We start from the raw sequence: 228,353 nt of genomic DNA on the forward strand, positions 1-228,353 counted from the left end.
GCCCTCGACCCGTGGCTGCGCGAGAAGCTTGTCTTGGTCAGCCAAAAGAGCAAGCTCGCCGAAGCGATCCGCTACGCCCTCTCGCGCTGGAAAGGCCTGACGCGCTTCCTCGACGACGGCAGGATCGAGATCGACTCCAACGTGGTCGAACGCTCGATCAGGCCAATTGCACTCAATCGCAAGAACGCGCTCTTCGCCGGCTCCGACGGCGGCGGCGAGCAATGGGCGACGATCGCTTCGCTCGTAGAGACCGCCAAGCTCAACGGCGTCGACCCGCACGCATACCTCGCCGACGTCATCAACCGCATCGTCGCCGGTCATCCTCAAAACCAGCTCGACCACCTACTGCCTTGGGCATATGCCCCCGCGCAACTCAAAGCCGTGGCCTGAGAACACCGGTTACGAGGCTTTGGAGTACACTCCGGCTTCTCTTCCGGATCGGCGGCCAATGCTCATTGTCTCCGGTGAGTTTAGCGCCAATGAGTCGTTGAACGGCTTTAGCCGTGCGGTTGCGAGCAGCGGGGCCAAGGTGATTGTGTTCAACTCCCCTGGTGGCAACGTCGGCGGTGCTATTCGGTTGGGGCGTATGATCCGCGCAGCAGGATTGGATACGCTTCAGGTTGGCCAATTGCAGTGCGCTTCAGCCTGCTCACTGGCCTTCCTGGGTGGCATCCACCGTGTTGCCGAACCAAGTTCCATCGGCATTCACCGGGCGTTTCTCAAACCGGCTGACGGGATGTCCACCGAAGAAGCGAAGGCCCGCATCCAGCTCGGAACGGCTGCAATCACATCCTATGTGGTCGAGATGGGAGTGGACCCCAAGCTGATAGAATTGGCTTCGAGCTATGGTAAGCATGACATAAGATATCTATCGGCCAGCGAAATGGCTGAGTTGCATGTGACCAATGCCGCAGCGAACCAATCGCCTGCAGATATTTCACAGGTGTTAACGAGGCCAAATCCTGCGCCCGTGTCCGCTCCTGCACCCGACGCCAGGCAACTGCCGGAAAGCATTGCGGTCGCCTTCGTCAGGGATCTCATCGAGCATCATGGCGACAACGACGATTTCGCTCTTGCCCAAGTTCAGGCATCCTACGCTCCCAAGGTCGATTATTATGGCAAGCTGACGAACTTGAGATCGATCATCGACAACAAGAGGAACTATTACCGGCGATGGCCTGAACGCGGATATAGCGTCCGCAATGACAGCATCGTGGTCACCTGCACCAAGGATCGCTGCGTCGTCTCGGGCGTCTACGACTGGGTTGTGCGCAACCCCTCGAAACACAAGCAGGAAAAAGGCGTAGCAAACTTTAGCTATACGATTTCGATCGGTCCCTATCCCAAAATTATCGCAGAGACAGGGAGTGTCCCGCGATAACCGGGACCACCGTTAGCGCGGACACTGACCTCAAGCCCCTATACGCTAATAAAGCGGCTCCTCGAACAGCGCCTTGTCGCCGTCCATCAGCGCCTTGATCTGTGCCGTGCCGTCGGACGCGAGCGCGAGCTTGATGCCGAACGGCCGCACGCGCATATCGTCCTGGATCGCCATTCCTTCGCCTTCCGGCAGATAGAAGCGGTCGATCCCGTAGTCGGGTGCGATCGTCGCTTCGGGATCACGAAGGTCCCAGCCCTCCGCGACGCGTCCGCCAATGTCGGCTTCGTCCGGGCCGGCAGGCGCCGGCGCCTGGCCGAACCACGCCGCGGCCGGCTGCCAATAGCCGTCGGCGCCCTTCTTCAGCCGGACCACGATCGATGTGTCGTCGCTGGAGAATTTGCCTTGCGGGACATTGGCGATCAGCTTCACCGGGATGCGTGAAATGTTGTTGTTGAGCGAGATATAGTCGCCGCGCAGGAGATCGCGCGGATCGACCGGTTGGACTTTCAGGAGCACTTCCTTGCCGTTGCGCAGGATCGCGGCCCGCCCGGCGATGATCCAGCTGAGGAAGCCGATCTGGACGAGCGCCAGCACCAGCGCCGAGATGATGAGTTTCTTGCCGGTCATGCCGCTGCTCCTGTCTCGGCGGGCGCTCTCATGCGCTTCTCGATGCGGATGATGATCAGCGCCAGTATGCCGAGCAGCACGGCAGCCGCCAGGAAGAAGCCGGCCGTATCCAGCATCGACCGCAAGGTGACGCTATAGATAATGGCGAGTTCGAAGGCGAAGCCGGCATAGGCCAGCCAGCGCAGTCCCCTGCTCTCGCGGCCCGCCAGCATGATCGCCGCGACGATACCGGCAAGCGCTACGATCGAGGCTACGGCGAAACCGCTGTTGTAGGTGCTTTCATCCGCCAGTTCGAACTGGATAATCGCCATGCCGGTGAGGAAGCCGAGCAAGGCGTGCAAGGGCAGCCGGCCGCCCAGTTGAAGGATCCTGTCGATCGGATCGCCGGCAAAGACCGCAGCGGCAAAGAGCAGCGCTGACGCGATGGCCAGCGACACGGCCACCGGCAGCGTGTCGTGATCCGTCGCCAGCAGAACCAGATAGAGAATGACCGACAGAATGATGAGGTGGCGCGCTGCCCGGCTGCGTGTCCAGAACGAAATGGCGAACAGGACGACCGCCATGACGATGAAGAGATGCGGAATTTCCGCGCGCCAATAGAATCCGAACCCCTTGAGGACCAGCCAAGCGTCGGCAATGCCGACCGCAGCCACGGTCAGTGGGTTCGAGCGCAGCGCTACTGCCGCCAACGCCGTGCCGGCGCACCATGTCACCAGCGCCGAGGCCTCGTCGCCCGAAAGATGATACATCTGGCCGATCAGCGCGATCGATCCGCCGAAGGCGGCGGCGGCAACGATCCACAGCGCCTCGCCGATCGCTGCATGGTCGCGGGTCTTCAGCACCGCGCCGCCGACATAGCCGGCGAGGATGACGGCAAACAGGGCCGCCACGCGAACGAGGCGTGGGATGGCCTCCCAATTGGCGGCGACGAAAATCAGGATCGCGGCGCCGAACAGAAGTGCTGCCATCATCGCCAGGATTGAGCCGAAACTCAGTGACGCGCGCTCATTGGCGGCGACGTCGCGCGTCAATGCTTCCGCCGTGGCGCGATCGATCAGCCCTCTCTCCCGCCAGCGGGCGATATCCACCCTTACCCGCGCCGAATAGCTCGCCATGCTTTCCCCCGAAGCCCGGTCATTTCCTTGCCCGGAACAGCCAAACCGTTGACGCAGCGGCATTTTCCGATTCGGCCTTCTTTGTGACGCAGGCGTGAACGGCCGTTAATGTTGCATTGCACAATTTGCATTGCTGCCATGCGCCAACGGCACTTTTAAACCGATATGATCCCACCTATTTTCTGTTCGTACACAAACGGAATGATCCGAACCAAAGACGAAATGAGAACTACCATGAACCTGATCCGCAACTACCGCAACTGGCGCCGCTACCGGGACACCGTCTCCGAGCTGAGCCGCCTGTCGAACCGTGAACTGACCGACCTCGGCATCAGCCGCAGCGATATCCACTACGTCGCCCGCAAGGCGGTCTAATCCGCTTCGGACCGCAAATGGTCCGAACCAGTTTTGAAGAGAGTAAGACAATGAACCTGATCCGCAGCTATCGCAACTGGCGCGTCTATCGCGACACCGTTGCTGAGCTGGGTCGGCTTTCGAACCGCCAGCTCCACGATCTCGGCATCGTTCGCGACGAGATCAAGATGATCGCCCGCAAGGCGATCTAACCAGGATTTCGCCAGGGTCGACCTCCTCCCCGACCCTGACGGATACGGCCAACCCTTACCTCCTCCCAAGGGTTGACCACTGAAACGGCGCCCGCCGGACCTCCTCCCCCGGCGGGCGTTGTTCAGAAGCGAACGAAGTTCGTCTTCAGGGGTTTCGCCCCCTCTAAAAAGCGAAAGAGATTTCGTCAAAGCCGACCTCCTCCCCGGCGATGACGAATACGGTCGATCTTCACCTCCTCCCGAGGATCGACCCCCAAAACGACACCCGCCGGACCTCCTCCCCCGGCGGGTGTTGTTGTTTCTGGCGCAGGCACCGGCCACCTGCGTTCTCGGCCGGCAATTGCAATCGCGTCCCCAAGCGATTATTCCGGCGCTCATGAGCAAAAATCCCATACACGTCATCGGTGGCGGCCTCGCCGGCTCCGAAGCCGCATGGCAGATCGCGCAAGCCGGCGTTCCGGTCGTGCTGCATGAAATGCGCCCGGTGCGCGGCACCGACGCGCACAAGACCGACGGCCTGGCCGAGCTGGTCTGCTCCAACTCCTTCCGCTCCGACGACGCCGAAAACAACGCGGTCGGCCTGTTGCACGCCGAAATGCGGCTTGCCGGCTCGCTGATCATGAGCGCGGGCGACGCCAACCAGGTGCCGGCCGGCGGCGCGCTGGCCGTCGACCGCGACGGCTTTTCCGACGCGGTTACCGCGAAGATCGAGGCGCATCCGCTGATCACCATCCAGCGCGAGGAAGTGCCCGGACTGCCGCCCGAGGACTGGGACCAGGCGATCATCGCCACCGGCCCACTGACGGCGCCTTCCCTGGCGCAGTCGATCGCCGAGGCCACCGGCGCCGATGCGCTGGCATTCTTCGACGCTATCGCGCCCATCGTGCATTTCGACACGATCGACATGAACACGGCCTGGTTCCAGTCGCGCTACGACAAGGTCGGCCCAGGTGGCACCGGCAAGGACTATATCAACTGCCCGATGGACAAGGACCAGTATTTCGCCTTCGTCCAGGCGCTGCTCGAGGGCCAAAAGACCGAGTTCAAAGAGTGGGAAGGCACACCCTATTTCGACGGCTGCCTGCCGATCGAGGTGATGGCCGAGCGCGGCGTCGAGACCCTGCGCTACGGCCCGATGAAGCCAATGGGGCTGACCAATGTCCACAATCCGATGGTCAAAGCCTATGCGGTGGTGCAGCTACGTCAGGACAATGCGCTGGGCACGCTCTACAACATGGTCGGCTTCCAGACCAAGCTGAAGCATGCCGAGCAGGTCCGCATCTTCCGCACCATTCCGGGACTTGAGAACGCCGACTTTGCGCGGCTCGGCGGCCTGCACCGCAACACCTACATCAACTCGCCGACGCTGCTCGATCCTTCGCTGCAGCTCAAATCGCGGCCGGGCCTGCGCTTTGCCGGCCAGATCACCGGCTGCGAAGGCTATGTCGAAAGCGCCGCCATCGGCCTGCTCGCCGGCCGCTTCGCCGCCGCCGAACGGCTCGGCCAGGCGCCGTCGCTGCCGCCCTCGACCACCGCTTTCGGCGCGCTGCTCAATCACATCACCGGCGGCCACATCGTCTCCGACGACGAGCCCGGCAAACGCTCCTTCCAGCCGATGAACGTCAATTTCGGCCTGTTCCCGCCGGTGGAAGCGCCGAAGGCCGAAGGCAAACGCCTGCGCGGCAAGGACAAGACCGTCGCCAAGCGCCACGCCATCACCTCGCGCGCTCTGGCCGATTGCCGGCAATGGCTGGGGCTGCCGGCGCGGGCAGAAGCGGCGGAGTGAGGTTTGATATCGGCTTGGACCTCCATATAAAGTAGGATATCATCCTACTCGCAATCTTATGTGAGATGAGCCATGGAATCCGCCGAGAAACTGTCCGTCACCGTCACGCCAGCCATGGCGCGCCTGATCCGCGAAAAGGTTGAGGACGGCTCCTACGGCTCGGCCAGCGAAGTTATCCGCGCCGCGCTCCGCGCCTTCCAGCGCGAAGAACAAGAGCATGCCGAGCGCATGGCCTCGATCCGCGCGCGCGTGAGGGCTTCGATCGAGGACAAGAGGCCCAACGTTTCAAGAGAAGATGTTCGTGCCCATCTTCAGGGGCTTTTTGCCGAGTATTCGAGCCCCGACGATGATTCAGCGGCTTGAAGTCCAATATCGTCAAAGCGCGAGAGACGATCTTGCTAACATCTTCAGACACATAGCGGAGGCGAGCGGAAATCCTCAAGTCGCCCTGAAGTTCGTTCTGCGCATAGAAGATCGCTGCCAAAGCATCGGCAACGCCCCTCGCGGCGGCCGCTCGCGCGATGACATCGCACCAGGGCTACGAACCGTCCCGTTCGAACATTCCGCGGTTATCACCTATGTTGTCGAAAGCGATGTCATTCTCATACTCAACATCTTCTACGGCGGCCGCGACTACGAGACATTGATGCGCGACGGTGGTTCTGGCGATCCATCCTAAGGCGTTGATTACTCCGCCGGCTCCGCGCCTGCCCTCGGCAGCCCCGGCTTTCCCGCCTCTCCCGGATTCCTCCGCACGTAAGCCTTCTTCAGCGTCTCGGACGTATCGCGCGAGCTGTCATGGCTCCAGCCTGGCGGCTGGACGAGATAGTTGACGCGCTGACCAAACGTCAGGCCCGGCGCCAGCGCATCCTTGAACATGCCGATCCATTCGTGGAACGCCACCTTCAGCGGATTGAAGGTGCCGATGTTCTTGACGATGCCGTAGCGCGGCAGGTCCTCCTCCAGCTCCTCAACAAAGGTGCCGAAAATGATCAGCGTGCCGGCATAATTGGCGTCGAGATAGCGCGGATTGGTGGCATGGTGGACGCGGTGGTGCGAGGGCGTGTTGAAGATGAATTCGAACCAGCCCCACATCTTGCCGATCGTCTCGGTGTGGATCCAGAACTGCCAGACAAGGTTGAAGCCGAAGACGAAGGCGATCACCGCCGGATGGAGGCCGAGCAGCACCAGCGGCGCCTGCAGGATGAAGGTAAAAGTGAACAGGCCGGTCCAGCTCTGCCTCAGCGCCGTCGAGAGGTTGTAGTGCTGGCTGGAATGATGGTTGACGTGCTCGGCCCACACCCAGCGCACCCGGTGCGCGATGCGGTGATAGACATAGTAGCGCAGATCATCGAGCAGGAAGGCGGCGATAAACACCCAGATCGACAGGCCGAGATTGAAGAAGCGGAACTGCCAGAGCCACAGCAGCGCCCAGTAGGACACGATGCCGAGCAGCAGGCCTGCAACGACATTGCCCGTTCCCATCATCAGGCTGGTCAGCGTGTCACGCGTTTCGAACGATCCCTTGGCGCGGCCGGTGCGCACCAGCCAAAGCTCGATCAGGATCGCCGCGACGAAGAAGGGGATCGCAAGCTGGGTGACCTGCGGGAAATTATACTGGTCCATCACGCCGCCTCTCGGATCCGCTCATGGCCTTGCAATGCCGCCGCGACGGCCAGCGCGCCGGCTTCGTCGGCAAAAGCAAACCGCCCGCCTTTCCAGGTGAAATCATTGAGCCGCAGCGAGACAACATTGCCTTCCCTGGCCAGCGCCAGAATGTCGTGCGGCGTGACGACACGCGTCAGAAAACAATCGCCGATGCTCTGGACGATGCCGCAGCGCCGCGGGCCGAGTTCGAGAAAGGCGGCGCGGTTGTCGGCTGTCAGCCGCACCGCGCCCGGCCTTTCGTCGGGAAAATCCTCGGCAAAGCGTGCGAGCGCCTGATCCGCGCCGGCAAGCGTCGCGGTTGTCGTGCCGCCGGTGAAATGCACGGCGGCGACCGACAATGCGATGCCGAACACGACAAGAACGACCAGGACTGGCAGGCTCATGGAAAGGCGGCTCCTCCGGCGGCCCGCATTTCTTTGACGCGAGTCCATGCAACGGAATCCCTAGCATGATTGACGTTTACGTCAAAGGGGCATCCAGCCCCGCATCGCATGACGCAAGAGCAGCCAGTGCCGGCGCAAGGTGGAGAGCGTCGCTGTCCCACCAAGCGGCGACCTGCCCGCCTTCTCCATCTCGTCGAGATAGGCGCGAGTCAGCGCCAGCGGCAGGAAGGCCGGGCGCAATGAAACGGGAAGTGTTGGCGCGCCCTTCTCGAAGGCGTTGAGATGTTCCCGCGCCAGCGCAATCATTGCCGCCACCGCGCGCTCCGCCGCAGCCCCGCCCTCGCTTTTGAGGAACTCTTCCGGCGTCGTGCCGGCTGCCGCCAGTATGTCGGCGGGCACAAAACACTGGCCGCGCCGACGATGCAAGGGCAGCAGAAGCAGCAGGCCGGCGATGGCCTGCGCACAGCCGGCCCTGCCCGCCAGATCGGCGAAACCGGGCGCCGCGATCGGATCGAGCACCATCGCCGCAAGCTGGATCAGCGCCGCGGCCGTTTCGCCGCAATAGCCCTCGAGATCGGTCCGCGACGGCATCGGGTCGTCATAAAGATCGAAGATCCGCGCCTCGAGCATGTTCTCGAAGGCAGCCTTCGGCAGATGACGGGCGGCGATCGTCGCGCGCAGCGCATCAGCGGTCGGGTGGCCTGTCTCGGCATCCCCTTCGGCCGAGATGACGTCGCGCCACCATTGCAGCCTGACCTCGCCCGGCAGCGGCTCGTGAATGCGATCGCGCACGCCGGCAATTTCGGCGTTGAAGGCGTAGAGCGCAAGCAGCGCGTCGCGCTTGTCGGCCGGCGCGTAGAGCGCCGACAGGTACCTGTCATGGTCGGCGGCGCGCACCGCGTCCATGACGATGTCGCCCGTCATGATGCTGGAAACGCCGGCCATTCAATCGACGGCGATCAGGGCCGCTGCCACGGCGCGGTCTTCGGCGAGGAGCACATTGTAGGTCCGCACCGCCGCTCCGGTCGACATCGGGTCGGCCGCAATACCGGCCTCCTTGAGCGCGGCGCGCAAAGGCGCCGGCAGCGGCCGCAAATCCTTGCCCATGCCGACCAGCAGGATCTCGACCTTGCCGGCTTCGGCGAACAGCTTGTCGAAATCCGCGGCCTTCAGCGCCAGCGGATCGGCGGGTTCCCAGCCGTGGATGCCCGACGGCAGGACGAGCAGCGATCCGCGATGCGACATGTCGGCAAAGCGGAAGCCGCCATTGCCATAGGCCTCGATCGGCGCCTTGCCCGGGAAATGCGCCTCGCGGATGATGATGCCTTTGGCCATGGGTCTAGAGCATGATGCCGAAAAGTGTGGAGCGGCTTTCGGACGACATCATGCTCTATCTCTTTGATTTAGACGGCGTCAGGTCGCCACGGGTTTGCCGTTCACCGGCTTCTTCTCCTCTTCGGTCGCGGCCTGCGGCCGCAACCGGAACAGGATCAGCAGCGGCGCGGCGATGAAGATCGAAGAATAGGTGCCGAACACCACGCCGAACAGCATCGCCAGCGTAAAGGAACGGATCACCTCACCGCCAAACAGCACCAGTGCCAACAGCGCCAGAGACGTGGTGACAGAGGTCAGCGTGGTTCTGGACAGCGTCTCGTTGATGGCGTTGTTCAACAGCTGCGGCAGCGGCATCTTCTTGTATCTTCGAAGATCCTCGCGGACGCGGTCATAGACCACGATGGTGTCGTTCAGCGAATAGCCGATGATGGTGAGAATCGCCGCCAGTGACGACTGGTTGAACTCCAGCCCTGTCAGGACGAAGAAGCCGATCGTCATCACCACATCGTGCACCGTGGCCACGATGGCGCCGACGGCGAACTGCCATTCGAAGCGGAACCAGACATAGAGCAGGATGCCCGCCAGCGCGATCAGCATGGCGATCGTGCCCTGCTTGGCCAGCTCGCCGGACACCGTCGGTCCCACCACTTCGACGCGGCGGAAATCATATTGGTCCTGCAACTCGCCCCGCACCTTGTCGATGACGGTCTGCTCGGCATTCTCGCCGGCGTCCTGCGTGCCGACACGGATCAGCACGTCGTTCGGCGCGCCGAACTGCTGCACCTGGATTTCGCCGATATTGAGCTCGGATAGCCTGTTGCGGATGTCGCCGAGATCGGCATCGCCCTTCTTGGACTGCACCTCGATTATTGAGCCGCCTTTGAAGTCGATGCCGTAGTTGATGCCAAGTGTCAGGAACCCGACGACCGATAGGATCGACAGCGTGCTGGAGAGAGCGAAGGTCCAGCGGCGGATGCCCATGAACGGGATCTTCGTGCCTGGTGGAATGAAGGTGACCGGCGCGCGCGGCAATTCCTTCGGCCGGGCGCGGCGCAGCCAGATGGACACCAGCATGCGGGTGAAGGTGAAGGCGGTGAAGACCGTGGTCAGAATACCGATCGCATAGGTGATGGCAAACCCCTTGACCGGCCCTGTACCCAGCCAGAACAGCACCACGGTGGCGATCAGCGAGGTGACGTTGGAGTCGACGATCGTCGCCAGCGCCTTCGAGAAGCCGGTGTCGATCGCCTGGATCACCGAGCGGCCGGCTCGCCGCTCCTCGCGGATGCGCTCGTAGATCAGAACGTTGGAGTCCACCGCCATGCCGATGGTGAGCACGATGCCGGCGATGCCGGGTAGGGTCAGCGTGGCGCCCAGCAGCGACAGCGCGCCGACGATCATCGCCACGTGCACCGCCAAAGCGATGTTGGCGAGGAAACCGAGGAAGCCATAGGCGACGAACATAAAGGCGACGACGAGGATTGAGCCGATCACGCCAGCCACCTTGCCGGCGTGGATGGAGTCCTGACCAAGGCCCGGGCCGACGGTACGCTCTTCGATGATGGTCAATTTAGCCGGCAGGGCGCCTGCGCGCAGCAAGACGGCGAGGTCGTTGGCGCTCTCGGCCGTGAAATTGCCGGAGATCTGACCGCTACCGCCGAGGATCGGCTCTCGGATCACCGGCGCCGAAATCACCTGGTTGTCGAGCACGATGGCGAACGGCTTGCCGACATTCTGTTGGGTCGCCTGGCCGAACCTAGTCGCTCCCCGGGAATTGAAGGTGAACGAAACCACCGGCTCATTGGTCTGTGAATTATAAGTCGGCGTCGCATTCGACAGGTCTTCGCCCGACACGATGACGCGGTTTTCGACCAGATAAGGAACGGGAGGATCGTCCTGCGAATAGAGGACTGAATCGCCAGGCGGCGGACGGTTCTTGATCGCGTCCTGGACCGGCACCGACGTATCGACCATCTGGAACGTCAGCTTGGCGGTCTGGCCGATGATATCCTTGAGCCTTTGCGGATTTTGCAGCCCAGGCACCTGAACCAGAATGCGATCGTCACCCTGTCGCTGCACGATAGGTTCCGTCGTGCCGAGCGCGTTTACGCGCCGCTCCACCACCTCGATCGCCTGCGACAGCGCCGTCGAGGTGCGGTACTTGATGCCCGCATCCGTGACGGTGAACTTCAACAATCCGTGCTCGGAATCGTCCAGCGTCATCGACTGGACGGAACCGCCGGCAAAGAGGCCGGCCGCGACCGGATTGGTTATCGGCTTCAGCGCCGTCTTTGCCGCTTCAACCTGACTCTGATCGTTGATGCGCACCTGGACGGTGCGGCCCGTTCCGCCAAGTCCCGTATATTGGATTTTGGCATCGCGCAGCAGCGTCCTGATCTCGTCGCGTGTCGTCTCCAGTTGATCCTTGATCAGGTCATTCTGATCCATCTGGAGCAGGATGTGCGAGCCGCCCTGAAGGTCGAGGCCGAGCGTCATCTGCCGCTTCGGGACCCAGTTCGGCAATTGCGCCAGCATGCTCGCCGGGAAGAGATTGGGCGCGGCGAGGATCACTGTGATGGCCACGGCGAGCCAGATCAGGATCATCTTCAGGCGCGAGAAATAGAGCATTCGTTTTATCCGTTCAGGCGTACAAGCGGCAGCGTTCCGCCATCGAGGTTAGGATTTACTTCTTGGCGTTCTGGTTCGCCACCGGTTCGCCCTTGACGCGCACGTCCGAGATCGTCGAGCGCAGCGCCGTCACCTTGGTTCCGCCGCCAAGGTCGATCTCCAGCTCATTGTCGTCGATCACCTTGGTCACTTTGCCGACGAAGCCGCCGCCGGTCACCACCGTATCGCCGCGGCGCACCGCCGACAGCATCTCCTGGCGCTTCTTGAGCTGCGCGCGCTGCGGCCGGATGATCAGAAAATACATGATCACGAAAATCAGGACAAACGGCAAAATCGAGATGAACATGTCTGGCGAAGCGCCGACGCCTTGGGCGTATGCCGGTGTAACGAACATCAAGAAACTCCTGGATGGTGAAATTCCGCCGCGGCCGCCCCGCGAAAATTTGGCCGGAATATAGTCGGTAAAGTTGCCAATGCAACTGCGCTGCGCGCCCAATCCGTTGCTTTTCCAGCCATTTGCGGCGTGCTAGAGCGTCGCAGCGGAAGCCGCTTCGAGGCCGCCGAAAAGATGATGCTCCAACAAAAGGTTGGAGCTGGTTCTTGCAGCGATGTCATGGAAGTTGCTCCCACACGCTGAAATACCTCAACAAAAAGGTCCAAAATGACCGACAGCCTGGACGCCTTGAACAAGAAACTGGACCGCCTGATCGAGGCGGTTTCCCGCCTCGCCCCGCCGCCGGTTCCGCAGACCGATCTCGGCGTGGCGGACTGCTTCGTCTGGCAGGCGGAGCCCGGCTATCTGGAGCCGGTGCGCAAGGTCAACCGCGTCGACATCGGCCTGATCCGCGGCGTCGACCGCGTGCGCGACATCCTGCTCGACAACACCGAGCGCTTCGCATCCGGCTATGCCGCGAACAACGTGCTGTTGTGGGGCGCGCGCGGCATGGGCAAATCCTCGCTGGTCAAGGCCGTGCATGCCACCGTCAACGCCTCCGACAAGCTCGACCGGCCGCTGAAGCTGATCGAGATCCACCGCGAGGACATCGACACGCTGCCCAAGCTGATGGGTCTCCTGAAGGCGGCTCCCTATCGCTTCATCCTGTTTTGCGACGACCTCTCCTTCGACCATGACGACACCTCCTACAAGTCGCTGAAGGCGGCGCTGGAAGGCGGCGTCGAGGGCCGGCCCGCCAACGTCATTTTCTACGCCACGTCCAACCGGCGGCATCTTTTGCCGCGCGACATGATCGACAATGAGCGCTCGACCGCGATTAACCCGTCGGAAGCGGTGGAAGAAAAAGTCTCGCTATCCGACCGTTTCGGTCTCTGGCTCGGCTTCCACAAATGCTCGCAGGACGAATATCTCGACATGATCGACGGCTATGTCCGCTATCACGGCCTGACGATCGATCCCGAGCAACTGCCCGCCGAAGCGCTGGAATGGGCAACGACGCGCGGCAGCCGTTCGGGCCGCGTCGCCTGGCAGTTCACGCAGGATCTCGCTGGCCGGCTCGGTAAGCCGCTGAAGGATTGAGGCGTTAACGTCACCTGGGCGACTGCGCCCGTCGCAAGTCGCGCGGCGTCTGACCGATCTCGCGGCGCATCCAATGCGCCAGGTGCGACTGGTGCGCGAAACCCGTCAACGCTGCAACCTCGCTCGTGCTCAGTTCGCCTCGCCGCAGCAGAACGCACGCCCTTTCCACGCGGCGTCGCAGCACGTAGCGGTGCAAGGTGACGCCCATCGCCGCCTTGAACCATGTGCGCAAATGCGAGCTGCTCGCGCCGGCAACCCGGCTTAGGCGGTCGATCGAAAGCGGCTCGTGGAGAGCGGTCTCGATGTGTTCCAGGACACGCTTTAGCTGGGCGTCCGACAACCGGTTCACTCGAACCATGTCTAGGCCATCGAGGCCGAGCAGCCTCACCGCAAGCGCGGCGCCGATGCTCTCGGTAAACAAAGGGCCGCTCGGCGCGTTCGCCGCGAGATCGCTCTGCAGTGCTCGAGCGAGATGCTCGATCTGCTGGTCACGAAGCAGATGGCGGGTGTCGAGCCGCGACGCTCGCGCCCTGCCGCCAAGTTCCGCGGCCACCCTTTCCATCAAGGCCGGCTGCAAGACGATCTCCATCGTCTCGAACGGGGTTTCGGCCTCACAACCACCCTCCTCGCCGGCCGGCACCAGATCGATATCGCCGGCGCGCCTGACGAAATATCGTCCAACCTGATTGCAGTAGGAGCGCGTCGCCGCGCTTGCATGCACCATGATGCGATGGCGCAGCGCCCGGGGCAGCCGATGGACGCCTGCCTCAACATGCCGGGAAACCATCACTACGTCGGACGTCGATCGGGCCGGAGCGAATTGCAAACGCATGCTCTCTCGATTCATGGCAAAACCTGTTCAAGATTTGGCAATTCCCGCGCGATCTTCAATGCCGCGAACCTGTACTCACGCCTCTCCATCAAGCTGGAAGAGAGGTTGCCATGAGTTTGTATGTCGTTGTCGGCGCGGGCCCGGTTGGACGCGAGACCGCCGGCTTCTTGGCGAAGAAGGCCATGATGTCATCCTGACAAGCCGAAGCGTCGGCTCGAACGCGTTGCGGAACGTGCGGTCGATACAAGCCGACGCCACGAACGCCTCGGCGCTGTCGCGTCTCTGCCGAGGCGCCGATGCCGTCTTCATGTGTGCCATGGCCACATATCATCGCTGGCCAACCGACTTTTTCCCCATAATCGACGGCACCGTGCGCGCCGCGGAAGCAGTGGGCGCCAAGCTCATCGTGCTTGGAAACCTCTATGGTTACGGCAAGAATGGCGACAACCCGCTGCGCTCCGACATGCCGCTGGACCCGAATTCGAAGAAGGGAACCGCCAGGACGATCATGTGGAAGCGGGCCTTCCGCGCCAGCGTTCCCGCGCTCGAAATACGGTCCAGCGACTATCTCGGGCACGGCGCGATCAGCTACTTCTCGCTGATCGCCCTGCCCTCCATCATCGAGGACAAGCCCGTTGCCTTCATTGGCGACCTCGACGCCACCCATGCCTGGAGCTTCACCAAGGACGTCGCCAAGACACTCGTCGCGGCCTCCCGCTACACCGGCGAATGGGGAAGGGCGTTTCATGTCCCCTCGCAATACGCTTCGCCTAACGAGCTTATCCGCAAAACTGCAGCGATGCTCGGCCGGGATATTGCCGAGACGCACTCCTACTCCATCCCCGAGATGGACGCGCTGGGCATGCATGAACTGATCGAGATGAGGTATCTCTTCGAGACCCCCTTGCTGGTTGATTCATCCGACGCGGAGACGCTTCTGAGCGTGAAGGCCAGCAGCCTTGAAGAGATGATCGCCGACACGCTCCAGGATCATCTTTAAGCCTTGTGTCAGGCATCTTCGGCAACTGAAAAAGCCCGCTCCTTGCGGAGCGGGCTGAAGACGGCGGGGCCGGACTGGAGGTCAGGCGGCCCGCAATTGTTCTTGTTCTATTCGAGATAGCCCGATGGATCGACCGGGGCCGAGTTCTTGCGGACTTCGAAGTGCAGCTTGGGAGAGTCGGTGGTGCCGCTCATGCCGGAGAGCGCGATCTCCTGGCCGCGCTTGACCTTCTGGCCGCGCTGCACCTCGATCGAGCTCGCGTGGCCATAGACGGTGACCAGGCCGTTCTCGTGCCGCACCAGCACGGTGTTGCCGAATTCCTTGAGGCCGTCGCCGGCATAGATGACGACGCCGTTCTCGGCCGCCTTGATCGGCGTTCCTTCCGGCACCGCGATGTCGACGCCGTCCTTGCCGGAACCGAAGCCGGAGATCACGCGGCCGCGAACCGGCCAGCGCATCTTGCCGATGCCGGTCCCGTCGGGCGCCACCGCATCGTCGTCCTCGGCCTGCTGGATGACCTTGGCGTCCTTCTTCGGTGGCGTGTAGGAGGCGAGCGTCTGCGACGGCGTGGTCTTCGCCGGCGGCGGGGTCGTCGCGGTTGTCACAGGATCGACGGCAGGTTTGGCAGCGGCAGACTTGGCGGACGCCACGACCGTGCCGCCGGCCGGGACCTTGAGCGTCTGGCCGATCTTGAGCAGGCCGTCCTGCATGCCGTTGGCCTGCTTCAGCGCCACGACGCTGACGCCGGTCTTCCTGGCGATCGACGACAGCGAGTCGCCCTGCTGCACGGTGTAAGAGCCGCCAGCGCCTGCCGGCTTGGCCTCGGCCGTCTGCTGCGCCGGCTTTGGATTCTTGGAACCCGCCGCTGCTGCCGACGCATCGACCTGAGCGGCGGATTTGCCGTCCTTGACCTTGGGCTGCTGCGGCAGAACAGCGACCTTCTCCGGAGCGGGCTGCTTCGGCGTGTTCGCCGGCTTGCCTTCGGCGACCTTCGGCTCTGCCTTGCTCGAATAGGCGTAGGCGGGGATGACGATCTTCTGGCCCGTCCGGATGCCCTTTTTCGGGTCGATCCCGTTGACCTTGGCGATGGCATCGGCCGGCACGTGGTAGTGCGCCGCCAGGCCCGAAAGCGTCTCGCCGTCGCGCACCACGATTTCGGTCGCGTGCGGCGCAGCGCTCGCATTGCGAACGGCGTCGGGCTCGGCGGTCTTGAACGGCTTGGCCTGAGCGACCGTGCCGGTGGCCGTCTTGTCGAGATGCGGTGCAGGAGCAAGCGCCGGAGCGGGTGCAAGGGCAGGAGCGGAAGCTGTACGCATCGGCTTGGCAGGAGCCGGCGCCGACGGAGGCGGCAGCTGCTGCGCCGTGACCGGCTCGAGGCTCGATCGGCTCACCGACTGAGTGTGGGTGCCGTCGACCGGCGCCGGCGCGACCGTATCGCCCGGGTAGGGCTGGTCGACATTCTGCTTGTTGATGATGGCGCGCTGATTGTTGGTGGATGATGTGAAGACATCATCGACACCGTTGAAGCGCATCGACTGGGAACTGCACCCGGCCGCCGCGCCAGCAATGATCAGGACAGCGCAACCGCGCGCCAGATTGCGTCTGTTTGCCTTCAAGTGATTGAATTGCATCGCACTAACCCGCACAGACCCGGTACAAACTGGTCACGATTAAAGCGCGTTAATGTTACTGGCCGGTTAACCCATTAGAATCCGGCGAAAATTTTCTTAAAACATTGGCGGAAATTTTGCCAAGGGCCGCAAGGCCCGCTAGATCACCGCGGCAACGCTACGCAGGATCGGCTGCAGCCTGACCATGCCGATATCCTCGCGCTCGAAGCGGCTGCCTACCTTGGTGAGCTTGGCCAGCACCTGCTCGCCCTCGTCCGGGCCGATCGGCGCGATGACGACGCCGCCGCTCGACAACTGGTCGAGCAGGAAGCGTGGCAGGCTATCGAAGGCCGCCCAGGCGACGATACGGTCGAACGGGCCTTCATTGGGCAGGCCGTTGGACCCGTCGGCCTGGCGGGCGATGACGTTGCTGATGGCGAGCGCCTCGAAACGCTGCTTTGCCTGCTCGACCAGCGTCTTGTAGCGGTCGATGGTGATGACGCGCGCCGCAAGCCTGGACATGACCGCTGCCGTGTAGCCCGAGCCGGTGCCGATCTCGAGCACGCGGTTGCCAGGCTCGATGTGAAGCGCTGCGATCACCGCCGCCTGCAGATCGGCGCCCTCGATCGCCTCGCCGCATTCGATCGGCAGCATGCCGTCCGACCAGGCGAGCGCGTGGAACTGGGCCGACAGGAAACCACGCCGCGGCGTCGCCTCGAAGGCTGCGACCAGCGCCTTCGGCGCCGTGCCCCTGCCCCGCAGCCTGAGCAGGAAAGCGGCAAACCCTTCGCGGTCGTCGATCGCCATGTTCATGCCAAAACCTATTCTATGACAACGCCTTGGTCAGTTGGTCGCGGAGTTCATGGGCGGTGAGGTCGAGCTGCAGCGGCGTCACCGACACCAGCCGGTTGCGCATCGCATAAAGGTCGGTGCCCTTCTTGCCTTCGACCGGCTCGCGGCCGAAGCGCAGCCAGTAATAAGGCAGACCGCGCCCGTCGCGCCGCTCGTCGACCCAGAGACTATGCACCAGCTTGCCTTGCGAGGTGACGACGGTGCCCTCCACCTCGTCGGGCGCACAGTTCGGGAAATTGACGTTGAGCAGCACACCGTCCGGCAACGGCGTTTCCACCAGCCGCTTGAGCAGCGCCGGCGCCAGCGCCTCGGTCGTCTCGTAAGGGACGACGCGGTCCTCGCCGACATAGGAATAGGCTTGGCTGACCGCGATCGAACGCACGCCGAGCAGCGCGCCTTCCATCGCGCCGGCCACGGTGCCGGAATAAGTCACGTCATCGGCGATGTTGGCGCCGGAATTGACGCCGGACAGGATCAGGTCCGGCGGTCCGGGCAGGATTTTTTTCGTGCCCATGATAACGCAGTCGGTCGGCGTGCCGCGCACGGCATAATGCTTCTCGCCGATCTTGCGCAGCCTGAGCGGCTCCGAGATCGACAAAGAATGTGCATAGCCGGACTGGTCCTGTTCGGGCGCCACCACCCAGACATCGTCCGACAGCGTGCGCGCGATCCGTTCGAGCGACGACAGCCCCTCGGCGTGGATGCCGTCGTCATTGGTCAGGAGAATGCGCATCAAGTCACTTCGCTTCGATCTTCGCGAGACCACCCATGTAAGGCCGCAGCACTTCAGGAATGGTTACGCTGCCATCCTCATTCTGGTAGTTTTCGATGACGGCTATAAGAGCGCGGCCGACCGCGGTGCCCGAGCCGTTCAACGTATGGACGAAGCGGTTGCCCTTGCCGTCCTTGTCCTTGTAGCGGGCATCCATGCGCCTGGCCTGGAAGTCGCCGCAGACCGAGCAGGACGAGATTTCGCGATAGGCGTTCTGCCCCGGCAGCCAGACCTCGATGTCGTAGGTCTTGCGCGCACCGAAACCCATGTCGCCGGTGCAGAGCGTGACGGTACGGAACGGCAAGCCGAGCCGCTTCAGCACTTCTTCGGCGCATTGCGTCATCCGCTCATGCTCGGCGATCGAGCTTTCCTGGTCAGTGATCGAGACCAGCTCGACCTTGTAGAACTGGTGCTGGCGCAGCATGCCGCGCGTGTCGCGGCCGGCCGAGCCCGCTTCCGAGCGGAAGCACGGCGTCAGCGCGGTGTAGCGCAGCGGCAGTTTTTCATGCGCGGTGATCTCTTCGCGCACAAGGTTGGTCAACGGGACCTCCGCCGTCGGGATCAGGCCGAGACGGCCGTCCCCGTGCGGCGTGAAGAACAGGTCTTCCTCGAATTTCGGCAGCTGGTTGGTGCCGAACAGCACTTCGTCGCGCACCATCAGCGGCGGGATGACCTCTTCATAGCCGTGCTCGGTGGTGTGCAGGTCGAGCATGAACTGGCCGAGCGCACGCTCCATGCGCGCCAGCTGGCTCTTCAGCACGGTGAAGCGCGAGCCGGACAGCTTCGCCGCCCGCTCGAAATCCATCATGCCGAGCGCTTCGCCGATCTCGAAATGCTCCTTCACCCAGTTCGGCCGCGTCGGCACCTCGCCGACGATGCGCTTGACGACATTGTCATGCTCGTCCTTGCCGACCGGCACGTCGTCCAGCGGCACGTTGGGCAGCACCGCAAGCGCGTCGTTCAACGCCTTGTCGAGCTCGCGCTCGCGCGCCTCGCCGTCCTGGATGAACGCCTTGATGTCGCTGACTTCGCCCTTGAGCTTCTCCGCAAGCGCCGCATCACCCGACCGCATGGCATTGCCGATCTCCTTCGAGGCGGCGTTGCGGCGCTCCTGCTTGACCTGCAGCTCGCTGAGATGCGAGCGCCGCGCCTCGTCCTTCGCGATCAGATCGTCGACCGTGGACTGCGCCTCGCCCGCTGGCCACGAGCGCTTCACCAGCGCCTCGACAAGTGCCTTCGGGTTGTCGCGAATCCATTTGATGTCAAGCATGGTCGATCCTCAAAGTAAGGACCGAGGGGGTAAACCGCATCCGCCATCGATGCAAGACGGCGGCTAAGCCGAGCGGTTCGATTCTCCCAGCTTGAACGGCCTTGCCTATGTGGACGGGGCGTCCGGCGTGTCGCTCGCGACCGAGCCCCCCGCCTCCGCTTGTTCGCGCGCCAGGCGGTCGCGCGCCTGGGCGCGCTCGATCATGCGCGAGGACCAGATGGCGACCTCATAGAGGATGATCGTCGGGATGGCGAGGCCGCACTGGCTCATCGGATCGGGCGGCGTCAGCACCGCGGCAACGACGAAGGAAAGGACGATCGCCCATTTGCGCTTCTCGGCCAGCGCTTGCGACGACAGGAGCCCGACGCGCGTCAAAAGGCTGGTCACCACCGGCAGCTGGAACACCAGGCCGAAGGAGAAGATCAGCGTCATGATCAGGCTGAGATATTCCGACACCTTCGGCAGCAGCGAGATCTGCACCTGGTCGTTGGTGCCGGTCTGCTGCATAGCCAGGAAGAACCACATCACCATCGGGGTGAAGAAGAAATAGACCAGCGAAGCGCCCATCAGGAACAGGAGGGGCGAAGCGATCAGGAACGGCAGGAAGGCGCTGCGCTCGTTCTTGTAGAGGCCCGGCGCGATGAACTTGTATATCTGCGTGGCGATCAGCGGAAAGGCGATCACCATGCCGCCGAACATGGCAAGCTTCACCTGGGTGAAGAAGAACTCCTGCGGCGCGGTATAGATCAGCTCGACCTTGTGCGGGTCGAGGCCTGCCCATTGCGTCGCCCATTTGAACGGGATGACCAGAAGGTTGAACAGGCGCTTGGCGAAGAAGAAGCAGACGAGAAAGGCAACGAAAAAGCCGCCCAGCGACCAGATCAAGCGGCGGCGCAGCTCGATCAGATGCTCGATCAGCGGCGCGGACGATTTCTCGATTTCTTCCTTTTCCTTGTCCGAAACGCTCACTTGGTGCCGCCCGTCATCTTCTTGCCGTCGGTTGCCTTCTTCGCGGCCGGCTTCTTCGCCGCGGCAGGCCTCGCCTCAGCCTTGGGCGCGGCCTTCCCGGCGGGGGCCTCGGCTTTAGCCGCAGCCGGCGCGGCCTTGGCCGACGCCTTTGCGGCGGATGCCTTCGATGCCGTCTTGGCCGCCGTGCCGGCGGCCCTTGCCTTGGCGGTCGCCACCTTTTTCGCCGGCTTGGCCGGAACGGCGGTCTCCGCAACCGGTACGGTGACGGACGCGTCAGTCATGGTTGGAAAGATCGGGGCGGCCGAGGCGGCCTCGGCTCCGTTGACGACGGGCATATCCGTCGCGCCGTTCTTGAGCGGTTCGGCGGCCTGCGGCGTCTCTGCTGCCGGCGCCGCCGGATCGGCGGCCGGCTTGGGCTTCATCATCGTATCGACGCCGGCCCGCACATCGGCCGCGGCCTGCTCGAACGGATTGAGCTGCTTGCGCACCTCGTTCATCGGGTTGAGGCCGCGTAAGTTATCGATCGAACTCTTCACGTCGTCGAGTTCGGCTTCCTTCAGCGCTTCGTTGAACTGCTTCTGGAAGTCGCCGGCCATGGCGCGCAATTTCGCCGCGGTGCGGCCGAAGGTGCGAAGCATGTTGGGCAAATCCTTAGGCCCGACGACCACGATCATGACGACCGCGATCACCAGCAGCTCGCTCCAACCGACTTCGAACATGACAATCTATTCCGACGCGTGCATGCCGCCCGCACATGCGAAGCGGTTTTGGGACAACGGCATGCTCAAAGCAACAACCGAGATCAGCTCTTGCTGACCTTTTCCTTGGCCGGCGAAACAGTCTCGTCGGCGCGGTGCTCGACGGTACGCTTGTCGTCGGCGTCGTCGTCAGCCATGCCCTTCTTGAAGCTCTTGATGCCCTTGGCCATGTCGCCCATCAGTTCGGGGATCTTGCCGCGGCCGAACACCAGAAGCACGATGACCAGCACGATCATCCAGTGCCAAATCGAAAATGAACCCATAACAATCTCTCTCGAATGGTTTCCCTCGGCGATGATCTATGCGTTTTCGCTCGGGGATTCAAACACAACCGCAATGAAGTTGATAAAATGGCTAGCGGATGTCACGCACTTTCGGCGTGAGCGCCTTGCTACGAATCCGCGCAGGCCTTGCTAATAAACCATTCGTGCCGGTTTTCGCGGTCACTCTTCCGTGACGCGCGGCGTCAGCAACCCGAGTTCCTCGAGGTCGATATCGGTCAGCGCATCCTCGTCTTCTGCGAGCGCGTCGGGATCGGCAGGCGGCACTGGCATCGAGAAATTCGCCGGCATGCGCGTCGAGAGCAGGCCAGCGCCCTTCAGCTCTTCCATGCCGGGCAGATCGCGGATTTCCTCCAATGCGAAATGATCGAGGAAAGCGTCGGTCGTGCCGTAGGTCACCGGCCGTCCGGGCGTGCGGCGGCGGCCGCGCATCCTGACCCATTCCGTTTCGAGCAGCGTGTCGAGCGTGCCTTTCGACGTTTCGACGCCTCTGATGTCTTCGATTTCGGCGCGCGTGACCGGCTGGTGATAGGCGATGATCGCCAGCACTTCGAGCGCCGCGCGCGAGAGCTTCCTCTGCTGGACGGAGTCCCGGCTCATCAGGAAAGCCAGGTCGCCGGCGGTGCGGAAGGCCCAGGCGTCGCCGACCCGCACCAGGTTGACGCCGCGCTTGGCATAGATTTCCTGCAGGTCCGCCATTGCGGCCGCGATGTTGACGCCTTCCGGCAGGCGCGCGGCAAGCTGCTTTTCGCTGACCGGCTCGGCACTGGCGAAAACGATCGCCTCGGCCATGCGCACGGCTTCCGACAATTGCAGACGTTCGGCGGGGTTCCCGAGTGAACCCTGCTCGGCCATCTCGTCTTCCGGCTTCTCCTCGACCTTGAACGGGATGACCGAAGCATTGGCGCGTTCGCTCATGATACCACCTCGACTGCTCTGATCCCTTGCGCGCGGCCGCGCAGATAGATCGGCGCGAACACCTGGTCCTGCCGCACTTCCAACTTGCCTTCGCGCACCATCTCCAGCGTCGCGGCGAACGAGCTCGCCATCGCCGTGCGCTTCTCTTCCGGCGCCGCCAGATATTCGATCAGGAAGCGGTCGAGCGCCGTCCAGTCGCCGACCGAGCCGATCAGCCGCGCCAGCACCTCGCGCGCATCCTTGAGCGACCACACGGCGCGCCTGGCGATCGTCACATTGTTGATCGCCTGCCGCTGGCGCTGCTGCGCATAGGCGGTGAGCAGATCGTAGAGCGAAGCCGAAAAGCTGTTGCGCTTCTCGATGATGACCATTTCCGGCATGCCGCGCGCAAAGACGTCGCGCCCGAGCCGGTTGCGGTTCACCAGCCGCGCCGCGGCATCGCGCATGGCCTCCAGCCGCTTCAGCCGGAATTGCAGCACCGCCGCCAGTTCCTCGCCGCTTTCGCCCTCCTCGCCCGGCTGTTTCGGGATCAAGAGCTTCGACTTCAGGAAGGCGAGCCATGCCGCCATCACCAGATAATCGGCGGCAAGCTCAAGCCTCAGCGCCCGCGCCTTTTCGACGAAGGCCAGATATTGCTCCGCAAGCGCCAGGATCGAAATGCGCGCCAGATCGACCTTCTGGTTGCGTGCAAGATGCAAGAGAAGATCGAGCGGACCTTCGAAACCGGCCACGTCGACGACCAGCGACGGGTCGCCGGTCAGACGTGAATCGTCGTTCTCGGCCCACAGACGGTCCATCGGTGCGGCCTTCGCAGCCTTGCCTTCCAATGTCTCCGCCACTTGCCTTTCGTCCTTAGGTTCAGGCCACCGCTTCGAAATAGGTGGCAAATTCCGCGCGTATCGCTGCTTCGTCGGCGACGTCGCGGTCCTTTATATAGGTCAGCGCCCGCTCCGCGCGCTGCAAGGACTTGCCCGACAGCGCCGTCGTGCGCGACGCGATCCCGGACATCTCCTCGAAAACGCCGTTGCAGTGAAGGACGAGATCGCAGCCGGCCGCAAGGATCGAGGCCGCCTTTGTCGGGAAATCCCCAGAAAGTGCCTTCATCGAGGTGTCGTCGCTCATCAGCAGCCCGTCGAAGCCGATCTCGCCGCGGATCACCCGATCGACGACCTTGGCGGACGTCGTCGCCGGATTGTCGGGATCGACGGCGCTATAGACGACATGCGCCGTCATGGCCATCGGCAGCTCGTTCAACGCCTTGAACGGGGCGAAATCATGCCGGCTGAGCCCCTCGAGCGGCGTATCGACGGTCGGCAGCGCGAAATGCGTGTCGGCAAAGGCGCGGCCGTGGCCCGGAATGTGCTTCATCACCGGCAGCACGCCGCCCGACATCAATCCCTCGGCCGAGGCGCGGCCAAGCTCGATCACGGCGTTTGGCTCCTTGCCATAGGCGCGCGCGCCTATGACGTCGCTGGCGCCTTCGACCGGGACATCGAGCACCGGCAGGCAGTCGGCGGTGATGCCGAGGCGCGAGAGGTCGAAGGCATGCAGCCGGGCCAGCAACCAGGCGGCGCGGCGGCCGGCATCCTTGTCCTCGCGCCACAATGCGCCAAGCGCACCCCCGGCCGGGTAGTTCGGCGCCAGCGGCGGACGCAGGCGCTGCACCCTGCCGCCTTCCTGATCGATGAAGACCGGAGCGTCCGGACGGCCGACGCAGTCACGCATCGAGGCGACAAGGTCGCGGATCTGCCCGGCTTCACTGATGTTGCGCGCAAAAAGGATGAAACCCCAGGGACGTTCGTCCCGATAGAAACGGATTTCGTCTTCGGTGAGGGATTTCCCGGCACAGCCGAGGATCATGGATTTTGATTCGCTCATAAACGGAAGTTTAAGGCTTTGAGCGAGCAAAGGGAATCATCCCTGCCCTCGGACCAGCCAAAGCCCACAACCGTCCACAACGAAAAGCCGGCGCGGCCTTGCGACGGCGCCGGCTTTGAAAGGCTGGATCGGTTAGCGCGATACGAAGCAGTTGCCTCCGGCGGCCTTGTAGCTGGTGCAAAGGTTGATCGCATCGTTGCGCGACTGGGCCGGAACGCGGACGCGGTAGAAGGTACCCTTGCCCGCGACCTCGGCCTTGACGATGTTGGCGGTGCGGCCGGAGAGCACGCTGCCATAGCGACGCTGCAGGTCCTGATAGGTCGACTGCGCGCTCTCGACCGTCGGCTGAGAGGCAATCTGCATCGACCACGAGCCGCCGCCGGCTGCCGCCGCCGGATCGATGGAAGCGACCTGGTCCGGCTTGACCTCGCCGACGATATCGACCGGCTGGTCGGACGGACGCGCCGGCGCCACCGGCACCGTCGCCGGCGTGTTGGCCGACTGCGCCTTGGCTTCAGCCTTCTTGGCGGGCTTCACCGGCTTGACGGTCGCCGCATCGGCCTGGCCCATATCGGCCTGGCCCGCATTAGCCTGACCCGCATCGGAAGCCACGGTTCCCGTCTGCTGGCCGTCGGAGGCCGGCGCGACATGCTGCGGCGCCGGATCGCTCGGCTCGGCCGCCGCGACCTTCGGCGCGGCCGGGGCCGGATCCTCACGCGGCACCAGCGAGCCATCAGGCTTCACCATCATCGTCTTCACCTTGCGCGGCGCGACGGCGACGACATCGTTGTTGGCGGTGTTCTCGGCATCCTGCTGCAGCACCTGGGCGATGCGATCTTCCGACTTCGGCGCCGGCGCGGCCGGCTGCGTGCTTGCCGCCGCGGCCGGTTGTGCGCTTGCCGGCGCGGCAGGCTGTGCGCTTGCGGGCGCAACGGCTTGCGCGACGCCGGGCAGCGCTGCGTCTGCATTGTCGGCGGCATCGGTGCCGGCGGCAGCGTCGTTATCCTTGGGCGAAAGGTCTACCACGCGGCTCTGCGGCGGCTCCTTCGGGGCCAGGTCCACGGGCTGCTCGGTGGTGTTCACCAGCTTCTGCTGCACCGGCTCGGCGGACTTCGCCGCGCCGCCGCCCTTGGCCACCGCGTCATAAACCTTGTTGTCCTGGTTCGGCACGACCGTACCGCCCGGATTTTCCGGCTTCACTTTGATCGGCGAATTGTCGGCCTTGACGATCACCGGGGCCTCGCTGCCGCCTTTGCCGCCGAAGGAGAAGGCCAGCGCGCCAAGGCCGCCGAAAACCACCACGGCGCCGACGAGCGCCGCGACCATCATGCCGCGCCGGCGCGGCTGCGCCGCCTCGCGCTCGCCAAGTCCGGGGATTGCCATCGCTTCTTCGAGCTCAGGATCGTAATCGAGCTCTTCGCTGGCGAAGTCGTCCTGCTGCGAAACCGGCCGGCTGCCGGGCAGATCGTCGGCGTCGTAATCGTTGGCGACGGCGAACGAAGCTGGGGCTGCCGGAGCCGCCGGAGTCTCGGCACGCAAGTCGCGACGGTCGTAGCCGTTGAAACCGGCATTGTAGGATTCATCGTCATAGCCGCGGCTCTGTGCGGGCGCCGATGCGATCTCCGTCGCGTTCATATCGGTGAGCAGGCTGGCAAATTCCGCATCGAGATCGTCATAGGCGGAGGCCGCGGGCTGATCTTCCTCGAAGCTGAGCTCCGGAATGTCGAGGTCGTCCGCGAGCGCTACCACGCGCTCCGGCACATCGACGGTCTCCACATCCGGCACGTCCTCATGCCGGCGAGCCTGTGGCGAAGGCGCCGGCTTGGCGTAGGCGGCATAATCTACTTCCGGTTCGCTGCGATAGATCGGCGCCGCCATCTGCACCGGTGCCAAAGGCGCTGCCACCTGCACCGGCGCCGAGGGCGCCGGCTGCGCGGCGAACGAAGCTTGCGCCGGGGGGGCGGCGGTCGGGGTCGAGCGACTCCATGACCTTGCCGGCTCGGCGGAATGCAGCCAATCGGATGAGTTTGCCGGAGACTTCGCCCGGGCGGCCTCCTGCTCGGCCTCGATACTCCGGGCGAAAGCAGCGTCGAAGGCGTCGTCGTCGAAATCAATGCCCGGTTCGGTCGCCGAAGGCTCGGTCTTGGAAGGCTCGGGCTTGGAAGACTCGGTCTCGGCGGGGGCCGCAAAACCCTGTCGATCGAGCTCGTCGGCGAGCAAGTCATCTAGATCGCCATCGACCGGCTGAGCGCTCTGCCCGTTCTGCGCCGGCTGGTGCTCGTCGATATCCCAATCGAGATCGTCGGCTGCCGCCTTCCCGCTCACCTGGCGGCTCTCGGGTTCCGCAACCAGCCGTGGGGCGTAAGCAGGCTCCTTGATTGCCGGCATCGGCCGCGCGGTCATGGCGCCGAGCAGCGCATTGAGCTCGTCCTCCAGGCTGCGTTCGCTGGCAGCCGGCTTCACCGGCTCAACGGTGGCGACCGGCGGAACCGGAGCGGCGGCGACCGGCGGAACCGAAGCGGCGACGACGGGAGCCGCCTCGGCGACGGTCGGCTGCAACGTGGCAACGGGCTCGACGGCCGGAGCTTGCGGCTCGTCGTTCAACGCATCGCGAAAGCTCAGCTCGAAATCATCATCGAGGGTCGCCGCATTGGAAGGTTCGGGCGCGACGGGTTCTGGCTCAGCAGCAAAGTGGGCCGTCTCGACCGGCGAGGCGATCATCGGCGCCGGCTCGTCGTCAAACGACAGCTCCGGCTCCTGAACCTCCTGGTCCTGGCCGGGATCCATATCGATATCGGTCATCGCCTGATCGAAATGACCGACAAAATCATCCTCGGAAATCAGCGGGGCGTCTGCATGAGCTTCGACCGGCTCGGCGGCCTGCGCGTGCTGCTCCGGCTCGTGGCTCTCGAACGACAGCTCGTCTTCGAGCGACATTTGGACCGCATTGTCGAAATCGGCGTCGAAGGCCTCTTCGCTCGCAGCCTGCAGAGCTTCGACGGCGTCCTGACGAGCGTCAGCCGGCTCGTGATGGTTGGCGTATCGGTGATGATCGAGCTGAAAATCCTGGTCCAGCGAGGCCGCCATTTCCTGATCGATCGGAAGCTCGTCTTCGAGCGCCGACACATCCAGCGAACTGGCGACCGCCTTGTCGAAATCATCGTCAAAACCGACTTCCGGCTCGGGAGCTTCTGGCTCCGGCGCGACATGCGGCTCCGGCGTGAAATGCGCCGCCGACGCGACTTCCGGCTCGGGCGCGACGTGCAGCTCCGGCGCAAAATCCGGCTCCGGCGCACGGGCCACGGCGAAGTCGGCATAATCCGCCGCGTCGTCGAACACGAAATCCTGTTCGAAGGACGCGGTAAGCTCGTCGTCATTCGCGGCGGCGCTGGCAGCCTCGAAGGTCGGCTCATTGCCGATCTGATGCAATGCAGCCTGTTGAGCGACCGGCGCGCTTTCCTCGACGGAATCGAACTCGCCCATCAACTCCTTCTCGAGGTCGATGTCGAAATCGTCAGCCTCCACGGCCTGATTGGCCGGCATGGCCTTCTCGACCGCTGGGACCGGCTGCCTCACCGGCTGGCGCGGGTCGAAACCCATGATCCGGGTCAGCTCCGCGAACGGATCATCGTCGGCGATGTCGTTGTGGTCGGCTACTTTCAGCGGGGTTCTGTCTGCCATTATTGTTCCCGAACTCGCACACAGTCGGACGCCATGGACGTCGCGCAGGGTTGGCCCTTACCAGCGCAATGTGGGCAAAAGGTGACAGGTTTTTTAGTTAAACCTAACGCATTTCGATGGGCGCGTCTGCCCCGATAAGCGTCAGGCCGGAGGTCAAGACATCCGAAACAGCCTGCACCAGCCCTAGTCTGGCATAGGTTGATTCTCGGTCGTTAACCTTAACAAAACGTAAGTCCGCATTATCGTTGCCGCGATTCCACTGTGCATGGAAGCCGGAAGCCAGATCGTAGAGGTAGAATGCGAGCCGGTGCGGCTCCAGCGAAAGCGCCGCGGACTCGATCAGCCGCGGATATTCAGCCAGCTTCCGGATCAGCGCGATTTCGCCCTCGTCGGCCAGCGCCGCCACCGAGGCCGCGAGCCGGTTTCGGTCGAAATTCGCCTCGCCGAGCTGCTCGCTCGCCTGCCTGAAGACGGAATGGCAGCGCGCCGACGCATACTGCACGTAGAACACCGGATTGTCTTTCGACTGCTCGGTCACCTTGGCGAAGTCGAAATCGAGCGGCGCGTCATTCTTGCGGTAAAGCATCATGAAACGGATCGGGTCGCGGCCGACCTCCTCCACGACCTCCCGCAGAGTGATGAAATCGCCGGACCGCTTCGACATCCGGACCGGCTCGCCGTCGCGGAACAGTTTTACGAGCTGGCAAAGCAGCACGGTGAGCTTGACCTTATCGCCGGCAACTGCCCGCGCCAGCGCCTCGAGTCGCTTCACATAGCCGCCATGGTCGGCGCCGAGCACATAGATCAGATCGACGAAGCCGCGCTCGACCTTGTCCTTCAGATAGGCGACGTCGGCGGCGAAATAGGTGAACGAACCGTCCGACTTGACCAGCGCCCGGTCCATGTCGTCGCCGACCGCGGTCGAGCGGAACAGCGTCTGCTCGCGGTCTTCCCAATCGTCCGGCTTCTCGCCCTTGGGCGGCGGCAGCTTGCCCTTGTAGATATGTCCCTTGAGCGTAAGGTCGGCGATCGCCGCCCGGATCTTCTTGGCGTTGTCGGCATGCAGCGTGCGCTCGGAGAAGAATACGTCGTGATGCACGTTGAGCAGCGCCAGATCCTCGCGGATCATCGCCATCATCGCATCGACGGTGCGGTCCTTGACGATCGCCAGCGCCTCATCTTCCGGCATTTGCAGCAGGCCGCGGCCGAATTCCTTGGCCAGCGCCTGGCCAACGGGGACCAGATAGTCGCCCGGATAGAGACCAGACGGGATCTCGCCGATGTCGTCGCCAAGCGCCTCGCGGTAACGCAGGAACGCTGAGCGGCCGAGCACGTCGATCTGCGAGCCGGCGTCGTTGATGACATATTCCTTGGTCACGTCGTAGCCGGCGAAGGCCATCAGATTGGCAAGCGTGTCGCCGACCACGGCGCCGCGGCAATGGCCGACATGCATGGGGCCGGTCGGGTTGGCCGAAACATATTCGACATTGGCCTTGCGGCCGCCGCCGATGGTCGAGCGGCCGTAGTTGCGTCCCTCGCCGAGCAGCGCCGCCAAATGCGCGTGCCAGAACCCGTCCTTGAGCCTGAGATTGACGAAGCCAGGCCCGGCAATCTCGGCCGAGGCAACATCAGCGTCGCCCCGCAGCGCTTCGGCGAGTTTGTCGGCAAGCGCGCGTGGGTTCTGGCCGGTTGGCTTGGCCAGCACCATCGCCGCGTTGGTGGCAAGGTCGCCATGGCTTGCATCACGCGGCGGCTCGACCGCGATACGCGACAAGTCGAGCGCGCCCCCGTCCTTGTCCTTCAGGTCAAGGGCTTCGACGGCCTTTACGATCCGCGCGTTGAAATCGGCGAAGATATTCATTGGTAGTGCTCTGGGCTTTAAGAGGCAACCGGCTCGATGGCCGGCAAAATCGAGGCTCGCCCTAGCTTAAATCGGGCGTATGGTCAAACAGACGGCGATGTTCCTTCAAGGCATAGGTGTCGGTCATGCCGGCCAGGAAGTCGGCGACGCTGCGCGCCTTGATACGATCCTCGGCCCGGTCGAGCCCTTCGCGCCAGCCATCCGGCATGGCGCGCGGATCGGCGAAATAGACGTCGAACAGCTCGCGCACGATGCGCTCGGCATCGGTCCGCACCCGCATCACGTCCGGGTGCCGGTAGAGATGCTTGTAGAGGAAAGCCTTCAGTTCCTTCTCGGCCGCCGCCATGCCTGCCGAAAACGTCACCAGGGTCTCGCCCGCAGCGCGCACCGCATCGGCGCTGTCCGGCTTCAGGCGCTCGATATTGGCGGCGGTCGACGCGATGACATCCTCGACCATCAGTGTGATCTGCCGGCGCATCAGCTCGTGGCCGGTGCGGACATCGTCGAGCTGGGGATATTTGGCGCGCACGCCATTCAGGATCGAGCCTGGCAGGCCGACCTCTCCCAGCATGTCCAGCGTCAGCAGGCCGGCGCGCAGGCCGTCGTCGATGTCATGGGTGTTGTAGGCGATGTCGTCGGCGATCGCGGCGCACTGCGCCTCGATGCCGGCGAAGCGGTCGAGCTCGAGGTCGTGCAGTTCCGAATAGTCGCGGATCGCTTGCGGCACCGGGCCTTTGAGCCCCTTCCCGCCCGCGTCGGTCAACGGGCCGTTGTGCTTGACCAGTCCCTCCAGCGTTTCCCAGGTGAGGTTCAGCCCGTCGAATTCGGCATAGCGCCGCTCAAGCCGCGTCACGACCCGCAGCGACTGCGCGTTGTGATCGAAGCCGCCCCAGGCCGCCATCTTCTCGTTGAGCGCGTCCTCGCCGGTATGCCCGAAGGGCGTGTGGCCGAAATCGTGGACAAGAGCCACGGCTTCCGCGAGGTCCTCGTCGCCGCGCACTGCCCGCGCAAGCGCGCGGGCGATCTGCGCCACTTCGATCGAATGCGTCAGCCGTGTGCGGTAGTGATCGCCCTCATGTGCGACGAACACCTGCGTCTTGTGCTTCAGCCGGCGAAAGGCGGTGGAATGGATGATGCGGTCGCGGTCGCGCTGGAACGGTGTGCGGGTCGGGCTTTCCGGCTCGTCGAACAGGCGTCCGCGCGAGCGCGCCGGATCGCTCGCATAGGCCGCGCGCGGCCGGTCGCCGAACCCGATGTCGCCGAGAGCACCCTTGCCCTGCCGCTCGTCCATTGATCCACCAGTTGACTCAGGCTTGCCCGCTTCATACCTATCATGTGAAACCGAAAGCAAGGTGACGCCGATGGGCGCGGATGCCAAGACTGCCATGAAGGTCGAAATGACCGACGCCGCGGCAAAGCGGATTGCCAGGATTGTCTCCGGCGAACCAGGCAAGACGGCGCTGCGCGTTTCCGTCGAAGGCGGCGGCTGCTCCGGTTTTTCCTACAAATTCGACTTGGTCGGCGATCGCAACGATGACGATGTCGCCATCGAGAAGGACGGCGCGACCATCCTGATCGACGACCTGTCGCTGGTGTATATGGGCGGCTCGGTGATCGATTTCGTCGACGACCTGATGGGCCAGTCCTTCCAGATCAGGAACCCGAACGCGGTCGCCTCCTGCGGCTGCGGCACTAGCTTCTCCATATAGCCCAATGCCTGCCATCGGCGCGGTCCGTCAGGTCGCGCTCTCGGCTGGCCGCGATCTCGATGCGACGCTTGCTTTCTGGCGCGACGTGCTCAGTCTGAACCTGCACGCCCGCTACGACCCGCCCGGTATTGCCTTCATTATGGCCGGCGATGTACGCCTGCTCTTCACCGACGGCGTTCCGGCCGGCACCGTCTATTTCGACATCGCCGGCCTCGAAACCTTCCACGCCGAGGCGAAAGCCGCAGGCATTCCCTTCACCGCGCCGCCAACGCTCGTCCACCGCGACACCGAGGGGCAGTTCGGCCCGGCGGGGAAAGCGAATGGATGGCCTTTCTAAAGGACCCCGCAGGCAATACGATCGGCCTCGTCGAACGCCTGCCGTCCGAAGAGCATTGAGGTCCTCATGAAGATCGTCACCTGGAATATCAACGGCGTTCGCGCCCGTATCGGCAACCTCACCCATTGGCTGACCGAGAGCGCGCCGGACATCGTCTGCCTGCAGGAGATCAAGACGGTCGACGACCAGTTCCCGCGCGCCGAGATCGAGGCGCTGGGCTACAATGTCGAGACCAACGGCCAGAAGAGTTTTAACGGCGTCGCTCTTCTATCGAAGCTTCCCTTCGACGAGGTCAATCGCGGCTTGCCGGGCGACGAAGCGGATGACCATGCCCGCTTCATCGAAGGCGTTTTTTCCACCGACCAGGGCGCCCTGCGCGTCGCTTCGCTTTATCTGCCCAACGGCAATCCGGTCGACGATGAACGGAAGTTTTCCTACAAGCTCGCCTGGATGGCGCGGTTGGAGCGCTGGGCGGAAGAGCGGCTGCGGCTCGAGGAAGCACTGGTGCTGGCCGGCGACTACAACGTCATCCCGGAACCCGCCGATGCCCGGTTCCCCGAAAACTGGCAGGGCGACGCGCTGTTCCAGCCGCAAACGAGGCAAGCCTTCCGCCGGCTGAAGAATCTCGGCTTCACCGAAGCGGTTCGCTCCGTAACCGACTCGGCCGGCGTCTACACCTTCTGGGATTATCAGGCCGGCGCCTGGCAGAAGAACAACGGCATCCGCATCGACCACCTGCTGCTCTCGCCCGAAGCCGCCAACCGCTTCTCGTCGGCCTCGGTGGAAAAGCACGTCCGCGCCTGGGAAAAGCCTTCCGACCACGTGCCGGTCGCGATCGACCTTAACCTGCAGCCCGCCTGAGACGTTACAAGGCTCCCGGACCCCAGTATCGCCACAAATCCCGTCTTTGATGCGGACTGCTGTGGGGGTTGAATGGCGATCCGATTTCTTTTGCGGCCGGTCGGCCTTGCTTTGGCGCTTGCCGCGCCGACGCCATCGCTGGCGGCACCGACCTGTCTGGCCAACGGCAAGTCCTTCAATGTCGGCCAGACGGCGTGCCTGACGCTGGACGGCGAAAGCTATCTCGCCCGTTGCGACATGGTTCTCAACAACACGTCCTGGACGAAGATCAAGGACGAATGTCCGGGAGACGCGCCAAAATCGCACCCGACATCGATCTCGACCCCGACGCCCGGTCCGACACCGACGGAGCCGACCGAGAACTGAGGCTTCGCTGATCTCCCCACCATCCAGGTTACGTTATGCACACATCTTCTGTGACTGGCGTGACTGGATCAGGCCGAGGCTTGATTGCCACGTGGTTCCCCCTCCGGAGGGAGAGGAAGAGAGCGTTGCTGGACGGAGCGTTGACGGTAAAAAGCTTGGCGCCTTCCTCTACCCCGTCGATTGGGGGGAGATGGCTCGGCGAAGCCGAGACGGAGCAGGGGTCGACCAGCGCTACATTGGACAATGGATGCGCCAAGCTGCCATGCACGCTATCGCCAAACCCGCGCTTACTGGTCGCCGTTGTTGCCCTTGGTCAGGATATCGTCGGCGAGCGAGATCGCCGTCCGGCGATCGGCCTCGCCGGCCGCGGCGAAAGCCTCTTCCTGCATATTGCGGATCCAGGGCTGGTCGGCCGCCGGAGCCCGCTCAAGCGCGGCCGTCATCATCGCCAACCCGCGCACGACCTTACCGCTCTGGAACAGGAGATTGCCGAGCGTCGCCTGCGCGCCGGCATGACCCTTCTCGGCGGCGAGTTGCAGCCAACGGCCCGCCTGCTTGACGCTGGCCTTCACGCCGCCCTCGCCCTTGAGGAACATGCGGCCGATCTCGAACTGGGCGTTCGGATTGCGGTAGTTGGCGGCGGCGCGCATGTAGTATTCCTGCGCCGCGACGTCGTTCTCCTCGACCGGCGTGCCGGGAATGCCCTTGCGCAGATAATCGCCCAGGGCCACCAGGGCGTCCGACACATAGCTTTCTTCCGGCGAGCCGGGCTCGACATCCTGGTCGACGATCTCCGAGAAGAACTTGAAGGCGGCATAGTCATCGCGCGTCACGCCGTCGCCCTCGGCATACATGCGCGCAAGCTTCCAGGTGGCGCCGATCTGGCCGTTCTCGGCGGCGTATTTATAGGCCTCAACCGCCTGGTCCTTGTGGCCGCTCTTGTAAGCGGAGAAGCCGAACTGGAACACCGCCCAAGGGCTCGACTGCGGCTTCACGCCGGTCTTGTCGTCGAACACCTTGTCGTCGAAGGCCATGGCCTGCCCGACGGCGCCCAAGGTCGCAAGAGCGACCAGTGCCGAAAAAACAGACGACCTCAACACCTCAGATGTCCGCATAACAGTGCGTCTCTTTGGCGGCACCCGGATGTGTCACCGCGCCGTCGCGGGCCGACCCTACGGTTTGCGCATATTTCCAGATCGCGCCGGACTGGTAGTCGGTCTTGCGCGGCTTCCAACTCTTTGCCCGGGCCGCCAGTTCCGCGTCCGACAGGGCCACCTCGATCGTGCCTTTCTCGGCGTCGATCGAGATCAAGTCGCCATCCTTGATCAGCCCGATAGGCCCGCCGACCGCAGCCTCCGGCCCGACATGGCCGATGCAGAAGCCGCGCGTGGCGCCGGAGAAGCGCCCGTCGGTGATCAGCGCCACCTTGCCGCCCATGCCCTGGCCGTAGAGCGCCGCCGTCGTCGACAGCATCTCGCGCATCCCGGGACCGCCGCGCGGCCCCTCGTAGCGGATGACGAGAACCTCGCCTTCCTGATAGTTGCGCTGCGTGACTGCTTCGAAGCATTCCTCTTCCGAATCGAAGCAGTGCGCCGGGCCTGAGAATTTCAGTTCCGACATGCCCGCGATCTTCACGATCGCGCCTTCGGGGGCAAGGTTGCCCTTCAAGCCCACAACGCCGCCTGTCTTGGTGATTGGCCGATTGGCGGGACGCACAACATCCTGGCTCTCATTCCAGGAAACGTGCTCCATATTTTCGGCCAAAGTGCGGCCGGTGACCGTCATGCAGTCGCCATGCAGATAACCGTGGTCGAGCAGCGTCTTCATCAGGAGCGGAATGCCGCCGGCCTCGAACATGTCCTTGGCGACATATTTGCCGCCGGGCTTGAGGTCGGCGATATAAGGCGTCTTCTCGAAGATCGCCGCCACGTCGAAAAGATCGAACTTGATGCCGGCCTCATGCGCGATCGCCGGCAAATGCAGCGCCGCGTTGGTCGAGCCGCCGGTGGCGGACACCACGGTCGCCGCGTTCTCCAGCGCCTTGCGCGTGACGATGTCGCGCGGCCGGATATTTTTGGCGATCAGTTCCATAACCTTTTCGCCCGAGGCGAAATTGAAGCGGTCGCGCATTTCGTAGGGCGCCGGCGCGCCGCAGGAATAGGGCAGCGCCAGGCCGATCGCCTCGGCGACGGTGGCCATGGTGTTGGCGGTAAACTGGGCGCCGCAGGAACCGGCTGAAGGACAGGCCGCCTGCTCGATCTCGAGCAGCTCGGCGTCGCTGATCGTGCCGACCGAATGCTGGCCGACCGCCTCGAACACGTCCTGCACGGTGATCTGCCGGCCGCGATAGCTGCCGGGCAGGATCGAGCCGCCATAGATGAAGATCGACGGCACGTTGAGGCGCACCATCGCCATCATCATGCCGGGCAGCGACTTGTCGCAGCCGGCAAGGCCGACAAGGGCGTCGTAGCAATGGCCGCGCATGGTGAGCTCGACCGAATCGGCGATGACCTCGCGCGACACCAGCGACGACTTCATGCCCTGGTGGCCCATGGCGATGCCGTCGGTGACGGTGATGGTGCAGAATTCCCGCGGCGTGCCGTTGGCGGCCGCCACGCCCTTCTTGACCACCTGCGCCTGGCGCATCAGCGAGATGTTGCAGGGCGCAGCTTCGTTCCAGCAGCTCGCGACTCCGACCAGCGGCTGCGCGATCTCGGCCGCCGACAGGCCCATGGCATAAAGATACGAGCGATGCGGCGCCCGCGCCGGACCTTCGGTCACGTAGCGGCTGGGCAGCTTGGCCTTGGAGATTGCCTTGGCGTCCATCATCGTCCTTGCCGCACACCCCGCGGCCGGTCCCATCGCCGGGCCAACCTGGCACGCGTCCCGAGACCTATCTCGGGTGCTCCGGGTTTATGGCGGGAAATGGGCAGTTCCCTCGGCAAGCCTTTTAGCGCGGGGGTTGTTCATAAACTGTTGCCAAAACGTCACAATCGTATCGGGCGCCGGTTGTGACGCGAATCTGCAACAGCGGGCGGAAGGGCGAAGCCAAGCAACAGTCGCCCAACTAAAAAAGGCCGGGCGGCGCCCGACCTTTTTGATGAGTTTTCAGAAACTTAGAACTTGATCTTGATTCCGCCCGAGATCGCCGTGATCAGATCGTTGCCGAAATCGTAACTTGCGTCCGCACCAACAATCTTACCGTTCTCGCCAATCAATATGCCGGAGTGACCGCTGGTCAGCACACCAATGGCACCGGCTAGGCGCACCTCGATGTTGGGTTGCGGTGTATATGCAACCCCACCGCCGAGCGTCCAAGTGTCGGTTTGGGCACCATAGCCATGCGAAGTGCCACGATCCCAGCTGAGCTGAGCGGCGGCGCTCCACTGATCGTTGAACTTATGGCCGATACCGCCCGAAACGGTCCAACCGTCTCGATACATCAGGTCAAGCGAAGTTACCTCTCCCGGACCATTCGTGAAGCAGGACGCCGATGGAGCGAAGAGGGTCGGACAGATCGGAACACTCTGCAGCACACTCCAGTTCACCCATTTGATCGAACCGAAAGCAAGCCAGCCTGGAGCGATGCCGGACTGCAATTTCAGTTCCACCGAGTCCGGCATGTACTGCGTGCTGCCGTAGATAGGCGTAGAGCCCGTAGGCACCGACGGTGCCGTCAGCGTACCGGCGATGTTGTCGAGCTTGACCTGCGAATTGTAGACCAAGCTGGCGCGAAGTGCGATCTCGGGGATTTCGTATGCAACGCCGGCGCGCCACCCCCAACCACTGGCTTCCAGATCGACGCGGCCAAGCACTGGTTGTCCGAGGGGAGTGAAGCCGACCAAGCTTTCCTTGAAGCCTGAAATATCCTGGTAGAACACGCCGCCGATGAAGCGGAGCTGGCCCTTGCCTGCATCAAACTTGTAAGAGCAGGTACCGGCGTAGTTGTTGCTCTTGATATCGGTCTCGACGTTGGAAACCGCACCGTTCCACAGACCTGGCGCTGTATGTGCGCCCCAAGGCTGCGAGTAGTCGACCATGCAGTCGACGCCTTGGACAACTTGGGCTTTGACGCCGATGCGCGGCACCCAATACGGCTCCGCTCCGTCAGCCGTAGTGCCTAAGCCTAGATCAGCGCCGAACGGTCCCTTCGCATTCTTGTACTTGCGATCCGGCATCACATAGGTTGCTTCCGCCTCCGTCGCGACCGGCGCGGGATCGAAAAGCAGGTCGATGTCGTAGCCGCCGCGCTCCAGGCCGCCGGCATGCGCGGGATGCATCGCGGCGCCGATCAAAGCGATCGAAAAGCAGCCTGCCCCCGCCAGAGCTTTGAGCCGCAAGATGTTCATGGAAATCCCTCCCCGAAATACAAGTGGCTCAAGCTAGAACCAATTCGGGTTAACGACGCAACAACGTTTTCAAGAGTTGTACATGTACACCTTGACAGCACGTATTTTTGCCATGGTGATCGGCGCCGCAGCTGGCGCCTGAACCACACCGGCTGACCTCAAAAGGGCTGAAAAAATCCAAAAATCACCCAAAACAGGGCAAAAACAGCCGATTTCAGGGCAGACGAGCCCCATTGTTACATTATGGCAACAATGGGGCGCAAACTTTCCGTTTACGTCAAAATTAACGTAGCGGCACGCTCGTTTTCGAGGCAGCTAACGTACCGGAAAGCGCCTCCTCCGTGAGGCCGAATCTTACCGCTCAGCCGGCGTCGCGCACCCTGGTCAAAGCCACCGAAAGCTTCTCCTGCGCCTCGCGATATTCGGCGAGTTTCTCGCGCTCGGCCTCGACCACTTCTTCCGGCGCGTTGGCGACGAACTTTTCGTTCGAGAGCTTCTTGTGCAGGCGCGCGATCTCCTCGGTCACCTTGGCCAGTTCCTTCTGCAGCCGTGCAGCCTCGGCCTTGAGGTCGATCAGGCTGCCGAGCGGCAGGCTCACCGTCGCCTCGTTGAGCACGATCTGGGCCGAGCCCTTGGGCGTTGCATCGGCAAGCGCAATATCGCCGACGCGCGCCAGCCGCTTGATCGCCTGGGCGTGGCGCTCCAGCCGCTCCTGCGTCGCCGTGTTGGCACCGATCACCATCAGCGGCGCGATCGCCGCCGGCGGCACATTCATCTCCGAGCGCACCGAGCGGATGCCCGAGACAAGATCGACAAGCCAGTTGACGTCTGCGGCGGCCTCCTCGTCCTCGAAGTCGGGCGACGGCCAGGCGGCATGGCAAAGCAGCGAGGAGCGCTCCTTGCCCTCGCCCGCGGTCTGCGCCCACAACTCCTCGGTCATGAACGGCATCATCGGATGCAGGAGCTTGTAGATCTCGTCCAGCACGAAAGCGACGCAGGCCCGGCTCTCGGCTTTGGCGGCCTCGTCCGTGCCCATGAACACCGGCTTCAACAGTTCCAGATACCAGTCGCAGAACAGGTTCCAGACGAAGCGGTAGGCAGCAGTCGCCGCCTCGTTGAACCGGTAGCTGGTGATGCCTTCAGTGACCGCGCGCGCCGCCCGCGTCAGCTCGGTCAGGATCCAGCGGTTGACCGGCAGCTTGGCGTCGTTCAGCCAGAAATCGTCGTCGCGCGCGACTTCGTTCATCTCGGCGAAGCGCGTCGCGTTCCACAGCTTGGTGCCGAAATTGCGGTAGCCGGCGATGCGCGCCGGATCGAGCTTCACGTCGCGCCCCTGCGCCGCCATGACGGTCAGCGTGAAGCGCAGCGCGTCGGCGCCGTATTCGTCGATCAGGTCGAGCGGATCGATGACGTTGCCTTTCGACTTCGACATCTTCTGCCCGTTCTTGTCGCGCACCAGCGCATGCACATAGACGGTGTGGAAGGGCTCCTCGTCCATGAAGTGCAGGCCCATCATCATCATGCGGGCGACCCAGAAGAAGATGATGTCGAAGCCGGTCACCAGCACGTCGGTCTGGTAATAGGTCTTGAGCTCGGGCGTCTGGTCGGGCCAGCCGAGCGTCGAGAACGGCCACAGCGCCGACGAGAACCAGGTGTCGAGCACGTCCTCGTCGCGGGTCAGGATCTCGCCGGGCTGGAAGTTCTCGAGCTTGTCCTCGACCCAGGCCTTCCACGGCCCGTCCAGCGCGAGGTAATATTCGACCGCCGCGGCTAACGCCTCTTCCTCTGTCTTCTCGACGAAGACGTGCCCGTCCGGCCCGTACCAGGCCGGGATCTGGTGACCCCACCAGAGCTGGCGCGAGATGCACCAGGGCTGAATGTTCTCCATCCAGTCGAAATAGGTCTTTTCCCAGTTCTTCGGCAGGAAGTTGGTGCGACCCTCGCGCACCGAGGCGATCGCCGGCTTGGCGAGCTCGGCGGCGTTGACATACCACTGGTCGGTCAGGAACGGCTCGATCGGCACGCCGCCGCGGTCGCCATGCGGCACGGTATGGCGATGCGGCTCGACCTTTTCCACAAGGCCACCAGCTTCCATCAACTCGACGATCTTCTTGCGGGCAGTGAAACGGTCGAGGCCATCCAGCTCGTCCCACACCGCCTGGCGCTCCGGCGTGACGTCGAGACCTGCGAGGAAGTCCTCATTGTCCTTCAGCTTGATGGCCGCTTCGACCGTCAGGATGTTGATCGCCGGCAATTTGTGGCGCTTGCCGACCTCAAAATCGTTGAAGTCGTGCGCCGGCGTGATCTTGACCGCGCCGGAGCCTTTTTCCGGATCGGAATACTCGTCGGCGACGATCGGTATCTTGCGGCCGACGATCGGCAGCACGACGTTGCGGCCGACCAGGTCGGTGAAGCGCTCGTCGTCCGGATGCACGGCCACGGCCGTGTCGCCGAGCATCGTCTCGGGACGAGTCGTGGCGACCGTGATGAAGGTCTTGGGGTTCTCAGGGTCGAACGCCTCGCCTTCGATCGGATAGCGGAAGTGCCAGAGATTGCCGTTCACCTCGTGCTGCTCGACCTCCAGGTCGGAGATGGCGGTGAGCAGCTTCGGGTCCCAGTTCACAAGGCGCTTGTCCTTGTAGATGAGGCCTTCCTTATAGAGGGTGACGAAGACCTCCAGCACGGCCTCGGACAGGCCCTCGTCCATGGTGAAGCGTTCGCGCGACCAATCGGCCGAGGCGCCGAGCCGCTTCAATTGGTTGAAGATCGCGCCACCGGATTCGGCCTTCCACTCCCAGACTTTCTCGATGAACTGCTCGCGCGTCAGATCGCGGCGGTGGATCTGCTTTTCCATGAGCTGGCGCTCGACCACCATCTGCGTGGCGATGCCGGCGTGATCCATGCCGGGCTGCCAAAGCACGTTCTTGCCGCGCATGCGCTCGAAGCGCACGAGAATATCCTGCAGCGTATTGTTGAGCGCATGGCCCATATGCAGTGAGCCGGTGACATTCGGCGGCGGGATGACGATGGTGAAGGCTTCCGCCCCTTCCTCCGCGCCGGCGCCGGCCCGGAAGGCGTCGGCCTCTTCCCAGATTTTGGCGATCTTCGGCTCGACGGCTTTGGCGTCGTATGTCTTTTCAAGCATGGAGGAAGTCCGAACTGTCGGGAACAAGCGTCCGGTGTAAATCGGAAGGTCTTGGCCGAGTCAACCGCGAGAACTGCGATCGCCCTCACAGATAGGCCTGCCGCGGCCAGGGGCAATGCCGCCGGTTCCGCGATGGCGTGCCCGCCCGATGCAAGTCGCAGGCAAGTGCGCAGCGGCGCGGAGACAGCGACACGCATCAAAACAGAAGCTTAAGCGCGTCGATTGAATCCGTTTCAAGCGACGCTTCAGACTGCCTTAAACAAAAACGCCGCCCCAAGGCGGCGCTCCGACAGCGTGTTCCGTCAGCCTACTGCGCCCCGCGCGCCACGCGCTCGATCTCCTCGCGCACCAGCCTTTCGACCAGCGTCGGCAGATTGTTGTCGAGCCAATCCTGCAGCATCGGCCGCAGCATCTCCTCGGCCATCTCGTCGAAACTCTTCTTGCCGCGGCTGGCAAAAGCGTCGGAAAGCTCGCCGAAGGCCGCGGCGACCTGCCGGCCCGTATGTTCCGAAAGGATCGCAGGCCGAGCCGGCTGCGCCTCCGGTTCGGATGCCTGGGAGTCGCCTGCTTGCGTGGAAGCTTCAGTCGCCGGCCGAACCTCTTCCTTCTCGATCTCGACCTTCTCGATCTCGACCCGCGGCGCGGCTTCCGGCGCCTTTGCGGTCGGCTTAGCGGTGACCGTGCTGCCGCCCGCCGCCGCGATTTCCCGCCGCCAATCGGTGACAATGGTCCCGGCGGTCTGCGGCGCATTTGCCGCCGCGGGCTTGCTCGCTGCCGGCGACGCGCTCGATTGAGCGGCGCTCCTGGCCCCGACCTCCGACAAGGTCGTCGGCGCGGGCGCCGCCCTGACCGGCTCGTGGCGAGCCTCGGCGCGCGTCAGCGCAGGATCGGTCGCGGCAAGCTGTGCTTGGACTTCCGCCAGCGTCACCGGCTTGCGGGCGTCGGCATGCAATTCGGAGCGAAAGTCGCCAACCTCGACATTCGGCACAGCCGCGGGGGATACGGCAGCGGCGGCCGGTTCCAGATCCTGGCGCAGCTCGCCGGCCTCGGCCGGCTGCTTGCGGCCGGTGTCGCTGTCTTCAATGATCCTCCGGATGGAAGCCAGTATCTCTTCCATGGAAGGTTCGCGCTGCGCGCTGCTTGCCGTCGCCATCGTCACATCCGCCGCCCTAGTGACCTGTTCAAGAACCAGACCTGTTCAACAACTGCCTGTTCAAGAACTTGACCCGTTCAGGAATTCCGTTCCTGCCCGGGTCGGAATTCGAATCAATGGAGACAGCGTAACCGACCGATCGTCATCCGAGAATCCCCAATCTGGGGACTGCTTGGATTTCAACAGATTAGGCGACGCGCAGCCCGGCGACGAATCCGCAAAAACAAACGCCGCGCATCCATTGGACGCGCGGCGTTTATCAAAGCTTGGACCGGAAATCAGCGCCCGTCAGGCGTGCGCAGTCCGTACCATTTGTCCTTGACGGCGTTGTAATGCTCTTCCGGCCTGTATTTGGTGACCGCCAGACCCAGCCGATCGACCGACAGCCGGCCCATCGCCGACAGGATGGCGTAGCTCGCCACGACCACGTCGCGCTCGGAACTGGCCTGATTGATCTTGGCGGTAATGACGGCGTTCTGCGCGTTCAACACGTCCAGCGTCGTGCGCTGGCCGACATTGCGCTCTTCGATGACGCCGTTGAGCGCCAGCTGCGCGGCTTCGATGACCTGCCTGTTGGCGTCCACGCTTTCGCGCGCCGCGATGTATTGCGTCCAAGCCGAGACCACGGCCTGGCGCACCTGGTCGCGGCTGACGTCGACCTGGATCCGCGCTTGGCTGAGCGATTCCTTGTTTTGCCGCACCAGCGCCGAGGTCCGCCCGCCCGAATAGATCGGAATGGTCAGCGTGGCGCCGATATTGGCCGAGGTGGAGGTGCCGTTGGTGCCCCTGATGTCGGGAACGGCGTGGCTGTAATTGTCCGAAATGCCGGCCGAAGCCGTCACCTGCGGCAGCAGCGCGCCTTCCGATGATTTCACCGAAAACGCCGCCGCATCGACGAGGTGCTGGGTGGCGAGGATGGCCGGATGCTCGGCGGAGGCGACGGCCAAGGCCGAATCGAGGTTGCTCGGCAACAACTTGCCGAGCGGCGAAGCCGCCCTCAGCTTGCCCGGCTCGTCGCCGACGATCTGATGGTAGGTGGCGGCGCTCGCCAGCGCCGTCGCGCGGGCGGCGCTGAGCTGCGCCACGGCGGTGGCGCGCGAGGCATCGGCCTGGGCGACGTCGGTGCGGGTGCCCTCGCCAACCTCGAAACGCGAGCGGGCGGCGCGCGCCTGCTCGCTCAGGAATTGCAGGTTCTGCTCGGTCAGCGCCGCGACCTGGCGGTCGCGAATCACGTCCATATAGGCGCTCGCCGCGTTGAACAGGATGTTCTCTTCGGTGTTGCGCAGGCTTTCGACCGAAGCCTTCACCTGCGATTCGGCGGCGGCGACGTTGTTCTTGGTCTGAAAGCCATCGAACAGCGTCTGGTTGATCTGCACGCCGAAGCTGCCCGTGGTGATGTTCTGGGTGGCGCCTTGGGCGTGGGTGCTGGTGTAGTCGATGCTGCCCGAACCGGTGACGGTCGGGCGCCAGCCCGACTTGGCGATGGCAACGCCCTCATCGGTGACGCGCACGCCGGCGCGAGCGGCGTTGAGCTGCGAATTGTATTGGTAGGCTTTGGCGAGGGCGCCCGTAATGGTCTCGGCGGAGGCGGCCAGCGGCGAAAGCGCCGTGGCCGAAACAAGGATAGTTATTAAAATGCTCTTGCGTAGAGACGGCACGTTATTTCCCTCATTCGTTTTGCATGGGAACCACGCCACGTCAGCCTACCCCTACGGATCGGCCAGCGCCGCGTTGTTTATCGTTCCCCCGCTGACAGCCTCCCGAAACGCCCGGTTAACGATCAGCAACGATTGTTAGGCGCAAGCGATCATGACAGCGCCTTCGCTGCAAGGCAAAAACGCTCAGAATTCAAACGCGTGGGCACGTTCGAAGCCCGGTAGTGGCTTAATTGCCGCATTAAAGGCCCGTCTCCCGGTTACAACCCCCCCTGCTTTAAAAAACAGCCGGGCCACGCCAGAGTTGCCCCGTCCTTCGACTGCAACCAGGCGTCCACCTTCCGCAAGCTGGTCGAGCAATGCCTGCGGCACTTCCTCGATGCTGCCGCCGATGAAGATCACGTTGTAAGGCGCTTTAGCGGCATGCCCCTGCGGCAGCGGCCCGTTGACCACCGTGACGTTCTGGCAGCCAAAGTTGGAAAGCGTGGATTTGGCGGCCTCCGCCAGCGCGGGATCGCTCTCCACCGCCACCACGGACCGCGCCAGCCTGGACAGCAATGCGGCGGAATAGCCGGTGCCGCAACCGACATCGAGCACCGAATCGCTCGCGTCGATCTCGGCCAGCTGCAAAAGCTTGGCGAGTGGCGACGGCTCCATCAGGTAGCGCGCGCTGCCATTGGCGCCATCGGAAATGCGGATATCCTCGTCGATATAGGCCAGATCCTGCTGTCCGGCGCCGACAAAGGCCTCGCGCGGGACGGTCAGCATCGCTTCGATGATCGGCGCGCTGGTTACATCGGTGGTGCGGATCTGGCCGTCGACCATCTTCACGCGGCGTTCGGAGAAATCAGCGTTCATGTCCCAACATTCCGCTCCCCGCGCCAGACACGCGGCCAAAAGTTCGACTGGAACCCCGCTCCGGCGCGATTGCGCTGGAGCCCGCAAGCATCTGGAGGCCTCGCCCGGAATCGAACCGGGGTGCAAGGATTTGCAGTCCTCTGCGTAACCACTCCGCCACGAGGCCTCGCAATGCTCCCGGCGTTCCGAGCGAACTCATTATGTTGGCGCTCAAAGGTCGTCAAGCGCTCGCGCGCCATTCCCGACGCTTTCGCGTGGAGCGGCCAAAGTGGTGATTACCAATCGGTTGTCAGGGGTCAGGCATCGCTGTGGCGCAACCGCCGCGGCCTCTCAGTCGGGCCGGCGCCGGCGTCCCCACCAGACGACGAAACGCCGCCGGTGGCGTCGGATCATGGCGAATTCATAGGATAGAACCAGGAGGCCGAGCGGAATCATCCAGAAACCGAGAATCGGCAGAAAGCCCAGAAGCCCGCCTAGGGTAAGCAGCATGCCGATCGCGATTCGCCAGCCGCGCGAGCGCGGCATGGTGAACTCGCGGCCGAAGATCGAAATCTTCCGCGCCGGGGCGTTGTCATCATCCGCTGCGGTCATTCAAGCCATATCCCATCTGCTGCCTAAGCCATGTCAAGGCGATGACCGGCCGCTTTGTTCCGCGCCGGTGTGAAGCCCTTCATATGTGGGCGCGCCGGACGATGGCACAAATAGCCGCATCAAAATCTGGAGAAAAATTGCGAAATGCTTCTTTGCAAAGCCGAAAGGTGTTTGCTATAGGCTGCGCCACTCACGTCAGAGCCTCCGTTCCCCGGTAGCTCAGTGGTAGAGCAACCGGCTGTTAACCGGTTGGTCGCTGGTTCGAATCCGGCCCGGGGAGCCAAAATCTTTTCAAGCGTTTAGCTTAAATCCTTATCCTGCCATTCTGCTGGCAGTGCCGGCTTGGAGCTACATCCTGGGCTACATCTGAGCAGTGGAATAACCTTCGACACGGCTTGAACCCCTTCCCCTAGGCGCCGCAATCTCGCGCTCATAGACGAGGAGTGATTCGGCGATGGGGTTCGAGGTGGAAGACCTTTCTAAGGTCGCCAACGGCCTCGCCCTGCTCGTGCCTGGACTGCTCATCCTCTATGTGCGCGCGCAATTTCTCACCGGCCGCACACCTTCGCACACAGAAGCTCTGCTATCCTACGTGGTCGTGACCATCATTTATTATGCGGCGGTCCTACCGTTGTTCGCCTTGGGCATTCAGAAGGACACGGACGCGATTTGGGTTTGGCTCGGATGGGCCGGACTTATCATTGTGGTGCCGCTGCTCATCGGTCTGCTGCTCGGCCTCGGCCATCAAAAGGAATGGTACGGCAAGGTCTGTGAGTGGCTGAACCTCGAGGTCGTCCATACGATGCCGACTGCGTGGGATTGGAAGTTCAGCCAGCGGACAGAACATTGGCTCATCATAAAACTGAAAGATGGCACCATTTTCCACGGGTACTACGGCCTGAAGTCGTTCGCATCCTCGGACAACGAGCGCGACATTTACGTGGAGCAAATTTTCAGCCGCAACAGAGCGGGGAGTTGGATACCAATGCCAAACGGACTTTGGGTCCAGGCAGCAGAAGTCAGTACTATCGAGTTTTTGGACATCGACCGAAAGGAAGGCGAAAAATGACTGACAAAAAAGACACCAGCAGGAACATTCAGCATGTTGACGTCAGGAAAGGCTACCAACCGACCAAGGGCAATGTGCAAGGCGGGTACAAGCCCACATCTGGCGGCGGTGCGCCGACGAAAACACCGACCACCAGCAGCGGCGGCCGGAAGAAATAGGGAGGAATCACATTATCGGCGCAGCGCAATGATTGTCATTGGAGAATATCACGCGCGTAATGCCAGCGATCTCGAACCAGGCGAGCTCATCTGCTTTGATCTGGGTCGCGGGCGGATTTACGGGATCAGGGGGACGTTTGGGAGAAGTGAACCTTCAATCGTCGTCCTGCAGTCCGAGGAGCCCGGGTTTCGAGGCTCTTATATGCTTGACCCTGGCACAATTCACCGCTGCCTTTCATTTGGCCTCAACTGGGTTCTTGAGCCTCTCTTAGGGACCGAACTGCCGCCAGGAGAGGGATGCCGAATTCCTGGTACGTTGGTTATACACAATCAAGACATCCAGGTCATAACAAAGATCCGTCCTGGGAATATTCGTCCCATGCGGCCTGGATCTGCGCTCGTTCCTTTGCCACCGCCTCATGCCAAGCTTGCACGGGTGCCGGGCGCCAATCGAAGCCATCCTTCACCAAGTCGCCGAACATCTTGCGATCCCGTGCCGATGTGAGCATGTCCTTGAGATCATCCGGCATTGACGGCATTTCCCAGGCGCTCGGATGAAGCGGCTTGGCACCGGCTGCCTTCTCGGCCTTCCGGCTCAGCCGACTTTGCGTCCGTTCGAGCTCGTTCATTCGAACCTTGACGGTTTCCATCTCCTGTTCGAGCTGGAACAGTTCGGCGTCGGGATGACGTTGTTGCGGCATGCTCAGCGCCTCCCGCGATGTCAGCGTGGTCGCTAGGGCAGCCGTAGCGCCTGCTGAAGACGCTAGGATGGCGCGACGATCGACGTGTTGGTTCATAAAGCTCTTCTGTGCAAACGGTTCGGATGTATTTTCCGCAAGCGCATGCGAGGACAGTTGCAGTTTACGAAAGAAGGCTATCTGAAGTAGATCCTGTGGATAAGCTACAACCTTACCGCAAGAGGCTGTGAGCGCTGCCCGTGCGCGAGTCATTGCATGAGATGTCGTTGTCCCAAGTCTCACGGTTCGAACCGACTTCTGAAGGCCGGCGGAGGGGCGGCAAATTTCGCCTTGCTCCTATCTCGGTGGATGGCACTGAAACTGGGGGTTCAGAACCAGCCGTGAGACTGGCGCGACGCTTTTACGGTTTCCCGCTGGACGGAACGGCGCCCACCCCGGCAATATCGGTCTGGATTGGAGCCGCGCCGCCAAGCGCGTCCATTGCTTCCACGAGGAAGCTTTCTCAGCCGCCGCTGATCGACGCCAATCGATCGGCAGACCCCGCCAAGGGTCGCGGCCTATCACGGTCAGGGTTCTGAAGCCCACGGACACGATCATCTGATTTGCTGGAAAATTCAATTCCCCATTTCTGGGGAGATCACTGCTTTTCGCGGCAGCCAAGCGCCGGCTTGCGCGCATTCGAGAGTTGCGCAAGTATTCGCGCCAGGCGTGACTTGGGAGGCGGGGATGGTAACCAGGGTCGAAATAAAGAGCCAGCAAGACTTCACAAGCGTAGGCAGTGCCGGAGCCTTGATATTCATAGCCGGGCCGCTGGTCGGCGCGTTTGGATATTACAAGGTGCTTTCGGCTGGCGACTATGTCGACACAACGGGATACTGGATTATCCTTTGGCTTGGGGCGATTGCAGCTCAAGCCGGGGTCGTCTTCATGCTGGTCGGCAGGAAATACGACCATGAAGTCACCGTTCATCCTGCCAATCAACAACAACCTTCCAAGCTTGGCGAGCGGCCAGAGTGGAGTTGAGCGTCCCGCTCTATGATGCCCAAGAAAGAAGTCCATTTTGGCAAGTGCGCCGTTTGCGGGGTAGAGGACCGACTGACCCTTGAACACGTTCCGCCTGAGGCGGCATTCAACAAGGGCAGCATGCGGTTCTCTGACATCAATCACTACTTCGACAGTGGCCGGCTTGCAGGCGAACTTGCCCACCCATCTAAGATGAGACATCGGACCAGCCGTCGAGGTGCTGGAGGCTATACGCTGTGCCAGCAGTGCAATAACGACACGGGCGCCTGGTATGTTCGACGTTATGTCGAATGGAGCATCCAAGGCATGGAGTTTCGTTTAGCGGGCGGCAGCTCATTGTCGCTGCCCTTTCGGATTTTCCCCGGCGCCGTGGCGAAGCAGATCGCGTGTATGTTTGCCAGTGCTTGCGGAGCTGGCATGTTCGAAGCCAACCCTTCGCTTCGGAAGTATGTGCTTGATCGTGAAGCAATGGGTTTCGATGCGAAATTGAGACTATTCTGCTTCATGACCGACCCACGCTCTTCGAAGACGCGACAGGCCGGGATTACAGGGATGCTCAGTCTGGGTGGGCCTTCACACACCTTCGCCGAGATCAGCTTCCCGCCGTTCGGCTACATTCTATCTTTTGATTCCGAGCCACCCAGCAAAGGGCTCACCGACATCACGTTCTTCAGCCATCACCATTGGCGAGCCTATCGTGAGATGCATCTGAAAATGCCGATGCGGGAAATCCATACCTACTTCCCAGGCGACTTCCGCACTGGGGCTGAATGGCAGGCAGCTTTGGATAGGCCAGGGCCTTAGGGCAAGGCATTTAGCCCTTCCGCTGCTCTGGCGTGACAGCGAGATTTGTGAACTGCAGGTTCTGGTCGTTGCGGCCAGCGGCACGGCATTCGCTGCAATAGGCGATCTTGAGCAATCCCAGTGGAAGGCAACGCTGCTCCGGCCCGAACCGCTTGGCAAGCGCGGGGGCGACGTCTAGAATTGCTCTTCGCCTGCATATGAGGCAGGCCACCGACAAGCCTGTGCCCAGCGCGAGTTTACCGCCAGCGTGCCATCTATGGCGAGAATCTTGGGGCTGATGGGCTCGATCTCAGCCGGAGCGCTGCGAGCCTTGCTGGTCAGGCCCGGCCTGACTGGTTCTACCCCGCCAGCCTTGCCGGGCCGCTTGTCTCCGAGGTGACATCCGCTGTCGTCGCCGGCCAGGCCTCGTCCTCTTCGATCCCAATGCTGTCCCCATCTCCACGCACCTTGTTCCGATCCCAGCGCGGCTTGGGACCGGGCAGATCGCGCGATGATTAGCTTCCGTTGAGCTCCCCTATGGTCGGACAGAACTGCAAACGATAGCCAGGCTCGAATGTCCCTGTTGTGGGATGGAGCCGCCCGACCGCAAGCGTTTACCGCTGCTTGCCAGGCGTAAGGGCCGGCAGTGCCGGCGCTAGGCTCGGAAGCCATGTGGCTTGGGAGGCGCGGCGGTTCACCGTCGCTGCTCGTCGTCGCCTTCATGCAACGGTTCCAGCAGCGCGGCACAATCGATCAGATCGTGAAATTGGGCGCTTGGGTCAAGCCGAAGGCAGGAGCCGTAAGATCGCAGGTTTCGCAGCCCTTGCATTTTTTGTAGCCTCGCCCGACGTTCCGCTTCCCCCGGCAATGGTCGAGTTGAGCTTTTGTACTTTTCTACCGGAGACTGCATGAGCAGCCCCTCCCCGAGGTTTCTGTCCTAGCGACGATCCTATGACTCGCGCAGCGACGAGCCATCATCTATTTGCAGGCAAATGCTTCCGGCGAGACTGAGGGAATTACGGTGACAGTGCGCATTTGACGCGGGGCCTGTCTATGCTGGTGGTCCTTCCTCATAGAACCAGGAAGACATTTTCGGAAACTGTTCTCCGTTAAAGGGCAAGAACTAAAGCAGTGCATTGCAACGCCTCTGTCGCAACAATCCTACCAACTGCAGGACCAGGGTAGGCAACTGCAGGACCAGGGTAGGCGCCCACCAAAAAGCCCGCCGCCCCAATGAGAAGGCAGCGAGCTTTAGACGGGCGGCTGCATCCCTGCGGAATCGACCGCCTCAACCCGCCACCCGAATAGGTGTTGTTCCATAGCGGGATAACGGTGTGATGGGCTCATAGAGGGGAGGCTTCAGCCCCCCATCTTCTTGGCCATCGCGCAGAAGTCTGCGTGCGACTTGTTAATGGTCGTGTCGCCGCAGTCTTTCAAAACCGCAGTACGCTCATCCGGCTTCATGGCCATCCAGGCAGTCTTGAAATCCGCCTCGGTTCTTAATGTTTTCATGCCAGCGTCGGTGAAGAACGGCGCCATCTTGGCCGGGTCATCAAGGGCGGACGTCCCGGTACTACTACCGGCTATCGCGGCACTACCCATCATTGCGAGCGCAACTGCGCTCATGCAGAGCACCTTCATTCTCATTTGAATATCCTCCGGTTAGGTCCTCAATGAAATGTGACCGTGACGGAAGAACGCGTAGTCATTCGAGACGTTCCCACGCGTTGTAAACAGTTACGCCCGAATTACGGGTGACAGTGCATCTTTTCCTTTTGCAGCCAGCCCGACGTTGCTCCGGGAGCGCCGGCTTGGATCATTAGCCGCCGTAATTCCGCAGGCATAGACGACGTTAGGCCCAACGGAATGGGCATTCAGTCCAAATTGCTGGTTTTCACGACGCCAAATAACCTTGCTGAGGAAAGGCAGGGTAAATGGCTGGGAAACGGGCGATTGCTGTCAAAGATTGGTCTTGCGCCATGAGTGACGAGATCGGCCGCGTGGTCTTGGCCATAAACTCGACCGAAGGTGAAACGACCTACGTTCTTATGACAATCTTCCAGGCGGCGAAAATGGCTCAGGAGCTGCGGTCGCCGAAGCTGGTCCCTCGATATGACATTTAGCCCAAGTCAGCAGGGTTCCTAATGCATGATTGTTGAATTCGTAGGTCCAGCTGGGTCAGGCAAAACGACATTTGCGCATGCGCTCTATGAACAGCTGCGGGCTCATGGGCACCCTGCGAGGATTGTTCTCACCGACCGGCGCGCTGTTCATCGATCCATGCTGGACCCCGGCGGCATAGTCACTGCGATCGGTCGAGTCGCCCGCGCGGCTGCACGCTCGATCGGCATGGCCTGTCGCCCATCCGCAAATGCCGTCGACTTCAAAATTCGCGCAAATCTGGTTCACACACTGCCTCCCAAAAACGTGATCTGGCGCATCAGGCTAAGTCAATACGTTCTCCGCCTTGCCCGTGCGTGGCGCCAATCTGCCACCAGCGAGGAAATTCTTATTTTCGACGAAGCCTTCGTTCAGGCGGTTTCGATGCTCGCCTGCTTCAGTGGAACAGCAGATGAGACGTGCCTCGCTCACGCGCTGGATTTCATACCCGAGTCGGACATGGTGGTTAGAATCGACGCCTGCGAGCAACTTCTCATCGAGCGGCTTGACCGGAGACAGAAGAGCCATACCTTTGCCGAGCGTTGGTTCGAAACCGACTTGGACATAAGGCTTCAGTCGGCCGCAGTAGTCGCACACGTATGCGGCTTGCTGACGGCGCGCGGGCGGCTGATCATTGACGTCGACGCCAACAATCAACATTCACTAACGCTGGCGATCGACGAAATCGAAGAGGAAATCCTGGCGAGGTACAAACGCAGCTTGCACTCAGTCGCCTATCCGCCAATCCCCTTGCATTGATTGGCGGCCTGCTACGGGCTTCCAGTCACCGTCGGCGAAGACGGCTGTTGCTGCCAAACATCACCGCTCCGGCGAGCTGCCTCCACCCCACATGGGCCAAATTCCGATGGTCATTGTGCCGGCGAATTTTGCTTTGCGGCCCGGCCGCCCTGCCTTAGCCTTCGCTCGAAACACCTTGCCGGCAAGCCGATAGCGGTCCCGACGATATCGCGCAGACCCGCGTCGGCCATATCGAAGCCGTGATGTTCCGTTCGCCGACGGGTTTCGACATACTCTTCGACATCACCGCTCGGCCTACTTCGCCCACGCCGTCACCGCGGTGGCCGGCCAGACAGACCAGCATAGAGGACCTTCATGACCCGCCCGCAAGGAACCATCGCCCCGATCCTGACGCCGTTCGAAGACGATGGCCGCATCGCGCGCGATCTGTGGATTTCCCACGCCAAATGGGTGCTCGGCCAGGGCGCGCATTTCCTCTCGCCCTTCGGCACGACGGGCGAAGCGCTGTCGGTGTCCTTGCGCGAGCGCATGCAGGCGCTGGAATGGCTGGTCGAGGCCGGCATCGCGCCGGACCGGCTGATGCCCGGCACCGGCGTCACCGCGCTGCCCGAAACGGTCGAATTGTCGGCGCATGCCGTCGGCCTCGGCTGCGCCGCGGTGATGGTGCTGCCGTCCTTCTTCTATACTGGCGCCGGCGACAATGGGCAGGCGCGCTATTACAGCGAACTGATCGAGAAGGTGGCAAACCCTTCGATGCGCGTGATCCTCTATCACATCCCGCAGAACTCCGGCGTGCCTGTAAGTCCAGCGCTGACGGCGAGGCTGAGCAAGGCCTTTCCGGACACCGTCGTCGCCTACAAGGACAGCGCCGGTGACTGGAACAACACGGCTGCCGTCATCTCCGCGGCGCCTGATATCTCCGTGTTCCCAAGCTCCGAGGCGCAGCTCACCAAGGGTCTGGCGAGCGGCGCGGCCGGCTGCATTTCGGCCACCGTCAATTTGAACGCCGCCGCCATTCGCCGCCTCTACGACGCGGCCCGGAAGGGCGAGGACGTCGCCGAAGCCGACGACGCCATCAAGGCGTTCCGGAAGGTCGTCCAGGATGCCGGGCTGATCCCGGCGATGAAGGCGGTGCTCGCGGTCAAGTCCGGCGACCGGCGCTGGCTGAACCTGCGCGCGCCGCATGAGAATGTGACGCTGGAAAACGGCCAGGCGCTGCTTGGCGCTCTCGGCAGTGCCGCCGATCATATCGGCCGTGATTGAGGTCGCGATGTCGGCACGCCCAACCGTCATCCTGCACACCGACAAGCCTGCCGGCGCGCTCGCGGCAGCACGGCGCGGGATCGTTCCGGCACCATCACTGAGCGTCGCCAACGATCCTGATGCGCTCGACTATTCGCGCCGCCGCATGCCATCGCCGCGGCTTGGGCATCCGAATGACGTGGCGGGCGCCGCGCTCTTTCTCGCCAGCGACATGGCGAGCTACGTCACCGGCATAAACCTGATGGTGGATGGCGGCTGGATGGCGGGCTGACATCAGCCGGCCGCCGCCCGGTATTGGCGACAGGAACCTTTGCGGAAACCACCCGTTGACCCTGCTGCGAGGGGGGTCGACGATATCTGGGATCCGTTGCCTTGGACGCAAAAACTGACAGAAAAGAGCGCGAAACCGCTCCCGCCGAGGAAGCGCGGGCCCGGCCCCGGTCCGATCAGCCGCAGCGCCCGCCGGGCGACGACAAGCGCGTCGAAGACAAGCGCGTCGAAAACAAGCGTGGCGACGACAAGCGGGCGCAAGACACGCAGGCGAATGACAGTCCGCCTGACGGCAACGGGCCCGGCCTCATCAGACGCCATCCCTATATAGCGGCGATCGTCGCCATCCTTGTCCTGTTGGTCATCGCGGCCGTGGTCATCTGGTGGATCAACGCACGGCAGTATGAATGGACCGACGACGCCTTCATCGACGCCCGCACGGTGACGGTCGGAGCCGAAATTGCCGGGCGCATCACCGATGTCGCCGTCACCGACAACCAGCCGGTCGAGGCCGGCGCAGTGCTTCTGCGCATCGACGACAGCGATTATCAGGCCTCGCTCAAACAGGCGGAAGCCGGCGTGGTGGCGGCGCAGGCCGAGATCGCCAACGTCCAGGCCCAGACCCAGGCGCAGAACGCCAAGATCGATGCCGCCGAAAAACAGATGGCGCAGGCACAGGCGGCGCTCGAATTCGCCAAATCCGAGGACCAGCGCAACCGTGAGCTCCTGACCAAGGGCACGGCGACGCAACAACAGGCACAGCAGGCCGCTTCGACCTTGCGCCAGGACCAGGCGGCGCTGGACGCGGCCAATGCCAATGCCGAGGCGGCGAAAAGCCAGGTGGCGGTGCTGCAGGCTCAGGGCAAGAGCGCCGAAGCCAAGCTTCGGCAGGCCGAGGCCTCCGAGAACCAGGCCAAGATCACTCTCACCCGCACGACCATCCGGGCGCCCGTCGCCGGCCATGCCACCAATATCACGGCGGCAAAGGGCACCTATGCGCAACCCGGCCAGGTGCTGATGATGTTCGTGCCCAACGACGTCTGGGTGAAGGCCAATTTCAAGGAGACGCAACTCGATCTGATGCGGCCGGGCCAGCCCGTCGACATCGCCATCGACGCCTATCCGGAAAAGACCTTCCATGGCCATGTCGACAGCGTCCAGGCCGGCAGCGGCACCGCGTTCAGCCTGCTTCCTGCCGAAAACGCCACCGGCAATTTCGTCAAGGTGGTGCAGCGCGTGCCAGTCAAGATCGTGTTCGACCAGCCGCCCGGCGTCTATCTCGGTCCCGGAATGTCGGTGGTGCCGACGGTCAAGGTGCGATGAGCGATGCCGCAACAGCCCAGGGCAACGAAAGCCGCTCCGCCGCCGGCGGGCGCAATCCCTGGCTGATCGCGATCGTCGTCTCGATTGCGACCTTTATGCTGGTGCTCGACACCTCGATCGCCAATGTCGCGCTGCGCAACATCGCGGGCAGCCTCGCCGCCGGCATGGACGAGAGCACATGGGTGATCACCACCTATCTCGTCGCCAACTCCGTCATCATTCCGGTCAGCGGCTGGCTGGCCAGCGTCATCGGCCGCAAGCGCTATTACATGATCTGCGTGGCGACCTTCACGCTGGCGTCGCTGCTGTGCGGGCTGGCGCCCAATCTGCCGACGCTGATCGCCTTCCGCATCCTGCAAGGGCTCGGCGGCGGCGGCATGGCGCCGAGCGAGCAGTCGATCCTGGCTGACACGTTCCCGCCTGAGAAACGCTCCCAGGCCTTTGCGCTTTACGGCATTGCCGTGATCGTCGCGCCGACGGTGGGGCCGACCATCGGCGGCTGGCTCACCGACAATTTCTCCTGGCACTGGATCTTCTTCATCAACGTGCCGTTCGGCATCATGTCGCTGGCGCTCGTGCAATGGCTGGTGATCGAGCCCGACATTCTCGAACGAGAGCGCCGGGAACGGTTGAGCAAGGGGCTGAAGGTCGACTGGATCGGCTTCATCCTGGTGGCGGTGGCGCTCGGCTGCCTCGAAGTTTTTCTCGACGAAGGCCAGCGCAATGACTGGTTCGCCTCGACCTTCATCACCACTTTCGCCGTGATCTCGGCGGTGTCGTTCCTGCTGCTTGTTCCCTGGGAGTGGACGAGGCGCGAACCGGTCGTCGACATCCGCCTGCTTTTCAGCCGCCAGTTCGGCATGTCGTTCCTCGTCATGATGGCGGTGGGGGCGGTGCTCTTCAGCACCACGCAGCTTTTGCCACAGCTGCAGCAGACGACCTTCGACTACACCGCCACCCTTTCCGGCCTGTCGATGATGCCGGGCGGCATCGCCATGCTCATGCTGATGCCGATTTCGGGCTTTGCCGCCGGCATGGTTCAGCCGCGCTATCTCATCATGTTAGGCATGTCGGTGGTCGCGGTCGCGCTCTGGCACACGACCTCGCTGACGCCCGACGCCAGCTTCGGTTTCTTCGCCTATGCGCGCGTCTATATGATGATCGGCCTGCCGTTCCTGTTCATCCCGATCTCGACCGCCGCCTATGTCGGCCTGCCGCCGCAGAAGACCGATCAGGCGTCCTCTCTGATCAACGTCGCGCGCAACATCGGCGGCAGCATCGGCGTGTCGCTGTCCAACACGGTGATTGCCCAGAACGCCCAGTTCCATCAATCGGTGCTGGTCGGCCACACGGCGCAATCGAGCGACACCTATCAGCAGACGCTTCGCCAGGTGACGGACCATTTCGTCGCCGAAGGCTCGCCGCTGGCCGAGGCTAGGCAACAGGCCGTGGGTTGGATCGGCCAGGAGATCGGCCGCCAGGCTTCGCTGCTCGCCTATGTCGATGTCTTCTTCTATTGCGCGATAGCCACGGCAGTGCTCGTGCCGTTCGCCCTGTTGCTCAGGGCGCCGAAGCCCGGGCCGGCCAAACAGCAGGACAGCCCCGCCGTGTGACAGAGCCGCTTGCAAAAGGATGCTTGTGCGTCAATGTCGGTCGGGCGATGGTGCGGCAATCTTGGAGGGGACCATGCGCAACATCACGACATCGGCGCTGCTGGCGATGGCCACCGTCTATGCGACCGCGGCCAACGCCTTGGACAGCAACACGCCGGTCGTCGTCACGCCGCTGGCGTCTAAGACGACCACCGCGTCCGGCCAGCCGATCACGCTGCCGCAGAAGAACGTCGAGGTTCAGGTCTCATCCTATCAGATCGCGCCGGGCGCGACGCTGCCCGTGCACAAGCACCCCTTCCCGCGCTATGCCTATGTCGAGCAGGGCACGCTCAAGGTCACCAATGTCGAGACCGGCGCCAGTAATACCTACAAGACCGGCGACTTCATCATCGAGATGATCGGCCAGTGGCATCAGGCCAACAATATCGGCGCCGACCCGGTGAAGCTTCTGGTGATCGACCAGGTCGAGCAAGGCGTCAAGAACACGATCCTGAAGCAGTAGGCGGCAAGACGCGCGCTTCGAAGCGGGCGTCCTCCTCTCGATTCACCCCCAGGCGCCCACCGGTTGCCGCGTGGTGGCATTTAGGCGGTTGAACGCATTGATCAGCGCGATCTGGATCACCAGGGCGGCGAGCGCCTTGTCGTCATAATGGCGCGCGGCCTCGTCCCAGACGTCGTCCGGCACCGCGTCGGAACGATCGGCCAGGCGCGTCGCGGCTTCCGTCAGCGCAAGCGCCGCGCGTTCGGCTTCGTTGAAGTACGGCGTCTCCCGCCATGCCGACACGGCAAAGATCCGCTCGTCCTTCTCGCCGGCCTTCTTCAGCTCGCGGGCATGCATGTCGACGCAGACGGCGCAGGCGTTGATCTGGCTGGCGCGCAGGTGAATGAGCTTGCGCGTCACGTAAGGCACGTCGCCGGCTTCCGTCGACTTATCGAGCGCCAGCAGCGCCTGCAGCGCGCCGGGAATGAGCATCACCGGGTTCTTCAATCTTGCTTCCATCGTCGGTCTCCTCGGGTCCTTGCGGTCGACAGGGCACGCATAAATCAATAACCTTACAGTTATGAGTTATCCATAACTTTGCAGTTATGCATTGTCAAGCGGCTTCCCTGGCTGGACCGATGGTTGCGGCTTTCGCGGCGGCGCGCCCGGTGCTAGGGCTGCCCATCTCATCGAAAGCACGGATGGAAGCCGGTGGCGGACACGCAAAGACCCCTGATCGAAATCTGCGTCGAAGGCATTGATGGGCTGCTCGCCGCGCAGGCGGCCGGTGCCGACCGGGTCGAGCTCTGCGCCAGCCTGATCGAAGGCGGCATCACACCGAGCACGGGCACGGTGCGCGCCGCGCTCGAAAGCGCGACCATTCCCTTTCATGTCATCGTGCGCCCGCGCGGCGGCGACTTCCTCTACAGCGAGGCCGAATACCGCTCGATGCTTGCCGATGTCGAAGCGCTGCGCGAGCTGGGCGTCGCCGGCGTCGTCGTCGGTTGCCTGACCGCCGATGGCGCTATCGACGAGGCGCGCATGAGCGCATTGGTTGAGGCCGCCGGCCCGCTCGACGTCACCTGCCACCGCGCTTTCGACATGACGCGCGATCCGGCCGAGGCGCTCGAAGCCCTGATCCGCTGCAAGGTCGGCCGCGTGCTGACGAGCGGCCAGCGCGATACGGCGATTGAAGGCGTCGAGCTTCTGGCTGAGCTGGTTCGCCAGGCCGGCTCGCGCATCGTCATCCTCGGCTGCGGCGCGCTCGCGCCCGATACGATCGGCGAGATACGCAAGCGTACGGGACTGACCGAGATGCATTTTGCAGCACTTGCGGACGTGCCGAGCGCCATGCGCTACCGCAACACGAATGTCGGCATGGGTGGCACCGACCTCGACCGCGAATACCGCAACACGGTGACCGATCAAGCCAAGGTGGCGGCGACGATCGCGGCCGCGAGAGCCTGATGGCGCAAATGATGAGCAAGGAATTGCTGCCGATCGAACGCGTCTCGCCCGCCGACGAGGCTGCCATCCTCGCGCTCAACAACGAGCATGCGGCGGAGCTGTCCTGGCTCGAGCCGGAACGGCTTTCCTTCCTGCTCGGCGAGGCTTTCTACACCCGCCGCATCGGCGCGCTCGAAGCCTTCATCCTATGCTTCGCTCAGGACGCAAGCTACGACAGCCCGAACTTCCTCTGGTTTCGCCAGCGCTATCCGCGCTTCGTCTATGTCGACCGCGTCGTGGTCGCGGCCGGGGCGCGCGGCCGCGGCCATGCCCGACGGCTTTACGAGGATCTGTTCGAGCAGGCCCGGCGCGCCGGCCACACGATCGTCACATGCGAGGTCAACGCCGATCCGCCCAACCCGGCTTCCGACGCCTTCCACGCGGCGCTCGGCTTCGCCGAGGTCGGCGATGCGGTGATCCACGGCGGCAAGAAATCGGTGCGCTATTGGGCAAAGCCCATTGTCGCCTGAGCGGCGCCGCAACGCTGGCCAGGAAAACAAGCCGCAGCTAATATAGCCGCTCCGCTGCTGGGGGCGACATCATGGCGAGCAATGTCTTCCGCTTCGACGAAAGCTGGGACATCCCTGAAGGTACCCCGCAGGACGTGTGGGACGTGCTCTCGGACGCTCAGCTTCTGCCGCTCTGGTGGGGCGATGCCTACAAGGAGGTCGAGCCGCTCGACAAGAAGGGCAAGGGCGTTGTCGGCGCCCGCGCCAGGGCGAGAGCGCGCGGCGCCCTGCCCTATGAGCTGAACTTCATCATCGAGGCCGCCGAGCTCGACCCCGGCCGGCTGGTGGTGGTGAAGACCTTCGGCGATTTCGACGGCCTGTGGCGGGCGGAGCTGTCGCCGTCCGGAGCAGGCACCCATGTCGATCTGGTTTGGCAGGTCACGGTCGAGAGGCCGATCCTCAAACTTCTGGCGCCGCTTCTGAGACCAGCCTTCGCCTGGAACCACCGCTGGACCACGCCGCGCGGCGAAGCCGGGCTTCGCCGCTATCTCGCCGCGCAACGAGCGACGAAACCTGCTTGATCACCAGTTTCGGTTGAGCCAACCGCGGGCGGGTTTCTCGACGATGTAGTAGCTCGCGAGCGCGCAGGCGAACACGGCCGCCAGCATCGGGATCGTCGCGCTGCCGCGCTCATCGACGAATTTGTAGAAAGGCTGCTGCCAGAGATAAAGCGAATAGGACCACAGCCCCAGCATCACCATCGGCCGCGATGACAACGGTCCCGTCAGGTACCCGCCTGCGAAGTCGAGCGTGTTCACGGCGAGCGCCAGCAGCGGCACGCCGACAAGATAGTGGATCGTGGTCGGCACCGGATCGAGGAACAGCAACACGCCGCCAACCGCCGCCGCAAGCGCCACATGCTGGTTTTGCAGGAAAGCCGACAGGCGCCCGTCGGCCTTGAGCAGGCAGATCGCCGCGGACAGCAGGATAGAGGCGATATGCACGTCGGTCCGCCAGTAACTGGTCTCGTAGCCCATGCCGAGAACGCCGTACGAAATGGCTCCGTTGGCCATTGCCAGAAGCGCCAGGACCACCAGCAACCGCACGACATTCGCCCGACCGGTCACCACCACGCTGATCAGCGCCAGCAGGATATAGGAATGCTCCTCGACGCAGAGCGACCAGATGTGGTCGAGCGCGCCGGCGCGGGTGATCAGGACGCCGGCGTAATTGTAGGTGAAGGTCAGCGCCGTCAGCGCCGCTTTCCACTTGAAGGCGATGAAGGTTCCGGTCAGGCCGATCATGGCAGCGATTACGAATACCAGCAGCGCGGGATAGATGCGCGAGAAGCGGCGCTTGAAGAATTTCTTCAGCGGGAAATGCTCGATGAACAGGATCTCGCCCATCAGCCGGCCGCTCAGCACAAAAAAGAACTCGACGCCGAGGACGCCGAGATTGATTCCCGGGACCGGAAAGAAATGGCCGATCAGCACCAGGGCGATCGACAGGCCGCGCCAGCCGTCGAGATAGGCAAGTCTTGCCCTGGCTTCCCTGTCGGCTGCGGCCCGCGGTAGGATGACGGACGCTGCGGAGATGTCGGTCATACCGTGCCTTCGCAACTCGAGGTCCGCATGCGAAGCATCGCCCGCGTCCCGGACCATCTGGTATTCCCGCCGGATTTATTTTGCAGTGCGGGATAACTTTGTGCAAGTGCGAAGCTACGATTTGATCGGCGTTTCCGGTCAAAGCTTTGTTATGGCAAAGAAAAAAGGGCCGAAGCGGCCCTTTCTTGATCGCTGCGTCGCCGTTCAGGCGTTAGCCGCCGCGACGGCGCGCTTGGCCATAACCGCGATCAGATTGGCTCGGTAATCGGCGGAGGCGTGAATGTCGCTCATCAGCCCCTTCGCCGACACTTTTAGGCCGGCGAGCGCTGCGGCATCGAAATTCTTTGCCAGCGCCGTCTCGATTTCCTTGGCGCGGAAAACGCCATCCTCGCCGGCGCCGGTCACCGCCACCCTCACCCCGTCCTTGCCCTTGGTCACGAACACGCCGACGATGGCGTAGCGCGAAGCCGGGTTGCGGAATTTCTGGTAGGCCGCCTTGGCCGGAGCGGTAAAGCTCACCGCCGTGACGATCTCACCGTCCTTCAGCGCCGTCTCGAACAGGCCCTTGAAGAATTTGTCCGCCGCGATCTCGCGCTTGTTGGTGATGATCGTCGCGCCCAACGCCAGCAGCGCAGCCGGATAGTCGGCCGCCGGATCGTTGTTGGCGATCGAGCCGCCGATCGTGCCCTTGTAGCGCACGGCCGGATCGCCGATCAAGGAAGCCATATGCGCAAGCGCCGGGCAGGCCTTCTTCAGCTTCTCGTCGGTGGAGACATCGTAATGCGTCGTCGCGGAACCGATGGTGACCGTCTTGCCGGATACCTTGACGCCTTGCAGGTCCCTCAACCGCGACACGTCGACCAGATCGGAAGGGGACGCAAGCCGCGTCTTCATCGCCGGGATCAGCGTCATGCCTCCGGAGAGCAGCTTGGCGTCGCCGTTCTTCAAGAGCTTGGCGGCGTCGGCGACGGAGGAAGCGCGATGGTAATTGACGGAATACATGTCATTTTCTCCCTTTGGGAGAAAGCGAGTAGGGAGTAGTGGGTAGCGAATAGAATTGCTCCACCCGCACCGCTCTCTGTCCCTATTCGCTACTCCCTATTCGCTATTCGCTTTTCAATGCTTCTTGGCGTGAATTGCCGACCACACCGTGGCGGGCGACGCCGGCATGGCGATGTCGACGACGCCGAGGGCATCTGTGATGGCGTTGATGACCGCCGGCGGCGAACCGATGGCGCCGGCCTCGCCGCAGCCTTTGACGCCAAGCGGATTGCCCGGGCATGGCGTGTTCGAGGTCGAGACCTTGAAGGACGGCAGGTCGGCCGCGCGCGGCATGGTGTAGTCCATGTAGCTTGCCGTCAAAAGCTGGCCGCTGGCGTCGTAATGCGCGCCTTCCAGCAACGCCTGGCCGACGCCTTGGGCGATGCCGCCATGCACCTGCCCTTCGACGATCATCGGATTGATGATGTTGCCGAAATCGTCGGCCGCTACGAACTGGATGATTTCCGTCAGGCCGGTTTCCGGATCGATCTCGACCTCGCAGATGTAGCAGCCAGCCGGGAAGGTGAAATTGGACGGATCGTAGAAGGCCGTCTCCTTCAAGCCCGGCTCCATGCCGGCGGGCAGATTGTGCGCGGTATAGGAGGCAAGCGCCACCTGGAACCAGGGCAGGCTCTTGTCGGTGCCCGCGACCTTGACCTCGCCATTCTCGATGACGATGTCGCCCTCATCCGCCTCCAGCAGATGCGCGGCGATCTTCTTGGCCTTGGCTTCGACCTTGTCGAGGGCCTTGACGACGGCCGACATGCCGACGGCGCCGGAACGCGAACCATAGGTGCCCATGCCCATCTGCACCTTGTCGGTGTCGCCATGCACGATCGACACGGAGTCGATCGGCACGCCGAAGCGCTGGGTGACCAGCTGCGCGAAAGTCGTCTCATGGCCCTGGCCATGGCTGTGCGAGCCGGTGAGCACCTCGATCGTGCCGGCGGCATTGACGCGCACCTCCGCCGATTCCCAGAGGCCGACCCCGGCGCCGAGCGAGCCGACCGCCGATGACGGCGCCAGGCCGCAGGCCTCGATATAGCAGCTCATGCCGATGCCGCGCAGCTTGCCCTGCTTGGCGGCGTCGGCGCGGCGCTTGGTGAAGCCGGCATAGTCGGCTGCCTTCATCGCCGCATCGAGCGAAGCGTTATAATCGCCTGCGTCATAGGCCATGATCACCGGCGTCTGGTGGGGGAAGGACGTGATGAAGTTACGGCGTCGAAGTTCCGCCGGCGACACGCCAAGCTCGCGCGCCGCTGTTTCCATCATCCGCTCAAGCACGTAGGTGGCCTCCGGCCGCCCTGCCCCGCGATAGGCATCGACGGGCGCGGTGTTGGTGTAGACGGTGCGCACATTGGCGTGGATCGCCGGGATGTTGTACTGGCCCGACAGCAGCGTGGCGTAGAGATAGGTCGGCACGCAGGACGAGAACAGCGACATATAGGCGCCGAGATTGGCGATGGTATCGACCTTCAGCGCAGTGATGCGGTTGTCCTTGTCGAAGGCCATCTCCACCGTCGAGACATGATCGCGGCCATGCGCGTCCGAAAGGAAGCTTTCGGTGCGGTCGGCGACCCATTTGACCGGAACGCCGGTCTTCTTCGACGCCCACAGGCAGACGATCTCTTCCGGATAGATGTAGATCTTGGAGCCGAAGCCGCCGCCGACATCGGGCGCGATCACGCGCAGCTTGTTTTCCGGCGCGACGTTGTAGAAAGCGCTCATCACCAGCCGCGCGAGATGCGGGTTCTGCGACGTCGTCCAGCAGGTATAGTGGTCCTCCGCCTTGTCGTAGTGCCCGAGCGCCGCGCGCGGCTCCATCGCATTCGGCACCAGCCGGTTGTTGACGATCTTCATACGTGTGACGTGTGCCGCCGACTTGATCGCCGCATCGGTCGCCTTGCCGTCGCCTAGCTCCCAGTCGAAGATCAGGTTGTTCTCTGCCTCGGCATGGATCTGCGGCGCGCCGGATTGGATAGCCTTCGTGGCATCGACCACGGCGTTGAGTTCCTTGTAGGTGATCTCGACCGCTTCCGCCGCATCGCGCGCCTGGCCCTTGGTGTCGGCGACGACGATAACGACCGCATCGCCGACATAGCGCACCTTGTCGACGGCTAAGGGCGACCACGCGCCCATTTTCATCGGCGTTCCATCCTTGGAGTGGATCATCCAGCCGCAGATCAAATTGCCGATGCCGTCGGCCTTGAGCTCCTTGCCCGTCAGGACGCCGACGACGCCCGGCATCGCTTGCGCCTTTTTCACGTCGATCTTCTTGATCTGCGCATGCGCATGCGGACTGCGCACGAACACGGCATGCTTCATGCCGGGGACCACCATGTCGTCGACATAGCGGCCGCCACCGGTGATGAACCTCTTGTCTTCCTTGCGCGCCACGCGGGCGCCGACGCCTTCGATACCCATTGCGGAAATTCCTCCGGAATTTTAAGGGAGTAGGGCAGTAAGGGAGTAAGGGATAGGGAATGAGGAGCCGGTCGCTTACTCCCCTATTCCCTTACGGCCCTACTCCCCTATTCCCCTATTCCCTTAAGCTGCCTGCTTCGCCTTGCCCTTGGCGCCCTTTGCCATCGTCTCCGATGCGGCAAGGATCGCCTTCACGATGTTGTGGTAGCCCGTGCAGCGGCAGATGTTGCCATCGAGCTCGGCGCGCACCGTTGCCTCGTCCAGGCCTTCCGGGTAGCGCGCGATCATGTCGGTGGCCATCATGATCATGCCTGGCGTGCAGAAGCCGCATTGCAGTCCGTGATGCTCCTTGAACGCGGCCTGCACCGGATGCAGCTCTGCGCCATCCGACAGTCCCTCGATGGTGACGATGGTCGAACCCGAGGCCTGCGCGGCAAGCATCGTGCAGGATTTCACAGCCCTGCCGTCGACATGCACGACGCAGGCGCCGCATTGCGATGTATCGCAACCGACATGTGTTCCGGTGAGGCCCAGATGCTCTCGCAGGAAATGCACCAGCAACGTTCGGTCCTCGGCGCTCCCGCTGACCCGCCTCCCGTTCACAGTCAACGACACGTCCGACATGCAACCTCCCTGGGTATCAACCTTGGTCATTGCCGAATGCCGTGCTTGTGCTTCGGCAGTGCGTTGTTCGCGCACCGTACAACGAGCAAAACAGCGCTGCCAGCGCCGGTTCCATTGTACTTTCGATCATGGCAAAAGCTGTGTGCAGCGCAGCAACCGGCCCCATTGCCAAAACCGGGATTGAAGGCAAAGATGCCTTGGACGCGATGTGCCTGACACGCATAAAAAGACACGCACAAATCAGCGTTGGAGGAAATTGCGGAGAAGGCAGCTGGCCAGTTCGAGCACACGCTATGCATCGGGCCTTTCGGCGCTCACTACGGATGAGCCCGATCCAAATGCCTTTGCCCGGGCCATCGCGGCCGAAGCAGCGATCGTCGACGCCGGCTTCGCGCTTCTGTTCTTCTCCCAAAGCCTGGTCGACGCGGCGGCGCTCGCGCAGGCGCTGAAGGTCCATGCGCCGTCGCTCGCCTATGCCGGCTGCTCGACCGCCGGCGAAATCACGCCGCAGGGACTGGAGGAAGGGCATGCCCTTGCCCTGCTTTTGCCGGCGGCGTCGTTTTCGACCGTCAGCGCCATGGTCGAGAACCTCTCCTCCTCGGGCATGGACGAGATCACCGGCGAGGTGGTGGAGCTGCGCCGCCTGCTGCGCGGCCGCGCCGGCCAGGAGCGGGCGAAGAGCGTCTTCGCCCTCTGCTTCATCGACGGGCTTTCCTATGCCGAGGAAGCGGTGACCTCGGCCATCCACTGGGGGTTGGACGACATCCCGCTGATCGGCGGCTCGGCGGGCGACGACCTGAAATTCGAGACGACCAGCCTGATCTCCAACGGCAAGGTCACTTCCGACAGCGCCATCATCGTGCTGGTCGCGACCGAGATCCCTTTCCACGTCTTCAAGACCGACAATTTCATCCCGACCGACGAGAAGCTGGTGGTGACGGCGTCCGACCCCGATCATCGCATCGTGCGCGAATTCAACGCCACCAACGCGGCGGAAGAATATGCCGCCTCCGTCGGCATCGTGGCGCAGACGCTGACGCCCTTGAGCTTCGCCTCGCACCCCGTCGTGGTGAAGGTCGGCGGCGAATATTATTGCCGCTCGATCCAGCGCATGCATCCCGACGGCTCGCTGTCCTTCTTCTGCGCCATCGACGACGGCGTGGTGCTTTCCATCGCCCAACCGAAGAACATGGTCGAAGCAACCCGCGCGGCGCTTGAGGATGTCGAGCACCGGCTCGGCGGCATCGACATGATCCTGGGCTTCGACTGCGTGCTGCGCCGGCTCGACGCGCGCAATCGCCAGGTCTTCCGTGACATCTCCGAGCTCTATCGCACCAATAAGGTGATCGGCTTCGGCACCTATGGCGAGCAGTATCGCTCGATGCACCTCAACCAGACTTTCACCGGCATCGCCTTCGGCGAGCGCCAGGCAGCCGAGTGAGCGCCGATGCCGCTTCGCGACATCGACGACCTCGAAAGGCTGAAGAAGATCAACGCAGCGCTGGTCAGTCGCGTCGAGCGCTCGATGGACCAGCAGGGCAACGCCTTCTCGCTGTTCCAGACCGCGATTTCGCTGGAAAACCGGGTGCGCAACCGCACCGAGGAATTGCACGCCACGCTGCGCCGGCTCGAGCAGTCGAACACCGACCTCAGCGCGGCGAAGGAGAACGCGGAACTCGCGAACCTCTCCAAGACCAGGTTTCTCGCCGCCGCCAGCCACGATGTGCTGCAGCCGCTGAACGCAGCGCATCTGTCGGTCTCGGCGCTGGCCGAGGTTCAGACCAGCGACGAAGGCAGGAAGCTGGTGCGCCAGGTCGAGCGCTCGCTGGAGACGATGGAAGACCTGCTGCGCACGCTGCTCGACATCTCCAAGCTCGACGCCGGCGTGGTGCAGCCCGAAATAGGCGATGTCAGCCTGGAGGCGCTGTTTTCCTCGCTACGCTCGGACTTCCTTCCCGAAGCGGAAAAGAAAGGCCTGTCACTGAAATTCCGGCCGGTCAACGTCGTCGTGCGCTCCGACCGCACACTGCTTAGACGTATCCTGCAGAACATCCTTTCCAACGCGCTGCGCTACACCCGCTCGGGCGGCGTGCTGGTCGGCACCAGGCATCGCGGCGACACCATCCGCATCGACGTCGCCGACACGGGCTGCGGTATTGCCGAGGACCAGCGGGAGGCGGTCTTCGAGGAATTCCACCGCGGCACCGCGACGCTTGCCGATGCCGGACTTGCCGGCGGGCTTGGCCTCGGCCTCGCCATCGTGCGCCGCATGGCCGCCGCGCTCGGCCACCCGGTAACCTTTTCCTCAAAGGTCGGGCGCGGCACCATCTTCCACATCGACGTACCGATCGGCATGGCGCCGGCCGAACCGGCGACGGCCAGCGCCGACATGGATCGCCCGCGCGGCTATGGCCTGTTCGGCACTAAGGTGCTGCTCGTCGAAAACGACGCCGACGTGCTCGCCGCCATGACCTCGCTGCTCGAGCGCTGGCAGTGCCAGGTACGCGCCGCCACCTCGACCGACGATGCGCTCGACCTGCTCGGCGATACCGCCTGGGTGCCCGACATCATCATCGCCGACCAGCATCTCGACGGCGGCGACCTCGGCACGTCAACGATAGCCGAAGTGCGCGACTATCTCGGCCGCCCCGTGCCGGCGCTGATCGTCACCGCTGACGGCTCCGAACCCGTCGCCAAGGCCGCCCGCGCCGCCGGCATAGAGCTGATGCGCAAGCCGCTGAAGCCGGCGCAATTGCGGGCGCTCTTGGCGCATTTGTTGGCGTAGAAATACCGCCCTCAAAATCCCGCCTGATCCCGAAACAGCTCCGCATTGTCGAGCTTCGATACCTCGATCACCGCTTGCGTGCGGCTGTAGACGTTGAGCTTGCGCAAAATCTCCGAGACATGTGCCTTCACCGTGGTCTCGCCCACCTGCAACTCGTAGGCGATCTGCTTGTTGAGCATGCCCTGGCGCAGCATCTGCAGGACCCTCAGTTGCTGCGGCGTCAGCCTGGCCAGGCGCTGCACCATGTCGGCGCGGTCGGTGCTGTCGGGATCGGGCGGCTGGCCCTCGTAATTTTCCGGCACATAGACCGCGCCATCCATCACCGAGCGAATGGCCGCGGCGAGGTCGCTCTTCCTGGCCGATTTCGGGATGAAGCCGGCGGCGCCATAGGACAACGCCTCGGAGATGATCTTCGGTTCCTCATAGCCCGACACGATCACCACCGGCAGCCGCGGATAGCGGGTCCTCAGCTGCAACAGCCCCTCGAAGCCATGCACGTCGGGCATGCTCAAATCGAGCAGCGCGAGGTCGAACGGCTTGGCGTCGGCAAGAAGCTCGATCGCTTCCGCGATCGAACGCGCCTCGACGGTGTCGACGTCCGGATAGGCCATCTGCACAGCACTATGCAGCGCCTCGCGAAACAGCGGGTGGTCGTCGATGATCAGGAAGCGGGCGCGATCGCTGACGGAGGTCATTGCGTGAATTCAGGCATCGGTTCGGTTTCCAGCCGGCACAGGATAGTCCTACGACCATGGCCGGATTATTGGCAAATAGTATACGCCCAATGGTACAGCGCATTGTCGTTGAAACGACAGGACAATACGCGTGGGTCGTCCTCAGTCTTGCCCGTCCGTCAAAATCGGCGGAAGGTGACACGATTCATGCCAACGCAGAGAAAACTGATGCCAGAATTCGTCCTTCCGCCGCCGGCCGCTGCTTCGGTTGCCGTTGCAGGCTCGGCGGAGCGGTTTGCCGTGCGCCGCATCTTCTGCGTCGGCCGCAATTACGCGGCGCATGCGCGCGAGCTCGGCAATGACGAGCGCGACCCGCCCTTTTTCTTCACCAAGCCGGCCGACGCGGTGGTCGACAGCGGCGCCGAGATCCCCTACCCGCCTTTGACCTCGAACCTGCACCACGAGATCGAGCTGGTCGTTGCCATCGGCAAAGCCGGCTTCCGCGTTCCGCGCGAAGACGCGCTCGCCCATGTCTGGGGCTATGGCGTCGGCGTCGACCTGACCCGCCGCGACCTGCAGGATCAGGCCAAGAAAGCGGCGCGTCCCTGGGATTGGTCGAAGGCGTTCGACCAATCCGCGCCTTGCGGACCGCTCGTTCCGGCCGCGAAAACGGGACATCCGGACAAAGGCCGCATCTGGCTTGCCGTCAACGGCGCGGTGAAGCAGGACGGCGACCTTGCCGAACTGATCTGGCCGGTCGCCGACATCGTCTCGATCTGCAGCGAGGCGGTCGAGCTGCAACCCGGTGACCTGATCTTCACCGGTACGCCGGCCGGCGTCGGTGCAATCCAGGCCGGCGACAGGATCACCGGCGGCGTCGACGGCATCGGCCAGATCGCGGTGACCATCGGGCAGCCGAGGCGATGAGCAATCTCGTCCTCCACAATTACTACCGCTCCTCCACCTCCTACCGGGTGCGGATCGCCCTGGCGATCAAGGGGCTGGACTACACCTATGTGCCGCATCATCTGCGCCATGGCGAGCATCTCGAGCCCGCCTATCTTGCCGTCAATCCGCAAGGGCTGGTGCCGGCGCTGGTTCTGGATAATGGCACGCTTCTGACCCAGTCGCTGGCAATCATCGAATATCTCGACGAGATCCAGCCGGAGCCGCCGCTGCTGCCGAAGGATGCGCTGGGTCGGGCACGAGTGCGGATGCTGGCGCAGATGATCGCCTGCGACATCCACCCGGTGAACAATCTGCGCGTGCTGACCTCGCTGCGCAGTTTGTTCGGCGCCGGCGACGAGGATGTCGTCAACTGGTTCCGGCATTGGGTGAACGAAGGTTTTCAGCCGCTTGAGAAGATTCTGGCTTCGTCGCCTGAGACCGGCACCTTCTGCCACGGTGATGCGCCCGGCCTTGCCGACATCTGCCTTGCCGCCCAGGTCACCAACAATGCCCGCTTCGGCGTCGACATGGCGCCCTACCCCGTGATTGCGCGCATCAACGCCGCCTGCATGGCGTTGCCGGCGTTCCAGAAGGCTGCGCCGCAGAACCAGATCGATGCCGAGTAACGAATTGAAGGACTCCCCATGAAAGCCGTCGTTTACGAGAAATTCGGCGAGGCGCCGACGATCCAGACCGTTCCCGATCCCAAACCGGCGGCCGATGGCGTGGTCATAAAGGTCGAGGCTACGGGTCTTTGCCGCAGCGACTGGCATGGCTGGATGGGCCATGATGACGGCATCACGCTGCCGCACGTCCCCGGACATGAGTTGGCTGGCGTCGTCGTCGCCGCCGGCAAGCAGGTCGGCCGCTGGAAGGCCGGCGATCGCGTCACGGTCCCCTTCGCCGTCGGCTGCGGCCGTTGCTTCGAATGCACGTCGGGCAACCATCAGGTCTGCGAGCACCAGACGCAGCCGGGCTTCACCGGCTGGGGCTCCTTCGCCGAATATGTCGGCATCGAGCACGCCGACACCAATCTGGTGCGCCTGCCCGAAGAGATGGAATTCGCCACCGCCGCCAGCCTCGGCTGCCGCTTCGTCACCTCCTTCCGCGCCATCGTCGACCAGGGCCGCGTGACGCCGGGCGAATGGGTGGCGGTGCATGGCTGCGGCGGTGTCGGCCTGTCGGCGATCATGATCGCCAGCGCCATGGGCGCCAATGTCATTGCCATCGACCTCACCGACGAGAAGCTGCAGTTCGCCAAAAAGATCGGCGCAGTGGCGACGATCAATGCCTCGACGACGCAGAACGTCGTCAAGGCCGTCAAGCAGATCACCAATGGCGGCGCGCATATGTCGATGGACGCGCTCGGACACCCGACCACCTCCTTCAACTCGATCGCCAATCTGCGCCGGCGCGGCCGCCATGTTCAGGTCGGGCTGATGCTGGGCGAACATGCCCGCCCGCAGGTGCCGATGGACAAGGTGATCGCCTTCGAGCTCGAAATTTTAGGCAGCCACGGCATGCAGGCCTACCGCTACAACGCGATGATGGAGATGATCCGCACCGGCAAGCTGAAGCCCGAATTGCTGGTGGGCAAGAAGATCAGTCTCGAAGAGGCGCCCGCCGCGCTGATGGCAATGGGCGGCTTCGAGGGCATCGGTATCGGGGTGGTGACGAAGTTCTGAGCAATTCCAGGAAAAGTGTGAAACGGTTTTCCGTCCGGAATTGCGTCAAAACAAATCAGTAGGCGCTTACCGCGCGAACTTCTTCGCCCCGAACACGCAGGCCACGACGCCCAGCGTGACGACCACCATCATCGGGCTGACCTGCTCGTGCAACAGGCTCGCCGCCAGCGCCAGGCCGAAGAAGGGCTGCAGCAGCTGCAGCTGCCCGACGGCGGCGATGCCGCCTTGTGCCAGGCCGCGGTACCAGAAGATGAAGCCGATCAGCATGCTGAACAGCGAGACATAGCCGAGGCCGATCCAAGCGCCCGAACCGATGGCCGCAAAAGATGGCGGCAGCGTCGCGAAGCTCAACGCCAGCATGACCGGCAGCGACAGCGCCAAGGCCCAGCAGATCACCTGCCAGCCGCCGAGCTTGCGCGACAGCTTGGCCCCTTCGGCGTAACCCAGCCCGCAGACGATGATGGCGCCGAGCATCAGGCCGTCGCCGACCGGCGACGCGGTGACGCCTTGCGCCAGGGCGAATCCCGCGACCAAAGCGCTTCCCAGGCACGAGAACAGCCAGAAGGCCGGACGCGGACGGTCGCCGCCGCGCAGCACGCCGAAGATCGCGGTCGCCAGCGGCAGCAGGCCGACAAAGATAATCGAATGCGCCGAAGTGATATGCTTCAGCGCCAGCGCCGTCAGCAAGGGGAAGCCGACCACGACACCCAGCGCAACGACGGCGAGCGAGATCAGGTCGCTGCGCTCCGGACGCTTCTCGCGAAACAGCAGCAGCATCGCGATCCCGAGTAGGCCGGCGATCACCGCTCGGGCCGCCGTCAGGAAGGTCGGGTCGAAATCCATCACCGCCACCCGCGTCGCCGGCAGCGACCCGCTGAAGATCAGCACCCCGATGAAGCCGCTGAGCCAGCCGTCGAAACTCTTTTCCATGAACTGCTCCGTTTGCGCTTTCGTACCGGTGCGGGCCGTGGCGTCACCAGAGACAATGCGGTACAATTCTACAAAACTGTAATGGTCGGCAGGAAAGTACAGATGGACGTCTCGGACCCAAATGCCAGTGGCGCCACCCTCGTCGAGACCGTCATGGCGGCAATTCGCCAGCGCATCGCGGCGCGCACGCTGACGCCCGGAGCCCGCCTGCCGTCGATACGGGTCATGGCCAAATCCATGCAGGTGTCGAAATCGACCGTGGTCGAAGCCTATGAGCGCCTCGCGGCGGAAGGCACGATCCGTTCGCGGCCGGGCTCGGGTTTCTATGCCGCCGGCCAGCTCGCGCCATTGTCACTAGCCGAGATCGGTCCTCGGCTTGACCGCGCCGTCGATCCGCTCTGGGTCTCGCGGCAGTCGCTCGAAGCGGGCGAGGAGATGCTGAAGCCCGGCTGCGGCTGGCTGCCGGCATCCTGGATGCCGCAGGCCGCCTTGCGCCGGGCGCTGCGCACCGCTGCCCGTGCGGACGATGTGGCGCTTGCCGATTACGGCACGCCGCTAGGCCTGCCACCGCTGCGCCAATTGCTGGCAAGGCGCATGGCCGACCATGGCGTCGAGGTCTCGCCGGACCAGATCATGCTGACCGACTGCGGCACCCAGGCAATCGACCTTCTGTGCCGCTTCCTGATCGAGCCCGGCGATGCGGTCCTGGTCGACGATCCTTGCTACTTCAATTTCCACGCGCTGCTGCGCGCCCATCAAGCCAAGGTGGTTGGCGTGCCCTACACGCCTTCGGGGCCGGACATCGAACTATTCGCCGAGGCGCTCGCCGAGCACCGGCCGCGCCTCTACATCACCAATTCCGGCATCCACAACCCGACCGGCGCGATCCTGTCGCCAGTCACCGCGCATCGGCTCCTGAAGCTCGCCGACCAGGCGGATCTCACCATCGTCGAGGACGATATCTTCGCCGACTTCGAACACAGCCCTGCCCCGAGGCTCGCGGCCTTTGACGGGCTGCAGCGCGTCGTCCAGATCGGCTCCTTCTCCAAGACGCTGTCGGCCTCGGTGCGCTGCGGCTTCATCGCGGCGCCAGCCGACTGGATGGAAGGCCTGACCGATCTCAAGATCGCCACGACATTCGGCGGCACCCGGCTGTCCTCGGAGCTCGTGCTGACCCTGCTGAAGGACGGCAGTTACCGAAAACATGTCGAGCAGTTGCGCACGCGCCTGTCGCGCGCCATGGCCGAGACCGCTGGCGGGCTGAAGGCGATGGGCATCGTGCCCTGGATCGACCAGCCTGCCGGCATGTTCCTCTGGTGCCGCCTGCCCGACGGCATCGATGCCGCCGACGTCGCGCGCCATGCGCTTTCGGACAATGTCGTGCTGGCGCCCGGCAACGCCTTCAGCCTGTCGCACACCGCCGGCCGCTTCATGCGCTTCAACGTTGCCCAGTGCGCCGACGAACGTATTTTCAGGGTGCTCGAAAGGGCGATAGCCGCGTCTCGTCGCAAGGCCGCATAGGCCAGTCTCGGCAGGCCCTATGCCCCTGCCCGCTTGCGGCGCTCGTACATCATTACCAGCGTTTCGGCCGTCAGCGCCGGCTTCTGCTCGCCCTCGATCTCGACGGTGTTGGCCGCCTTCATCAGATACTGTCCCGGGCCGAGATCCTCCATGGAAAGCAGCGTGATGCGCAGCCTGATGCGCCCGCCGGCCTTGACCGGCGCCAGGAAGCGCACCTTGTCGAAGCCGTAATTGAAAGCGGCCTGGGTGTTTTCCGGCACGATGCCCATCTCCAGCGCCAGCGCGCCGATGATCGACAAGGTCAGATAGCCATGCGCGATCGTGGTGCGGAACGGGCTCTGCCGTTTCGCCCGCTCCGGATCGACATGGATCCATTGGTGGTCGCCCGTGCACTCGGCGAACTGGTCGATGCGCTGCTGGTCGACCGTCGTCCAGTCGGACACGCCGAGCTCCTGCCCGGACATCGTGCGCAACTGTTCGAAAGTCGGCGGCGTTCTCGGCCGTGTTTCCGTCATTCCGGCTTTCCCATCACTTTTGCCTGTCTCCCGACCATGAAGCGGCGGCCTCTGTCAATTCGCCGCCCCGCGATTTTCGCCGGTAGAGTTGATGCTTTAGGCAGGCCGAGAACGCTCGGGCGCCTGCGCCGGTTGCATCGCATGTCGGTCGGTGATGGGCCCGAAATCGCCAGGTAGCCTATTTCTTTTCGTAGCCGGCGCGGATTTCCGCCATCGCATCCCGGATCCGGTCGCGCAGGATCTCGACCGATTCGGTGCTGGATTTGCGCACAAGGTCAGCCACTTCGCTGGCATTCTTCAGCGTCGTCTCGAACGACCTGCGGGCAAATTCCGCCTGCTTGCTCATCAGTTCCTGCGGATTGCCGGGCGTCTGGTAGTTCTGCGCCATGCGCGTGATCTCATGCAGGGCATTCTGCACCATCTCATGCTGCCTCGCCAGCACCGAGGAGGCGCCTGCCGCACTTGCCCTCGCCGATTTTTCCAGGGCTTCGAGATTCTTGCGATGATGATCGAGGATCGCCTGGACATCGACATTCGGCAGCTTGAGATCGCGGCCGAACCTGCTGAACATGTCGAGAAAGGAGTCTGACTCCGGTTGTTTTGCCATGCTGTCCCTCCTGCCGGCCGCCATGCGGCGCCCTTGAAGGAGAATAGTGCTCCTTGGGCCAGCGTCAATTGACGAGGAACAGCCGCTCCGCCGTATACAGCGCCAGGCCGGCAAGCCCGCCGATGATCATGCCGTTGAAGCGGATATATTGCAGGTCCTTGCCGATATTCGTCTCGATCAGCCGCGTCAGTTGCGCCAGGTCCCAGCGCTTGACCTGGTCGGCGATGAATGTCGACACCCCGCTCTTCTGGCTTTCCACGAAGGAGGCCAGCGCGACGACAAAACCCTGGTTCATGTCGGCCCTGATCTGGGCGTCGTCGGCCAGATGCCTGCCGACCTCGACGAACATGTTGGCGAGGTGCTCGCGGATCATCGAATCCGGCGCATTGGCGTCCTGCTCGATGAACAGGCGCAGGCTCGTCCACGCATCGCCGGCCAGCGCCCTCACTTCCGGACGGCCGAGGAAATCGCGCTTCAGCTTCTCGGCCCGCCTTGCATATTGCTTCGAGGTCCTGAGCCGCTCGATGAAGCCAAGTACGAAGCCGTCGAATTCGACACGCATCGGATGGTTGGGATCGGCCCGCACCTCATCGAGCAGCGAGCCTGCCGAAGCGACGATCTTCTTCAAGAGATAGGCGTCGGCGCGAAACAGGTTGAACAGCGACGGCAGTTCCTCGCGGATCTTCTCACGCATCGTTGCCAGCGCCTGCTCGTCATTGAGGAAACGCCCGACGACCCTGGTGAACTCGTCGAACAGTCTTTGGTGGCGGCGCTCATCGGTCAGCGCCGACAAAAGCTCCGCCGCGAGCGGCGCCAGCGGTACCTTTTCGATCTGCTCCAGCATGCGGCTGGTGACGAAGTCGCGCAGGCCGGATTGCTCAACCGCAGTCAGCGTCTGCGGCACCAGCCGTGCGACGAATCGCGACAGGTCGGCGGCGCGTTCGGCATCGGCGAGCCAATCGGCGACCAAAGCGGCGAAATCGACCTCGGCGAGCTTTTCCCGCACCGGCTCCGGCGCCAGGAAATTGACTTCTATGAAACGGCCGAGATTGTCGGCGATACGGTGCTGGTTCTCCGGAATGATCGCGGTGTGCGGGATCGGCAGCCCGAGCGGCCGCCGGAACAGTGCCACCACGGCATACCAGTCGGCGATGCCGCCGATGGTCGCGGCCTCGGCGAAGGCGGCGACGAAACCGAGCCATGGGTAGCTGCCCTCGAAGGACTTGGCGAGCGCGAACACGAGAATGGACAGCGCAAGCGCCGCGGCGGCGATGGACTTGGTCCGCCGCAATGCCGCGAGCTTTGCTTGCGCATCGGCATCGAATCGAGCCGGCGCGAGGGCCGGAGCTGACTGTGACATGGAAAGGCCGTTTCCTGTTTGCACCCGCCTTTATCTAGTGGCTGCGCCGCCAAAACGCTCGCTCGAAGCTTGGGCGGCATCCCGAGCCGCCAGAAGCTCCGGCATGCACGAAAAAGTTGACACGATTGTTCAGCTATGTACCGGTCCAGTCTGGAATTGTTCCAAACTATGGGCCATATTCGGCTCAAGCTAATATTTCGCGAGGATACCATGCGGCTCACGCGCCAGACCAATTATGCGATGCGCATTCTGATGTACTGCGCCGCTAACACTGAAAGGCTGAGCCGCATCCCCGAGATCGCCGCCGCCTATTCGGTGTCCGAGCTGTTCCTCTTCAAGATCCTGCAGCCGCTGGTCGAGGCCGGCCTGGTCGAGACCGTGCGCGGCAGGAATGGCGGCGTCAGGCTTGGCCGTCCGGCCGAGCAGATCAGCCTGTTCGATGTCGTGCGCGTGACCGAAGAGAGCTTCGCCATGGCCGAGTGCTTCGAGAACGACGCGGCCGAATGCCCGCTGGTCGACAGCTGCGCCCTGAATTCGGCGCTCCGCGAGGCGCTCAACGCCTTCTTCGCCGTGCTCTCCCGCTACACGATTGCCGACCTCGTCGCCGCGCGTCCGAATGTGCGCAGCCTGCTCGGCATCGACCTCCTGGAGCAGCGCGCCCCGGCAGCCTAAGCCGCCGACTGCGGCAGCACGAACGGCACGCTTCCGGCGGGCAGCGCGCCGACCTTGAGCCTGCAGTCGAACACCTTTTCGATCAGCTCATCGTTGAGCACGTCCGTTGGCGACCCCGCAGCCGCCAGCCGGCCGCCATGCAGCATGAAAATCCGGTCGGCATACATGGCCGTCAAATTGAGGTCATGCAGGATCGCCACCACGCCGCCGCCGCGCCGGGCGAAATCGCGCGCGATGTTCATGATGATGAGCTGGTGCTTGATGTCGAGGCTGGAGACCGGCTCGTCGAGGAATAGATAGCGCGGCCGCCGTTCGAGCACCGGCGCCCAGACCTGACAAAGCACGCGTGCAAGCTGCACGCGCTGCTGCTCGCCGCCGGAAAGTTCCTGGTAGAAACGGCCGGCGAAACCGTCGAGGTCGACACGCGCCAGCGCCCGCTCGGGCAAACGCGCATCCTCGCCGGGCAGCACGCCGGAGCGCCCGCCGATCAGGCCGAGGCGCACGATCTCGCGCACGGTGAACGGGAAGGACAGCGCCGTGGCCTGCGGCAGCACCGCGCGCAGCGTGGCTGCCTCGACCGGCTTCATTGACGACAGGTCGCGGCCGTTGAGGGTGACGGTGCCGGCATAGGCGAGCTCGCCTGTCAGCGCCTTGAGCAAGGTCGTCTTGCCGGATCCGTTTGGCCCGACGATGGCCGTCACCTCGCTGGGCTGCGCCGTGAAATCGACATGGGAGACGATGCGCTTGCCGCCGATCGCCACCGAAATGTCGCGCGCTTCGATCATGGCGAACTCACAGATCAACGACGCCGCGCTTGCGCAGCAGGATCCACAGGAAGAACGGCGCGCCGGCGACCGCGGTGACGATGCCGATCGGCAGTTCGGCGGGCGCGACGACAGTGCGGGCGACCGCGTCGGCGATGAGAAGCAGCGACGCGCCGAGCAGGGCCGAGGCCGGCAGCAAATAACGGTTGTCCGGCCCGATCGCCAGCCGCAGCACATGCGGCACGACAATGCCGATGAAGCCGATGCCGCCGCTGACCGCGACCGAAGCGCCGACCGCCGCCGACACGCCGACGATGGCCGTGTATTTCAGCCGCTGCACCGGAATGCCGAGATGGCCCGCGGTCGCTTCGCCCAGCGCCAGCGCGTTGAGGCCGCGCGACAGAAACGGCATCGCGGCCAGCGCAAGGACGATCACCGGCCCGACGGTGCCGATCTTCGGCCATGTCGCGCCGGCCAGCGAGCCGAGTTGCCAGAAGGTCAGGTCGCGCAGTTGCCGGTCGTCGGCCATGAAGATGAGGATGCCCGTGATCGCCATGGCAAGAGTGCTGGTGGCGATGCCGGCAAGCAGCATCGTGGCGACCGACGTCCTGCCCTGGCGCGTGGCGATCGCGTAGAGCAGCAACGTCACCGCGAGCCCGCCGAAGAATGCCGCGAGCGGCAAAGCGAGCGTGCCGAGCGCAAGCGTGACGGGCGCGAGCCAGGTCGTGCCGACCACGATGATCGCCACCGCACCGAGGCTGGAGCCGGCGGAAACGCCGATCAGGCCGGGATCGGCAAGCGGGTTGCGGAACAGGCCCTGCATCACCGCGCCGCAGACGGCCAGCGCGGCGCCGATGAGCACGCCGAGCAGCAGGCGCGGCATGCGGACGTCTAGACGATCAGCCGGTCGCGCGCCGCAAGCGCGCCATCCGACGGCACGGCGCCGGTGAACCAGTCGCGGATGACGCGGATGGCCGATGCGTCGGAAGCGCCCGCCGTCAACGACAGGAGTACGGAAAGCGCCAGCGCCAGGCACAAAAGCGCGATGACGAACCTTGCTCGCGCCGAGCGGTCGCCATCGGCTGCCATCGCCCGGCCTGGCGTGCCTGCTATCGACTGTTCGGCCATGGCCGCTTAGTCCAAGACCTGGTTGCCATAAAGCGCGACCGCAAGATCGTGGATGGCTTCGGCGGTGCGCGGCCCGAAGCCGAGCAGATAGCTGCCCCCCATGCTGATCATCTTGCGGTTCGTGCCAGCCGGGGTCGACGCGACGGCCGGGTTGGCAAACAGCTCCTCCTCCGAGACCGGCGGTCCGCCGCCCTTCATGGTCAGGATGACATCCGGCCTGGCGCTGACGATCGCCTCATCCGTCATCGGCTTGTAACCGGAGAAACCATCGACCGCGTTGACCGCGCCAGCAAGCCTGACGATGCCGTCGGCCGCAGTGTCGCTGCCCGCGGCAAGGATCTTGCCGCCTTGCGTCGACAGCACAAACAGCACGCGCTTGCGATCCTTGATCGAGGCCGTCTGCTTTTCCGCCGCCGTCAGCTTCGCGTCCGTCTCGGCGGCGAGCTTCTCCGCCTTGGCCTCGACCCCCAGCGCCTTGCCGACGACGCGGATCTTTTCGAGGATGCCCTCATGATTGTAGTGGTCCGGCACCTCGACGAAAGGCACGCTCGACTTCTTCAGCACGTCGACCGCTTCCTTCGGGCCGCTGCCCTGCAGGGCCAGGATTCCGCTCGGATTGACCGACAGGACACCCTCGGGCGAGAGGGCGCGCATGTAACCGACATCCGGCAGCTTCTGCGCTTCTTCCGGATAGGAGCTGGTCGAATCGCGGGCGACGAGATGTCCCTCCTCACCGAGCGCATAGACGATCTCAGTGATCGAGCCTCCGATCGAGACAATTCGCGAAGCATCCGAAAAGACGGCTTTCCCTTCGTCGGCTCCGGCAGGCAGCGGGATAACGGCAAGCAGCACGCCAAGCATCGGCGCAAGCGCAGCGCGGAAACTGAGAACAAGGCGCATTGGGTGCCACCTCATGCCGCGGTCGGGTTGGGAATGCGGGGCAGGTTCTCGGCGAGAAAACGCCAGTCTTCGCGCTCGCCTTCGCCTTCATGGCGCTTGCCGAAGAACTGGATGATCATGCCGCCACTGGCGTCATACGCCTCCAGCGAGGTGACATGGCCGTCCTTGGTCGGCTTGCGCACCGCCCAGACCTCGTGGATGTGGTCAATCCTCAGATGCAGGTGGAAAGTCTCATCGAGCACGTTGATCCACGGGCCCATCGGCTTGACCGATTTGATCGGGCCGGAATGGATCTGGATGCAGCCGCGGTTGCCCACGAAGCACATGATGGGCATCTCGCCTGCAGCAGCGTGGTGGAACATGGCGCTGACCGCATCATTGTCGAGCAGCCAGGCATAGTCCTGGCCCACCATGCGCACCGCCTCGCGGCGGCTGAGCTTCAGCGTCTTCAACATGCCGAAAAACTGATGCACGTCGGTGAGCCGGCTCCAGCGGTCGCGCAGATCGTCGATCGAGGCACCCGAACTCTGCGTCTCACCCTCCTTTTCCGCTGCGCTTGGGAGGATCGCGACGGTCGGTTCCTGGTTCGAGGATTCGAGGCTCGCCACCAGTTTCTGGTAGGCATAGAGGTTGGATGCGGGCCTTAGATGCACCTTGTGCACCGCCTCGCCGGCCGCGTCGAAGAACTGCAGGCTGCGGCGGATTTCGCCGCCGTCGCGCTTTTCGACGGCAAAGCCATGCGCCCAGACTTTCGGGAAGATGCGCAGGTCGATGTTTTCGCCAAGCACCATGGCGTTGTGGTTGCCGGTCACGACCTTGTCGTAGACGCCGATCTTTTCGTGCACGGCGCTTTCGTTGCGCGTCAGCGCCATCACCTCGCCGACCGCCTCGAGGCCGGTCAAAAGATCGTTGACGCGCGGCTCGACACGGACAGTGCCGACGCAGCAATGCGCGGCGACCAGTTCCGCTTCCGAAATGCCCAATTGCGCCGAGAGATCGCGCTCCCGCATTTTCGGATTTTCTTCTCGCGCCCGCCGGATTTCCTCCGGCGACGGCTTAGCGCGCTGGTCCATATCGTCCACCTGTATTGCCTGATGTCTGCTCGTCTGCCGCCCCCCGGTCCTCACTTGTTGAGAATCAACTTGCCCTGGCGGGTGATCTTCAGGCGGTAGAGCGCGCCATGATGCTCGATGCCGATCTCGTGCTCGCCCTGGAACAGCGTGTTGCTGGAGAGCGTCCTCACCGCCAACGGCACCCTTTCGTAACGCATCTGCGTGTCGTCCGGACGGCGGACGCGATAGCGGAAATCGTCGGGATTGTGCGTGTTCATCGGGTCGGTCCTTTCCTCTGACGGCCAGCTTGGCCGCAGCCTCCTAAAATGCCGATTCAATTCTTGACTCGAATAATCATGTTTACTAGTCAGTGCATTACCGGAGTAAATGAGTCAACATTTATGACGCCGGATATGATCAAAAATGCGAGCAAGCCAACGGCCAGCCAGCTGCGAGCCTGAAATCTGGAGTTGGGGTAATGGGGTTGACGACTTGGGGACGGACGGGCCTTGCGGGCGATAGCGCGGGGCCGGGCTTCCGATCAATTGCAAAGACAATCGCCACATTGATGGCCGGAGCGGCGGCGATCGCGCTCAGCGCGCCCGCCGCGCGAGCGCAGCAAGCCGCGCAGCCGGCCAACCAGCAGCAGGCCGACCAGAAAAAGAAGGCCGATGAGCAGGCCGCAGCCGAAGGGACGCTTCTCGACAAGATCCTCGTCATCAGCCGCACCGGCGAAACCGCGATCCAGTCGCTTGCCTCGGCCAGCCATGTCGACCAGGAGCAGCTCGACCGTCGCATGGCGACGACGCCGAACGAGATGCTTCTCGGCGTGCCCGGTGTCACCGTGCAGGCCGACGCGCGCCGCGTCAGCTCCAGCATCAACATCCGCGGCCTGCAGGATTTCGGCCGCGTCGCGGTGATCGTCGACGGCGCAAGGCAGGATTTCCAGCGCTCGGACCATGGCACGCAATCGACCTTCTATGTCGATCCCGAACTGATCAAATCCGTCGACGTCATCCGCGGCCCGACCGCCAACACCTATGGCTCCGGCGCCATCGGCGGCGTCGTCTTCTTCGACACCAAGGATGCCCAGGATTTCCTCAGGCCGGATGAGACCTGGGCCGGCTCGCTGACCGGGCGCTATGAAAGCAACGGCAAAGGCTGGACCGCCAGCGCGACCGGCGCCTATAAGATCAACGACAATTGGGATGTTCTCGGCAACATCGTCTATCGCGACTATGGCGACTACAAGAATGGCGGCGGCGACACCGTTGCCGGCACCGGTTTCGACGTGCTGAGCGGCCTGCTCAAGACCACCATACGCCCGACCGAGAACAGCGAGCTGAAGCTCGGCTGGGTCGGCTCGAAGGACGGCTGGACCGAGACCAGCGGCGGCGTGCCGGCGAATGACGTCGATCTCAAGTCGAATACCTTCACGGCCCGCTACAACATCACCGACGATGCCAGGAGCTGGCTCGACCTCCACATCAACGCCTCCTACAATAAGACAATTCTCGACCTGACCACGCTTACCGCGCAGAACCGCTTCGATCCGACGACCGGCCTGCCCGTGGTGCTGCCGGCTGGCTCGCTGTCCACCTTCGATGTCGGCACGACCGGCATCGACATATGGAACACATCCCGCTTCGAGACGGCGAGCGTCGCGCACGAACTGACCTATGGCGGCGACTGGGTCGGCGACGATGTCGAGACCGGCGGCAGCGCCGGCGGCGACGCCTTCTACACGCCGTCCGGCAAGCGCAATGTCTCCGGCGCTTACATACAGGACAAGCTGACCTGGGAGTGGATCGAGGTCATTGGCGGCCTGCGCTACGACAATTACAGCCTGAAGGACGACACGAATGAGACGTCCGGCGACAGGGTTTCGCCGCGCATCACGGTCGGCGTCTCGCCCTTCGAAAGCGCAGGTCTCGCCGGCCTGCAATTCTACGGCACCTATGCGGAAGGCTATCGCTCCCCCTCTCTGACCGAGACGCTGATCAGCGGCAACCATCCGGCCGGCGTCAGCTTCCCGTTCCTGCCCAATCCGAATCTGAAGCCCGAGACGGGCAAGACCGTCGAGTTCGGCGTCAACTACCAGCAGAACGACATCATCGAGGGCGGCGACGCGCTGCGGCTCAAGGCTGCCTACTTCCACAACAACGTCGACGATTACATCGACGGCGTGACGCTCTCGCCCTTCGACCCAACCAGCGGCTGCCCGTTCGGCCCGGGCATTCCGATCTGCTTCCAGTACCAGAACTTCGCCAAGGCCAAGATCAACGGCTTCGAGCTGGAAAGCGTCTACGATGCCGGCTGGGGCTATGCCGGCCTGTCGGCCTCCATAATCAACGGCCACACCATCTCCTATGAAGGCGAGCGCGCCGACCTGGCTACCATCCCCTCCTCGCAGGTGACGGCCCAGCTCGGCCTGCGCTTCCTTGAGGACAAGCTGACCGTCGGCGGCGAGGTGCAGTACAACAGCAAGCCCAAGGGCAATCCGGTGGCCAAGGATTATACGCTGGTCAACGCCTTCGCCAGCTATCAGGCGACGGACAATCTCAAGCTCGACTTCCGCGCCGACAATCTGTTCGACGTCAAATACGCCAACCCGCTCAACGGAAGCACGACCGCCGTCCTCTACGAACCCGGCGTCACGCTTAAGCTCGCGGCAACCATGCGCTTCGGAGGCTGAGCTAGGCATGAAATGCTTGACGGCATCCTTTCGTCTGCTGGCCTCGTCGTTTGCGATGTCGCTTGCTATGGTGCCGGCGTGGGCCCAGTCCGCGCCGGCTCCGGCCCGAGGCGCTTTCGGCGTATAGGGATAGGATTGCATCCGGCCATTCCGCATGGCGTCATGGCGTGGCCTGCCTCCGGTCCACCGCCATGGGCGGCAACCGATCTTGATTTGACAATTCCTTGTCGCGTGCGGCAGGTCTCGGCGCGAGCCATGCAGGACATCAATCACCCTTCCGATGCAGGCAGTGAACCGGCGATCAAGCCGGACGCGCCGCTCATGCAGACGCGGCAATCCGCGGGAGACCGCAGATGGATGGTGGCGATCGTTGCCTCCGGCCTGCTCCATGGTGCCGCCGCGGCGGCGTTTCTGATCGCACCCGCGGGGACATTCGATCCTGCAGACGCGATCAGGGCCGAGGGCGCCGACCAGTCCGGCGCCAACGTCATCGGCAGCGCCTTGGACGACCAGGCGTCCGGCGCGGTGGATGTTACCCTGGTCCCGGATCCGCAGCCGGTGAAACGCCAGGCCGCAAAACCCGCTCCGCCGGCCGAGGCGCCGCATCCGGTAAGTGAGCAAGTGGCGCGCCAGCCTCCGCCGGAAGCCGTCAAGGAGCAGGCCTCTACGCCGGATATCCTGTCGGCCGCCGCACCGCGCCAGGATGATCAGAGCGTCCCCACGGACAGTAAGCCGACGCCCGCGATCGAGCCGCATAGCACACAAGCGCCCCCTGCCGAGCCCGAGCAATCGCCGGTCCCGAGCGCGGCATCGAGCGCACCAGCCGCATCGGCGGGGCCAAGCGAAACCGTTGAACCGCGCGGCACGGCCGATGGCGATACGCGTGAGGCGCCGGTCATCGCCAGCAAGGGCAAGAAACAGGCCGCCGGCAATGCGCTGGAATCCCGATACAGCGGTGAAATCCAGAAGAAGCTTGCCCGCGCCAACCGTCGCGTTTCGAAACCGATCCAGGCCAAGGCTCGCAACAATGCCAGGGTGGTTTTCGTCGTCGCGGCCGACGGCAGCGTCAGCGACCTGCAGCTCGCTGAAAGTTCAGGCTCCGCCGAGCTCGATCAATTCGCTTTGACGCTGGTGCGCAAACAAGCCCCGTTCCCTCCCATTCCGCCCGAGACCGGAAAATCGAGTTGGGTGTTCAAGGCGCGGATCGGCCCCTTTTAAAGCCTTCGCCATCCTAGGAATTCGTCCATTTCGAAAGGAAGCCAATGTACATCGCTATGAACCGCTTCAAGGTCCAGAACGGCTCGGAAGAAGCCTTCGAGGACGTCTGGAAGAATCGCGATTCAAGCCTCTCCGGAATGCAGGGTTTTAGGGAATTCCACCTGCTGCGCGGTCCGGTCGACGAGACCGAGGGCTACACGCTGTTTGCCTCGCACACGGTCTGGGCAAGCCAGGAGGATTTCGTCGCCTGGACGAAATCGGAAAACTTCCGCGCCGCCCATCGCAACGCTGGCGGCTCGAAGGTGCACTATCTCGGCCATCCGCAATTCGAAGGCTTCTCGGTCGTCGAAGGCGCTTGAAACGCGCCTCCGCCAAACTCGTCTCGAGCTGACTAAGCCGCGGCGAGCAGGCTGGCGTTGCCGCCCGCCGCCGTGGTGTCGACGCAGACCGCGCGCTCATGGGCGTAAGCGGCCGGGTTGAGCACCTCGCTGACCAGCGGCACGATCGGCCCGGCGCGCTCGGCAATCACCTTGCGCACGATGCGCGCCGCCTCCGGCGTGCCGGAGAAGGCGACGACATCGACCCGCAGCGAACGTGCCTCCACCGGATCTGGCCGACCGTCGATCGCCGCGAGCGGCAGACCCTTGCCGGTCAACGGCGACAGCGCAACCGGCGCGCCCGGCGCCACCGCCAGAACCGCATTGCCGGCCGCAAGCGCCTGGATAGTCTGGGCAAGCAGCGTCTCGGCATCCGGGCCAAGGCAGAGCACCCGGCCGCGCGGCGCCAGCGACAGCGTGTTGGCCTCGCCGGTCGGCCCTGGCAGGTCGACCTGGCCGAAATCGAGGCTGGCAGCTGCGGCGATCGCCGCCGCGCCCTTGCCGCGCAGATGCTTCCTCAGGATCGCCACGCGGTCCGGTCGCGTCGACCAGCCGCCGAACGTCGGATCCGGCAGATTGTCGGCAAGCTCGGTCGCGGTCACCTTGTGGCCCTCGCCAACCTCGGTCCCGGCCTCCGGCCCCTTGCGGAAGCGGCGCAGGTAGTGCGGTCCGCCGGCCTTCGGGCCGGTGCCCGAAAGCCCCTCGCCACCAAAAGGCTGCGAGCCGACGACGGCGCCGATCTGGTTGCGGTTGACATAGATGTTGCCGGCATGGATGCCGTCGACAAAATGCTGGACGCGGCCCTCGATGCGCGTGTGCAGGCCAAAGGTCAGGCCGTAGCCCTTGCGGTTGATGGCGGCGATCACCGCGTCGATCTCGTCGGCGTCGAAGGTCGCGACATTCAGCACCGGGCCGAACACCTCGCGCTCCATTTCCTCTATGCCTTTGACCCGGAAGACATGCGGCGCGACGAAGCGGCCGCTTGCCGGCGCCTCCAATTTTGCGATGAGCCTGCCTTCCAGCCCCTTCTTCCTGCAATAGTCGCTGATCGACGCTTGCGCCTCGTCGTCGATAACCGGGCCGACATCGGTCGAGATGGCCCAGGGATTGCCGACATTGAGCGCTTCCATCGCGCCCTTCAGCATCTCCAGCATCTTCTTCTCGACGTCCTTCTGGACGTAGAGCACGCGCAGCGCCGAGCAGCGCTGGCCGGCGCTCTGGAAGGCGGAGGCGAGGATGTCGCGCACCGCCTGTTCCGGCAGCGCGGTGGAATCGACGATCATCGCGTTCAAGCCGCCCGTTTCGGCAATCAGCATGGCGTCCGGCGTAGCGGTCTCGGCCAGTTGCTTCTCGATCAGCTTGGCGACCTCGGTCGAGCCAGTGAAGCAGACGCCGGCAATGCGCGGGTCGGCCGTCAGCGGCGCGCCGACCGAGGCGCCATCGCCCGGCAGCAATTGGATGACATCCTCCGGCACGCCGGCCTCGCGCAGCATTTCCACAGCGCGGAAAGCGATCAGCGGCGTCTGCTCGGCCGGTTTGGCGATGACCGAATTGCCGGTGACCAAAGCTGCCGCGATCTGGCCGGTGAAGATCGCCAGCGGGAAATTCCACGGCGAGATGCAGACGATCGCGCCGCGCGCTTGCGTGCCCGCTTCGGCATTGGCCGCCTCGGCGGCGTAGTAGCGCAGGAAGTCGACCGCTTCGCGCACCTCGGCCACCCCGTCGGCCAGCGACTTGCCGGCCTCGCGGGTGGCGAGAGCGAAGAACTCGGCGGCATTGGCCTCGTAGAGATCGGCGGCGCGGTTGAGGATAGCGGCGCGCTCGGCAACCGGGCGCTTCGCCCAGGCGGGTTGCGCGTCGACGGCGATGCGCACGGCGGTCGCCACCTGCTTGGCCGCCGACTCATGCACGGTGCCGACGATCTCGTCGGGCTTGGCCGGATTGACGATCTGGCGCGGCTGGCCGTAGCCGGCGGCGCGCGTGACCGGCTTGGCGTGCCAGCGATCCGCGCCGGCGAACGCCGCCCTCGCCTTGTCGATGGCCGCGAGCGTCACCGGATCGGTGATGTCGAAGCCTTTGGAATTGCGCCGGCCGGCGCCGAAGATCGCGGCCGGGCGCGTGATCGCCGGATTGGCGGCCGGCCCCTGCGTCTCGACAACCGCGAGCGGGTCGCGCGCGATCTCCTCCGGCTCGACCTCCTCGTCGGTCAACTGGTGGACGAAGGAGGAGTTGGCGCCGTTTTCCAGCAGACGCCGCACCAGATAGGCAAGCAGGTCGGAATGCGCGCCGACCGGCGCATAGATGCGGCAGCGCGTGCCTTCGGCTTGGCGCACCGTCTCATGCAGCGCCTCGCCCATGCCGTGCAGGCGCTGGAACTCGAAGCTGTCGCGGTCCGTCGCCATCGACAAGATGGCGGCAACCGTGTGCGCGTTATGCGTGGCGAACTGCGGATAGATCCGGTCGGTCATCGACAAAAGCTTCTTCGCGCAGGCGAGATACGAAACGTCGGTGTTGGCCTTGCGGGTGAAGACGGGATAACCGGACAAGCCAAGCGTCTGCGCCCGCTTGATTTCCGTGTCCCAATAGGCGCCCTTCACCAGCCGCACCATGATCCGGCGGTCGTATTTCTTGGCAAGCGCATAGAGCCAGTCGATGGCGAAAGCCGCGCGCGGGCCATAGGCCTGGACAACGACGCCGAAACCGTCCCAGCCGGCAAGTTCCGGCTCGGCCAGCACGCGTTCGATGACGTCGAGCGACAGGTCGAGGCGGTCCGCCTCTTCGGCGTCGATGTTGAGGCCCATGCGCGAATGCCGGGCGGCAAGCGCCAGCGACAGAAGCCGTTCGGCCATCACCGGCAGCATGGTCTCGCGCTGCGCCACCTCGTAGCGCGGATGCAGCGCCGAGAGCTTGACCGAAATGCCATGATTGTAGCGGATGTCGGGACCGTTCGACCCGGCATCGAGCGAGGAGATCGCCTCAGCATAGGCGCGGTGGTAACGCAGCGCGTCGGCTTCGGTGCGGGCCGCTTCGCCCAGCATGTCGAAGGAATAGAGATAGCCCTTCTGCGTCATCGTCCGGCCGCGCTTGACGGCCTCGGCGATGGTGCGGCCAAGCACGAATTGCTCGCCCATCTCGCGCATCGCAGCGGCGACCGCCTTGCGGATCACCGGCTCGCCGAGCCTGCGCACCATAGCGCGCAGCGTGCCCTCGATACCGCCCTCGCCTTCGTCGAGCACGCGGCCGGTCAGCATCAGCGCCCAGGTCGATGCGTTGACGAAGATCGAGCTCGAACCACCCGAATGCGCCGACCAGTCATGCGGCGCGATCTTGTCGGCGATGAGATCGTCCATCGTCTCGGCATCGGGCACGCGCAGCAGGGCTTCGGCGAGACACATCAGCGCCACGCCTTCCTTGGTCGACAGGCCGTAGGCCGAGAGGAAGACCTCCATCAGCCTGGGATCGGTCGAGCCGCGCACCGCCCGCACCAGATCGGCCGCGCGCGCCGAGATCGCCTTGCGCTCCTGCGCCGAAAGCCCCGCCGTCGCCGACAGGCGCTTCACCGCCTCATCTTCGTCGGGCAAATAATTGGCGCGGATCTGCTGGCGGATGGCGTCGAGCGGCATGTCGGGTCCATGAAAGCGAGCGTGAACGAACGGTCTGGCGTCCGCCGGACCGAATGGCGCAAGCTAGCACAGCTGCGAATTCCAGTCGGTCCAAAGAAATCGACAAGATAGACTGATCGATCTATCATATAGGGAGTAATCTCATCATTTCGACCGTGGTTTCGATGATCGAAGACCAATTGGACCGCATTGACCGCAACATCCTGTCCGCGCTCGGGCGCGACGGCAGGCTTTCAATGTCCGAACTGGCTTTGAAGGTCGGCCTGTCGAAGACGCCGGTGCAGGCGCGCGTGAAGCGGCTGGAGAAGGACGGGTACATAAGAGGCTACCGCGCGGTCATCGACCGCGAGCGCATGGGCGAAGGCCATGTCGCCTTCGTCCAAGTGAAGCTATCGGACACGCGCTCGGCAGCGCTCGACGCTTTCAACCGCGCTGTTCAGGGCGTGCCGGAGATCGAGCAATGCCACATGATGGCATCGAGCTTCGATTATCTGTTGAAGGTCCGCACCACCGACATCGCCGCCTATCGCCGGGTGCTCGGCGAGCGCATCTCCGCCCTACCCCATGTCGCCCAGACGTCGACCTTTGTGGCGATGGAGACGGTGAAGGACCGCTAATCAGACAGCGTCTTGAGAAAAGCCACCAGTGCAGCCCGCTCGCGCTCGGACAGGTCGAGCGAGTGCACTTCCGAGACGCCTTCCATGCTGGGCGGCGCCTTCGAATAATGCGCCACCACCTCCTCGAGTGTCGCGAACTGGCCGGCATGCATGTAGGGCGGCCGGCTTGCGGCCCCCCTGAGCGACGGCGTCTTGTAGGCGCGCATCATTTGCGGCCCGTCCTTCACCATGAAGCGCAGCTCGCGGCAGGCGCTTTCGTCGCCGTCGCGGAACTTGCCGAGACAGTTGAACGGATCGGCCTCGACCTGCGCCACGGCATCGACGCGCCCGCGGTCCGGCGGCAGGCCGTCGATCGGCGGCACGGCGGTGTTGTGGAAGGAGTTATCGGTGAAGCGCGGGCCATTGTGGCAGGTCACGCAATTGGCCTTGCCGATGAACAGCTTCAGCCCAAAGACTTCCTCCGGCGAGAACGCGGCGTCGCCTTGCGGCGCGGCCCCGGTGGCCAGATCAATGGCAAAGCGGTCGAAGCGCGTCTGCTCAGGCTCGATCGAGCGCTCGAAGGCGGCGATCGCCTTGCCGATATTGGCGAAGACGCGGTTGACGTCTTCTTGCTGGCCGGTGGGCATGGCGTTCCACGCCGCCTTCTCGGCGTCGCTGCCGAGCGGGCTGGCATTGGCCGGCACGGCGGAAAGGTCCGGCAGCAGTCCGAAGATGCGCTCATAGCGCTCGCCGAACCGCTTCTTGATGTAATGCGCGAAGGCGGCCCGGTTGCCGGCCTGCTCGAGCGGATTTTCAAGCGGCGTCAGCGCCTGCGCCCACAGGCTGTCGCGCCTTCCGTCCCAGAAGAACCAGGGATTGCGCGCCACGCCCGCCAACGGCATCGTGCGGCGGTTGGTGTGGCCGACACCGACCGCCTGCGGCAGGTCGTCCTGGAACTGGCGGTCGATCTTGTGGCAGGTCGAGCAGGACACCGTGCCGTCGCGGCTCATCCCGCCATCGAAGAACAACGTCGAGCCGAGCGCGGCAGCCGCCGGTAGGTCCGCATACTGGTTCGTGGTGTCGGGTTTCAATGACGGCAGCGTGTTCAGCGCCAAAGATGCAATGGTCTTCTTCTCGGCATCGCTGAACTGCGGCTCGCCGCAGCCGCCCACAGAGGCGAGAGCGGCTAAAGCCAAGAGGCTCGCGACGCTGATCAGCCACCTCATCGCCCGCTCACAAAACGATGTTGAAGACGACGGAATCGGAACCCGCCGCCGCCGAGACGGCAAAGCGCAATTGCCACCAGCCGCTCATCGTGAACTTCACGCCATCGATGCGATAGCGCCCCTGGCCCAGGTAGTCGGTCGCCTGCGGACTGGTCGGCAGGCCGTGATCGTGCTGCGGCATCCCGCCGGAAACGGTGATGGCAGCGCCCTCCACCGGCGCGCCGGCTGCGGTCTTCAGCGTCAGCAGCCAGGACTGCAGCTCGCCCTGCCGGACGACGCCGCGCTCCGGCTCGAAGCTCGCGACGAACAGGCCGTTGGCCGTCTTTTTCGAGCGCGACAGGTCCGGTCCGGGCGCTGGTTGCGGCAACGTCAGATAGACGGCGGTCACGATGCCGACCAGCAGAGCGGCCAGACCAAGACCCGCAAGGATGTAACGCCATATCGATGCCAAGCCCATTCCTCTTCGGCTGCTAACGTCGCGGGGCGCTTGCCGCGTCCCGGCCCGCCTGTGGAAATCGCTTCTGGCGCAAAATTCGCCGGTAGCCAAGCATGGCGCTGCCAGCCGCAAAAAGCTACAGCAACAACATCTTAGGAAGGGACAAGCTCGCATGGCCAATGGTATCGCGTCGATCGGCGAATGCATGCTGGAACTGTCGGGCCAGACAGGCCCGAATTGGCGAATGGGTTTTGCAGGGGACACCTTCAACACGCTCTGGGCGTTGCACGCCTTGAGCCCGGAACGGCCGGCCACCTATGTGACAGCCTTCGGCGACGACCCATTCTCGCGCGACCAGATCGCTTTCTTTGCCGAGAATGGCATAGGCGTGGGCAACAGTCCGGTCATTGCCGGCGCGCGCCCCGGCCTTTACGCCATAACGCTTACCGGGGCCGAGCGCGCCTTCACCTACTGGCGAAGCGACGCGGCCGCGCGCCAGCTCGCCTCGGACCCGACGGCACTCGCAAAAAGCCTTGAAAACCAAGTGCTTGTCTATTTTTCCGGAATCACCCTGGCAATTCTGGACGAGGCCGCGCGGAAAACTTTGCTGACGGCCATAGTTGCGGCCCGCAAGGCCGGCTCGCTCGTCGCCTTCGACCCGAATTACCGGCCGCGTCTGTGGCCGAGCCGCGAGACGGCACAGGCCGCGATCCTGGAAGCGCTTGCCGTGGCCGACATAGCGCTTCCGACTTTTCCAGACGAGCAGATGCTGTTCGGCGACGCGACGCCGCAGGCAACGACGGAACGCCTTGGCAAGCTAATCGGCGAGGTCGTGGTCAAGAACGGCGAGCAGCCTGCCCTGATTGCGCTGAACGGCGCTTCGCAAATCGTTGACGCCGTGCACGTGGCCGCCCCTGTCGACACGACGGGCGCTGGCGATTCCTTCAACGGCGGCTATCTCGCCGCCCGGCTTGCCGGCCATGCGCCCGCCGACGCGGCGCGCCGCGCGCACAAAGTCGCCGCCGCGGTGGTGCAGGTTCGCGGTGCTCTGGCTCCATTCGAGACGTTGAGAGCTGCATTCGAAAGTTAAACAGCATCGAAGCTTAGCTGGCCATCACTTCAATATCGTCAAACCTTAAGGCAGACGGAACCGGTACTCCGTCACCTGATGATAGATCTGCCCCGGCCACAGCGTCGCCTGCGGGAAATAGGGCCGGTTCGGCGCGTCCGGCCATGTCTGCGCTTCGAGGCAGAGGCCTGAAAACGCCTTGTAGCGGCGGCCGTCGAGCCCCGGTGACGTCGGCGCTACGAACTGGCCGCTATAGAGCTGCAGTCCCGGTTCGGTGGTCCACACTTCCATCTCGACGCCGGAATTGGCGCCTTGCACCCAGGCAGCCTGGTGCAGCGGCCCGCGGCTGGAGGCCAGACAGTAATTCAGGTCGTAGCGAAGCTGCTCGCCTTCCATTTCCATGCGCAGCGCCCGCGCCTGCCGGAAATCGAAAGGCGTGCCGTCGACCGGCTTCACCACGCCGGTCGGGATCATCTCGTCATCGACGGGCGTGTAGGCGCCGGCATTGAGCATCAGCCGGTGGTCGAGAATGTCGCCGGCCCCGCCATCATCGAGATTGAAATAGGAGTGCTGCGCGAGGTTGCAGAGCGTCGGCTCCTCGCAGGTCGCGGTCAGTTCCATGCTGAGCGTGCCCGGGATCTTCAGCCGGTAGGTGCAAGTGACGTCGAGCGCGCCGGGAAAGCCCATGGCGCCGTCCGGATCGTGCAGCGTCAGCGTCACAAAATCGCGGCCATGCAGCGAGACGGTCCATGGCCGGCGGAAATAGCCTTCCGAGCCGCCATGCAGCGTGTGCTTGCCGAGAAAATTCTGCTCGGTCTGGTAGCGGCTGCCGGCGATCGTGAAGCGGCCCCCGCCGATGCGGTTGGCGAAGCGGCCGACCACCGCCCCGAAGAAGGCGCGGTCGGTCTCGTAGGGTTCGAAACGGTCGTAGCCAAGCACCAGCGGCGCGTCATGGCCGCTCAGCCTGAGATCCTGGATGATGGCGCCGAGCCCGATGATGTTGGCGGTGATGCCGCCGCCGCGAATGGTGAACCGGCGCACGGCCTCGCCCGCCTGCGTCGTGCCGAAGACCTCGCCGTCCTTCATCGCCATGCCCAAAATATCATTACGGATCCGTGGATTTAGGCCGGCTGCGTATCATCCGGCAAGGGCAGGCTAAAGCAATTCCAGGAAAAGTGCGCAGCGGTTTTGCGCCAAAACGAGGCGATAGAGCAGTCCACCATTTTTCTGAAACGGTGGACTGCTGGGCGCCTGCCCTCGCACAGCGATCGATATCAGAGTCCGAGGCCGCCGAAGCAGGCATATTTGGTGTCGAGATAATCCTCGATGCCCTGGTGCCCGCCTTCACGGCCAAGACCGGATTCCTTGACGCCGCCGAACGGCGCCTCGGGCGTGGTGATCAGGCCTTCATTGACGCCGACCATGCCGTATTTCAGGCCTTCCATCACCCGGAAGGCGCGGCCGAGATCGCCGGTGTAGAAATAGGCGGCGAGGCCGAACTCGGTGTCATTGGCCAAGGCGACCGCCTCTTCTTCGGTCTCGAACTTGAACACGGGCGCGATAGGCCCAAAAATCTCTTCCTTCATGAAGCGCATGTTCGGCGTGGCGCCGGAGATCACCGTCGGCTGGAAGAATGAGCCACCCAGCGCATGGCGCTTGCCGCCGGCGACGACCTTGCCGCCCTTCGACGTCGCGTCGGCGATGAATTCCTCTACCTTCTCGACCGCCTTCTCGTCGATCAGCGGCCCCTGCTGCACGCCTTCCTCCAGGCCCGAGCCGACCTTGAGGTTGTTGCTGGCGGCGGCGAGCTTCTCGACGAATTTGTCATAGATGCCCGCCTGCACGAGGAAGCGGTTGGTGCACACGCAGGTCTGGCCGGAATTGCGGTATTTCGCGGTGATGGCGCCGGCAACCGCGCGGTCGACATCGGCGTCGTCGAAGACCAGGAACGGCGCGTTGCCGCCAAGCTCCATCGACACTTTCTTGACCGTCGAGGCCGACTTCTGGATCAGGATCTTGCCGACCTCGGTCGAGCCGGTGAAGGTGATCTTCTTGACCAGCGGGTTGGCGCAGATCTCGTCGCCGATCTCGCCGGCAGAACCGGTGACGACATTGACGACGCCCTTCGGAAAGCCGACTTCCTCGACGAGCGCGCCCCAGGCGAGGCCCGAATAAGGCGTCTGCGAGGCCGGCTTGACCACCGCGGTGCAGCCGGCGGCCAAAGCCGGACCGATCTTGCGGGCAAGCATCGAGGACGGGAAATTCCACGGCGTGATGGCGGCAATGACGCCGACCGGCTCCTTGGTCACCAGGATGCGGCGGTCGCCCCATGGCGACGGCACGATGTCGCCATAGACGCGGCGGCCTTCCTCGGCGAACCAGAGGATATAGCTGGCGGCCGAGCCGATCTCACCCTTGGATTCGGTGAGCGACTTGCCCTGCTCGATGGTCAGCAATTCGGCGAGCACGTCCTGATTATCCATCATCGCGTCATGCAGCTTGCGCAGGAGCTTCGAGCGCTCGAGCGCGGTGGTCTTGCGCCAGCTCTTGAAGGCTTCCGCTGCGGCCTCGATGGCGCGGCGGGTCTCGGCCTTGCCGGCCTTCGGCACGGTGCCGATCTTCAGGCCCGTCGCCGGATTGTTGACATCGATGGTCTGGCCGCTGTCGGCCTGCACCCATTCACCATTGATGAGATTGGCCTGGCGCATGAAATGGCTGGTTTTCTGAAGCATGGTCTGGCCTCCGTTCGGCGCGCTGATCGGCCGTTTTTCTGGATATCCGTCGAAGCGTGCTTCAAGAGCCGCACGCCGGCGCATTGCTCTTACCTAGGGAAAGGCGGGCAAGCAATCACAAGATGGCATATAGGGGTTGGGCCAGCAAAAGCGAGCCGCGTTCAGCGGCTCTATCCGAAGACGTGAATGACCACCGTCAGCCAGAACGACGTGGTCACCACCGCGCTTGCGGTGGCAAGCGTCATCTGGTTCGAGGCCAGCGCCTGGCCGGTGTTGAACTGGACGGCGATCAGATAGGAGTTGATGCCCGAAGGGAGTGCCGCAACCACCACCGCGACCTTGGCCGTCAGCGGCGGGAGGCCGAGAAGCCAGACGAAGGCCAGAACCAGCGCCGGCATCAGGAACAGTTTCAGCACCGACAGCGCCAGCGCTGGCCTGATATTCCCGGAGATGCCGAAGCGGCGCAGGCTAAGCCCCATGGCGAACAGCGCCACCGGACCGGCCGTGCCCGCAAGCGTGTCGACCAGCCGCTCGACCAGGTTCGGCATCGGCGCGCCGGTGAGGCGCCAGGCGAGCCCCGCCAGGATGCCGATGATCAGCGGATTGATGAACAGGCGCCGGAGGAAGCTTTTGACGACGCGCAGCGGATGCACCGTCTCGCCGCTGCCGCGCCCGAACATCTCGAACAGCACGATCGAGGTCATCATCATGATCGGCAGGTGAACCGAGACCAGCAGCGACAGCACCTCGAAGCCGCTGGCGCCGAATATGCCAAGGACGAAGGGCGCGCCGAGCAGCACGACATTGGAATAGGCCGAGGACACGCCGCCGACGATGCCGGCGCGGGCATCTCGCTCGAACAGCCGCGTCATCACCAGATGGCCCGCGGTCCAGGTGATGGCGGCGGCCGCGAAATAGGCGCCCCACAGCGACCATGGCGTGACGCCGTGGAAATCCGCTTTGACCATGGTCTGGAAGAGCAGCAGCGGCATCGCCACGTTGATGGCGAATCCGGAAATGCCCTCGCCGCTCACCGGCTTCAAATAGCCGGTGAGCCCGGCAAGATAGCCGAGCGCCACAAGGCTGAAGACGAAGAGGACGGTTTCGGTGAGGGGAGTCATTTTGCGGGCGGAAACATTTTTCCCGTGATAGGCGAGCCCCGACCGCGGCGCAATCGGCGCGGCGGGCCGATCTCCGGCGCCTCTGCTTGTTTTCCGGACGGCTTTGCGGTCCCTATATGCCAATCACGACCTTGGTTCGCCCGGGCCGCCATAGGACTTCCGATGCTTCGACTTGTTCTGGTGCTTTTTCTCCTAGCTGTTCCGAGCCTTGCCCACGCGACCGATGCCGGCTGGGCGCTGCTGCGCGACGGCGGCCATGTCGTGCTGCTTCGCCACGCCTTCGTCACCGGGGCGACAGACCCGGCCAATTTCGATATCGGCAATTGCGCCACGCAGCTCAATCTGTCCGAGCGCGGCAAGCAGCAGGCAAGCCGCATCGGCGCGCTGTTCGCGGCGCGCGCGGCGCCGATCGATCATGTGCTCTCCAGCCGCTACTGCCGCTGCCTGGACACCGCCCGCATCGCTTTTGAATCCGAGCCGCAGCCCTTCGCGCCGCTCGACCTGCTCAAAACCGACCCGGCCGAAAAGGCCGCGCAAATGGCCGCGATCATCAAGGAGATCCGCGGCTATTCCGGCTCCGACAATCTGGTCCTGGTCACGCATGTGGAAAACATCGAGGCGCTCACCGGGGTGGCGCCGCGCGAGGGCGAAGCCGTGGTCGTGGCGCCGGATGGTGATGGTCTCAAGGTGCTCGGACGGGTCACGTTCTGACTAGGCGTGGTTGGCCATCCCATTCTTCAACAGCCAGGCGTTGATCTCGACCTTCCACGTTTCGATCATATCCCTGAAGGCATCCTCGGTCAGCTTTGACAGATAGGATTGCCCCTCCTCACCGAGCGCCGTGAACGTATAGGCGATGGAAGCCTGCGTGCCGTCTGGGCCATTATCAAGACAGGTTACTTCGACAAATCCGAAACGCGATCCCGGCGTCACCCTGGCATAGCGCACACGGTGTTCTTTCGGCTGCCAATCCGTGCAAGCCCAAAGCGTGAGCTCGTCACCGTGGCCGGTCCGGAACACCATCCCTTCTTGCGTCTCGCCGTCTCGCGGATGCAGAAATTCAGGATTCCAGCCATCGACCCACAGCGTTTCCCCCATCGGCGTGAACAACGGGAAGACGCGCTCGATTGGACCGGCAAGATCGATCCTGTGGCTGCGCTCAAGATGGCTCGTCACCAGACTTCTCCATCATTTCCGTCAACCGATGGCTATCCGCCGCGCGGAGCTCCAGCCCGTAGATGCGCTTCAGCTGATCGATTGTTTCGAGCGTCGCGGGTGAAAACGGCGCCTGCCCCTCGAAGGCATGCAGCACGATGCCCTCGATGAGATCGCCAAGACTCATGTCGCGATGCTCGGCCAGAGCCTTGAGCACCTTCACAAGCCTTTTCTCCAGCCGCACGCCAGTCTGTATGCGTTCTATAATCATATCATTTGTTATCATGGTACCTTGGTACAAGCAAGCGCTATGACCGCGACAATGTGGCCGAAATGTCACAATGAAAAGAAGCCGCAAATCCGCCGCGACAATGCCGCTTGCGACAACCCGTCGCAGGGTCTATAGGCGCGCTCCCGGTCACGAAAACCGAAGCGAGCACACCGGTTTGGAGCTTTCGCCTCCGCCCGCGCAGCCGGCTTTGCCGCGCTGTGTACGGTGCCGTTTCGGAGTGTTGGGACTTGCGGGTGTAGCTCATGGAGAGCGCCGGATTTGGTCCGGAGGCAGGGTTCGATTCCCACACCCACGACACGGATAGCTCAGTTGGGTAGAGCATCAGACTCATAATCTGACGGCCGAAGGTTCGAATCCTTCTCCATTTGGCCTGATAAGCCAAGGCACCCTTTTACGGTGTTATTCGAAAACGGTCCGGGGACCGGAATGCGAGGACTTCACGAACGGCAAGGCTTCGGCCTCGCCGGGCGGCGATGTCCTGCGCCATCGGCTCGCGGCCAGGCCCGCGGTGACGATCAAGGCGCGGCGCGGCCGGCAAAGGAAGCTTCGGCTTCCGGCGCCCGCTTCGTCGCCCCGCGATCCGCTCCCGAAGGCCCGCGGCGGATCGATGCCACCGGTCCCCGGATCATTCGTGCCCGGGAGATGAAGTACGACGACGTGAAACGAGAAACGAAAGGATGCTTCGACGCATGACGTGACGCCTCGCATGGGGCCATGCCCGACAGGAGTAAGACAATGAAGACCATTCTCGAAAAGCTTCTTGGACGGCAGCGCGTCCTCATGAAGGAAAATGAACGTGCCGTCGCCCTCTACAAGGGCGAGATCCAGGCGATCCTGATGCCGGGCGAACATTGGCTCGCCAACCGGCGCGGAAACCTGGAAATCTCCAGGCACGACCTGAAGAACCCGGAATTCGTTTCGGCATACGAGAAGGCGTTGTTCGACAAGCTCCCGGACGTGGCCGCGCGTCACTTCACCGTCGTCCGCACCGGACGCACGGAGGTTGCGGCCATCGAGCGCGACGGTGCCTTGCATGCTGTTCTGGTTCCGGACCGCAAGCTCGTGCTTTGGACCGATGCCGGACCGTGGAAGGTGACGTCCGTCGACACGGCGGCCGATCTGGCTGTCGCTCCGGCCCTGATGCGCCGGATCGGCCAGGCCCGGAAGACGGAGCATATGTTCCTCTATCCGGTCGTGGACGGCCAGGTCGGGCTGCTGTTCGTGGACGGCGTCTTCGTCCGCACGCTCGACGCGGGCGTGCACGCCTTCTGGAATGTCGGGCGCATGGTCCAGGTGAAGGTCGTCGACATCAAGCGCCAGTCGCTCGATGTCGCCGGGCAGGAAGTATTGACCAAGGATCGCGTGACGATCCGCGTCAACATCGCCGCCGAATACCGGGTCGTCGATCCGGTGACGGCGGTGAGCACGGTCAAGGACTTCTCGGAAGCCCTCTACCGCGCCCTGCAGTATGCCTTTCGCAAGACGCTCGGCGCGCTCACGCTCGACCAGATCCTCGACAAGAAGGTGACGGTCGACGAGGACGCTGCGGCCAAGGTGCGCGACGGCATGGCCGCGATCGGCGTCGAGGTCAGCGATATCGCTCTCAAGGATGTCATCCTGCCGGGCGATATGCGCGAGATCCTCAACCAGGTGGTTTCGGCCGAGAAGCAGGCCGAGGCCAACGTCATCCGCCGCCGCGAGGAGACGAACGCCACCCCGTTCGCTGCTCAACACGGCCAAGGTGATGGCCGAGAACCCGGTGATGCTGCGGCTGAAGGAGCTCGAGGCTCTCGAAGCCATCGCCGGCAAGGTCGAGCGGCTCACCGTCCACAACGGGACGGGCGGGCTGCTCAACGACCTGGTCAAGCTTCGTGACTGATGCATGTCGCCCAAAGTGGTTCCGGCTTTGGGAGAACGACATGCATCGACATGGAAAGCTTACGCAGCATAAAATGGGAAGGGCCGCCGGTTCGACGGCGGCCCTTCTTGCCTTTCCTCGACCCTCTACCCATCTGCCCCCGGCGCATCAGGCCTTTTCCTGCCGGGAAAAACCGATTAGACAGCGCCCAAACAAGATGCGGACAGATTCCGCCCGCAACCGAAGGAAGAGCCCTTGTCCACCACTTTCGAGAAAGTCGCCAAGATCATTGCCGACACCAGCGAGATCGACATCGACACCATCACGCCCGAGAGCCACACCATCGACGATCTCGGCATCGACAGCCTCGATTTCCTCGACATCGTCTTTGCCATCGACAAGGAATTCGGCATCAAGGTGCCGCTCGAGAAGTGGACGCAGGAAGTCAACGACGGCAAGGCCTCGACGGACGATTATTTCGTCATGAAGAACCTGTGCGCCAAGATCGATGCTCTGGTCGCGGCCAAGAACGCCTGATGTCCACAGAGCGCGCGAACTTGACGCGCTCAGCGCATGACCCCGAAATCGGCATCGATTTTCGGAAAGGATCATGCGCAAACTCAAAAAGCCGCCTGACCCACAACAGCCACCCATGAGTTCCCACGACGTCGTCATCACCGGGATTGGCCTTGTCTCTTCATTGGGAGAAGGTCCCGACGCGCATTGGCAAAAGCTGACACAGCCCGGTTTCCAGCCGGTGCTCGAGGCAGAGCGCTTCGCGCCCTATACCATCCATCCCCTGCCCGAGATCGACTGGAACCTGCAGATCGCCAAGCGCGGCGACCAGCGCCAGATGGAAACCTGGCAGCGGCTCGGCACCTATGCTGCCGGCCTGGCGCTGGACGACGCCGGCATCAAGGGCAATGACGAGCTCTGCACCACCATGGACATGGTGGTGGCGGCCGGCGGCGGCGAGCGCGACGAAGCCGTCGATGCTGTGATCCTTGCGGCCTCCGAGAGCCGCAACGACCGCGACGTGCTGCTCAACGAGAAGCTGACGACGGAACTGCGGCCGACGTTGTTCCTGGCCCAGCTCTCCAACCTGCTCGCCGGCAACATCTCGATCGTCCACAAGGTCACCGGTTCCTCCCGCACCTTCATGGGCGAGGAGGGCGCCGGCGTCTCGGCCGTCGAGACGGCGGCCGCGCGCATCCGCTCGGGACAGTCGACCCATGTTCTGGTCGGCGGCGCCTTTCAGACCGAGCATTCCGACATGCTGCTCGGCTACGAGCTTGCCGGCTACCTGCATCGCGGCCCGTGGAAACCGGTCTGGCAGCGCCAGGGCTCAGAAGGCGGCGGCGTGGTCACGGGCTCCGGTGGCGCTTTCTTGGTGCTCGAACAGCGCGAACACGCAAAAAACCGCGGCCGCAAGATCTACGCCGAGCTTGGCCCCGTCGTCTCCGGCCGCGCCAGGCGCCGGCAAGGCGAGTTGAATTCGGAGATTGCTGCGCTGTTGAAGCAGGCCAACCTTCCCGACGGCGACCTGCTCACGATTTCCGCCGCGTCCGGCGGCCATGCCGCCACGGCAGCCGAAAAGGCGGTGCTCGACGCCAACCCGGCTTTGGCCGTGCGAGCCTTTTCGACGCTGACCGGCCATATGAAGGAAGCGCAATTCCCCTTTGCGGTTGCGCTCGCTGCAATGGCCGTCGACCGCGGCGCCGGCTATCCTGTCTTCGATGCCACAGTGGAGCGCCCATTCGAAGGCGCCCCCAATTCCGTCCTTGCAACCGCGATCGGCTATCACCAATTCGAGGGCTTGGGGCTGGTTAAAGCCGCTTAGATCGGTTTTTCGCAATTCCGGGCGGAAAACCGCTGCACATTTTTCCTGGAATTGCTGGATAACGAGGCAGACAAAAGCATGGCCAATCTTCGCGATCACATGGGCAGGCCGATCGTCGCCGTTACCGGCATCGGCGTGGTGACCTCGCTCGGCATCGGCAAGGCCGACAATTGGGCGGCGCTGACCTCAGGCAAATCCGGCATCCATCCGATCACCCGCTTTCCGGTCGACCACCTCAACACCCGCATTTCCGGAATGGTCGACTTCCTGCCCTCGAGTTCGAAGGGCGCGAGCCACCTCACTTACGAACTGGCCGAGACGGCGGCCCACGAGGCCGTCTCGGAAGCAGGTCTCGATTCCGGCGATTTCGGCGGCCCGCTGTTCCTGGCCTCGCCGCCGGTCGAGCTCGACTGGGCCGACCGCTTCTCGCTCTATAATTCCGACAAGCAGGAGGCAGGCGCCGAAAGGTTGCTGCGCGTGGCGCGCGGGCTGAAGGAACTGGATGTCTTCGAGACCACGCAGTTCGGCTCGATCGCCGACCGACTGGCCGACCGCTTCGGCACGCGTGGCCTGCCGATCACTTTGTCCACCGCCTGCGCCTCGGGCGCCACCGCCATCCAGCTCGGGGTCGAGGCGATCCGGCGCGGCGAGTGCGACAAGGCGCTGTCGATCGGCGCCGACGGCTCGGCCACCGCCGAAGCGCTGATCCGTTTCTCGCTGCTCTCGGCGCTGTCCACCCACAACGATATCCCCGAGAAGGCCTCAAAGCCCTTCTCCAAGGACCGCGACGGCTTCGTGCTGGCCGAAGGCTCCGGCGCGCTGGTGCTGGAATCGCTGGAAGCCGCCGTTGCGCGCGGCGCGACGATCCTCGGCATCCTGCGCGGCTGCGGCGAGAAAGCCGACGACTTCCACCGCACCCGCTCCAAGCCCGACGGCTCGCCGGCGATCGCGGCGGTGCGCGCCGCCCTTGCCGATGCGGGCCTTGGCGAAGACGAGATCGACTACGTCAATGCGCACGGCACCTCGACGCCCGAGAACGACAAGATGGAGCACCTGTCGCTGTCCACCGTCTTCGGCGAGCGCATCGGCTCGATGCCGATCTCGTCGAACAAGTCGATGATCGGCCACACGCTGTCGGCCGCCGGCGCGGTGGAGGCCGCCTTCTCGCTGATGACCATGCGCGAAAGCGTCATCCCGCCGACCATCAATTACGACAATCCCGATCCGGCTATTGTCCTCGACGTCGTCCCGAACAAGAAGCGCGACGCCGAGGTCGGCACGGTTTTGTCGAACTCCTTCGGCTTCGGCGGCCAGAACACCTGCCTTGTCATGGCGCGGGAACCGGTCTAAGCGGATTTTTTCCGCAATGCATGTCGCGCAAAAGTGAAATCGGTTTTGCGACAACGATATGCATAACAAAGACACTAAAGCGCATCGCGCTTTAGAACCGAACTGACAGGCCCGATGCGCGCATTGCAACTTATCGAGGACCGCCGTCTGGAAACGGTGGACCTGCCGCCTCCCCCGCCGCCTTCGCTGGGCGAAGTGACACTCCGCATCAAGGCGGTGGCGCTCAACCATATCGATGTCTGGGGCTGGCGCGGCATGGCCTTCGCCAAGCGCAAGCTGCCGCTGGTCGTCGGCGCCGAAGCCGCCGGCGAGGTCGAGGCGGTCGGCCCCGGCGTCTCCAGCCTGCAGCCCGGACAATTGGTCTCGATCTATGGCGCGCGCACCTGCGGGCTGTGCCGCGCCTGCCGCGAAGGCCGCGACAATCTCTGCGAGCATGTCTCCGGCGTGCACGGCTTCCATCTCGACGGCTTCGCCCAGGAAAAGATCACCCTGCCGGCGCGGCTCCTGGTGCCGGCTCCTCCCGGCGTCACCGAGATCGGCGCCGCGGTCGCGCCCGTCACCTTCGGAACGGTCGAGCACATGCTGTTCGACAACGCGAAGCTGGAACCCGGCGAAACCATCCTCGTCCATGCCGGCGGCTCCGGCATCGGCACGGCCGCCATCCAGTTGGCCAAGAAGATGGGATGTACGGTCATCACCACGGTCGGCTCGAACGACAAGATCGACAAGGCCAAGGCGCTTGGCGCCGACCACGTCATCAACTACCGCGAGGACCGTTTTGAAGGCGTCGTGCGCAAGCTGACGAAGAAGAAAGGCGTCGACGTCGTCTTCGAGCATGTCGGCGCCGACACATTCGCCGGCTCGATGCTGTGCTTGAAGCGCGGCGGCCGCCTCGTCACCTGCGGCTCGACCTCGGGCGTGTCGACGCAGGTCAACCTGATGCAGCTCTTCCAGCAGCAGCTGAAGCTGCTCGGCTCTTTCGGCTGCCGCATGGAGAACATGGCCAATGCCATGCAGAAGATGGCCGCCGGCCTCGTCGTCCCCGTCATCGATACCGAAGTCGGCTTCGACGACATCGATGCCGCGCTGAAGCGCATGGAAGGCCGCGACGTCTTCGGCAAGATCATCCTGCGCGTTTCCTAAAGCAGTTCCAGGACAGGCGGATGGTCGGCACGGTGTTCAGGAAAGCCCGCCGGGACTTCATGTTCCGCTACGGGCGGCGGCTGCGCCGGCTGGAGCACTGGCTGGTCGCCAAGCTCGCTATCGTCTTGCTCTCGCTGCTGCGCCTGTTGCCGCCGGACAGCGCGCTCAACTTCGCCGACCGCGTCGCCCGCCGGGTCGGTCCGCTGGTCGGGCGCCACCGCGTTGCGGTCAACAATCTGCGCCTTGCCTATCCGCAAAAGAGCGACGCCGAGATCGAAGCCATCGCGCGAGACATGTGGGGCAACATGGCCCGCCTCGCGGCCGAATACATCTTCCTCGACGCGCTGTTCGACTTCGATCCGAACGCTTCGAAGCCGGGCCGGGTCGAGGTGCGCGGCGTCGAGCATTTCCTTGAGATCGCCGGCGAGAAGAAGCCGCACATCCTGTTCACCGGCCATCTCGGCAATTTCGAGCTGCTGCCGGTGGCCGCCGCCACCTTCGGCATGAACATCACGGCGCTGTTCCGTCCGCCGAACAACCCTTATCTCGCCGACTACATCCACTCGACGCGCCGCTCCTCCATGGGCGCGCTGCTGCCCTCCGCCGCCGGAGCGTCCTTCGCCCTTGCCGCCATCCTGGAAAAGGGCGGCAATATCGGCGTGCTGGTCGATCAGAAATTCTCGGGCGGCGTGGACACGGCTTTCTTCGGCCGTTCATGCCAGAGCAATCCGATGCTCGGCATGCTCGCCCGCCACTATGACTGCGATGTCTACCCCGCCCGTTGCATCAGGCTGCCGGGCAACCGCTTCCGTCTGGAAATCGAGAACAAGCTGGCGTTGCCGCGCACCAGTGACGGCAGCGTCGACGTCGATGCCGCCACCCAGCTTCTCACCGACGTGGTCGAGCGATGGGTGCGTGAAGATCCTGGCCAGTGGATGTGGTTCCACAAGCGCTGGGAAATCAGCGGCCGCCGCCGCAAGCGCGCAAAGGCGAAGGCGACAGCCGGCGAGTAATCGGTCGCTCCGCCGCCCCGATCAGTTGGTGACGACGATCCGCGTGTTACCGAAGCCGACTTCCTTAACCATCGTGTAGAAGGTCGCGGCGTTGGCCGGATGCAGGCGCACGCAGCCATGCGAGGCCGGGCGCCCGAGATTTCTCACCGATCCGGTGCCGTGAATGGCGTAGCCGCCGTGGAAGAACACCGAATAGGGCATCGGCGAGTCGTCGTATTTGCGCGAATACCACATCCGGGCGGTCCATTGCGGCCGGTAGCTGCCGCGCGGCGTGAAATAGCCCTTGCGCGCTGTCGACACGCTCCAGCGATAGACGACCTGGCCGTATTTGCTGACGGTCATGGTCTGCGACGAGACGTCGATATTGGCGACCAGCATGGCCGCCCGGCTTGCGATAGACATGCCGAACAACGCGGTTGCCAGCACAGTTGCCGTGAGAACGAACTTTTTCATGCGATCAAACCCCTTTTGATTGCCCCCTGCCATCCACGCGGTTTTCCATCTTTTTACCGGCAGGTGCGTTAAGTACCACACACTCATTGACGAAACCGCCAATCCAATGCGGTGAATTTGAACGATTTTCCCGGTATAGTTGCCGCCGCGACACGCACCCTCTGAAGTTTAGGCGAGGGCGTTGGGCCATGCCTGGATCGTCCTGTGGCAATGAGTGACTGCTGCTTGCAAAAGCGCTGCGTTCCTTCTTCAATCCGCCGCATGGATGAACGACTTCTCAAGGCAGTCGAGGACCGGGCCGACGACCTCGTTGCGCTGACCGCCGACCTGATCCGCTTCCCGACCGTCAACCCGCCAGGCGAGGCCTACCGGCCATGCGCCGAGTTTCTTGGCGCACGCCTGAAGAAACGCGGCTTCGAAACCGAATTCATCCGTGCCGAGGGCGCGCCGGGCGACAGCGACCGCTATCCGCGCGTCAATATCGTCGCCCGCTTCGACGGCCGCTCGCCCGGCCCTTGCGTGCATTTCAACTCACATATCGACGTGGTCGAGGCCGGCGATAGCTGGACGATCGATCCCTTTGCCGGCGTGGTGAAGGACGGCAGGGTCTACGGCCGCGGCGCCTGCGACATGAAGGGCGGCCTGGCAGCCTCGGTCATCGCCGCGGAAGCCTTCATGGCAACCTATCCGGATTTCCCCGGCGCCATCGAGATATCGGGCACGGCGGACGAGGAATCGGGCGGTTTCGGCGGCGTCGCGCATCTGGCGACGCTCGGCTATTTCTCGAAGCCGAAGGTCGACCATGTCATCATCCCCGAGCCGCTGAACAAGGATCGCATCTGCCTTGGCCATCGCGGCGTCTGGTGGGCCGAGATCGAAACCAAGGGCGAGATCGCGCATGGCTCGATGCCGTTCCTCGGCGACAATGCGGTACGCCATATGGGTGCGGTCCTGCAGGCCTTCGAGGAGGAATTGTTCCCTGCGCTCGACCGCAAGATGACGCGCATGCCGGTGGTGCCGGAAGGCGCCCGGCGCTCGACCATGAACATCAATTCCGTCCATGGCGGCCAGACCGAGGACTTCCGGCCGGGGCTCCCCTCCCCCAACGTGCCAGATTCCTGCCGGCTCACCATCGACCGGCGTTTCCTGCTCGAAGAGGACATCGCCACCGTAAAAGCCGAAGTCACCGGCATCCTCGACCGGCTGAAGCGCGAGCGCAAGAAATTCGACTACGAGATCCGCGACCTGATGGAGGTGTTGCCGCTGATGACCGAGCGCGACGCGCCGGTGGTGAAGGCTGTCGCCAAAGGCATCATGGAGGTGTTCGACCGCGAACCCGATTATGTGATCTCGCCGGGCACCTACGACCAGAAGCATGTCGCGCGCATCGGCCACCTCTACGACTGCATCGCCTATGGCCCTGGCATTCTCGACCTCGCCCACCGGCCGGACGAATGGGTCGGCATCGCCGACATGGTGGAATCGGCCAAGGTGATGGCGATTGGACTCAATGTGCTCTTGCGCGGTACATCCGGCTGATGCGCAAAAACATTCCGCCTGGCGCCGCCCGGCAGCACGAAACGCAATTTACTCGCGCGCGAAATCACGCTTCTATCCGCCAGCCTGAGCACGTTTGAGCAATGGGAGTTCAGCGATGAAACTGTGGAAGACCATCCTGGCCGCGGCTGTGCTGTCGCTTGCCGCCGCCACGTCGGCCTTTGCCGCACGCACTGATCTCACGCTCGGCATCGTGCTCGAGCCACCGCATCTCGATCCGACCGCCGGCGCGGCCGCGGCGATCGGCGAAATTACCTATGCCAATGTTTTTGAAGGGCTGACGCGCATCGACGAAAAGGGCCAGGTTCAGCCCGCTCTCGCCGAAAGCTGGACCGTCTCCGACGACGGCAAGGTCTACGCGTTCAAGCTGCATTCCGGCGTGAAGTTCCACGATGGCTCGGCCTTCAGCGCCGACGACGTGAAATTCTCGCTGGACCGAGCACGCGCAAAGGATTCGCTCAACCCGCAAAAGCCGCTCTTTGCGCACATCACCGATGTCGCGACGGTCGATCCGGCGACGGTCAAGGTCACCCTGGACGGTCCGCAGGGCAATTTCCTCGACGACATGGGCCAGGTTGCGGCGGTGATCGTGGGGAAAGGATCGGCCGACGGCAACAAGGACAAGCCGATCGGCACCGGTCCATTCAAGCTCGATCACTGGGCCAAGGGTTCCGAGATCACGCTCGTCAAGAATCCGGACTACTGGGGTACACCCGCCGCGCTCGACAAGGCGACATTCCGCATCGTTCCTGACGCCGCCGCGGCTGTCCCCGCCTTGCTCTCGGGCGATATCCAGGCTTTCGCCAACATGCCCGCACAGGACGCGCTCAGTCAGGTCCAGTCCGATCCACGCTTCAGCGTCGTGATCGGATCGACCGAGGGCGAGACCATCCTGTCGATCAACAACAAGAAGCCGCCCTTCGACAAGCTTGCTGTGCGGCAGGCGCTCGCCTCGGCGATTGATCGCAGTGCCATCATCGACGCGGCCTCGAACGGTCTTGGAAAGCCGATCGGCTCTCATTTTTCGCCAGGCGATGCGGGCTATGTCGATCTCACTGGAGTCTATCCGCACGACATCGACAAGGCCAAGCAGTATCTGAAGGAAGCGGGGCTGGAGAACGGCTTTTCGGCCACGATCAAGCTGCCGCCCGTACCCTACGCACGCGACGGCGGCCAGGTGATTCAGTCCCAACTGAAGGACATCGGGGTCAATCTGCAGATCATTCCCGTCGAATGGGCGGAGTGGCTGAGCCAGGTCTTCACCAACAAGGACTACGATCTTACGATTGTTTCTCATGTCGAGCCAAACGACATCGATATCTATTCGCGGCCCGGCTATTATTTTCAGTATGACAATCCGAAGTTCAACGATCTCATCAAGGAACTCGACACCACGGTCGACAAGGACAAGAGGCTGGAGCTGCTTGGGGAGGCGCAGAAGATTCTCGCGCACGACGTGCCCGCCGTCTACCTGTTCGAACTGCCCAAGATTGGCGTCTGGGACGCCAAGCTGCAGGGCATGTGGACGAACTGGCCGATCGAGGCGGATGATCTGACCAAGGTGAAATGGAGCGAGTGAGGTCTGCCGGCTAAGGGCGAAACTTGCGCTCCGTCGCACCCCCCTCTGCCCTGCCGGGCATCTCCCCCGCAAGGGGGGAGATCGGCAGTTTCTGCCGCGGCGACAACCACGCGACGTTGGCGATTGGCGAAAGCCTGGATGAGAGCTCAATCTCCCCCCTTGCGGGGGAGATGGCCGGCAGGCCAGAGGGGGGTGGGCGGGAACTCGACCTTCGCCCCGTTGGCGCTCTGGCCGAACCTGCGGTCTTTCACCTCCCATGACCGCCTATCTCCTGAAACGCATCATCATCGCCGCCCTCACCCTGGTGCTGGCCTCGATGGTGGTGTTCGCGGTGATGGAGATCCTGCCCGGCGATCCGGCACGCCTGATGCTGGGCATGAATGCCAGCGCCGACCAGATCGAAGTGCTGCGCAACCAGATGGGGCTGAACGCGCCGCTGGTGCTGCGCTACCTGCACTGGGCGGCGGGCTTGCTCAGCCTCGATTTCGGCCGCTCCTACACCTATTCGGTGCCCGTCGTCGACCTGGTGCGCGAACGCATCGCCGTCTCCCTGCCGCTGGCGCTGATCGCACTGGCGCTCTCGACCATCATCGCCATTCCGGTCGGCGTGTTCTCCGCCAGCCGCCAGGGCAGAGCTGGCGATACGCTCGCCATGGGCGCCGCGCAGCTCGGCGTCGCCGTGCCGAATTTCTGGTTCGCGCTGATGCTGATCTATCTGTTTGCCGTCTGGCTGCATCTGGTGCCGGCCGGCGGCTTTCCGGGCTGGAGCGCCGGCATCTGGGCTGCGTTGAAATCCCTGCTGTTGCCGGCCGTCGCGCTGGCATTGCCGCAGGCGGCGATCCTGGCGCGCGTCGCCCGCTCGGCGCTGATCGAGGTGCTTAACGAGGACTATATCCGCACCGCGCGCGCCAAGGGCCTGCCCTATCGCGCCGTGCTCTGGCGCCATGCGCTGCGCAACGCCATGATCCCGGTGCTCACCATCCTCGGCCTGCAATTCGCGTTCCTGCTTGCCGGCACCATCATCATCGAGAATGTCTTTTACCTGCCTGGCCTCGGGCGGCTGATCTTTCAGGCGATCACCCAGCGCGACCTGATCGTGGTCGAGAGCATCGTCATGCTGCTGGTCACCGCGGTGATCCTGATCAACCTCCTCGTCGACTTCTCCTACGCCATCGTCGACCCGCGCCTTAGAGCAATTCCAGGAAAAGTGCGTAGCGGTTTTCCGTCCGGAATTGCGCCAAAACAAATACTGAGAGCGGTTCAGCGATTCCGCGAAACGCGGAACCGCTCGAGAGGCCGGCAATGACCATGCGCATCGACCTGCCCGAGGAAACCATCGCCGGCGTGCTGGCCAAGGCCTTCGGCAACCGCTCCTTCCTGATCGGTCTGGCCATCACGCTGCTGGTTGTGGCCGTCGCGCTCCTCTCGTTTGTCTGGACGCCTTACGACGTCACAAAGTTGGTGATCGCCGACAAGACGCAGGCGCCCTCTTGGGCGCACTGGTTCGGCACCGACCATTTCGGCCGCGACATCCTGTCGATGATCATGGTCGGCGCCCGCAATTCGATTGCCGTGGCGCTGGTCGCCGTCGGCATCGGCATGGGTATCGGCGTGCCGCTCGGCGCCTTCGCCGCCGCGCGCGGCGGACTGGCCGACGAGGCGCTGATGCGCGTCAACGATCTCGTCTTCGCCTTCCCGGCATTGCTGTCAGCGATCATGATCACCGCGATCTTCGGTCCCGGCGCCGTCAACGCCATCATCGCCATCGGCATCTTCAACATCCCGGTCTTTGCCCGTGTCACCCGCGCCGGCGCTTTAGCCATCTGGCCGCGCGAGTTCATCCTTGCCGCGCGCGCCGCCGGCAAGGGTCTGACGCGGATCACCGTCGAGCACATCCTGCCCAACATCGCGACGCTGCTGCTCGTCCAGGGCACGATCCAGTTCGCGCTGGGCATCCTCGCCGAAGCCGGGCTTTCCTATGTCGGCCTCGGCGCCCAACCGCCGATGCCGAGCTGGGGCCGCATGCTGTTCGATGCCCAGACGCGCATGGTGACCGCGCCCTGGATGGCGATCTTCCCCGGCATGGCGATCGTCATCACCGTGCTTGGGCTGAACCTGCTCGGCGACGGCATCGCCGACATCCTCGATCCGAAATCGCGGCGGCGCCGATGAGCCTGCTCGAGATCGAGAACCTGTCGCTGACGATCAGCGCCACACCGATCCTCAAAGGCGTCGATCTGGCCATCGCGGCGGGCGAGGTCGTGGGCCTTGTCGGCGAATCCGGCTCCGGCAAGTCGATGACGGCGCTGACAATCATGCGGCTGCTGCCGCATCTGGCCCGCGCCAAAGGCCGCGTCGCCTTCGATGGCATCGACATCCTCGGCGCGAGCGAGGACCAGATGTGCGCCTTGCGCGGCGACGATATCGGCATGGTCTTCCAGGAGCCGATGACGGCGCTCAACCCGGTCAAGACCATCGGCGAGCAGGTCGCCGAAGGCATACGCTGGCACACCAAGGCGGGCCGTGCCGAAGCGGAGGAGCGCGCGCGAAAAATCCTCGACCGGGTCGGGCTGCCGGAGGCCAAATTCCCGCTGTCGCGCTACCCGCACGAACTGTCGGGCGGCCAGCGCCAGCGCGTCGTCATCGCAATCGCCTGTGCGCTGAAGCCGAAGCTGCTCATCGCCGACGAGCCGACGACGGCGCTCGATGTGGTGCTGCAGGCGCAGATCCTCGATCTTTTGCGCGATCTGGTCAGCGAAAACCGCATGGGGCTGCTGCTCATCTCGCACGACCTCGCGGTGGTGACCGAGATGGCCGACCGCCTGACCATCCTGCGCCGTGGCGAGGTGACGGAAGCCGGCGACACCGCCCGCACGCTGTCGGAACAATCACATCCCTACACACGCGAGTTGGCGCTGGCTTCCATGCATGTGCCGGCGCGCCCAAAACCGCATCCTGCCGGCTCGGCAAAACCCTTGCTCGAAGTCGAAAGCGTCGGCCGGGACTATCCGGGGCGACGCAAATCGCTAATCCGGCCGGCGCAACCGATCCGCGCCGTCGACGATGTCTCGCTCACCATCGAGCCCGCGCAATCGGTGGCGCTGGTCGGCCGCTCGGGCTGCGGCAAGTCCACGCTTGCCCGCATGATCCTCGCTTTGGACAAGCCGACGGCGGGCACGATCCGCTTTCGCGGCGAGCCCATCACCGGCAAGCCGGAATCGGCGTTGAGGCCGGCAAGGCGCGACATGCAGGTCGTGTTCCAGGATCCCTACGGCTCCTTCGACCCGCGCCAGAAGGTGGAAAAGCTGGTGGCCGAGCCGCTGCATCTTCTGGAAAAGCAGCCGACAAAGGCCGAGCGCCGCGAGATGGTCGCGCATGCGCTGCACGAGGTCGGGCTAGGCCCGCGCGACATGGACAAATACCCGCATGAATTCTCAGGCGGCCAGCGTCAGCGCCTGTCGATCGCGCGTGCCATCATCACGCGGCCCAAGCTGGTGGTCGCCGACGAGCCGGTCTCGGCCCTCGACGTCTCGATCCGCGCCCAGATCCTCGACCTTTTCGCCGAGCTCAACCAGAAGCTCGGCATCGCCTATCTCTTCATCACCCATGACCTGACGGTCGCCCGCGCCATGGCGGACGAGGTGCTGGTCATGCATGAAGGCAAGATCGTCGAGCGCGGCCCCGCCGCCGATGTGCTCGACCACCCGCGCTCGGAAGCGGCGCAAGCGCTGGTCGCGGCGGCGCCCGACCTGCATCGCGCGATCGCGCGCAAAATGCAGGAACAGGGGTAGGCGATCAGCCCGTTTGCCTGACGCAATTCAGGACGGAAGGCTACGGCGAAGTCGCCGAGCCTAAACGCTCATACTTGTCCTGGAATGCTTCAGCTCTCCGGCTTCACCAAATCGACGGGGCTGATGTCGAGCAGGTCGAGCGTGCGGCGCAGAAGCTTCACTTCGCTCTGCGCCAGCCTGGCATCGGCCTTGGCGATCTCGGCCATGTGGCGGGCAAGCAGCTTCCGGCGCTCGACATCGAGATCGCGAAACAGCGCGATCGCCTGCGAGCCGTTGGTCTCGTAGCCATAATCGTTGAGATATTCGATGACGCTGTCGATCGAGGCCTCAGGGATGCCGAAGGCTTCCTTGCAGATGCGCCGGAACACGACCATCTCGCTCTCCGAGACCGAGCCGTCGGCAAGGATCATGCGGAACAACATCAGAAGTTCGGCCGACAGCACCGGGTCGTCCGCCACCTTGCGCACGCCCGGGTCACCGTCGAAGATCGAACGTATCTGGTCGAGCAGCGCCATCGCCATCAAAGCTCCCCTTTGCGATTCCGTCGAGATTGTTAGCGTGGAATTGGTCTTGCGCAAACTGGTGGAGCGTGATGGAAGCTGCGGCTTCCTTCCAAGCACCCCTTCCCGATGATCGACCTGACCCTGCAGACCGTTCTCATCCTCATCGCCGCCGCCTTTGCCGCTGGCTTCGTCGACTCGATCGCCGGCGGCGGCGGGCTGATCACGATCCCGGCGCTGCTGCTCGCCGGTTTTTCGCCGGTCGCAGCACTCGGCACGAACAAATTGCAAGGGATGTTCGGTTCCGGCTCGGCGACCATCCACTATGCTGCCAACGGCCAGGTCGATTTGCGCCGCCAGCTGCCGTCGGCGCTGCTGGCGCTTGTCGGCGGCGCAGTCGGGGCGCTTTTGGCGACCGTCGTGCCCGGCGATTTCCTGCGCGCGCTGCTGCCGCTGCTGCTGATCGCCATCGCGCTCTATTTCGCGCTGAAGCCGAACATGCACGACGTCGACCGCGCCGAGCGGCTGTCGCCTTTCCTGTTCGGGCTGATCGTCCCGCCGCTGGTCGGCTTCTATGACGGGCTCTTCGGTCCCGGCGCCGGCTCCTTCTACATGCTCGCCTTCGTCACGCTCGCCGGCTATGGCGTGCTCAAGGCGACGGCGCACACCAAGCTGCTCAACTTCGCCTCCAACATCGGCGGCTTCGTCGTCTTCGCCGCCGTCGGCGTCATCGACTGGAAGATCGGCCTGATGATGGGCGTGGCGCAGTTCATCGGCGCCCGCGTAGGCGCGAGCCTGGCAATCCGCATCGGCGCGAAGCTGATCAAGCCGCTGCTGGTGGTGGTCTGCCTGGCGCTGGCGATCAAGCTCTTGGCCGACCCCGCCAATCCGCTGCGCCAACTGGTTGGTGTGTGAGGGCTCCTGCTGGTAGAGTTCTGGTGTTGCGAATCATGTTGGAGGGACCAGACATGAATCTCAGTGCACCCACCCAGATCGGGTTCATTATTCGTTGGTTATAGCCGTCATCGGCCTTCTCGCCGCGCTTGGCGCTCTTGCATTTATTCCGATTGCGTCCGTTTGGATCATGCTCATCGCCTACATCGTGCTCGCCGTGGGCTGTTTGATGCGGTGCTTGAAATTCGCAGATCTCAGGCAACTCGGAGCGCCCGGCCCTGCCGGGCGCTTTTGATTTTTGCGATCCTGTTCTGCTAGGCTCGGATCATGTCCGACGAGCCAGAGCGCCATCGCCAGGATAATCGCTCTCCCGCCCTCCATTTCGAGATGGTGCGGCGCAAGCCCGCCGTGTCGCTCGCGGGCATCGTCACGGATATCTGCGGCTACCGCGAGACCTGCCCCGGCCATTTCCGCATCGTCGAATTTGCTTCGCTGACCGTGCCGCTGGTGATCAGCTTCGCCGAAGTCTTCGCCATCGGGCTCGGTCACAGCCCCGGCGACAATGACCGCTACGCCAGCTTCGCCGCCGGCCTCTATGCCGGGCCGGTCATGATCGAATCCTTCGGCGGCGCCTGCTGCGTCCAGGTCAATTTCACGCCGCTTGGCGCCAGGCAATTCTTCGGCCTGCCGATGAGCGAGCTGCGGGATCGCATGGTCGGGTTGGATGATGCGCTGGGCTTTGACGGCATCGCGCTGCGCGAAGAGCTCGGCGAAGCGGCTGATTGGAACGCGCGCTTCGACATTGCCGAAGGATTTATTACCAGCCGCCTTGCCGAAGCGAACGCCCTTTCGCCCGCAATCGCCTGGGCGTACAGGACGGTCGTCATGTCGGGCGGCCGCACCCGCATTTCGGCACTCGCCGGCGAGATCGGCTGGAGCCGCAAGCACCTGGCCGCCAAATTCACCGACGCGATCGGCATCGGCCCGAAGACATTGTCACGCATCGTACGCTTCAACCGCGCGCTGTCCCTGTCGAAGAGGCAGGATAATGACTGGGCCGGCATCGCCGCCGATTGCGGCTATGCCGACCAGGCGCATCTGGTGCGCGAGTTCCGTCAGTTGGCCGGCGAAACGCCGACAGGGCTCGCGGCGATAATCTAGCCCTCAGGCGAGGTAACATTTGTTCAAGACGCCAAAATCGCCTTCGCACAGACTGGCATTCATCAACCGATCCAGGGAGATTGTCATGCCGAGAGCAAACGAAGCACCCCGTCTCTACCCGGCCCTACGCTACAGAAATGCCGCCAAGATGATCGACTGGCTTTGCGAGGCCTTCGGCTTCGAGGTCCGCGCCCGCTATGGCGAGGGCGACATTGTCCACCACGCCGAGCTGACTTTCGGCTCCTCGATGATTATGCTGGGCACAGCACGCGACGACGACTACGGCAAGATGGTGGGCGAGCCCGGCAGTGGTGGAGGCAAGTCGATCTACATCGCTGTCGGTGATGCCGATACCGCCTACGTGCGTGCCAAGAAGGCCGGCGCGAAAATCCTGCAGGAACTGGTCGACCGCGACTATGGCAGCCGCGAGTTCATCTGCCTCGACCCGGAAGGCAATGTCTGGTCCTTCGGCACCTATTGGCCGAAGGCGGGTGAGAAGGCTTAGTCAGCGCGCCAGCCCAAAAATCGCGTCGCAGTCGAGATGCCTCTCCAACTCCGCGGCGACCTCGTCCAGCGCCTTTTCGACGTCCGCGCGATACTCGATGCCGCCTCCCCTGACGCCAAGGCTCTCCAGATAGGCGGCGCGAAACGCGTCGGCGGAGAACAGTCCGTGCAGATACGTGCCGATCACCTTGCCGTCGGCGGAAACAGCGCCGTCCTTGGCGCCATTGAGCATCGTCGACGGTCGCGCCGTGTCCGCGCCGGTGGTGCGGCCGAGATGGATCTCATAGCCCTCGAGCGGCAGGCCGAACTGCACCGAATGCGCGCTTGAATTGCGCACGGTCTTCTCGGGCTCCATCACCGTTTCGATGTCGAGCAGGCCAAGGCCTTCGGCCTCGGTGACGCTGCCTTCGATGCCGTCGGGATCGCGCACCATGCGGCCGAGCATCTGGTAGCCGCCGCAGATGCCGACGACATGGCCGCCGCGCTTGCGATGGGCGAGAAGATCGCGATCCCAGCCGTTCTCGCGGAATTTCAGGAGGTCGCCGATCGTCGATTTGGAGCCGGGGATAACCACCAGCCCGGCATCTTCCGGCAGCTTCTTGCCCGGCGGCACGAACACCACCTCGATCTGCGGCTCGGCTTTCAGCGGATCGAGATCGTCGAAATTGGCGATCCGCGCCAGCATCGGCACCGCCACCTTCAGCGCCCGTTTCTCGCCGGAAGCGAGGCGTTCGAGCACGACGGAATCTTCGGACGGCAGCCGCCCGGCCGCCTTCAGCCACGGCACGACGCCGAAGCAGCGCCAGCCGGTGAACCTTTCGATCGCGCTTATCCCCTCGTCGAACAACGAGACATCGCCGCGGAACTTGTTGATGAGATAGCCGGCGATCATGCGCCGGTCTTCCTCCGGCAGGATCAGGTGCGTGCCGGCCACGGACGCAATGACGCCGCCGCGGTCGATGTCGCCGACCAGGATCACCGGCACATTGGCGCGCGTGGCGAAGCCCATATTGGCGATGTCGCGGCTTCTGAGATTGATCTCGGCGGGCGAGCCCGCACCCTCGACGATGACCAGGTCCGCGCCCTCGCCGACCTTCGCCCAGGACTCCAGCACCGCGTCCAACAGCCCGGCTTTCATCGCCTGGTAGTCGCGCGCCCGCGCCTCGCCGTAGACTTTGCCCTGCACCACCACTTGCGAGCCAATATCGCTCTGCGGCTTGAGCAGCACCGGGTTCATATGGACGGTCGGCCTCACCCCGCAGGCCAGCGCCTGCAGCCACTGCCCGCGGCCGATCTCGCCTTCGCCGGTTTTGTCGTCGCCCGGAATGTCGGCAACGGCGGCGTTGTTCGACATGTTCTGCGGCTTGAACGGCCGCACCTTCAGCCCGCGATTCTTCGCGGCGCGGCAAAGCCCCGCCACCAGCACGGTCTTGCCGACATCCGAGCCGGTGCCCTGCAGCATGATCGCTTTGGCCATCAGCCCCTGCCCTTCAAGTCGGTCATCGGGCCGATCGTCGATTTCTGCGCCAGCGGCCCGCCGCGCCAGAGATAGAGCGCCATCAGCGGTTCCTTGCCCGTGCGCATGGCATGGCTGACGTTGGAAGCGTGGTGAATGACCTCGCCGGCGTCGCGAACATGGAAACCGCCCTCGCCCATCCGCCATTCCGTGCCGCCGGTCAGCGGGATGTAGATCTCCTCCGCAATGTGATGATGGTCGGGATAGACGATGTCGGGCCCGAGGATCAGCAGACCGGCCGCGACCTCTTCGTTGACGAAATGCCCGCGTGTGCCGAACACTTCCAGCCAGCCGTAATTGTCGATGAAGCTCTGCCCGAAATCGGCGGCGGTATAAGTCTGCCCCCATCGCAACTCGTCCCGATGATCGGCAACGAATCGCGTCAATGGCCTGGCGTCGGCCGGTGCAAGCTTCGCGAGCCGATCGAGATAGCGGAGGCAGCCAAGCGCGCGCCGCGCGAGAGAACGCGCAGGCATGTCCCAGCCGATGCGCGCGACTTCGTCCCTCACCAGATCATTGTCGACGCCCGCGAGACAGGCTTGGAATCGCTCCAGCAACTCATCGAAAATTGTCGGCACGCACGAGCTCCGTTCGTCATTTCATGCACAGCCGGTTCTCAACGGCCCGGGTTGCGCGGCGGCATCATTGGTCTAGATTGAACGGCGCGCAAAGCCAAAAACGACAGGCCAGAAGGCCTGAAACGACAGGGAGCACGCCATGGACGCGGCAGTCGATGCGGGCACTGGCCAATTCGAGCTCAACGAGGAACAGCGTGCCATCCAGGAGATGGCCCGAGCCTTCGCGTCGGACCGCGTCGCGCCCAATGCGCTCGACTGGGACAAGGCAAAGCACTTCCCCGCCGATGTGATCCGAGAAACCGGGCCGCTGGGGCTGGGCGGCATCTATGTGCGCGACGATATCGGCGGCTCGGCGCTTGGGCGGCTGGACGCGGTGTTGATCTTCGAGGCGCTTGCCCACGCCGATCCGGCCTTCTCCTCGTTCATTTCCATCCACAACATGGCGGCCTCGATGATCGACCGCTTCGGCAGCGATGAGCAGCGGCAGCGCTTCCTGCCGAAACTGACCTCGATGGAATGGCTGGCGAGCTATTGCCTGACCGAGCCCGGGTCAGGCTCGGATGCGGCTGCGCTGAAGACGCGCGCGGTAAAGAGCGGCGGCGACTATGTCTTGAACGGCGCCAAGCAGTTCATCTCCGGCGCGGGCGACAGCGACCTCTATGTCGTGATGGCGCGCACCGGCGGCGATGGCCCGAAAGGCATCTCGACCTTTGTCGTGGCCAAGGATGCGCCGGGCCTGTCCTTCGGCGCCAATGAGCACAAGATGGGCTGGCACATGCAGTCGACCCGCCAGGTCGTCTTCGAGGATTGCAAGGTGCCGGCCGAGAACCTGCTCGCCGCGGAAGGCGCCGGCTTCGGCATCGCCATGGCCGGGCTCGACGGCGGGCGGCTCAACATCGCCGCCTGTTCGCTCGGCGGCGCGCAGTCGGCGCTCGACAAAGCGCTCGCCTATACGGCCGAGCGCAAGGCCTTTGGCTCGAAGATCAACCAGTTCCAGGCGCTGCAGTTCAAGCTGGCCGACATGGAGACGGAGCTGCAGGCGGCCCGCATCTTCCTCTACGCAGCCGCCTCGAGGCTCGACCGCAAGGCGCCGGACGCCGGCAAATGGTCGGCTATGGCCAAGCGCTTCGTCACCGATATCGGCTTCGACATCGCCAACCAGGCGCTGCAATTGCATGGCGGCTACGGCTATCTGCACGATTACGGCATCGAGAAGCTGGTGCGCGACCTGCGCGTTCATCAGATCCTCGAAGGCACCAACGAGATCATGCGCGTCATCATCGCGCGGAGTTTGATCGGCCGCTGACGATACATTCGGGAGAAAAAGATGGCAACGATCGCCTTCATCGGTCTCGGCAACATGGGCAATCCAATGGCCGCCAACCTCGTTAAGGCGGGACACACCGTGCTCGGCTTCGATCTCATGCCCGACAACCTCACTGTCGCGAAAGAACACGGCGTGACCGTGATGGCGAGCGCCGTCGCGGCGGTGAAGGACGCTGACGTCGTCATAACCATGCTGCCCGCCGGCAAGCATGTGCTGTCGGTTTATGAGGGCGTCGCGCCCAAGGCGAAGAAAGGCGCGTTGTTCATCGATTCCTCGACCATCGATGTCGAGTCGGCGCGCAAGGCGCATGCGATTGCCGCGAAGCATGGCCTGCAATCGATCGATGCGCCCGTCTCCGGCGGCACGGGCGGCGCCGCGGCCGGCACGCTGACCTTCATGGCCGGTGGCTCGGATGAAGCGTTTGCCGCCGCCGAACCGATCCTGAAGCCGATGGCCGGGCGCGTCGTTCATTGCGGCGGCGCCAGCGCCGGACAGGCCGCCAAGATCTGCAACAACATGATTCTCGGCATCTCGATGATCGGCGTCGCCGAGGCCTTCGTGCTGGCCGAAAAGCTCGGCCTGTCGCACCAGGCGCTGTACGATGTCGCCTCGACCTCGTCGGGCCAATGCTGGTCGCTCACCACCTACTGCCCGGTGCCCGGCCCTGTTCCGGCTTCGCCGGCCAATCGCGACTACAAGCCGGGCTTTGCCGCCGCGCTCATGCTGAAGGACCTGAAATTGTCGCAGGAAGCCGCGCAGAACGCGGGCGCCGCGACCCCGCTCGGCGCCGAAGCTACGCAGCTTTATGCGCTGTTCAACGCGCAGGGGCATGCCGGCGCCGATTTTTCCGGCATCATAAATTTCCTGCGCGGCGACAAAAGCTAAACGGCTGCTTTCCAACGATTATTAGCGAATTTTTTCGACACAAAGCCGGCAAATTTAGATTTGCTTAAGGTCTTGCTAACTCACCGGTAACGATGTGCCTTTAAAACGGATTGCGAGGCGGACATCGCGTCCGCCCGGCGCTCCGGATCAGGTCTCGCGTACCGGAGCCCGTAAGTTTCGCAAGTATCCTGTCGCGAAGCGCCATGCGTATCTGGCAGAGCCGCGTTCCCTTCGGGACGCGGTTTTTGCGTTTCGGAGACGCGCTCCGCGAGCCGTCCAGGAATGGACCGGGCGCTCAGCCAGGAGCGCCCGGAGAATATCCGCTTAGCGCTTGCGCAAATCGGCATCCGCCAGATCGAGCGCCTTGGCGATGCGCTCGCAGGCCATGTCGATCGTGTCGCGCGTCCAGATCAGCGGCGGCGAGAGAATCATCGTGTCGCCGGTGGCCCGCATCATCATGCCGCTCGCGACGGCATGGTCGCGCACGACGACGGCAGCGCTTCCCGACGGCAGATAGCGTTCCTTGGTCGCCTTGTCCTTGACGATCTCGATCGCGCCCATCAGGCCGATCGAACGCACCTCGCCGACCAGCCTGTGCCCAGCGATCCGCTCCTGCAGCGCCTGCGCGAAATAGGGACCGGTGTCGTTCCTGACGCGCTCGACCAGGCCTTCCTTCTCGATGATCTCGAGGTTTTTCAGCGCCACCGCGCAAGCCACCGGATGACCGGAATAGGTGTAGCCGTGATAGAACTCGCCGCCTTTCTCGACCAGCGTCTTGGCGATGCGGTCGCCGACCAGCAGCGCCGAGAGTGGCTGATAGCCCGAGGTCAGCGCCTTGGCGGTGGTGATGGTGTCAGGCTCGATGCCGAAAGTCTGCGCCGCGAACCATTCGCCGGTGCGGCCATAGCCGGTGATGACCTCGTCCAGCATCAGAAGCACATCGTATTTGCGGCAGATGCGTTCCACTTCCGGCCAATAGCTCATCGGCGGGATCTTCACCCCGCCGGCGCCCATCACCGGCTCGCCGATGAAGGCGGCGACCTTGTCGGATCCGGCTTCGAGGATCGCGTCCTCGACCGCCTTCGCCGCGCGGATGCCGAAATCATGGTCGCTTTCGCCGGGCAGCGCTAGTTCATAGGCATAGGGCATCATCACATGGACGATGTTGGGCACTGCGCCGCCGAGTTGCTTGTGCATCGGCTCCATGCCGCCGAGCGACGTGCCGGCGATCGTCGAGCCGTGATAGGCCGACTTGCGCGAGATGATGCGGTTCTTCTCGGGCTTGCCTTCAAGCGCCCAATAGTGGCGCACGAGCCTGAGCGCCGTGTCGTTGGCTTCCGAACCGGACGAGCCGTAGAAGACCTGGCCGACATGCTTCGGCGCCAGCTCCGCCAGCTTCTTCGACAACAGCACCGGCGTCGGCGTCGAGCATTTGAAGAAGGAGTTGTAGTAAGGCAGTTCCTTCATCTGCGCGTAGGCAGCCTCGGCCAGCTCGTCGCGGCCATAGCCGACATTGACGCACCACAGGCCAGCCATGCCGTCGAGGATTTCGGCGCCGTCGGCATCGTAGATGAACGGGCCCTTGGCATGGGTGATGATGCGCGAGCCCGTCTCGCGCAGCTCCTTGTGGTCGGTGAAGGGATGAAGGTGATGCGCGGCATCGATCTGCTGAAGCTGCTTCAGCGAATAATTCTGATAGGTCATGGATTTGATCTTTCCTCTTGAATCAATCCGGCAGCGGCCGGGGCGGATTCGTCAGAGGAAGCGGGGCGGCGAATAGCCGATCCGGGCGCACAGCCGCAACAGCTCGGCGCGCAGCGTGCGCGGTGACGGCGTCACCGCGACCCCGAAGGCGCCTGATGTGCTGAAGCGGATCATGGCGGCAGCTTATGCCGCCTGAGGCTCAAAATTCAAGCTGTTCCGGTTAGCGCCCGCTGCAGGAATATGTAGCGCATCGCCGTCTGCGCCGCCTGCGGCCGGCGATCGCCGCGCCCGCCATGGCCGCCTTCGGTCTCTTCGAAGAACAGCGTCCGGCCATGGCCTGCCTCCTGCAGCCGCGCCGCCATCTTGCGGGCATGCCCGGGATGGACGCGGTCGTCGGCGGTGGACGTCATCAGGAGCACCGGCGGATAGGCAGCGCCTGCCTTGACATGCTGGTAGGGCGAATAGGCGCCGAGCCAGGCCGCCTCTTCCGGCTTCGACGGGTCGCCATATTCGGCGATCCACGAGGCGCCGGGAGGCAGGTCGGTGTAGCGCAGCATGTCGAGCAGCGGCACGTCGATGATGACCGCGCCGAACAGCTCCGGCCGCTGCGTCAGCGATGTGCCGGTGAGCAGGCCGCCATTCGAGCCGCCCTGGATGCCAAGCTGCGCCGCCGTGGTGATGCCGCGCCGGACCACATCCTCGGCCACCGCCGCGAAATCGTCGAAGGCGTTCTGGCGCTTGCCCTTGAGCGCCGCCTGATGCCAGGCCGGACCGAACTCGCCGCCGCCGCGGATGTTGGCCTGAACATAGGCATTGCCCTTGTCCAGCCAGAGCCTGCCGCGAATGCCGGCATAGCCGGGCAGCAGCGGCACTTCGAAGCCGCCATAGCCGTAGAGCAGCGTCGGCACCGGCCCTTTCTGGTCGCGCCTCCGCACCACGAAATACGGGATCATCGTGCCGTCCTTCGAGCGCGCCTCGAATTGCTCCGAGACATAAGGCGAGGCCTCGAAGCGGGCCGGCTGCGACTTCACGGTTTGAAGCGTCTCGCCATTGTCGTCCGACCAGATGATCGAGCTCGGCGTCAGGAAATCGGTGAAGGAGAAGGAGACGCTCGAGCCGAAATGCTCGGCATGGCTGATGCCGACATTGCCGTTGTCCGGCAGCGCGATCGGTTTCAGCGACCAGCCATCGGCGGTGCGGTCGCAGGCGATGACCTTGCCGCGCACATTGTCCATCAGGTTAATGAACAACCGGTCCTTGGTCCTGGCGAGCCCGGCGATCGAGACGCGATGCGCCGGCGCAAGCACCGTTTCGAACGGCCCGAATGCACCGCTCTCGATCCAGCGATCGAAATCGACCGAATAGAGCCCGTCGGGCAGGCAGCGCGTGCCGTCGGGCGCCGTCCATGGGCTGCGCACGCCGAAGATCAGCTGGCCCTTGAAGACCGCCGTGTCGGTGGCGTCGTCGGGCAGCGGGATGCGCCGGTTCTCGCCCGAAGCCAGCCGCAGGAAATTGTGCGAGGTGAAGAAGTCGAGCGTCTTGCCGAGCAGCACATGCCGCTTGTCGCCGTCATATTCGACGCCGCCGCCGACCGCGAGATGTTGTTTCTCGCCTTCGAAGATCGGCGTCGCGTCCTCGAGCTTGGTGCCGCGCTGCCAAAGCTTGATCACGCGCGGATAGCCGGACTGCGTCTTGTCGCTTTCCTCGAAAGCCGCCGAGACGATGACCGTATCCCGGTCCAGCCAGGAAAAGCCCGACTTGGAGGCGCGCGCGGAAAACCCTCCGTCGACAAAGGACCTCGTCACGATATCGAATTCGCGCATCTCACTGGCATCGCCGCCATCGGGCGACATGTAGAGCAGGCAGCGGTTGAAATCGGGATAGAGTCGGCTGGCGCCGCCGAACACCCATTTGATGTCTTCCTTCGCCGAGAGCTGATCGAAATCGATGATCGTCTCCCATTCCGGTTTGCCGGTCTTGTAGGAAGCGACAGGCGTGCGCCGCCACAGCCCCAGCGCATTGGTCTTGTCCTGCCAGAAATTGTAGACGTAGCCGGCAAGTGCGGCCCCGACCGGCATATTGTCCTCGGCCGTCATCAGGTCGAGCGCGGTCTCGAAAGCCGCCTGATAGGAAGGATCGCCCTGCAATTCGGCGACCGTCAGCGCATTCTGGCGATGAACCCAGTCCAGCGCTTCCTTGCCATTGCGATCCTCCAGCCACAGGAAAGGATCGTCAGCCGCCAATTCGGGCTGGGTTTTGGTCATCATGCTGGTCATGCGGGTCTCCATCTGGCGGCCCCGCCTACATCGCGTTCGCTGCGTCGATATTCAAGGGCCGTGACGGGACCGATTACAAAACCCGCCGGCGCATGACAGTCGCCGCCGCCAGCGCCGCGCAGATCGCACCCAGCGTGACCGGCAGGCCGGCGGCGCCGATAATACCCATGACGCCGCCGGTGAGCGGCGGCACGACGATGCCGCCAAAACCCCACATCAGCGAGAAGGCCGCATTGCCGGCGACCAGCGCCGAGCCGCTGAAGCGCTCGCCGAGCTCGATGATCGACATCGTGTAGATGCCGTAGGAAACGGCGCCCCAGACAAAGACGCACGTCCAGATCAACGGCGTCTCGATCAGCGCCGGCAAGAGCACACATCCAAGGATGGTCACCACCACGCAGCCGAAGCGCACCAGGCGCGCCGTCAGTTTTTCGGCAAGCAGGCCGAGCGGCACCTGCATGGCGATGTTGCCGGCGATCATCACGGAAAGCAGCGCCGACATGCGCGCCTCGGGAATGCCGTGATGCGTCCCATAAACCGGCAGCAGCGCCAAGATCGCTTGCTCGAATCCTGCCGCGACGATCACCGCCGACAGAAGCAGCCAGGCCATTGGTATGAAGCCCAGCACCGAAACCCTGTTTTCGGCCTCGTCGACTTTTGGCAGCCGCTTCACCACCACGGCCAGACAGCCGCCGCAGAAGATGAAGGCAAGAATGCCGACAAGGAAAGGCGGCCAGCCTTCGGTGCCGACGCCGAGCAGGCAGAGCGGCCCCGCCGCGAAGCCCGCCGAGATGATGGTGGAATAGATGCCCATGACGCCGCCGCGGCGCGACGGCGGCGCCAGCGCAATCACCCAGATTTCGCTCAAGACATAAAGCGGGTTGGTCACCACCCCGATCAGGAAGCGCAGCGGGAACCACAGATAGACATTCTGCGTCCAGCCGATCAGCGCCAGCACCAGCGCCGAGAGCGCCGCGCAGGTCAACGCGGTCCGCCCTGCCCCGAAACGGCGCGCCAATCCCGGGATCAGCGGCGAGGACAGGATGAAGCCGACCGGCGTCATCGCCGCCGACAGCCCGATCATCGCCGGCGAAACGCCCTGACGCTGCAGGATGAAGCTGAGCAGCGGGTAGGAAAGCCCTTGCGCGATGGCGAATACCGAAACGGTCGCGATCACGCCGGTAATCGCGGCCCACTGCACCCTCTCGCCGGCCTCTGATTTCGCCAGAGCCATCATTCCTGCTCCAATCGTCCGGAGCCTTAGCCGCTAGCGGCGACAGCCGTAAGGGCCAACGGCGGCGAAAGCGCATGTTCCAGCCAGTCCCTGTCAAGAGCGCCTGCGTTGCAGCGAACGATACGGGGCGAACGCCACCAGCAGAATGTCGAGCCCGACGATGACGGCGGGCAGCCCGAGCGGTCCGATCGCCTGCGGCCGGTTGCCCTTCCGTCATGTCGCTTCCCTCGCCCTAGTGGTCGCCGCCTCCTCACCGGCTGCATTGCGGCCGGTCCATTATGCCGGCCAAAATTCGCATCCTCACGAGGCTTCTCATGACCGCCGCCCTTCGTCCCGCCGAACCGGCACTGGCAACCGATCGCGCCCGCCGTGGCGGCCGCGCGGGCAAGCGCGCCGGCGGCTCGGCAGCCTTCGAGCAGCCCGCCTTCCGGCAGTTGAAGAACCCGCTGACGCCGACCAAGCTGGTGTCCGACGACGAGCTGGAATCGATTCACCTCGCCTCGCTGCGCGTGCTGAAGGAGATCGGCGTCGACGTCCTGCACGACGAAGCCCGCCGCATCATGAAAGCGCACGGCGCGGATGTGCGGGAAGGCTCAGAGCGCGTGCGCTTCGACAGCGACATGATCCTCGAGCTCGTCTCGCATTGCCCGTCGGAATTCACCCTGCACGCCCGCAATCCGGCGCACAATCTGCGCTTCGGCGGCAACAACGTCATCCTGTCGATGATGGCTTCGGCGCCGAACTGCTCCGACCTCGACCGCGGCCGCAGGCCCGGCAACCAGGCCGACTACCGCAACTTCCTGCGCCTGGCGCAGATGCACAACATCCTGCAGTGCACCGGCGGCTACCCGGTCGAGCCGATCGACATCCACCCGTCGGTGCGGCACCTGGAATGCATCCGCGACCTCGCGATGCTCACCGACAAGGTCTTCCACATCTATTCGCTCGGCAAGGAACGCAACGTCGACGGCATCGAGATCACCCGCATCGCCCGCGGCATCAGCCGCGAGCAGCTGATGCAGGAACCCTCGGTCTTCACCATCATCAACACCAATTCGCCGCTCAAGCTCGACGTGCCGATGATGGAAGGCATCATTCAGATGGCGAGCATGGGCCAGGCCGTGATCGTCACCCCGTTCACGCTCTCGGGCGCCATGGCGCCCGTCACCGTTGCCGGCGCGCTGGTGCAGCAGAACGCCGAGGCGCTCTCCGGCATCGCGTTCGCGCAGATGGTCAAGAAAGGCGCGCCGGTCGGCTATGGCGGCTTCACCTCCAATGTCGACATGAAATCCGGCGCGCCGGCCTTCGGCACGCCCGAATATATGAAGGCGCAACTCGTCGGCGGCCAGCTCGCGCGCCGCTACAAAATTCCCTACCGCACCTCCAACACCTGCGCCGCCAATACGGTCGACGCGCAGGCCGCCTATGAAAGCGTGTTCTCGCTGTGGGGCGCCATCCAGGGCGGCGGCAATCTGATGATGCATGGCGCCGGCTGGCTGGAAGGTGGCCTGCGCTGCTCCTACGAAAAGACCATCCTCGATATCGACCTGTTGCAGATGGTGGCCGAATTCCTCACCCCGCTCGACCTCTCCGAGGATGCGCTCGGCTTCGACGCCATCCAGTCGGTCGGCCCCGGCGGCCATTTCTTCGGCACCCAGCACACGCAGGAACGCTACAAGACTGCCTTCTACTCACCGATTGTCTCCGACTGGCGCAACTTCGAGACCTGGACCGAGGCCGGCTCGCCGACGGCGATGGAACGCACCAACAAGGTCTGGAAGGAGCGTCTTGCTTCTTACGAGGAGCCTTACATGGATCCGGCCATTCGCGAGGAACTCAACGACTTCGTCGAAAAACGCCGCGCCGAAGGCGGCGCGCCGACGGATTTCTGATTTTCTGTGTTGAGGATGAATAGTCGACCCCCACTCCGTCGAGCTTCGCTCGACACCTCTCCCCCGATCGACGGGGGAGAGGAAAGACGCGAGGCGATTCCAGCCGGCGCCCTTCTTCTCGGTGGCGCCCTTCCTCTCCCTCCGGAGGGGGGAGAGGTGGCGCCGCGAAGCGGCGACGGAGTGAGGGAAGGCGCTGCTCAAACGCGAAGCCGCCGCAAACAGGGCGCTACCCAGCGGGCGCGAAATCTCCGGCAGGCCGGCAATCAAGCGGAAGCATTGCTTTGGCTTGAACTGAAAGCACGCAAGCTCGGCGGCTATCGTTTTACGCGCCAGTTCTCCATCGGGCCATTCTTCGCCGATTTCGCTTGCCGCGAAAATTGGCTCGTCGTCGAGGTCGATGGATCCCAACACGCCGACAGCTCATATGACCGCCGCCGCGACGACTTCATGCAGGCTCAGGGTTACTCGATCCTGCGTTTCTGGAACCATGACGTTCTGAAGCATCGCACTTCCGTCTGTGAAACAATCCTTGCCGCGCTTGATGGCAAACTGGCCGAGAACATCGCGGTGGCCGATCTGCGCTTTGTTTTTCACGCCTCGCCCAATCAATTCAGCTCTTAAAACCCAGTCTTTGTAAAACGGATCTATCTGCATGAAATCCCACGTAAAAGCGGTTGTCATCGGCGGCGGCGTCGTCGGCTGTTCGGTGCTCTATCACCTCGCCAAGGCTGGCTGGACCGACATCATGCTGATCGAGCGCTCGGAGCTGACCTCCGGCTCGTCCTGGCATGCGGCGGGCGGCTTCCATACGCTGAACGGCGACCCCAACGTCGCCAAGCTGCAGGCCTATACGGTCCAGCTCTACAAGGAAATCGAGGAACTGTCGGGCCAGTCCTGCTCGCTGCATCTGACCGGCGGCGTCATGATGGCCGACACGCCGGAGCGCATGGACTTCCTGCGGCTCGCACACGCCAAGGGCCGTTATCTCGGCATGGACACCGAGCTGATCACGCCTTCGGAAGCCAAGGCGATGTTCCCGCTGATGGACGAGACGAACTTCGTCGGCGCTATGTGGGATCCGGTCGAAGGCCATCTCGACCCTTCGGGCACCACCATTGCCTATTCCAAGGCGGCCAAGAAACTCGGCGCCGAGATCGTGCTGCGCAACCGCGTCGTCGACCTGACGCAGCAGCCGGATGGCACCTGGAACGTCGTCACCGAGCAGGGCACCGTCCATGCCGAGCATGTGGTCAATTGCGGCGGCCTATGGGCGCGCGAGATCGGCCGCATGGTCGGCGTCGAGCTGCCGGTGCTGGCCATGGAGCATATGTACCTGCTCACCGAACCGATGCCGGAGGTCGAGGAATTCAACAAGTCGACCGGCCGCGAGATGATCGGCGTGCTCGACTTCAAGGGCGAGATCTACACCCGCCAGGAACGCAACGGCGTCCTGCTCGGCACCTATGAGAAGGCCTGCAAGCCGTGGTCGCCGGTCAACACGCCGTGGGATTTCGGCCATGAGTTGCTGCAGCCCGACATCGACCGCATCGCGCCCTCGTTGGAGATCGGCTTCAAGCATTTCCCCGGCATCGAGAAGGCCGGCATCAAGCAGATCATCAACGGCCCCTTCACCTTCGCGCTCGACGGCAACCCGCTGGTCGGCCCGGTGCAGGGCCTGACCAATTTCTGGTGCGCCTGCGCCGTCATGGCCGGCTTCAGCCAGGGCGGCGGCGTCGGTCTCGCGCTCTCCAACTGGATGGTGCATGGCGATCCGGGTTTCGACGTCTGGGGCATGGACGTCGCCCGCTTCGGCGAATGGGCGAGCCTGCGCTACACCAACGCCAAGGTGCGCGAGAATTATTCGCGCCGCTTCTCGATCCGCTTCCCGAACGAGGAACTGCCTGCCGCCCGTCCGGCGCAGACGACACCCCTCTACGACACCATGCTCGCCAACAACGCCGTCATGGGTGATTCCTGGGGCCTCGAGACGCCGCTCTGGTTCGCACCGAAGGGCGCGGAGCCCAAGGACATCGTCTCCTTCCACCGCTCCAACGATTTCGGCCCGATCGGCGAGGAAGTGCGCGCCACGCGCGAGAAGGTCGGCGTCACCGAGATTGCCAACTTCGCCAAATACGAGGTGTCCGGTCCGGGCGCGGAGGATTTCCTCAACCGGCTGATGACCAACCGCATGCCTAAAGTTGGCCGCATCGTGCTGACCCCGATGGTCAACGAGTTCGGCAAGCTGATCGGCGACTTCACGATTGCCAATGCCGGCCCAAGAAATGGAGAAGACCGCTTCATGATCTGGGGCTCGTCGGCCGCGCAGAAATATCACATGCGCTGGTTCGAGAAGCACCTGCCTAAGGACGGCTCGGTGCGCATCCACCGCTTCGACCAGACGCTGGTCGGTCTCTCCATCGCCGGGCCGAAATCGCGTGATCTCTTGCAGAAGCTCGTCGATGTCGACGTCTCGACCAAAGCCTTCCGCTTCATGGATTTCCGCGAGATGGCCGTCGGCGGCGCGCCCTGCATGGTCAACCGCATCACCTATACCGGCGACCTCGGCTATGAGATCTGGATGGCGCCGGCCTATCAGCGCCTCGTCTACAAGACGATCAAGGAAGCCGGCGCGGAATTCGGCATCGTCGATTTCGGCATGCGCGCGCTGCTCTCCATGCGCCTGGAGAAGAACTTCCCGACCTGGTTCCGCGAGTTGCGGCCCATCTACGGGCCGTTCGAAGGCTCGATGGATCGCTTCATCAAGCTGGAGAAGAACGACTTCATCGGCCGCGAGGCATCCGCCAAGGAGTATGCGCAAGGGCCGAAGCTGCGCCGCGTTTCCTTCATCGTCGACGCTGCCGATGCCGACGTGATGGGGGACGAGCCGATCTGGGCCAAGGTCGGCAAGGACTACGGCACGGTCGAGAAGCCGCATGGCTACGGCGCGCCGCGCTTCGACGCGGCGGGCAAGGAAGTGCGCGGATCGAAGGCCGCCGAAGGCGCTTCCGCGGTGCGCGGCATCGTCGATGGGGAATGGCGCGTCGTCGGCTGGGTGACCTCGGGCGGCTATGCGCATTACGTGCAGAAGTCGATGGCGCAGGGCTATGTGCCAGCCGCCCTTGCCGAGGACGAAAGCGTCGGCCTGTTCGAGATCGAGATTCTCGGCCACCGCCGCCCGGCCCGCATCAATATCGAGCCGCCCTTCGACCCGAGCGGCGAGAAGATGCGGACCTGACCACCCGGATTTGTTGGATCGTGCCGGTTGCTGTGGCATTGTCGATGCCCCCGCTACCGGCGCATCAGCATGAGAAGACCACCCCTTTGCAGCAGCTAGAGAAATGGACCGATTGGCTCTGCAATGGACGGGTCGGTCCGTTCAGCGCTGCGATCGCGTCGGTCCTCGTCTATTGCCTGCTCCAGATCGCGCTGATGGCGCTGTTGTCTCACATTGCGGGCACGGGCGTCGGCGTCGACGATTCCGAGCAGCTGATGGAAATGCGCTTCCTTGCTGCCGGATACGGCAGCTCGCAGCCGCCCCTATACACCTGGCTGGCAATGCTAGCCGCCTCGGTGGTCGGAACCAGCGTCCTTGCCCTCAAGATCGTCAAATACGGCTTGCTGGCCGCGGGGCTGGCCGCCTATTTCACCGCCATACGCCGCCTCGGCTACTCGAACCGCGCCGGTGCCGCCGGCATGTTCGGATTGCTGCTGTTTCCCCAAATCTTCTGGGAGATGCAGCACGCCCTCACCCACTCGGTCGCCATATTCTGCTTCACTTCGCTGCTGCTTCTGGCGCTGGTCGAGGTGGAGAAGCGGCGCTCGGCCATCTCTTATGCGTTTTTCGGCCTGGCGACGGCGGCCGCGATGCTGTCGAAATACAACATCGTCATCTTCCTTGCCGCCCTGTTCCTGGCATCTCTCTCGCTTCGCGAAACGCGTAAGGCGATCTTCGACCGACGTTTCGCAATCAGCGTGGCCGTAGCGATCCTCGCCTGCCTCCCCACGCTTCACTGGAATATCACGCACCCGGACGACTTCCTGGCGCACGGCGGTGGCTTCGGCGCTGGCAACGGCGATGGGCTGGTGGAGACCACAATGCTCGCCCTGCGGGGGCTGGGCAACGCGATGCTCAATTTCGCCGGCCTGCCGGCTATAGTCATTGCCGTCGCCTTTTTCCTCGCGACACGGAAAACCGCGACAACACCGCAGCCGGTGCGGTGGCCCGAGAAGCTGCTGTGGCGCACGATCGCCCTGGCGTTGCTCATCACGCTGGTGGTGGTTCTGGCGGGCGGCATCACGCAGTTTCGCGATCGGTGGGTCCTGCCCGTGTTCGTCTTGTTGCCCGCAGCCATGGCCATGCGCTTCGATGCCATCGGGCAGAGGGGCGGAAAAGCGCAAGGTACCATTGTCTTCGTCGGCGCGACCCTCGCCATTCTTGCGCTGCCCGTAAGCTGGTACATGCACGTGAATGGCGGCGACAGCCGCGGCAGCATCGTGCGGATGGACTACCGGTCGCTTTACGACCAGATCAACGCCGATGGACCGGTCAAGACCGTGGTCTCGAGTTGGTTCTGGGTCGGCAATCTGCGCCTGGTCGATGCCGATCTGATCGTGCTCGACGATGAGATACCGGACTTCGCCCGGTCGATCCGCGAGCCGGCTGTGCTTGTCCTGACCAACGACAGGGAATCGTCCTCGGATGTCTTCGAAGAGATGGCGAAAGCCGGCTACACAATGGACACCGTACACCGCACGATTGAAGTGCCGCAGGCACTCGGCTTCCCGCCGCGCAAGGTCACGATCACCAAACTGCTCAAGAAGACCGCGCAGTAAGCTTCAGGGGGGACGAATGGACAAGCTAGGCTTTGGCCGCCATCGCAAGATCATGCCCTTCGAACCAGGCTCCGTCGAAGCGTTGCGCGAGGCCTCCCGCGAAAAGGCGGCCTCGCTAAACCAGCATCTGCTGGGCTATGGCGCGACAGCCGAAGCGGAATGGGCGGCGGCAGGCATCGCCGCGCCCAACCTGCCCGCCATGCGCAGATACCGGCTGGAGCGCATTCGCGCCGAGCTGAAGCGCCGCGACTATGCCGGCGCCCTGCTCTACGACCCCGTCAACATCCGCTATGCGACGGACTCGACCAACATGCAGCTCTGGGTCGCGCACAACCCGACACGCCACTGTTTCGTCGCCACCGAGGGACCTGTGGTGCTCTTCGATTACTTCTCTTGCGAGCATCTGTCCGACCATTCGGGTGTCGTCGACGAGGTGCGCCCGGCCGTGTCGTGGATATATCTCTATAGCGGCGAGCTCACCGAGCAGAAGGTCCGGCGCTGGGGCGCCGGCATCGCCGAGCTCGTAGCCGAGCATGGCGGCGGCAATCGCCGCATCGCCGTCGACCACATCGATCCCGAAGGCGTCGAGGAACTCGCCCGCCGCGGCATTTCCGTCGGCAATGGCGAGGCGGTGATGGAGAATGCGCGCCTCATCAAATCGCCGGACGAAATCCTCGCCATGCGCCGCGCCATCGTCGCCTGCGAGGCAGCGATGGGCGAAATGGAAGCGGTGCTCAAGCCCGGCATCTCCGAAAACGAGCTCTGGGCGCAACTGCATCGCGGCAACATCGCGCGCGGCGGCGAATGGATCGAAACGCGGCTTCTGTCGTCCGGCCCGCGCACCAATCCCTGGTTCCAGGAATGCTCCTCGCGCGTCATCGAGGATGGCGACCTCGTCGCCTTCGACACGGACCTGATCGGTCCTTATGGCTTCTGCGCCGATCTTTCGCGCACATGGCTTTGCGGCGACCGGCAGCCGTCGAACGAGCAGCGCGGCCTCTTCCGCATCGCCGCCGATCAGATCGCTCATAATACCGATCTGATGCGGCCGGGCATCTCCTTTCGCGATCTCGTCGAGCGCTCGGCGGTGCCGCCGGACGACTGCTATCCGATGCGCTACGGCGTGCTCTATCACGGGGTAGGCCTTGCGGATGAATATCCGACGCTGCCGCATGCCGGCGACTGGACCGACGACACGCCGGACGGCGTGCTCGAACCCGGCATGGTGCTTTGCGTCGAAAGCTATATCGGCAGGCTTGGCGGGCGCGAAGGCGTCAAGATCGAGGAGCAGATCCTGATCACCGGGACCGGAAACGAGAAGCTTTCAGCCTACAAGCTGGACGAGCGGGAGCGGCTGCTCTGATCCGCCTTCGACAGCCGCGACGGCGTCGCGCATCGCGGCAATGGTTTTTTCCGGCGTCGTTCTGGCGGTGATATAGGGCAGGCCCTTGCGCCGCGCCGTCCAGCCGACGACCTTCACGCCTTTCGCAGCCGGCTCGAAACGTTGCGCCAGGGCCCAACTTGCGCAGTCGATTGCGGCGATATCCGCCCTGCCCTCGGCGATGGCGATGATCGACGACCGGTGGCCGTCGCTTTCGCTGCGCGAGGCGAAAATATCGAGGCTCTCTCCCACCCCCTCCAGGTCGCGCGTCAGCGCGATCAGCCCAGACATCGAATCCGGATTGTTGAAGGTGAAGCGCTTGCCGCGGAGAAGATCGATCGGGATGATGGCTTTGCCATCCTGCGGCGAGGCAACCGGCAGCTCGCCGTCCGCGGCCATCACCAGCGCGCTGGAATAGAGTTCCCCTTGCCCCCCCTCGAACGCATCGTAATTCGGCTGGGCAATCACCTGCACATGCCCGGCGAGGCCGAGTTCCATCGGCCCCCAACAGGTTTGCCCGAAGAGCAACGCCGGACTGAGCCAGAGCTGGTGAAAATCGAGCTCATCCGCCGGCAACTCCGCCGGATCGGGCGCGATCAGCTTGCCGGCGTCATTGAGGATGCCGCCAGGCACCGGCGGCAGTTCGTGATTGCTGCGCACAATCGTTTCCGGCGCGTCGATGCCCCGTTGGCGGAAAGCATCGCGCAGCCGTGCCCATTGCGCGTCGACCTCGCCACGCGCCTCGGGCCAGTCATACATCGGCAGGGCCGCAACGAACTTGCTCATGTCGAACAGCTTTCAAAGACAGGCGACCCTCAGCGCCTGCGTTCCGCCGCGAAAAAGCGAGCGCGGAAAGTCGAAATTACTCTTTCGGCGGCTCGGCCGGAACCGGCGCCGTGCCAAGTCCGCTGACATTGCGCGCCCTGACGCGCGGCTTGAAGGCGCGGCCCGGCTCCGGCGCGCGACGCAGCATCGGATGGATGACCGGCTCCTTGGCCTTGAAGGCATAGGATTTGATCAGCGCCAGATAGTTCGGATAGACATAGCCGTTGTTCATCCGCAGCCATTCTTCGCGCCGGTCGCGAAACAGCTTGGGCAATCTGTACCAGGCAACCGTCGGGCTCTTGTGATGCACGAAATGCAGGTTGTTGTTGAGGAACAGGAACGACAGCGGCGAGCGTTCGACGATGATGGTGCGCCCTTCCGGATGCTCGGACCACTGATGCTCGGCATAGGTGCGCACCGAAATCAACGACTGTCCGAGCCAGACCGGCACCAGCACATAGAGCCAGAGCGGGACGCCGAAGCCGAAGGTGACGATCGGCGCCACGACGGCAATGCCGATGGCATGCAGCAGCCAGGCCTTGCGGATCGCCTTGTCGCCGGCGGCGATCTGCTTGGCGTCGTCGATGAAGAAGCCGACCGACGACAGCCACGGTCCGAGGACGAGGCGGCCGACCATGGTGTTGTTGATCCTGAGCAGGAACTTCATAGCCTGCGGCAGTTCCTCATGCCTCCAGAGCGCCTGGTAATAGCTCTCGGGATCGTCCAGCGGGTCGGTCAGCCGCTCGTCGGCATGGTGGCGCAGGTGGATGGTCTTGAAACGCCGGAACGGCCAGACAAGCCCGATCGGCAGGAAGACAAAAGCTTCGTTGATCCTGGCGCTGCGGGTCGGATGGCCATGCAGCACCTCATGCATCAGCGAGGATTGGAGCGCCAGGATCAGCGCCAGCGCGATCAACGCGATCAAGGGGTAGGATGGCCAGAGCCACAAGCCGATTGCGAACCATGCGCCGTAGCAGAAGAGTGCCAGGAATACCGTCGGCCATTCGATTGCCGGTGCACTGCTGCGTCTCTTGCTGATGCCGGTATTCATGCTTGCCATGCTATCGACCACTGCCCTCCAGTCGCCGGAACCAATCCGATTCCTGACAACATTGTGTCAGGAGCCTGCCGTTACATCAACGCGACAAAGCCCACAAACTGTTGCGAATGCGCATTTTCAGCCGCATATGTTATACATTGTAAACAAACTTGGGGATTCATTTCCGCCTGAGCCACGTTCAGACCGGCTCCGACGCAAATTTATCCTCTCCGAAGCAGGAGCAGCGTTATGGACAAGCGCGATCTTTCGACCCTGTTCAGGGAGCGGCTGAAATTGCTCTTGACACGTTCCGATTTGAACCAGTCGGCTTTCGCGACGGCTGTCGGCATCGACCGCTCGGCGTTGTCGCAACTGCTTTCCGGCGCCTCGACCCGCCTGCCGCGCGCCGAGACGCTTCTCAATATCGCGGCCGAGTTCAAGGTGTCGCTCGACTGGCTGCTGGGCCTCTCCCACGACGAGGGCGTCACCGGCGAAATCAGAGAGAGCCTCGAGATCGAGGAGGCGCCGGACGGCTTCGACCGCACCTTGCTCGCCAAGTGGCATGCCGAGGCGGCAGGCACCAAAATCCGCTACGTGCCGGCGGGCATCCCTGACCTTCTGCGCACCGAGGCGCTGGTCGAATACGAAGCCGGCATCACCAACAAGAGCCGCGAGGCGCAGGCCGGCGAAACGCAATACCGCATCGACTATACAAGGCGGCCGGAGACCGACATGGAGGTCTGCATGCCGCGTCACACGCTGGAGATTTTCGCGCGCGGCCTGGGCGTCTGGGACCGTTTCCCGGAAGCTGAAAGGCGTAAGCAATTGCTGCACATGTCAGCCTTGCTCGACGACCTTTACCCGACTTTCCGGCTGTTCCTTTATGATGGCCGCATGCGTTATTCGATCCCCTACACCATCTTCGGCCCCTACCGCGCTGCGATCTATGTCGGCGACATGTATCTGGTGTTGAACGCCACCCAGCCGATCCGCACGCTCACCAGCCATTTCGACAATCTGATCCGCGCCGCCGACATCAATGCGCATGAGGCGGCAAGCTTCGCGCAAAAGCTGGCCGCAATGTCCTTCCCGTCAGGCTCTGTCTGATCACCTGCATCGATATCATGCTCTCGGCCCATCCGGCCGACATTCATCCTTTCAAGGGCCAGCGAGGTCGAGATCACGCCGGCGGTGTGAGGCCCTTCTCGACCGCAAGCTCGTTGACTAGACATAAAGACTTCTTTATATCGTTATTTGAATTCCAAACACGAAAGCTATGGCCATGACCGCGACCAATCCAATCCACGCATTGCTGGCCGAAAAGGGCGTGCTTCTGGCCGACGGCGCCACCGGCACCAATCTGTTCGCGATGGGCCTGCCGGCCGGCGAAGCGCCCGAGCTGCTCAACGAGACGGCGCCCGAGACCATTGCCAGCCTGCATCAGAATTTCGTCGATGCCGGCGCCGATATCATTCTCACCAACTCCTTCGGCGGTACCCGCCACCGGCTCAAGCTGCATCACGCGCAGGACCGCGTGCACGAGTTGAACAAGCGCGCCGCTGAAATCGCCCGCTCGGTCGCCGACAAGGCCGGCCGCAAGGTGATCGTCGCCGGCTCCGTCGGCCCGACAGGCGAGCTGCTGGTGCCGCTCGGCGCCCTGACCTATGACGACGCCGTCGATGCCTTTGCCGAGCAGATCGAGGGCTTGAAAGCGGGCGGCGCCGAAGTCGCCTGGATCGAGACCATGTCGGCGCCCGACGAGATCCGCGCCGCGGCCGAGGCCGCCATCCGCGTCGGTCTGCCCTACACCTATACCGGATCCTTCGACACCGCCGGCCGCACCATGATGGGGCTGTTGCCGAAGGACATCCACGCCGTCGCCGACGGACTGTCGCAGGCCCCGCTCGGCGTCGGCGCCAATTGCGGCGTCGGCGCTTCCGATATCCTCGCCTCGCTGCTCGACATGACCGAGGCGAAGCCGGAGGCGACGGTAATCGTCAAGGGCAATTGCGGCATTCCGGAATTCCGCGGCAGCGAGATCCACTATTCCGGCACGCCCGAGCTGATGTCCGATTATGTGCGGCTGGCGGTCGATGCCGGCGCGAAGATCGTCGGCGGCTGCTGCGGCACGTCGTTTGCCCACCTTGCCGCCATGCGCAAAGCGCTCGACGCCCACACCAAGGCTGAGCGCCCGACCGTCGAGACGATCGTCGAGCGCATCGGCCCGATGCGCAACAAGATGGCTACGGCAAACATTGCCGAAACCAGCGAAGGCCGCCGCGAACGCAGGCGCAGCCGCGCCTGAGAGGCCTGCTTATTTGCTGTTTTCGGCGTAGCGCGACAGCGCCGTATTGAAATCGACTCCGTTCTGGTCGTCGGAGTTCATCGTCGCCAATGCGCCCGATGCGCCTGGATCGCTGATCTGCTCCAGCATCACGCGAAACCGGTCGTTGTTGAGCGCCGATAGCGCGGTGTTGCGGGCCGCGTCGACATCGCTGCGGATACGGGTCGATTCCGCCGAAGTCGTGGATGATCCCCGCGCCGGCGCACTGGCCGCCGTCGCGTCCGCGTTCCCGATTGTCGTGATATGCACTGCTGATCCCTCAAATCTCTATCGGCATTGACTAACAGAAGCTCGGTTGCGGCGAGGTTCCGGAAGAGCCGCGTAATTTAATGATCGCAAAAAGGGCTGGCAGGATTTGTCCCGCCGGCTTTTCATTGGAGTTCCCTACGCTCTACTTGTTGCCGTCCAGCGATGAGGCCAGGCGCACCAGCGACAGGAACTCCGCCCTGTAACCGAACGGATCGGCGCCGCGCGCGGCGTTGGCGATCTCCGCGATCCGGTCATAGCCGAAATTCGCCGTCTGATCCTCGTCGCGCAGCTTCTGGCCGAAAGCCGCGACCGCGATCGAGAAGCGCTGGTCGGCGCCGGCCGCGTCAAAGGACTTGACCTCGTTGGCGGCGGTCACCGGCGTGGTGATCAGCTTCGACACATTCTCGTTCGGCAGCTTGTAGCGGATCTTGACGAAGGCATACTCGTCGCCATTGGCGACGCCGCCATTGTCGACCTTGGCTTGGCCGTAGCGCAGCGGATCGACCTGCTCGCCGCCGCTCCCCTTCGGCGTGATCTCATAGACCGCCGTCACCGAATGACCGGAGCCGATATCGCCGGCATCGACGCGGTCATTGTTGAAATCCTCGCGCTTCAGGGCGCGGGTCTCATAACCGACAAGACGGTATTCCGAGACCTTGGCCGGGTTGAACTCGACCTGGATCTTAACGTCCTTGGCGATGGTGAACAGCGTCGAGGAGGCATCCTCGACCAGCACCTTCTCGGCTTCCGCGAGCGTATCGATATAAGCCGCGGTGCCGTTGCCGTTCTGGGCGATGGCCTGCATCATCTGGTCGTTGAGATTGCCGCGCCCGAAGCCGAACACCGACAGGAACACGCCTGTCTTGCGCTCCTTCTCGATCAGCCGCTTGAGGTCGTCGTCATCGGTCTGACCGACATTGAAGTCACCGTCGGTGGCAAGCATCACCCGGTTGACGCCATCCTTGACGAAGGATTGCTGCGCAAGCTTATACGCTTCGCGGATGCCTTCCTCGCCGGCCGTCGAGCCGCCGGGCGACAGATTGTCGATGGCCGCAAGGATCTTCTGCTTTTCCGCCGCCTTTGTCGGCATCAGCACCGTGCCGGCATTGCCGGCATAGGTGACGATCGAGACGGTGTCGTCGGGCTTCAGCTTGCTCACCAGCAGGCGGAAGGCGGATTTGAGCAGCGGCAGCTTGTCCGGCTCGTCCATCGAACCCGAGACGTCGATCAGGAAGACCAGATTGGCCTTGGGCTGCTCGGCCGGCTTGACGTCGAAACCCTTGATCGCGACATGCATCAGCTTGGTGTGCTCGTTCCACGGCGTCGGCATGACGGTTATGGTCGAGTTGAACGGCGTTGCGGCTGAATCCGGTCCCTTCCAGTCATAGGGGAAGTAGTTGATCATCTCCTCGACACGGACAGTGTCCGGGTCGGGCAGACTGCCTTCCTTCAGCGCGCGCCGCACGAAGGAATAGGAGGCTGTGTCGACGTCGATCGAGAAGGTCGAGACCGGATCCTGCGCCGTTTCGTGCACCGGATTGGTCTTGAAGGTTTCGACGCGATCGCGGTTTTCCTCCTGCGGCTGCATCTGGTCGGCCGGCATGGGCGCGGGCTGCACCATGAGCTTGGAATCGGCGAGGGCGGGCGGAGACGCCGGAACGGCGGCCGCGCCGCCTGCCGGTGCCTTGTCGGCCCGCTCCAACTCGTCGGCGCTCCGTTTGGGGGAATAGCCCGCAATTACCCCGACCCCGTCCTTGCCGCCGGCCGCGAGCTGGCCATTCTCTGCTGGCGCCGGTTGCAGGGCAGGCTCGGCTTCGGGCGCCACCTCCTGCTTGAGCAGGCTGTCGACCTCTGCTGCCGGCTTCGGGGCTGCGGGCGCCATCTGCGAATTGGCGCGCGTCTCGGTGTCCGTGTCGGTCTTCTTCGCCTTCGCTGGTGCAGCCGCCAGCGGCTCGCCGATCGCGGGCTGTTCCGGCACAAGCGTCTGCGCCGCCGGCTTGTCGGCCAAGGTCTCGGTGACCGTGCCGTTGCCGCCGATGACCGGCGGCTGTTCCTTCAGCATCTCGAAAGCGGCATAGCCGGCGATAGGCAGCGCGACCAGCGCGGTGATGGCCGGCGTGGCAATGAGTTTCCGTTGCATGATGTCTCTCCAGAGCATTCTTGCTCGCTCCGTGAGACGAAGGCCTGTTGCCGTTCCTTGGGCGGCGGCCGAGATTTTTTCGTCCAAGTCGAAGGCCTGCATTGCGGCGGCCAGCGCGCGCGTCTTCGCCTCGCCATCGGGCGCCGGTATCGCGAGATCGCGCAGCCTTTCGAGTTCGTTGTCGTCGACCATGGTCACACTTCCCCGGCTGAACGCATAAGCAGCTTCAGCCGTTTCTTCGCTTCATGGATGTGCCAGGAAACCGTCGTCTCCGAGATGGCCATCACCTCCGCCGCCGCGGCGTGGTTGAGACCTTCGCCATAGACCAGCAGCACCGCGTCACGCTGCTTGTCGGGCAGCATCCGCACCGCCGCCCACAGCGCCTCGGCCGGATCGTCGCTCTGCGCCGACGCTTCGCCTGCGATCAGCGCATAGGCTCCATAGGCATCGGTCTTGGCGATATCGCGGGCGCGCTTGCGCATCATGTCGCGGGCCGCATTCAGCGTCATGGCATAGAGCCATGTCGTAAAGGCGCCGTTGCCCTGATAGTCGCGGATTGCGCGGCCGAGCCGCACGCAGACATCCTGGGCTATGTCCTCGGCGTCGGCCTTGCGGCCGCACCAGCGATAGGCGGCGCGATAGACGAAGCCATAGTGCCTTTCGAGCAGTTTGCCGAAAGCCCCCTTGTCTCCGCCCCTCGCCCGCCCGATCAATTCGGCATCGGAGGCTTCGCTGTCGTCCAGCATCATCGCCGTCATTTGCCTGTTGGACGAAGGCTAATGGCCAATCCTTGGGGCGATGGAAAGATTTTTTTGAGAAGGCAATTAGGTTCGATGGACGAGGTGTGTCGAGATTCGGGTCAGGCCGAGCCGGAGTCGAAGATGGGCGCGAAGCGACCAAACAAGGTGGTTTCCGAGAACCGGCCTTCGCCGGCCGTAGCCCTCATAGAGCGGAGACACTTATGAGGGCTTCGGCCGGCGAAGGCCGGAGCGGAGCGTACTTAAAGTACGTGAGCACCGGAAGCGCAGGAAGCCGCCATTTGTAGGCCGGCCTCGCCCGATCGGCACACCTTATCCCAGCGTCTCTTTGAAGAACGTCGTCAGCCGCCTCCAATGCCTCTCGGCGCCGGCCTCGTCGTAGGCGCTGTGGTCCTTGACGCACCAGCCGTGGCCGACGCCGACATAGTTCTCGATGACGTGGTCGACCTCGGCCACCCTGAGCGCCTCCGCCAGCCGCGCAGACTGCTCGGGCGGGAAGCTGCGGTCGATGCCGGCAACGCCGACATAGACGCGCGCCTTGATCGAGGCCGCCTTGCGGTGCGGGCTGTCGGGCGCGTCGCTGGCGAGATTGCCGCCATGAAAGCTCGCCGCGGCAACGATCCGGTCCGGATAGCTCGCGGCCGCGTTCAGCGCCCGTGCGCCGCCCATGCAGTAGCCGACGACGCCAACAGGTCCGGCGATCCCCTCGGCGGCCAGGGCATCGAGGAAGGCGCTGCCGTCGCGGATGGTCATGCCCTGCGTCGTGCCGCCGCTCAGCGCCGACAGCGCGGCCTTGGTCTTTTCCTCGGCAAAGGCGGTTTTGGGATCGAACGGACCATACGGCGCATAGCGGTAGAAGAGATCGGGCACCAGCACGGCATAGCCATGCTCCGCCAGGCGCTCGGCCATCTGGTCGAGCGCCGGGCGCGGACCGAAAATATCCATGTAGAGGATGACGCCAGCCTTGGCCGGCGCCGCTGGACGAAACAGCAGTGCCTTCGCCGTGCCGTCCTGGGTCTTGATCTCGATGTCCTGCTTCGTCATTGCGCTCTCCGCCGGTTGCTGGCTAGGCGATAGATATCCGCACCGCCCGGCGGGGCAAGCGCAACCTCTCGATCGCGGTCAAGTTTCCGTGCGGTTCGGAAGAATGCCTACAGTCCGGCGAACGCAGCCATATGAAAAGCCTGGACATCGGCCGGATAGCGATACTTGGCGCCGTAAGGACAAGCGTTGCGGTCGAGGCAGCCGCCGGCGCGGCAGGGCGCACCATCCGTGCCACGCACATGCACCAGGCACGCCTGGTGCGCAAAGCCATCTGCCGAATAGGCGCCGACTGGACAGGATTTCAGGCAGGGCTTTGCGACACATGTGTCGCAAAGATGAAGCGCTTCGCGAGCTTCGGGAACGGAAATCTCGTCCTCGAACAGCAAGGCGGCGCGATAGGCATGCCAGAGCCCATAGGTCGGATGCATGAGGATGCCGAGCGGCGACGGTTTCAGCCCTTCCGCCCGCATCGCCCATTGCTGGAACGGCAGATAGGGCCGGTCTGAAGGCGATATGGCGCGGACGCCGAATTCTTGCGCCACCGCGCCGATCACCTCGCGCGACCAGCTGTCGAGTGGGTTGGCGATGTCCCTCGCCTGTCGTTCCCGCCAGCGCTGGAAATGCGGCCAGGGCGCCGCGCCGGCCTGCCCGATGAGCAGCATAGATTTGGCTGGAGCCTCGGAAAGTCCGGCCGGCGCCGTCTCATCGTCGCCGAAGCTGAAACCGCCGCGCAGGATCAGGCCGTTGGCCGCGAGCGCGGCCGCAATCTCCTCGACCGTGCCGCGGGAAAAAGTCATCCCTTCCGGTCCGGATCGGAGAACGCGCTCCGCCAGACTTCCTTGTGAATGATGTTGGCGACTTTAGCCCCGCCTGACTCGGGCTCCTTTCACGTGAAGGCGTCGGCCATCGAGCCCTTCTTCTTGGCGATGAAATCCTTCAGCGCCTCGTCGATGGCCGGATCGAGATGGGGCGCCTCGTAGCTTTCCAGCCAGCGGCGTGCGAGCTCGTTGGCGCGCTGCGGCGCGGTCTTCTCGCCTTCGGCCAGCCACTGCTCGTAGGAATTGTTGTCGGCGATGTTGGAGCGGTAGAAGGCCGTCTGGAAATTCGCCTGGGTGTGGTCGCAGCCGAGATAATGGCTGCCCGGGCCGACCTGGCGGATGGCGTCCAGCGCCTGGCCGTTTTCGGACAGGTCGACGCCCTCGGCAAACTTCTGCTGCATGCCGAGCTGGTCGATGTCCATCATGAATTTTTCGTAGCAGGAGGCGAGACCGCCCTCGAGCCAGCCCGCCGAATGCAGCACGAAATTGGTGCCGGCGAGAATCGTCGAGTTGAGAGTGTTGGCGCTCTCATAGGCCGCCTGCGCGTCCGGGATCTTGGAGGCGCAGAGCGAACCGCCGGTGCGGAACGGCAGGCCGAGCCGCCGCGCGAGCTGTGCCGCGCCATAAGAGACCAGCGACGGCTCGGGCGTGCCGAAGGTCGGCGCGCCGGACTGCATCGAGATCGACGAGGCGAAGGTGCCGAACAGCACCGGCGCGCCGGGCCGGATCAGCTGCGTGAACGAGGCGCCGGCGAGCACTTCGGCCAGCACCTGCGTCAGCGTGCCGGCAACCGTCACCGGGCTCATCGCGCCGGCCAGGATGAAGGGCGTGACGATGCAGGCCTGGTTGTGGCGCGAATAGACTTTCAGCGCCCCAAGCATGGTCTCGTCGAACACCATCGGCGAGTTGGCATTGATCAGGCTGGTCAGCACCGTGTTGTTCTCGACGAAGTCGTCGCCGAACACGAGCTTGGCCATCGCCACCGTGTCCTCGGCCCGCTCCGGCGCCGTCACCGACCCCATGAACGGTTTGTCCGAGTAACGGATATGCGCGTAGATCATGTCGAGGTGGCGTTTGTTGACCGGCACGTCGACCGGCTCGCAAACCGTGCCGCCCGAATGGTGGATCGACGGCGCCATATAGGCGAGCTTCACGAAATTCTGGAAATCCTCGATCGTCGCGTAGCGGCGGTTGCCGTCGAGGTCGCGCACGAAGGGCGGGCCGTAGACCGGCGCGAACACGGTCGCATTGCCGCCGATCTGCACCGAGCGCTCCGGATTGCGCGCATGCTGAGTGTAGATCGAAGGGGCTGTCTTCAACAGCGAGCGGCAGAGGCCCTTGGGAAAGTGCACGCGCTCGCCCTTGACGTCGGCACCTGCTTCCTTCCACAGCGCCAGCGCCTCGGCGTCGTCGCGAAAGATGATGCCGATTTCTTCCAGCACCGTGTCGGTGTTCTTCTCGATCAGCGCCAGGCCCTCCTCGTTGAGGACCTCATAGACGTTGATCTTGCGCTTGATGTAGGTGAGCTGGGTGCCCGGGCCGCCGCCCGATCGGGCCGCCCGGCGTGCCGCCGCGCCGCCGCTGGCGCCGCGCCCACGCCGTGCGTTTGACGCTTCCTGGTCGACTGCCGCGTTCTCGCTCATGATCGTGCTTCCTATAACTTGGCCTGAATTGGCTGGGGCGGCCCATCGTCGCCGCTTCTTGCCGGATCGTAGCCATGCACCCTATTGGAAACGGCCAGCCAGCGCCAACGCCTGTCGCAAAATCGACAAGAAAAGCGCCAATTTTTCAGTCGCTTTCCTTTTGCGGGAAGTCGCAAATCAGCTATGGCTAGCTTGCCCTCGCGGGTTAGGTATTGGCGCATCGATTTTTAGGCTGCCGCAGTCATTCCGAGCAGCAAGGAGCCCGAGAAAAATGTCCGACGACGAGATCATCCTTTCCGAGCTTTCCGACGAGGAGCTTGTGCAGCAGATGCATGACGACCTCTATGACGGGCTTAAGGAAGAAATCGAGGAAGGCACCCACATCCTTCTCGAGCGCAATTGGGCGCCCTACAAGGTGCTGACCGAAGCGCTGGTCGAAGGCATGCGCATCGTCGGCGAAGACTTCCGCGACGGCATTCTGTTCGTGCCGGAAGTGCTGCTCTCGGCCAACGCCATGAAGGCCGGCATGGCCATCCTGCGTCCGCTGCTCGCCGCCACCGGCGCGCCGAAGCAGGGCAAGATGGTGATCGGCACCGTCAAGGGCGACATCCACGACATCGGCAAGAACCTTGTCGGCATGATGATGGAAGGCGCCGGCTTCGACGTCATCGACCTCGGCATCAACAACGCGGTCGAGAAATATCTGGACGCCATCGAGCAGCACCAGCCCGACATCATCGGCATGTCGGCGCTGCTCACCACCACCATGCCCTATATGAAGGTCGTCATCGACACGATGAAGGAAAAGGGCATCCGCGACGATTATGTCGTGCTGGTCGGCGGCGCGCCGCTCAACGAGGAATTCGGCAAGGCCGTCGGCGCCGACGCCTATTGCCGCGACGCCGCGGTGGCGGTGGAGACGGCCAAGGATTACATGAAGCGCAAGCACAACGTTCGCGCTTCCGCCTGATCCAAGGCATCAGGATGGATCGACAGAAAAGCCGCGCCTTGCAGCGCGGCTTTTTTGTTCCCAGATGATAGGCGGGGCTGCCGATCAGTTGACGGTGTCTTTGACCGCCCTTGCCGTCGATTTGACATCCTTGCCGACGCCCCGGATGGTGTTGGCGCAGGCGGTGAGTGCAAGCGCGCAGGCCAGGATGGCGATCGGCGCGATGCGTAGCAGTTTCATGAACGGTGTCTCCCTCGACAGATATTAAGCCCCGCAGCGAAAGCCGGCCCGACTTGGTCAAAACGCAAAAAACGGAACCGAATCAAACAGACAGGCTGCTCGTCATCGCCTGCGGGATGATTGCGCGCGAAGTTTTGGCCGTCAAGCAACGGCTAAAGCTCGACCATCTCGAGCTGACCTGCCTGCCGGCCGAGTTCCATTTCTATCCGGACCGCATCGCGCCGGCGATGGACAAGGCGATCGAAAAGGCCAAAGCGGAAGGCTACCAGCACATCTTCGTCGGCTATGCCGATTGCGGCACCGGCGGCCTGCTCGACCGCGTCATCGAGAAGCACGGCGTCGAGCGCATGGCCGGGCCGCATTGCTTTGCCTTCTACCAGGGCATGGACGCCTACGCGAAGGTGGCCGATGACGACATGATGTCGTTCTACATGACCGACTTCCTCTGCCGCCAGTTCGACGCCTTCTTCATCAAGCCGCTCGGCCTCGACCGGCATCCGGAGTTGATCAAGGATTATTTCGGCAACTACGAGAAGCTGATCTATCTCGCCCAGACCGACGACCCGGAGCTCGACAAGGTCGCCGAGAAAGCCGCCGCCATGCTCGGCCTCACCTATGAGCGCCGCTCGACCGGCTATGGCGACCTGACGAGCGAACTGGCACGGGTGGCACAGGGCGCTGCCCAAGACGCCTAGCCTTCAGGCCTCCTCCAGCGCGGCAAGCACGTCGGCGAAGGTGGTCCTGCAGACGAAGCCCAGCCTCTCCCTCGCCCGCGACGGATCGTAGACGCGGTCGATCGAAGAGAACATCGTCCAACCTTTGCTCCCATAGAGCCTGGGATAATCGGGAAAATAACGCGCCACCACGGCCGGCGCGTCGGCGATCAGCTCGGCGCAATCCTGCGGCCGGAACGGTGTCGGCGCAGAGATGATGAAGACATCGAAGCCCAGGCTTGGCGCCTTCTCCAGCGCCGCGACATGGGCTTCCGCCGCATCCTCCGCCGTCAGCCGGCGGAACAGCAACTCGTTGGCCTTGGTGTTGGCGTCTGATTGCTCGATCGCATGCGCCATGTCGTCCGCTTCGGGAAAGAAGCGAGCCGTGCGCAGCACCACGACTGGTAGTCCGTGCTCAAGGTGATAGAGGCGGCACAGATGCTCGGCCGACAGCTTCGTCACGCCATAGATGTTGCGCGGCTCCGGCGACATCTCTTCCGTCAGCCAGGCGGCCTTGCGCGCGCCGCCCTGGAAACCGGCGCGGATTGCCTGCGAAATCATCAGCGACGTCGTCGAGGTGAAGACGAAGCGCTCGACGCCGCAGGCAACCGCCGCGTCGAGCAGGTTCAGCGTCCCCTGGACGTTGGTCGCGACGAAATCCGTGTTCTCGAAATGCTCGATGTTCGGCTTGTGCAGCGCGCCGCTATGAATGATGGCCTCGATTTGATTGTCGCGGACAGTTCCGAAGACCAGCTCGCGATCGGTGATCGAGCCGACGACTTGCGTGCGCGCCGAGGCAACCGGATCGAGACCGAACACCTCATGGCCGAGCGCTTCCAGTCGTGGCTGAAGCGCGCTGCCCAGCCAGCCGGACGATCCCGTGAGCAATATCCGCATCGATCAAACCGCCATTTTCTAGAGCATGATGCCGAAAAGTGTGGAGCGGTTTTCGGACGACATCATGCTCTATCTCTTTGATTTAGAGCCGGATTCAGATTTCAGGTCGACCCGACCTGAAATCATCTGGCTCTGGCTCATGCTGTTAAGCATGGATGACAGGCGATGGCGAACCGGTAAGTTGTGCGCTCGTGATGGAAAAAATTGTTCCAGCCATTGATTGAGGAAACGCATTTCATGATGCCTCGCCTGCTTTTTGCCGCCCTCGGCCTCATCGCCCTCACCTTGCCCGCCCATGCCGACGGCGAAGTGCAGAAGCTGATCACCGCCGCCGACAAGACGCGACTGGATAGATACGGCGAAACGCGCAAGGCGGCTCTCGATGAGGCAAAAGCCGGCGATCCGTCCGAGGCCAAGCAGTTGGACGAACTGCTCGCCAGACCTCTCGTCGCCTTCTCCGACAAGGACCTCACCGGAAACTGGAAGTGCCGCACCATCAAGGCAGGCGGCATCAGTCCGCTCGTCATCTATGGCTGGTTCAAGTGCAAGGTCACAGACGACGGCTCGGGCTGGCGGCTCACCAAGGTTAGCGGCTCGCAGCGCACAACCGGCCGCTTCTTCGACGACAACGAGAAACGCGCCATCTATCTCGGCTCGTTCTCGGTCAATGACGACAAGGCCAAGCCCTATGGCAGCGGCCCCGAAAGCGACCAGGTCGGCTACGCCTTCCGCAACAGCGCCACCGAATGGCGCATCGAATCCCCGCGCCCTATTACGAATCGAAGCTCGACATCATGGAATTCAAGCGCTGAACCGGTTGCTGAAACGCCTGACAGAGGGTTTTGGGCACACCAAGGATTAACCCGCTCCGCATAGCATGCGCCCGATTTTCATAGCGGGTGCTTGCCGTGGCAGCGTCGGACTCGAATACGCAACCGATCGTGGTCGTCACTGAAGGTGGCCCGCATATCTGGGCCATCGTCAATGCGCTTGCCGACCGCGTCGGTCCCGTCAGCGTCATCCTCGAATCCGCTGAATCCAAAAAGCGCCTGCTCATCGGCCGCGCGCGACGCCAGGGCTGGATCTCGGCCATGGGCCAACTCGGCACGATGGTGCTGACCAGGCTCGGCAAGCGGTTCCTGGCCGGTCATGCCGAGAAACTTATCGCCGAGGAGAAGCTCGCGACCGAGCCGCGGCAGGGCCAGACGATCATCCATGTGCCTTCGGCCAACGGGCCGGAATGCCTGAAAGAAATCAACAGCATCAAACCTGGCGTCGTGCTGCTTGCCGGCTGCAGGCTGATGTCGAAGGATACGCTGGCAAAGATGCCTTGCCCGGTGCTCAACTATCACGCCGGCATCGCGCCGAAATATCGCGGCATGAATGGCGGCTACTGGGCGCTGGCCTGCGGCGATCAAGGGAATTTCGGCACCACCGTGCATCTGGTCGATGCCGGCGTCGACACCGGCGGTGTGCTGAAGCAGGCGCGCGGCAGGCCCAAGACCGGCGACACGATCGCCAGCTACGCGCTGCGGCAGGCAGCCTTTTCGCGCGATATATGCGTCGCGGCGGTCGGCAATGCGCTAGCCGGCAGACTGGAAACGATCGATCCGGGCCTACCGTCGAAGCAATGGTATCACCCGACGATCTGGTTCTACCTCTGGACCGGCCTGACCAAGCGCGTCTGGTGATCAGCCGGCAACCGATTCCAGCATTCGCTTTGCGTCATGGCCAGCGTCGCTTTTGAAGGCGCGCGCGTCGTCCCATAACAAGCGGCCCAACCACGCATGCGGCAATGCTCCATGACTTCGAGGAGTTGAGAATTCATGGCCGATCTGATCGTCGTCTACTGGCGCGATATCCCAGCCCAGGTCATCGTCAAGAAGGGCCGGCAGAACGCCAAGCGCGAATTGCCGCTGCGCTTCACCGAGGCGATCGACATGTGCGCCATGCGCACCGGCGCCGGCGGCACCGACGACTATCTGGCGGAATGGCGCAAGGCCGACCCGGTCCCGGTCGGCGACGATATCGAGGCCGAGGTAGAGAAGGCCTATCAGGAACTCGACGCGAAATATGACCGCGAGCGGCTGGTCGCTCTGGTCAAGGCTGGCGGGAAAGAAAATGTCTGAGCAACAGCCGACGGTTACCCAGGCCACCTTGGTCAAAAAGGCAGCGCCGAAATCCGACTACAAGCCCGCCGACGTGTCGCCGCAGCGGCGCGTCCAGCGCACTTTTGCTGTCAGACTCTGGTCCATCCGGCACTCGCGATTGCTCGAATGGTTCTACGGCCGCTTCGCCGACGCCTTCCTGCTCCTGCACCCTTTGTGGAAGGGCATCGGCTACAGCCGGGTCGAAGCCCCGGTGAAATTCATCGAGAAGCGCGTCAAGGGCTTCATGTTCGACTGCCGCATGTGCGGCCAGTGCGTGCTCTCCTCCACCGGCATGTCGTGCCCGATGAATTGCCCGAAGCAGCTTCGCAATGGCCCTTGCGGCGGCGTGCGCGCCAACGGCAATTGCGAGGTCGAGCCCGACATGCCTTGCGTCTGGGTCAAGGCCTGGGAAGGCTCGCGCAACATGGTGCATGGCGACAAGATCCTGACCGTGCAGAAGCCGGTCGATCAGTCGCTGCGCGAAACCTCGGCATGGCTCAGGGTAACGGCGCAGGCGGCCGCAGCGCGTGAAGCCCAGAACCCGCAGAACACCGGAGCTTCAGCATGAGCGTCCGCCACCAGCGCGACGAGAACCCGGCCGGCATCCATCTGCCGCTCGATCCCCTGCCCGGGCATACTTCGCGCGGCCGGCTGGAGCGCGTGCTGCGCCGCGGCGAGTTCGCGGTGACAACCGAGCTCAACCCGCCCGACAGCGCCGATCCCGAAGACGTCTACAACCGCGCCAAGATCTTCGACGGCTGGGTCGACGCCATCAACGCGGTCGATGCCTCGGGCGCCAACTGCCACATGTCCTCGGTCGGCATCTGCGCGCTGCTCACCCGCATGGGCTATGCGCCGATCATGCAGATCGCCTGCCGCGACAAGAACCGCATCGCCATCCAGGGCGACGTGCTGGGCGGCGCCGCGATGGGCGTCGCCAATATGCTGTGCCTCACCGGCGACGGCGTGCAGGCCGGCGACCAGCCCGGCGCCAAGCCGGTGTTCGACCTCGATTCCATGTCGCTGCTCGAAACCATCCGCATCATGCGCGACAACGGCAAGTTCCTGTCCGGCCGCAAGCTGACGACGCCGCCGCAGGTTTTCCTGGGTTGCGCGGTCAATCCCTTCGCTCCGCCCTACGACTTCCGCCCGATCCATCTCGGCAAGAAGATCGCCGCCGGCGCGCAGTTCGCGCAGACGCAGTATTGCTTCGACGTGCCGATGTTCAAAGCCTTCATGCAGAAGGCGCGCGATCTCGGCCACACCGAAAAGCTCTTCCTGCTCTGCGGCGTCGGCCCACTCGCTTCCGCCAAGACCGCGAAATGGATCCGCTCCAACGTGCCGGGCATTCACATCCCCGATGCGGTGATCAAGCGGCTGGAAGGCGCGCAGGATCAGAAGAAGGAAGGCAAGCAGCTCTGCATCGACATCATCAACGAGGTGAAGGAAATCCCGGGCGTCGCCGGCGTCCATGTGATGGCCTATCGCCAGGAGGAATATGTCGCCGAGATCGTCGATGAATCCGGCGTGCTGAAAGGCCGCCAGCCCTGGAAACGGGAGATCCGCCGCGACGATCAGATCGTCGCCGAACGGCTCGACCACATACTGCATGACGAGATTACCGAAACCCAGGTGGATATGGTCAAGACCGCGCACTGATGTATGTCGCCCAAAGTGGGAACCGGTTTTGGGGCAACGACACACATGAACTTAGAATCTAAGGGCGCGGACGGCACGCATTCACTTGAACCAAATCAGATAACGATATAAAGAAGTCTTTATATCCCGACGGAGAGATTGCATGACCCGCACCATCGTCGCCTCGGCGACCCGAGAAATCGTCATCGGCTTCGACCAGCCCTTCTGCGTGATTGGCGAGCGCATCAACCCGACCGGCCGCAAGAAGCTGGCCGCCGAGATGGTGGCCGGCAATTTCGAGACCGTCATCAAGGACGCGCTGGAGCAGGCCGCCTGCGGCGCCACCATGCTCGACGTCAATGCCGGCGTCACCGCCGTCGACCCCAACGCGACCGAACCGGCGCTTCTCGTGCAGACGCTGGAAATCGTGCAGGGCCTGGTCGATCTGCCGCTGTCGATCGACTCCTCGGTCAGCGCCGCGATCGAGGCCGCGCTGAAGGTCGCCAAGGGCCGTCCGCTGGTCAACTCCGTCACCGGCGAGGAAGAAAAGCTCGAGGCCATCCTGCCGCTGGTCAAGAAATACAACGTCCCGGTCGTCGCCATTTCCAACGACGAGACCGGCATCTCGATGGATCCGGACGTCCGCTTCGCCGTCGCCAAGAAGATCGTCGAGCGCTGCGCCGATTTCGGCATCCCGGCGCATGACGTCGTCGTCGACCCGCTGGTGATGCCGATCGGCGCGCTGGGCGACGCCGGACGCCAGGTGTTCGCGCTGCTGCGGCGGCTGCGCGAAGAACTTAAGGTCAACACCACCTGCGGCCTCTCCAACATCTCCTTCGGCCTGCCGCACCGCCACGGCATCAATGCCGCCTTCATCCCGATGGTGATCGGCGCCGGCATGACCTCGGCAATCATGAACCCGGTCCGGCCGCAGGAAATGGAAGCCGTGCGCGGCGCCAATGTGCTCAACGGCACCGACGAGAACTGCACCAACTGGATCCGCACCTACAAGGACTACAAGCCGGCCGAAGGCGGTCAAGCGGTTGCGGCTCCAACAGCGGTCAATGCGCCGGGCGAAGGCAACGGCAATGGCGGACGTCGCCGCGGCGGCCGCGAAGCCCGCATGGCCAGGGGGTAAGCGAGCAACCGTGAGCCGCACCGCAAACAATGCTGGTCCGATCGCATCACGGATGCGCTCGGACAACTCTGCTTTGCGTTCAGGCGACGCCCAATATGGCGTCGAACAACGCCATTCCCGCCCACGATCCGAAGATGCCTGTGACGCCTCCGACGATGAAATCATCGTCATGGGCGGGCCAGTACGCGTGCAGCAGCAGCGCACCCACGATCGCGCCGACAATCCCGGTAGCGAGGTATTGCGGATTGCGCAGCCACGAGCCCTTGATCACGCGCACCATGGTGAACGCGGTGAAGATGGCGGAGAGCAGCAGATCCGACATGGTTGGCTCCTGGACCAACGGACTCTCCGCCCAAGAGGAAAACGATCCGTTAAACGGCGTCGGCAATTGCCATCGAGACACGTGCCAGCATGAATCCTCCCCCCAATATCACCGATCCGCTCGTCCTGTTCATGCCGTCGGGCAAGCGCGGCCGGTTCCCGGTCGGCACGCCGGTCCTCGATGCGGCGCGCCAGCTCGGCGTCTATGTCGAAAGCGTGTGCGGCGGCCGCGCCACCTGCGGGCGCTGCCAGGTCGAAGTGCAGGAAGGCAATTTCGCCAAGCACAAGATCGTCTCGTCCAACGACCACATCTCGCCCAAGGGCGCCAAGGAAGAGCGCTACGAGCGCGTACGCGGCCTGCCCGAGCGGCGTCGCCTCTCCTGCTCGACGCAGATCCTCGGCGACCTCGTCATCGATGTGCCGCAGGACACGGTCATCAACGCCCAGACCATCCGCAAGGACGCCGACACCAGGGTGATCGCCCGCGATACGGCGATCCGCATGTGCTATGTCGAGATCGAAGAGCCCGACATGCACAAACCGCTCGGCGATCTCGACCGGCTCAAGATCGCCCTGATGAAGGACTGGGGTCTCAAGAACCTCGAATTCGACTTCTATCTCATGCCGCAGGTGCAGGGCATCCTGCGCAAGGGCAACTGGACGGCCACCGCTGCCATCCACAAGGATGCCGACAGCGACATCGCGCGCGTCATCGCGCTGTGGCCCGGCCTGAAGAACGAAGCCTACGGCCTTGCCTGCGACATTGGCTCGACCACCATCGCCATGCATCTGGTATCGCTGCTGTCGGGCCGCGTCGCCGCGTCCTCCGGCACGTCCAATCCGCAGATCCGCTTCGGCGAGGATCTGATGAGCCGCGTCTCTTACGTGATGATGAATCCGGACGGCCGCGAGGGCATGACGGTCGCGGTGCGCGAGGCGGTTTCCGGCCTCGTCGACAAGGTCTGCGCCGAAGGCAACGTCCAGCGCGCCGACATCCTGGATTCCGTCTTCGTCGGCAATCCGATCATGCATCATCTGTTCCTCGGCATCGATCCGACCGAGCTCGGCGGCGCGCCCTTCGCGCTTGCCGTCTCCGGCGCCGTGCGCATCAAGGCCTCCGACATCGGCCTGAAGCTCAACCAGGGCGCGCGCCTCTATATGCTGCCCTGCATTGCCGGCCATGTCGGCGCCGATGCTGCCGCCGTAACTCTTTCGGAAGGGCCGCATCGCCAGGACGAGATGATGCTGATCGTCGATGTCGGTACCAACGCCGAGATCGTGCTCGGCAACTCGACGCGCGTCGTCGCGGCGTCCTCGCCTACCGGCCCGGCCTTCGAGGGTGCGGAGATCTCCGGCGGCCAGCGCGCGGCGCCCGGCGCCATCGAGCGCGTGCGCATCGATCCGGACACGCTCGAGCCGCGCTACCGTGTCATCGGCTCGGAACTGTGGTCGGATCAGCCGGGCTTCGCGGAAAGCGTGCAGGCGACCGGCGTCACCGGCATTTGCGGTTCGGGCATCATCGAGGTGATCGCCGAGATGTACCTGTCGGGCATCATTTCCGAGGACGGCGTCGTCGATGGATCGCTCAACATGCGTTCGCCGCGCATCGTGCCGAACGGCCGCACCTTCTCCTACGTGCTGAAGGAGGGCGAGCCGAAGATCACCATCACCCAGAACGACGTGCGCGCCATCCAGCTTGCCAAGGCGGCGCTCTATGCCGGCACCAAGCTGTTGATGGAAAAACAGCACACCGACCATGTCGACCGCATCCATTTCGCCGGCGCCTTCGGCTCCTTCATCGATCCGAAATACGCCATGGTGCTCGGCCTGATCCCGGATTGCGACCTCGACAAGGTCTCGGCCGTCGGCAATGCGGCCGGCGCCGGCGCGCGTATGGCGCTGCTCAATCGCGGCTACCGGCGCGAGATCGAGGAAACGGTGAGCAGGATCGAGAAGATCGAGACGGCGCTTGAGCCGAAATTCCAGGAGCACTTCGTCTACGCCATGGCGCTGCCGAACAAGGTCGACCCGTTCCCCAAGCTGGCGGCCGCGGTGAAGCTGCCGCCGCGCAAGACAGTGGGCGAGGACGGCGCCGTCGGCGATGCCGCCCCGCGTCGGCGCTCGCGCGAGGAACGCGCGGCACGGCGCGGCCGCGGCTAGAGCATGATCCCGAAAAGTGGGAACCGGTTTTCGGAGAAGATCATGCTCCAACAAAGAGTTAGATCAGGATCGCGATTCAACGAAACGTCTTCCTGATCTGACGTTTCGGCTCATTCCGCGGCCCCTGCGGCCGCGGCATTGGCTGCCTTGACGGCGCCCTTGGGACGTTGCGGATGCAGCAGCCCGATCAACGGTTTTTCGACGATCAGATAAAGCATCGCCGAGAGCGCAAGAGTGGCAACCAGGATCGTCGCCGGCTGCAACGCTGCCGGCAGGCCGGTCCTCAGGACGACGCCGGTCGTCAGGACGCCGACCACGACATGCCATAGATAGATTGAATAGGACGCATCGCCGAGAAATGTGGGCAAGGCAGCCGGCTTGAACGGCCGCGCCCGCTCGGCAAAAACCGCGCCCGCCACGATCAGCGCGGCCGGAAGTCCCCACCGCAGGGCGCGCGGCAAATCGGCATCGAATAGCGGGCCGGCCGCAAGCAGAAGAAATCCCGCGCCAGCCATCGCCAGCCCCACCCCGAGCGGCAGCCTGGTGCCCTGGAGCCACAAGCGCCCCACGATGACGCCGGCCGCGAACTCGATCACGACCGGATCGGTGAAAGCATGCGCATATCCGGCCGGAAGGATGAAATGCAGCGCGACGATGGCGACAAGCGCGCCGGTGAGAACGCCGAACCGCCACCGCTCGCCCAGGAACAGGACAAGCGTGAAAACGAGATAGAACATCATTTCATAGCAAAGCGTCCAACCCTGTATGACGATGGGATGCAGCGCGCTCTCCTGCAGGACCGGCAGGAAGAACAGTGAGCCCAGGAAATTCGGGACACTGAAGAAATGGTCGTAGAAGAATTGCGGCTTGAGCAGGATGCCTGCCGCGGTCAGCAGCGTGACGATCCAGTAGAGAGGCACGATGCGGGTGATCCGGCGCCCCATGAAACGCCAGGGATCGGCTGGCCTGCCCGCCGTCGTCACCCACATGATGAAGCCGCTGATGACGAAGAAGATGTCGACGCCGGCTGCCCCGACGTCGAACGAACCGCCGAACTGCTCGCTGACGTGAAAGCAAACGACCGCGCACGCGGCGAGGCCGCGCAGATATTGGATACTATGTATGCTCGTCATGATGCCCTGACTCGTATCGCATCATGCTGCGATGCAATACCCCGCGCCGCATTGCACAATAACAATGCAGCCGCTCGCCTCTGTCAACCGCCGATGGCGGCCATTTGGATCGAAACCGGCCCGCCGGCATGCTTAATTCATTCGTATGCAAATGTTTCCGGATCCGCGGGATCCGGAAACGGAAACGCTGTTTTCGCGAAATCGACCCGATACATGCGCGACGCATTTAGCGGCCATTGCACGGCGGCTGAAGATTTGCGTGTCGCCCAAAGGCGCTTCGCGGTTTGGGACAAAGACATGCAGCTTCGGCTGCCGCGCTCTTCAAGGGAGATGAAAATGTCGATGTTTGGAAATCTCAGCCGCTTCGGTGTCACCATCAGGCAGGCCCATGCCAGGAACAAGGCGATCCGCGCGCTCAACGATCTGCCGGCGCATGTCCAGAAGGATATCGGCTGGCCGGCCTCGCCGCCAAGCGACCCGCAGGCCGCCCTTCATGCGCTGCTTCTGGGCACGCCGCGCTGATGACCTTCGCCGACAAATGCAAGCTGCTCGGCAAGCGCCGGGGCCGCAATGCGGGCCCGGCTGCTGGCGACAACAAACTGCGCGCGGCGCTGCTGTCGAAGCGGCGCTGGAGCAATGCCGGGAACAGTGCGCAGCCGTTGGGCTGGGCGACGCAGCCATAGCCTTCCGTTCGAATTGCGCACACAAGGAACCGGCACCATCGCAGCGCCGATGCGCCAGCGGCTAAACCTTGACATTTTTAACGGAGGTACAATCTTGGAATAGCGGGGGAACTCTCTTAGTCGGCTCTGCCGAAATGCGTGTATCCGCATGCCAAGTTTGAAAAGCCATCTCGTTTCGTTCGTTCTCAGGCACAGCCGCAAGAAGGCGTTTTCCAGTCCCGAGAACCTGCACCGTTGGATCGCCTACGCCCGCAAGACCGAGGACTATCATCCGCCGGCCTTGCTCAAGGCGAGGCTGGACATCACCGAGACCGAGATCGACGGCTTTCCCGTCTTTGAGATCGCCCCGAAGGCGGGCGAGCGCCGGCGCATTCTCTACATGCATGGCGGCGCCTACGTTTTTCAGATCACATCCTACCATTGGGGGCTGATCGCCGAGATGGCCGAGCGTCTCGGTTTCGGCATCACCGTGCCGATCTACCCAATCGCGCCCGAGCACGATTTCCATGACATGTTCGGCATGGTCGGCGACGTCTACCGGCGCATGCTCGAAGAGACCGACCCCGAGGACATCGTCTTCATGGGAGATTCGGCCGGCGGCAACATGGCTGTCGTGCTGACCATGATGGCGGCCGAGGAAGGCCTGCCGGCACCGTCGCGTCATGTGCTGATCTCGCCCGGCCTCGATGTTTCGCTTGCAAATCCCGAAGTCTTCGAAGCCGAGCGGCAGGATCCGTGGCTGGGCATTCCGGGAGGGCTGGAAGCGGTGCGGCTCTACAGCGCCGGTTTCAACCGCAACGACTGGCACATCAGCCCGCTTTACGGCGACTTGTCCGTGCTGCCGAAGACGCTGCTGCTGACCGGTTCACGCGACATGCTGACACCAGATAATCTCATCTTCGCCGAACGCGCGCGCGCTGCCGGCGTCGAGGTCGACGTGGTCTACGAGGAAGGCATGTTCCACGTCTGGCCGCTGATCGAGATGCCCGAGGCGCGCCGCGCGCGCGACAGCATCGTCGACTTTCTCAGCGTTCCCGCAGCCATCCGGACTCGTGCCCGGGGCAGGACAAAGGCTGATTTCGCAGCCCGCCCCGCGCCGGCCGCCGAATAGCTCAGAACTTGCCGGTTTCCCGGAACAGTTCGAACGTCGCCCGTATATGGTCGGCCACAGCCTTCACCGGCGCGCTCGCATCCGGCGCCACCACCATGGCAAGATTGTAGGTGCCGATCTCGGGCATGCCGTCCTTGGCGCCCAGCGAGACCATCTCGTCACCGAGGAAGGACTTCGGCAGCGGCGCCACCGCGAGGTCGGCCATGATCGCGGCGCGCTGGCCGGCCGTGTGGGCGCTCATATAGGCGATGCGGTAGTTGCGGCCCTCGCGCCCGAGCGCTTCCAGGGCGCCGGCCCGCCAGGCGCAGCCTTCTTCCCACAGCGACACCGGCAGCGGTTCGCGCAGATGCGCGCAGCCGCCCTTGGCACCGGCCCACACGATCGGCTCGGTCAAAAGCACCTCCGCGCCGACCGCGCTTGTCTTGTAGGAATTGGTGAGCAGCGTGATGTCGAGCGCGCGATCGTCCATGCGCCGGCGCAAATTGATGCTCTGGTCGATGGTGACATCGACGGCGATCGACGGATGCGACTGGGCGAAGCGCTTCAGCACATGCGGCAGCACACGCTCGCCATAATCGTCGGGGGAACCGAGCCGCACCACGCCGACAATGTCGGGGATGATGAACTTCGACACCACCTCGCGGTTGATCGACAAAAGCCGGCGCGCATAGCCGAGCAGCATCTCGCCATCCGTGGTCAGCGTCACCGAACGCGCGTCACGCGCGAAGACCGAACGGCCCAGGATATCCTCCAGCTTCTTGATCTGCATGGAGACGGCCGACGGCGTGCGGAACACCGCATTGGCGGCGGTGGTGAAGCTGCCGGTCTCGGCGATCGCCACGAAGGTGCGCAGCACATCGAGGTCAAGCAGCGGTAGAGGATGATTGAGCGGGGCGTTCATGAGCCAGCCTTCAATTTTTCTGATGCAATCCATCATTCCATTTCGTTTGATTGAACATCACTCCAGGCGCATAGTCAACTCGACCGATACAGGATGCTGCCAAAAGCAGCCATGAAACGACCCTGACACAGTCCTGCAATCGACGTGAAATGAAGCTGAAACAGACCTGGTTTAACGCAATGACGGGCGCCCTCCCTGCCCGCATAGAGGAGAAAGAAATGTCTATCCTGTCTTCCATCGGTCGGCTTGCGACCGAATTCAGCGCGGCCCGCGCCCGCTACCAGACCGAACGCGCCATCCATGCGCTGCCGATCGAACTGCAGAAGGATATCGGCTGGCCGGAAGCCGCCGATGCCAAGACCGGCTTGCGCCTCGGTGTCGGAAGCTGGGCCGGAGCGAAGTAATCGAGTGTGTATGAAGTTCTGAAGGCCTGCCGCGTCAGCTCCGGCAGGCCTTTTTTGTTTATGGCTTTTTTGTTTGCATTCAAACGACCTTTCCAGCCATGCGGCCGCTGCATGACGCATATGAGCCACCCGCATAGCGGGTTAACAAACCGATTAACCCACCGAAAATAATGGAAAATTTTGGGCACGCTGCCCAAGGATGTCGCAAAACATGTCGCTTTTCATATCAAGCGCTTCGCTTTTGCGATTTAGTTTTTGCTGAACCGAGCCTATATCACCGTCAGCCAAAACGAGCTGCCCCACTCCATTAAGCGAAGGCGACCCGTCTGAGCAACCAAATGGAGATGATGATGAAGCTCTTTGCCCGCCTGTTCACCCGCCGTGAAATGAACCTGACAACCGCTATGGAACGTCAGCGTCTTGCCAAGACGATGCCCGGCCAGACCGGCGCCATGGCTGCTGCCCGCCTCGGCTTCGTCGCCTGAGACAATTCGGCATGCTGAATTTCAACGCCGCCCGGCTTGCCGAGGCGGCGTTTTCATTTGGGCGTGCCACCTGACGTCGGCGAAGAGACGCCCTGCAGTTGCACGAATTGCCCATTTGCGACCCATGTCGCAAATTTAATCTTCACTTAGCCGCCTACCCGATTGACAGGAATGATTTTTCCTGTTGTCGCTATGCTGTTCGCGACATCCTGTTCGCGTCATGGCTGCGTGAGGTTTCCCCGTGAATGCCGTAAAGCATCCGATCAAGAGATCGTTTGTATTCTTCCTCATTCCCGATTTTACGATGATCGCCTTCGCGACGGCGCTCGATCCGCTGCGCTCGGCTAACCGGATGCTCGGCTACGAAGCCTATCGCTGGCGGCTGGCCAGCATAGACGGCAAGCCGGTGCGCGCCTCGAACGGCGTCGAATGCGCCGTCAACACCTCGCTCGAGGAAGAGCGCAAGAAGATGGCCGGGCCGGATCGGCCAAACATGGCGATCGTCTGCAGCGGCATCAATGTCGAGCGCTACCACAACAAATCGGCCTTCGCCTGGCTGCGCGAGGAATACAACCGCGGCGTCGCCGTCGGCGGCCTGTGCACTGGCGCCCATATCCTTGCCGCCGCCGGCCTGCTGTCCAACAAGCGCTGCGCCATCCATTGGGAGAACCTGCCGGGCTTTTCCGAGGCATTCCCGAAGGCCAATGTCTTTGCCGACCTCTTCGAGGTCGACCAGAACGTCTACACTTGCGCCGGCGGCACTGCCGCGCTCGACATGATGCTGAAGCTGATCGGCGACGATTTCGACGAAAGCCTCGTCAATCGCGTCTGCGAGCAAGTGCTGACCGACCGCGTGCGCAGCCCGACCGACCGCCAGCGCCTGCCGCTGCGCGCCCGCCTCGGCGTTCAGAACTCGAAGGTGCTCACCATCATCGAGCTAATGGAAGCCAACCTTGCCGAGCCGCTGTCGCTGATCGAGATCGCCGACCATGTCGATCTTTCCCGCCGGCAGATCGAGCGTCTGTTCCGCACCGAGATGGGCCGCTCGCCCGCCCGCTACTACCTGGAGATCCGGCTTGACCGCGCCAGGCACCTGCTCATCCAGTCGTCGATGCCTGTGGTCGAGGTGGCGGTGGCCTGCGGCTTCGTCTCCGCCTCGCATTTCTCCAAATGCTACCGCGAGCTCTACGCCCGCTCGCCGCAGCAGGAGCGTGTCGACCGCAAGCAGCTCTTGGCAGCTTGATCCGAAGGTTCCGGATCAAGCCCCGACTGACTGCGTCTGCGCGGTCCGCATGGCCTCAATGCGGATGTCTTCGGTGAGTTGCGCCTTCAGCTCGGAAAATTCCGGGCTGGTCTTCAGCGTGTAGTGGCGCGGATGCGGCAGATCGACCGGCACGTCCGATTTGATGCGGCCAGGCCGGGCGCTCATCACGATCACCCGCGACGCCATGAAGATCGCCTCCTCGATGTCGTGGGTGACGAACAGCACCGTCTTCTTGCGCCGCTCCCAGATGCCGAGCAGCAGTTCCTGCATCAGCCCGCGCGTCTGGTTGTCCAGCGCGCCGAACGGTTCGTCGAGCAGCAGGATTTCGGGATCGTTGGCCAGTGCCCGCGCGATCGCCGTGCGCTGCTGCATGCCGCCCGACAGCTGCTTCGGCCAATGGTTCTCGAAACCCCTCAGACCGACGAGATCGATATAGGAGGCGACGATCTCGTTGCGCTCGCGCTCGGGCCGGCCTTGCTCGCGCAGGCCGAAGCCGATGTTTTCGGCAACCGTCAACCAGGGAAACAGCGTGTAGGACTGGAACGCCATGCCCCGGTCCGGGCCCGGCCTTGTGACCGCCTTGCCGTCGAGCAGCACGCGGCCGGTACTCGGCGCTTCCAGTCCGGCGACGATCCTGAGCAGCGTCGACTTCCCGCAGCCGGATGGCCCGAGGATGGTGATGAAGTCATTGGCTGCGACCGCGAGGTCGACCGGCTGCAGCGCCCGCACCGGCTGCCCGCCTCCGACCCCGGCAAAGGTCCGCGAGACGCCCTCGATCAGAAGCTTGCTCACGCCAGGCTCCATGGATAGAGCCAGCGGTTGAGCGCCTTGAAGGCGAAATCGGACAGAAGCCCGATCAGCCCAATGACGATGATGCCGAAGATGATCTGCCCCGTCGCCAGCCGCGACTGGCTGTTGATGATCATGTAGCCGATGCCTGACGACGAGCCGATCAGCTCGGCGACGATCACATAGGTCCAGGCCCAGCCGAGCACCAGCCGCAGCGTTTCGGCGATCTCCGGCGCGTTGGCCGGCATGATGACGCGCTTGACGATGCCGTTGTCCGTCGCCCCCAGCGTATAGGCTGCCTCGACAAGGTCCCGCCTCGTGCTGCCGACCTTGACCGCGACGATCAGGATGATCTGGAACACCGAACCGACGAAGATAACCAGGAGCTTTTCGAGTTCCCCGATGCCGGCCCACAGGATGAGCAGCGGAATGAAGGCCGATGCCGGCAGGTAGCGCGCAAAGGACACGAACGGTTCGAGGAAGGCTTCGACCGGCTTCCAGGCACCCATGCCGATGCCGATCGGCACCGCGACGATCGACGCCAGCACGAAGCCGCCGAAGACGCGCCAGATGGTGATCAGGATATCGAGCCAGAACCGGTCTTCGACGAGCAACCGCCAGCCGTCCTTCAGCATCGACAGCGGATCGGCGAGAAAGATCCGGTTCACGTGGCCGCCGAGCGTGATCCACGCCCCGAACGCCACGAACAGCACGAAGAAGGCGATGCCGAGCACGGTTCGCGTGCCCGGCGCAACGGGATGCAAGGGACGCAGCATCAGGAAAAGTCCATGAGAGGAGGGATCGGCGGCCGGGCGCCGCCGATCCGGCGATGCGCGATCAGTTGGCTACCGCGCTGGTGTCGGCGAGTGTCGTCACGTCGGGCGCTTCCTTGATCAACCCCATCTGCAGCAGGAGCTCGGCGGCCGTTTTGGAGAAGTCCTGGAACTCCTTGGTGAAGAACTGCTTGTTCTCCGCCTTGTCGGCCCATTTCAGATACTTGGCCGAATCCTCGAACTCCTTGGCCGACTGCTTCACGTCCGCACCCATGATCTCGTAGGATTTCTGCGGATCCTTCTTGATCATGTCGAGCGCGTCGAAATAGCTGTCGGCGAGCGCCTTGGCGGCATCGGGATTGGCCTTGAGGAAGTCCGGCGTGCAGCCGACCGTATCCATCACCATCGGATAATCGAGCGTGGTCGCCAGGATGTGGCCCTGGTCGGCCTTGTCGCGCACGGCGGAGATGAAGGGCTCGTAAGTGACTGCGGCATCGTTTTGGCCGGCGAGGAAGGCTTGCGCCGCCGCATCCGGCTCCAGGTTGACGACTGTCACGTCCTTGGTCGACATGCCGTTCTTGTTGAGCACCCAGGCAAGCAGGAAATAAGGCGAGGTTCCGGGCGCGGACGAAGCGACGTTCTTGCCCTTGAGATCGGCGACGCTCTTGACGTCGTTGCGGACGACGATGCCGTCGGCGCCATAGGATTTATCGAGCTGGAATATCTGCTTGGTGGTGACGCCGCTGGCGTTCCACACCATCCAGGTCTCGACCGTAGTCGCCGCGCATTGCAGGTCGCCGCTGGCGATGGCCAGCGGGCGGCTCGCCTGCGGCACTTTCTTGAGCGTGACGTCGAGCCCGTGCTTTTCGAAAAGCCCGGCCTGCTTGGCCAAAGTCAGCGGCGCGAAACCGGTCCAGCCGCTGATGCCGATGGTCAGCGACGTCGCCGCCATCGCCGGCGCGCTAAGCACGGCGGCCGCCGTCAGCGCCGCCGCGAAAATGGTTGTTCTTTTCATTGTGGTTCCCCTTTTTGTGGTGAGCGCGAATTGTCTCACAGACCCCAAAAGGCTTGTCAATGAAGCAGAAGCCGCACTCGACGATGGTCCAATCCGGCGCCCGCCGGAGGACCTTGAGGGGCTTCCCGATTGCTCACGGCGTGCCCCAGCCGCGGTTGCGCCACATCTTCTCGCCCACCAGACAGTCCGCTGCCGGCCTGTCGTCGGCGAGCACGACCGGCGGATGCGCGGCCTCTTCGGCCGCCCATTGCGGTGAAGCCGGGCCGGCAAGCTCCAGAACCAGCTTGCGGCGGATCGCTTCGGGAAACTGCGTCCAGTCATTGACCGGGATCATGAAGGCGCCTGGTCCGCCGATGACGCAGTCGCTGTAATAGCGGTCGAGATTGTCGACGTCGAAGGCGCCGCTGAACCCGCCACGCGTCATCAACGGCAGCCCGTTGATGGTGATGCCTTGCTTGACCACTTCGTCGCGCGTGAGATTGACCGGCGCGCCCTGGTTGTTGGGCCCGTCGCCGGAAACGTCGATGACGCGCTTCGTGCCCGGGAAACCGCTCTCGGCGAACAGGTCGCTGCCGAAGCTCAGCGCGCCGGAGATCGAGGTCCGCCGGGCGGTGTCCGGCGGGCGGGCATCGAGCTGAGCCACCACCTTCTCGGCATCGTCGCGATTGGCGATCACCGTCCACGGCACGATGACGCGCTGCCAGGTCGTGCCCGCCCATTCGACATAGGTGACGGCGATCTTGCCATAGGCGCCGTCGGCGATGGCCTTCAGCACATTTTCATGCGTCAGCGCCGCGGCGTAGCCGTGACGCTGGATCTCCAGCTCGGCCGGCGACATGGAGAGCGAAACATCGACCGCCAGCACCAGTTCGACATCGACGGGCTCGGCGGGAGAAGCTGCCGGCGTCAGCCAAAGCGCCAGCGCCAGGGCGGCACCGGCTGAGACGGTATGCCTTGCGCGGGCATAAGCGGACATGGAGGAAGGTTAGGCGAAAATCGCCGCGCGCAAAAGCCGGGAATTTCCCGGCATTGGATTTCCGCCGGCGCGCGTCTTTTAAAAATATCGCGCGAGATTCGAACGGATGCGCTCCAGGACCGTATCTCCTGCAAGGTCGGGCACGAATGTGGCGCCCGTGATCGCTTCATAAGCCTGGATGTAGACCGCCGAGGCCTGGTTGACGATCTCGTCCGGAACTTGCGGGATCGGATCCTTGTAGGGATCGCACCGCGCCGACACCCATGAGCGGACGAAATCCTTGTCGAAACTCTGCGGCCGCCCGCCGCTTGCGAACGCCTCGTCGTAGCCCTGCGCGATCCAGTAGCGGCTGCTGTCGGGCGTGTGGATTTCGTCCGCCAGCACGATGGCGCCATCCGGCGCGGTGCCGAATTCATATTTGGTGTCGGCCAGGATCAGGCCGCGCTCGGCGGCGCGCTGCTGGCCGCGGGCGAACAGCTGCAGCGCATAACGCGATACGGTGTCCCACTGCGCCTGCGTAAGCAGCCCCTGTTCGATGATCTCGGCCTCCGACAGGGGCTCGTCATGACCGCCGCTGGCGGCCTTGCTGGTCGGGGTGATGATCGCTTGCGGCAGCTTTTCATTGTCGCGCAGCCCATCGGGAAAGATGTGACCGTAGAAGCTCCGTTCGCCTTTCCTGTATTTGGTCAAGATCGAGGTGCTGGTGGTCCCCGCCAGATAGCCGCGCACCACGATCTCGACCGGCAACATGTCGAGCCGCCTGCCAACCACGACGTTGGGGTCCGGATACTCCAGCACGTGATTGGAGCAGATGTCGGCGGTTTCCTCGAACCAGTATCGCGCCGTCTGCGTGAGGACCTGCCCCTTGAACGGGATCGAGGCCAGGATCGTATCGAACGCGCTCAGACGATCGGTGGCGATGATGATGCGGCGCCCGTCCGGCAGATCATAATTTTCACGCACCTTGCCATTGTAGCGATTGGGCAGTTCGGGAATGAAGGCGTCGGAGAGGATGCGCATGGGACACGTAGCTTTCGCGGGCTTCTGATCGGGCCACATAAGCCGCTGGCCCCCTGCACATCAAGCCAAGCATGAAGGCCTTCCGAGGAAGGCCAAAGCTTTTCCGATCAGTTGCCGCTGTGGCGCCGGTCGTCAACTCCTCGGCTTGAGGTTCTCCGGGTCGTAAAGCGGCTTGTAACCGACACCGGCCACCTCGACCGGATAGGTCTCACCAAAATACTCGACCTGCAGCTTGCGGCCTTCCTGGCAGAAGGCCCAAGGCAGATAGGCAAGCGCGATATTCTTGCCGATGGTCGGGCCGTAGGCGACCGAAGTGGTGAAGGAGCGTCGGCCGAGCTCGTCGACCAGCGTCTCGCCGGTCGCGGGATCCTGCACCGGCATGGTGCCGACCGGATAGCGCGCGACGCCCTTGGAATCGGTGTTCTCGGTCATCACCAGCGTGCACAGCATCGCCGGCTGATGCTCGCGGGCGCGATATTCGAGGTGCTTGGCCTTGCCGCAGAAATCGTTCTCCTTGACCTTCGGGCGGGCGAGGTCGGCCTCGAGAAGGTTGTACTCGGTCAAGAGGTCGGCGTTCTGCAGCCTGAGGCTTTTTTCCATGCGGCGCGTGTTGGCATAGGTCTCGACGCCGAACGGCATGACGCCGGTGGAGCGCAGAGCGTCCCAGACGGCGAGCCCATCCTCGTAGCGCATATGCAGTTCCCAACCCTGTTCGCCGACATAGGAGATGCGGAACGCTGTGACATCCTTGCCGCCGATCTCGATCGGCTTGATCGCGGCGAAGGGGAAATTCTCCGGCGTCAGCCCGTTCGGATCCTCGACCACCTTCTGCAGGGTCGTGCGCGCATTCGGTCCCCAGATGCCGATGGTGACGTATTTCTCCGTCACGTCGGTGACGGTGACATCGAAACCCTTGTCCTGCGCGGTGCGCTGCATGTAGCGGAAATCGCGCGGGCCGGCGTCGGCGCCGTCGATCACCCGGCAGCGATCGGCCATGCGGATTACCGTGAAGTCGGCGCGCACCATGCCCTCCTCGTCGAGGAAGTGGGTGTAGATGCCCTTGCCGATATTGTTGTCGCCGCCGATCTTGGCCGCGCACAGCCATTCCAGCAACGCGACATGGTCGGGCCCTTCGACGTCATACATCGAGAAATGCGAGAGGTTGACGATGCCGCAATCCTCGCTCATCGCCAGGTGCTCGGCATTGGAGACGCGCCAGAAGTGGCGATTATCCCACTCGTTCTCGCGCACCGGCACGCGGTTGCCGTACTTCTCCAGCAGATGCTCGTTGGCCGCGTAGCCATGGGCGCGCTCCCAGCCGCCCAATTCCATGAAATAGCCGCCGAGTTCCTTCTCGCGCTCATAGAACGGCGAGCGGCGGACATTGCGGCCCTTGGAGAAGGGCTCGCGCGGATGCACCGCCGGATTGTAGACCTTCATCGCCGTCTCGGTGCAGCGATCCCAGATGAACTGTTCCTGCATCTGGTGCGGATAGAAGCGCGAATAGTCGATCGCATGATGGTCGATCGACGTGCGGCCGTCGGTCATCCAGTCGGCGATCAGCTTGCCCATACCGGGCCCGTCCTTGACCCAGATGGCGACGGCATACCACAGACCCCTCACCTTCTGGCTTTCGCCCATGGACGGGCCGCCGTCGGTGGTCACCTGCAACAGGCCGTTGAAGGAATGGCCTTCATTGTAGCCGAGTTCGCCGAGGATCGGCGTCAGCTCCATAGCGCGCTCCAGCGGCGCCATGATCTGCTCCATGTCGAGGTCGCGCTGCGAGGGCGAGAGCCGCGCCTGGTCTTTTTCCAGAAGATCGCGCGGGTGGCACAGACGCGGATTGGTCTCCTCGTAATAGCCCCATTCGATCTGACCGCCCTCGGCGGTCTTCGGGTCGCCGGTGTCGCGCATATAGGCCGAGTTGCCCTGGTCGCGCAGCAGCGGCCAGCCGATCTCCTTGCCGGTGCCGGCAAACTGGTTGTAGGGGCCGAAGAAGGTCAGCGGATGGTCGATCGGCATGACCGGCAGGTCCTCGCCGACCAGCGCCGCGGTGAGCCGGCCCCATATGCCGGTGCAGATGACCACATAGTCGGCTTCGATCGTGCCGCGCTCGGTCACCACGCCCTTGATGCGGCCGTTCTCGACGATCAGCTCCTTGGCCGAGGTGTTCGCGAAGGCCTGCAGCTTGCCCGCGGCAACCCCTTGGTCGACCAGCTTGCCGGCCACCGTCTGCGAGCGCGGGATGACGAGGCCGGCATCCGGATCCCACAGGCCGCCTTGCACCAGATGCTCCTCGATCAGCGGGAATTTCTTCTTGATCTCGGCCGGCTCGATCAGCCGCGCCCGGGTGCCGAAGGATTTTGCCGAGGCGATCTTGCGCTTGATCTCGTCCATGCGGGCGTCGTCGCCGACGCGAGCAACCTCGAGGCCGCCGACGCGGGCGTAGTGGCCCATCTTCTCGTAGAAATCGATCGAGTAGAGCGTCGTCCAGCACGACAGGAAATCGTGGCTCGTCGTGTAGCAGAAGTCCGAGGCGTGCGCCGTCGAGCCGATATCGGTCGGAATGCCCGACTTGTCGATGCCGACGATATCCTCCCAACCGCGCTCGATCAGGTGATGGGCGACGGACGCGCCGACAATACCACCCAGACCGACGATGACGACCTTCGCCTTTTTCGGAAACTCTGCCATTGCCCGCGACTCCAAAGGGATAAAGCGGGCGGGACTATAGGGCGGAGCGGTGGGGTGATTGAAGCCTGTTTGCGACATTAGAAAAATGCCGAGCGACCCTGACAGCCGAACACGCCTGGCTCGGGCTGTTACGGGGTGAGGAATTCCTCATGCGTCGGCACTGGCTTCGTGCTGGGTACATCGCAGGAGTTCCTCGAAGACAAGCCGCTTGCCTTCGCGCACGCTGTCCTCGAGCGGCTTCGCACCGGCCAGATACGCGGCGATCGCGCTCGCCAGCATGCAGCCGGTTCCGCGCATCGATCCGGCAAGCCTGGGCATGTCGAGGCGCACAGGCTCTTGTCCGCCGCTCAACAGGATATCTGTCGATCTGGGTCCCGCTGCATGGCCGCCCTTGATGAGCAGCGCCTGCAGCCCTTCCGCAAGCAACCGCCTTCCCTGCCGCAGCGCATCGTCGTCGTCCGAAGCCAAATCCGATCCGGTCAGCACCGCCAGCTCGACAAGATTCGGCGTCATGATACGGCAAAGCGGCATGAGATCGCGCTTCAAGGCCCCGATCGCCTCCGGTTCCAGCAACTGCCTGCCCGACGAGGAAGCCAACACCGGGTCGAGGACCGCCGGTATCTGCGGGTTCTCGCGCAGCACGGCGGCAACCGCTTCGACAACGCGTGCCGTTGAAAGCATGCCCATCTTTATCGCCAGCACCTTGTTGGCGCGCAGCGCCGCGCGCATCTGATCGGCTACCAGGCTGGGCTGGATATGGTGGACTGCCGTAACGGATTGGTGAGTCTGCACCGTCACCGCGGTAACGGCAAGACAGGTCCGCAGGCCGATGGAGGAGATCGTCTCGATGTCGCGCGCAATCCCGGCGCCCCCGCTGGAATCCGATCCGCCGACGACAAGCACATGCGGGTCTCGGTTCAGCGCCATCGATCCGTCTTTTCGATCCATTCTCTGGTGCGCGCTTCGGGATCGGAATTCAAAGTTATGTCCGTGACCACCGCCGCACTGTCTGCGCCGGCTTCGAAAACACCATCGAGCCGCTCGGGGCTGAGGCCGCCGATAGCGACCAGTGGCAGAGGCGCGATCCATTCCTTCCATGCTCGGACCCGTTCCAGCCCCTGCGGAGCCCATTTCATCTGCTTCAGGATGGTGGGATAGACAGGGCCGAGCGCAACGTAGTGGGGCTTCGCCGCAACAGCCGTTTCCAGCTCGGTATGGTCGTGGGTGCTCAGTCCGAGCCTGACGCCGGCAGCCTGTATCGCCGGAAGATCGGCAGTTTGCAGATCCTCCTGACCGAGATGGACGAAGTCGCAGCCCTCCTCGATCGCCAAGCGCCAATGATCGTTGATGACAAGCTGGCAATGGTGTCGAGCGCACAAGGCTTTTGCCTTGCGGATCTCCATGCGCAGCCTCTCCTCGTCCATGTCCTTGACGCGGAGCTGCACCAGCTTGACGCCAAGCGGCACCAGCCGCTCGATCCAGGCGGCGCTGTCGACGATCAGGTAGAAGGGATCGAGCTTCATGAGAAAACCGCCCTGCCGATCGTCGGCGTCGACGGCACGGCGACGTCGCGCGGCTCGAGCAGGCCCGAACCATACGCCTCGCGACCGGCATCAACTGCCTTGCTGAAAGCGCGCGCCATTCCGACCGGATCGGCAGCCTTGGCGACCGCCGTGTTGAGGAGCACGGCGTCGAAGCCGAGCTCCATCACGGTTGCCGCATGCGACGGCCGTCCGAGCCCCGCATCGACGATCAACGGGACGTCGGGGAAATGCCCGCGCATCGAGCGCAGCGCCATGATGTTGAACGGTCCCAAGGCCGAACCGATCGGCGCGCACCACGGCATCAGAACCTTGCAGCCCGCCTCAAGCAGCCGCTCGGCGACGACAAGGTCGTCGGTGGTGTAGGGGAACACCATGAAACCGTCCTCGCACAGGATGCGGGCCGCTTCGACCAAGCCGAACACGTCCGGCTGTAGCGTGTCATGGTTGCCGATGACCTCCAGCTTGATCCAGGACGTGCCAAAAACCTCGCGCGCCATCTTCGCGGTCGTGACGGCTTCCTTCACGGAGTGACAGCCGGCGGTGTTGGGCAGGATTCTCACGCCGAGCGAGTTGACCAGCGACCAGAATTGTTGGCCGCTCCTGCCGCCAGCCATTTCCCGGCGCAGCGAGACCGTCACCACCGAGGTGCCCGACGCCTTGACCGCTTCGGCCAGTATGGTCGGCGATGGATATTGGGCGGTGCCGAGGAGCAGCCGTGAGGCAAGCTTCGTTCCGAGAAGATCGAACATAGCTAGCCTCCTTGCATGGGCGAAAGGATTTCGATCCGGTCGCCATCGGCCAATCGAAATTCCGCCCGGTTGGCCGCGGGCACGACATCGCCGTTGAGTGCGGTGGCCAGCCAGTTGCCCTCATAGTCGAGTTCCTTCAAAAGGGCGTCGAGCGTCGCCGCCCTGGCCTCAAGCGCTTCGCCGTTGACGATCAGCTTCATTCTCAGACTCCAGCTCAGTGGTTGAATTGAAGAGAAGGCCGGCAACCTGCTCCGCCATGGCAGGTGAAAGCAGGAAACCGTGCCGGTAGAGGCCGTTGACCGTGATCGCGCCGTCCTTCCCACGTCCCACTCGTGGCAGATTGTCGGGATAGGCCGGGCGAACGCCCACCCCTGTCTCGACGAGTTCGGCCTCACCGAACGCCGGATGAAGTGCGTAGGCCGCGTTGAGGAGCTCCATGAGCGAACGGGCGGTGATCGGCCCATCATGATCGCTTTCGATCATGGTCGCGCCGACCATGAAGTGATGATCGGCCCGCGGCACGATGTAGATCGGATGGCGCGGATGGAGGAGACGCACGGGCCGGGCGAGCGAGACCTCGCGCGTGTGGAGGATCACCATTTCGCCGCGTACACCGCGCAAATCGTCGTCGGCCCGGGCCATGCCCGTGCAATCGATCACCTGATCAAAGCCGGAAGGAGCGATCTCGCCCGCCTCGAAGAGGAAGACGACGCCCATTGCGCGCAATTTGCCGGCCAGCGCTTCGAGAACCCGGCGGGGATCGAGATGAGCTTCGCCGGCAAAGAAAAGGCCCTTGCGGAACCGACCGGCGAGATCGGGTTCAAGGGCGGCAATCGCCTCTGCGTCGACGGACTGATGGTTGCGCGTGCGAGCCGCAAAGCGGGCAAGCTCCAAGGCGTCCCGCGCATGGGCGACGACGAGAGTGCCCGCCTTCGTCACGAGCCCGGGCAGTGTCCTTTCCCACCACTCGGCCGAAGTTTTGCCGAGAGTGACGACCGCCTCTTCGGCGCTTTCGCGCTCGCACCAGGGGGCCAGCATGCCGCCGGCAAGCCAGGAGGCCTTGCCGCCTATCTGGCTGCGAATTTCGGCAACCGTGACGGACGCACCCCGCGCGGCTAATTCATGGGCGACGGTGAGGCCTGCCACACCGGCGCCTTTGACAAGGACACGGCGCATGACTCAGCGCGATTCCCGATCATCCTCGGCCGAAGCCTGTTCTTCCACGCAGGGCGTTTCGACCGGCATATAGAGATCGCCGCCGGCGCGATATTTCTCCGCCATCGCCGCCATCCCTTCCTTTTGCGCTTCCGCGCGAATGTCGTGGGAGATGCGCATGGAGCAGAATTTCGGCCCGCACATCGAGCAGAAATGCGCGACCTTATGCGCCTCCTTGGGCAACGTCTCGTCGTGGAACAAGCGCGCCGTCTCGGGATCGAGCGACAGGTTGAACTGGTCTTCCCAGCGGAACTCGAACCGCGCCCGCGACAGCGCGTCGTCGCGGATCTTCGCGGCCGGATGACCCTTGGCAAGGTCTGCGGCATGAGCGGCGATCTTGTAGGTGATCACGCCGGTCTTGACGTCGTTGCGGTCCGGCAAGCCGAGATGTTCCTTCGGCGTGACGTAGCAAAGCATCGCCGTTCCGAACCAGCCGATCATGGCGGCGCCGATGCCGGAGGTGATGTGGTCGTAGCCCGGTGCGATGTCCGTGGTCAGCGGCCCGAGCGTGTAGAACGGCGCCTCGCCGCAGACGGCAAGCTGCTTGTCCATGTTCTGCTTGATCTTGTGCATGGGAACATGGCCGGGACCCTCGATCATCACCTGGCAGTCTTTCGCCCAGGCGATCTTGGTCAATTCGCCGAGCGTCTCCAGCTCGGCGAATTGCGCTTTGTCGTTGGCATCCGCGATCGAGCCGGGACGAAGGCCGTCGCCGAGCGAGAAGGAGACGTCATAGGCTCTGGCGATGTCGCAGATCTCATCGAAATGCTCATAGAGGAAGCTTTCGCGGTGATGGTGCAGGCACCATTTGGCCATGATCGAGCCGCCGCGGGAGACGATGCCGGTGACCCGTCCGACGGTCAGCGGGATGTAATGCAGCCGCACGCCGGCGTGGATGGTGAAATAGTCGACGCCCTGCTCGGCCTGCTCGATCAGCGTGTCGCGATAGACCTCCCAGTTGAGATCCTCGGCGATCCCGCCCACCTTCTCGAGCGCCTGGTAGAGCGGCACGGTGCCGATCGGCACCGGCGCGTTGCGTACGATCCATTCGCGGATGTTGTGGATGTTGCGGCCGGTCGACAGGTCCATCACGGTATCGGCGCCCCACCGGATCGCCCAGACCATCTTTTCGACCTCTTCGGCCATCGATGAGGTGACGGCGGAATTGCCGATATTGGCGTTGATCTTCACCAGAAAATTGCGGCCGATGATCATCGGCTCGCTCTCGGGATGATTGATGTTGGCAGGGATGATCGCGCGGCCGCGCGCCACCTCGTCGCGCACGAATTCCGGCGTGACGAAGTCCGGTATCGATGCGCCGAATGCTTCCCCATCCTGTTGCAACCTGCTTCGTAGCATCTCGCGGCCAAGGTTCTCGCGGATGGCCACGAATTCCATCTCGGGCGTGATTATGCCGGCGCGCGCATAGGCAAGCTGTGTCACCGCCTTGCCGGCTTTTGCCCGCACCGGACGATTACGGACTGGAAATTCAGGCGTCAGCCGTTCGCCCGTCGCAAATCCGTTGTCCTCGGGCCTGACGTGGCGGCCATCATAGGCTTCGACATCGCCGCGCGCGGCGATCCAGTCCTGCCGAAGGCGGGCAAGACCCTTTTCGATATCCGTTTCGATCGCGGGGTCGGTATAGGGGCCTGACGGATCGTAGACCGTCACCGGCGGTTCCCCGGCTGTCGGGTGCACGCTGATCTCGCGCATCGGCACCCTGATCTGCGGATGGATGATGCCGTTCTTTTGGATTTTCCGCGACGCCGGCAGCGGCCCGGTCGATACGGTGGGGGTCAAGGCATTCATTTGAGGCTCCTTTGCTCGTTGCATTGGAGACCCAGTTCTGTGCCGGAAGGATGAAAAGACGCCTTTGTCTGCCTGCTTGAGACAGGTCTTCGGGCATCAAGTCCCGCAAAAGCGCTTGCACCGTCCCTACGCCAGTATGAACTGGATCAGGTTCAACGGGTCACTGCGCCGCAAAGCCAGCAGTATCTCAGCCCCTTGCCGGGACTCCCCTGGTGAATGGCTCAAGTTGAGCGAGACGCCGTCGTTTTGTCAAGCATGTCCGGCCCCGGTAGTGGGTCACGCTGGCGTGACTGACAAGCTTGGGGGATCGCGGACATCGTTGCGCTGATCGAAGCGAAGAAGCAGAGCAGCCGACGGTGCGCGGCTCTTACAAAATGGATCGCTTGATGCGCAGGAACATGAGCGGCCCGACCAGCTTATCAAGGTGACACAGGATTTCTGGCCGGGCCGCCCAGTAAGGCCAGGGTTGCCTATCCCAGCCTACCCCGCCCAAGTTCTTCCGAAAGCTGGTCAGGGTCAATTACGCCCCGCCTGAAAAGCCACATGACCTTCATGGCTATCTCTTCGCGCTCATTCTCGCGAACAATTCGATGTTTTGCGCAGTAGTCGTTGAGAGCTTTTGTGAGGATTGTGAGTTCGTCGGAATCCGCCACCCCGCGCGACAACATGCCTGCCTCCCCATATGGGCGGAAGCTACCGCTTCCAACGCCCGCTTGCCTCTACCCTGTTATGGACGACTTGAAAAAGATACACCCGGAAAAAGTCAGCTTCGAATCAATTCGATGCGACTGAGGGTCGGACGCCGATTAGGGCTTCTTGAGGAGACGTGCGTCGCGAATGAGCGACTTGGCCCGGACGGCAATTGGGTTCGATTGCCGCTGCAGCGATTGGTTGGTGATGCAGGCTAGGCGAAGGCCCAGATGTCCTCGGCCTGGAAGCCGACCTGGTAGCCGGCGGTCTTCAGCTTGACCACGACCTGGCCGATCTCAGCGGCCGGAAGCGCGCCGATCTCGATCTTGATCATGCCGGGGCGGTAGCGCTCAAGGTCGAGCTGCTCGAACACCATCCAGTCGGCCCCCTCGCAGTCGACCAGGAACGCGTCGATGTGGGTGATGCCGTTGCGGTCGAGCAGCGTCTGCAAGGTTTCCGACGGCACCTCGATGTCCTTCAGATGCGGCGCGAACCTGTTGAAGTTGGCGTCGGCCTCGCCCCAGGCGTCCTTGCCCGACATCAGATTGGTGTCGGTGACCGATGAGCAGCCGATGAACTCGATCGGCAATGTGCCGGCTTCAAGCGCCGCGGCATCGAAGGTATGGACCGTGATCGTGCCCTTGGTCCTTGTCACCGCCACCGGCTCTATGACGAAGCGGCTGGTATCCGGGTAGTTGGCGCGCAGCCGCTTCTGATTGTACGGGATCGGCTCGACCAGCATCGCGCGCGCTCCGGGGATGCGGTGCAGCCAAGGCGTCACGTCGTCGAAGAGCGCGCCGTCGCAGGCGCCGACATTGACCATCTGGAACGGCCGGCCACCGAAGCGCGCCTTGAGCGCCGCCTTGGCCAGGAACTTCGTGCCATGCAACGCCGGCCCGCGATCGAGCAGGCCTGCCGGAAGGCCGAGCGACAGGAGAACGCGCGCAAAGCTGGACACAGAGCTCATAACTTGTCTCCTGGAATGACCTGCAGCGCGGCACGGCCGCCGCCCTGGCTTGCCGCCGCCCATAGCGCCATCAGCGGCGCGGCCAGCAGCAGGAAGGGCGGCAGAAGATTGGGGAAATAGATGCGGGTGTCGTGGATCGGGAAGACGGCGAATTTCGCCAGCACGCCGAGCACCAGCGCCGCCAGCAGGATGCCGGCGCGGCGGTCGAGCCGGAAACCGGCGCGGCTCAAGCTGTACCATCCGGCCAGTGCCAGGACCGATACGCCGAACCAGCTGTTGACGTTGATGGCGCGCACCACCGAGGCGGCGAAGGCCTTGAGATAGGCCATCAGCGAAAACGGCGGCTCGAACCCGTCCATATTGTAATGCTGCTCGATGCTGGAGAACCAAAGATGCGGCCACCAGCCGGGATGCTGCGCCCAATGCGAAATGGCGAAATAGGCGATGAAGGAGGCCGCGAAGCCTGCCAGCGCGCCCCATGCCCTCTCGCGGAAAGCGATAAGCAGCACGGCGAAGATGGCGAGGAAGACGATGTTGTCCGGCCTGGCCATGAATGCGAGGAAGAGCAAGGCCGCCGTCGCCGCCTCGCGCTTGCGCACATAGGCGAAGACACCGCCGAGGAACAGCGCCGAGCACAGAAGGTCCGGCGTCGAGCCCCGCGCCGCATCGCCGAAATCGGCCATGATCAGCACGGCGCCGACGACAGGCGCCAGCGCCAGCGCGCCTTCCGCGCGCAGCCAGGCGAGTGTGATGGCGCCGAACAGCAGCACCGAGAACACCTGCACCAGCCGCATCGCCTCGACCGGCGAGACGACATGGCTGAGGCCGGAAAGAATTTCGGCATAGAGAAACTTGATCCGGTACATGCCGAGCAGCGAACGGAAGTCGGCGGCATTCTCCGTCATATGGCTGCGGAAACCGCCGCCATCGTCCGTCAGCGTCTTGTAGTCACCCGCCGACATGCCGGCCTTCACCGTGCTGTAGGCATAGTCATGCAGCGCCTGGGGATCCGGATAGGCGCTTTCCTCGGCGATCGCCAGATAGGGCAGCATGTCCCAGTTGGCGTCGGGCATGAACCAGGCGGTCGCGGCGGTCAGCAGGATATAGAGCGAGAAGGCCATCGCCCCGATCGATGCTGCCCATTTCGCGTAAGCCCCCTCGCCCCACGCCAGGCCGGCACCGGTCAAGCGTTCCAGCGGATTGGTCGGCGCGGACGGCCTGGTCAGCATGCTCAGCGGCCCCTATTTACCGACCTGGCTTTTCACGAAATCCTTCACGATCGACACGATGCCGCGCGACAAAAGGCTGTCGAAGGCATCGACGAAGCGGTCGACATGCTCGGGCTGGCAGACCAGCGGCGGCTCGAGCCGGATGACGTTGCGGTTGTATTCGGTAAAGGCGACGAGCACGTCGTAGTCGCGCAGCAGTAGCGAGCCGACGAAGCCCGACAGCGAGCCCTTCAGCTTGTCGTCGAGCACGCTCACCACCGGACGCAGCACCATCGGCAAGGTCTGCGAGAAATCATGGAACTCGAGCCCGATCATGAGCCCCTTGCCGCGCACATCCTTGACGATCTTCGGATATTTTTCCTTGAGCGCCTGCAGCCGCTGCAGAAGGTAGTCGCCCGTCGAGGCGGCGTTGTCGATCAGCCCCTCGTCATAGAGCACATTGATGCCCTCGATCGCGGTGACGCAGGCCTCGCCCATGCCGCCGAAAGTCGCCATGGCGTGGATCATCGCCGTCTTCGGCGTGCCATAGGCCTTCATGTAGACGTCGCGCTTGGCGATCATCGCCCCGACCGCCGCCTTGCCGGCGCCCAGCGACTTCGCCAGCGCCGTCACGTCCGGCACGACGCCGTAATGCTCGAAAGCATAGAAGCGGCCCGAGCGGCCATAGCCGCACTGCACTTCGTCGGCGACCCACAGAACGCCATATCGGTCGCAAAGCGCGCGCAGCTTCTGCCAGTACTGCGCCTCTGCCTGGATGATGCCGCCGCCGCCCTGGATGGTTTCCAAGACGATGACGCCGATCTCCGGATCGCTCTTGAACAGCCGCTCGACGGCGTCGATGTCGGCGAAGGGAACGCGCACGACATTGTCGGCGACCTTGAAGTCGGCGCGGTAGAGCTGGCCGTCGGTGATCGCCAATACGCCCTTGGTCTTGCCGTGGAAGGAATTCTCGGCATAGACGATTTTCGGCCGCTTCGGGCCGGCGGCGCGCTCGGCGAGCTTCACCGCCGCTTCCATGGCCTCAGAACCCGACGAGCCCAGGAACACCATGTCGAGATCGCCGGGCGAGCATTTGGCGATGTTGTGCGCGAGAGCTGCCGCATATTGCGACATGAAGGCGATGGCGATCTCCTGGCGCTTCTCCTCCTGGAATTTCTTCCGGGCTTCCAAAATGCGCAGATGGTTGTGGCCGAAGGCGAGCGACCCGAAGCCGCCGAAGAAGTCGAGGATCTTGCGGCCGTTCTGGTCGATGTAGAACATGCCCTCGGCGCGCTCGATCTTGACCTTGTGGAAGCCGAGCAACTTCATGAAATGCAGCTGTCCGGGGTTGAGATGCGCCTTGAACAGGTCGGTGATGCGGGCGACGTCCAGCGCTTTGGCCTGCTCGACGCTGATCAGGTCGGGCTTGGCGATTGCTGCGGGCGAAAGCGCCGGCGCATCGACCAGCGTGCGCGTACCTGTTTGTTCCGGCTTGGCCATGACGGTCATCTGAAAAATCTCCCCTTCGCGTCTTATTCCGCAGGCACATGTCTGGTGGCGACCGCCTGGCCGTCTTTCTTGGCGCGGTATTCGCTGTAGGCGGCGATCAGCATGTCCTCGTCGCGATATTGCGGCACCCAGCCGAGCTGGCGCTCGGCCTTGGATACGTCGAGCACGCATTCCTCGTCGGCGATCAGATACTGCTCCGGATCCATGATCGGCATGTTCAACCAGTCGAGCAGATCGAGCGTACGCTTGACCGCCCAGCCCGGCGTCGGCAGCAGGAGCGACTTCGAGCCGGCATGGCGGATGAGGTCGCCGAGCAGTTTTTTGACCGGCGGCGGATTGAGCGAGCCGAGATTGTAGGCCTCGTTCGGCACGCCGGCTTTCCAGGCCGCGCGGGCGGCTTCGGCGCAATCGAACACAGAGATGAACTGGTAGGGATTCCGGCCCGAGCCGATCATAGGCACCGGCAGGTTCCAGTCGATCAGCTTGAACAGCTTTTCCAGGATGCCGAGGCGGCCGGGGCCGATGATCAGGCGCGGCCTGAACAGCGAGATCGACATGCCGCGCTTGCGCCATTTGGCGGCAAGCTCCTCGGTCTTCAGCTTCGACAGCCCGTACTCGCCGAGCGGCGAGACAGGATGATCTTCGGTCATCGGCAGCACCACCGTGTGGCCGTAGATCATGTCGGTCGTATAGTGGACGAGCCTCTGCGCGCCGGCCTTGTCCATCGCCTGAATGATATTCTCGGTGCCATGGAAGTTCACCGGAAAGAAGAAGTCATGCCGCTTTGCGCGCACCTGGATGGGCGACAGCATCTTGGCCGACAGGTTGTAGACCATGTCGTCGGCCCTGAGCCCAACCGCAGCGACCGAGGCCGGATCGGTCACGTCGCAGGTGATGAAGCGCACCGAGCGGTAATGCGGCAGGTCGCTCTTGACGATGTCGGCGACAACGACGGTCTCGCCATCGGCGACGAGCTTGGGGGCAAGGTGACGGCCGACGAAACCGTCGCCGCCGAAAATCACATGTCTCATCGAACGATCTCGCTTGTGCCGATCTTGTCGGGATTGATGGATGCGGTCTGGTCCTCATGCCCCCGCCCGCCCATTTCCCGGCCACTCTGCGCGATCAGCACCGTGCCGACGCAGATGCAGGCGATGCCGGCGATGCGCCAGCCGTTGAGGTCCTCGCGGAAGACGAAATAGGCAAAGATCGCCACGGCGACATAGGCGAGGCTGAGGAACGGATAGGCGAAACTGAGCTCGACCTTGGACAGCACATAAAGATGCGATGCCATCGAGATGACGAAGGTGCACAGGCCGAGGAACACCCAGGGGCTGAACACGATCTGCAACAGCTTGACGAACGGATTGACGCCTTCGAAGGCGATCGGCCCCATCGACATCATGCCTTGCTTCAGCATCAGCTGCGCCGCGGCATTGGTCATGACCGTGAAGAGAATGAAGATTATGTATTTCATTGTTGCCACCCCGCCCCTTGGGCGGTCCTATTACAAATCCACAAATATTTCGTGAAGCCGCGATATTGTGTTGAGTAAACCCTGGCGTAACGATTTATTTACCAGGATTTATTCCGCTTTTATCTATTCGGCGGCTTCAGCTCTCCCTTGTCCGATCTCCAATCTCTTGGCGGTGCGCGCCCAGAAACTCGATATAAAAGCGGGGTCGCGAAGCGCCTCCAGCCGTTGCCATTGCGGGAACGACGCGGCGAATGTCTCAGGCCGCATCCGGGCGTCCTTGTAGGGGTTCACCGCCCCGCCCGCGCCGACAGCGATGCGATCAAGCTCGGTGAGCAGCCGCAACGTCCCTTCGCCCCGGTTGGGGAAATCGAGCGTCAGCGTGTAGCCGGGCTGCGGGAACGACAGCAGCGCCGGCGAGCGGACATCGCCGAAGCGCTTGAGCACGGTCAGGAACGATCCCTGCCCTGCCCGCCGTGCCGCGTCGAGCAGCACAGGCACGATGCGGCGCGCATTTGTCTCCGGGACCACGCTTTGGTGCTGGAAAAGTCCGCGCGGCCCGTAGAGCCGGTTCCAGCCGCGGACCCCATCGAGCGGAAAGAAGAAGCCCTGATAGCCCGCCCGGTTCGGAGCCTGGGACTTGCTCTTCTTCCAGCGGTAGGCCGCGTTGAAGACGGTGAGGAAGGGCCGATTGAGGACATTGAATGGCGGCTGCACCGGCACGGAAAACCGGCTGCCGGCGCGCGCCGCCGCGTGCGAGCCGTGTTCGGCGTGGTTGCCGGTGAACAACAGCCCGCGACCGCTCCCATGTCCGCTGGCAAGCTGATCGATCCAGGCGACGGCATATTCATTGGCCTGGTCGGCAGCCTCGGCAAGATCGAAGAATTCGCCGAGATCGCGAAACCGGGTCGCGCTTTCCATGATATCGAGCGACGGCACCCGCATCAGCTTGATCGATGCCGACAGGATCAGCCCCGTCAGCCCCATGCCGCCGATCGTCGCCCCGAACAGTCGGACATTGTCGGTCTGCGAGCAGCGATAGGTCCGGCCGTCGGACCGAAGCAGCGTCAAAGCTTCGACATGGCAGCCGAACGTGCCGCGCCGATGATGGTTCTTGCCGTGGACGTCGTTGGCGATCGCGCCGCCCAGCGTCACGAACTGCGTGCCTGGAACCACGGCCGGAAAGAAGCCGTGGGGTGCGGCATAGGCGATGATATCGCAAAGCAGCGTGCCGGCATCCGCCTCGAGCACGCCGGTCTCGGCGTTGAAGGAACGGATGCGGTTGAGCGGCCGCATGTCGACCACCATGCCGGCATCGTTCTGGCAACTGTCGCCATAGGAGCGGCCATTGCCGTATCCGAGCAGCGATCCGGTCTTCGCCTCACCGCGTTTAAGCAAGGCGATCGCCTCGTCCGCCGGGATTGCCTTGCGCGCCGGCGGGGTCGCCAGTCCGAAGCTGCCGAAGCGCTCGTGCCTCATCACCAGCCTCCGGCGACGAGGAAGACCGCGCCGATGGCGACGACAATCTGGCTGCGCCAGTCGCGGATGATGAAGACGACCGGGTCGTCATGCATCTCGTCGCGGCGGGCGAGGATCCAAACGCGCATCGTGAGGTAAAGCACGATCGGCGCCAGCGGCCATATCAGCCACGGATGCGGATAGAGCTCGCGCACCGCCGGGCTGTCCATATAGAGCGCCAGGACCAACGCCGACGAGAAAGCCGACGCCATGCCGGCCTGCGCGACGATCTCCTGGTCCTCGGTGCGATAGCCGCGGCCGGCGATGCGTTCGCCGGGCGGGATGGCCGTGGTGCGCAACTCGACGAAGCGCTTCACCAGCGCCAGCGACAGGAAGAAGAAGATCGAGAAGGCAAGCAGCCAGAAGGAGACGTCGACACCGGTGGCGGCTGCGCCCGCAAGCACGCGGATTGTGTAGAGGCCCGCGAGCGTCAGCACATCGATCAGAAGCATGCGCTTGAACGACAGCGAATAGGCTGTGGTGACGACCAGATAGCCGGCAAGCACGCCAAGAAATTCGATCGGCAGGAAGAGGCCGGCGGCGATGCCGACCGCAAGCAGCGCGGCGATCGCGCCGAGACCGAATGGGATCGACAACGCGCCGCTGGCGAAAGGCCGGCTGCGCTTTGTCGGATGCTTGCGGTCGAGCGCGAGGTCGAAGAAGTCGTTGACGATATAGATGGCAGACGCCACGGCGCTGAAGGAAATGAACGCCAGCAGGCATTCCCAGATCATGTTCGGGTTGAAATATTCGTGCGACAGCACCATCGGCACGGCGATCAGCGCGTTCTTCAGCCACTGATGGATGCGCAGCATCTTGACGTAGGTCCTCAGCGTCGGGTTCGGCACGGGCACGGCATCGGCTTGATGCGCCGCCTGCCAGCGCCGGGCGCTGCGGTCGGGCGCCACCACGAGCGCGTTGCGCGCGGCGTCGAATACTTTGAGGTCGTGGCGGCTGTTGCCGGCGTAGTCAAAGCCTGCATCGCCATAGGCGGCGACAAGTGCCGCGCATTTCCTGCCGGAGGTCATGTTGTGCGGACCGTCGGTCGCCAGCACATGATCGAAAATGCCGAGATGCGCCGCGATCGCCTCCGCGAACTTACGTGGCGTTCCCGTCGCCAGCACGATCTTGCGGCCCTCCCGGTGCTCGGCGCGCAGCCGGTCGAGCAGATCCCGACGGTAGGGTAGCGAGGCCGGGTCAATGTCGACGCGGCTGGCGATTTCCTGCTTCAGCCGGGCCGGGCCGCCGGTTAGCCAAAACGGCAGGAGAAAGACATAGAGCGGGTTCTTCTTGAGCAGGATGAACAGGCCTTCCCACAGAAGGTCCGTTGCGATCAGCGTACCGTCGAGATCGACCGCAAGCGGAATTGCGTTCCTGTCCGACCTCGCGTCCATTGCCCTGCCCCGATCGAGCGCGGATCCCGAAACTCCGATCTCGGAAGGGAACCATGCGCCAACTCAACCCACGCCGTATGCCGGCGTCCTCGGGGCAGATATAGCCGGAGATGACGCAGCGAACGTTAAAACGTCCGGTTGCAGAGCATTGTCCTACCGGTTTTTCGCCGTCATCGTTAAGCGTCGGCTACCGGAAACGATAAAAGGCCGGACATCGGTCCGGCCTTTGCCAATCTTGCCCCGCCAATCTTGCGGGGACGGTTACTTGATACGGGCCGCGCCGCCCGAGATTTCGACCGTTTCCGAGCCGGTCAAGGCTTCGAGGTCACCATTGGGCAGAGTGACGAAGCAGCCGTTCGAGCAGAATTCCACCGTCTCGCCGGCGGCAAGCGTCAGCTCGCTCTTGGCGCCGCCTTCGGTCACGACCAAGGTCCGCGTCTGAGCGTCCCTGTTGATCGCGCTGGCGGCGAAAGCCGAACCGCCCAGGGCCAGCAAAGCGATGGCGGCAACGACAGACTTCCACATTGAAATTTCGGTGTTTCAAGCACCGCCTCTGTTCAAATTTGCAAGGCATTCTCGCCCTTTGCATCGAAGCTTATATGAGATGTTACCTGAACCGCAACTGAATGCCGCATTCATGCCACAATCGGTTTCGGCGTCGGATGAGCCATCGCCCAAGGTCTATCGAGATTCAGGTCGGGCCGGCCTCACCTGAATATCGATAGACCTTAGCCGGGGTCCGGTTTGCGGCCCCTGCGCTTCATCTTCGCCAGGCGCTCCCGCTCGGCCGCGGCTTCCGCCTCTAGCCTCTCGCGCTCTGCGAATTCGGCTTCGATCTTGTCGTCGTCGATCGGCCAGGCTTCGTGCTTCTTGCTCTCGACCACGGCGCGCGGCGTCGATGGTATCTCGATCTGCTCCTGCTCGAAGATATCGAAGATGGCGAAGCGGATATCGTTCTGCACGACGCTGCCGTTCATGATGTCGGCGACGAACACGCGGATTTCGAATTCGAGCGCGGCCGAGCCGAAATTGGCGAACAGGACGAACGGCTCGGGGTTCTTCAGCACCATCGGATGGGCGCGCGCAATGTCCGTCAGGACGGCATGGACGTGCTTGACGTCGCTGCCATAGGCGACGCCGACCTTGATGTCGATGCGCCCGAGCTTGTTGCGATGCGTCCAGTTGCCGACAGCATTGTTGATGAGGTTCGAGTTGGGCAGGATCACCGCCTGCCGCTGGAAGGTCTCTATCTCGGTGGCGCGCACGCTGATCTTGCGCACCGTGCCGCTGACGTCGCCCGCGACGATCCAGTCGCCAACCTTGAACGGCCGTTCGGCAAGCAGGATGAGGCCTGAGACGAAATTGGACACGACGTTCTGCAGGCCGAAGCCGATACCGAGTGAAAGCGCGCCCGCAACCAGCGCCAGGTTGGAAAGATCGATACCCGCGGCCGAAATGCCGACCAGCGCGGCGACCGCCACGCCCGCGTAGCCGACACCGAGCCGGATCGAGTTGCGCACGCCGGCATCGACCTTGCCGCGCGCCATCACCGAGCCGTCCAGCCAGCCCTGGAACCAGCGCGTCAGGAAATAACCAATGCCGAAGACGACGATGCCGCTGAGGATGCCGAGGAAGGAGATGGTCACCGAACCGATCGTGACGCCGGTCGCCAGCTTGTAGGCCCAGGCCTCGATATCGCCGGGCTGGAAGCCCCACATCAAAAGGATCAGCGGCAGGAACACCACCACGATCATCAGGTTGATGGCGATGCTGACGACCAGGCCGAGCTGGTCGAGGGCGGTATCCTCGTAGCTGGAGTTTTCCGAAAGCCATCGCCCGACCGAAGTGTCGGCGAAGCCGCCCTCCTCCCCGATCGCGCGTGCCGACAGAAAGCCGATATAGGCCGTCACCAGCACCGTGCCGGTCACCACGACCTGGAACGAGACGAAAAGCGCCAGGCCGATATAGCCAAGCAGCGCAGCCGCAATGGTGAACAGGCCGAGGGCGACGGCCATTAAGCGAAGCCATGCCGGCCAAGGGCGCCAAGAGCCGTCAGCCTTCCTGAAAGGCCGCAGCAGTCCCATCAGGATCAGGATGATGCCGACGATGATAGCGGCGACAAAGCCCCTGGCGATCGTCAGCGAAAGTGGCGATCCCATCTTCTCGTTGACGACCGACAGGAAGTAGTTGAACCCGAGCACCAGCGCCATGGCGGTCGTTAGGCCGACCAGCCAACGCGCCCGGCCGGTCGCGACCGGGATCAGGCGCCAGTTGGGCAGGCGCGGTTCGAGCGCCGCGTTGGTCAGCCGGTTGACGCAGAACACCATGGCGATCACCGTCAGCAAGGCATTGAGGAACGTGCCGATATCGCCACGCAGCACATTGTAATAGTTGAAGAAGAACACGGCCGAGGCGAAGAAAACGCCGAGCGCCAGGGTCGGCAGCAGCGTCGACCAGAAGGCCACCGACAGTCTGCTGAGATAGGACGGATCCTCGACGGTCGGGTCGGGCTCGAAGATGCGGCCGAACAGGCGTCTGCCGCCGATCAACAGCACGGCCGCCAAGGCCAGCGCCATAAGCGTCGCCGCAAGGATCGCCTGGAACTTGAACCTGACGGCGAAGCTCGCCCAGGACGACACCGCCTTGTAGAGGCCCGTGAACTGATCATGCGCGTCGGAAAAGGCCTGCGGGCTCAACGCGTCGGTCAGGTCGTAACGTTTGGTGATGACGCTGCGGAAAAGCTCGCTGCGCATGACGGCGATCTTGTCGACCAGCCCGTTGACGCGGATCGACAGGTTTTGCGCGCTGGCGACGACCGCGTTGATCTGAGCTTTTTCCGTCGCGAGCGCACCGCGCTCGCTGCTGACGATTACCGGCTCGGCAGGTTGCCCCTGCGCCGGCGGCGGGCCGAGAACCTCGACGCGATTGTTGATGTCGGTGAGGCGCTGCCGGAATGCTAGCGCGCTGTTCAGCGCCGCGCGCGAAATATCCTCCAGCTGCAACCGGATGTCGACAAGCCCAGCATCGTCCTGGTCGGGGTCGCTCAGTTTCTTCTCCAGGCCGTCGGTCCTGACCGTCAGGTCCTGGATGACCTTGGTCTGATCTGCGATGAGCCGCGACGAACCATGGCCGATGGCCTGCGCCGACGCCTCGAGCGCCGGCTGCCCAAAGACAGCGGCGATGACGACCAGAAGCAGGCGCAGCAGGCGGAAGAACATGACTTTGTTGGCGACTCGCGGCCGAAAAATTCTCGAAATTTCCGCCTTTGATAAAGACCGGCCTATCGGGCGGCAAGCCGTCCGATCGCATCGGCGAGAGTCGGCCTGGCGAAAAGCGATGGCGCAATCTTGGCTTTACGCTTCCCGCCTGCTCTATAGTCTGCCGCCTCGCATCATAAGGACGATAGGAAGAATGGCGGAATATTCGGCCTTTTCGCTGCTCAAGAACGCGCTGACCGGCAACAAGGATTGGAAGCCCGCCTGGCGCAAGCCGGATCCCAAGGCTTCCTATGACGTGATCGTCATCGGTGGCGGCGGCCACGGTCTTTCGACCGCCTATTACCTTGCCAAGGAACACGGCATCACCAATGTCGCGGTGCTGGAAAAAGGCTGGCTGGGCTCGGGCAATGTCGGCCGCAACACCACCGCCGTGCGCTCCAACTATCTCTTGCCGCAAAACACCCGCTTCTACGAACATTCGATGAAGCTGTGGGAGAACCTGTCGCACGACCTCAACTACAACGTCATGTTCTCGCAGCGCGGCTGCCTGAACCTCGCGCACACGCCCGCCCAGCTCGACGATTATGCCAGGCGCGGCAACGCCATGCGCCATCTCGGCGTCGACGCCGAACTGATGAGCGTCGATCAGATCAAGCGGCTTGTGCCGGCGCTGGATGTCTCGGGTTCGGCGCGCTTCCCTGTCCTCGGCGGCTTGATGCAACGCCGTGCCGGCAGCGCCCGTCACGACGCCGTCGCCTGGGGCTATGCGCGCGGCGCCGACCGGCGCGGCGTCGATATCATCGAGAATTGCGAGGTCACCGGTTTCCTGCGCGACGGCGACCGCGTCACCGGCGTTTCGACGACGCGCGGCGAGATCCGCGCTAAGAAGGTCGCGCTTGCGGTTGCCGGCAGCACCGGCCGCGTCATGCAGCTTGCCGGCATTTCGCATATGCCGATCGAAAGCCACGTGCTTCAGGCCTTCGTCTCGGAATCGCTGAAGCCGATCATCGATACGATCCTGACCTTCGGCATGGGCCATTTCTACATTTCGCAGTCCGACAAGGGCGGCCTGGTCTATGGCGGCGATCTCGACGGCTACAATAGCTACGCCCAGCGCGGCAGCCTGCCGATCGTCGATGAGGTGATGAGCGAGATGGTGGCGCTGTTCCCCGGCCTGGCTCGCGTGCGCATGCTGCGCTCCTGGGGCGGGCTGTGCGACATGACGATGGACGGCTCGCCGATCATCACCACTGGCCCGCTGCCAGGCATGTATCTCAATTGCGGCTGGTGCTATGGCGGCTTCAAGGCGACGCCCGCCTCCGGCTGGTGCTTTGCCTATACCATTGCCAAGGACGAGCCGCACGAGTTCAACGCGCCCTTCACGCTCGACCGTTTCTATCGCGGCCTCATCATCGACGACAAAGGCCAGGGCGCGACGCCCAGATTGCACTAGGGTTTGGATTGAAAAATGCTGATCACCTGTCCCTATTGCGGCCCGCGCGACGTCATCGAATTCACCTACCAGGGCGACGGCAACCGCCAGCGGCCGCAGCCCGCCTCGCAGAACCTCGACGCCTGGAACGCCTATGTCTACGATCGCCTGAACCCGGCCGGTGACCACAACGAGATCTGGCAACATTCCGGCGGTTGTCGCGCGCATCTGAGGGTCGTTCGCAACACCGTGACACATGAGATTTTGAGCACCGAATTCGCCCGTGGCGGCCACAAGACGGAGAGCCGCTCGTGAGCCCGCGCCGCACCGAGACCGGCGGCCGGATCGACCGGCTGCGCACCATCCGCTTCACCTTCGACGGCGCGGCTTACACCGGCCATGCCGGCGACACGCTGGCCTCGGCGCTGCTTGCCAATGGCGTGACGCTGTTCGGCCGCTCCTTCAAATATCATCGCCCGCGCGGCCTGCTTGCCGCCGGCGTCGAGGAGCCGAACGCGCTGGTGACGATGCTGCGCGGCGAAGTGCGCGAGCCGAACATTCCGGCCACCATGGTCGAGATCTATGACGGGCTGGTCGCCGTCAGCCAGAACCGCACGCCCTCGCTCGCCTGGGATATCGGCGCCCTCAACCAGCTCGGCGGCAAGCTCCTGTCGGCCGGCTTCTACTACAAGACCTTCATGGGTCCGGTGATCGGTCCGCTGAAGGGCACGCGCTTCTGGATGTTCTGCGAGCATTTCATCCGCCGCGCCGCTGGCCTCGGCAAGGCCGGCACCGCTCCCGACCCGGCGCGCTACGAGCGCATGAACGCATTTTGCGACGTGCTGGTCGTCGGCTCCGGCCCCGCCGGCTTGATGGCGGCAAAGGCCGCCGCCGACCAGGGCGTCCGCGTCATCCTCGCCGATCTCGAAGCCCACTTCGGCGGCTCCGCAAACTGGTCGGGCGAAATCATCGACGGCATGCCTGCCGCCGACTGGGCGCAACGCGCTGTCGGGCAGCTCGAAGGCAACGACAATGTCCGGCTTTTGCCGCGCACGACCGTGTGGGGCTATTATGACGGCAACACGCTTGCCGCACTGGAACGGGTGACCGACCACAAGGAAACGCCCGCCAAGGGCGAGCCGCGCCAGCGCTACTGGGCGATCCGCGCGGGCACGGTGGTTCTCGCCACCGGCTCCTTTGAACGGCCGCTGGTGTTTCCGGGCAACGACCGTCCCGGCGTCATGCTGGCGCATGCCGCGGAACGCTACGCAGTTGAATATGGCGTGCTGCCGGGACAGCGCATCGCGCTCTTCACCAACAACGATAGCGCCTACCGCTCGGCCGTTGCCTTGAAGAAGGCCGGCGCGACCATCGTTGCCATCATCGATGTCCGTGCCGACATCTCGAACGACATGCGCCGGCTCGCCGGCGAGGCCGAGGCCGAGCTTCTGGACGGCCATGCCGTGGTTGCGACCGAAGGCGGCAAGGCCCTCACCGGTCTCAAGGTGCAGCGCTTCGACGCCATGAGCGGTGCGCTGAGCGGCGATGAACGCAGCATCCATGCCGACAGTCTGTTGATGTCGGGCGGTTGGTCGCCGACCATCCATCTCGCCAGCCAGGCGGGCGCCAAGGCTGAATGGGACCCGGCCAGGCAAGCCTTCCTGCCGCCCAAGCCGACGCAGCGTTGGCTCGGCGCCGGCGCCTTCACCGGCAGCTTCTCAACCGCCGAAGCCATCGCCGAGGGCCGCGCGGCCGGCGTTTCGGCTGCCGGCGGAACGGCGGCGCCCGCCGCCCTGCCGACCGTCGAGGCCGCACCGGGCGATCCGGATCCGGCGCCGGTCTTCGAGATCAAGGCCAAGGGCAAGAGCTTTGTCGACTTCCAGCACGATGTGACCGCTGAGGACGTGCGGCTTGCGCATCGCGAAGGCTTCATCTCGGTCGAGCATCTGAAACGCTACACCACACTCGGCATGGCGACGGACCAGGGCAAGAACTCCAATGTGCCGGGCCTCGCCATCATGGCCGAGGCGCTCGGCAAGCCCATCCCCGAAGTCGGCACGACGCGCTTTCGCCCGCCCTATACGGCGGTGTCGATCGGCTCGCTCGCCGCCGAACGCTTTGGCGACCTCAAGCCCGAGCGGCTGACGCCGATGCATGACTGGCACATCGCCAATGGCGCGACCATGTATTCGGCCGGCCTCTGGTACCGGCCGATGATCTACGGCCTTCCCGGCGAGACGGTCGAACAGGCCTATGTCCGCGAAGCGAAGGCCACGCGCGAAAGCGCCGGCATCGTCGATGTCTCGACGCTGGGCAAGATCGCGGTGCAGGGACCCGACGCGGCCGAGTTCCTCGACCGCGTCTACACCAACATGTTTTCCACTTTGGCCGTCGGCAAGGCCCGCTACGGCCTGATGCTGCGCGAGGACGGGCTTGCCTTCGACGACGGCACCACCTGGCGGCTCGGCGAGCAGGAATTCCTGATGACCACCACCACCGCCAATGCCGGCAAGGTGATGCAGCATCTGGAGTATTTCCTCGACGTCATCTGGCCGGAGCTGAAGGTCACCGTGACCTCTGTCACGGACGAATGGGCGGGCGCGGCGATCGGCGGGCCAAACGCGCGCGCCATCCTCGCCTCTTGCGTCACCGGCACCGCCGTCGACAACGCCGCGTTGCCCTTCATGGGCATCGTCCATGGCCGGATCGCTGGCGTGCCGGTGATGATCTGCCGCCTGTCCTTTTCCGGCGAAATGGCGTTCGAGGTCTATTCCGGCGCCGGCTACGGCACCCATGTCTGGGAGGCCTTGATCGAGGCCGGCAAGCCTTTTGGCCTGGTCACCTATGGGCTCGAGGCACTGGGCACGATGCGCATCGAGAAAGGCCATGTCACCGGCGCCGAGATCGACGGCCGCACCACCGCACGCGACCTCCATCTCGACTGGATGCTGTCGAAGAAGAAGCCCTTCATCGGTTCGGCCATGATGGACCGCGAAGGCCTGATCGCGCCTGACCGGCTCGAGCTGGTCGGGCTGATCGCCCTCGACAACCGGCCGCTCAACGGTGGTGGCCATATCGTCGAGGAACTGGACGAGGCCAATCCGCACGACTCGCTCGGTCACATCACCGCCTGCTGCTATTCACCGGCGCTCGGCAAATATATCGCCCTGGCCCTGGTCAAGAGCGGCAAGGCGCGTCAGGGGACCCGCGCATTCGTCTCCGACCCGCTGCGCAACCGATTCGGGCCGGTCGAGATCGTCTCCAACCATTTTTACGATCCGGACGGGAGCCGCATGCATGGCTGAGCAGTATTTGCCCGAACGCCAATCGCCGCTCGGGCCGGAGTATCATCCAGGTTCGCACGGCAATTTCGAACATGGCGTCGATGTCATCCTGTCCGAGATGCGGCCGGGCACGATCCTGCAGCTCGCCGCCTGGCCGGGTGAAGAGAGGCAGCTGATCGAAATTATCGGCAAGGTCACCGGTCTCGCTCTGCCCGATGGCGCCGGCGGCGGCGTGAGCAGCGGCGCCCGCGCCGCCTTCGGCTTCGCGCCGGGAAAATTCACCGTGGTGGATGAGGCCGAAGGCCTGGCCGCAGCCTTCGCCGGCGCCATCACGCCAGCCATCGGTACGCTGACCGACCTCTCGCATGGCCGCACCGCGATCCGCATCGCCGGGCCGAGGGCCGAGTGGGTGATGGCGAAGTTCTTTGCCATCGATTTCGCCTTGCCGGCCTTCCCGCTCGGCGCTGGACGTTCGACCAACCACCATGACGTGTTCGCTCAGATCCAGCGCACCGGCGCCGACCAGTTCGACATCTACGTCTTCCGCTCTTTCGCGCGCTCGTTCTGGAAAGCCTTGTGCCACGCCTCCGAGGAAGTCGGTTACGAGGTGCAGTAGGCATGGCGTTGCGGGCTCGGGATTGGTCCAGGCACTATCTGGCATTATCGACGGCTACAACTGCTGCTTGAGCGCTGGGCCAGCAGGCGCGATAGGTAAGGAATCACGGGCGTTTGCCAAGGCAAACGTCCGCTCAGGCAACCAGTTCGACCATATCCTTCCATGACTGTTGAGACTTCGGCGACGGCCACGACCCGCTTTGCTCCGGCGGAGGGTCCGTCGATGCTGTTGCCGGCAACCGTCGCTTGCGGCGTGTTCATGACCAGTCTTGACCAGAACGTCGTCGTCACCGCGCTGCCCGGCATCGGCGAGAGCCTCGACCGCCCGCCAAGCCAGCTTGGCCTTTTGATCACCGTCTATGTCGCCAGCCTCATCGTCACCATGCCGCTCGGCGGCTGGCTGGCCGACCGTTTTGGGCTGCGCAACGTCTATTGCTTCGCCCTGCTCGTCTTCGCCAGCGCCTCGGCCTTGTGCGGCCTTTCGGAAAACATCTGGATGCTGGTCGGCTCGCGCGCCTTGCAGGGCTGCGGCGGCGCGCTGATGGGCACGCTTGGCCAGGTCGTGATCCTGTCGAGCTTCCCGCGTGCCCGCACGCTGAAGATCAACATGTATATTTCGCTCGCCGGCCAATCCGGGCCGCTGGTCGGGCCGCTCGTCGGCGGTGCGCTCACCACCTACGTCTCCTGGCGCTGGATCTTCTACATCAACATCCCGATCGCCCTGACCGCGGCGCTTCTGGCCGCCTCCCTGTTTCCGACGACGACCAAGCCGGTGCGCACGCCATTCGATCTGCCGGGCTTCCTGCTCGTCGGCAGCGGCATGGGATTGCTGGTCTTCGGCATGGATTCGCTTGCCGCCGAGGATGCCGCGAACAGCCTGATCGGCATCGAGCTTGGCCTGGCGATCGTCATCCTGACGGTTGCCGCCTTCTACTGCCTGCGCGCCCGCAACCCGCTGCTCGATCTCAACCTGCTGCGCATCCGCACCTTCCGCATCTCCTTCCTCACCGGCGGGGGACTGGACACGATCGGCCTGAGCTCGGTGGTGTTCCTGCTGCCGCTGATGTTCCAGCTCGGCTTCGGCATGAGCGCGGTGCAGGCCGGATCGCTGACCTTCGTCGCCGCGATCGGATCATTGCTGATGCGCTTCTTCATGCCGCGCCTGTTGAACCGCTTCGGCTTCAAGCGCGTGCTGGTCACCAACACGCCGATCGTCGCGCTACTGGTCGCGGGCTTTGCGCTGATGCAGGAGAGCCTGCCGGCGTGGATCGTGCTTGCCTATATTTTCGCCTTCGGCGTCTTCCGCTCCGTGCAATGGGCCTCGACCGGCAATCTTGCCTATTCGGATATCGCACCGGAGCAGCTCGCCCGCTTCAGCGCGCTCTATTACATCCTGTGGCAGCTTGCGGTGGCGATCAGCGTCGGCCTCGCGTCGGCGCTCCTGTCGCTGCTTGCCGGCAGCGGCAAGGCCAGCGTCAACGACTATCGCATCCTGTTCGTCATCGAGGGGCTGATCACGCTTTGCGCGCTATCGGCCTATCTGAGGCTGACGCCGAAGGACGGCGCCCATGTCAGCGGCCATGGCGCGCATATGAGCACGGACTGACAGGCCGGTCTGTGGGCTGCCTACGCTACTCCGCGAAGGTCACCCAGTCCTCGATCGGCGCGCGGTCGGTGCGGAACTCGTTTTCGGGCTTCGAGGTGTCCTCGTAGCCGAGCGCCATGCCGCAGACGACGACCTCCTCGTCGGGAATGTTGAGCACCGGCCGGATTTGCCGGTGATAGGGCGCGAAGGCAGCCTGGGGGCAGGTATGCAGTCCCCGGCCCCGCGCCGCGACCATGATGTTCTGCAGGAACATGCCGTAGTCGATCCAGGAGCCTTGGTTCAGTCTCCGGTCGATCGTGAAGATCATGCCGACCGGCGCATCGAAGAAGATGAAGTTGCGGTCGTGCTGCGCCCGCATCTTGTCGACCTCACGCCGGCCGATGCCGAGCGCGCCGTAAAGCCCGAAGCCGTTGGCGCGCCGACGGGTCAGATATGGTTCGAAGAACTGGTCGGGATAGTAGCGGTACTCGTCCCACTCGGCCTTTTCGGCTCGGATGCCGGAGTTGAGGATGGCGTCGCTGATGCGCTGCTTGACCTCGCCCTTGGTCACATAGACGCGCCAGGGCTGCATGTTGGTGCCGGACGGCGCACGCGCGGCCACCGCCAGGATCGCGCGGATCGTCTCGTCGTCAACCATGTCGGGCAGAAAAGCGCGCACGGACCGGCGCGAGGTGATCGCCTCGTCGACGATCGCCGCTTCCGATGCGATCCGGATGTTCTTCTCAAGCATGGGCCGTCCCTTTGCGCATGGCCAGAAACCGCAAACACGGTTTCCCTTGACGACCATCCGCAGACTCTAAGCTAAACTGGTCCCGACCGGGCGCCCCACTCGCCGCTCGTGCGCGAGCCTTTGCATCAACGGCCGAAATCGCGCAAGCAAATCTTGTAGCCTATGAAAATCCACTTGATTTTTTCATGATTTTACCCTCTCATGAAATTTATCGAGATTTTTTCACGAGCAAACTTTGATCCCGACCGCGACCAAATCGGAGCAGGACAATGGCGACCGGCTGCTGGCCGGCGACATCCGTGCGCTTCGCAAGGCGCGCGGCCTCACGCTGGCCGAGATTGCCCTCAAGCTCGGCCGGTCGGTCGGCTGGGTCAGCCAGGTCGAGCGCGGCCTCTCGATTCCCTCGCTCGGTGACTTGCGGGCATTCGCCAACCTCTTCGATGTTCCGATCAGCCTGTTCTTCAGCCATGATGTGCCTGTCGAGCAGGAACGCGGCGTGGTCGTGCGCGCCGGCAGCCGCCGCTCGCTTGGCACAAGTGAATCCGGCCTGGTGGAGGAGCTTCTGTCGCCCGACCTCGGCGGTAGCTTCGAGATGCTGCGCTCGGTCTTCGCGCCGGGCGCGGAGCTGAAGACGGAAGCGCGCCGTCCGACGGAAGAAGCGGGCTATGTCGCGTCGGGCACGTTCGAGATCGAGATCGACGGTGTCTGGCATCGTCTCGGCGAAGGCGACTCGTTCCGCTTCGAGGGCAAGCCGTTCCGCTGGCGCAATCCTGGCGTCGAGGCTGCGGTTGTCATCTGGGTGGTTTCACCGCCTGTCTATTGATCAATGCATGTCGCCCAGAGCGCAAAGCGGTTTTGGGATAACGACATGCATCAAAACAAAAATCGAAGCGCGAAGCGCTTAGGCTTTGGAGGAAGAACATGGCGGGTTTGCCGGCCACGGCGCGCGTGGTGATTATCGGAGGCGGTGTCGTCGGTTGCTCGTCGCTCTATCATCTGTGCAAGGCGGGCTGGACCGACTGCGTGCTTCTGGAAAAAAACGAGCTGACTTCCGGCTCGACCTGGCATGCCGCCGGCAACGTGCCGACCTTCTCCTCGTCATGGTCGCTGATGAACATGCAGCGCTACTCGACCGAGCTTTACCGGGGTCTGGCCGAAGCGGTCGACTATCCGATGAACTACCATGTAACCGGCTCGCTCCGGCTCGCCCATACCAAGGAGCGCATGCAGGAATTTCAGCGCGCCAAGGGCATGGGCCGCTACCAGGGAATGGATATCGACGTCGTCGGACTGAACGAGATCAAGCGCCGATACCGCTTCATCGAGACGCATGAGTTGAAGGGCGCGCTCTTTGACCCGAGCGACGGCGATATCGACCCGGCGCAGTTGACCCAGGCGCTGGCCAAAGGTGCGCGTGAGATGGGCGCGAAAATCATCCGCTTCTGCCCGGTCACCGGCGTGCGCCGCGAGAACGGCGAATGGGTCATCGCCACCCCGCAGGGCGAAATCCGCTGCGAGATCGTCGTCAACGCGGCCGGCTACCGGGCCGCCGAAGTTGGAAAAATGTTCGGCCGCGACGTGCCCATGATGGTGATGAGTCATCAGTACATATTGTTCGAGGAAATCCCCGAGCTTGCCGCCTGGACGAAGGAGCAAGGCCACAAGCTGCCGCTGCTGCGCGACGTCGACACGTCCTATTATCTGCGGCAGGAAAAGAGCGGCATGAATCTCGGCCCCTATGAGCGCAATTGCCGCGCGCATTGGGCGACCCATAATGATCCCATGCCGGAGGATTTTTCCTTCCAGCTCTTTCCCGACGATCTCGACCGCCTTGAGCATTACCTTGCCGACGCCGTCGCCCGGGTGCCGATCCTCGGTACCGCCGGCCTTTCCAAGGTGATCAACGGACCGATTCCCTACGCGCCGGACGGCAACCCGCTGATCGGGCCGATGCCCGGCGTGCCGAACGCTTTCGAGGCCTGCGTCTTCACCTTCGGCATTGCGCAAGGGGGCGGCGCCGGCAAGGTGCTGGCCGAATGGGTCACCGAAGGCCAGACCGAATGGGACATGTGGTCCTGTGATCCGCGTCGTTTCACCAGCTTCGCCTCGGCGCCCGACTATTGCGTCGCCAAGGGCATGGAGATCTACGGCAACGAATACGCCATCCAGTTCCCGCGCCATGCCTGGCCGGAGGGACGCAACCGCAAGCTGTCGCCGCTGCATGATCGCATCAAGGCGCTGGGCGGCCAGTTTGACGCCTATAATGGTTGGGAGCGCGCCACTTGGTACGCACAGCCCGGCGACGATACTTCCGAGGAGTCCACCCTCACCTTCCGCCGCGACGGGCCCTGGCAGCAGCGTGTGCGCGAGGAATGCCTTGCCGTGCGCGACGCCGCCGGCATCCTCGACCTGCCCGGCTTCTCGCGCTTCAACCTCGAAGGCCCCGGCGCGGCCGAATGGCTGGCCTTGCAGGTCACCGGCCTTGTGCCGAAACCCGGCCGCATCGGTCTCGTCTATTTCGCCGACGACAAGGGCCGCATCGTCACCGAAATGTCGGTGGTGCGTCATGGCGAAGACCAGATGACGCTGATCACTGCGGCTGTCGCGCAGTGGCATGATTTCGAATGGCTGAAGTCGCGCATGCCCGTCGACGCGGCCTTCACGCTGACCGACCGGACGGAGGAATACTCAACGCAAATCCTTGCCGGCCCGAACTCGCGCAAGATCCTTGCCGAAGTCTGCGATGCGGACCTGACGCTGCCCTGGCTGACGCATCAGGAAACGACCATCGCAGGGTGCTGGGCGAAGCTGTTGCGCGTCTCCTTCGCCGGCGAGCTCGGCTGGGAGATCCACACCAAGGTCGCGGACACGGCGACCGTCTTCGACGCCGTCTGGGCAGCAGGCCGGAAGCACGGCCTGAAACCTTTCGGCATGTATGCGCTGGATTCGCTGCGGCTGGAGAAAGGCTACCGCGCCTGGAAGGGCGATCTGTCGACCGACTATTCGATCCTGCAGGGCGGGCTGGAGCGTTTCGTCAAATGGGACAAGCCGGACTTCCGCGGCAAGGCGGCTTTGCTCAATGAGAAGCAGCAGGGCGTGAAGAAGCGCTTCGTCACTTTGGTCGTCGAGAACCCCGGCGACTGCGACGCACCCTATATGTCGACGCTCTGGCATGACGGCACGATCGTCGGTGAGACGACGTCGGGCGGCTGGGGCCACCGGGTCGGCAAGTCGATTGCGCTTGGCATGCTGCGCGCCGATCTCACTCAACCGGGCACCTCGATCGAGGTCGAGATTTTTGGCGATCGCTTCAAAGCCATCGTCCAGAACGACGAGCCGCTGTGGGATCCGAAGAATGAAAGGTTGCGGGCATGACCTCCGTCATCCTCACTGACGGCGGCATGGGACAGGAACTGGTCCGGCGCAGCAAGTCCGAGCCGACGCCGCTGTGGTCGGCCAGGGTGCTGATCGACGAGCCGGAACTTGTGCGCGACCTGCATGCGGAATTCATCCGTGCCGGCGCCCGCGTCATCACCATCAACACCTATTCGGCAACGCCGGAGCGCCTGGCGCGCGAGGGCGCCGAAGATCTGTTCCAGCCGTTGCAGAAGCGCGGCATCGAACTGGCGCGCCAGGCCCGCGACGAAGCTGGCGACGCGGCCATAGCCGGCTGCCTGTCGCCTCTGTTCGGCAGCTACGCGCCGGCGCTGACCATCTCATTCGAGGACACGCTCGATATCTATCGCCGCATCGTCGCCGAGCAGGCCGACGGTGTCGATCTGTTCCTGTGCGAAACGATGGCTTCCGCCGAGGAGGCGCGCGCAGCGGTCACCGCGGCCTCGGAAAGCGGCAAACCCGTATGGGTGTCCTGGACGCTCGCCGATCATGGCACGCCGCGCCTGCGCAGTGGCGAAACCATTGCTGCCGCCGTCGACGCTCTCGATGACCTGCCGGTCGCGGCCCGGCTGCTCAACTGCTGCCGGCCCGAAGCGATCGCCGCCGCCTTGCCCGAACTCGTTGCCCTGGGTGGACAGGTGGGTGCCTATGCCAATGGCTTCACTTCGGTTGAGGCATTGAAGCATGGCGGGACGGTGGACGTGCTTCACGCCCGCCATGATCTTGATCCGCAAGCCTATGCGGACCAGGCCATCGGCTGGGTCGATGTCGGCGCCGGCATTGTCGGCGGCTGTTGTGAAGTCGGCCCCGCCCATATCGCCGCCCTGCGCGACAAGCTCACGCGGGCCGGCCACCAGATTTTGGGAGTTTCCTGATGCCAAAGCCGTCAAAGCGCATTGCCGGTATCGTGCCTTCGGGCAAGGACGGCTGGGAGGTCCATTTCGCCGCCTGGAATCGCAAGCAGGCCGGCGAAGACATCATTGTGCTCTCGGTCGGCGACCATGATTTCGACACGCCATCGGAAACCATTGAGGCCTGCGTGAGCGCCGTGCGCGGCAGCAACCATCACTACACGCCGCTGCCCGGCCTACCGCGCCTGCGCAAGGCTATGGCCGCCGCCGCGACCGCTTGCGCCGGCATCCTCACGGAACCCGACGAGGTCATCGCCACGCCTGGCGGCCAGGCAGCGCTTTACGCCGCCGTGCAGGGCGTGCTCGACCCTGGCGACCACGCCATCGTCGTCGCGCCCTACTACGCTACCTACCCCAACACCTTCAGCGCCGCGGGCGCCAGCTTCACGGTGGTCGAGACACCGGCCGAAGATGGATTTCAACCTCGCGCGGACATGATCCGCGCCGCGCTCAAGCCCAACACGCGCGCCATCCTGATCAACACGCCGAACAACCCGACCGGCGCCGTCTATTCGCGCGAACGGCTCGAGCAGCTGGCCGAAATCTGCAAGGAGCACGATCTCTGGCTGTTGTCGGACGAGGTCTACTGGACGCTCGGCGGCGGCGAGCACATCTCGCCGCGCTCGCTGCCCGGCATGGCCGAGCGCACGCTGGTCATCAACTCCATGTCGAAGAGCCACGGCATGACCGGCTGGCGCATGGGCTGGCTGACCGGGCCGAAAGCGATGATCGCGCTGATGACCGATCTCAATCTGGTCACGACCTACGGCCTGCCGGCCTTCATCTCCATCGCCTGCGCCGAGGCGCTCGAAAACCACTATGGCGTGAAGGATATCGCCGAGCGTTACGCCGCGCGGCGCACGATCTTCCTCGATGCCATACGCGGCGCCAATGAAGTCACCGTGCGCGGCTCCGAAGGCGGCATGTATGTCATGCTCGACATCTCGGCCGTCGAGCCCGACGACGAGAAATTCGCCTGGGCCCTGCTCGATAAGGAAAAGGTCGGCGTCATGCCCGGTTCGAGCTTCGGCGAGGCCGCCGCCGGGCACATCCGCATCAGCCTCTGCCAGCCCGGACCCATTCTCAAGGAAGCAGCGCTTCGCGTTCGCCGCTTCGCCTCCAACTATCGCCGCGAGGCCGCATGACCAGGACGATACCCGCCAAGGCCCGCGCCGTAATTATCGGCGGCGGCGTCTCCGGCTGCTCGGTCGCCTATCACCTGGCAAAGCTCGGCTGGACCGACATCGTGCTCTTGGAGCGCAAGCAGCTCACCTCAGGCACCACCTGGCATGCGGCCGGCCTGATCGGCCAGTTGCGCGGCTCGCAGAACATGACGCGGCTGGCGAAATATTCGGCCGACCTCTACGTGAAGCTCGAGGCCGAGACCGGTGTCGGCACCGGCATGCGCCAGGTCGGCTCGATCACCGTGGCGCTGACGGAAGAGCGCAAGCACGAGATCTATCGGCAGGCTTCGCTCGCCCGCGCCTTCGATGTCGACGTGCGCGAGATTTCGCCGCGCGAGGTCAAGGAGATGTACCCGCATCTCAACGTCTCGGATGTGGTCGGCGCCGTGCATCTGCCGCTCGACGGCCAGTGCGATCCCGCCAACATCGCCATGGCGCTGGCCAAGGGCGCGCGTCAGCGGGGTGCTACCGTCATCGAGAACGTGAAAGTCACTCAGGTTCATACCAAAAACGGCCGCGTCTCCGGCGTCTCCTGGGCGCAAGGTGAAGACCAGGGCACCATCGAGACCGACATCGTGGTCAACTGCGCCGGCATGTGGGCGCGCGAGCTTGGGCGGCAGAACGGCGTTACCATCCCGCTGCATGCCTGCGAGCATTTCTATCTGGTCACCGAGCCGATCCCCGGCCTCTCCCGTCTGCCGGTGCTGCGCGTGCCGGACGAATGCGCCTACTACAAGGAGGACGCCGGCAAGATGATGCTCGGCGCCTTCGAGCCGGTGGCGAAGCCCTGGGGCATGGACGGCATCCGCGAGGATTTCTGCTTCGACCAGTTACCCGAGGACATGGATCATTTCGAGCCCATCCTCGAAATGGGCGTCAACCGCATGCCGATGCTGGGCACCGCCGGCATCCACACCTTCTTCAACGGTCCCGAGAGCTTTACCCCTGACGACCGCTACTATCTCGGCGAGGCGCCCGAGCTTTCCGGCTACTGGATGGCGACCGGCTATAATTCGATCGGCATCGTCTCCTCCGGCGGCGCCGGCATGGCGCTGGCGCAATGGATCAATGACGGCGAGGCGCCCTTCGATCTGTGGGAAGTCGACATCCGCCGCGCCCAGCCTTTCCAGAAGAACCGCCGCTACCTCAAGGAGCGCGTGTCCGAAACGCTCGGCCTGCTCTATGCCGACCATTTTCCCTACCGCCAGATGGCGACCTCGCGCGGCGTGCGCCGCTCGCCCTTGCACGAGCACCTGAAGGCGCGCGGCGCCGTCTTCGGCGAGGTGGCGGGTTGGGAGCGCGCCAACTGGTTCGCCCGCGAAGGCCAGGAGCGCGAATACCGCTATTCCTGGAAGCGGCAGAACTGGTTCGACAACCAGCGCGACGAGCATCTCGCGGTGCGCAACGGCGTCGGCCTGTTCGACATGACCTCCTTCGGCAAGATCCGCATAGAAGGCCGCGATGCCTGCGCCTTCCTGCAGCGGCTCTGCGCCAATGACATGGACGTGGCGCCGGGCAAGATCGTCTACACGCAGATGCTCAACCAGCGCGGCGGCATCGAGAGCGACCTCACCGTGACGCGGCTTTCGGAAACGGCCTATTTCCTGGTCGTGCCCGGCGCTACGCTGCAGCGTGATCTCGCCTGGTTGCGCAAGCACGTCGCTGACGAGTTCGTCGTCATCACCGACGTCACCGCGGCCGAAGCCGTGATCTGCGTCATGGGTCCGGAGGCGCGAAAACTGATCCAGAAGGTCAGCCCGAACGATTTTTCCAACGAGACCAATCCGTTCGGCACCTTTCAGGAGATCGAGATCGGGATGGGTCTCGCCCGCGCCCACCGCGTCACCTATGTCGGCGAGCTTGGCTGGGAACTCTATGTCTCGACCGAGCAGGCGGCCCATGTTTTCGAGGCGATCGCTGAGGCCGGCGCCGATGTCGGCCTGAAACTCTGCGGCCTGCATACGCTCGATTCCTGCCGCATCGAAAAGGCCTTCCGCCATTTCGGCCACGACATCACCGACGAGGACAATGTGCTGGAGGCGGGCCTCGGATTTGCGGTGAAGACGAGCAAAGCCGGCTTCATCGGCCGCGACGCTGTGCTCAGGAGGAAGGAAGCCGGCCTGTCACGCCGGCTGGTGCAGTTCCGCCTGAAGGACCCGCAGCCCCTGCTCTTCCACAACGAGGCCATCCTGCGCGACGGCAAGATCGTCGGCCCGATCACATCAGGCAATTACGGCCACCATCTCGGCGGCGCGATCGGGCTTGGCTATGTACCTTGCCAAGGCGAGAGCGAAGCGGATGTGCTGGGCTCGTCCTACGAGGTCGAGATCGCCGGCGAGCGCTTCGCCGCGGAAGCATCGCTGAAGCCGATGTATGATCCTAAGGCGGAACGGGTGAGGATGTAGCGCAAGTTCCCTTCTCCCCGTTCAACGGGGAGAAGGTGCCCGAAGGGCGGATGAGGGGCAGCGCCAGCCTCTCGCAAGCTCGCGCTGCCCCTCATCTGGCTGCCGCCATCTTCTCCCCGTTGAACGGGGAGAAGAGAGATAACCTCAAAAACGCTCCAGCCTCGTCCTTACCTTCACCAGGAACGCCGCCCGGCTCTTCGGCGTCGAGGAATCCATCAAATAGTGCGCGAGGAAAAACGTCTTGCAGCGCGTGGCGCACAGGGCCCGCATGCCGCGTAAAATCGTCTTGCGTCCCGGCTGGCCGACGACCACGCTCCACCAGGTCGGCGCGCCGCAGGTGGTGATAACGCCGACTTTGGTGACGTGCCGCATCAGCGACGTGATCCGCCCCTTGCCGGCCGGCAGCTTGAAGGCGATGTCGGTGGCCCAGACCCGGTCGAACCAGCCCTTCAGCATCGCCGGCAACCCGTACCACCAGGTCGGATAGATGAAGAGAATCGCCTGCGCCCATTCCAGAAGTTCGAAATGTGGCTTGAGCGCCGGATCTTCCGGCGCGCGATCATTGTAGAAGCGCCGCTCCTCGCAGCTCATCACCGGATCGAAACTCTCGGCATAGAGGTCGAGCAGCCGCACGTCCCAGCCCCGTCCTTTCAGCACCTCCACCGCCACGTCGCGGATCGCCGCGCAATAGCTTTCCGGCACCGGGTGGCAATAGACCACCAGCACGCGCATCAGAAGGCGTCCATCGTGGCGGCGACCTTCGCCATGAAGGCGTTGCGCGTCTCGCCGGTCGAAAGGTTCATCGAATAATGCGCAAGATAGGAGACGGGAGCGCCTGGTTTGATGGTCGCCCGCAGCATGCGCTTGACGATCTTGCGCGGCGGGTCGCCCATCAGCATTGCGCGAAAGCGGCTGCCGCCATAGGTGGTGATGGCCGCGAGCTTGCGGATGTTGTGCAGCGTCGGCTGCACCTTGCCGTCGACCAGCTTGAACGACACGCCGGGCAGGAAGACGCGGTCGAAGAAACCTTTCAGGATCGCCGGATAGCCGTAATTCCAGACCGGAAAAGACAGCACCAGCGCTTCTGCATTCTTCAGCCTTTCGACATAGCCGGCGACCGCGTCGTCCGGCCCGCGCGGGTCGTGGTAGCCGAGCCGCTCGGCGCGCGTCATCCGCGGATCGAAATCCTCGGCATAGAGGTCGCAGTCGTCGACCGCATGCCCGCCCGCGGCGAGCCGCTCGACGATCGTCTTGTGCAGGCCGGCGTTGAAGCTGGTCTCCACCGGATGAGCGAAGAGCACCAGGATTTTCATCAACCAGCCTTTTGCAGGCCCTTGAACAGGTACGTCCGGCCGGAGTGATAATCATAGCCCGGGTTTTCCCAAGCAATCATCTTGCCGGGATTGAGCAGCCCTTGCGGATCGGTCTCACGCTTGAAGGCGAGCTGGATCTCGTCGGTCTGCTTCATACCGCCCTCTTCCAGCGTGTAGCGGTGCGGATTGAAGATCCAGCAGCCATTGTCCTCATGGATGCGGATGATCTCGTCGAGCCGCTCTTCCGTGGTGTAGCGGACCAGTGGCAGGCCGGCGGCGCCGATCGCGCCATCGAAGCGGATGAATTCGAGATGCGCTGGCACCTCATCGCCGAAGCGGTCGACCATCGCCTTGACGTGCGCAAGGTGATCCGGCGACGGATAGCGCGCCTGCAGATAGGTGATCGTCGGATCGACCCTGATGGCGCGCAGCGTCGTGTGGTTCCAGGTCAGCTCATAGGCCGGCGGCAATCCCCTCAGGTCGGTCTCGAGGTCAGCCCTGAAGACGATTTCGCCTTTGCTGGCCCGGACAAACGCAAGGAATGCGTCCATCGCATGCGGAGCGATCATGCACACCACGATGCTCTGTTCGCGCCGGAAGAACTTCTGGTGCCGTTTGAAATAATCGTAAGGGATGGGCGCCGAAATCGGCGTGATCAGCTTTGCCAGAATGCCGTCCTGCATGGCGAGGTCGTTGCCGAAGCCGGCCGCGTCCATGAAATCGTCGAAACCGACGATGACGTCGATCCAGTCGTAGGAAGCCGTCAGCGGCATCTCGACCTCGGTGATGATACCATTGGTACCATAGGCGTGCATGACCTTGAGCACATCCTCGCCGGTGAGTTCCATGACACGGGGCTCGGCCTCCATCGTCACGGTCCTCAGCCGGATGACGTTGCCCAGGTCGCGCAAGCCGCCCCAGCGGATCGAGCCGACGCCGCCGGAGCCGCCGGCCACGAAGCCGCCGACCGAAGCGGTATTGTAAGTCGATGGCGACATGCGCAGCTCCTGTCCGGAATGCGCCCGCGTCGCCTTGTCGATGTCGGCCAGCACCGCGCCCGGCCCGGTCACCACACGCCCCGGCGCGATCGTCTTGATCTCGTTCATCTCGGCAAGGTTAAGCACCACGCCGCCCGATAGCGGCATCGCCTGCCCGTAATTGCCGGTGCCGCTGCCGCGCGGCGTCACCGGGACGCCGCGGCGGTGGCAGGCGGCGAGCACGCGGATCACCTCGCTCTCATTCTTCGGCGTGACGATCAGGTCGCCGGTTATATGGTCGAGCTGCTTCTTGAGCACCGGACTGTACCAGTAGAAGTCGCGACTCTTCTGCTGGACGATCGCCGGATGGTCGTCGACCTTGATCCCGTCGAGATCGCGCTTCAGCGCTGCGATATCCATCATCACACCATCAATTCGTCGAGTTCAGCATAGTCGGGCAGTTGGCGTTCGATCGCCATGCCCTCGCGCACCACGATGCGATCCGATTCGGGCCGCGACAGCAATTCGGTCCAGCTGCGTCCCTTGAAGACGATGAAATCGGCTGAGCCGCCGACGGCCAGCGTGCCGGCGCCTTCGAGCCGCATCACCTCTGCCGGCGTTGCCGCCACCGCCCTGGGCCAGTCGCCGACCGGATGGTCGAAATGCAGGATGCGCGTCGCCATGCGGTAGACCTCAAGCATATCGAGATCGCCATAGGCGTAGAACGGATCGCGCGTGTTGTCGGAAGCGACCGCCACCTTGATGCCGCGCGCCTTCATCTCGTGCAGCAGCGTCACGCCGCGCCAACGCGGGGTGGTGTGATTGTTGCGGCGGTCCTGCAGATAGAGATTGCACATCGGCAGCGACACCACGGCGAGCCGCGCCTTCGCCACCTTGTCCAGCGTGTCCAGCACCTCGAGGTCCGGCTGGCGCGAGAGCGAGCAGCAATGGCCGACCAGGATGTTGCCCTCGAAACCGTTCCACAGCGACGCCTCGGCGATCTTCTTCAGCGAGATGGCCGCGACGTCGTCGGTCTCGTCGGCATGGAAGTCGAGATCGAGCCCGTGCTTAATCGCCTGGGCGAACACCTGATCGAGCAGTTCCTCGAGGTCGGGCACCATATAGGTGACGACGCCGAGCACGCCCTTGGCCGCGGCGACGCGCTTCGCCAACCCCTCGAACCAAGCCTTGTCGCGCACGCCTTCGATGCCGAGCAGGCAGGCTGCCTGAACCTCGATGCGCCCGCGCCATTTTTCTCGCATCGTTTCGAACACCGGCCAGGAGATCTCCTCCTGCGGCGGCACGCTGTCGAGATGCGTGCGCACGGCCTTGGTGCCGTGCGCATAGGCTGAGCGCAGCGAGAAATCCATGCGGCGCGCGACATCTTCAGCGCTCCAGCGCGCGGCGCGGTCTGCGCCGGTGGCATTGAGCGCGCCCATGAAGGTGCCGTCTGGATTGGGTTTCCGCGGCCAGATATGGCCCTTGTCGATATGAGTGTGGCAATCGACGAAACACGGCAGCACGATGCGGCCGGCAAGATCGATCGCGTTGGGCTGCGACTTCGACTTGGCATGGGCGACGATGCTCGCGATCTTGCCGTCGGCGACGGCCAGCTCAGCCAGTGCGAAACCGTCCGCGTCGAACGGTGCTGCAAGGCCGGGCGTCAGCGACCGATGAACACGGGCATTGGCAAGCCGGTAGGAACCAGAGGCAGGTATCAAGATCTGGTCCTCTTCGCGATTTTCCGTGGTACCACCCTAGCGCTCCTGTTTCAGCGCGCTCTCGTGCCAGCGGCGCAGGATGAGATGCGACACCAGCGACAGCACCAGGAAGATCAGGATGCCGGTGAGCGAGATCAGGATCAGCGCCGCGAACAGGCGCGGCGCGTTGAGCCGGTAGCCGGCCTCGATGATGCGGGACGCGAGCCCGGACGACTGCCCCTGCGCGCCGGCGACGAATTCCGCCACCACCGCGCCGATCAGCGACAGGCCGCCGGCGATCTTCAGCCCGCCGAGGAAATAAGGCATCGCCGCCGGCAGCCGCAGATAGCGCAATTGCTGCCAGCGCGTCGCGCCGTTGAGCTTGAACAAGTCGCGTAAGTTTCGGTCGACCGAATTCAGCCCGAGCGTGGTGTTGGAGAGGATCGGAAAAAAGGCGACGATCCAGGCGCACAGCAGCAGTTTGACGGTCTGATTGTCCACATAGATGTTGATCAACGGGAAGATGGCGACGATCGGCGTCACCTGCAGCACGATGGCGAAGGGGAAGAACGACATCTCCACCCATTTCGACTGCGCGAACAGCACCGCCAGCCCGACGCCGCCGATGACGGCGAGCAGCAGACTGAGGAAGGTGATCCTGAGCGTCACCAGCAGCGAGGAGAACAGCAGTCCGGCATCGCTGTGCAGCGTCTGCAGCACCACGCCCGGCCGCGGCAGGATATATTGCGGGATCGCGTTCCACACGCAGATGCGGTCCCACAGCACGATCGCCAGCACCATGATCGCCAGCGGCAGCACCCATTTGCCGATGCGCTCCAGCCGCTCCTGGCGGGCGCGGCGCGCCTCTTCCGGATCGAGCGTCAGGACATTGTCTTCAATGGCCGTCATTGTGGGACCCGGCGGTTGAGTTGATGGCGTCGACCAGCACGCCCGAGGCCTGCCGGCAAAGCGCGGCATAGCCCGGCGAGGTACGGAACGCCTCGTCCCGCGGATAGGGCGCGTTGATGGGGAGTTCGCCATGGACGCGGCCCGGACGCGCGGCCATGACGACGACGCGGCTGGACAAGAACACGCTTTCGAAGACGCTGTGGGTGACGAAGACGACGGTGAAGCGCTCGTCCTGCCACAGCTCCAGAAGATCGTTGTTGAGCTTGAAGCGGGTGATCTCGTCAAGCGCGGCGAAAGGCTCGTCCATCAGAAGGATGCGCGGCTTGGTCACCATGGCCCGTGCGATCGACACACGCATCTTCATGCCGCCGGAAAGCTCGCGCGGCACGGCATTCTCGAAGCCGGTGAGGTGGACGCGCGACAGCATCTCCATCACGGCGGGTTCCGCTCTGGCGCGTGACACGTTCTTTAGCCTCAGCGGCAGCCAGACATTGTCGAAGACGCTGGCCCAGGGCAGCAGGGTCGGCTCCTGGAAGACGAAGCCGATATTCGAGCGGTCGATCGAGCCGCGCCAGTCAAGCTGGCCGGAGGTCGGCGTCGAGAGACCCGCGATCAGCCGCAGCGCCGTCGACTTGCCGCAGCCGGAGGGGCCGAGCAGGCTCAGGAAATCGCCTTCGCGGATCGCCAGGTCGACCTTGCTCAGCGCCGTCACGCCGTTGGAAAAGATCTTGCCGACATTGCGCAATGCCAGCAGCATCGGAGCCTCGCCCGATGCCGCCGGCGTCTCAGTCACTTTCTCCCGGATCATCTCAGGCCGGCCGCCTTACTTCTTCAGCTCCAGCCCGACACCTTTGTTGATGAAGGCCAGCGTATAGGCCTTCTTGATGTCGAGGCCCGGCTGCGCGACCTTGGCCTTGACCATCTTGTCGTAGAAACTCTGGATGCGGGCTTCGTTCATCGTACCGATGCCGAGCTTTTCCGAATCGCCCGAATCGACAATGCCGAATTTCTTCAACTGCTCGATCGAGAAGGCGATCTGCTCATCCGTCATGTCGGGATTGTCCTTCTTGATCATGTCGTTGGCGGCCTTGTTGTCGCCATAGAGGTACTTGTACCAGCCCTTGGCCGAGCCATCGACGAAGCACTGCACCACCTCCGGCCGCTTGTCGATCGTATCCTGCATCACCTCGATGGTCGTGGCATAGGTGTCCCAGCCATTGTCGGCAAGCAGGAACTGGTTCGGCGTGAAGCCTCCCTGCTTCTGCACCGCGAACGGCTCGGAGGTCACATAGCCTTGCTGGATCGACCTCTTGTTGGCGATAAAGGGCGCCGGATTGAACGTGTAGGGCACGCGCTTGGCGGCATCGAAGCCGAGATCGGTGACCATCCACTGGAAGAAGGTCTGCGCGCCTTCGTCACCCATGATGTACTGGTCAGCGTTCTTCAGGTCTTCCCACTTATCCAGCCCCTCTCCCGGATGGGACATGATGACCTGCGGATCCTTCTGGAAATCGGCAGCAACGACGCGCATCGGAATACCCTGCTGCACGGCGTCGAAGGCCGAGAGCAGGTTGCCGCCCATGTAGAAATCGATCTTGCCGGCAAGCAGCATCGGCCGGCCGCTGACCTGCGGGCCACCCTGCATGATGGTCACATCGAGGCCGCAGGCGGCATAGGTGCCGTCGGCGATCGCCTGGTAGTAGCCGCCATGTTCCGGCTCGGCGAGCCAGTTGGTGCCGAACGTCACCTTCTCGTTAGCGGCAGCAGTCAGCGTGCCCGCCACCAGCAGCACGGCGGCGCCCGCCAACATCTTTCCTTGTTCGATCATAAACATCACCCTCTCTTGGCCCGGGCGCGCGACGCGCAGGGCTCAACACCATCGATTCAAGAAGCAAGACACATGCCACCGCCTGGGCCGCCTGCTAGTGCGGCAGTCATTGCCGAGACCGGACGGGTCATGCCGTACGCGAGGCATCGTGCCTATTTTTTGGACGCCTGTCCATAATCGCCCTAGCGGCGTCCACGGCATCTTGAATGTTTCATGAATCCGTCACTAGGCTAGCGGCGGACAGGAGAATGCCATGCTCAAATACCTCGCCCCCAAATCGATCAAGCCGCCTTTCGCCCGCTACAGTCACGGCGTCGAAATACCGGCTGGAAAGCGCCTGGTGCTGTGCTCGGGACAGCTGGGCATCGGCCCCGACGATGCCGTGCCGGAGGATGCCGGGGCACAGACGGAGCTTTGCTTCAAGAACATCGCCGCGATCCTCAGCGAAGCCGGGCTGACCTTGAACGACACCGTGCGCATCAACGCCTTCGTCACCGATCGTGCCCATCTGCAGGCCTATATGGATGTCCGCAACCGGCTCTTTTCAGACCCGGCGCCGGCCTCGACATTGATCATCGTCGCCGGCTTCGCCCGCCCGGAATTCAAGGTCGAGGTCGAAGTTCTGGCAGCCGGCTAGCTGTCGCCGGGGATAGGTTTTAGACCTCAGGCCGGACAGCAGACCAATTGGGAGACGAAAAGTGACGACAAGACGTGTGTGGTGGGGCGACTACCGGACGACCGAATACGCCTCGATCGACGCCGAAGCGACCATCGCCGTGCTGCCGGTGGCGGCGATCGAGCAGCATGGCCCTCACCTTCCGGTCTCGACCGACACCTCGATCATGATCGGCATGCTGGACACGGTGATCGCGCGCCTGCCCGACGATCTAGACATCCGCATCCTGCCGGTGCAGGCGATCGGCAAGTCGAATGAGCACCTGCATGCGCCGGGCACGCTCACCTTGCCCGCCACCACCTTGGTCGACGCCTGGACCGAGCTTGGCCTGTCGGTCGCCCGCGCCGGGGTGAGAAAGCTGATCGTCGTCAATTCGCATGGCGGCAATGAAGAGATCATGGGCATCGTTTCGCGCGAATTGCGCGTGCGCGCCAAAATGCTGTCGGTGAAGACGAGTTGGCAGCGATTCGGCCGCCCGGCCGGAATGTACACCGAGCTGGAGGACCGTCACGGCATCCATGGCGGCGACGTCGAGACATCGCTGATGCTGCACTTCCGGCCCGACCTCGTCGACATGAGCAAGGCGGAGAATTTCGTCTCCAATGTCGGCCGCGCCGAAAAGGAATTCGCCCTGCTGAGGCACACCGGTACGCACGCCTTCGCCTGGATCGCCAGCGACCTCAATCCGAACGGCGTGGTGGGCGACGCCTCGATCGCCACAGCCGAGAAGGGCCGCCAGACGGCGGAAATGCAGGCCGACGGCTTTATCAACCTGGTCAGGGATGTGCGCAAGGCGAAGCTTGCGGAGTGGCTGTCGTAGCGGCTGGTCCGCTTTGACTTACGCTTCGATCTCCAGTTCGAAGGGTATCCCCTCGAAGGCGTCGGCGCCGCGCCCGATCGCCTCAATTGCCGCGATCATGCGGCCGTCGCGCTCAAGCAGCATGTCGGCGACTGCGATCAGCCTTGGATTGGGCGTAGCCGTTGGCGAGAGGAAGCGCAGCGTCCGGGCGAGTTCCATCTCGTCGCGCTTCGGCGCCAGCGCCGCGGCGATGATGTAGGCCGATGCCGTCGAGCGGCTGACGCCGGCATAGCAATGCACCACCAGCGGCTTCACGCGGTCCCAGCGATAGGCGAAATCGAGCAAGGCCCGCACATGCTCCTCGCCCGGCATCGTCATTCCCTCCTGCGCCACGGCGATATCATGCATTATGAGATGCAGATGGTTTTCCGCCAGGATCGAGGCCGGTCGGGTCACCTCCGTCCCGGCGGCAAGCAACGACAGCAACCGCTGCGCACCGGTTCTTGCCACGGTTTCGTCGACCTTCGACAGCGAACAGACATGGATCATCGGCTGGACTCCCTCGGCGCATCTTCGCGCTGAGCTGCCCAGCCGGCAAGAGCGCCTTCAAGTCGCTGCCATTCCGCTTCGTTGCCCGGTAGACCGACACGCAGCACTTGAGGCCGCTCGGCAAAATGACGGAGCAGCACACCGCGCTCACCAAGTGCCGAAAACAGGGTTGAGGCCTCGGCAAGCGACAAATAGCGGAACAGGCTGGTGCCGCCGGCGACCGGAACATCGAATCGGCCAAGCAGCGTGTCGAGCCGCCCGGCATCCCGCGCCAGGAGTTGCCGCATATCGGCCTGCCACTTTGCATCCGACAAGGCGCGGATGCCATATTCGAGCGCCGGGCCAGCCACCGCCCAAGGCCCCAGCTGCGCATCCAGCCGCTCGGACGTCAGCGGATCCGTCAATGCGAAGCCGAGTCTCACACCCGCAAGGCCGAAGAACTTGCCGAACGATCGCAGCACGACGATGCCGCCTGCCCCGATATCGCCGGCAAGGCTTTGCTCGATCGGGCCGACATCCATGAAGGCTTCGTCGACGACGAGCAGCCCGCCTTTGGCGCGAAGCCGCGCCGCGAGGTCGAGCAGGCGCGGTTTTTCAATCACCCGCCCGTCCGGATTGTTGGGATTGACCAGCACCGCAAGGTTCGCCTCGGCCAGCGCGTCGAAGTTGCTGACTTCCGCGACGGCATGGCCGGCGATAGCCGCGGCGCGGGCGTGTTCGGCATAGGTCGGGCCGAGCACCAGGGCCTTGCCTGGCCGCACCAGCGAGGCGACGCGCGGCAGGAGAATCTGCGTGCCGGGTGCCGCCGCCACATGCATCGCCGAAGGCGCGCCATAGGCCGCAGCCGCAATTTCGGCCAATTCGCGCAGTTGTCCTGCCTCCGGCAATCGGGACAGGGCGGTGGCGGGCAGGTCGAAAAGCGGGTAGGAGTGCGGATTGATACCTGTCGAGAGGTCCACGAAAGGTTGTGGCGCATGAGGAAAAAGCGTGCTTGCCCGGCCAAGGCTGCCGCCATGATCAACCGCTGCGATCGCGCCGCTTAGAAGCTTCATGTCTGTCCTGATCGCTTTCCTGTCACTCGCCGTCGAACGCGCCCTCGGCTATCCGGACTGGCTGTTCAACGCCATCGGCCATCCGGTAACCTGGATCGGCAGGCTGATATCCTTTCTCGATCGCCGGCTCAACCGCGCCACCGATTCCGACGAATTGCGTCGCCGACACGGCGTCCAGGCCTTGCTCGTCATTCTGCTGGTGCCTGGGCTCATCGGCCTGGCGCTGCACGTCCTGCTGTGGATGATGTTCCCGACGGGTCTCGTCATCGCCGCCATCCTCGGCTCCACGCTGCTGTCGCAGAAAAGCCTCGCCGAGCATGTCGAGGATGTCGCCGACGCACTGGAGACCGGCGGCCTGACGCTCGGCCGCATCGCGGTGTCGCGCATTGTCGGCCGCGATCCGGAAAAGCTCGACAAGGCCGGCGTCGCGCGGGCCGCGATCGAAAGCCTGGCCGAGAATTTTTCGGACGGCATCGTCGCGCCCGCCTTCTGGACCGGCATCGGCGGACTGGGCGGAGGTGCGGCTTACAAGGCCGCCAACACCGCCGATTCGATGATCGGCCACCGTACGCCGAAATACGAAGCCTTCGGTCGTGCGGCCGCCCGCTTCGACGATCTCATCAACCTGCCCGCATCGCGGCTCACCGGCCTGCTGATCGTGCTGGCGGCATTTCTTGTCCCGGGCGCCGATCCGCATGGGGCCTGGCAGGTGATGCGGCGCGACGCCAGGAAGCATCGTTCGCCCAATGCCGGCTGGCCGGAAGCTGCGATGGCCGGCGCGCTGGGCCTGTCCCTCGCCGGACCGCGCAGCTATGGCGGCGAAGTCGTCGAGGACGCCTTCATGGGCGAAGGCGGCCGCCGCGAGGCCGAAAGCACCGATGTCCGGCAGGCGCTGAAACTCTATCGCATGGCGGACTGGCTGCTGCTTGGTCTCTTCGCGGTCGTCTCGGCGATCGTGATCTATCTGACCATCTTGATCAGCGGCTGAGGCGCCTCAAAATTCAATTCCCTGCTGCGCCTTCACGCCGGCGGAAAAATGGTGCTTGGTCAGCCCCATTTCGGTGACGAGGTCGGCCGCCTCGACGAGCAGCGGCTTGGCGTTGCGGCCGGTGACGATCACATGCAGATCGTCCCGGCGCGCCTTCAGCGCTGCGACCACCTTTTCCAGATCGAGATAATCGTAGCGCAGCGCGATGTTGAGCTCGTCGAGCACCACGAGGCTGATCGAGGAATCGGCCATCAGCTCGAGCGCCTTGGCCCAGGCGGCCTCGGCGGCGGCGATGTCGCGCTTCAGATCCTGCGTTTCCCAGGTGAATCCTTCGCCCATCGCGTGCCAGACGACGCGGGCGCCGAAAGCGGCGAAAGCGTCCTTTTCGCCGGTATGCCATTTGCCCTTGATGAATTGGACGACGCCGACGCGCTTGCCATAGCCCAGCATTCTCAGCGCCAGGCCGAAGGCGGCCGTGGTCTTGCCCTTGCCGGGCCCCGTATTGACGATCAGCAGTCCTTTCTCGATCGTCTTGCCGGCCACCTCGGCATCCTGCACCGCCTTGCGCTTGGCCATCTTGGCGCGGTGGCGCTCGGCGTCCTTTTCCTCGATTTCGGCCATGTCATTTCACCTTGAGCGGCAGCCCCGCCACCATCATGAGAACACTGTCGGCTGTCGCCGCGACCTGCTGGTTGAGCCGGCCCGCGGCGTCGCGGAAGCGGCGCGCCAGCGCGTTGTCGGGCACGATGCCCAAGCCGACTTCGTTGGAGACCACGAACCACGGCCCGCGCGGCCGCGACAGCGCATCCTTGAGCCGTCGGCATTCGGCCTCGACGTCATGTTCGGCCAGCATGTGGTTGGTGAGCCACAATGTCAGGCAATCAATCAGCACAGGCTGGTGGGCCGGCAAGGCCTCGATTGCGCCGACCAGGTCGAGCGGCGCATCGACGGTGACCCAGCCTTCGCCGCGCCGCGACCGATGCAGCGCGATGCGCTCGCGCATCTCGTCGTCATAGGCCTGCGCGGTGGCGATGTAGGTCCAGGGCGACGGGTTGGCGGTCGTCAGGCCCTCGGCATGTGAGCTCTTGCCCGAACGGGCACCGCCCAGGATGAAGGTCAGCTTCCCATCGGAAGCTCTATTGCCGCTCGCGGCTGTCGCGCCGGTCATTCCTGCCTTCACCTTTGGATGAACATTGTCGTGACCATCGGGCCGACGGCGCGACTTTAGGCAGAAGCCCTCCCGCCGGCAAACCAAATTCCGCCACCGCGCGGCGCGATTGCGGCACGGCTCATGGCTGCTGCGGGCCGGCGATCCGGGCGGCGACCAACTGCTGCAACCGCCACAGATGCCCATCATGGATGCCGCGCTGCTCTAGATTCTTTACCGTATTGTAGAGATAGTCGGCGCCCGAGCCCCAATGGCCGCAGGATGTCGCAAGCCTCTCCGCCACCTCGTCCTCACTGAGCGGCCCGGCATAAGTCGTACCGCTGCGATTGATGACGAAGGCCAGCGCACGCAACGGTCCCTTGTCGGTTGAGAGCTGCAGAAGGCGCGGCCGGTAGCTTGTCGGCTTCAACGTCATCTCGCGCCGGAAAAGCTTGTCCAGCCCCTGCCTGCGGTCGTTCTCGACCAGCCGGAAAGCAACCCCTTTGCACTGACCTCCGCGATCGAGCGCCATCATAAGGCCGGGCTGCTCCTTGGTGCCGCGCCAGCGCGTCATCTTCATGCAGAACGAGCGGTGCCAGCCGCGCGCAAGCGCCACGCGTTCCTCAGTGTGCTCGATCTCAGGCTTCCAGATGAGCGATCCATAGCCGAACAGCCAGAGCGGCTCCGTGGCCGGAAGCACGGCCTCGAACGCATCGAGCATCGCCGCATAGTCGGTGTCATCCAGATGCGCCGCATCGGGATCCGGTCCCGCATCCTCGACCGCGCGGAAGCAGCGGGCGACCAGTTCCTCGGTAAGCGACATGGTTCTTGGCAGCATGCGCGCGACCTTAAGGTTCATCGTCGGCCATGTCGATTACATGCGTACGGTGCGGCTGGCCCCGCTCGGCCCGGAGCAGATCGAGCTGACCGCCGAATGGCTGTTCGCGCCGGATGCGCTGGCTGAGACCGATATCGACAACATCGTGGCCTTCGGCACCCAGGTGCTGGAAGAAGACGCCGCGATCTGCGAGGTCAACCAGAAGGGGCTTCGCTCGATGCGCCATCAGGCCGGCGTGCTGATGCCGGAGGAATACGATCTCCACCGCTTCCACGATTGGGTGCGTGGCCGTCACGCAGCGTTCAGAACGCCTTCGGCAGATAGCGCCAGGTGACGAAGCCGCAGAAGGCGGCCAGGATGCCGAGCGTGACGAACACCGAGCCGAGGCCGAAGAAGGTGAGCACCACCGAATAGACCAGCGGCGGCGTCAGTTCGGAGAAATCGAGATAGGTGCGATAGACCGCCGCCATCTGCGCCTTCTCGTAAGCGCGCACCGAGCGCATGAAGGCGGTCGAGCCGAGCGCGTCGAGCGCGATGGTGAAGAGCGCGCCGCAAAGCAGCAGCGCGCCTGTGAAAAGCGGCGCCGCCTCGCCGACGCCGCCCGCGGCAAACAACATCGCCGACATGGCGAAATAGGCGAAAGTCATGACGCGCCTTCCGCCGAAGCGCTTGCCGGCCCTGCCCCAGAAGATCGCTACGAACAGAAGCGCGTTGCCGGCCGAAACCAGCAAGCCGCCGGCAAGCTCGCCCTGGCCGGTGATCACCATGAACAGCGGGCCATAGACGAAGAACGTCGTCCAGAAGCAGGAGCGGCCGAAGGCGATCAGCCAGGCAAGCCTGAGCCTTGGCTGCTTCACGAAGCGGCCGATATTGGCGAGCGGATTGGCCGGACGCGACTTGCCGGGCCGGATCGACTGGTTGTCGCTTAGCCGATAGAACCAGAACAGGCAAAGCAGCGCGAACGCAAACACGATGACCGCGCCATGCGCGGCATAGATGCCGAAATGGGTGTAGAGGAAGATGCCGAGCGTCGGCCCGCCCGTCCAGGCGAACATCGACCAGGCCATGCGCAGCGATTCCGCCTGCATGAAGTCGGTCTTGCGGATGTGATCCATGATGTAGAGGTTGAGCGTGATCGACAGCGCGCTCGCCCCCATGACGCGGCAGAGCATGCCGGCAATCTGTCCGGGAAGCGTGTGGGTGACGAAGAAGGCGGAGCCGATCGCCAGCAACGCGCAACCAGCCGTGTAGACCCAGCGCCGCGCGAAGCGGCGGATCAGCATCGGCATGAACAGCGTGACCGAAAGACCCATCAGCGACACGATGGTGTAGAGGATCGAGACGATCCGCTCATTGTGCAGGATCTCGTAGGCCTGGATCGGGATCACGCTGGAGATGGTGGCGCGAGCGAAGGATTCCACCGCATAGAGCGAGGCGAAGGTACGCGCATCCGCCGGCCGCAAAGCCGGAAGCCAGATCGGATGGCGCACATGGGTGGACATCGGCCCTCCGGGACGTGAATCACGCGGTCAAATCTGGCCGGACCAGCTGCCGGTCAGTAGCAGGAAACCGACCCCGACAGGCCGAAAAGCGAAGCCTGCCAAAGGCTTTCCGCCTCTGGCCTAAAGCGAAATTTCATGGCTGCCATGAACCGCATTGATGGCCGCCTGCTTCTGTCGTCCACTTGAACCGTGATAGTCGTTTGGCAGGACTGAATCGGATCGAAATGATGAGCCTTCCAACGACGAGCGCCCCTGTTCAGGACGCGCCAAAGCACGGCCGCATCCAGGCCATCGACATCCTGCGCGGCATCGCGCTGATCGCGATGGCGAGCTACCACTTCACCTGGGATCTCGAAAACTTCGGCTACACCGTGCCCGGCCTCACCGCTTTCGGCTGGTGGAAACTTTACGCACGCTGCATCGCCTCGACCTTCCTGTTCCTGGTCGGCGTCAGCCTCTTCCTCGCCCATGGCCGTCAGATCCGCTGGCGGGGCTTCTGGAAGCGTTTCGCCATGGTTGTCGTTGCGGCAGCAGCCATTTCGACGGTCACTTATTTCGTTACGCCAGATGGTTTCATCTTCTTCGGCATCCTGCACGAGATCGCGCTGGCGAGCCTGCTCGGCCTCGCCTTTCTCAGGCTGCCCTGGCTGCTGACCGCGATCGTTGCCGCCGCGGTGATTGCCGCGCCTTATTATCTGCGGTCGGAGTTCTTCGACCATCCGGCGCTGTGGTGGGTAGGTCTTTCCGCCACCAACCCGCGTTCCAACGACTACGTGCCGCTTTTCCCGTGGTTCGGCGCGGTGCTTGCGGGCATCGCCACGGTGAAGCTCGCTTCCGCCGCTGGCCTGCTCGCCCGTCTGGGAACATGGCTGCCCGGCCGCTGGTCGAAGCCGCTGACCTTCATCGGCCGCCACAGCCTCGCCTTCTACCTCATCCACCAACCGCTTCTGTTCGGCTCGGTGTGGCTGTTCTCGCAGATCATGCCGGCAGCCCCTCAGGACAGGGAAGCCGGCTTCCTGCCGGCTTGCCAGGCGCAGTGCGAACAGCAGCGCGACAGCAAGTTCTGTACGAGCTATTGTGGCTGCATGCTGGACACGCTGAAGGGCGAAGGGTCTCTCGACAAGCTCTACGCCAACGATCAGTCCAGCGTCTGGAAGTCGCATCTGGCCGACCTGGCGGAAACCTGCACCGCCGCGACCGAGGACCAGAGGGAGGGAGGGCAGCAATGACAGGCATCACAAAGCCCAGACACGGGATCATTCCCTGGCCGCCGGTGATCTATGTCGTCGCGATTGCGGCGAGCGTCGTCCTCGGCATGCTCTACCCGCTGCCGTGGATCGGCGACATCTTCGGCGATCTCATGTTCGGCGTCGGCTGGGTGGCGCTGTTCGGCGTCGCCATGCTCTGGATCACGGCCATCCGCGTCATGATGCGGGCCAAGACGACATTCGACCCCAATGCCGAGCCCGATCACCTGGTGACGTCTGGCCCCTTCGGTATTACCCGCAACCCGATGTATCTCGCCAACACGCTGCTGCTGATCGGCGTCGCCTTCATCACCGGCATCGCGTGGTTCCTGCTCTTTGCCTTCCTCGCCGCCTTCGCGACGCAGAAGCTGGCGATCGAGAAGGAAGAAAAGATCTTGGCGGCGAAGTTCGGCAAGAAATACCGCGATTACGCCAAGCGGGTCCGGCGTTGGATTTGAGGTTGCCTCGCTTGGATCGGTCGCGGGGCCAGGCTTCTTTAGCCGCCAGGATTGCGTGCTTCCGCAACGCCTCTCCAATCGTCATTCCAGGGCGGAGCAAGGAGCGAAACGACGCGCGCAGACCCTGGTCGCCGCGGCGAGAATTCTGTCCGCCGCATGCCTCGGCGAAGGTAACGGAATGGATCCTCGGGTCTTCGCTCCGCTTCGCGTCGCTACGCCCAAGGATGACGAAGGTTCGGAACGCTTCGGCTAATCACCAAGGTCCGCTATGACAGGTGCCGTCATGTATTCACGCCCAACTCGGCCAGCCGCTCAACGCAGGACTCTTCGGCCTGGTCCAACTCGGCCAGCGTCTCTTCCAGGTCGCGCCGCTTCTGGCGCAGGTCCTCGCGCTTTTCCTCGATGCGCTTGATCATCAGCTTGAGCTGGCCGACCTCGCCGGGCGGCTCCTTGTACATCTGGATGATCTCACGGATCTCGTTGATCGAGAAGCCGAGCCTTTTTCCCCGCATGATCTGACGGATGAGATGCCGGTCGGACGGCCGGAACAGCCGCGTGCGGCCGCGCCTTACGGGCTGTACCAGCCCCTCGTCCTCGTAAAAACGCAATGTCCGCGTCGACACGTCGAACTCGCGCGTCAGCTCGGTGATCGTGTAATATTCCCGCATTCCCGCTCCCAAGCCCGGGCATCGCCGCTTGAAGCGTCGCCCTTCCCTCCGATGATACCCATCCGCGCCGGAATCGGCACGTGACCCCGCGGCAACCTCGCACGGCATTTACGTAAAAGTCAATTAATGCCGGCCTGTTGATTTAGGGCACTCTAAACCACCACGTCGCCAGACCCAAGAAGGCAAAGAAGCCGACGACGTCGGTGACGGTGGTGACGAAGACGGCGGAGGCCACGGCCGGATCGATCTTGAAACGGTCAAGCAGCAGCGGGATGAGAATCCCGGCCAAGGCGGCCGCGAACATGTTGATAATCATCGCCGCGGCGATGATGCCGCCAAGATTGGGATCGCGGAACCAGACTGCGGCCACGATGCCTATCAGCGCAGCGAAGACGATGCCGTTGATGAAGCCCACGCCGACTTCGCGGCGGATGATGCGGGCGGCGTTGTAGATGTCGAGGTCCCGCGTCGCCAGCGCGCGCACGGTGACGGTCATGGTTTGCGAGCCGGCGTTGCCGCCCATGCCGGCGACGATCGGCATCAGCACCGCAAGCGCCACCACATGCTCGATCGTGCGGTCGAACAGGCCGATGACCGAAGCCGCGAGGAAGGCGGTCACAAGGTTGACCAGCAGCCAGGGCACGCGCGAGCGCGAGGTGGCGAGCACGGTGTCGGACAATTCCTCGTCGCCGACGCCGCCCATGCGCAGAAGGTCCTCTTCCGCCTCTTCCTGGATGACGTCGACCACGTCGTCGATGGTCAGCACGCCGACCAGCCGCCCGTTCTCGTCGACCACGGCGGCGGAGAGGAGGTTGTACTGCTCGAACTCGCGCGCCGCCTCTTCCTGGTCCATCGTGGCCGGAATCGCGTGCAAGGTCTCATGCATGACCTCCTCGACCTTGACCGCGCGCTTGGTGCGCAGGATCTGGTCGAGATCGATGGCGCCGAGCAGCTTGAAACTCGGGTCGATGACGAAGATCTGGCTGAAACGCTCGGGCAGGTTCTTATCCTCGCGCATGTAGTCGATGGTCTGGCCGATCGTCCAGAATGGCGGCACGGCGACAAACTCGGTCTGCATGCGCCGGCCGGCGGTCTCTTCCGGATAGTCGAGGGCGCGCCTGAGCCTGATGCGCTCCGTGAAAGGCAGTTGCGACAGGATCTCGTCCTGATCTTCCTTCTCGAGATCCTCGAGGATGTAGACGGCGTCGTCGGAATCGAGCTCCTGCACCGCCTGCGCGATCTGCGCGTTGGGCAGGTTATCGACGATGTCGAGGCGGATCGCCTCGTCGACTTCGGTCAGCGCGGAGAAGTCGAAATCGGAGCCGAGCAATTCCACCAGCGCGCGGCGCTGTTCGGGGTGAAGCGCCTCCAGCACGTCGCCGAGTTCCGATTGGTGCAGGTCGTCGACTTCGCGCTTGAGGGTGATCGTGTCGCGGTCGGCAATCGCCGCGCCGATCTGGGCAAGGAAGGAGGAGCGAACGGCGCCGTCCTCGCCATAGATGTCGGCGTGGCGCTCCTCGGCGGGCGCGGCGCCGGTCGTCTGTCTGTCCTGACTTTCCACCAGCGCCTCCCGCAACGAGGAATCCCGAACGAGGTCTAGTGCATGATCCCGAAAGTGGAAACCGCTTTTCGGGAAATCCAAACCTGTGCGGCAGATAGCGCGGCAATGGGATTCGTCTTGGAAAGATGTCACCCTAGCGCGCGGAATGGCCAAGGAAATGTGACGGTCGCCTTTGCCCCGCAACTTCTCGGAAGCAGCGCGCGGCGCCGGCGCTGCAACTGCGACAATCGCTTCAGCGGGCGCGACAGCGCATGTCGCTGGGGAAAGAGCACCCCTTCCCCATTGAGGCAGAATTGTCATGATGCATGATCCAGCAGGATCAGCGCATCGCCAACCGCTCCGAGGACAAACGCTGGCCTTGAACATCAAGTCCACAAAGACGAACGAGGGGAATGCCGAGCAGCGCGTTCGCGTGGTCGTCGCCGAGCGCAATCCATTCGTCGTTTCGGCGCTGCGCGAGATGCTGGAATGCGAAGGTCGTTTCGATTTGCTCGGTGTCGTGCACAGCGGCGCGCAATTCCTGGAACTGGCTGCCGCCACGCAATTCGATGTCGCCGTCGTCGGCTGGAAGCTGGCCGATATGGACGGCGCCGATGTGCTTACGGAAGTCCAGAGCCGCGAGCTTGGCGTGCGCATCACGATCTTTTCCAACGACCACGACATCGGCATCCTGAAGCAGTGCGTACGCCTCGGCGCTCAAGGGTACTGCTTCCAGTTCGACGATCCGCCGGTCATCTTCGAGACGATCCTGGCGGTCGCGCATGGCCGCATCTGCATCCCCTATATCGACATCAACAAGGTCAACGACACGCCGTTGTCCAGACTCACCGTGCGCGAGCGCGAATTGCTGGCGGTGCTTTCCGACGGCTGGACCAATCTTCAGATCGCAACGCGGACCGGGATTTCCGAGAACACGGTGAAGTATCACCTGAAGAATCTCTACGACAAGCTGGACGTCCGCAACCGCGCCATGGCCGTCGCGCTCTATTCGAGCGAGAAACGCCGCACCTCCAAATCGCCTATCGGGTAGGCCAACCGGGTGGGATCATCCCACCCGCAAGGGCCAACAACTTACCCGGCAAGGTGTTGTTGCAAGGCCTCGTCGAAATGAAACTGCCTCCACAATCCCAACGATCGGAGGAGTTTCGCGCATGGCTGGGTTCACGCATCTTTTCATCCCGGGGCCTACCAACATTCCCGAGCAGGTCCGGCAGGCCATGAACCTGCCGATGGAAGATATGCGCGCCTCCTCCTTCCCCAACCTGACGCTACCGCTGTTCGAGGACATCAAGCGAGTCTTCAAGAACGAGACCGGCCGCGTCTTCATCTACCCCTCCTCGGGCACCGGTGCCTGGGAAGCGGCGATGACCAATGTGCTCAGCCCCGGCGACAGGGTGTTGATGTCGCGCTTCGGCCAGTTCTCGCATCTGTGGGTCGACATGGCCGAGCGCCTCGGCTTCGATGTCGATGTCATCGATTGCGAATGGGGCACCGGCGTCCCGCTCGAGCTCTATGCCGAGAAGCTTCGGGCCGACAAGGCGCACCGCATCAAGGCTGTCTTCTGCACCCAGAACGAGACCGCGACCGGCGTCACCAGCGACGTCGCCGGCTGCCGCGCCGCGCTCGACGCGGCGAACCACCCTGCCCTTCTCTTCGTCGACGGCGTTTCCTCGATCGGCTCGATCGACTTCCGCCAGGAGGAATGGGGTGTCGACTGCGCCGTCAGCGGCTCGCAGAAAGGCTTCATGCTGCCGGCCGGCCTCGGCTTCCTGTCGGTCAGCAAGAAGGCGCTTGCCGCTTCGCGGATGGCGACACACCGGCACTGCTACTTTTCCTTCGAGGACATGATCCGCACCAATGACGCCGGCTATTTCCCTTACACGCCGGCGACCCAGTTGCTGCGCGGCCTGCGTGCCTCGCTCGACCTGATTGCCGAGGAAGGGTTGGAAAACATCTTCGCCCGCCACCATCGCCTGGCCGAGGGCGTGCGCAAGGCCGTCGACGCCTGGGGGCTGAAGCTCTGCGCCAAGACAGCGCAATGGCACTCCGATACGGTCAGCGCCATCCTGGTGCCGGACGGCATCGACAGCGCCAATGTCGTCAAGCGCGCCTACCAGCAATACAACACCTCTCTCGGCGGTGGCCTCAACAAAGTGGCCGGCAAGGTCTTCCGCATCGGCCATCTCGGCTGGCTGAACGAGGTGATGGTGCTGGCCTCGCTGTCGGCCGCCGAAATGGCGCTGCTCGACTGCGGCGTGCGCCTGGCGCCGGGTTCGGGCGTGGCGGCGGCGATCGAGCATTTCCGCCGCACGGCCGACGTGCCTGTCGCCAAGGCTGCGTGAGGGGGGACCATGAGCCACATCATCAACCATCTGAAGAAACTGCGGTTGCAGCGCAGCGAGCTCGCCGTTCCGGGTTCGAGCCCGGAGATGATCGACAAGGCGGCGAACAGCGCCGCCGACTTCGTCTTCCTCGACATCGAGGATGCGGTCGCGCCGCCCGACAAGGAGCGCGCCCGCAAGAACATCATCCAGGCGCTGAACGACATCGACTGGCGCACCAAGGGCAAGACCGTCTCGGTGCGCATCAACGGCCTCGACACGCATTACATGTACCGCGACGTCGTCGATGTCATGGAACAGGCCGGCGACCGGCTGGACACCATCCTGGTGCCGAAGGTCGGCGTGCCGGCCGACCTCTACATGGTCGAGGCCATGGTCAACCAGATCGAGATAGCGAAGGGTTTCAAGACCCGTGTCGGCCTCGAAGCTCTGATCGAGACGGCGCTCGGCATGGCCAATGTCGAGGCGATCGCCGCCACGCCCGGCCGGCTGGAGGCGATGCATTTCGGCGTCGCCGACTATGCCGCAAGCAACAAGGCCCGCACCGTCAATATCGGCGGCCTCAATCCCGATTATCCCGGCGACCAGTGGCATTTCGCCCTGTCGCGCATGACGGTCGCCTGCCGTGCCTATGGCCTGCGCGCCATCGACGGGCCGTTCGGCGATTTCTCCGACCCCGAAGGCTATAAGGCGGCCGCCAAGCGCGCCGCGGCCCTCGGCATCGAAGGCAAATGGGCGATCCACCCTTCGCAGATCGCCCTGGCCAACGACGTATTCTCGCCGCCGGAGAAAGAAGTCACGCGGGCCAGGCGTATCCTCGAAGTGCTGAAGGAGGCCGAGGCGCTCGGCAAAGGCGCGGCGGCGCTCGACGGCAAGATGATCGACGCGGCGTCGGAGCGCATGGCGCGCAACGTGCTGGTGGTGAACGAGGCGATCGAGCGCGCAGGCCAACTCGTTAGCGAACAAAAGCCGCAAGCCGCGCAATAGACATACCGGGAGGACATGATGGACATCCACGAATACCAGGCCAAGGAACTGCTTGCCCGCCACGGCGTGCATGTACCGCGCGGCGGCCTCGCCTACAGCCCCGAGCAGGCGACCTACCGCGCCAGGGAGATCGGCGGCGCCAAATGGGTGCTGAAGGCGCAGGTCCACTCCGGCGCGCGCGGCAAGGCCGGCGGCATCAAGCTCTGCTCGAATGACGAGGAGATCTCCAACGCGGCCGAAGCCATGCTCGGGCGCAAGCTGGTGACCCACCAGACCGGCCCGCGCGGCAAGCTGATCTCGCGCCTCTATCTCGAAGAAGCGGTCGATATCGCGCAGGAGCTCTATCTCGGCTTCGTGCTCGACCGCAAGGAAGAGCGCGTCATGATCGTGGCGTCGGCTGCCGGCGGCATGGAGATCGAGGAAATCTCCGAGAGAAAACCTGATTCCATCATCCGCGCCACCGTCGATCCCGGGGTCGGCATGCAGGGCTTCCAGGCGCGCGAGATCGCCTTCGGCCTCGGGCTCGAGAGCAACCTGATCGGCAAGGCGACCGAAACCATCCTCGGCTGCTACCAGGTGTTCCGCGACTACGACGCCTCGATGCTGGAGATCAACCCGCTGGTGGTGACGCGCGACGGCAGCCTCGTCGCGCTCGACGCCAAGATGTCCTTCGACGAGAACGCGCTGTTTCGGCGCCCGGAAATCTCCGAGCTGCGCGACAAGAGCCAGGAAGATCCGCGCGAGACTTTCGCCAGCGACCGCGGCCTCTCCTATGTCGGGCTCGACGGCAATATCGGCTGCATCATCAACGGCGCCGGCCTCGCCATGGCGACGATGGATATGATCAAGATCGCCGGCGGCGAGCCGGCCAACTTCCTCGACATCGGCGGCGGCGCCTCGCCAGAGCGTGTGGCGAAATCCTTCCGTGCAGTGCTCGGCGACAAGAATGTCGAGACCATCCTGGTCAACATTTTCGCCGGCATCAATCGCTGCGACTGGGTGGCCGAAGGCGTCATCAAGGCGATCCGCGAGGTCGGCGTCGACGTCCCTCTGGTGGTGCGCCTTTCCGGCACCAAAGTCGAGGAAGGCCGCAAGATCCTGGCCGATTCTGGCGAGGCGGTGATCGTCGCCGACACGCTGGCCGAAGCCGCCGAAAAGGCGGTCGCCGCCTGGCGCGAAGCCACCAAGAACAAAAAAGCAGCCTGAGGGAGGTCGAGAAATGGCAATCCTGCTCAACCGCAGCACGCGCGTCATCGTGCAAGGCTTCACCGGCAAGATCGGCAGCTTCCACGCCGACGACATGAAGCGCTACGGCACCAAGCTGGTCGGCGGCGTCACCCCCGGCAAGGGCGGCCAGACGCATCTCGGCCTGCCCATCTTCAACACCGTCAAGGGCGCCGTGCGCGAGACCCGCGCGGAGGCCAGCATCGTCTTCGTGCCGCCGCCCTTCGCCGCCGATTCGATCATGGAAGCGGCCGACGCCGGTATCAAGCTCTGCGTCTGCATCACCGACGGCATCCCCTCGCAGGACATGATGCAGGTCAAGCGCTACATGCGCCGCTACCGCTTCGAGGACCGCATGCGCCTCGTCGGTCCGAACTGCGCCGGCGTCGTTACGCCCGGACAGGCGCTGATGGGCATCATGCCGGGCAGCATCTATCTGCCCGGGCGCGTCGGCATCGTCGGCCGCTCCGGCACGCTGGGCTACGAAGCCGCCTCGCAGATGAAAGCGCTGGGCATCGGCGTGTCGACCAGCGTCGGCATCGGCGGCGATCCGATCAACGGCTCGTCCTTCAAGGACATCCTGCAGCTTTTCGAGCGCGACGACGACACCGACGCCGTGGTGATGATCGGCGAGATCGGCGGCCCGCAGGAAGCCGAAGCCGCGATCTGGGCGCGCGACAATATGAGGAAGCCGCTCATCGCCTACATCGCCGGCCTCTCCGCCCCGAAAGGCCGCCGCATGGGCCATGCCGGCGCGATCATCTCCGCCTTCGGCGAGTCGGCGCAGGAAAAGGTCGAGATCCTCAAGGAAGCCGGCGTCGTGATCGTGCCGACCCCCGCCTCCTTCGGCGAGGTGGTGGCCGATACGCTGGCTCGGACGAAGAAGGCGGCTTGACGGCCGGCCAGGCGAAAGTCGCGGAAGCAGAAAGTGGAAGCCAGTCTCGTGCCGGCGATCCTCGCGATCGCCGGCCCCCGATCGGCTCGCCTTGCGGGTCGACGCGGCCTTGGCAAAAAAGCAATTCGAGGAAACTGCGCAGCAATTTTTGTCGGGAATTGCGAACATTTAGCGCGGCTACAGCGGCGATCGACGGACGTTCGGACCAGCGGCTTTGGAACAGAGCAAACCCATCAAGTTTCGTGAGGACGAGCGCAGCCTGCTGTTGCGCCTGCTGCTTCAGGTCGCAAGCGCGCGCGAGCCCGAGATCGCCGCGGTCCTGAGCGGCCGCAGGTCGCTCCTCTCGCTGGCCCCCGAGCAGCGCATCCCGGCGCTTCAGGCGAGCGGCGTCTGGTTCCAGTTGCTGGCGATTGCCGACGAGTTGCTGGCCATGCGGGCGCGGCGCGAGCTCGAGCAGGGCGCGGGCGCCGATGAAGTGCCTGGATCGTTCGCCAGCGTGATTGCCGAGATGGCGGCGAACGGCCACTCGGCGGCGGAAGCCCAGGCGGCGCTTGACGAACTTTGCGTCGGCCCCACCATGACCGCGCATCCGACGGAGGCAAAACGCGTCACGGTGCTGGAGATCCACCGCCGCATCTATCGCAAGCTGACCGAGCTCGACCAGCCGCGCTGGGCGCCGCGCGAACGCGATCTCCTGGTTGCCGATCTGGAGAGCGAGATCGAGCTTTTGTGGATGACGGGCGAGCTGCGGCTGGAGCGGCCGACCGTCGAGCGCGAGGTCGCCTGGGGACTGCATTTCTTCCGCGAAGTCATCTTCGAGGCAACGCCGCAGCTCTATGGCAAGCTTCAGGATGCCTTCGAGCGTCACTATCCGGGCGAGCCGATCAAAATTCCCTCCTTCATGCGCTATGCCTCGTGGATCGGCGGCGACCGCGACGGCAATCCGAATGTGACGGCCGAAGTCACCGCCTACGCCATGATCGAATACCGCAACACCACCATAGGCTGGTATCTGGCGCAGCTGCAGCGGCTGGTGTCGGTGCTCAGCGCCAGCACGAACGTCATCGAGCTGCCGGCCAGCTTCAAACAGGTGCTGCAATCAGCGCTTGAGAAGAGCGGAGAGTCGCAAGCGATCGCCCTTCGCAACCCTGACGAACCGCTCCGCCAGTTCGCTTCGGCCCTGCTTGCCCGGCTGGTCGCCACGCGCGACGGCGGCAAGGCGGCGTACCTCTCGGCGGAGGCGTTTCGGGCCGATCTCAACGCGCTGTCTTCGGTTCTGGAAACTATCGGAGGGCGCGCGGTGGCCAGGCGTTTCGTCCAGCCGCTGCTTTGGCAAATCGGAAGCTTTGGTTTCCGCACGGTCTCGCTCGACATCCGGCAGAACTCCACGGTCGTCAACCGGGTGCTGGCCGAACTGTTCGCGCTGACCGATCCGGCCGATCCCGTCGCCCCCGGCACGCCGCAATGGTCGGCGCGCATTCGCGCGGCGCTGAGCCAGGGCGAGCGGCTGGAGATCGACGAAGGGCGGCTCTCGCCGGAAGCAGCCGAGCTGCTTTCGACATTCTCGGTTATCGCCAAGCAGATCTCGGGCTCCGATGCCGATGCGGTCGGCTCTTTCGTGCTCAGCATGACCCGCTCGGCCGACGATCTGCTCGCGGTCTACCTGCTGGCGCAATATTGCGGACTGTCGACCGCGCCCGGAGGCGGCGGCACGATCAGGCTGCGGATCGTGCCGTTGTTCGAGACCATCGCCGATCTGCAGGCAGCCCCTGCCATCCTGAACGGGTTGCTCGGCGTCTCGCTGGTGCGGCGGACGGTGCGCGATTTCGGCGCGCGCCAGGAAATCATGCTTGGCTATTCGGATTCCAACAAAGATGGCGGCTTCCTCGCTTCGAATTGGGAGTTGGCAAAAGCGCAAAAGCGCCTCACGGTCATCGGCCGCAAGCACAACACCAGGATCAGCTTCTTTCACGGCCGCGGCGGCTCCGTCAGCCGCGGCGGCGCGCCGACCGGCCGGGCGATTGCGGCGCAGCCGCAGGGCACCGTCGCCGGATCCATGCGGGTGACCGAGCAGGGCGAGGTCGTTTCGTCGAAATTCGCCAATCGCGGCACCGGCCTCAACCAGCTCGAGGTTCTCGCTGCCGCCGTGCTGGCGCACGGTATCCGATCCACTGGCGATGCCAGGCCTAAGGAAACGCCGGAGTTCGACGAAGCGCTGGAAGCGCTGGCGGGCATGTCGCAGGCGTCCTACGCCGGATTGATGGCCGAGCCGGGCTTCCTCGACTATTTCAACCAGGCGAGCCCGGTCGCGGAACTGGCGCTGCTTAAAATGGGCTCACGCCCGGATCGTCGCTTCGGCGCCAGCGGCATTGCCGACCTGCGCGCCATTCCATGGGTGTTCGCCTGGAGCCAGAACCGTCATCTGTTGACCGGCTGGTACGGCATCGGCAGCGCATTGAACGCCTTCGTCACGGTGCGCGGCGAGGCCGGGCGCGAGCTTCTCGCCCGCATGTTCGAGCACTCGCGCTTTTTCCGCCTGATCGTCGACGAGGCCGAAAAGACGCTCTACCAGTCCGACATGGAGATCGCGCGGCTCTATGCCGGCCTGGTATCCGACGGCGATACGGCGCGACGAATCCACGCCCGGATCGCCGCCGAATATGAGCTGACGCGACGCCTGATCCGCGAACTCACGGGAGGCGATCTTTCCGCGCGCTTCCCAATGTTCAAAAGGCGTTTCGATAACCTGCGCCGGCAGATGGACGATATTCACCGGCTGCAGGTCAGTCTGCTGCGTGAGGTCCGGGCAGGCACCGACGCAGATCAAAAGCGGGCGACCGACGCCCTGCTCGTCTCGATCAACTGCATCTCGGCAGGTCTGGGGTGGACGGGATAGGCACCATTTGCGAGTTGCCGGGATCGCCTCGCGTCAAGCCATAAGCGGCGGTGTGGTCTCATCGCCCGCCGCCGCTTCGCTTTGATCCAAGGAACCGCAGGCGGCGACGAGAACGTTCGCTCGCCGATGCCAAATTCTACGGGTTTTTGGAAAGAATGGTGCGGTCGAGAAGACTCGAACTTCCACGGGTTGCCCCACAGCGACCTCAACGCTGCGCGTCTACCAATTCCGCCACGACCGCACGTGGTAGGAGCCGGAACCGTCCGGCCCGGGGCCTGTAGCAAATCGTTTCCGGCGAAACAAGTGCGCTGAGCGGAATATTCGCGAATGCGTATCAGCCACAAGTGCGCAGAGGTTTTGGGAGGCCGACGTGCATCAGACAAAGCGGCTGGCACAAGCCTCCGCGGCCCGGCTTCACGTTGGCGGAACTGGACGTTTTGGCCGATTGCCGCCATATGAGAGGAGCATCGAGAAAGTTCCATGACAGAACGCAGCCAGATCGCCACGTCGTTTCTTCCTCTCCCCGGTTCGGCGCCGGTGGAATGGGTGATCGAACCCGGCCTCACCTCTTATCCTGACGCGCTGGCCTTCATGGAAGCGCGCGCCGAGGCGATCCGCAGCGGTGCTGCCGGCGAGATGGTCTGGCTGGTCGAGCATCCGCCGCTCTACACCGCCGGCACCAGCGCGCGAATCGATGACCTGATCGATCCCGACCGCTTCCCGGTCTTTGCCGCAGGCCGCGGCGGCGAATACACCTATCACGGTCCCGGCCAGCGCGTGGCCTATGTGATGCTTGACCTAAAGCGCCGGCGCGAGGATGTGCGCGCCTTCGTCGCGGCGCTCGAGCAATGGATCATCGCCACGCTCGCCGCCTTCAACGTGCGCGGCGAGCGGCGCGAGGACCGCGTCGGCGTCTGGGTGGTGCGGCCGGATCGCCCCCGCCTGCCCGATGGCTCATCCGCCGAAGACAAGATCGCGGCAATAGGCATCCGGCTGCGGCGCTGGGTGAGCTTTCATGGCATCGCCATCAATGTCGAGCCGGATCTCGGCCATTTCAGCGGCATCGTCCCCTGCGGTGTCTCGGACCATGGCGTGACCAGCCTTGTCGATCTCGGGCTGCCGGTCACGATGGCCGACCTCGATCTGGCGCTGAAATCCGCTTTCGAGGACGTGTTCGGGCCTGCCGCCGTTCCGGCTGCAGAGCCTGCTCGCAAGGCCGGCTGAACATCGCTCCGCCTGGAGGTGTTGAGATTCAGGTCAGGCCGAGCCGAAAACGATGGGTTCCGAGAACCGGCCTACGCCGGCCGTAGCCTTCATAGAGCAAAGACACTTATGAGGGCTTCGGCCGGCGAAGGCCGGAGCGGAGCGTACTTAAGTACGTGAGCACCGGAAGCGCAGGAAGCTGCCGTTTGCAGGCCGGCCTCATCTGAATATCAACATACTCTACATTAGCTGCGCGGATGCCCACAGCATGCCGTAGCCATGGATGGCAAAGACGGCGAGCAGCGCGCCGGCCATGACCAGCCGATCGAAGGTCTTGATCGGCTTCAACTCGTGACGCGGCTTCACGCCGCTGCCCATAGTTATCAGGCTCAGCATCGCGAACACCGCGCCGGCGATCAACAGGAAGCTCGGCGAGAAGCCGGCCCGCCAGCCGAGCGCCAGAAGCGCCGAGAGCAGCAGGAAGGACGCCAGCGCCAATGCCGCCGGCCCCGGACAGATCTGGCGCAACACCTGGCCGCCGTCGAATTTCCACACCGGCACCAGATTGGCGATGTTGAACAGCGACGCGCAGCCGGCAAGCGTCGCCAAAAGCATGGCGGCCAGCCGATGTCCTTCGCTGCCGGCGAAGCCGCTGGCGGCGATCAGCACCGGCACCAGGAAAGCGGAGAAGCCGGCACCCATCAGCGCCACGAACGCCACCTCGAAACGACTGTCATAGGGTCTGCCGCCGATCGCAATGCCGCCAAGCAGCGGAACGAAGATCATCCGTGCCCGGCGATGCCCCGTCAGCCGGAAGGCGGCCATATGGCCAAGCTCATGCAGGGCGACCACCGAGGTCAGGATCGCGGCCAGCGCCAGGCCGCCGAGGTTGAGGCCGAAGAACGGCCACAGGACCAGGGCCGAAAGCGCGGCTAAGCCGACCTGGCTCAGCGGATGCTCGAACCAGCCGCCCTTGCGATAGGTGCCGGTCGCCGCCCAGACGTCGAGCTTGCGCAATTCACGCCGCATAGCGAAGAAGCGGAAGATCAGGAAGGCGACGCCGCGATAGCGGTCGGTCTGCGTAAGCGTGACCCGTGTCGCATCGGCCTCCGGCACGAGCTCGGCGGTCTCACGATAATTCGCCCAGAACGAGGAATCGAGCGCCGTGTCCTCGATGACGGTCATCGAGAAGCGGCTGCCCTCGCTGACCTCCTCAAACCGCGCCTTGCGTTCGATCGGCCGGCCGTCACGGCCGTCCCAGGACAATCTGACCAGCGCCATCCCTTCACCGTCCAGGGGCTCGGCGGCAAGGATTTCGCCCGACCAGCCGGCGTCGCCGCCGAACGGCCACAGCGCCTGCCAAAGGCAATTGCGATCGGCCTTGATCACGCGGCTGACCGTCACCGTGCGCAGTCCGAGCGGCACGGTCATCAAAAGAAAGATCAGTCCGAGATTGCCGGCCACGAGCGTGACCGTGACGATGACCGACACTGCCTTGGCTCCCTGTCTTGAGGGAGCAGCCTAGCGGCGACGCGGCCAAGAAAGGCTTAACAGCGGGCGGGCTCTTGTCCGTTTCAGGCGGATCTCCCCACCCCGACTTGGGCGGGCTCCTGCCCGCCCCAACGACGGGCGGGCATCTGCCCGTCCCGTACGGCGGCGAAACCGCCTGATCACATGGCGCCGATCCAGATCGCCATGGAAACGAGAAAGGTGCTCATGCAAACCAGCGAGACAACATCCTGAACCAGATCAGACATAACTCTCTCCGTTGTTGGAATGTTCGTAATTTGTTCTAATTTTGTTCGAATGTCAATGATCGTCTCGGGCGCGCTGGAGCGAAACCGCGCGGTCCGTTTGGGCAGGGTTAAGGAAAGGTTGACGGCACCAACGTTGGTGAGAGGGCGCCGGGATGTGTTGAGATTCAGGTCAGGCCGAGCCGAGAATGGTGGCATCCGAGAACCGGAGCGGAGCGTACTTTTGGGTACGTGAGCACCGGAAGCGCAGGAGGCCGCCCTTCGCAGGCCTATAGCGGCACGACCTTCCCCTCGGCCAACGTCACCCGCCGGTCCATGCGTCCGGCGAGCTCGTGGTTGTG

At 63.8% G+C, this 228,353-nt stretch carries 211 protein-coding genes, 4 tRNA genes, 4 pseudogenes and 1 riboswitch (1 of these 220 running past the window's edge); of the genes and pseudogenes, 102 read left to right on the top strand and 117 right to left on the bottom strand.

Annotated features, from left to right (window positions below; all coding sequences use genetic code 11):
• On the top strand, positions 1-390 hold a 390-nt coding region (locus LB565_RS00005; RefSeq protein ID WP_224581176.1), incomplete at its 5' end, for an IS66 family transposase.
• Between the two features lie 58 nt (positions 391-448).
• Positions 449-1,381, top strand: coding sequence for a hypothetical protein (locus tag LB565_RS00010; protein ID WP_224581177.1), 933 nt, complete (start codon positions 449-451; stop codon positions 1,379-1,381).
• Between the two features lie 45 nt (positions 1,382-1,426).
• Here LB565_RS00010 and LB565_RS00015 read toward each other — a convergent pair whose 3' ends face one another.
• Together LB565_RS00015 and LB565_RS00020 are read right to left on the bottom strand one after the other, a co-directional pair.
• Positions 1,427-2,008 (bottom strand): GDYXXLXY domain-containing protein, encoded by a 582-nt coding sequence (locus LB565_RS00015; RefSeq protein WP_224581178.1) that lies wholly within the window; start codon positions 2,006-2,008, stop codon positions 1,427-1,429.
• Positions 2,005-3,123 carry a DUF2157 domain-containing protein gene (locus LB565_RS00020; protein ID WP_224581179.1) on the bottom strand — a complete coding sequence of 373 codons (1,119 nt, stop codon included), beginning with the start codon at positions 3,121-3,123 and terminating at the stop codon, positions 2,005-2,007. Before LB565_RS00020 ends, LB565_RS00015 begins: the two co-directional genes overlap by 4 nt.
• A 234-nt stretch (positions 3,124-3,357) precedes the next feature.
• On the opposite strand from LB565_RS00020, the gene LB565_RS00025 reads away from it, so the two are divergent.
• The 5 genes from LB565_RS00025 (at position 3,358) to LB565_RS00045 (ending at position 6,154) form a co-directional block, all read left to right on the top strand.
• Positions 3,358-3,498 carry a DUF1127 domain-containing protein gene (locus LB565_RS00025; protein WP_006335194.1) on the top strand — a complete coding sequence of 47 codons (141 nt, stop codon included), beginning with the start codon at positions 3,358-3,360 and terminating at the stop codon, positions 3,496-3,498.
• A 50-nt stretch (positions 3,499-3,548) separates the two neighbouring features.
• Positions 3,549-3,689, top strand: a complete 141-nt coding sequence (locus LB565_RS00030; RefSeq protein WP_224511288.1) for a DUF1127 domain-containing protein — start codon at positions 3,549-3,551, stop codon at positions 3,687-3,689.
• A gap of 376 nt (positions 3,690-4,065) precedes the next feature.
• On the top strand, positions 4,066-5,475 hold the full coding sequence (trmFO, locus tag LB565_RS00035; RefSeq protein ID WP_224581180.1) for a methylenetetrahydrofolate--tRNA-(uracil(54)-C(5))-methyltransferase (FADH(2)-oxidizing) TrmFO: 1,410 nt from the start codon (positions 4,066-4,068) through the stop codon (positions 5,473-5,475).
• A 72-nt stretch (positions 5,476-5,547) separates the two neighbouring features.
• Positions 5,548-5,838, top strand: coding sequence for a type II toxin-antitoxin system ParD family antitoxin (locus LB565_RS00040; protein WP_224581181.1), 291 nt, complete (start codon positions 5,548-5,550; stop codon positions 5,836-5,838).
• Positions 5,822-6,154 carry a type II toxin-antitoxin system RelE/ParE family toxin gene (locus tag LB565_RS00045; RefSeq protein WP_224581182.1) on the top strand — a complete coding sequence of 111 codons (333 nt, stop codon included), beginning with the start codon at positions 5,822-5,824 and terminating at the stop codon, positions 6,152-6,154. Before LB565_RS00040 ends, LB565_RS00045 begins: the two co-directional genes overlap by 17 nt.
• A gap of 8 nt (positions 6,155-6,162) precedes the next feature.
• Here LB565_RS00045 and LB565_RS00050 read toward each other — a convergent pair whose 3' ends face one another.
• The 6 genes from LB565_RS00050 to yajC all read right to left on the bottom strand — a co-directional run bounded on the left by LB565_RS00050 (position 6,163) and on the right by yajC (position 11,883).
• Positions 6,163-7,101, bottom strand: coding sequence for a sterol desaturase family protein (locus LB565_RS00050; RefSeq protein ID WP_224581534.1), 939 nt, complete (start codon positions 7,099-7,101; stop codon positions 6,163-6,165).
• Positions 7,101-7,526, bottom strand: coding sequence for a hypothetical protein (locus LB565_RS00055; protein ID WP_224581183.1), 426 nt, complete (start codon positions 7,524-7,526; stop codon positions 7,101-7,103). Before LB565_RS00055 ends, LB565_RS00050 begins: the two co-directional genes overlap by 1 nt.
• Before the next feature lie 81 nt (positions 7,527-7,607).
• A complete protein-coding gene (locus LB565_RS00060) occupies positions 7,608-8,450 on the bottom strand; it encodes a phytoene/squalene synthase family protein (protein ID WP_224581184.1) in 843 nt (280 codons plus the stop codon).
• Positions 8,451-8,471: 21 nt separating this feature from the next.
• A complete protein-coding gene (locus LB565_RS00065) occupies positions 8,472-8,861 on the bottom strand; it encodes an Mth938-like domain-containing protein (protein ID WP_224581185.1) in 390 nt (129 codons plus the stop codon).
• 78 nt (positions 8,862-8,939) lie between these two features.
• Positions 8,940-11,489: a protein translocase subunit SecDF gene (secDF, locus tag LB565_RS00070; protein WP_224581186.1), complete on the bottom strand. Its 2,550-nt coding sequence runs from the start codon at positions 11,487-11,489 to the stop codon at positions 8,940-8,942.
• A gap of 55 nt (positions 11,490-11,544) precedes the next feature.
• Positions 11,545-11,883, bottom strand: coding sequence for a preprotein translocase subunit YajC (yajC, locus tag LB565_RS00075; RefSeq protein ID WP_041004168.1), 339 nt, complete (start codon positions 11,881-11,883; stop codon positions 11,545-11,547).
• A gap of 267 nt (positions 11,884-12,150) precedes the next feature.
• Here yajC and LB565_RS00080 point away from each other — a divergent pair, with 267 nt between their 5' ends.
• Entirely contained in the window at positions 12,151-13,023 is an 873-nt protein-coding gene (locus tag LB565_RS00080) for an ATP-binding protein (RefSeq protein ID WP_224581187.1), read from the top strand.
• A 10-nt stretch (positions 13,024-13,033) separates the two neighbouring features.
• On the opposite strand, the gene LB565_RS00085 is transcribed toward LB565_RS00080, so the two are convergent.
• On the bottom strand, positions 13,034-13,855 hold the full coding sequence (locus LB565_RS00085; RefSeq protein WP_224581188.1) for an AraC family transcriptional regulator: 822 nt from the start codon (positions 13,853-13,855) through the stop codon (positions 13,034-13,036).
• Positions 13,856-13,913: 58 nt separating this feature from the next.
• On the opposite strand from LB565_RS00085, the gene LB565_RS00090 reads away from it, so the two are divergent.
• Positions 13,914-14,855, top strand: a complete 942-nt coding sequence (locus LB565_RS00090; RefSeq protein WP_224581535.1) for an NAD-dependent epimerase/dehydratase family protein — start codon at positions 13,914-13,916, stop codon at positions 14,853-14,855.
• 107 nt (positions 14,856-14,962) lie between these two features.
• On the opposite strand, the gene LB565_RS00095 is transcribed toward LB565_RS00090, so the two are convergent.
• From LB565_RS00095 to LB565_RS00155, 13 genes are all read right to left on the bottom strand, one after another.
• A complete protein-coding gene (locus LB565_RS00095; RefSeq protein WP_224581189.1) occupies positions 14,963-16,486 on the bottom strand; it encodes a peptidoglycan DD-metalloendopeptidase family protein in 1,524 nt (507 codons plus the stop codon).
• A gap of 138 nt (positions 16,487-16,624) precedes the next feature.
• Positions 16,625-17,278 (bottom strand): protein-L-isoaspartate(D-aspartate) O-methyltransferase, encoded by a 654-nt coding sequence (locus LB565_RS00100; protein WP_224581190.1) that lies wholly within the window; start codon positions 17,276-17,278, stop codon positions 16,625-16,627.
• 13 nt (positions 17,279-17,291) lie between these two features.
• The gene (gene surE, locus LB565_RS00105) at positions 17,292-18,050 is read right to left on the bottom strand and encodes a 5'/3'-nucleotidase SurE (RefSeq protein WP_224581191.1); all 759 of its coding nucleotides are present in this window, start codon (positions 18,048-18,050) and stop codon (positions 17,292-17,294) included.
• Between the two features lie 4 nt (positions 18,051-18,054).
• Positions 18,055-19,359, bottom strand: coding sequence for a serine--tRNA ligase (gene serS, locus LB565_RS00110; RefSeq protein WP_224581192.1), 1,305 nt, complete (start codon positions 19,357-19,359; stop codon positions 18,055-18,057).
• A gap of 105 nt (positions 19,360-19,464) precedes the next feature.
• Entirely contained in the window at positions 19,465-20,328 is an 864-nt protein-coding gene (gene tatC, locus LB565_RS00115) for a twin-arginine translocase subunit TatC (RefSeq protein ID WP_224581193.1), read from the bottom strand.
• On the bottom strand, positions 20,325-21,047 hold the full coding sequence (gene tatB, locus LB565_RS00120; RefSeq protein WP_224581194.1) for a Sec-independent protein translocase protein TatB: 723 nt from the start codon (positions 21,045-21,047) through the stop codon (positions 20,325-20,327). Before tatB ends, tatC begins: the two co-directional genes overlap by 4 nt.
• Positions 21,048-21,130: 83 nt before the next feature.
• The gene (locus tag LB565_RS00125) at positions 21,131-21,349 is read right to left on the bottom strand and encodes a twin-arginine translocase TatA/TatE family subunit (RefSeq protein WP_027167260.1); all 219 of its coding nucleotides are present in this window, start codon (positions 21,347-21,349) and stop codon (positions 21,131-21,133) included.
• A gap of 180 nt (positions 21,350-21,529) precedes the next feature.
• Complete coding sequence (gene scpB, locus LB565_RS00130; RefSeq protein ID WP_224581195.1) at positions 21,530-22,285, bottom strand: SMC-Scp complex subunit ScpB; 756 nt, start codon at positions 22,283-22,285, stop codon at positions 21,530-21,532.
• Positions 22,282-23,082, bottom strand: coding sequence for a segregation and condensation protein A (locus tag LB565_RS00135; protein WP_224581536.1), 801 nt, complete (start codon positions 23,080-23,082; stop codon positions 22,282-22,284). Before LB565_RS00135 ends, scpB begins: the two co-directional genes overlap by 4 nt.
• A 61-nt stretch (positions 23,083-23,143) precedes the next feature.
• Entirely contained in the window at positions 23,144-24,163 is a 1,020-nt protein-coding gene (gene nagZ, locus LB565_RS00140; protein ID WP_224581196.1) for a beta-N-acetylhexosaminidase, read from the bottom strand.
• Positions 24,164-24,295: 132 nt separating this feature from the next.
• Positions 24,296-27,844, bottom strand: a complete 3,549-nt coding sequence (locus tag LB565_RS00145; protein WP_224581197.1) for an SPOR domain-containing protein — start codon at positions 27,842-27,844, stop codon at positions 24,296-24,298.
• 103 nt (positions 27,845-27,947) lie between these two features.
• Positions 27,948-29,705, bottom strand: coding sequence for an arginine--tRNA ligase (argS, locus tag LB565_RS00150; RefSeq protein WP_224581198.1), 1,758 nt, complete (start codon positions 29,703-29,705; stop codon positions 27,948-27,950).
• A 61-nt stretch (positions 29,706-29,766) separates the two neighbouring features.
• Positions 29,767-30,996 (bottom strand): deoxyguanosinetriphosphate triphosphohydrolase, encoded by a 1,230-nt coding sequence (locus LB565_RS00155; protein ID WP_224581199.1) that lies wholly within the window; start codon positions 30,994-30,996, stop codon positions 29,767-29,769.
• A gap of 70 nt (positions 30,997-31,066) precedes the next feature.
• Between LB565_RS00155 and erpA the strand changes: the two genes are divergently transcribed.
• The 4 genes and pseudogenes from erpA to LB565_RS00175 all read left to right on the top strand — a co-directional run bounded on the left by erpA (position 31,067) and on the right by LB565_RS00175 (position 32,978).
• A complete protein-coding gene (gene erpA / locus LB565_RS00160) occupies positions 31,067-31,414 on the top strand; it encodes an iron-sulfur cluster insertion protein ErpA (protein ID WP_042644753.1) in 348 nt (115 codons plus the stop codon).
• Positions 31,415-31,418: 4 nt separating this feature from the next.
• Positions 31,419-31,810: pseudogene (locus LB565_RS00165) on the top strand (VOC family protein).
• A gap of 7 nt (positions 31,811-31,817) precedes the next feature.
• Positions 31,818-32,612, top strand: coding sequence for an exodeoxyribonuclease III (xth, locus tag LB565_RS00170; protein ID WP_224581200.1), 795 nt, complete (start codon positions 31,818-31,820; stop codon positions 32,610-32,612).
• 72 nt (positions 32,613-32,684) lie between these two features.
• A complete protein-coding gene (locus LB565_RS00175; protein ID WP_224581201.1) occupies positions 32,685-32,978 on the top strand; it encodes a hypothetical protein in 294 nt (97 codons plus the stop codon).
• Between the two features lie 287 nt (positions 32,979-33,265).
• On the opposite strand, the gene LB565_RS00180 is transcribed toward LB565_RS00175, so the two are convergent.
• From LB565_RS00180 to LB565_RS00220, 9 genes are all read right to left on the bottom strand, one after another.
• Positions 33,266-34,093, bottom strand: coding sequence for a tetratricopeptide repeat protein (locus LB565_RS00180; RefSeq protein WP_224581202.1), 828 nt, complete (start codon positions 34,091-34,093; stop codon positions 33,266-33,268).
• On the bottom strand, positions 34,080-35,804 hold the full coding sequence (gene ilvD, locus LB565_RS00185) for a dihydroxy-acid dehydratase (protein ID WP_224581537.1): 1,725 nt from the start codon (positions 35,802-35,804) through the stop codon (positions 34,080-34,082). The genes LB565_RS00180 and ilvD overlap by 14 nt, the downstream gene beginning before the upstream one ends.
• Before the next feature lie 290 nt (positions 35,805-36,094).
• On the bottom strand, positions 36,095-37,327 hold the full coding sequence (locus LB565_RS00190; RefSeq protein ID WP_224581203.1) for an OmpP1/FadL family transporter: 1,233 nt from the start codon (positions 37,325-37,327) through the stop codon (positions 36,095-36,097).
• 361 nt (positions 37,328-37,688) lie between these two features.
• The gene (locus tag LB565_RS00195; protein ID WP_224581204.1) at positions 37,689-40,472 is read right to left on the bottom strand and encodes a valine--tRNA ligase; all 2,784 of its coding nucleotides are present in this window, start codon (positions 40,470-40,472) and stop codon (positions 37,689-37,691) included.
• 307 nt (positions 40,473-40,779) lie between these two features.
• Positions 40,780-41,625 carry a PopZ family protein gene (locus LB565_RS00200; RefSeq protein ID WP_224581205.1) on the bottom strand — a complete coding sequence of 282 codons (846 nt, stop codon included), beginning with the start codon at positions 41,623-41,625 and terminating at the stop codon, positions 40,780-40,782.
• 278 nt (positions 41,626-41,903) lie between these two features.
• Positions 41,904-43,283, bottom strand: coding sequence for a TolC family outer membrane protein (locus LB565_RS00205; RefSeq protein WP_224581206.1), 1,380 nt, complete (start codon positions 43,281-43,283; stop codon positions 41,904-41,906).
• A 183-nt stretch (positions 43,284-43,466) separates the two neighbouring features.
• On the bottom strand, positions 43,467-44,138 hold the full coding sequence (locus LB565_RS00210; RefSeq protein WP_224581207.1) for a protein-L-isoaspartate O-methyltransferase family protein: 672 nt from the start codon (positions 44,136-44,138) through the stop codon (positions 43,467-43,469).
• Between the two features lie 92 nt (positions 44,139-44,230).
• Positions 44,231-44,304: transfer RNA gene (locus LB565_RS00215), tRNA-Cys, on the bottom strand.
• A gap of 164 nt (positions 44,305-44,468) precedes the next feature.
• Positions 44,469-44,729, bottom strand: a complete 261-nt coding sequence (locus tag LB565_RS00220) for a hypothetical protein (protein ID WP_224581208.1) — start codon at positions 44,727-44,729, stop codon at positions 44,469-44,471.
• 208 nt (positions 44,730-44,937) lie between these two features.
• Here LB565_RS00220 and LB565_RS00225 point away from each other — a divergent pair.
• The 3 genes from LB565_RS00225 (at position 44,938) to LB565_RS00235 (ending at position 45,956) form a co-directional block, all read left to right on the top strand.
• Positions 44,938-45,012 (top strand) — tRNA-Asn (locus LB565_RS00225).
• A gap of 171 nt (positions 45,013-45,183) precedes the next feature.
• Positions 45,184-45,798, top strand: coding sequence for a DUF6338 family protein (locus LB565_RS00230; RefSeq protein WP_224581209.1), 615 nt, complete (start codon positions 45,184-45,186; stop codon positions 45,796-45,798).
• Entirely contained in the window at positions 45,795-45,956 is a 162-nt protein-coding gene (locus tag LB565_RS00235; protein ID WP_224581210.1) for a hypothetical protein, read from the top strand. Before LB565_RS00230 ends, LB565_RS00235 begins: the two co-directional genes overlap by 4 nt.
• Positions 45,957-46,300: 344 nt before the next feature.
• On the opposite strand, the gene LB565_RS00240 is transcribed toward LB565_RS00235, so the two are convergent.
• On the bottom strand, positions 46,301-46,753 hold the full coding sequence (locus LB565_RS00240; RefSeq protein WP_224581211.1) for a hypothetical protein: 453 nt from the start codon (positions 46,751-46,753) through the stop codon (positions 46,301-46,303).
• Positions 46,754-47,380: 627 nt separating this feature from the next.
• Here LB565_RS00240 and LB565_RS00245 point away from each other — a divergent pair.
• Together LB565_RS00245 and LB565_RS00250 are read left to right on the top strand one after the other, a co-directional pair.
• Positions 47,381-47,677 carry a hypothetical protein gene (locus tag LB565_RS00245; RefSeq protein WP_224581212.1) on the top strand — a complete coding sequence of 99 codons (297 nt, stop codon included), beginning with the start codon at positions 47,381-47,383 and terminating at the stop codon, positions 47,675-47,677.
• Between the two features lie 12 nt (positions 47,678-47,689).
• Entirely contained in the window at positions 47,690-48,481 is a 792-nt protein-coding gene (locus LB565_RS00250; protein WP_224581213.1) for a hypothetical protein, read from the top strand.
• A 1,338-nt stretch (positions 48,482-49,819) separates the two neighbouring features.
• Here LB565_RS00250 and LB565_RS00255 read toward each other — a convergent pair.
• Positions 49,820-50,107 carry a hypothetical protein gene (locus LB565_RS00255; RefSeq protein ID WP_224581214.1) on the bottom strand — a complete coding sequence of 96 codons (288 nt, stop codon included), beginning with the start codon at positions 50,105-50,107 and terminating at the stop codon, positions 49,820-49,822.
• Between the two features lie 501 nt (positions 50,108-50,608).
• Here LB565_RS00255 and LB565_RS00260 point away from each other — a divergent pair.
• The 6 genes and pseudogenes from LB565_RS00260 to LB565_RS00285 all read left to right on the top strand — a co-directional run bounded on the left by LB565_RS00260 (position 50,609) and on the right by LB565_RS00285 (position 56,350).
• Positions 50,609-51,379 carry an AAA family ATPase gene (locus tag LB565_RS00260; RefSeq protein ID WP_224581215.1) on the top strand — a complete coding sequence of 257 codons (771 nt, stop codon included), beginning with the start codon at positions 50,609-50,611 and terminating at the stop codon, positions 51,377-51,379.
• Between the two features lie 354 nt (positions 51,380-51,733).
• Positions 51,734-52,642 (top strand): dihydrodipicolinate synthase family protein, encoded by a 909-nt coding sequence (locus LB565_RS00265; RefSeq protein WP_224581216.1) that lies wholly within the window; start codon positions 51,734-51,736, stop codon positions 52,640-52,642.
• A 103-nt stretch (positions 52,643-52,745) separates the two neighbouring features.
• A pseudogene (locus LB565_RS00270) lies at positions 52,746-52,913 on the top strand (SDR family oxidoreductase); the annotation flags it as partial.
• A gap of 101 nt (positions 52,914-53,014) precedes the next feature.
• Positions 53,015-54,235 carry an HlyD family secretion protein gene (locus tag LB565_RS00275; protein ID WP_224581217.1) on the top strand — a complete coding sequence of 407 codons (1,221 nt, stop codon included), beginning with the start codon at positions 53,015-53,017 and terminating at the stop codon, positions 54,233-54,235.
• Complete coding sequence (locus LB565_RS00280; RefSeq protein WP_224581218.1) at positions 54,232-55,848, top strand: DHA2 family efflux MFS transporter permease subunit; 1,617 nt, start codon at positions 54,232-54,234, stop codon at positions 55,846-55,848. The genes LB565_RS00275 and LB565_RS00280 overlap by 4 nt, the downstream gene beginning before the upstream one ends.
• Positions 55,849-55,921: 73 nt before the next feature.
• Complete coding sequence (locus LB565_RS00285; protein ID WP_224581219.1) at positions 55,922-56,350, top strand: cupin domain-containing protein; 429 nt, start codon at positions 55,922-55,924, stop codon at positions 56,348-56,350.
• A gap of 42 nt (positions 56,351-56,392) precedes the next feature.
• Here the strand turns inward: LB565_RS00285 and LB565_RS00290 are convergent, their stop codons facing one another.
• A complete protein-coding gene (locus LB565_RS00290) occupies positions 56,393-56,848 on the bottom strand; it encodes a carboxymuconolactone decarboxylase family protein (protein WP_140749337.1) in 456 nt (151 codons plus the stop codon).
• A gap of 192 nt (positions 56,849-57,040) precedes the next feature.
• On the opposite strand from LB565_RS00290, the gene LB565_RS00295 reads away from it, so the two are divergent.
• The 3 genes from LB565_RS00295 to LB565_RS00305 all read left to right on the top strand — a co-directional run bounded on the left by LB565_RS00295 (position 57,041) and on the right by LB565_RS00305 (position 58,865).
• Positions 57,041-57,796 (top strand): copper homeostasis protein CutC, encoded by a 756-nt coding sequence (locus LB565_RS00295; protein ID WP_224581220.1) that lies wholly within the window; start codon positions 57,041-57,043, stop codon positions 57,794-57,796.
• An 8-nt stretch (positions 57,797-57,804) separates the two neighbouring features.
• Positions 57,805-58,305 (top strand): GNAT family N-acetyltransferase, encoded by a 501-nt coding sequence (locus tag LB565_RS00300; protein WP_224581538.1) that lies wholly within the window; start codon positions 57,805-57,807, stop codon positions 58,303-58,305.
• A gap of 71 nt (positions 58,306-58,376) precedes the next feature.
• Positions 58,377-58,865 (top strand): SRPBCC family protein, encoded by a 489-nt coding sequence (locus LB565_RS00305; protein ID WP_224581221.1) that lies wholly within the window; start codon positions 58,377-58,379, stop codon positions 58,863-58,865.
• On the opposite strand, the gene LB565_RS00310 is transcribed toward LB565_RS00305, so the two are convergent.
• From LB565_RS00310 to LB565_RS00325, 4 genes are all read right to left on the bottom strand, one after another.
• Positions 58,866-59,888, bottom strand: a complete 1,023-nt coding sequence (locus LB565_RS00310; protein ID WP_224581222.1) for an acyltransferase family protein — start codon at positions 59,886-59,888, stop codon at positions 58,866-58,868.
• A gap of 204 nt (positions 59,889-60,092) precedes the next feature.
• On the bottom strand, positions 60,093-60,890 hold the full coding sequence (locus tag LB565_RS00315; protein ID WP_224581223.1) for an FAD binding domain-containing protein: 798 nt from the start codon (positions 60,888-60,890) through the stop codon (positions 60,093-60,095).
• A 114-nt stretch (positions 60,891-61,004) separates the two neighbouring features.
• Positions 61,005-63,353, bottom strand: coding sequence for a xanthine dehydrogenase family protein molybdopterin-binding subunit (locus tag LB565_RS00320; protein ID WP_224581224.1), 2,349 nt, complete (start codon positions 63,351-63,353; stop codon positions 61,005-61,007).
• A gap of 123 nt (positions 63,354-63,476) precedes the next feature.
• Positions 63,477-63,977, bottom strand: a complete 501-nt coding sequence (locus tag LB565_RS00325; protein ID WP_224581225.1) for a (2Fe-2S)-binding protein — start codon at positions 63,975-63,977, stop codon at positions 63,477-63,479.
• A gap of 256 nt (positions 63,978-64,233) precedes the next feature.
• Here LB565_RS00325 and LB565_RS00330 point away from each other — a divergent pair, with 256 nt between their 5' ends.
• Together LB565_RS00330 and LB565_RS00335 are read left to right on the top strand one after the other, a co-directional pair.
• Positions 64,234-65,418 carry an FIST N-terminal domain-containing protein gene (locus tag LB565_RS00330; RefSeq protein WP_224581226.1) on the top strand — a complete coding sequence of 395 codons (1,185 nt, stop codon included), beginning with the start codon at positions 64,234-64,236 and terminating at the stop codon, positions 65,416-65,418.
• Between the two features lie 6 nt (positions 65,419-65,424).
• A complete protein-coding gene (locus tag LB565_RS00335; RefSeq protein WP_224581227.1) occupies positions 65,425-66,762 on the top strand; it encodes a hybrid sensor histidine kinase/response regulator in 1,338 nt (445 codons plus the stop codon).
• 11 nt (positions 66,763-66,773) lie between these two features.
• On the opposite strand, the gene LB565_RS00340 is transcribed toward LB565_RS00335, so the two are convergent.
• Entirely contained in the window at positions 66,774-67,457 is a 684-nt protein-coding gene (locus LB565_RS00340) for a response regulator (protein ID WP_040981753.1), read from the bottom strand.
• 207 nt (positions 67,458-67,664) lie between these two features.
• On the opposite strand from LB565_RS00340, the gene LB565_RS00345 reads away from it, so the two are divergent.
• Genes LB565_RS00345 through LB565_RS00355 form a run of 3 tightly spaced genes read left to right on the top strand, consistent with a single transcriptional unit; the run spans position 67,665 to position 70,069 of the window.
• A complete protein-coding gene (locus tag LB565_RS00345) occupies positions 67,665-68,363 on the top strand; it encodes a fumarylacetoacetate hydrolase family protein (protein WP_224581228.1) in 699 nt (232 codons plus the stop codon).
• Positions 68,360-69,010, top strand: a complete 651-nt coding sequence (gene maiA, locus LB565_RS00350; protein ID WP_224581229.1) for a maleylacetoacetate isomerase — start codon at positions 68,360-68,362, stop codon at positions 69,008-69,010. Before LB565_RS00345 ends, maiA begins: the two co-directional genes overlap by 4 nt.
• Positions 69,011-69,028: 18 nt before the next feature.
• Entirely contained in the window at positions 69,029-70,069 is a 1,041-nt protein-coding gene (locus tag LB565_RS00355; protein ID WP_224581230.1) for a zinc-dependent alcohol dehydrogenase family protein, read from the top strand.
• A 66-nt stretch (positions 70,070-70,135) separates the two neighbouring features.
• Here the strand turns inward: LB565_RS00355 and LB565_RS00360 are convergent, their stop codons facing one another.
• On the bottom strand, positions 70,136-70,999 hold the full coding sequence (locus LB565_RS00360) for a DMT family transporter (RefSeq protein ID WP_224581231.1): 864 nt from the start codon (positions 70,997-70,999) through the stop codon (positions 70,136-70,138).
• Positions 71,000-71,101: 102 nt separating this feature from the next.
• On the opposite strand from LB565_RS00360, the gene LB565_RS00365 reads away from it, so the two are divergent.
• Complete coding sequence (locus tag LB565_RS00365; RefSeq protein ID WP_224581232.1) at positions 71,102-72,520, top strand: PLP-dependent aminotransferase family protein; 1,419 nt, start codon at positions 71,102-71,104, stop codon at positions 72,518-72,520.
• Positions 72,521-72,537: 17 nt separating this feature from the next.
• Here the strand turns inward: LB565_RS00365 and LB565_RS00370 are convergent, their stop codons facing one another.
• The 3 genes from LB565_RS00370 to LB565_RS00380 all read right to left on the bottom strand — a co-directional run bounded on the left by LB565_RS00370 (position 72,538) and on the right by LB565_RS00380 (position 75,002).
• Positions 72,538-73,035 (bottom strand): MaoC family dehydratase, encoded by a 498-nt coding sequence (locus tag LB565_RS00370; RefSeq protein WP_224581233.1) that lies wholly within the window; start codon positions 73,033-73,035, stop codon positions 72,538-72,540.
• A gap of 178 nt (positions 73,036-73,213) precedes the next feature.
• The gene (locus LB565_RS00375) at positions 73,214-73,642 is read right to left on the bottom strand and encodes a phasin family protein (protein WP_224581234.1); all 429 of its coding nucleotides are present in this window, start codon (positions 73,640-73,642) and stop codon (positions 73,214-73,216) included.
• Positions 73,643-73,706: 64 nt separating this feature from the next.
• Positions 73,707-75,002, bottom strand: a complete 1,296-nt coding sequence (locus LB565_RS00380) for a DUF445 domain-containing protein (protein WP_224581235.1) — start codon at positions 75,000-75,002, stop codon at positions 73,707-73,709.
• Between the two features lie 210 nt (positions 75,003-75,212).
• On the opposite strand from LB565_RS00380, the gene rirA reads away from it, so the two are divergent.
• Positions 75,213-75,674 (top strand): iron-responsive transcriptional regulator RirA, encoded by a 462-nt coding sequence (gene rirA, locus LB565_RS00385; RefSeq protein ID WP_224581236.1) that lies wholly within the window; start codon positions 75,213-75,215, stop codon positions 75,672-75,674.
• On the opposite strand, the gene LB565_RS00390 is transcribed toward rirA, so the two are convergent.
• The 5 genes and pseudogenes from LB565_RS00390 to hemP all read right to left on the bottom strand — a co-directional run bounded on the left by LB565_RS00390 (position 75,671) and on the right by hemP (position 79,796).
• Positions 75,671-76,459 (bottom strand): heme ABC transporter ATP-binding protein, encoded by a 789-nt coding sequence (locus LB565_RS00390; RefSeq protein ID WP_224581237.1) that lies wholly within the window; start codon positions 76,457-76,459, stop codon positions 75,671-75,673. The two genes, rirA and LB565_RS00390, sit on opposite strands and share 4 nt — an antisense overlap.
• Before the next feature lie 7 nt (positions 76,460-76,466).
• A pseudogene (locus LB565_RS00395) lies at positions 76,467-77,566 on the bottom strand (FecCD family ABC transporter permease).
• Between the two features lie 6 nt (positions 77,567-77,572).
• Positions 77,573-78,466, bottom strand: coding sequence for a hemin ABC transporter substrate-binding protein (locus LB565_RS00400; protein ID WP_224581238.1), 894 nt, complete (start codon positions 78,464-78,466; stop codon positions 77,573-77,575).
• An 11-nt stretch (positions 78,467-78,477) separates the two neighbouring features.
• Positions 78,478-79,539, bottom strand: coding sequence for a hemin-degrading factor (locus LB565_RS00405; RefSeq protein WP_224581239.1), 1,062 nt, complete (start codon positions 79,537-79,539; stop codon positions 78,478-78,480).
• 50 nt (positions 79,540-79,589) lie between these two features.
• Positions 79,590-79,796, bottom strand: a complete 207-nt coding sequence (hemP, locus tag LB565_RS00410) for a hemin uptake protein HemP (protein WP_224581240.1) — start codon at positions 79,794-79,796, stop codon at positions 79,590-79,592.
• Positions 79,797-79,996: 200 nt separating this feature from the next.
• On the opposite strand from hemP, the gene LB565_RS00415 reads away from it, so the two are divergent.
• The 3 genes from LB565_RS00415 to LB565_RS00425 all read left to right on the top strand — a co-directional run bounded on the left by LB565_RS00415 (position 79,997) and on the right by LB565_RS00425 (position 83,790).
• Positions 79,997-82,213, top strand: coding sequence for a TonB-dependent hemoglobin/transferrin/lactoferrin family receptor (locus tag LB565_RS00415; RefSeq protein ID WP_224581241.1), 2,217 nt, complete (start codon positions 79,997-79,999; stop codon positions 82,211-82,213).
• Between the two features lie 255 nt (positions 82,214-82,468).
• Positions 82,469-83,431: an energy transducer TonB gene (locus LB565_RS00420; RefSeq protein ID WP_224581242.1), complete on the top strand. Its 963-nt coding sequence runs from the start codon at positions 82,469-82,471 to the stop codon at positions 83,429-83,431.
• 44 nt (positions 83,432-83,475) lie between these two features.
• Entirely contained in the window at positions 83,476-83,790 is a 315-nt protein-coding gene (locus LB565_RS00425; RefSeq protein ID WP_224581243.1) for an antibiotic biosynthesis monooxygenase family protein, read from the top strand.
• A gap of 32 nt (positions 83,791-83,822) precedes the next feature.
• On the opposite strand, the gene putA is transcribed toward LB565_RS00425, so the two are convergent.
• The gene (gene putA / locus LB565_RS00430) at positions 83,823-87,431 is read right to left on the bottom strand and encodes a bifunctional proline dehydrogenase/L-glutamate gamma-semialdehyde dehydrogenase PutA (protein ID WP_224581244.1); all 3,609 of its coding nucleotides are present in this window, start codon (positions 87,429-87,431) and stop codon (positions 83,823-83,825) included.
• Positions 87,432-87,595: 164 nt separating this feature from the next.
• Here putA and LB565_RS00435 point away from each other — a divergent pair, with 164 nt between their 5' ends.
• Complete coding sequence (locus LB565_RS00435; RefSeq protein WP_126060325.1) at positions 87,596-88,048, top strand: Lrp/AsnC family transcriptional regulator; 453 nt, start codon at positions 87,596-87,598, stop codon at positions 88,046-88,048.
• On the opposite strand, the gene LB565_RS00440 is transcribed toward LB565_RS00435, so the two are convergent.
• Positions 88,045-89,253, bottom strand: coding sequence for a cytochrome-c peroxidase (locus LB565_RS00440; RefSeq protein WP_224581245.1), 1,209 nt, complete (start codon positions 89,251-89,253; stop codon positions 88,045-88,047). The genes LB565_RS00435 and LB565_RS00440 overlap by 4 nt on opposite strands.
• A 7-nt stretch (positions 89,254-89,260) precedes the next feature.
• The gene (locus LB565_RS00445; protein WP_224581246.1) at positions 89,261-89,704 is read right to left on the bottom strand and encodes a FixH family protein; all 444 of its coding nucleotides are present in this window, start codon (positions 89,702-89,704) and stop codon (positions 89,261-89,263) included.
• A gap of 157 nt (positions 89,705-89,861) precedes the next feature.
• Here LB565_RS00445 and LB565_RS00450 point away from each other — a divergent pair, with 157 nt between their 5' ends.
• On the top strand, positions 89,862-90,779 hold the full coding sequence (locus LB565_RS00450; RefSeq protein ID WP_224581247.1) for a sugar kinase: 918 nt from the start codon (positions 89,862-89,864) through the stop codon (positions 90,777-90,779).
• Between the two features lie 45 nt (positions 90,780-90,824).
• On the opposite strand, the gene LB565_RS00455 is transcribed toward LB565_RS00450, so the two are convergent.
• The 3 genes from LB565_RS00455 to LB565_RS00465 all read right to left on the bottom strand — a co-directional run bounded on the left by LB565_RS00455 (position 90,825) and on the right by LB565_RS00465 (position 94,611).
• Positions 90,825-91,850: an aldose epimerase family protein gene (locus LB565_RS00455; protein ID WP_224581248.1), complete on the bottom strand. Its 1,026-nt coding sequence runs from the start codon at positions 91,848-91,850 to the stop codon at positions 90,825-90,827.
• Between the two features lie 182 nt (positions 91,851-92,032).
• Complete coding sequence (locus LB565_RS00460) at positions 92,033-93,490, bottom strand: NAD-dependent succinate-semialdehyde dehydrogenase (protein WP_224581249.1); 1,458 nt, start codon at positions 93,488-93,490, stop codon at positions 92,033-92,035.
• A gap of 170 nt (positions 93,491-93,660) precedes the next feature.
• On the bottom strand, positions 93,661-94,611 hold the full coding sequence (locus LB565_RS00465) for an AEC family transporter (RefSeq protein WP_224581250.1): 951 nt from the start codon (positions 94,609-94,611) through the stop codon (positions 93,661-93,663).
• A 162-nt stretch (positions 94,612-94,773) separates the two neighbouring features.
• On the opposite strand from LB565_RS00465, the gene LB565_RS00470 reads away from it, so the two are divergent.
• A complete protein-coding gene (locus tag LB565_RS00470; RefSeq protein WP_224581251.1) occupies positions 94,774-95,322 on the top strand; it encodes a histidine phosphatase family protein in 549 nt (182 codons plus the stop codon).
• Here LB565_RS00470 and LB565_RS00475 read toward each other — a convergent pair whose 3' ends face one another.
• Positions 95,323-95,787, bottom strand: coding sequence for a hypothetical protein (locus LB565_RS00475; protein WP_224581252.1), 465 nt, complete (start codon positions 95,785-95,787; stop codon positions 95,323-95,325).
• Positions 95,771-95,989: a hypothetical protein gene (locus tag LB565_RS00480; RefSeq protein WP_224581253.1), complete on the bottom strand. Its 219-nt coding sequence runs from the start codon at positions 95,987-95,989 to the stop codon at positions 95,771-95,773. The genes LB565_RS00475 and LB565_RS00480 overlap by 17 nt, the downstream gene beginning before the upstream one ends.
• A gap of 367 nt (positions 95,990-96,356) precedes the next feature.
• On the opposite strand from LB565_RS00480, the gene LB565_RS00485 reads away from it, so the two are divergent.
• From LB565_RS00485 to LB565_RS00515, 7 genes are all read left to right on the top strand, one after another.
• Positions 96,357-96,422: transfer RNA gene (locus LB565_RS00485), tRNA-Ile, on the top strand.
• Positions 96,423-96,793: 371 nt separating this feature from the next.
• The gene (locus LB565_RS00490; protein WP_224581254.1) at positions 96,794-97,933 is read left to right on the top strand and encodes a slipin family protein; all 1,140 of its coding nucleotides are present in this window, start codon (positions 96,794-96,796) and stop codon (positions 97,931-97,933) included.
• A gap of 238 nt (positions 97,934-98,171) precedes the next feature.
• Positions 98,172-98,453, top strand: a complete 282-nt coding sequence (locus LB565_RS00495) for an acyl carrier protein (protein ID WP_040981809.1) — start codon at positions 98,172-98,174, stop codon at positions 98,451-98,453.
• 115 nt (positions 98,454-98,568) lie between these two features.
• Positions 98,569-99,756, top strand: a complete 1,188-nt coding sequence (locus LB565_RS00500) for a beta-ketoacyl-ACP synthase (protein WP_224581255.1) — start codon at positions 98,569-98,571, stop codon at positions 99,754-99,756.
• A gap of 78 nt (positions 99,757-99,834) precedes the next feature.
• Positions 99,835-101,106 carry a beta-ketoacyl-ACP synthase gene (locus LB565_RS00505; protein WP_224581256.1) on the top strand — a complete coding sequence of 424 codons (1,272 nt, stop codon included), beginning with the start codon at positions 99,835-99,837 and terminating at the stop codon, positions 101,104-101,106.
• Positions 101,107-101,220: 114 nt separating this feature from the next.
• A complete protein-coding gene (locus LB565_RS00510) occupies positions 101,221-102,249 on the top strand; it encodes a zinc-binding dehydrogenase (RefSeq protein WP_224581257.1) in 1,029 nt (342 codons plus the stop codon).
• Positions 102,250-102,269: 20 nt separating this feature from the next.
• On the top strand, positions 102,270-103,262 hold the full coding sequence (locus LB565_RS00515; protein ID WP_224581258.1) for a lipid A biosynthesis lauroyl acyltransferase: 993 nt from the start codon (positions 102,270-102,272) through the stop codon (positions 103,260-103,262).
• 21 nt (positions 103,263-103,283) lie between these two features.
• On the opposite strand, the gene LB565_RS00520 is transcribed toward LB565_RS00515, so the two are convergent.
• The gene (locus tag LB565_RS00520) at positions 103,284-103,715 is read right to left on the bottom strand and encodes a L,D-transpeptidase (protein WP_224581259.1); all 432 of its coding nucleotides are present in this window, start codon (positions 103,713-103,715) and stop codon (positions 103,284-103,286) included.
• Between the two features lie 261 nt (positions 103,716-103,976).
• Here LB565_RS00520 and LB565_RS00525 point away from each other — a divergent pair, with 261 nt between their 5' ends.
• The 5 genes from LB565_RS00525 to LB565_RS00545 all read left to right on the top strand — a co-directional run bounded on the left by LB565_RS00525 (position 103,977) and on the right by LB565_RS00545 (position 110,642).
• On the top strand, positions 103,977-105,254 hold the full coding sequence (locus tag LB565_RS00525; protein ID WP_224581260.1) for an acetylornithine deacetylase/succinyl-diaminopimelate desuccinylase family protein: 1,278 nt from the start codon (positions 103,977-103,979) through the stop codon (positions 105,252-105,254).
• 115 nt (positions 105,255-105,369) lie between these two features.
• Complete coding sequence (locus LB565_RS00530) at positions 105,370-106,851, top strand: ABC transporter substrate-binding protein (RefSeq protein WP_224581261.1); 1,482 nt, start codon at positions 105,370-105,372, stop codon at positions 106,849-106,851.
• 256 nt (positions 106,852-107,107) lie between these two features.
• Complete coding sequence (locus tag LB565_RS00535; protein ID WP_224581262.1) at positions 107,108-108,157, top strand: ABC transporter permease; 1,050 nt, start codon at positions 107,108-107,110, stop codon at positions 108,155-108,157.
• Complete coding sequence (locus tag LB565_RS00540) at positions 108,154-109,023, top strand: ABC transporter permease (protein ID WP_224581263.1); 870 nt, start codon at positions 108,154-108,156, stop codon at positions 109,021-109,023. The genes LB565_RS00535 and LB565_RS00540 overlap by 4 nt, the downstream gene beginning before the upstream one ends.
• Entirely contained in the window at positions 109,020-110,642 is a 1,623-nt protein-coding gene (locus tag LB565_RS00545) for an ABC transporter ATP-binding protein (protein WP_224581264.1), read from the top strand. The genes LB565_RS00540 and LB565_RS00545 overlap by 4 nt, the downstream gene beginning before the upstream one ends.
• 89 nt (positions 110,643-110,731) lie before the next feature.
• Here the strand turns inward: LB565_RS00545 and LB565_RS00550 are convergent, their stop codons facing one another.
• Positions 110,732-111,163, bottom strand: coding sequence for a TerB family tellurite resistance protein (locus tag LB565_RS00550; protein ID WP_224581265.1), 432 nt, complete (start codon positions 111,161-111,163; stop codon positions 110,732-110,734).
• A gap of 108 nt (positions 111,164-111,271) precedes the next feature.
• On the opposite strand from LB565_RS00550, the gene LB565_RS00555 reads away from it, so the two are divergent.
• The 3 genes from LB565_RS00555 (at position 111,272) to LB565_RS00565 (ending at position 113,702) form a co-directional block, all read left to right on the top strand.
• Positions 111,272-112,057, top strand: coding sequence for a TSUP family transporter (locus LB565_RS00555; protein WP_224581266.1), 786 nt, complete (start codon positions 111,272-111,274; stop codon positions 112,055-112,057).
• 306 nt (positions 112,058-112,363) lie between these two features.
• Positions 112,364-113,197: a helix-turn-helix domain-containing protein gene (locus LB565_RS00560; protein WP_224581267.1), complete on the top strand. Its 834-nt coding sequence runs from the start codon at positions 112,364-112,366 to the stop codon at positions 113,195-113,197.
• An 85-nt stretch (positions 113,198-113,282) separates the two neighbouring features.
• The gene (locus LB565_RS00565; protein WP_224581268.1) at positions 113,283-113,702 is read left to right on the top strand and encodes a VOC family protein; all 420 of its coding nucleotides are present in this window, start codon (positions 113,283-113,285) and stop codon (positions 113,700-113,702) included.
• Here the strand turns inward: LB565_RS00565 and LB565_RS00570 are convergent, their stop codons facing one another.
• Positions 113,703-115,178, bottom strand: coding sequence for a cobyric acid synthase (locus LB565_RS00570; RefSeq protein ID WP_224581269.1), 1,476 nt, complete (start codon positions 115,176-115,178; stop codon positions 113,703-113,705).
• On the bottom strand, positions 115,178-115,795 hold the full coding sequence (locus tag LB565_RS00575) for a dimethylsulfonioproprionate lyase family protein (RefSeq protein WP_224581270.1): 618 nt from the start codon (positions 115,793-115,795) through the stop codon (positions 115,178-115,180). Before LB565_RS00575 ends, LB565_RS00570 begins: the two co-directional genes overlap by 1 nt.
• Before the next feature lie 139 nt (positions 115,796-115,934).
• Here LB565_RS00575 and LB565_RS00580 point away from each other — a divergent pair, with 139 nt between their 5' ends.
• Complete coding sequence (locus LB565_RS00580; RefSeq protein WP_224581271.1) at positions 115,935-117,101, top strand: isobutyryl-CoA dehydrogenase; 1,167 nt, start codon at positions 115,935-115,937, stop codon at positions 117,099-117,101.
• A gap of 21 nt (positions 117,102-117,122) precedes the next feature.
• Positions 117,123-118,007, top strand: a complete 885-nt coding sequence (gene mmsB / locus LB565_RS00585; protein WP_224581272.1) for a 3-hydroxyisobutyrate dehydrogenase — start codon at positions 117,123-117,125, stop codon at positions 118,005-118,007.
• A 324-nt stretch (positions 118,008-118,331) separates the two neighbouring features.
• Here the strand turns inward: mmsB and LB565_RS00590 are convergent, their stop codons facing one another.
• The 4 genes from LB565_RS00590 to LB565_RS00605 form a co-directional block, all read right to left on the bottom strand.
• Complete coding sequence (locus LB565_RS00590) at positions 118,332-119,711, bottom strand: aspartate aminotransferase family protein (protein WP_224581273.1); 1,380 nt, start codon at positions 119,709-119,711, stop codon at positions 118,332-118,334.
• A 51-nt stretch (positions 119,712-119,762) separates the two neighbouring features.
• Entirely contained in the window at positions 119,763-119,885 is a 123-nt protein-coding gene (locus tag LB565_RS00595; RefSeq protein WP_040969798.1) for a hypothetical protein, read from the bottom strand.
• 32 nt (positions 119,886-119,917) lie between these two features.
• Positions 119,918-121,987 carry a prolyl oligopeptidase family serine peptidase gene (locus tag LB565_RS00600; protein WP_224581274.1) on the bottom strand — a complete coding sequence of 690 codons (2,070 nt, stop codon included), beginning with the start codon at positions 121,985-121,987 and terminating at the stop codon, positions 119,918-119,920.
• A 73-nt stretch (positions 121,988-122,060) separates the two neighbouring features.
• Positions 122,061-123,221 (bottom strand): MFS transporter, encoded by a 1,161-nt coding sequence (locus tag LB565_RS00605; protein ID WP_224581275.1) that lies wholly within the window; start codon positions 123,219-123,221, stop codon positions 122,061-122,063.
• A gap of 314 nt (positions 123,222-123,535) precedes the next feature.
• On the opposite strand from LB565_RS00605, the gene LB565_RS00610 reads away from it, so the two are divergent.
• The 5 genes from LB565_RS00610 to LB565_RS00630 all read left to right on the top strand — a co-directional run bounded on the left by LB565_RS00610 (position 123,536) and on the right by LB565_RS00630 (position 131,309).
• Positions 123,536-125,113 carry a trimethylamine methyltransferase family protein gene (locus LB565_RS00610; protein ID WP_224581276.1) on the top strand — a complete coding sequence of 526 codons (1,578 nt, stop codon included), beginning with the start codon at positions 123,536-123,538 and terminating at the stop codon, positions 125,111-125,113.
• A 156-nt stretch (positions 125,114-125,269) separates the two neighbouring features.
• Positions 125,270-125,734, top strand: coding sequence for an endonuclease domain-containing protein (locus tag LB565_RS00615; protein ID WP_411970593.1), 465 nt, complete (start codon positions 125,270-125,272; stop codon positions 125,732-125,734).
• Positions 125,735-125,765: 31 nt separating this feature from the next.
• Positions 125,766-128,348, top strand: coding sequence for an FAD-dependent oxidoreductase (locus LB565_RS00620; protein ID WP_224581277.1), 2,583 nt, complete (start codon positions 125,766-125,768; stop codon positions 128,346-128,348).
• A gap of 20 nt (positions 128,349-128,368) precedes the next feature.
• Complete coding sequence (locus LB565_RS00625; RefSeq protein WP_224581278.1) at positions 128,369-129,946, top strand: ArnT family glycosyltransferase; 1,578 nt, start codon at positions 128,369-128,371, stop codon at positions 129,944-129,946.
• Positions 129,947-129,962: 16 nt separating this feature from the next.
• A complete protein-coding gene (locus tag LB565_RS00630) occupies positions 129,963-131,309 on the top strand; it encodes a M24 family metallopeptidase (RefSeq protein ID WP_224581279.1) in 1,347 nt (448 codons plus the stop codon).
• On the opposite strand, the gene LB565_RS00635 is transcribed toward LB565_RS00630, so the two are convergent.
• Together LB565_RS00635 and LB565_RS00640 are read right to left on the bottom strand one after the other, a co-directional pair.
• Positions 131,271-132,113 (bottom strand): phosphate/phosphite/phosphonate ABC transporter substrate-binding protein, encoded by an 843-nt coding sequence (locus LB565_RS00635; RefSeq protein WP_224581280.1) that lies wholly within the window; start codon positions 132,111-132,113, stop codon positions 131,271-131,273. The genes LB565_RS00630 and LB565_RS00635 overlap by 39 nt on opposite strands.
• A gap of 76 nt (positions 132,114-132,189) precedes the next feature.
• Complete coding sequence (locus tag LB565_RS00640; RefSeq protein ID WP_411970594.1) at positions 132,190-133,212, bottom strand: fatty acid desaturase; 1,023 nt, start codon at positions 133,210-133,212, stop codon at positions 132,190-132,192.
• 228 nt (positions 133,213-133,440) lie between these two features.
• Here LB565_RS00640 and LB565_RS00645 point away from each other — a divergent pair, with 228 nt between their 5' ends.
• Positions 133,441-134,298 (top strand): helix-turn-helix domain-containing protein, encoded by an 858-nt coding sequence (locus tag LB565_RS00645; protein ID WP_224511095.1) that lies wholly within the window; start codon positions 133,441-133,443, stop codon positions 134,296-134,298.
• A 175-nt stretch (positions 134,299-134,473) separates the two neighbouring features.
• Positions 134,474-135,496: a betaine--homocysteine S-methyltransferase gene (gene bmt / locus LB565_RS00650; RefSeq protein ID WP_224581281.1), complete on the top strand. Its 1,023-nt coding sequence runs from the start codon at positions 134,474-134,476 to the stop codon at positions 135,494-135,496.
• A gap of 9 nt (positions 135,497-135,505) precedes the next feature.
• On the opposite strand, the gene LB565_RS00655 is transcribed toward bmt, so the two are convergent.
• The 6 genes from LB565_RS00655 to LB565_RS00680 all read right to left on the bottom strand — a co-directional run bounded on the left by LB565_RS00655 (position 135,506) and on the right by LB565_RS00680 (position 142,187).
• On the bottom strand, positions 135,506-135,784 hold the full coding sequence (locus LB565_RS00655) for a hypothetical protein (protein ID WP_224581282.1): 279 nt from the start codon (positions 135,782-135,784) through the stop codon (positions 135,506-135,508).
• A 142-nt stretch (positions 135,785-135,926) separates the two neighbouring features.
• Positions 135,927-138,116, bottom strand: a complete 2,190-nt coding sequence (locus LB565_RS00660; RefSeq protein WP_224581283.1) for a vWA domain-containing protein — start codon at positions 138,114-138,116, stop codon at positions 135,927-135,929.
• A 2-nt stretch (positions 138,117-138,118) separates the two neighbouring features.
• The gene (locus tag LB565_RS00665) at positions 138,119-138,682 is read right to left on the bottom strand and encodes an RNA polymerase sigma factor (RefSeq protein ID WP_224581284.1); all 564 of its coding nucleotides are present in this window, start codon (positions 138,680-138,682) and stop codon (positions 138,119-138,121) included.
• Between the two features lie 312 nt (positions 138,683-138,994).
• On the bottom strand, positions 138,995-139,726 hold the full coding sequence (locus tag LB565_RS00670) for a dienelactone hydrolase family protein (RefSeq protein ID WP_224581285.1): 732 nt from the start codon (positions 139,724-139,726) through the stop codon (positions 138,995-138,997).
• A gap of 107 nt (positions 139,727-139,833) precedes the next feature.
• On the bottom strand, positions 139,834-140,523 hold the full coding sequence (locus LB565_RS00675) for a hypothetical protein (RefSeq protein WP_224581286.1): 690 nt from the start codon (positions 140,521-140,523) through the stop codon (positions 139,834-139,836).
• Between the two features lie 89 nt (positions 140,524-140,612).
• Positions 140,613-142,187, bottom strand: a complete 1,575-nt coding sequence (locus LB565_RS00680; RefSeq protein WP_224581287.1) for a trimethylamine methyltransferase family protein — start codon at positions 142,185-142,187, stop codon at positions 140,613-140,615.
• Between the two features lie 271 nt (positions 142,188-142,458).
• Between LB565_RS00680 and LB565_RS00685 the strand changes: the two genes are divergently transcribed.
• Positions 142,459-143,157: a corrinoid protein gene (locus tag LB565_RS00685; RefSeq protein WP_224581288.1), complete on the top strand. Its 699-nt coding sequence runs from the start codon at positions 142,459-142,461 to the stop codon at positions 143,155-143,157.
• Positions 143,158-143,241: 84 nt separating this feature from the next.
• Here the strand turns inward: LB565_RS00685 and LB565_RS00690 are convergent, their stop codons facing one another.
• The gene (locus LB565_RS00690; protein WP_041003961.1) at positions 143,242-143,376 is read right to left on the bottom strand and encodes an entericidin A/B family lipoprotein; all 135 of its coding nucleotides are present in this window, start codon (positions 143,374-143,376) and stop codon (positions 143,242-143,244) included.
• A 53-nt stretch (positions 143,377-143,429) separates the two neighbouring features.
• Between LB565_RS00690 and LB565_RS00695 the strand changes: the two genes are divergently transcribed.
• Positions 143,430-144,071, top strand: coding sequence for a DUF1638 domain-containing protein (locus LB565_RS00695; RefSeq protein WP_224581289.1), 642 nt, complete (start codon positions 143,430-143,432; stop codon positions 144,069-144,071).
• A gap of 3 nt (positions 144,072-144,074) precedes the next feature.
• Here LB565_RS00695 and LB565_RS00700 read toward each other — a convergent pair whose 3' ends face one another.
• Complete coding sequence (locus tag LB565_RS00700; protein WP_224581290.1) at positions 144,075-144,986, bottom strand: NAD-dependent epimerase/dehydratase family protein; 912 nt, start codon at positions 144,984-144,986, stop codon at positions 144,075-144,077.
• Between the two features lie 237 nt (positions 144,987-145,223).
• Here LB565_RS00700 and LB565_RS00705 point away from each other — a divergent pair.
• The 6 genes and pseudogenes from LB565_RS00705 (at position 145,224) to LB565_RS00730 (ending at position 149,912) form a co-directional block, all read left to right on the top strand.
• Positions 145,224-145,798: pseudogene (locus LB565_RS00705) on the top strand (DUF4893 domain-containing protein).
• A 96-nt stretch (positions 145,799-145,894) separates the two neighbouring features.
• Complete coding sequence (locus LB565_RS00710; RefSeq protein WP_224581291.1) at positions 145,895-146,677, top strand: formyl transferase; 783 nt, start codon at positions 145,895-145,897, stop codon at positions 146,675-146,677.
• A 135-nt stretch (positions 146,678-146,812) separates the two neighbouring features.
• On the top strand, positions 146,813-147,115 hold the full coding sequence (locus LB565_RS00715; protein ID WP_041003951.1) for a virulence factor: 303 nt from the start codon (positions 146,813-146,815) through the stop codon (positions 147,113-147,115).
• Complete coding sequence (locus LB565_RS00720) at positions 147,108-147,704, top strand: methylenetetrahydrofolate reductase C-terminal domain-containing protein (RefSeq protein WP_224581292.1); 597 nt, start codon at positions 147,108-147,110, stop codon at positions 147,702-147,704. Before LB565_RS00715 ends, LB565_RS00720 begins: the two co-directional genes overlap by 8 nt.
• Complete coding sequence (locus tag LB565_RS00725) at positions 147,701-148,795, top strand: methylenetetrahydrofolate reductase (protein WP_224581293.1); 1,095 nt, start codon at positions 147,701-147,703, stop codon at positions 148,793-148,795. Before LB565_RS00720 ends, LB565_RS00725 begins: the two co-directional genes overlap by 4 nt.
• Positions 148,796-148,937: 142 nt before the next feature.
• Positions 148,938-149,912 carry a methyltetrahydrofolate cobalamin methyltransferase gene (locus LB565_RS00730; RefSeq protein ID WP_095764928.1) on the top strand — a complete coding sequence of 325 codons (975 nt, stop codon included), beginning with the start codon at positions 148,938-148,940 and terminating at the stop codon, positions 149,910-149,912.
• Between the two features lie 79 nt (positions 149,913-149,991).
• On the opposite strand, the gene LB565_RS00735 is transcribed toward LB565_RS00730, so the two are convergent.
• Positions 149,992-150,234 (bottom strand): hypothetical protein, encoded by a 243-nt coding sequence (locus tag LB565_RS00735; RefSeq protein ID WP_224581294.1) that lies wholly within the window; start codon positions 150,232-150,234, stop codon positions 149,992-149,994.
• An 89-nt stretch (positions 150,235-150,323) separates the two neighbouring features.
• On the opposite strand from LB565_RS00735, the gene LB565_RS00740 reads away from it, so the two are divergent.
• The gene (locus LB565_RS00740; protein ID WP_224581295.1) at positions 150,324-152,393 is read left to right on the top strand and encodes an ASKHA domain-containing protein; all 2,070 of its coding nucleotides are present in this window, start codon (positions 150,324-150,326) and stop codon (positions 152,391-152,393) included.
• A 110-nt stretch (positions 152,394-152,503) separates the two neighbouring features.
• Here the strand turns inward: LB565_RS00740 and LB565_RS00745 are convergent, their stop codons facing one another.
• A complete protein-coding gene (locus LB565_RS00745) occupies positions 152,504-153,526 on the bottom strand; it encodes an acyltransferase family protein (protein WP_224581296.1) in 1,023 nt (340 codons plus the stop codon).
• A 336-nt stretch (positions 153,527-153,862) separates the two neighbouring features.
• Between LB565_RS00745 and LB565_RS00750 the strand changes: the two genes are divergently transcribed.
• The 3 genes from LB565_RS00750 to LB565_RS00760 all read left to right on the top strand — a co-directional run bounded on the left by LB565_RS00750 (position 153,863) and on the right by LB565_RS00760 (position 155,320).
• Entirely contained in the window at positions 153,863-154,048 is a 186-nt protein-coding gene (locus LB565_RS00750) for a hypothetical protein (protein ID WP_181174730.1), read from the top strand.
• Complete coding sequence (locus LB565_RS00755; protein ID WP_224581297.1) at positions 154,048-154,209, top strand: hypothetical protein; 162 nt, start codon at positions 154,048-154,050, stop codon at positions 154,207-154,209. The genes LB565_RS00750 and LB565_RS00755 overlap by 1 nt, the downstream gene beginning before the upstream one ends.
• 148 nt (positions 154,210-154,357) lie before the next feature.
• Positions 154,358-155,320 carry an alpha/beta hydrolase gene (locus LB565_RS00760; protein ID WP_224581298.1) on the top strand — a complete coding sequence of 321 codons (963 nt, stop codon included), beginning with the start codon at positions 154,358-154,360 and terminating at the stop codon, positions 155,318-155,320.
• A gap of 1 nt (position 155,321) precedes the next feature.
• Here LB565_RS00760 and LB565_RS00765 read toward each other — a convergent pair whose 3' ends face one another.
• The gene (locus tag LB565_RS00765) at positions 155,322-156,221 is read right to left on the bottom strand and encodes a LysR substrate-binding domain-containing protein (protein ID WP_042645025.1); all 900 of its coding nucleotides are present in this window, start codon (positions 156,219-156,221) and stop codon (positions 155,322-155,324) included.
• 218 nt (positions 156,222-156,439) lie between these two features.
• On the opposite strand from LB565_RS00765, the gene LB565_RS00770 reads away from it, so the two are divergent.
• From LB565_RS00770 to LB565_RS00775, 3 genes are all read left to right on the top strand, one after another.
• Entirely contained in the window at positions 156,440-156,625 is a 186-nt protein-coding gene (locus LB565_RS00770; RefSeq protein WP_095764923.1) for a hypothetical protein, read from the top strand.
• Between the two features lie 350 nt (positions 156,626-156,975).
• Entirely contained in the window at positions 156,976-157,110 is a 135-nt protein-coding gene (locus tag LB565_RS29780) for a hypothetical protein (RefSeq protein ID WP_263483928.1), read from the top strand.
• A 304-nt stretch (positions 157,111-157,414) separates the two neighbouring features.
• Positions 157,415-158,353 (top strand): GlxA family transcriptional regulator, encoded by a 939-nt coding sequence (locus tag LB565_RS00775; protein WP_263483932.1) that lies wholly within the window; start codon positions 157,415-157,417, stop codon positions 158,351-158,353.
• A gap of 15 nt (positions 158,354-158,368) precedes the next feature.
• Here LB565_RS00775 and LB565_RS00780 read toward each other — a convergent pair whose 3' ends face one another.
• The 21 genes from LB565_RS00780 to LB565_RS00880 all read right to left on the bottom strand — a co-directional run bounded on the left by LB565_RS00780 (position 158,369) and on the right by LB565_RS00880 (position 182,936).
• On the bottom strand, positions 158,369-159,166 hold the full coding sequence (locus LB565_RS00780) for an ABC transporter ATP-binding protein (RefSeq protein ID WP_224581299.1): 798 nt from the start codon (positions 159,164-159,166) through the stop codon (positions 158,369-158,371).
• A complete protein-coding gene (locus tag LB565_RS00785) occupies positions 159,163-159,939 on the bottom strand; it encodes an ABC transporter permease (RefSeq protein WP_224581300.1) in 777 nt (258 codons plus the stop codon). Before LB565_RS00785 ends, LB565_RS00780 begins: the two co-directional genes overlap by 4 nt.
• A 61-nt stretch (positions 159,940-160,000) precedes the next feature.
• Complete coding sequence (locus LB565_RS00790) at positions 160,001-160,951, bottom strand: ABC transporter substrate-binding protein (RefSeq protein ID WP_224581301.1); 951 nt, start codon at positions 160,949-160,951, stop codon at positions 160,001-160,003.
• A gap of 133 nt (positions 160,952-161,084) precedes the next feature.
• Complete coding sequence (locus tag LB565_RS00795; RefSeq protein ID WP_224581302.1) at positions 161,085-161,927, bottom strand: DUF1194 domain-containing protein; 843 nt, start codon at positions 161,925-161,927, stop codon at positions 161,085-161,087.
• 78 nt (positions 161,928-162,005) lie between these two features.
• A complete protein-coding gene (locus LB565_RS00800; protein WP_224581303.1) occupies positions 162,006-162,947 on the bottom strand; it encodes a phosphoribosylaminoimidazolesuccinocarboxamide synthase in 942 nt (313 codons plus the stop codon).
• A gap of 132 nt (positions 162,948-163,079) precedes the next feature.
• Entirely contained in the window at positions 163,080-165,641 is a 2,562-nt protein-coding gene (locus LB565_RS00805) for an FAD-dependent oxidoreductase (RefSeq protein ID WP_224581304.1), read from the bottom strand.
• A gap of 147 nt (positions 165,642-165,788) precedes the next feature.
• Complete coding sequence (locus LB565_RS00810) at positions 165,789-166,568, bottom strand: hydroxymethylpyrimidine/phosphomethylpyrimidine kinase (protein WP_224581305.1); 780 nt, start codon at positions 166,566-166,568, stop codon at positions 165,789-165,791.
• A complete protein-coding gene (locus tag LB565_RS00815) occupies positions 166,559-167,164 on the bottom strand; it encodes a thiamine phosphate synthase (RefSeq protein WP_224581306.1) in 606 nt (201 codons plus the stop codon). Before LB565_RS00815 ends, LB565_RS00810 begins: the two co-directional genes overlap by 10 nt.
• Positions 167,161-167,934, bottom strand: a complete 774-nt coding sequence (locus LB565_RS00820) for a thiazole synthase (RefSeq protein WP_224581307.1) — start codon at positions 167,932-167,934, stop codon at positions 167,161-167,163. The genes LB565_RS00815 and LB565_RS00820 overlap by 4 nt, the downstream gene beginning before the upstream one ends.
• A 2-nt stretch (positions 167,935-167,936) precedes the next feature.
• Entirely contained in the window at positions 167,937-168,134 is a 198-nt protein-coding gene (gene thiS / locus LB565_RS00825) for a sulfur carrier protein ThiS (RefSeq protein ID WP_224511038.1), read from the bottom strand.
• Entirely contained in the window at positions 168,103-169,110 is a 1,008-nt protein-coding gene (gene thiO / locus LB565_RS00830) for a glycine oxidase ThiO (protein WP_224581308.1), read from the bottom strand. Before thiO ends, thiS begins: the two co-directional genes overlap by 32 nt.
• A gap of 3 nt (positions 169,111-169,113) precedes the next feature.
• Positions 169,114-170,958 (bottom strand): phosphomethylpyrimidine synthase ThiC, encoded by a 1,845-nt coding sequence (gene thiC, locus LB565_RS00835; RefSeq protein WP_224581309.1) that lies wholly within the window; start codon positions 170,956-170,958, stop codon positions 169,114-169,116.
• A gap of 105 nt (positions 170,959-171,063) precedes the next feature.
• Positions 171,064-171,179, bottom strand: a riboswitch (TPP riboswitch).
• A 683-nt stretch (positions 171,180-171,862) separates the two neighbouring features.
• Positions 171,863-172,615, bottom strand: coding sequence for an FkbM family methyltransferase (locus LB565_RS00840; RefSeq protein WP_224581310.1), 753 nt, complete (start codon positions 172,613-172,615; stop codon positions 171,863-171,865).
• Complete coding sequence (locus LB565_RS00845) at positions 172,612-173,844, bottom strand: hypothetical protein (protein WP_224581311.1); 1,233 nt, start codon at positions 173,842-173,844, stop codon at positions 172,612-172,614. Before LB565_RS00845 ends, LB565_RS00840 begins: the two co-directional genes overlap by 4 nt.
• Positions 173,845-173,856: 12 nt before the next feature.
• On the bottom strand, positions 173,857-175,332 hold the full coding sequence (locus LB565_RS00850; RefSeq protein ID WP_411970595.1) for an aspartate aminotransferase family protein: 1,476 nt from the start codon (positions 175,330-175,332) through the stop codon (positions 173,857-173,859).
• A gap of 23 nt (positions 175,333-175,355) precedes the next feature.
• Positions 175,356-176,363 carry an NAD-dependent epimerase/dehydratase family protein gene (locus LB565_RS00855; RefSeq protein ID WP_224581312.1) on the bottom strand — a complete coding sequence of 336 codons (1,008 nt, stop codon included), beginning with the start codon at positions 176,361-176,363 and terminating at the stop codon, positions 175,356-175,358.
• On the bottom strand, positions 176,360-176,809 hold the full coding sequence (locus LB565_RS00860; RefSeq protein ID WP_224581313.1) for an EamA family transporter: 450 nt from the start codon (positions 176,807-176,809) through the stop codon (positions 176,360-176,362). Before LB565_RS00860 ends, LB565_RS00855 begins: the two co-directional genes overlap by 4 nt.
• Before the next feature lie 123 nt (positions 176,810-176,932).
• Positions 176,933-178,285, bottom strand: coding sequence for an FAD-dependent oxidoreductase (locus LB565_RS00865; protein WP_224581314.1), 1,353 nt, complete (start codon positions 178,283-178,285; stop codon positions 176,933-176,935).
• The gene (locus LB565_RS00870) at positions 178,285-179,718 is read right to left on the bottom strand and encodes a UbiA family prenyltransferase (protein ID WP_224581315.1); all 1,434 of its coding nucleotides are present in this window, start codon (positions 179,716-179,718) and stop codon (positions 178,285-178,287) included. The genes LB565_RS00865 and LB565_RS00870 overlap by 1 nt, the downstream gene beginning before the upstream one ends.
• Before the next feature lie 261 nt (positions 179,719-179,979).
• The gene (locus LB565_RS00875; RefSeq protein WP_027167119.1) at positions 179,980-180,243 is read right to left on the bottom strand and encodes a hypothetical protein; all 264 of its coding nucleotides are present in this window, start codon (positions 180,241-180,243) and stop codon (positions 179,980-179,982) included.
• Between the two features lie 203 nt (positions 180,244-180,446).
• The gene (locus LB565_RS00880) at positions 180,447-182,936 is read right to left on the bottom strand and encodes a mechanosensitive ion channel family protein (RefSeq protein WP_224581316.1); all 2,490 of its coding nucleotides are present in this window, start codon (positions 182,934-182,936) and stop codon (positions 180,447-180,449) included.
• A 193-nt stretch (positions 182,937-183,129) separates the two neighbouring features.
• On the opposite strand from LB565_RS00880, the gene LB565_RS00885 reads away from it, so the two are divergent.
• The 5 genes from LB565_RS00885 (at position 183,130) to LB565_RS00905 (ending at position 189,873) form a co-directional block, all read left to right on the top strand.
• The gene (locus LB565_RS00885) at positions 183,130-184,389 is read left to right on the top strand and encodes a sarcosine oxidase subunit beta (RefSeq protein WP_224581317.1); all 1,260 of its coding nucleotides are present in this window, start codon (positions 183,130-183,132) and stop codon (positions 184,387-184,389) included.
• 15 nt (positions 184,390-184,404) lie between these two features.
• Positions 184,405-184,683 (top strand): sarcosine oxidase subunit delta, encoded by a 279-nt coding sequence (locus LB565_RS00890; RefSeq protein ID WP_224581318.1) that lies wholly within the window; start codon positions 184,405-184,407, stop codon positions 184,681-184,683.
• On the top strand, positions 184,680-187,673 hold the full coding sequence (locus LB565_RS00895; RefSeq protein WP_224581319.1) for a sarcosine oxidase subunit alpha: 2,994 nt from the start codon (positions 184,680-184,682) through the stop codon (positions 187,671-187,673). The genes LB565_RS00890 and LB565_RS00895 overlap by 4 nt, the downstream gene beginning before the upstream one ends.
• Before the next feature lie 7 nt (positions 187,674-187,680).
• Positions 187,681-188,268 carry a sarcosine oxidase subunit gamma family protein gene (gene soxG / locus LB565_RS00900; RefSeq protein WP_224581542.1) on the top strand — a complete coding sequence of 196 codons (588 nt, stop codon included), beginning with the start codon at positions 187,681-187,683 and terminating at the stop codon, positions 188,266-188,268.
• Positions 188,269-188,490: 222 nt separating this feature from the next.
• Positions 188,491-189,873: an MFS transporter gene (locus LB565_RS00905; RefSeq protein ID WP_224581320.1), complete on the top strand. Its 1,383-nt coding sequence runs from the start codon at positions 188,491-188,493 to the stop codon at positions 189,871-189,873.
• Positions 189,874-189,898: 25 nt separating this feature from the next.
• Here the strand turns inward: LB565_RS00905 and LB565_RS00910 are convergent, their stop codons facing one another.
• The gene (locus LB565_RS00910; protein WP_224581321.1) at positions 189,899-190,603 is read right to left on the bottom strand and encodes a nitroreductase; all 705 of its coding nucleotides are present in this window, start codon (positions 190,601-190,603) and stop codon (positions 189,899-189,901) included.
• Between the two features lie 280 nt (positions 190,604-190,883).
• On the opposite strand from LB565_RS00910, the gene LB565_RS00915 reads away from it, so the two are divergent.
• From LB565_RS00915 to LB565_RS00935, 5 genes are all read left to right on the top strand, one after another.
• On the top strand, positions 190,884-191,426 hold the full coding sequence (locus LB565_RS00915; protein WP_411970597.1) for a helix-turn-helix domain-containing protein: 543 nt from the start codon (positions 190,884-190,886) through the stop codon (positions 191,424-191,426).
• 98 nt (positions 191,427-191,524) lie between these two features.
• Positions 191,525-193,978 carry an FAD-dependent oxidoreductase gene (locus tag LB565_RS00920; protein WP_224581323.1) on the top strand — a complete coding sequence of 818 codons (2,454 nt, stop codon included), beginning with the start codon at positions 191,525-191,527 and terminating at the stop codon, positions 193,976-193,978.
• A complete protein-coding gene (locus LB565_RS00925) occupies positions 193,975-194,874 on the top strand; it encodes a homocysteine S-methyltransferase family protein (RefSeq protein ID WP_224581324.1) in 900 nt (299 codons plus the stop codon). Before LB565_RS00920 ends, LB565_RS00925 begins: the two co-directional genes overlap by 4 nt.
• Complete coding sequence (locus tag LB565_RS00930) at positions 194,874-196,055, top strand: pyridoxal phosphate-dependent aminotransferase (protein WP_224581325.1); 1,182 nt, start codon at positions 194,874-194,876, stop codon at positions 196,053-196,055. The genes LB565_RS00925 and LB565_RS00930 overlap by 1 nt, the downstream gene beginning before the upstream one ends.
• The gene (locus LB565_RS00935; protein WP_224581326.1) at positions 196,052-198,499 is read left to right on the top strand and encodes an FAD-dependent oxidoreductase; all 2,448 of its coding nucleotides are present in this window, start codon (positions 196,052-196,054) and stop codon (positions 198,497-198,499) included. Before LB565_RS00930 ends, LB565_RS00935 begins: the two co-directional genes overlap by 4 nt.
• Positions 198,500-198,643: 144 nt before the next feature.
• Here the strand turns inward: LB565_RS00935 and LB565_RS00940 are convergent, their stop codons facing one another.
• From LB565_RS00940 to LB565_RS00970, 7 genes are read right to left on the bottom strand one after another with little or no spacing between them, the layout of a single operon-like run.
• Positions 198,644-199,231, bottom strand: a complete 588-nt coding sequence (locus LB565_RS00940; protein ID WP_224581327.1) for an NAD(P)H-dependent oxidoreductase — start codon at positions 199,229-199,231, stop codon at positions 198,644-198,646.
• Positions 199,231-199,812 (bottom strand): NAD(P)H-dependent oxidoreductase, encoded by a 582-nt coding sequence (locus LB565_RS00945; protein ID WP_224581328.1) that lies wholly within the window; start codon positions 199,810-199,812, stop codon positions 199,231-199,233. The genes LB565_RS00940 and LB565_RS00945 overlap by 1 nt, the downstream gene beginning before the upstream one ends.
• Positions 199,812-201,209, bottom strand: a complete 1,398-nt coding sequence (locus tag LB565_RS00950) for an FAD-binding oxidoreductase (RefSeq protein WP_224581543.1) — start codon at positions 201,207-201,209, stop codon at positions 199,812-199,814. The genes LB565_RS00945 and LB565_RS00950 overlap by 1 nt, the downstream gene beginning before the upstream one ends.
• Before the next feature lie 2 nt (positions 201,210-201,211).
• Positions 201,212-202,510 carry a cytosine deaminase gene (locus LB565_RS00955; RefSeq protein WP_224581329.1) on the bottom strand — a complete coding sequence of 433 codons (1,299 nt, stop codon included), beginning with the start codon at positions 202,508-202,510 and terminating at the stop codon, positions 201,212-201,214.
• Positions 202,511-202,546: 36 nt separating this feature from the next.
• Positions 202,547-203,398 (bottom strand): ABC transporter permease, encoded by an 852-nt coding sequence (locus LB565_RS00960; protein ID WP_224581330.1) that lies wholly within the window; start codon positions 203,396-203,398, stop codon positions 202,547-202,549.
• Positions 203,385-204,206 carry an ABC transporter ATP-binding protein gene (locus LB565_RS00965; RefSeq protein WP_224581331.1) on the bottom strand — a complete coding sequence of 274 codons (822 nt, stop codon included), beginning with the start codon at positions 204,204-204,206 and terminating at the stop codon, positions 203,385-203,387. Before LB565_RS00965 ends, LB565_RS00960 begins: the two co-directional genes overlap by 14 nt.
• Positions 204,207-204,221: 15 nt before the next feature.
• The gene (locus tag LB565_RS00970; RefSeq protein ID WP_224581544.1) at positions 204,222-205,226 is read right to left on the bottom strand and encodes an ABC transporter substrate-binding protein; all 1,005 of its coding nucleotides are present in this window, start codon (positions 205,224-205,226) and stop codon (positions 204,222-204,224) included.
• 253 nt (positions 205,227-205,479) lie between these two features.
• Here LB565_RS00970 and LB565_RS00975 point away from each other — a divergent pair, with 253 nt between their 5' ends.
• Both LB565_RS00975 and LB565_RS00980 read left to right on the top strand, forming a co-directional pair.
• On the top strand, positions 205,480-205,863 hold the full coding sequence (locus tag LB565_RS00975) for a RidA family protein (protein ID WP_224518568.1): 384 nt from the start codon (positions 205,480-205,482) through the stop codon (positions 205,861-205,863).
• 61 nt (positions 205,864-205,924) lie between these two features.
• Positions 205,925-206,722, top strand: coding sequence for a creatininase family protein (locus LB565_RS00980; protein WP_224581332.1), 798 nt, complete (start codon positions 205,925-205,927; stop codon positions 206,720-206,722).
• A gap of 18 nt (positions 206,723-206,740) precedes the next feature.
• Here LB565_RS00980 and LB565_RS00985 read toward each other — a convergent pair whose 3' ends face one another.
• A complete protein-coding gene (locus LB565_RS00985) occupies positions 206,741-207,250 on the bottom strand; it encodes a tyrosine phosphatase family protein (protein ID WP_224581333.1) in 510 nt (169 codons plus the stop codon).
• Positions 207,247-208,302, bottom strand: coding sequence for a threonine-phosphate decarboxylase CobD (cobD, locus tag LB565_RS00990; RefSeq protein ID WP_224581334.1), 1,056 nt, complete (start codon positions 208,300-208,302; stop codon positions 207,247-207,249). Before cobD ends, LB565_RS00985 begins: the two co-directional genes overlap by 4 nt.
• On the opposite strand from cobD, the gene cbiB reads away from it, so the two are divergent.
• A complete protein-coding gene (gene cbiB, locus LB565_RS00995; protein WP_224581335.1) occupies positions 208,301-209,290 on the top strand; it encodes an adenosylcobinamide-phosphate synthase CbiB in 990 nt (329 codons plus the stop codon). The two genes, cobD and cbiB, sit on opposite strands and share 2 nt — an antisense overlap.
• A gap of 6 nt (positions 209,291-209,296) precedes the next feature.
• On the opposite strand, the gene cobO is transcribed toward cbiB, so the two are convergent.
• From cobO to LB565_RS01010, 3 genes are all read right to left on the bottom strand, one after another.
• On the bottom strand, positions 209,297-209,911 hold the full coding sequence (gene cobO / locus LB565_RS01000; RefSeq protein WP_224581336.1) for a cob(I)yrinic acid a,c-diamide adenosyltransferase: 615 nt from the start codon (positions 209,909-209,911) through the stop codon (positions 209,297-209,299).
• Between the two features lies 1 nt (position 209,912).
• On the bottom strand, positions 209,913-210,458 hold the full coding sequence (gene cobU, locus LB565_RS01005; protein WP_224581337.1) for a bifunctional adenosylcobinamide kinase/adenosylcobinamide-phosphate guanylyltransferase: 546 nt from the start codon (positions 210,456-210,458) through the stop codon (positions 209,913-209,915).
• A 121-nt stretch (positions 210,459-210,579) separates the two neighbouring features.
• Positions 210,580-211,275 (bottom strand): gamma-glutamylcyclotransferase, encoded by a 696-nt coding sequence (locus tag LB565_RS01010; protein WP_224581338.1) that lies wholly within the window; start codon positions 211,273-211,275, stop codon positions 210,580-210,582.
• On the opposite strand from LB565_RS01010, the gene LB565_RS01015 reads away from it, so the two are divergent.
• Positions 211,259-211,609, top strand: coding sequence for an SRPBCC family protein (locus tag LB565_RS01015; protein WP_224581339.1), 351 nt, complete (start codon positions 211,259-211,261; stop codon positions 211,607-211,609). The two genes, LB565_RS01010 and LB565_RS01015, sit on opposite strands and share 17 nt — an antisense overlap.
• Here LB565_RS01015 and LB565_RS01020 read toward each other — a convergent pair.
• Positions 211,578-212,777 carry an MFS transporter gene (locus tag LB565_RS01020; protein WP_224581340.1) on the bottom strand — a complete coding sequence of 400 codons (1,200 nt, stop codon included), beginning with the start codon at positions 212,775-212,777 and terminating at the stop codon, positions 211,578-211,580. The genes LB565_RS01015 and LB565_RS01020 overlap by 32 nt on opposite strands.
• A 227-nt stretch (positions 212,778-213,004) precedes the next feature.
• Here LB565_RS01020 and LB565_RS01025 point away from each other — a divergent pair, with 227 nt between their 5' ends.
• Positions 213,005-214,006 (top strand): DUF1624 domain-containing protein, encoded by a 1,002-nt coding sequence (locus LB565_RS01025; protein ID WP_224581341.1) that lies wholly within the window; start codon positions 213,005-213,007, stop codon positions 214,004-214,006.
• Positions 214,003-214,482 (top strand): methyltransferase family protein, encoded by a 480-nt coding sequence (locus LB565_RS01030; protein WP_224581342.1) that lies wholly within the window; start codon positions 214,003-214,005, stop codon positions 214,480-214,482. Before LB565_RS01025 ends, LB565_RS01030 begins: the two co-directional genes overlap by 4 nt.
• Before the next feature lie 281 nt (positions 214,483-214,763).
• Here LB565_RS01030 and LB565_RS01035 read toward each other — a convergent pair whose 3' ends face one another.
• Positions 214,764-215,150 carry a MerR family transcriptional regulator gene (locus tag LB565_RS01035; RefSeq protein ID WP_027168973.1) on the bottom strand — a complete coding sequence of 129 codons (387 nt, stop codon included), beginning with the start codon at positions 215,148-215,150 and terminating at the stop codon, positions 214,764-214,766.
• A gap of 142 nt (positions 215,151-215,292) precedes the next feature.
• Entirely contained in the window at positions 215,293-216,711 is a 1,419-nt protein-coding gene (gene mgtE, locus LB565_RS01040; RefSeq protein WP_224581343.1) for a magnesium transporter, read from the bottom strand.
• Between the two features lie 358 nt (positions 216,712-217,069).
• Here mgtE and LB565_RS01045 point away from each other — a divergent pair, with 358 nt between their 5' ends.
• The 6 genes from LB565_RS01045 (at position 217,070) to LB565_RS01070 (ending at position 225,055) form a co-directional block, all read left to right on the top strand.
• Positions 217,070-217,741: a response regulator transcription factor gene (locus tag LB565_RS01045; protein WP_224581344.1), complete on the top strand. Its 672-nt coding sequence runs from the start codon at positions 217,070-217,072 to the stop codon at positions 217,739-217,741.
• 121 nt (positions 217,742-217,862) lie between these two features.
• A complete protein-coding gene (locus tag LB565_RS01050) occupies positions 217,863-219,053 on the top strand; it encodes an aminotransferase class V-fold PLP-dependent enzyme (protein WP_224581345.1) in 1,191 nt (396 codons plus the stop codon).
• Between the two features lie 9 nt (positions 219,054-219,062).
• Complete coding sequence (locus LB565_RS01055) at positions 219,063-220,040, top strand: HpcH/HpaI aldolase/citrate lyase family protein (RefSeq protein WP_224581346.1); 978 nt, start codon at positions 219,063-219,065, stop codon at positions 220,038-220,040.
• A gap of 18 nt (positions 220,041-220,058) precedes the next feature.
• Positions 220,059-221,246 carry a malate--CoA ligase subunit beta gene (locus LB565_RS01060; RefSeq protein ID WP_224581347.1) on the top strand — a complete coding sequence of 396 codons (1,188 nt, stop codon included), beginning with the start codon at positions 220,059-220,061 and terminating at the stop codon, positions 221,244-221,246.
• 13 nt (positions 221,247-221,259) lie between these two features.
• Positions 221,260-222,159, top strand: coding sequence for a succinate--CoA ligase subunit alpha (gene sucD / locus LB565_RS01065; protein WP_224581348.1), 900 nt, complete (start codon positions 221,260-221,262; stop codon positions 222,157-222,159).
• 214 nt (positions 222,160-222,373) lie between these two features.
• The gene (locus LB565_RS01070; RefSeq protein WP_224581349.1) at positions 222,374-225,055 is read left to right on the top strand and encodes a phosphoenolpyruvate carboxylase; all 2,682 of its coding nucleotides are present in this window, start codon (positions 222,374-222,376) and stop codon (positions 225,053-225,055) included.
• A gap of 156 nt (positions 225,056-225,211) precedes the next feature.
• Here LB565_RS01070 and LB565_RS01075 read toward each other — a convergent pair.
• Positions 225,212-225,296 (bottom strand) — tRNA-Leu (locus LB565_RS01075).
• A 239-nt stretch (positions 225,297-225,535) separates the two neighbouring features.
• On the opposite strand from LB565_RS01075, the gene lipB reads away from it, so the two are divergent.
• Entirely contained in the window at positions 225,536-226,279 is a 744-nt protein-coding gene (gene lipB, locus LB565_RS01080) for a lipoyl(octanoyl) transferase LipB (protein ID WP_224581350.1), read from the top strand.
• 219 nt (positions 226,280-226,498) lie between these two features.
• On the opposite strand, the gene LB565_RS01085 is transcribed toward lipB, so the two are convergent.
• Together LB565_RS01085 and LB565_RS01090 are read right to left on the bottom strand one after the other, a co-directional pair.
• Complete coding sequence (locus LB565_RS01085; RefSeq protein WP_224581351.1) at positions 226,499-227,749, bottom strand: site-2 protease family protein; 1,251 nt, start codon at positions 227,747-227,749, stop codon at positions 226,499-226,501.
• A gap of 532 nt (positions 227,750-228,281) precedes the next feature.
• Positions 228,282-228,353 carry the final stretch of an ABC transporter ATP-binding protein gene (locus LB565_RS01090; RefSeq protein ID WP_181164814.1) on the bottom strand. 612 nt of this gene lie beyond the right edge of the window, so the window shows 72 of its 684 coding nt (coding positions 613-684); its start codon lies beyond the right edge, outside the window — the gene reads right to left on this strand; it ends in the stop codon at positions 228,282-228,284.

It is taken from the genome of Mesorhizobium sp. CA14 (assembly GCF_020165195.1).
Lineage (GTDB): Bacteria > Pseudomonadota > Alphaproteobacteria > Rhizobiales > Rhizobiaceae > Mesorhizobium.

Coding starts and splice junctions, on each gene's coding strand:
- LB565_RS00010 (WP_224581177.1), top strand. CDS start 449: ATGCTCATTGTCTCCGGTGAGTTTAGCGCCAATGAGTCGTTGAACGGC.
- LB565_RS00015 (WP_224581178.1), bottom strand. CDS start 2,008: ATGACCGGCAAGAAACTCATCATCTCGGCGCTGGTGCTGGCGCTCGTC.
- LB565_RS00020 (WP_224581179.1), bottom strand. CDS start 3,123: ATGGCGAGCTATTCGGCGCGGGTAAGGGTGGATATCGCCCGCTGGCGG.
- LB565_RS00025 (WP_006335194.1), top strand. CDS start 3,358: ATGAACCTGATCCGCAACTACCGCAACTGGCGCCGCTACCGGGACACC.
- LB565_RS00030 (WP_224511288.1), top strand. CDS start 3,549: ATGAACCTGATCCGCAGCTATCGCAACTGGCGCGTCTATCGCGACACC.
- trmFO (WP_224581180.1), top strand. CDS start 4,066: ATGAGCAAAAATCCCATACACGTCATCGGTGGCGGCCTCGCCGGCTCC.
- LB565_RS00040 (WP_224581181.1), top strand. CDS start 5,548: ATGGAATCCGCCGAGAAACTGTCCGTCACCGTCACGCCAGCCATGGCG.
- LB565_RS00045 (WP_224581182.1), top strand. CDS start 5,822: ATGATTCAGCGGCTTGAAGTCCAATATCGTCAAAGCGCGAGAGACGAT.
- LB565_RS00050 (WP_224581534.1), bottom strand. CDS start 7,101: ATGGACCAGTATAATTTCCCGCAGGTCACCCAGCTTGCGATCCCCTTC.
- LB565_RS00055 (WP_224581183.1), bottom strand. CDS start 7,526: ATGAGCCTGCCAGTCCTGGTCGTTCTTGTCGTGTTCGGCATCGCATTG.
- LB565_RS00060 (WP_224581184.1), bottom strand. CDS start 8,450: ATGACGGGCGACATCGTCATGGACGCGGTGCGCGCCGCCGACCATGAC.
- LB565_RS00065 (WP_224581185.1), bottom strand. CDS start 8,861: ATGGCCAAAGGCATCATCATCCGCGAGGCGCATTTCCCGGGCAAGGCG.
- secDF (WP_224581186.1), bottom strand. CDS start 11,489: ATGCTCTATTTCTCGCGCCTGAAGATGATCCTGATCTGGCTCGCCGTG.
- yajC (WP_041004168.1), bottom strand. CDS start 11,883: ATGTTCGTTACACCGGCATACGCCCAAGGCGTCGGCGCTTCGCCAGAC.
- LB565_RS00080 (WP_224581187.1), top strand. CDS start 12,151: ATGACCGACAGCCTGGACGCCTTGAACAAGAAACTGGACCGCCTGATC.
- LB565_RS00085 (WP_224581188.1), bottom strand. CDS start 13,855: ATGCGTTTGCAATTCGCTCCGGCCCGATCGACGTCCGACGTAGTGATG.
- LB565_RS00090 (WP_224581535.1), top strand. CDS start 13,914: ATGCCGCGAACCTGTACTCACGCCTCTCCATCAAGCTGGAAGAGAGGT.
- LB565_RS00095 (WP_224581189.1), bottom strand. CDS start 16,486: ATGCAATTCAATCACTTGAAGGCAAACAGACGCAATCTGGCGCGCGGT.
- LB565_RS00100 (WP_224581190.1), bottom strand. CDS start 17,278: ATGAACATGGCGATCGACGACCGCGAAGGGTTTGCCGCTTTCCTGCTC.
- surE (WP_224581191.1), bottom strand. CDS start 18,050: ATGCGCATTCTCCTGACCAATGACGACGGCATCCACGCCGAGGGGCTG.
- serS (WP_224581192.1), bottom strand. CDS start 19,359: ATGCTTGACATCAAATGGATTCGCGACAACCCGAAGGCACTTGTCGAG.
- tatB (WP_224581194.1), bottom strand. CDS start 21,047: ATGTTCGAAGTCGGTTGGAGCGAGCTGCTGGTGATCGCGGTCGTCATG.
- LB565_RS00125 (WP_027167260.1), bottom strand. CDS start 21,349: ATGGGTTCATTTTCGATTTGGCACTGGATGATCGTGCTGGTCATCGTG.
- scpB (WP_224581195.1), bottom strand. CDS start 22,285: ATGAGCGAACGCGCCAATGCTTCGGTCATCCCGTTCAAGGTCGAGGAG.
- LB565_RS00135 (WP_224581536.1), bottom strand. CDS start 23,082: ATGGACCGTCTGTGGGCCGAGAACGACGATTCACGTCTGACCGGCGAC.
- nagZ (WP_224581196.1), bottom strand. CDS start 24,163: ATGAGCGAATCAAAATCCATGATCCTCGGCTGTGCCGGGAAATCCCTC.
- LB565_RS00145 (WP_224581197.1), bottom strand. CDS start 27,844: ATGGCAGACAGAACCCCGCTGAAAGTAGCCGACCACAACGACATCGCC.
- argS (WP_224581198.1), bottom strand. CDS start 29,705: ATGAATATCTTCGCCGATTTCAACGCGCGGATCGTAAAGGCCGTCGAA.
- LB565_RS00155 (WP_224581199.1), bottom strand. CDS start 30,996: ATGGACGAGCGGCAGGGCAAGGGTGCTCTCGGCGACATCGGGTTCGGC.
- erpA (WP_042644753.1), top strand. CDS start 31,067: ATGGGCGCGGATGCCAAGACTGCCATGAAGGTCGAAATGACCGACGCC.
- xth (WP_224581200.1), top strand. CDS start 31,818: ATGAAGATCGTCACCTGGAATATCAACGGCGTTCGCGCCCGTATCGGC.
- LB565_RS00175 (WP_224581201.1), top strand. CDS start 32,685: ATGGCGATCCGATTTCTTTTGCGGCCGGTCGGCCTTGCTTTGGCGCTT.
- LB565_RS00180 (WP_224581202.1), bottom strand. CDS start 34,093: ATGCGGACATCTGAGGTGTTGAGGTCGTCTGTTTTTTCGGCACTGGTC.
- ilvD (WP_224581537.1), bottom strand. CDS start 35,804: ATGGACGCCAAGGCAATCTCCAAGGCCAAGCTGCCCAGCCGCTACGTG.
- LB565_RS00190 (WP_224581203.1), bottom strand. CDS start 37,327: ATGAACATCTTGCGGCTCAAAGCTCTGGCGGGGGCAGGCTGCTTTTCG.
- LB565_RS00195 (WP_224581204.1), bottom strand. CDS start 40,472: ATGCTTGAAAAGACATACGACGCCAAAGCCGTCGAGCCGAAGATCGCC.
- LB565_RS00200 (WP_224581205.1), bottom strand. CDS start 41,625: ATGGCGACGGCAAGCAGCGCGCAGCGCGAACCTTCCATGGAAGAGATA.
- LB565_RS00210 (WP_224581207.1), bottom strand. CDS start 44,138: ATGAACGCTGATTTCTCCGAACGCCGCGTGAAGATGGTCGACGGCCAG.
- LB565_RS00220 (WP_224581208.1), bottom strand. CDS start 44,729: ATGACCGCAGCGGATGATGACAACGCCCCGGCGCGGAAGATTTCGATC.
- LB565_RS00230 (WP_224581209.1), top strand. CDS start 45,184: ATGGGGTTCGAGGTGGAAGACCTTTCTAAGGTCGCCAACGGCCTCGCC.
- LB565_RS00235 (WP_224581210.1), top strand. CDS start 45,795: ATGACTGACAAAAAAGACACCAGCAGGAACATTCAGCATGTTGACGTC.
- LB565_RS00240 (WP_224581211.1), bottom strand. CDS start 46,753: ATGAACCAACACGTCGATCGTCGCGCCATCCTAGCGTCTTCAGCAGGC.
- LB565_RS00245 (WP_224581212.1), top strand. CDS start 47,381: ATGGTAACCAGGGTCGAAATAAAGAGCCAGCAAGACTTCACAAGCGTA.
- LB565_RS00250 (WP_224581213.1), top strand. CDS start 47,690: ATGATGCCCAAGAAAGAAGTCCATTTTGGCAAGTGCGCCGTTTGCGGG.
- LB565_RS00255 (WP_224581214.1), bottom strand. CDS start 50,107: ATGAGAATGAAGGTGCTCTGCATGAGCGCAGTTGCGCTCGCAATGATG.
- LB565_RS00260 (WP_224581215.1), top strand. CDS start 50,609: ATGATTGTTGAATTCGTAGGTCCAGCTGGGTCAGGCAAAACGACATTT.
- LB565_RS00265 (WP_224581216.1), top strand. CDS start 51,734: ATGACCCGCCCGCAAGGAACCATCGCCCCGATCCTGACGCCGTTCGAA.
- LB565_RS00280 (WP_224581218.1), top strand. CDS start 54,232: ATGAGCGATGCCGCAACAGCCCAGGGCAACGAAAGCCGCTCCGCCGCC.
- LB565_RS00285 (WP_224581219.1), top strand. CDS start 55,922: ATGCGCAACATCACGACATCGGCGCTGCTGGCGATGGCCACCGTCTAT.
- LB565_RS00290 (WP_140749337.1), bottom strand. CDS start 56,848: ATGGAAGCAAGATTGAAGAACCCGGTGATGCTCATTCCCGGCGCGCTG.
- LB565_RS00300 (WP_224581538.1), top strand. CDS start 57,805: ATGATGAGCAAGGAATTGCTGCCGATCGAACGCGTCTCGCCCGCCGAC.
- LB565_RS00305 (WP_224581221.1), top strand. CDS start 58,377: ATGGCGAGCAATGTCTTCCGCTTCGACGAAAGCTGGGACATCCCTGAA.
- LB565_RS00310 (WP_224581222.1), bottom strand. CDS start 59,888: ATGACCGACATCTCCGCAGCGTCCGTCATCCTACCGCGGGCCGCAGCC.
- LB565_RS00315 (WP_224581223.1), bottom strand. CDS start 60,890: ATGTATTCCGTCAATTACCATCGCGCTTCCTCCGTCGCCGACGCCGCC.
- LB565_RS00320 (WP_224581224.1), bottom strand. CDS start 63,353: ATGGGTATCGAAGGCGTCGGCGCCCGCGTGGCGCGCAAGGAAGACAAG.
- LB565_RS00325 (WP_224581225.1), bottom strand. CDS start 63,977: ATGTCGGACGTGTCGTTGACTGTGAACGGGAGGCGGGTCAGCGGGAGC.
- LB565_RS00335 (WP_224581227.1), top strand. CDS start 65,425: ATGCCGCTTCGCGACATCGACGACCTCGAAAGGCTGAAGAAGATCAAC.
- LB565_RS00340 (WP_040981753.1), bottom strand. CDS start 67,457: ATGACCTCCGTCAGCGATCGCGCCCGCTTCCTGATCATCGACGACCAC.
- LB565_RS00345 (WP_224581228.1), top strand. CDS start 67,665: ATGCCAGAATTCGTCCTTCCGCCGCCGGCCGCTGCTTCGGTTGCCGTT.
- maiA (WP_224581229.1), top strand. CDS start 68,360: ATGAGCAATCTCGTCCTCCACAATTACTACCGCTCCTCCACCTCCTAC.
- LB565_RS00355 (WP_224581230.1), top strand. CDS start 69,029: ATGAAAGCCGTCGTTTACGAGAAATTCGGCGAGGCGCCGACGATCCAG.
- LB565_RS00360 (WP_224581231.1), bottom strand. CDS start 70,999: ATGGAAAAGAGTTTCGACGGCTGGCTCAGCGGCTTCATCGGGGTGCTG.
- LB565_RS00365 (WP_224581232.1), top strand. CDS start 71,102: ATGGACGTCTCGGACCCAAATGCCAGTGGCGCCACCCTCGTCGAGACC.
- LB565_RS00370 (WP_224581233.1), bottom strand. CDS start 73,035: ATGACGGAAACACGGCCGAGAACGCCGCCGACTTTCGAACAGTTGCGC.
- LB565_RS00375 (WP_224581234.1), bottom strand. CDS start 73,642: ATGGCAAAACAACCGGAGTCAGACTCCTTTCTCGACATGTTCAGCAGG.
- LB565_RS00380 (WP_224581235.1), bottom strand. CDS start 75,002: ATGTCACAGTCAGCTCCGGCCCTCGCGCCGGCTCGATTCGATGCCGAT.
- rirA (WP_224581236.1), top strand. CDS start 75,213: ATGCGGCTCACGCGCCAGACCAATTATGCGATGCGCATTCTGATGTAC.
- LB565_RS00390 (WP_224581237.1), bottom strand. CDS start 76,459: ATGATCGAAGCGCGCGACATTTCGGTGGCGATCGGCGGCAAGCGCATC.
- LB565_RS00400 (WP_224581238.1), bottom strand. CDS start 78,466: ATGCGCCTTGTTCTCAGTTTCCGCGCTGCGCTTGCGCCGATGCTTGGC.
- LB565_RS00405 (WP_224581239.1), bottom strand. CDS start 79,539: ATGGACCAGCGCGCTAAGCCGTCGCCGGAGGAAATCCGGCGGGCGCGA.
- hemP (WP_224581240.1), bottom strand. CDS start 79,796: ATGAACACGCACAATCCCGACGATTTCCGCTATCGCGTCCGCCGTCCG.
- LB565_RS00415 (WP_224581241.1), top strand. CDS start 79,997: ATGGGGTTGACGACTTGGGGACGGACGGGCCTTGCGGGCGATAGCGCG.
- LB565_RS00420 (WP_224581242.1), top strand. CDS start 82,469: ATGCAGGACATCAATCACCCTTCCGATGCAGGCAGTGAACCGGCGATC.
- LB565_RS00425 (WP_224581243.1), top strand. CDS start 83,476: ATGTACATCGCTATGAACCGCTTCAAGGTCCAGAACGGCTCGGAAGAA.
- putA (WP_224581244.1), bottom strand. CDS start 87,431: ATGCCGCTCGACGCCATCCGCCAGCAGATCCGCGCCAATTATTTGCCC.
- LB565_RS00435 (WP_126060325.1), top strand. CDS start 87,596: ATGATCGAAGACCAATTGGACCGCATTGACCGCAACATCCTGTCCGCG.
- LB565_RS00440 (WP_224581245.1), bottom strand. CDS start 89,253: ATGAGGTGGCTGATCAGCGTCGCGAGCCTCTTGGCTTTAGCCGCTCTC.
- LB565_RS00450 (WP_224581247.1), top strand. CDS start 89,862: ATGGCCAATGGTATCGCGTCGATCGGCGAATGCATGCTGGAACTGTCG.
- LB565_RS00455 (WP_224581248.1), bottom strand. CDS start 91,850: ATGGCGATGAAGGACGGCGAGGTCTTCGGCACGACGCAGGCGGGCGAG.
- LB565_RS00460 (WP_224581249.1), bottom strand. CDS start 93,490: ATGCTTCAGAAAACCAGCCATTTCATGCGCCAGGCCAATCTCATCAAT.
- LB565_RS00465 (WP_224581250.1), bottom strand. CDS start 94,611: ATGACTCCCCTCACCGAAACCGTCCTCTTCGTCTTCAGCCTTGTGGCG.
- LB565_RS00470 (WP_224581251.1), top strand. CDS start 94,774: ATGCTTCGACTTGTTCTGGTGCTTTTTCTCCTAGCTGTTCCGAGCCTT.
- LB565_RS00490 (WP_224581254.1), top strand. CDS start 96,794: ATGAAGACCATTCTCGAAAAGCTTCTTGGACGGCAGCGCGTCCTCATG.
- LB565_RS00500 (WP_224581255.1), top strand. CDS start 98,569: ATGAGTTCCCACGACGTCGTCATCACCGGGATTGGCCTTGTCTCTTCA.
- LB565_RS00505 (WP_224581256.1), top strand. CDS start 99,835: ATGGCCAATCTTCGCGATCACATGGGCAGGCCGATCGTCGCCGTTACC.
- LB565_RS00510 (WP_224581257.1), top strand. CDS start 101,221: ATGCGCGCATTGCAACTTATCGAGGACCGCCGTCTGGAAACGGTGGAC.
- LB565_RS00515 (WP_224581258.1), top strand. CDS start 102,270: ATGGTCGGCACGGTGTTCAGGAAAGCCCGCCGGGACTTCATGTTCCGC.
- LB565_RS00520 (WP_224581259.1), bottom strand. CDS start 103,715: ATGAAAAAGTTCGTTCTCACGGCAACTGTGCTGGCAACCGCGTTGTTC.
- LB565_RS00525 (WP_224581260.1), top strand. CDS start 103,977: ATGGATGAACGACTTCTCAAGGCAGTCGAGGACCGGGCCGACGACCTC.
- LB565_RS00530 (WP_224581261.1), top strand. CDS start 105,370: ATGAAACTGTGGAAGACCATCCTGGCCGCGGCTGTGCTGTCGCTTGCC.
- LB565_RS00535 (WP_224581262.1), top strand. CDS start 107,108: ATGACCGCCTATCTCCTGAAACGCATCATCATCGCCGCCCTCACCCTG.
- LB565_RS00540 (WP_224581263.1), top strand. CDS start 108,154: ATGACCATGCGCATCGACCTGCCCGAGGAAACCATCGCCGGCGTGCTG.
- LB565_RS00545 (WP_224581264.1), top strand. CDS start 109,020: ATGAGCCTGCTCGAGATCGAGAACCTGTCGCTGACGATCAGCGCCACA.
- LB565_RS00550 (WP_224581265.1), bottom strand. CDS start 111,163: ATGGCGATGGCGCTGCTCGACCAGATACGTTCGATCTTCGACGGTGAC.
- LB565_RS00555 (WP_224581266.1), top strand. CDS start 111,272: ATGATCGACCTGACCCTGCAGACCGTTCTCATCCTCATCGCCGCCGCC.
- LB565_RS00560 (WP_224581267.1), top strand. CDS start 112,364: ATGTCCGACGAGCCAGAGCGCCATCGCCAGGATAATCGCTCTCCCGCC.
- LB565_RS00565 (WP_224581268.1), top strand. CDS start 113,283: ATGCCGAGAGCAAACGAAGCACCCCGTCTCTACCCGGCCCTACGCTAC.
- LB565_RS00570 (WP_224581269.1), bottom strand. CDS start 115,178: ATGGCCAAAGCGATCATGCTGCAGGGCACCGGCTCGGATGTCGGCAAG.
- LB565_RS00580 (WP_224581271.1), top strand. CDS start 115,935: ATGGACGCGGCAGTCGATGCGGGCACTGGCCAATTCGAGCTCAACGAG.
- mmsB (WP_224581272.1), top strand. CDS start 117,123: ATGGCAACGATCGCCTTCATCGGTCTCGGCAACATGGGCAATCCAATG.
- LB565_RS00590 (WP_224581273.1), bottom strand. CDS start 119,711: ATGACCTATCAGAATTATTCGCTGAAGCAGCTTCAGCAGATCGATGCC.
- LB565_RS00595 (WP_040969798.1), bottom strand. CDS start 119,885: ATGATCCGCTTCAGCACATCAGGCGCCTTCGGGGTCGCGGTGACGCCG.
- LB565_RS00600 (WP_224581274.1), bottom strand. CDS start 121,987: ATGACCAGCATGATGACCAAAACCCAGCCCGAATTGGCGGCTGACGAT.
- LB565_RS00605 (WP_224581275.1), bottom strand. CDS start 123,221: ATGGCTCTGGCGAAATCAGAGGCCGGCGAGAGGGTGCAGTGGGCCGCG.
- LB565_RS00610 (WP_224581276.1), top strand. CDS start 123,536: ATGACCGCCGCCCTTCGTCCCGCCGAACCGGCACTGGCAACCGATCGC.
- LB565_RS00620 (WP_224581277.1), top strand. CDS start 125,766: ATGAAATCCCACGTAAAAGCGGTTGTCATCGGCGGCGGCGTCGTCGGC.
- LB565_RS00630 (WP_224581279.1), top strand. CDS start 129,963: ATGGACAAGCTAGGCTTTGGCCGCCATCGCAAGATCATGCCCTTCGAA.
- LB565_RS00635 (WP_224581280.1), bottom strand. CDS start 132,113: ATGAGCAAGTTCGTTGCGGCCCTGCCGATGTATGACTGGCCCGAGGCG.
- LB565_RS00640 (WP_411970594.1), bottom strand. CDS start 133,212: ATGGCAAGCATGAATACCGGCATCAGCAAGAGACGCAGCAGTGCACCG.
- LB565_RS00645 (WP_224511095.1), top strand. CDS start 133,441: ATGGACAAGCGCGATCTTTCGACCCTGTTCAGGGAGCGGCTGAAATTG.
- bmt (WP_224581281.1), top strand. CDS start 134,474: ATGACCGCGACCAATCCAATCCACGCATTGCTGGCCGAAAAGGGCGTG.
- LB565_RS00660 (WP_224581283.1), bottom strand. CDS start 138,116: ATGGTCGACGACAACGAACTCGAAAGGCTGCGCGATCTCGCGATACCG.
- LB565_RS00665 (WP_224581284.1), bottom strand. CDS start 138,682: ATGACGGCGATGATGCTGGACGACAGCGAAGCCTCCGATGCCGAATTG.
- LB565_RS00670 (WP_224581285.1), bottom strand. CDS start 139,726: ATGACGAAGCAGGACATCGAGATCAAGACCCAGGACGGCACGGCGAAG.
- LB565_RS00675 (WP_224581286.1), bottom strand. CDS start 140,523: ATGACTTTTTCCCGCGGCACGGTCGAGGAGATTGCGGCCGCGCTCGCG.
- LB565_RS00680 (WP_224581287.1), bottom strand. CDS start 142,187: ATGAGCGAGAACGCGGCAGTCGACCAGGAAGCGTCAAACGCACGGCGT.
- LB565_RS00685 (WP_224581288.1), top strand. CDS start 142,459: ATGTCCGACGACGAGATCATCCTTTCCGAGCTTTCCGACGAGGAGCTT.
- LB565_RS00690 (WP_041003961.1), bottom strand. CDS start 143,376: ATGAAACTGCTACGCATCGCGCCGATCGCCATCCTGGCCTGCGCGCTT.
- LB565_RS00700 (WP_224581290.1), bottom strand. CDS start 144,986: ATGCGGATATTGCTCACGGGATCGTCCGGCTGGCTGGGCAGCGCGCTT.
- LB565_RS00715 (WP_041003951.1), top strand. CDS start 146,813: ATGGCCGATCTGATCGTCGTCTACTGGCGCGATATCCCAGCCCAGGTC.
- LB565_RS00720 (WP_224581292.1), top strand. CDS start 147,108: ATGTCTGAGCAACAGCCGACGGTTACCCAGGCCACCTTGGTCAAAAAG.
- LB565_RS00725 (WP_224581293.1), top strand. CDS start 147,701: ATGAGCGTCCGCCACCAGCGCGACGAGAACCCGGCCGGCATCCATCTG.
- LB565_RS00730 (WP_095764928.1), top strand. CDS start 148,938: ATGACCCGCACCATCGTCGCCTCGGCGACCCGAGAAATCGTCATCGGC.
- LB565_RS00735 (WP_224581294.1), bottom strand. CDS start 150,234: ATGTCGGATCTGCTGCTCTCCGCCATCTTCACCGCGTTCACCATGGTG.
- LB565_RS00740 (WP_224581295.1), top strand. CDS start 150,324: ATGAATCCTCCCCCCAATATCACCGATCCGCTCGTCCTGTTCATGCCG.
- LB565_RS00745 (WP_224581296.1), bottom strand. CDS start 153,526: ATGACGAGCATACATAGTATCCAATATCTGCGCGGCCTCGCCGCGTGC.
- LB565_RS00750 (WP_181174730.1), top strand. CDS start 153,863: ATGTCGATGTTTGGAAATCTCAGCCGCTTCGGTGTCACCATCAGGCAG.
- LB565_RS00755 (WP_224581297.1), top strand. CDS start 154,048: ATGACCTTCGCCGACAAATGCAAGCTGCTCGGCAAGCGCCGGGGCCGC.
- LB565_RS00760 (WP_224581298.1), top strand. CDS start 154,358: ATGCCAAGTTTGAAAAGCCATCTCGTTTCGTTCGTTCTCAGGCACAGC.
- LB565_RS00765 (WP_042645025.1), bottom strand. CDS start 156,221: ATGAACGCCCCGCTCAATCATCCTCTACCGCTGCTTGACCTCGATGTG.
- LB565_RS00770 (WP_095764923.1), top strand. CDS start 156,440: ATGTCTATCCTGTCTTCCATCGGTCGGCTTGCGACCGAATTCAGCGCG.
- LB565_RS29780 (WP_263483928.1), top strand. CDS start 156,976: ATGAAGCTCTTTGCCCGCCTGTTCACCCGCCGTGAAATGAACCTGACA.
- LB565_RS00775 (WP_263483932.1), top strand. CDS start 157,415: ATGATCGCCTTCGCGACGGCGCTCGATCCGCTGCGCTCGGCTAACCGG.
- LB565_RS00785 (WP_224581300.1), bottom strand. CDS start 159,939: ATGCTGCGTCCCTTGCATCCCGTTGCGCCGGGCACGCGAACCGTGCTC.
- LB565_RS00790 (WP_224581301.1), bottom strand. CDS start 160,951: ATGAAAAGAACAACCATTTTCGCGGCGGCGCTGACGGCGGCCGCCGTG.
- LB565_RS00795 (WP_224581302.1), bottom strand. CDS start 161,927: ATGTCCGCTTATGCCCGCGCAAGGCATACCGTCTCAGCCGGTGCCGCC.
- LB565_RS00800 (WP_224581303.1), bottom strand. CDS start 162,947: ATGCGCATCCTCTCCGACGCCTTCATTCCCGAACTGCCCAATCGCTAC.
- LB565_RS00805 (WP_224581304.1), bottom strand. CDS start 165,641: ATGGCAGAGTTTCCGAAAAAGGCGAAGGTCGTCATCGTCGGTCTGGGT.
- LB565_RS00810 (WP_224581305.1), bottom strand. CDS start 166,568: ATGGCGCTGAACCGAGACCCGCATGTGCTTGTCGTCGGCGGATCGGAT.
- LB565_RS00815 (WP_224581306.1), bottom strand. CDS start 167,164: ATGAAGCTCGATCCCTTCTACCTGATCGTCGACAGCGCCGCCTGGATC.
- LB565_RS00820 (WP_224581307.1), bottom strand. CDS start 167,934: ATGTTCGATCTTCTCGGAACGAAGCTTGCCTCACGGCTGCTCCTCGGC.
- thiS (WP_224511038.1), bottom strand. CDS start 168,134: ATGAAGCTGATCGTCAACGGCGAAGCGCTTGAGGCCAGGGCGGCGACG.
- thiO (WP_224581308.1), bottom strand. CDS start 169,110: ATGCGCCGTGTCCTTGTCAAAGGCGCCGGTGTGGCAGGCCTCACCGTC.
- thiC (WP_224581309.1), bottom strand. CDS start 170,958: ATGAATGCCTTGACCCCCACCGTATCGACCGGGCCGCTGCCGGCGTCG.
- LB565_RS00840 (WP_224581310.1), bottom strand. CDS start 172,615: ATGAGCTCTGTGTCCAGCTTTGCGCGCGTTCTCCTGTCGCTCGGCCTT.
- LB565_RS00845 (WP_224581311.1), bottom strand. CDS start 173,844: ATGCTGACCAGGCCGTCCGCGCCGACCAATCCGCTGGAACGCTTGACC.
- LB565_RS00850 (WP_411970595.1), bottom strand. CDS start 175,332: ATGACCGTCATGGCCAAGCCGGAACAAACAGGTACGCGCACGCTGGTC.
- LB565_RS00855 (WP_224581312.1), bottom strand. CDS start 176,363: ATGAGACATGTGATTTTCGGCGGCGACGGTTTCGTCGGCCGTCACCTT.
- LB565_RS00860 (WP_224581313.1), bottom strand. CDS start 176,809: ATGAAATACATAATCTTCATTCTCTTCACGGTCATGACCAATGCCGCG.
- LB565_RS00865 (WP_224581314.1), bottom strand. CDS start 178,285: ATGAGGCACGAGCGCTTCGGCAGCTTCGGACTGGCGACCCCGCCGGCG.
- LB565_RS00870 (WP_224581315.1), bottom strand. CDS start 179,718: ATGGACGCGAGGTCGGACAGGAACGCAATTCCGCTTGCGGTCGATCTC.
- LB565_RS00875 (WP_027167119.1), bottom strand. CDS start 180,243: ATGTGGAAGTCTGTCGTTGCCGCCATCGCTTTGCTGGCCCTGGGCGGT.
- LB565_RS00880 (WP_224581316.1), bottom strand. CDS start 182,936: ATGTTCTTCCGCCTGCTGCGCCTGCTTCTGGTCGTCATCGCCGCTGTC.
- LB565_RS00885 (WP_224581317.1), top strand. CDS start 183,130: ATGGCGGAATATTCGGCCTTTTCGCTGCTCAAGAACGCGCTGACCGGC.
- LB565_RS00890 (WP_224581318.1), top strand. CDS start 184,405: ATGCTGATCACCTGTCCCTATTGCGGCCCGCGCGACGTCATCGAATTC.
- LB565_RS00905 (WP_224581320.1), top strand. CDS start 188,491: ATGCTGTTGCCGGCAACCGTCGCTTGCGGCGTGTTCATGACCAGTCTT.
- LB565_RS00910 (WP_224581321.1), bottom strand. CDS start 190,603: ATGCTTGAGAAGAACATCCGGATCGCATCGGAAGCGGCGATCGTCGAC.
- LB565_RS00920 (WP_224581323.1), top strand. CDS start 191,525: ATGGCGGGTTTGCCGGCCACGGCGCGCGTGGTGATTATCGGAGGCGGT.
- LB565_RS00925 (WP_224581324.1), top strand. CDS start 193,975: ATGACCTCCGTCATCCTCACTGACGGCGGCATGGGACAGGAACTGGTC.
- LB565_RS00930 (WP_224581325.1), top strand. CDS start 194,874: ATGCCAAAGCCGTCAAAGCGCATTGCCGGTATCGTGCCTTCGGGCAAG.
- LB565_RS00935 (WP_224581326.1), top strand. CDS start 196,052: ATGACCAGGACGATACCCGCCAAGGCCCGCGCCGTAATTATCGGCGGC.
- LB565_RS00940 (WP_224581327.1), bottom strand. CDS start 199,231: ATGCGCGTGCTGGTGGTCTATTGCCACCCGGTGCCGGAAAGCTATTGC.
- LB565_RS00945 (WP_224581328.1), bottom strand. CDS start 199,812: ATGAAAATCCTGGTGCTCTTCGCTCATCCGGTGGAGACCAGCTTCAAC.
- LB565_RS00950 (WP_224581543.1), bottom strand. CDS start 201,209: ATGGATATCGCAGCGCTGAAGCGCGATCTCGACGGGATCAAGGTCGAC.
- LB565_RS00960 (WP_224581330.1), bottom strand. CDS start 203,398: ATGACGGCCATTGAAGACAATGTCCTGACGCTCGATCCGGAAGAGGCG.
- LB565_RS00965 (WP_224581331.1), bottom strand. CDS start 204,206: ATGATCCGGGAGAAAGTGACTGAGACGCCGGCGGCATCGGGCGAGGCT.
- LB565_RS00970 (WP_224581544.1), bottom strand. CDS start 205,226: ATGATCGAACAAGGAAAGATGTTGGCGGGCGCCGCCGTGCTGCTGGTG.
- LB565_RS00975 (WP_224518568.1), top strand. CDS start 205,480: ATGCTCAAATACCTCGCCCCCAAATCGATCAAGCCGCCTTTCGCCCGC.
- LB565_RS00985 (WP_224581333.1), bottom strand. CDS start 207,250: ATGATCCATGTCTGTTCGCTGTCGAAGGTCGACGAAACCGTGGCAAGA.
- cbiB (WP_224581335.1), top strand. CDS start 208,301: ATGTCTGTCCTGATCGCTTTCCTGTCACTCGCCGTCGAACGCGCCCTC.
- cobD (WP_224581334.1), bottom strand. CDS start 208,302: ATGAAGCTTCTAAGCGGCGCGATCGCAGCGGTTGATCATGGCGGCAGC.
- cobO (WP_224581336.1), bottom strand. CDS start 209,911: ATGGCCGAAATCGAGGAAAAGGACGCCGAGCGCCACCGCGCCAAGATG.
- cobU (WP_224581337.1), bottom strand. CDS start 210,458: ATGACCGGCGCGACAGCCGCGAGCGGCAATAGAGCTTCCGATGGGAAG.
- LB565_RS01015 (WP_224581339.1), top strand. CDS start 211,259: ATGGTTCTTGGCAGCATGCGCGCGACCTTAAGGTTCATCGTCGGCCAT.
- LB565_RS01010 (WP_224581338.1), bottom strand. CDS start 211,275: ATGCTGCCAAGAACCATGTCGCTTACCGAGGAACTGGTCGCCCGCTGC.
- LB565_RS01020 (WP_224581340.1), bottom strand. CDS start 212,777: ATGTCCACCCATGTGCGCCATCCGATCTGGCTTCCGGCTTTGCGGCCG.
- LB565_RS01025 (WP_224581341.1), top strand. CDS start 213,005: ATGAGCCTTCCAACGACGAGCGCCCCTGTTCAGGACGCGCCAAAGCAC.
- LB565_RS01030 (WP_224581342.1), top strand. CDS start 214,003: ATGACAGGCATCACAAAGCCCAGACACGGGATCATTCCCTGGCCGCCG.
- LB565_RS01035 (WP_027168973.1), bottom strand. CDS start 215,150: ATGCGGGAATATTACACGATCACCGAGCTGACGCGCGAGTTCGACGTG.
- LB565_RS01050 (WP_224581345.1), top strand. CDS start 217,863: ATGGCTGGGTTCACGCATCTTTTCATCCCGGGGCCTACCAACATTCCC.
- LB565_RS01055 (WP_224581346.1), top strand. CDS start 219,063: ATGAGCCACATCATCAACCATCTGAAGAAACTGCGGTTGCAGCGCAGC.
- LB565_RS01060 (WP_224581347.1), top strand. CDS start 220,059: ATGGACATCCACGAATACCAGGCCAAGGAACTGCTTGCCCGCCACGGC.
- sucD (WP_224581348.1), top strand. CDS start 221,260: ATGGCAATCCTGCTCAACCGCAGCACGCGCGTCATCGTGCAAGGCTTC.
- lipB (WP_224581350.1), top strand. CDS start 225,536: ATGACAGAACGCAGCCAGATCGCCACGTCGTTTCTTCCTCTCCCCGGT.